Origin of the sequence: Haloarchaeobius baliensis (genome assembly GCF_052060055.1) — an archaeon.
In the GTDB taxonomy this organism is placed as follows: domain Archaea; phylum Halobacteriota; class Halobacteria; order Halobacteriales; family Natrialbaceae; genus Haloarchaeobius; species Haloarchaeobius baliensis.
Map to the genome: position 1 here is coordinate 1271180 of NZ_JBPPFR010000001.1, position 224380 is coordinate 1495559.

The following is a 224380-nucleotide window of genomic DNA, read 5'->3' on the forward strand; positions in this document are numbered from 1 at the left end:
GACGCATCGCGGCTGTCTGTGAGCGATGAGCGCCGATCCACCGCAGGACGACCGGGAGCAGCCCGGGGGGAACGACGATACCGGGGTCGCGTGGCAGCCGCACGAGCTCGCCGTCGACACCGGCGACGGGCGACTGGACGACGCCGAATCGACCGACGAGAGCCCGCTCGTCACCGCGGTCGTGACGACCTACGACCGGTTCGAGGAGGCGACACGGGCCATCGAGAGCGTGCTCTCCCAGACGTACGAGCCCGTCGAGTTCCTCGTCGTGGAGGACGGCACCGAGAGCGGCGTGGAGGGGTGGCTCGCCGAGAACGGCTACGACTCGGTCCGCTACGTGCGCCACGCGACCAACCAGGGGCTCTCGGGTGCACGCAACACCGCAATCGCACTCGCGGAGGGTGAGTACGTCGCGTTCCTCGACGACGACGACAGCTGGAAGCCCGAACGGCTCGAGCGGGGCGTGGCGGCGCTCCAGTCGCTCCCGGCCGACGAGCGGGGGCGTGTCGGCGTCGTGTACTGCGCAGTCGAGGCCCGCGAGGACGGCCGGGTCGCGTCCATCGTGCCACCGGAGAACCAGGGGAACCTCAGAGCAGCCATCGTCCGCGATGGGCCGTCGACGCTGGAGTCCTCGTGTCTGTTCTCGAAACGAGCTCTCGTCGACGTCGGTGGCTACGACGAGGAGCTCGTCTCCTCGGTCGACCACGACATCTGGCTCTCGCTCGCCGTCGGCGGCTACCACGCCGAGACGGTCCCGGAGCCGCTCGTCGTCTCCTACGACGCGTTCGCGGACAGCATGATGACGAACACGGACGACCGGATCCGTGGCGTCGGGCAGTTCGTCGAGAAGTGGCGACCGACGTACGTCGACTGGTTCGGTCCAGAGGAGGGCGAGCGGCGGCTCCAGCGGTACTTCGCCCGTGTCATCGCCCGGCTGGCCGCGACGAAACTCGTCAGTGGCAATCTCGGCGAGGCGAGACGGGCCGTCGGTGCGGTGTTCGACCGGAGCGACCAGACATTCTACAACGTCTCCGTGCTGGCGACGCTCGTCGCGGAGTCCGCGGTGAAACGGTTCGCACCACCCGCGCTGGTCAGGCGTCTGTCGGCACTCCGTCGCTGACGGTCGGTCCGTCGCGCACGGACGCCGCCCTCGCTCACATGTAGCCGAGGTCCTCGAGCTGCTGCTGCCGGCTCGCCGAGAGGTCGTCGTGTCCCGCGCTCTCGGTCCCGTCCGCCGGGAAGGAACGAACGGCGGACTCGCACGCATCGACGAGGTGTTCCGGGGCGTCGTCGGTGTTGCGGGACGCCGTCCCCTCCCAGGCGTCCAGTTCGCCGGTCGAATCCGCGATGACGGTCCACTCCTCGTCGAACCCGACCACCGTGTGCGTGAGCGCCTCCCGGGTCACGTACCAGTCCGGGATGTGGTCGTATCGTTCGTAGGACGACTCGTGGAACGGGTTAGCTGGCAGTTCGAACAGGACCGGTGACTCCGGCGCCAGCAGGTCGCCGACCGGGTCGTCCGTATCGAGTACTGCGTCGGGATCTGTCGAGAGCTGGTCCGACAGCGCCGTCAGCGGGACCCGTCGTTCGACCGTCTCCGCGTCGATGGCCGGGTTCGCGAGGATGAGCGGAACGGTGCGGAGATGCTCGCTCACCGAGTCGAGGTGCCCCATCGAGCGCTCGCCGCGGAGGTCCGTCTCGCCGAGCACCTCGCCGTGGTCCGAGGTGACGACGACGAGTGTCTCCTCCCGCAGGTCACGCGCCTCGAGCGCGTCGAGCAGCTGGCCCACGCGTTCGTCGACGCTTCTGACCTCCGCCCGGTACGCCGCCCGCACCAGTTCGAGTGCGTCCTCGTCGACGTCGTCGGCGAAGTACCGGTCGAGGAACACCCAGCTGTTCGACAGGTCAGGGTCGAGTGCGTCGAGATCTGCACGGTCGTACTCCCCGTCCGTCTCCGCCGCCAGATGGCGTGCCGGTGGCTCGTAGGGGAAGTGCGTGTCCATGAGGTTCGCGAACGCGAAGAACGGCACCGCACCATCGGCGTGGCGGTCGAACACGTCGTTCAGCAGCCGTTCGGTCCGTTCGGTGGCACGGGTCAGCGAGCCGTAGTCGTCGCTGTCGAGGCCCGGCAGGCGCTCCCGGAGCCGGTAGCTGCTGTCGAGTTCGATCCAGACCGCCCGGAGGTAGTTCGCCAGACTCGCGACCGGGCGTTCGTGGCGGACTGCGTCACCCAGCACCTGCAGGTACGTCCGGAGTTCGGGCCCCTCCGGGGGCTGTCGGTGGCGGACCGCCGAGAACGGGTTCAGGCCGTGGGGGTTCAGCGGCCTGCGCGTCTCGTAGAACTCGTCGAAGCCGGTGCCGAACCCCTGGCCCTGAGAGAAGTAGATGTTCGAGGTGAGGCCGACCGTCGTGTAGCCACGGTCGCCGAACGCCTCGACGAGTGGGAGTCGCTCCATCTGCTGGTCACGGCGGAAGCAGTGGTGTTCGTGGGCCCACTCCCCGGTGAAGATCGATGCATGCGAGGGCAGTGACCAGTTCGCGGGTGCGACACACGATTCGAACGAACAGTTCTGGGCTGCGAGACGTGAGAGGTTCGGCGCCGTCTCCGGCGTGATGGCGTCGGTGCGGAGACAGTCGAGCACAAGATAGAGAACGTTGCGTGCCACGGTGGTTGTTACAATCCGGCGAGAGCGATAGAAAGTGCTTTCGGTTTCTGCGGTCTGCGGTGGTGTCAGACCGCTTCCCGGGACAACGGCACCTGCTCGACCAGCAGTTCACCGATGTGCTCGGTGGAGAACACCGACTCGTAGCGCTCCCGGCCACGTTCCGCGATGCGCTCGCGGTACCCGGCATCGTCCCGGAGTTCACGGATCGCCGCCGCGAGCGCGGCCGGGTCCTCCGGCGGAACGAGCACGATGTTCTCGCCGTCGGTGAACCACTCCTCGATGGCCGGAGAGCGCATCGTCACCACCGCGGTTCCGGCGGCGACCCCCTCGCTCACCTTGTTCGTGATGCTGGCCCGGGAGCGCGGGTCGTCGGCGAAGATGCCGAGCGCCACGTCGCCGCCGCCGGCCGCCGTCGAGAGCTCCTCCCAGGGGACACGCCCCCGGAACTCGACGTTCGGGGCGCCCACTGCTTCGACCCGGCTCCGGATGCGCTCCAGCTCAGGCCCCTCGCCCAGGAAGACGAAATCGATCTCCTCGTCGCGCAGGCGGTCTATCGCATCGACGACCGTATCGAGGCCGTGATGCGGGAGGAAGTTCCCCCAGTAGACGACGGTGAACCGGTCGAACGGGGAGTCGTCCCGTGGATGGAACCACGTCTCGTCGGCCCCCAGCGGGAGGCCGACGATACGGGCACGCGGGATCGAGTACAGCTCCGTGTAGAGGCGGGCGAACTCCGCGGTCTCGGTGAGGTGGTACGCCGGCAGCCGTAGCGTCGCCCGCTCGACCCAGTAGACCAGTCTCACCTTCCACGCAGCGTATCCACGCATCTCTCCGGTGCGGTAGAGGGAGACGAACAGGTCGTATATCAGGACGGCGTCGAGCCACCACGCACCCAGCGCCGCGACCGGGAGGACGAGCACGTTGAACTTCGTGACCAGGATGGCATCGACGTCGCCCTCGCCGGAGAGCTGCCACAGCCGCCGGAGTATCAGGGCGTAGAAGTACGGGAGCAACAGTAGCTTCTTGACGCCGATGAACAGCGGCTCCTCGCGGTACCGGCACTCCTTGACGGTCACCCCCTGGGACTCGAGCCCCTCGCGGAGCGACACCTCGCGGAAGTACTCGTAGTCGTAGTCACCGAGAAGGACGACCGTCCGACCGTCTCCACTCATCAACTGTCACTACCTCGCCGAAGCGCGGGCATAAACGTACCTATCGTTCCCCGGCGCACGGTCGGTCACCCCGTGATCGGGTTGCTCGGGAGGTTGCGGTGGACCGTCGTCCTGAAGTGCCGGGAGATGGCGAACAGGACGAGGAAGTAGACCCCGGCGCCGATGCCGACGAGCAGGCCGACGAACACGAGGTTGCGGTGGCCGACGTAGCCAACGAGTGCGGTCCGCGACCCCACGACGACACCACCCATCAGGAGCGCCGCGAGGACCTGTCTGCCGATCTCCCCGTACGGCGGGTCGATGTCGAACCGGGCTCTAGAGTACCGAGCGGACGCGAGGAGGGCGATACACGAGGAGAGGAGCGTCGCGACCGCCGCACCGACGATACCGAACTCGTATATCAGCCCGAGGTTCAACACGGTGTTCGAGACGACGAAGACGCCGTTCGACCGGAACGCCAGGTCGGGGCGGTCGATCGCGTTGAACGCGTTGACGAGCTGCTTGTTGAACGTCCAGACCATCGCGGCGAGGACGAGGATGCTGAACACCCTCGTCCCCGTCGTGAACGACGGGCCGTAGATGCGGAGGAGCCGGTCGCCGATGACAGTCGCGCCGACGAAGCCGGGGATGAGGATGAGCCCCGAGTACATCAAAGCATCCTCGGTCAACCCGACCACGGCAGCCGTGTTCCCCTCCGACGACTGCTTGCTCATCTCAGGGAAGAGCGTGGTCTGGATGCCGTTCCCGAAGATGGTCAGGAACATGACGACCGACCAGACGACGGAGTAGATGCCGACCTGGCCGGATGCGACGAACAGCCCGAGGACGGTCACGTCGAGGTTGCCGTAGAAGCGCTGGCTGAGGTTCCCGAGCCAGGAGAACTTCGCGAACTCGAACAGCGAGGCGAAGTGTTCTCGTCTGGGCAGCCGTGGTCGCAGGTCCATCACGAAGACGGCGACGACGCCGGTCAGGAGACTGGACGCCGCGTACCCGACGACCATCCCACCGAGCCCCCACCCGATGACGACCAGTGCGATCTGTATGGCGCTCTGGACGGCCTGCCCCCCGACCTGTAGGACGGATTCGACGTGGACCAGCCGACGGCCGTGGAGCACGCCATTGAGTATCGCCTTGAACGTGTTCAGCGCGAGCAGCGGGACGACGAACAGGACCGCAGCCGTCCCCACGTAGTCGTTGACCGGGCCGCTGAAGAGTACGACACCGGCCGCGGCGACTGCCGTCACACCCCCGGCGAACAGCAGCCCGGCACCGTAGTACCGCTCTGGCTCCTCCCCCTCGCTGATGCGTTTGGTGATGGATTCGGAGAGCCCAACCTGCGAGGCGACCCCGACCCACGACACGAGTGCGAGTATCAGGGCGAACTGACCGAGGACGGTCTCGCCGAGCTCTCTGGCGAAGTACACCGTCGCGACGAAGCCGAAGGCTGATGCCGCGAACCGAGAGACCGTGTAGAGCAGTGATGTTTGACCGAGTCGCATTTGTCTGTCGACCGACGAAGTGTCGGGTGTCTCTTCTCAAACTGACCGGTACGGTCTGAAAGTTGTGCCGCTTTCCGAGACGGCGGCACGGTGGCGGAGCTGCTTCGTACGGATCACTCCTCGTAGTCGTCCAGCAGGTTCGGCTTCAGGATGGCGTAGACGTAGCCGAAGCCCACCATCGCGGTGAAGACGAACAGCGCGACGAGCTGTTTCACCTTCGCCAGCTCGGGCTTTCTGACGAGCGAGACGAGCCGTTCGGGGACGTGTTTCGTGAGCAGGTCGGCGAGGTACTCGTTCTTGTCGCCGGAGGCCTCGGGGATGATGTGGTCCATGATGCGCTTCGAGTAGCCCTGCCAGAACGAGCGGCTGGCGAGCCACCGGAAGTCGCCGCGGTACTCGAAGAGCTTGTGGTGGACCTTCGCGTCGGTGTTGTAGATTACACCGCGCCCGTACTCGCGACGGATGCGCGCGCCGACCGTCGACTCGTGGGCCTGGATGTGCTTGTCCCCCTTCCGGCCGGTGTTCTCGTCGTAGCCGCCGACGTTCAACAGTACATCGCGGCGGAACGAGATGTTCGACCCGTAGGTGTTGCGCAGCTCCTCCATGTGCTCGCCGAAGCCCTTCTCGTCGCAGCCGACGAGCCAGTAGAACTCGTCGGGGAAGAAGTCGGGCTTCTCGACCTGCCAGTCCGGGAGGACCTGCCCGCCGACGGCGACGGCGTCGGTCTCCTCGTACGTTCGAACGAGGGTCTCGATCCAGTCGGGTTCGGCAGCGGCGTCGTCGTCGATCATCGCGACGATGTCGCCGGTCGCCAGCTCGGCACCCTTCGTCCGGGAGTAGGAGATGCCGCGGTTCTCGTCGTTGCAGTGGATGCTGACGGTCTCCTCGTCACCGAAGTCGGCGACGGCCATCTCGTGTACCTCCTCGTTACCGTCGATGACCAGGACGATCTCGATGTCGTCGTATGTCTGATTAAGAACACTTTCGACGGCTTCGGAGAAGACCTCGTAGCGGTCCGTCGGATACGTACAGATGACGACGGAGACGTTCATCGTTCGGATTCACCCCCGAAGCGCGAATAAGCGTTTTGCATCGTACTTTTCCGACCTGTTCGTCTCCGAAACGATTACACAAGGCTTATTCGTGGCTTCAGACTTTTCCCGTACAATGAGTACGTCGACCGGAGAGGAGGCCGACACCGAGCAAGCGACCTCGGGCTCCCTCCTCGAAGCCTTCGGACGCTGGTATCACGTGCCGAGCGTGGGCCTGATAATGCTGTTCATGCTCTGGGTCAGGCTCCAGCCGCTCGACAACTTCACCCGGAACGGCGAGATATTCTTCGCCGGCAACGACGCCTGGTACCACTACCGCCAGGTGTCGTGGACCACCCGCAACTGGCCGTGGACGATGCCGTACGACGTCTACTCGCAGTACCCGACAGGCGTCAGGGCCGACCAGTTCGGGACCCTCTACGACCAGATCGTCGCCACCGCTGCTCTCGTGGTCGGTCTCGGTGACCCCTCCCAGCACACCATCGGGATGACGTTGCTCGTCGCCCCGGCCGTCTTCGGTGCGCTCGTCGCGATCCCCACGTACTTCATCGGGAAGCGACTCGGCGGCCGCTCGGGTGGCGTCGCCGCCGCGCTGGTCCTCGCCCTGCTCCCCGGCGTCTTCCTCCGCCGCAGCACGGCCGGCTTCTCGGACCACCACGTCGCAGAGGTCCTCTTCCAGGCCTTCGCGGTGCTCGCCGTGATGGTCGCGCTCCGCTCGGCCGAACGAGAGAAGCCCGTCTTCGAACTCCTGCTCGACCGTGACCTGGACGCGCTCCGCGAGCCGACGAAGTGGGCCGCACTCGCCGGCGTCGCCGTCGGTCTCTACATGTGGGTCTGGCCGCCTGCGGTCGTCATCGTCGGTATCCTCGGTGTCTTCTTCACCATCGCGCTCGTCGTCGAGTACCAGGCCGGCCGGTCTCCGGACCATCTCGCCTACACCGGCGTCGTCATCGGTGTCGTGAGTGCGTTGCTGGTGGTTCTGAGCATCGACCAGTTCACGCTCGGCGTGACCTCCCTCTCGCCGCTCCAGGTCGGCATCTCGCTCGGTCTCGCCGTCGGCTCGGCGTTCATCGCCTACCTCGCCCGTGTCTGGGACGGGCTCGAGGTCGAGACGCTCCGTGCCGTCGTCCTCCCGCTGAGTGCGATCCTCTTCCTCGCGATCGTCCTCGCCCCTATCCTGGGCTTCTCGTTCCTCCCCTACCCGTTCGCCGTCGTCTTCGTCATCGCCGGCTCGCTCGCGTTCGGTTCCTACTCCGTCCACGAGGACGAGCGTCGGACCCACTTCCCGCTCGGTGTCGGCTCCCTGCTGATACTCGGGCTCGCCGGCGCCCGGTTCCTCGTCCCGCCGGTCTACAACCAGCTCATCTCTAGCCTCAAACAGACGATTGCACTGAGCGTCAGCGACAACATCCTGACCATCGGCGAGGCACAGTCGGTCATCGGTTCCGGCGAACCGTTCTTCCAGACCGCGACGCAGTTCTTCGGCTCGCAGTACGGGCTGAGCTACATCCTCGCACTGGTCGCGCTGGTCTGGCTCCTCTCGTACCTCTACCTCGGCGAGGAGTACCGCTCCGAGTACCTGCTCGTCGCCGTCTGGACGGTGTTCACGTTCCTGATGGCGCTGACGCAGGTGCGGTTCAACTACTACCTCGTCGTGCCCATCGCGGCGCTGAACGGGTGGTTCCTGGGCCGCATCGTCTCCTTCATCGGGCTCACGGAGCTCACCTCCGATTCGTACAACTTCGAGCTGTACCAGGTGATCACGATCGTCGCGGTGCTGATGCTCCTGTTCGTCCCGCTGACCCCCGGGACGAACATGACCTCGACGACGGTCGACAAGCAGGCACAGAGCCTCTCGCCCGGTTCCGTGCTCGTCTGGAACGAGAGCACGGAGTGGATGCAGCAGAACACGCCCGAGCCCGGACAGTACGGCGATGCCGACAACGAGCTGGGCTACTACGACCGCTACCCGAACCAGGACGACTTCGAGTATCCCGAAGGTGCGTACGGCGTGATGTCCTGGTGGGACTACGGACACTGGATCACGACCAAGAGCGAACGGATTCCGGTAGCGAACCCGTTCCAGGGGAACGCGGAGATCGCGTCCGCGTACCTCCAGGCACAGGACGAGACGCGAGCGAACCTCCTGCTGGAGGCGATGCCGAACGCTGACGACGCCGACGAGCGCCTGTACGAGCTCGACAACGACGAGCTCCGGAGCCTCATCGACGAGCAGACCGAACAGGAGGCCCACGAGGACACGCAGTACGTCGTCATCGACTACCAGATGGCTGGCGGCAAGTTCGGCGCCATCGCGACCTGGACCGGTCCGGGTCCGGGGACGTACTACAACCAGCGCGAGAACGTGACCGTCGGCGGGCAGCAGGCAGCCCTGCCGACCAGGTCGGACTCCTACGAGAACACGATGCTCTCCCGGCTCTACTTCGACGACGCCGAGGGGATGGAGCACTACCGGCTGGTCCACGAGGCGACGAACCAGCGCGTGTTCACCTCCATCGCGATCAACGAGTCCGGGAACCTCCGGCCGACGCAGTTCGTGAACCAGCCGCTGCCCATCCAGCAGTTCTTCCAGTATCAGCTCCGGCCGCAGTTCGAGACGTACAACACGCAGGCCGAGTCCACGGTGAAGACCTACGAGCGGGTTCCCGGGGCGACGCTCACCGGCCAGGCAGATGTGAGCGCTCCGACGAACGTCACCGCGCGTGTCGAGCTCACCTCGGACACGCTCAACCGGACGTTCAACTACACCCAGACCGTCCAGACCGACGGCGACGGCAACTTCGAGATCACCGTCCCGTACGCGACCAACGACGAACTGGGTCCCGAGGACGGCGCGACCGACGTGGCCGTCGAGGCGACGGGTGACTACGAGATCACCTACGACAACGAGTCCACGCGGGTGTCCGTCCCCGAGACGGCCGTCGTCAGCGAGGACAGCTCGCCCATCGAGGTCACGTTCGACGGGAACGCCTCGACGTCGTCCAGCGACGAGTCAGAGGAGTCGGTCGGCGACGTGGAGCGGACCGACGGCGCGCTGCTCCCCGTCCGTCATCACGCGCTGCTGGCGTAGCGAGTCGAAAGCGAACTGTTTTCCCGGCCAGGGTTGGTACTCACCGTCGATGCGTTCGTCACTCTCCGTCTACCTGAAGGGGTTCCTCATGGGTGCGGCAGACACCGTCCCCGGGGTCTCCGGCGGGACAATCGCCCTCATCACCGGCATCTACGAACGGCTGATCAACGCGATCACGTCCGTCGGACCGTCGGATGCCCGGCTCTTGCTGTCGTTCCACACCGCCGAGGGACGGTCTGACCTCCGTGACCTCTTCATGCGAGCCGACGGCGTGTTCCTGCTGATCCTGGGGTTCGGTATCGCCTCCGCGGTGCTCACGCTGTCTCGCGTCCTCGAACACACGCTGGAGCAGTTCCCGGCGTTCACCGCGGCGTTCTTCTTCGGGCTCATCGGTGCCTCGGCCATCGTCCTCTACTCCGAGGTCGACGTCGGCAGCCCGAAGCGGCTTGCCGTCGCCCTGTTCGGTATCGTGCTCGCGGCCGGCCTGTCGAGCCTGCCCGAGAGTGCGATCGGGAGTTCGTACCCCGTCGTCTTCATCGCCGGCGCCATCGCCGTGTGTGCGATGATACTCCCTGGCGTCTCCGGTTCGTTCCTCCTCTACGTGCTCAACCAGTACGAGTTCATGATCACGAACCTCACGGCGTTCGTCGACGGCGTCATCGCGCTCGCCGATGGGGGCGACCTCGCGTCGCTCACGGAATCGTTCACGGTCGTCGTCACGTTCTGCACCGGCGCGATGCTCGGACTCCTGACGATGGCGCGGGTGGTGAAGTGGGCGTTCCGGGAGTTCCGCGCGGGGACGCTCACGTTCCTGGTGAGCCTGATGGTCGGCGGTCTCGTGAAACCGATGTCGACCATCGCGACGGAGGCCCAGCTCGGCTCCACTCCCGAGGTCGCGGGCATCGTCATGTTCGCGCTGATCGGGGCCGGTCTCGTACTCGGTGTCGACTCGGTAACGGGAGATATCGACTACTGAAGCCGGCCTGAGGATGGCGAACCGATTGGTGATTACTGTACGACATTAGAACTGCCCGTCCGTACAGCTATACTAGTACTTTTTGGCCGCATCCTGCTAACTCTGTCACTGTAATAGACATATGCGTCATTTTTTGCTTTACAAAGTAACATTCCTTTACCAATATGGTAATAAGCCGTGAAATTTTATAAGTAATATTAAGATAATTTGATGTATGTGCCCGCGCACCATGCAAGTACAATGTCCGACAAAGGCACGATGTCCGACTGGCTGTCCGAGCACCCCCGAATGATTGGCGTCCTGTTCATGATCGGCCTGCTGCTCATGCAGGCCGCACCTGTCGTGGCGACTGGTGCCGAAGCTAGTCCTGGGCCGTAAATTCGTAGCGAACAGAGGTTCTACAGGAAGTCCACGGTCCCAATCGTATTGTTCCAGAACAGTTCGTTCTCGAACTCGACTGGCGAGATAGTCCAAGTGAGATAATCGACGAGTTCCTGCTCTTCGAGTTCGAGCGTCTTCATTCGCCCCGGCAGGAGATAGTACTCCTCAACGGAATCGAGCGTTGGAACGGTTCGAGATCCGAGCTGAAGCTCTTTCGTCGGGTAGGTCTGGATGCTGAGTTCGAACGATTCAGTACCGGACGATTCGACGTGACAAACCATTGGCGGACCGCCATCAGACTGGACGACATCGACGGATCCATCGCCCACGACGAGGTACTGTTCACCGATGTGAGTGTGTTCGTGGACGAGCTCGATAGCTGCGCGTAATGGGAATCCCAGGTTCAGGAAGTGTGCAACGGCGTGTCCGATTTCGACAGCGTGCTCGTTCACGACATCACCAAGCGTAGCCACGCCTCCGAACGACCCTTTCTCGACGAGTGCCTCTGCTTGTTCGAAGGAGCGGCACGCGTTGAGCAGGAAGACGTTTACCCCGACAGTTTCGAGTTCTCGAACGTCGAGCTCTCCGTCGGTACATCGAAGGCCGGTCGGCGTCGCGTGACCAATGTAGTGGAGGAAATCACAGGAACTCTCCATCAGCAGGTCGGCGAGTTCGTTTTGTGGTACACCGAAGTGGGAATCGATGTTGTAGGGTTGGTCGTCCCTGTCACCGTAGACGTTGTCCAAGCTCACCTGTTCGTCGAGCATTCGCGGATCGTTACAGACAACGGTGATGTTAATTGAATCACTCCGCTGCCCCTGCTTGAGCTGGTGTTCGAAGGAGTCAACGGAGGCTTTGGATGCACCCATCGGGAGTTGATTCCCGAACCAGGCATGCTCGATCGACTCGTCGTTAACTTCCGGTTCGATGAGGCGGAGTGACACCTCCTCCGGTGCCGAGTTGCGCGCGGAACGGCACACGCGTTTAGTCGAATCTGCGGTCTTCGCAGTTCGTGAAACAGACTTAGTCTGGCCACGCGTCGAACGGATAACTCCCAGATCGTTGACCACGTGGGGTACTGCCGACACGTGTTCCGGAATGTTTGGAAGGTGTGCAGTCAGACACCAGCGTGGCAGGTGTGGTTCCACGATCCCCTGTGGGACTGATAGATACGCCTCCAGTTGTTCTGAGAGCGAACATCCATACATCGACGCGATGTCGAACGGAAGGTCCGGTTCGACCTGCTTGCGTTCGTAGAGGTCGACTTGATGGATGCCTTCAGTGCGAACGACACAGTCCAGGAACAGCACACGCTTCAACAGGTCCGCAACGTCGTCCTCGAACCACATCCCCGTGGCGAGGTCGTGTTCGAATCTGTCCGTCCGCAACCTCGGTGCGTTGCCGGGAACGAGGTCCGCGCCGAGATAGAAGGCGAGAGGTGCTGCGGGATAGATGTATTCGAACTCCGGCGGTATTTCGATTTCCACACCAGTATTCGGCGGTGAGAAACCGTCGGGGATGTCTAGTTCGTCCCCCAGTTCGACGAGAGGGGGGTGCCCCCTGAGCGTCGGATACGAACGTTCGCACGCAGTCGTCTTAAGAGCGGACGAGAGCGTGCTGAGCGCCTGCATCATGTGCTCGGGGTTCTCCGTGGTGGTGATACTGCCGGCGGGATGCTTGTGATACGTCCGGACGCCGAACTCGACTACTGTCGGTTCGGTGAACGTGACTCGGGTCGAATCTGCTCCCTTCGTGATGTTCGGGGCCGCTTTGAACTGCCAGTAGAGTTTCAACGGTGCGGAGATGTCGAGGCTGTACCCGTTCGTTTCGAGGTTCGTGGTCGTGTGAGCACTCACCGGACCGTCGTATGTGCCACACTTGCTCCGGAGATACACCTCCTCGGCTCGGGCGATAGAAAGTTCGCTGGCCTCGATGGTGAACGCCTTGTCGACGGGGAACTCGAAGGATTCGGGGTCGGTCGGTGTCGGTGAGACCGGTTCGTCGGTCACGACCTGGAGGCGTCGCTGTTTGATCTGGTCGGTGATGGCGACGCCGCAGGGGTCGTCCGTTTCCTTGTAGCTGACCTTCATGGTGTTCTGACGGTGCTATCGACGGGTCTTGCTGTGAGGCACCTTGGACCGACTGCGCCACCACCCTGTCGTGCCGTCTCTGTCGGGAGTAGGGGGAGGTTTCAACCGGTCGTGAGCACCTCTACGGGGCCGGGCCGTACCGGGGGGTGCCGCCGACGTCGTTAGGTGTAGATACCCGTCGTGCTACTTAAATTTCCTGCTGGTGGTTGTGTCGAAGGACAATCAGTAATGGTGGATTATCGCAGACGTGCCGGGGGGAGCAGCGCCCCTCAGGCCGGGAGCGAGCGGTCAGTGAGCGCGGCCTCGAGCACCTGCAAGGTGTGCTTGACGGGGTAGCCGCTCCCGTGTTCCATCTGCATCGCGCAGGTCGGACACTCGGTCAGGCCCGTCTCCGGTTCGGCGTCGTCCATGTGCTCGAACATCTCCTCGCCGACGGCCATCGAGGTCTCGTAGTTCTCGGACTTCCAGCCGTAGGTGCCCGAGATGCCCGAGCAGGACTCGCCGACGTCGTGGGCCTCGACGTCGCCGAGGTTTCCGAGCACCGCGGTGGTCTGGCCGTCGAGTCCCTGGTTCCGGGCGTGACACGGCGCGTGGTAGGCGAAGTCGGGCGCGTCGACGTCGTCGACGGCCGCGAGTTCGCCGTCGAGGTCCTCGTGGATGCGGAGGTACTCGACGGCGTCGTAGGTGTGTGCGGAGACGCGCTCGGTGTCCTCGAAGTCGAACAGCTCGGGGTACTCCTGGCGGAGCGCCATCGAGCAGGACGTACACGAGCAGACGATGTCGTAGCCGTCGTCGACGAGGTCGGCGAACGTCTCGACGTTGAACCGGGCGGCGCGGCGGGCGTCGTCGAGCATCCCGTTGGCGAACATCGGCGTGCCCGAGCAGCGCTGCTCCGGCACCGCGACCTCGTAGCCGAAGTGCTCGAACACGCGGACCATCGCCTTGCCGACCTCGGGGGTGTTGTAGTTCGCGTAGTCGCCGTGGAAGTAGGCGACCCGTCGCTCCTCGCTCTCGACGGCCGCACCGCCCCGCTTTGCCCACCACTCGCGGAAGGTCTCGGTGGCGAACTCGGGGAACTCCCGTTCGCTGGTGATGCCGAGGAACCGGTCGTTCACTTTCTGGACGAGCGAGTTGCCCATGACCGCGTTGGTGAGTCGGGGGAACATCGACCCGAAGCGGGCCATCGTCCCGTAGTTGGCGAGCAGTCGGTTGCGCCAGTACTCGACCGAGAGCTTGCTCATCGACTCCTCGACGTACTGCGCGCGGGCCGTGTTGTGCATCTGGCTCAGTGGCACGTCGGAGGGGCACGCGCCGTCACAGCGCATGCAGTTCGAGCACTTCATGATGGAGTCGTCGATCTCCTGGTCCTCCTTGCGCGTGAGCCGCCACTGCTCGGGGCCCTGGAACTTCGGCCCGGGGAACTCGTCGTCCACCTCGGCGACCGGGCACGACGTGTCGCACGTCGAGCACTTGTAGCAACTGTCCGCCCCGGGACGGAGGTCCGCGTCGCCCTCGGGGAACACCTGTATCGGTTCGAAGTCGTCCTCGTTGTCCGTACTCATGACTGATTGACTGCTGTGGCCGCCCGTGTCCCTGCCCGCCAGCCCGTCGCCAGCGAGATGCCGCTCGCCGCCTTCTGTGCCGCCGTGTCCGCACCGCCGACGACCGCTCCCGCGGCGCGGAGGTTCTCGTACGAGACCGCCCCGTCTGCATCGAGTGCCCGCCCGTCTGCGTCGATCCGTACGCCGAAGCGGGCAAAGGCGTGGTCGCCGAACGCTGCCTCCTCGGACCAGTCGTACCGGTCCGCGGGATGGGGCACGTGGAGGTCGAAGATGGGTTCGTACACGCGGTCGCGCTCGGAGTCGATACCCTCGCCGACGAGGCCGCCCGTCGCGAGCACGACCTGCTCGGGAGCGTACGGCACGCGTGCGCCGTTGCGGTCGACGACGACGGATTCGACCTGCGAACCCTCCGCCTCGAAGTCCACCACCGGGACGCCAGTGACGAGCTCGACGCCCGCGCTCTCGAGCTCGTGACGGAGCAGGTCCCGGAGCCGCGTCCCGGGGATGCTCGGCGGACCGGTCGGCACCTCGAACACCGACACCGACTCGCCGGCGGCCTCGAACCCTTCCTCCAGTTCGCTCCGGACGAACGCGGGGTCCTCGCCGAACACCGCCGGGAAGCCGACCCGGTCGGCACCCTCAACCTTCGGGGCGATCTTCTCGACGAGCGCGTCGCGGAACTCGTCGCTCTCCGAGAGGAGCTTTGCGTGCCTGGTCCGCTTGGCGTCGTCCCTGAGTCGCGGGAACCGCACGGTGACCCCGCGCACGTCGCCCGGGACGGTCGCGTCGAGGTTCGCCGCCGCGCGTTTGGCGTCGAAGTCGGGGTCCGTGGAGATGCCGACGAGCAGCGTCTCGCGCCCGTCGCCGACGATTCCGGGTTCGACGCTCGCGGGGTACCGCAACGTCGGCTTGACCGTTCCCTGCGTGGTGGGCACGAGCGCGTTCCGGTCGGTCCCCCGGTAGCGGTCGCCGGTCACGTCGTCGAACAGGGCCAGCCCCTCCCGCAACGCGTCCTTCCCGACGACGGAGTATGGATGCTCGTCGGGCAGATTGTCGATGGCGTCGATTGGCTCGGCGACGAGGTCGTCGTCGACCCGCCCGAGCACGTCGACCAGTCCGGAGGCCTGCTTCAGCGTACTCTCGGACTTCGAGACGACCGTGACCCGCGCGCCCTCGCGTGCGGCCGACAGCGCGGCGACAGAGCCGGCGAGCCCGCCACCGACGACGAGCACCTCAGTCGCTATCATCGTGTCCTCCGTCGGTCGCGGTGCTGGTCGGCGTGGCGAAGGCGTCCCAGTCGACGTCCTCGTCCTTGCTATCGCGGTTCCACGTCGTCGCGTGCAGCGTGTGGTTCAGCATCGCCTGCGAGAGCTGCTCGCCCCAGAGCGCGTGCCGGTGGCCCTTCCAGCGCTCCTGCCAGAGCTCCGTGAGCGAGCGCTCGGCCGTCTCGGCGTCGTACTCCGGGTGGAGTTCGTTGGCGAGCCGGTGACAGCAGAAGCCGCCCTGGCAGTTTCCCATCGAGGCGCGGGTGCGGAGCCGGACCGCGTTGAGGTCGGTGCCGGCCTGTCCGATGGCGTGCTGGACCTCCGCGCGGGTGACGGCCTCGCACTCGCAGAGCACCGGGTTCGGCTCGTCGGTGCCGAGCACGTCCGGCGCGTACGAGCCGAGCCGTTGCTTGCTCCGGCGGGCGACCGGCGAGCGGAGGCCGTAGTCGTCCATCGCACCTTCGAGTCGGTCGAGGTTCTCGCTCCCGGGCAGGGGCTCGTCCGCGGTCGCGCACGACGCGCGGACGCCGAGGAGGTCGCAGACGTGGTCGCTCACTTGCTCGGCCATCATCCGGTAGGTGGTGAACTTCCCGCCGACGACCGTCGTCAGCCCCTGCAGGTCGTCCCGGTCGGCGTGGTCGAGCAGGAAGAAATCGCGGGTGATGTCCGTCGGGTCAGTCGTCCCCGTGTCCGGCGGTTCGTACAGCGGCCGGACGCCCCAGAACGAGCGGACGGTCCTGGCGTCGGAGAGGATGGGGACGAGCTTGGAGAGTTCGTCGATCATGTGGTCGACCTCCCAGCCCTCCTCCGGGTAGTCCTCGGGGTCGTCGACCTCCTCGTCGGTCGTGCCGAGGATGGCGGTCGTCTCGTGTGGCACGACGATGTCCGCGTCGCCCTTCGGCTTGCACCGGTTGACGACGGTGTCCACCTGCCTGACGTTCATGACGACCATGACGCCCTTCGATGGGCGGACCTCGACGTCGACGCCGGCCATCTCGCCGAGCTGGCCGGACCACGCACCGGCCGCGTTGACGACGTGCTCGGCGTGTATCTCCTCGGTCTGGCCCGGGAGTCCGTGCTCGCGCTTTCCGGGGCCGGAGTCGTGTTTCACGCGGACGCCCGTGACCTCGTCGCCGTCGGTCAGCAGGTCGACGACCTCGGCGTGGGTCTCGATGCGCGCGCCGTGGTCCTCGGCGTCGACGGCATTCGCGACGACCAGTCGGAACGGGTCGACCGCCCCGTCGGGCACCTCGATGGCCCTGTCGATGTCCTTCGCGAGGTACGGCTCGACCTCCCGGGCCTCCTCGGCCGAGAGCACCTCTGCCGGGATGCCACAGTCCCGACAGCCCTGCAACTTCTCCTCGAAGTATTCCTCGGTGTCCTCGGGGCGCTTGACGAAGAGGCCCCCGGTCATCTCGACGCAGTGGCCGGCGATGTCGCGCAAGACCCGGTTCTCCTCGATGCATTCGGTCGCACTCGCCTGGTCGGCGACGGCGTAGCGGCCGCCGCTGTGGAGCAACCCGTGCATGCGGCCGGTCGTGCCGTGTGTCAGGTTACCCTGCTCGACGAGCGTCACGTCCACCCCGCGCATGGCGAGGTCGCGTGCGATGCCCGTGCCCGTGGACCCGCCGCCGACGACGAGTACTTCGGTAGTCGTTGCCATCCGGTTATCGACACTGCGGACCGCGAGTACTTCATTGTTTACCCTGGCACCCGTACCAGCAGTAATTCACTCCTGTTTCGACGGGAGAATCGAATCTGTTGGGTGGATTCGCCGGGTAGTGGCCACAAGACTGTTCTGATTGTGAACAACACGCACAAGTTTTATCAGGGTTTACCATAGTGTTTACTACCGGTTGCGGGCCAGCAGTAAACATGGCTCGCGGACACGGAGGAACCTATGGCAGGCAATCAATACGTCGGTGCGATAGACCAGGGGACGACAGGCACGCGCTTCATGGTGTTCGACCACGCGGGACAGGTCGTCGCCAACGCGTACGAGAAGCACGAACAGATCTACCCGGAGCCCGGCTGGGTCGAGCACGACCCGATGGAGATCTGGGAGAACACGAAGTCGGTGGTGTCGACGGCACTCGACCAGGCCGACCTCGATCCCGAGCAGCTCGCCGCGCTTGGCATCACGAACCAGCGCGAGACGACGGTGCTCTGGGACGCGGCGACCGGGAAGCCGGTCCACAACGCCCTCGTGTGGCAGGACCGGCGGACGACCGACCGGGTCGAGGAGCTCGAAGCGGAGGACAAGGTGGAGTGGATCCGGGAGAAGACCGGCCTCGAGGCCGACGCCTACTTCTCGGCGACGAAGATCGAGTGGCTGCTCGACAACGCGGACCCCATGAAGTTAGAGCGCACGGTCCCCCAGGACCTGCGTGACCGTGCGGAGAGCGGGGAGCTCCTGATGGGGACCATCGACAGCTGGCTCACCTACAAGCTGACCGGGAACCACATCACGGACGTCACGAACGCCTCCCGGACGATGCTGTACAACATCCGGGAGATGGAGTGGGACGACGAACTCCTCGACGAGTTCGACGTGCCCGCAGAGCTACTCCCGGAGGTACGCCCGTCGAGCGACGACGAGACCTACGGCAGCACCGACCCCGAGGGCTTCCTCGGCGCGGAGGTGCCCGTCGCGGGCGCGCTCGGCGACCAGCAGGCCGCGCTGTTCGGCCAGACCTGCTTCGACGAGGGGGACGCGAAGAACACCTACGGGACCGGCTCGTTCTTCCTGATGAACACCGGCGAGGAGGCCGTCAAGAGCGACCACGGCCTGCTGACCACCATCGGCTTCCAGCGCTCCGGCGAGCCCGTCCAGTACGCACTGGAGGGCGCGATCTTCATCACCGGCGCGGCCATCGAGTGGCTGGAGGACGTCAAGCTCATCGACGACCCCGTCCAGACGGCCGAACTCGCCCGCAGCGTCGACTCGACCGACGGCGTCTACATGGTCCCGGCGTTCACGGGCCTCGGTGCGCCGCACTGGGACGGTCGCGCACGCGGGACCATCGTCGGGATGACCCGGGGGACCCGCCGCGAGCACATCGTCCGCGCGACGCTCGAGTCCATCGCGTACCAGACCCGCGACGTCGCGGAGGCGATGGAGGCCGACGCCGGCATCGACATGGGCCGGCTCCGCGTGGACGGCGGCGCGGTCAAGAACAACTTCCTCTGCCAGCTCCAGTCGGACATCCTCGGCACGGACATCGTCCGCCCCGAGGTCGACGAGACCACGGCGCTCGGTTCGGCCTACGCGGCCGGGCTGGCCGTCGGCTACTGGGAGACCGTGGACGAGCTCCGCGAGAACTGGCAGGTCGACCGCGCGTTCGACCCCGAGGGGGACCAGGACGAGCTCGACGCGAAGTACGACCGCTGGGCGGACGCGGTCGAGCGCAGCCTCAACTGGGCGCAGGACGGGGGTGACTGACGATGTTCGAGGTCGCCATCCAGACGACGGTCCCGGTCATCGGGCTCACGCTGGAGACGTTCGTGCTGCTGCTCATCGCGGCCGCAGCGGGCGGCGCGTTCGGGGCCGCCATCGGCGCGCTCCCGGCGTTCATCTTCACCGGCTTCGTCGTCTTCCTGGGCGAGGGGATCGCAATCCTCAACCGGCAACTCGGCGGCGAGGCCCTCGCGGTCGGACAGGGCGAACTCGTCGGCGGACTGTCCGGCATCATCGGGTTCGGTGCCGTCACCGGCCCGCACATCGCCTTCGCGGGCGGTGTGGCCGCCTCGGCGTACGCGGGGAAGAAGTACCCGGAGATGGAGCCCGAGGGCTGGGACTACCACTTCGGGAAGAACATCCTGTACGCCTTCGGCACCAAGCCCGACATCCTCGCGGTGGGTGCCATCTTCGGCGTCTTCGGCGCGTTGTTCAACCAGTTCACCGGCGCACTCCTCGTCGTCGACGGTACCGGCGTCACCGACTCCATCGCGCTGACGGTCGTCGTGAGCGCGTTCGTGGCCCGGGTCGTCTTCGGCTACCCCCTCGTCGGGAAGTCCGCCGGCTCCAGCATCCTCGACATGTCACCGTTCGAGCGCGAGGAGCCCCGGGCGGCCACCGACGGCGGTGAGGTGCCCATGGAGCACCAGGGCCGGCTCGCGACCGAGCCGTGGCTCCCGCACCAGTACAAGTGGTCGGGCGTCACCGCCATCGGCATCGTCGGCGGCATCCTCGGCGGGTACATCTACATCCTGACCGGGAGCATCTTCCTCGGCTACGCCATCTCGGCCATCAGCCTGCTGTTCCTGAACCTGGGCGTCGAGAAGATCCCGGTGACCCACCACATCACGCTCATCGGAGCGGTCGGTGCGGTCGTCTTCCTGCCCAACTTCAGTCCGGTCGTCGCGCTGCTGGCGGCCGGCGTCTTCGGTGCAGTCAGCGGGCTGCTCGGCGAGGTCACCCAGCGCATCTTCTACGCGCACTCCGGGACCCACGTGGACCCGCCCGCGATGGCCATCGCCATCGCCATGGTCGTCGTGGCGCTGCTCGCGATCGCCGGCGTCCTGCCGAACGCGGGCTACCTCTGAGGTGGCGGACGAGGGGGCAGAACCCCATCGTCGGCTCCCGACACACTCCTCGGCGTTGTGCCGAGGGATTTTAGCATCGGACGAACTGAGCTACCACAACCGAACCGACCCATCGCATGGACATCGAAGCACGAATCAGACGACGACAACGCCGTAGTGGCGAGCCGCGCATCGTCCAGGACTACGACGCCCTGTCGCCGGTCGTCCACGTCGAAGAGCCGTCGGGAAGGGGGCCGGTGCTCGAGCAGCTGCTCGACCACCTCGACCCGATCTTCGAGCGGTCGCTGCCGCCTACCGCCTACGTCTGGGGTGACGGTGGGGTCGGCAAGTCCGCCGTCGTCACCGCACTGTTCAACCATCTCGACCGGATGCTGACCGGGACCGGGACCGTCATCCACACCACGACACGTGCCCGCTCGACGCCAGCACCCGAGTTCGTCTACGTCGACGCCCGGGTCCACGACAGCGAGTTCGCACTGTACCACACGGTGCTCGACGGGCTCGTCGACGAGCAGGTGCCGAAACAGGGCGTGCGGACCGATTCACTCCGGTCGCGGTTGAAGAAGCGACTGGCCGGGACGGACCGCGCGATCGTCGCGGTCGACCACGTCGACGAGCGTGACACGCTCGGACTGTCGACGCTCCACGGCGCGTTCGACGGGATGGACGACCGGCTCAGCTGGATGGCGGTCGGCCGCACACCACCGGACGAGCTGGCGAGCGAGCTGGTGCCGCCGGAGCACATCCACGTGCCGCCGTACCAGCAGCACGCGCTCGTCGACCTGCTGACGGGCAGGGCGTCGGACGGTCTCGCCCGGCAGGCGTTCGAACACGCACAGATCAGGCGGATCGCGGAGTGGGCGGCTGGAGATGCCCACGACGCGCTCACAGCCCTGTTCGGCGCGGCCGAGGTCGCGACGGCCGAGGGACACGAGCGCATCCACGAGCGCGACCTCGAGGCCGGACTCGACGCCGTCCCCCGTCCGACGGTCGCGCTCGGTCGGGTGCTGACGTTGCCCGAGAACCGACAGCTGGTGCTTCGGACGCTGGTCGACCTGCCCGACGAGGCCACGACCTCTGTGGGGGAGGCGGCAGAGTCGGTCGCGGCGGCACCCGGTATCGACCTCTCGGCGTCGACGGTGAAGCGGTACCTGTACGAGCTGGCCGAGGACGGTATCACGGAGCGCGTGACGGCCGAGCGACCGGTCGAGAGCGCGGGCCGCCCACCGAGCCGGCTCGAGCCGCGGTTCCCGACGCTCGTGTTCAGCCGGCTGTACGACCTGCAGCACGAGTGAACGCGGGCCGTTCGTCCCGCGTCCCGCGTCGACGGCACCGCGTTCGACACTGACGGCGGATTCCTGTTTTCGACTCCCGAGGGGGCCCCGATACGGCACCCCCTCTCATGAGAGGTCACATGGTTATACCGAGAGGTACGCATTGACTTCCCATGTCACACGAGAACAAGGCAACAGGGGGGACCAGTCGTGGCGCGACCAGTCGACGGGGGCTGCTCGGGCTCGTCGCCGGCGCCGGCACCGCTTCGCTCGCAGGCTGCATCAACGCGTTCGGTGGTGGAGGCGGTGGTGCGGACGAGATCGTCCTCCAGATGGAGGGCGGGACCATGCTCGACGCGCTGGAGTCGGAGGCGTTCGAGCCGTTCGAGGAGGAGTTCGGGACGACCGTGGAGGTCGCCCTCCGGAGCAGCCAGCAGAGCGGGTACGCACAGATCAAGGCGGGCCAGGCCGAGGTCGACATGGCGAGCGTTCCACCGTTCACGCTCTACAACGGGACCATGGAGGAGGTCTGGGAGCCGATCGACCCGTCCGAGATACCGAACTACGGGAGCAACGTCCTCGACCCGCTGAAGAACCCAATCTTCGACCCGGGCGAGCAGATCCACGGCGTCCCGCACGCCTACGGCACCGTCGGGATGGCGTACAACAACGAGGAACTCGACGACCCCACGTCGTGGAGCGCGATGTGGGACGAGGCCTACTCGGGCCACGTCGCCCCCGAAGGGTTCGGCTTCATCCGCGTGTTCACGACCGCCCTCGAGATGGGGATGGACCCCAACAACATCGGGGCGGACAGCTCCTACGAGGAGGCCATCGAGCAGATCTGGCAGCGCGTCGCCGAACAGCAGGACCTCGTCGTCACGAACTGGACGAGCGGCGACGAGCTGGGACGGCTGTTCACGTCGACGGACGCCTGGGTCGGCGAGGCCTGGGGGAACGTCATCTACGGAGCGGTGCAGGACGGGAACGACCACCTCAGCTACGTCATCCCGGACGAGGGGGCGTACGGCTACACGCAGAACCACGCGCTCGTCGAGGGCATCGAGGACGACAAGCGGGAGGCGTGCCTCGAGTTCATCAACTTCCTCCTGCGGGACGAGATCCTCCAGCCGGTCGTCGAGAAGCTGGGGCTGCCGCCGTCGACCAGCGTCACCTCCGAGACCATCACGGGGCTCTACGACTACGACCCGTCCGGCGGCGAGGGGCTGAAGTTCCCCGACGTGGAGTACATCAACGAGCACAACGACGAGTGGTCCCAGCGGTGGGAGGAAGTGCGTGGGAACTGAGCCGACCTCGAAATCCGAGGGTGACACCACATGGCATTTCTGGAGCTAGACGAGATACGGAAGGAGTTCGGCGACCTCGTCGCGGTCGACGACGTCTCGCTGGACATCGAGGAGGGACAGTTCGTGACCATCGTCGGCCCGTCCGGCTGTGGGAAGTCGACGATACTCCGGTCGATCACGGGGCTGGAGACGCTGACCGACGGCGAGATACGGCTCGAGGGCAAGGACATCACCGACCTGCCGCCGTATCGACGCAACATCGGCCTGGTGTTCCAGGACTACGCGCTGTTCCCGCACAAGACCGTGTTCGAGAACGTCGCGTTCGGCCTTAAGATGCGCAACGCTCCGGAGGCCGAACAGCGCGAGCGCGTCGAGGAGATGCTCGAGATGGTGAACCTGGAGGGCTACGAGGAGAAGTACCCCGGCGAATGCAGCGGCGGTGAGCAACAGCGCATCGCGGTCGCGCGCGCCATCGCGTTCGACCCGGACCTCGTGCTGATGGACGAGCCGCTGTCGAACCTCGACAAGAACCTCCGAACGAGCATCCGGAGCGAGCTGCGGCGCATCCAGGAGGAGACGGGCGTCACGACGGTCTACGTCACGCACAACCAGAACGAGGCGCTGTCGCTCGGCGACAAGATCGCCGTGATGAACGACGGGCAGCTGGAGCAGTTCGACGCCCCCGAGAACGTCTATCGGAAGCCGCAGACGCGGTTCGTCGCGGACTTCCTCGGTCGGTCGACGGAGGTCGTCGGGACGTACCGCCGTGAGAACGGACAGGCCGTCGCCGAACTCGCGGATGGCGTCGAACTGCAGGTCCCAGCCGACGAGGAACTCGCCGCGGGCGACGCGGTATCGCTGTTCCTCCGCGACGAGAAGCTGAAGCTCGTCGACGGGACCGAACCGGAGACCAACGTCATCGAGGGGACCGTGGAGTCGGTCGACTACCGGGGCCGCGACATCAACTACTTCATCCGCGTGCCCGAGCTGGACCAGACGCTCCAGGTGAGCCACATCGCCGACCACAGCGAGGAGGTGTTCCACGAACTCGGTGACACGGTGTCGATGTACATCGAACCAGAGAACGTCACGTGTCTGCCGGCCGGGGACGCACCCGTCGCCGGGCAGGGCGAGCCATGAGCACGGAGCGCGCACGCTTCGGCAAGGTGCGGGACCGGGTGATGGAGAGCGACTGGGTCAGACTCCTGCTCTCCCCGGGACTCGGGATCGGCTGGGTCCTCCTGTTCCTGTTCCTCCCGATGACGGTCATCGTCGTCATCAGCTTCTCCATCCCGGGTGACTTCGGGAACGTCATCTACGAGTTCACGCTCGCGAACTACGAGCGGTTCTGGGAGGCCGACGTCTACAAGAACATCATCTTCGAGTCGCTCGTCTACGGCGTCGTCGTGACGCTGCTGTCGCTCCCGCTCGGCTACACCGTCGGCTACTTCCTCGGCCGGTCGAAGACCGACTGGAAGTGGGTGCTGCTCGGCCTCGTCGTCCTCCAGTACTGGGTGCCCTTCATCATCAGGACGTACGCGTGGATCATCGTCCTCTCGAACAACGGGGTCCTGAACCAGTTCCTCCTCCAGCTCGGCGTCATCGGGTCGCCGCTCGACATCATGTACACGGACTACAGCATGATACTCGGGCTGACCGTGAGCCTGCTGCCGTTCATGATACTGCCCGTCTACGTCTCCGTCAGCACCATCGAGGAGGACCAGATACACGCCGCGAAGACGCTCGGGGCGACGGACTTCCGTGCGTTCCGCGAGATAACGCTCCCGCAGTCGCTGCCCGGCATCGTCTCGGGGGTGCTGTTCGTGTTCATCATCTCCGCGGGTGCGTTCCTCGCGCCGACGCTCCTCGGTGGCCCCAGCACGCGGATGATCGCGCCGGTCATCGAGACGGTGTTCATCCTCGACTTCAACTGGCCCTTCGCCGCCGCGCTGTCGCTCATCTACTTCGGCATCATCGGCTTCCTGCTGTACCTGTTCACGCGACGCGTGGACCTCGAAGAGGCGCTCGAGACGGGGGTGGCCTGACGTGGCGACCGACACCGACGCCGTGACCCAGGGCGAGACCGACGTCGACGCCGAACGGGGCTACTTCGGCATCACCGTCTCGACGCGGACCAAGTGGAACCTCATCCGCGCGGTCACGGTGGTCGTCTACGTGCTGATGCTGCTGCCGCTGGCGGTCATCGTCATCAACTCGTTCAACCCGTCGCGGCTCGGGAACTTCCCGCCGTCGTCGCTCAGCCTCCGGTGGTACGAGGCGCTGCTCGCGGACACCCGGATGCTCCGTGCGCTCTGGAACAGCTTCCAGGTCGGGGTCGCCGCAGCGCTCGGGGCCGGCCTCGTCGGGACGCTCACGGCGATGGGGTTCGTCCGCAACGACTTCCCCGCACAGGACGCACTCGTCATCGTCATGCTGTCGCCGTTGCTCGTCCCGCCCATCATCGTCGGCGTCGCCTCGACCATCTTCTTCGGACAGGTCGGTCTCGAGCGGTCGATCGCCTGGCTCATCGTGATGCACACGCTGCTGGGACTGCCCTACGCATTCCTCATCATCCGCAGCCAGCTCTACCTGTTCGACGAGACCCTGGAGGAGGCCGCGAAGACCCTCGGTGCCAACCCGGTGACGACGTTCCGCGAGGTCACCTTCCCGCTCATCTCGCCGTCGATCCTCACCGCGATGGTCATCGTCTTCGTCATCTCGTTCGGCGAGTTCACGGCGACGCAGTTCTGGGTGAAGCGGACCACGACGACCGTCCCGGTCGTCATCTTCTCCATGCTCCGGACGAGCATCAGCCCGCAGATCGACGCGCTCGCGACGGTGATGCTCGTCATCACCATCGCCATCCCGCTGGTCGTCCTCGGGATTCGGCGGTACCTGCTGCAGAACTGAGCCCTCCCGTTTCCGGGGGCCGACCGACATCTCAGTCCACCCACTCTGCTTCGTCCATCATCGTCTCGATATAGCACCCTGGCAGACTGCCTGTACCGGCAAAGACTGAAGGGCACTCCAATGGTAGTCACGATTATGTCGAAGCAGATGAACACCGTCGTCTCAGGTGACGAGTCGACGATTCACGACGAGCCCCACATTCGAGGCCGGCGCATCACCGTGAGCCACATCCACGCGCTGGTCGAAGAGCGCGGCCTCGACGCGCAGACGGTTGCGGACCGCTTCGACCTCACCGCCTCGGAAGTCTACCACGCACTGGCGTACTTTCACGACCACCCCGAAGAGATGCGGGCGGTCGAAGAACGCCGTCGAGAGCTTCACGAAGCAGCGGAAGAAGACCCGGAAATCATCACCGGTCCCGAAGACCTGCAGGAATCGTAGGGATGCAGTTGTCGTTTCTTCTTGACGAGAACATCACTGCTCCGCTGGCTGACAAACTCGACAAAGCAGGCCACGATGTAGAGCGTGTCGTCGACGTGGACGAGTTGGGCGAAGGTGTCGACGACACCACGATTCGCCTGTACGCCGTCCAAGAGGGCCGTCTGATCGTCACTAGAGACGACGACTTCGTCCAGATGCCGGCCGACTCACACAGTGGTGTGCTCTACGTCCCCGACCAGTCGCTTCCCCCACACGAACTCTACCATATCATCCAGCGCGTCATCGAAGTGTTCCCTAATCGAGACGCGATGGATTCAGTGACGTACATTACTGCCGACTGGCTGTGATTGCAATCCGGTTCACCGGAGTCGGCCAAAGGCGACGCCCGTCGTGGGGAACCCCGGGTCGAACCCGCCGACGTCTGCGGCGACGAGGCGGCCGGCAGCCGGCGCGTACTGGATGCCATTCGCGTTGAACGCGAGCACGGAGAGCCCGTCGACGTCGGTCGGGCCGATGACGGGGTCGCCGTCGGGCGTCACCGTCCTGACCCCCACCCACTCGTCCGCGACCGTCGCGTCCCGAGCGCCAGGGAGGAACCGAGCGATCGCGTCGAGCGAGCGCTCGCGGCGTGCGTCAGGCACGTCGTCGCCGATGGCGTCGGGGTCCAGCACGCTCGCGTTCTCGTACTGGCCGGGGAAGTGGCCGACGAACAGGCTCCCGTCCCGGTTCTGTCGGGTGTAGACGCCTGTCTCCTCGTGGTAGAGGGCCGGGAGGCCGTGCTCGTCGGTATCCAGAACGAGCATCGGGCCGCGAGTGTTCCGGACGGGGAGGGTCACGTCCGCCGTGTCGAGCAGTCTGCGGTTCCACGGGCCCGCGGCCGCGACGACCGCGTCCGCCCGTCGCCGGCCGTCGGTGGTTCGGACACCGGTCACCCGCCCCGCCTCGGTCAGTATCTCGGTCACGGTCGTCCCGGTCTCGACCGTCGCACCGGCAGCACGTGCCCGCTCGAGGACCGCCCGTGCGAGCGCGGCCGGGTCGTCGACGTAGCCGACGCCGGGGCTGTAGAGCGCACCGGTCACCGCGTCCGTCGCGAGTCCCGGCAGGACCAGCGTCTCGTCGAGGGCCGCCCCGGAGAGGTACTGCACGGGCGCGCCCTTCGTCGCCGTCTCGGTCGCCGTCGACTCACGGATGACCTGATTGAAGTCGGACTCGAACGTCGTGCGGATGGCGTCGTCGCCGGCCGCCGTCGTGGCGAGTCGCAGTCGTCCGCCGTGGACGAACCGGGGCTCGGTCTCCGCAGCCGACAGCAGTCGTCCGTAGTACCGGATGCCGTACCGGAGCAGCGGGACGGTCGCGGCCGACTCGTGGCCCCAGAACCCGACGAACGCACCTGACCTCGCGGTCGTCTCGCCGGCCGGCTCTGCTGCGCGTTCGAGGACGACAACCTCGGCGTCGGTCTCCCGGGCAAGGTGGTCGGCCGCGCTCGCCCCCGCGATGCCGGCACCGATCACGACGACCCGGTCGGCGTCGGTCATCGCTCGGTCACCGTCTCTCCAGTGTCCGCCCCCTCACCGTGGTACGTGCGACCGACGTACTCCGAGGTGAACGCCTGGACGAGCGCACGGTAGCCCGGACGGAACGAGAGGGTGTCCCCGACCGTGATGGTCGCGGTCGCGTCGGTGATGTCACAGACGGTGTGGTCGCTGCTCGCGCCGACCACCTCCACTCCGTCGTCGAGGGGTTCGAGGTCGTCGGTGACGACGTCCTGCTCGCCGACGGCGACGATGGCCCGCTCGCGGACGCCGCGGTCCTCGAACCCCGGGCGCTCGCCGTCGACGTCGTGACCCCGTGGCCCCGCCGGCGTCGATGGCTTGCGCTTGCACTCGATGACCTCCGCACGGAGGGTGAACGCGTCGTCACGGAGGTAGGGGACCGTCCGGTCGCGCGTGACGTCGGTCCCGAGGAGGATGGCCTCCCCGACGCGGAGCTCGTCCACCCGGTCGGGGAGCGTCCCCGCCTCGACGAGCGGGAGGGTGACGCTGCTCCCGCCCGAGACGACCGGGAACGTCCGGTCCAGCGCTGCCTCGTTCTCCTCGACGAGCGAGACGAACTCGGCCATCGACGTCGCCGTCGGCACCACCCCGCCGAAGCAGCCGACGTTGGTCCCGACGCCGACGACGCGGACGCCATCCAGTTCGACCGCGCGCCGGAGGGTCGGCAGGAGGTCCTCCGGGAGGACGCCTTCGCGGCGGTCTCCCGTGTCGACCATCACGATGACGTCGTGTTCGACGCCACGCTCGCGGGCGGCGGCCGCGACGGCCTCGAGCACCGCGACCTCGCTGTGCAACGACCGGTCCGCCGTGGTGACGACGCGGTCGCGGTCCCGCATCGACGAGACGAGCAGCGTCAGCTCTGCGTCGACGTGCTCTCTCAGGCGTGCGAGGTTCAGGATACGGGAGTCGCCGATACCGTCGACACCCCCGTCGAGCATCGCCCCTGCGACCGCCGGGTCGCCGGTGACGGCCTTCGTCACGCCGACGACCCGGCCGTCGAAGCGCGTACAGACAGCCTGCGTGTTCTCCCGGACGACGTCGAGGTCGACGTGGACGGTCGGCGCGTCGAATTCACTGGTAGCTGGTGCTGCCATGCTCACGAGAGCAGCTCGACCGCACCCGCGGCGAGGACCCTGGCCACCTCGACGGTCTCGTCTACGTCGACCCACTCGCCCGCCCCGTGGATGTTGTCGCCGTCCGGGCCGTAGATGACGGTCGGCACCTCGGCACGGTGGCCGAGGTAGTTGAAGTCGCCGACGCTGCGGAAGTAGCCCAGCGATGGCAGCTCGCCGGTGACCGTTCGCGTCGCCGTGGCGAGCCCCTGGACGAGCGGCTCCTGCTCGTCGAAGACGTACGGCCCGTAGCGGGCATCCGGGTGGGGCGTCTCGCGGAGCCCCACCGAGACGTCGGCGTCGAGCCCGAGCTCCGCGACGACCGCCTCGGCGTCCGCGAGCACGGATTCCCGGGTCTCCCCCGGGACGACGTGTCTGTCGACGAGCAGCCGGCACGACTCCGGCACCGACAGCGTCTCGCCCCCGCCGTCGATGGAGAGCGGACAGACCGACCCCTCGCCGAGCTGTGGGTGCGAGCCCACGGGCATCTCCGAGAGGGCGTCCGCGAGCAGGCCAGCCGCGACGACGGCGTTCCGCCCGGCGTCCGGCATGGAGGCGTGTGCAGCGGTCCCCCTGATCTCGATGTCGTAGAGGAAGCGCCCGCGAGCACCGAGGTAGAGCGTCGGGTTCTCGCGCCCCTCGCCGTCTAGGATGGGACCCGGTTCGGTGACGACCGCCATGTCGCAGTCGTCGACAGCGCCGTCGCGAAGCAACTGGTCGGTGCCCAGGCCGTAGGGTCCTTCCTCGTCGACGACCGCCGCGAGGACGACGTCGCCGGCGAGGTCGACGTCCGCCTCGGCGAGTGCGGCGACGGCGACCATCGCGGCCGCCAGCCCGGCCTTCATGTCGGCGGCCCCCTGCCCGTAGAGACGGCCGTCCTCGATGCGACCGGAGAGCGGGTCCTCCGTCCACTCGTCGACGAGTTCGACCGTGTCCATGTGTCCGTTCAGCATCAGCGTCGGCGCGTCAGGGTCCGATCCCGGGAGCCGCACGAGGACGTTCCGGCCCTCGTAGCCGGTGATCTCGGGTTCGCTGACGGTGTGGTACTCGGGATCGAGGCCACGGTCGTCGAGCCAGCCGTGGACGAACTCGCCGATCTCGTCCTCCTGGAAGTACGGGCTCTCGATCCTGACGAGCGACTGGAGGAGGTCGACTGTCTCGTCCGCGTCGACGGCTGCTGCCACCCGCCTCGCGGCGTCCGTGGAACTCTCGGATTGGGTCGTGGATTCGTCGTCGTTCATGCTCACTCTCCGCGTACTGGACCGTCGAAATCGTGCGGTTCGACGGCCTCTGTCACGGTCTATGCAATCCACGGAACGACCCTAATCACCGCCCCTCTCATGACAGGTGGAGACGGGGGCAGTGCTAGCGATAGGCACAACAGGGTACGACCAGTAACGAAAGCGTTCGACTCGGGTTCAGTACAGCGGTGAGACCCCGGTCACGTCGGGGCGCGACGGCTACGGCAGCGCCCCGATGACCTTCGCCTCTGCCTTTCGGAGGTGCTCCAGCGTGGTCGCCTTCGAGACGCCGAGCTCCTCGGCGATCTCCGTCGCACTCACCTCCCGTGGCCACGTGTAGTAGCCGCGCTCCCGCGCGAGCTCGAACACCTCACGCTGGCGTTCGGAGAGGATTCCCTTCCGGAGGAGCCCACCAGCCTCGCGGTCGTCCGACGTGATGTGCTGGACGTCGATCTCGGCGTCCATCTCGTCGCGGACGGCGTCGAGGCGCTCCTGGATGCTCGCGCGGTCCCCCTCGATGACGACGTCCCAGTACTCGCGGCCGTCGTGGATCCAGACCGCCTTGTCCGGGATGAACCCGTTCGAGACGAGCGAGTCGTTGATGCTGCGGTCGTGGCCGTACATCACCAGAAGGCTCTGGGAGACGTTGCCCGGCGTCGGAATCCGCTTGTCCAGGTCGAAGCTGTTGTCGAGCCGCCAGACCGAGTCGACCAGCGGCGACGACTCGATGTCCTCGACGAGCGATTCGAGCGCCTCGTTGGAGTCCCCGTAGGCGGTGAACCGCCCCTTCACCGACTCCTCGACCGTGTAGACGCCGTGCCCGAAGATGCCCCCATCGGCTTCCTCGGTGACTTGGAGCGTCCAGCAGTCGGGGTGCCAGATGCTCAACGTCAGGTGCGACCCGGTCCGGGTGTCGTGTCCGGCCTCAGCCATGTTCGTTCGATACGATACCACGGCGCATTACTCTACCCCTGCATCACCGGGCACCAGCAGGTGACACACCGACCCACCAGGCGCCGAGGCTGGCGGTCTCCTGCAAGAATCGTCAGGCCCTGGTTCACGGCAACGGCCCCGCGATTCCGGCCCGGACTGGTCTGTCGAGTCGCGGCCCAGCCCGGACCGCCGATGGAGAGTACTCCCCGCACACGGGAACGTGAGTGATTTAGGGTCGGTGGCCCCAGGGACGGTATGACCGACGCTCCGCCGCTCGTGCTCGACATCGACGGCACGCTCACGCGGCCCGGGGGCGGCATCGACCCGCGCGTCTTCGAGCCGGTGCGCGAGTGGCCCGCGCCCGTGGTGCTGGCGACGGGGAAGGCGTTCCCGTACCCGGTGGCGCTCTGTACGTTCATGCCGATCGACGAGCGCGTCATCGCCGAGAACGGCGGTATCGCCCACGTGAACGACGAGGTGCTTGTCCACGGCGACCGACAGCGCACGACCGCGGCCATCGAGGCCTTCCGGGATGCTGGCGGTGACCTGGGCTGGGGTGACGTGGACCTCGTGAACCGCTGGCGCGAGACCGAGGTGGCCATCCGACTCGACGCGGACGAGGCGCTGCTCCGGCGGGTCGCCACAGAGCACGGGCTCGAGGTCGTCGATACGGGCTACGCGTTCCACCTCAAGCAGCCGGAGATGTCGAAGGGACTGATGCTCGAACGCGTGGCAGAACGCATGGGATACGAGCCGTCGGACTTCGTGGCCATCGGCGACTCAGAGAACGACGTCTCCACGTTCGAGCGCGCCGGCCGGAGCTTCGCGCCGGCGAACGCCGACGAGCGGGCGCGAGCGGCCGCCGACGTGGTGCTGGCGGGCGCTCACGCCGATGGAACGCTCGACGCGCTCGACCGAATTCAGTCGTAGCGAGAATCAGACCTCAGGCGACGGCAACGCCCTGCCGGACCAGAAAGTCGGTCGCGCGGTCGACCTCGACGGGGCTGCCGACGAACCGGTAGGTGTCGTCCTCTTCGAGCATCGTCAGCACGAACTCGTCAGCGAGGCGCTCGCGCAGCTCCTGCGGTGTCCCCGCGGGGAGGACAATCTGTGTGCTATCGCGCAGCTGGGCCGGAGCCGGCATCGTCTGCCTCGGCGTTTTGTACAGGACTCTATGAACGTATCGAAGTGAGTGCGCGCTCCGGAGCCGATGGTCGAACGGAGTGGACAGGTTTTTCGGCACCGACGGCCGAGAGTGGAACGATGGGGCTCGAAGAGGAGATCGAGGCGATCGAGGAGGAGATAGCCAACACGCCCTACAACAAGTCCACCGAGGCCCACATCGGGCGGCTGAAGTCGAAGCTCGCCCAGAAGAAGGAGAAGCTGGAGAACCAGTCCGGCAGCGGCGGCGGGCAGGGCTACGCGGTCGAGAAACACGGCGACGCCTCGGTCGCGCTGGTCGGCTTCCCGAGCGTCGGCAAGTCGACGCTCATCAACGCGATGACGAACGCCGACTCGGAGACCGGCGAGTACGAGTTCACGACGCTGACCGTCAACCCGGGGATGGTCGACATCAACGGCGCCCACATCCAGTTGCTCGACGTGCCCGGTCTCATCGAGGGTGCGGCGGACGGCCGCGGTGGCGGGAAGGAGGTCCTCTCCGTCGTCCGTAGCGCCGACCTCCTGGTGTTCGTCCTCTCCGTGTTCGAGATCGAGCAGTACGACCGGTTGAAGCAGGAGCTGTACAACAACAAGATCCGCATCGACCAGCAGCCCCCTCGGGTGACCGTCCGCAAGAAGATCAAAGACGGCATCAAGGTGACCTCGACGGTCGACCAGCCGATGGACGACGACACGATCAAGCAGGTGCTGCGCGAGCACGGCTACGTCAACGCCGACATCAACCTCGGCGAGGAGCTCGACATCGACCGGCTCATCGACGGCATCATGGACAACCGGGTGTACACGCCCTCGATCGTCGCCGTCAACAAGGCCGACCTCATCGAGCCCTCCTACAAGGAACAGGTCGACGAGGAGCTCCGGAAGCGCGACATCGACCCGGAGGAGGCGACGTTCATCTCCGCCGTGGAGGAGAAGGGCCTCGACGCGCTGAAAGAGCGCATCTGGAACCAGCTCGGGCTCATCCGCGTCTACATGGACAAGCCCGGCCGCGGCGTCGACTGGGAGGAGCCCCTCGTCGTCCCCGAGGGCGCGACCATCGAGGACGCGCTGTCGAAGCTCGGCGGCGACTTCGAGGACCGTTTCCGGTTCGCCCGTATCCGTGGCCCGAGCGCGAAACACGACGGCCAGCAGGTCGGCGAGGACCACGTCCTCCAGGACGAGGACGTGCTGAAGCTCGTTCTGCGGAAGTAGACGGGGGAGCCGACGAGAGGGCGGACGCCGATTCTCACACGCGTGTGCGCGGACATAAACCAATGGTCCAGGCCGCTTCCGAGAGTTCCGCATCCGCTACTGGTTTCAACCGACTGGCCGTACTGGCACCTATGCAGGCGACGCTCGACCACACGATGATGCGCGTCGAGGACCTCGACGCCAGTCTCGACTGGTACACCACACACCTCGGCTACGAGGAGAAGGGTCGCTGGGAGGCCGACACCTTCACGAACGTCTTCCTCGGCCCCGAGGACGCCCACGAGGAGGGCGCGTTGCTCGAACTCACGTACAACCACGACGGCCGTACGTACGACCACGGCGACGCCTGGGGCCACATCGCCGTCCGCGTCGAAGACGTCTACGACGCCTACGAGGAGCTCATGGACCAGGGCGTCGAGGACTACCGCGACCCCGACTCCTGTGGCGGCTCGTACGCCTTCGTGCGAGACCCCGACGGCCACGAGGTCGAACTCGTCGAGCGCGACCACGGCGCGCGGTACAGCCTCGACCACACGATGCTGCGCGTCGAGGACGCCGACGCCGCCATCGGCTGGTTCACCCGCAAGCTCGAGTACGAGCTGTTCCGCCGCGAGGAGTTCGACGACTTCGCACTCTACTTCCTGAAGCCCGAGGGCGCGGCCGACGAGGCGATGAGCGTCGAACTCACCTACAACTACGACGGCCGCACGTACGACGTCGGCGACGCCTGGGGCCACGTCGCCGTCCGCAGCTCTGACCTCCACGAGACGTGGGACACCCTGATGGCCCGCGGCGCCGAGGACTACCGCGACCCCGAGTCCTGCAACGACCGCTACGCGTTCACGAAGACGCCCGACAAGCAGGAGATCGAGATCGTCACGCGGGACTGAGGCGACAGTCGAACGAATCCATTCTGAGAGCAGGATATATCGGTGGATTACCGCCGATTTGGGGGGGAGAGGTGAGAAGACGGAGTGTCGATTGTAAAGTTTGATGATGTGTCGGATATAAGTCATCGGTGTATCTGGTTCGACCCGATGACCGCCGACCCAGATCCTCGACCGACCCTCCAACATGACGGTAGCACAACGAACCAGCGCGCTGCTGCTGGTCACGATACTCGTCGCCTCGGTCCCAGCTGGCACCGCTGCACTCGCAGGCGCTGCGGGTGCCGCTGACCCCTCCGGGACCGCGAGCACACACCCGACCGATGCGGCCACGCCCGCCCCCGACGCCGAGATCGAGAACGGTTCCGGCTACTGGGTCGGGCGGACCCTCTCCTCCGACGACTACGACGCTGGCGCGTCAGTCGAACTGTACCGGCAGGACGGGGACTCCTGGCTGTTCCTCACGGCGGTCCCGGTGAACGACTCCGGTGTCGCCATCGTCGACACGACCGGATTCGAGGTCGGTACGTACGAACTCCGGAGCGACGGCGCGTCGAATCTGCGGTTCGACCTCCGCCAGCAGTCACTCGCGGTGACGGCCGAGCCGAGCACCGTCTCCTCCGAGCCGGACGGTCCATCCGAGACGACGTTCCGAATCGAGTCCAATCGCGACGCGTACCAGCTCGCGGTGGTGTCAGACGAACTCACGCCGGCAGAGATGCAGACGACGCTCGGCGTCGAAGGTGTGTCCTACGACGTCGACGGTGACGGCGACACGGGTGAACGATCGGACGGACTGGTGCTGACGAATCGAACGTTCGACACGAGCTCGACGCTCGATGCAAACTTCTCCGGCCGGAAACCCGGCATCTACGAGCTCTCGTTCGTCGTGACGGATGCCAGCGTGCGGGCCAGCACCAACGTATCAGTTCCTATCGTCGACCCGGGGACGGCAGGGTTCGAGCCGTCACTGTACACGGCGACCGAGGGTGAATCCGTGATCATCGACGTCCGTATTTCCAATGCCGAGACAGCCGCAGTAACGATTTCGTCCGACGCCGGGTACGAGGCGAATCTGACGCTTCGAGATTCAGACGGGGATGGTGAAGTGCTGGTATCGATCGATTCGACGACCAACGGGACGGTCTCGTACACGACACGGGGTCCCGATTCTCTTACCGTCGATGGAGCCGAGGGGACTTTCGACCCGGCAGAGTACCGACTCGATGTCCGAGTCGGACAGGACCCGACAGCCCCTCCCCAGAACGTCGGGAGACTCGTCGTCGAGCAGACGGGAACGACTGGAACGACTGCGACCGACGGCACAGCCACTGCGAATCCCACCACCCACGGCACGACGAGGACGAATACGGCCACGGGCGGCATCCCGAGCACGACGCCGAGTGACGCCACCCCATCGGCCGAGTCGGCAACGACCGAGCTCAGCCAGACCACGAGCGACGGTGGGACCCCAGGATTCGGGGTCGCTGTTGCGGCGGTCGGTATCGTTACCATCGCACTGCTCGGACGCCGAGTCTACTGACATCGATGGCGGCTGGGTGCTGATACGCCACCTGCTGTTGGTCTGCTCGATGCTGGTCGATCGCCGAAAACACACCCGTTCCGGTCGTTTCCTGAAGGTCACAAGAGGCTGTCGTCGAATCAGATCTGCAGTTTGTTTAAGTACCTTGTGGGGGTGGCTCTTCAGACAATCGGGAGGGCAGGAAGCCGGGATTCCAGGGTATGAGCGGGTGTGTGAACGTTTGACACCAATCCTGCCCACCACAAAGCATTTATAACAATGGTTCGTGCGTTCTTGATGTACCCCTACCCACGGTGACAGTACTGACTACCGTTCGCGTCCCCCCACAGACCGCGAGCGAGAAAGGTGCTCGAACCAAGCGGAACCCAAGCAACCTATGACAGGAACAAAAACGAAGGTCCGTGGCCTCTTCCTGGCCGCACTGATGATTACGTCCGTCTTCGCGGGCGTAGTCGCGTTCTCGGGAAGTGTCGCCGCGGCAAACGCATCCGACTACGATGCCGAGATTGACGAGGGCCAGGGCTACTGGTCCGGTCAGACTCTCGGCGAGGTCGACGATTTCGCACAGGGCGAAAGCGTCGTCCTCGAACAGCAGCAGAGCAACGGTAACTGGCAGTTCGAGACGTACGTCGACGTCGACTCCGACGACGACATCGTCATCGAGACCAGTGACTACCCGACTGGTGACTACCGGCTCCGTCAGGAGTCCGGTGACAATACCGTCGTCAACTTCACCCTGCGCGAGCAGACCGTGACGGCCTCGGCCGACCCGGTCGAAGTGGAGAACGGCGGTGCCGCTAACCAGTCCACCTTCACGATCACCTCGAACCGCCCGAGCTGGGGCCTCGTCATCGCGAACGACGACCTCACGCCGGACGAGATCAACGCGACGTTCCCGAGCGTCTCGGGTACCGCCGTCGACTGGGACGGTGACGGCTCGGCTGACGCCGACGACGAAGCCGACGCGTTCGAGATTACGAGCAAGACCTACGACACCAGTGAGACGCTCGTCGGTAACTTCACCGGCGCCGCCACTGGCTCGTACGACTTCACGTTCGCCGCGAACGACACCGGTGTCTCGGACTCCGCGACGGTCAACGTCAGCGAGCCCGCAACCGGTACGGTCGGTCTCGGCAGCAACCTCTACACCGACGAGCTCGGTGACGTTGCATCCATCACGATCACGCTCGAGGATACCTCCCAGGGTATCGTCCGCTTCGGTAGCGCGGCCGACAACTACCAGGCGAACATCACTGTCACCGACGGTAACGGTGACGGCGAGGTCGTCGTCAACGTGAACACCTTCCTCATGGGCACCGGTAACGCTGACACGTTCACCGTCGCCAACGAGGACGACTCCATCAGCAACGAGCAGTACGGTAGCCTCGGTGGCTCCCTGATCGCAACTGGTGGCTACAACGTCGAGGTCGCGACTGGCACGAACTACAACGTCAACTCGCAGAACGTTGGCACGTTCGACATCCAGCCGCGCTCGACCAACGCGCTCAACACGTGGACCGCTCCCGACGCTGCAAGCCTCTCCGGTGCAACCGCTGAGGACGTTGCAGCACTCGTCGAGGACGGCACCATCACCGAGGATGACACGGTCGCGAAGGGCGACTACCTCATCCACGAGCTCGACGCAACGGGCCTCGAGGGTGTCATCGCGAGCGACTCCAACGGCTTCTTCGGCGTCCTGAACGACAACGGCGCCACCTACAACGTGTCCCTCACGGTCACGGAAGTCGAGCCGGAGCGCAACCAGCCGCGCCGCACCGTCGACATCAACAGCTCGAACACCGCCGTCGTTGCTGGCGAGGACGTCTACTACCTCGTCACCAACACGGACGACATCCCCGCGATGCCGGCCCACGGCGAGTACCAGGCAGAGTTCATGATCGCAGAGGAGAGCCCGCTGGCCTCCGCTGACGAAGCAGTGAACGCAACCTGGGAGCTCGCAGAGGGCGCAATCGAGATCGACACGAACGACGAGGACATGGTCACCGTCGAGGCAGCTGACGGCCAGACCATCTCCGGTACGTCGACCTACGCTCCCGGTACGGAGCTCAACATCCGTGTCAACGGTCAGGACGAGGGCGTCGCCTTCCTGAAGCCCGCATCCGCGACGGTTCAGGCAGACGGCACCTGGTCGACCAGCGTCAACTTCAGCGACATCGCCGCTGGCAGCGAGTTCACGGTCAACGTGAACAACGGTGCCGCAACGGCTGACGGCTCCGTCGCTGAGGCCGCCGCACCGGCCGCGTTCGAGGTCTCCGACCTCAGCGCACCCGGCACGGCGACCGTCGGTGACGAAGTGACCGCCACGGCCACCGTCGCGAACACTGGTGGCACCGAGGGCACGACGACCGTCGAGTTCACCTTCGGCGGTGACGTCGTCGACTCCCAGGAGGTCACGCTCGCACCCGGCGAGTCCACGACCGTCGAGTTCAGCATCACGGCTGACGTCGAGGCAGGTACCTACACGCACGGTATCTCCGCAGGCGACTCCAGCCAGACCGCTGAGATAACGGTCGAGGCAGACACCACGCAGACGCCGACGCAGACGGCCACGCCGACTGCGACGCAGACGGCCACGCCGACGGCTACGGCAACGGCCACGCCGACCGAAGCCCCGACGGACACCGATGCACCCGACACGACTGAGGGTGACGACGGTGGTCAGCCCGGCTTCGGCATCGGTGTCGCACTCGTCGCTCTGATGGGCGCAGCGCTCCTCGCGCTCCGCCGTCAGAACTAACGATAGCTAACTAACCGGACTTCGTCCGGTCCTTCGCGGTACGTCGCTTTCTTTCGGACGCAACACTCGACCAGCGACAGCGTCGTCTATTCTCGGACGTGTCGCCACTCCGTGCGTGTGCCAGCTGGAAGAACGAGTCCGTCTCAGTACTCGACCAGTTCGTCGGGTGCGCCGGCGAGCTCGCGGAGAGCGTCGGCCTCGATGGGGTGAAGCTCACCGGGAATCACGAGCAGGTGCAGCGGATCGCCGAACTCGCGGTCGGCGAGCGCGTCGAGGCTGTCGGCGACGACGAGCGGGTCGGGACTCCCGGCCCGGGCAACGACGACGCCGAGTGTATCAGGCGAGTGTTCAGCGAGTTGGCCGGCTGCGTGGTCGGCGGTCATGTACTCCTCGTGGTGGGGGTCGTCGCCGTCGGGGCCGCGGCCGACCTTGATGTCGAGGTAGACGACGGTGTGGAGACCGCGCTCGCGGTTGTCCGCGATGGTGTCGAGGACGCTCTGGGGAACCCCATCACCGCCGTGGGCGTAGGCGAACGGGAGCGTCGTCGCCTTGCCGAAGCGGTAGTTCTGGAGCCCGGTCAGCGAGCTGGTCGCGGTCTGGGCGGTGGTGCCGTGGATGACGCGGGTCTCGATGCCGCGCTCGTGGGCACGCAGGCGGAGGTCGACGTGGGTGGTCGAGATCATCGTATCGCCGGCGGTGAGGAAGGCGACATTCTCCTCTTCGGCGGCGTCGAGGATGTCCTCGGGGTGCTGTTCGACGCCGGCACGGTCGCGCACCTCGATGTCGATGTCGTGGTAGGCGGCGACGTCCTCGATGGACGCACCGACGAGCTTGCTGGTGTACAGTTCGGCGTAGGCCGTATCGACGGCCCGGAGCGCTTCCTGCCCCTCGACCGTGATGGAGCGTTTGTCGTACAGGCCGAGGCCGATGAACGTGAGCATACCCGTCCTCGGTGGGCCGGGCCGATAAGTTGGCCGTGTTCGGGTCGACGCGTGTCGTCGAAAGCGAAGGCGTTAGGGCCGCCGCGGGGTACGGTCGACCATGGACGTCCCCTGCGTGCGCGTCGAGCAGTCCGAGGGCGAGGCGACGCGACAGGCGCTCGCCGAGGCCGGCGTGCTCGACGACGAGTTCGACATCACGGGCGCGGCGGGCTGGCTCTACCTCCCGGTGAGCGACGCCGATGCCGTGCCCGCGGAGTACACCGTCGTCACGCACGACGCGCCCGCGCGCCGCACGCCGACGACGCCCGCGGACATCCTCGGCGACGACCCGAGCTACGAGCGCCTCGGTGACGTGGCCATCGTCGACGAGGACGACCCGGACCGTGCCCGGGAGATCGCACAGGCCATCGTCGACTCTGATCTCCCCGTGAAGACGGTCGTCGACCGCGCCTCGGAGATACAGGGCGAGCTCCGGGTGCGCGACTGGAACGTCCTCGTCGGCGAGGACACCGAGACCGTCCACCGCGAGTACGGCCACGAGTTCGCGCTCGACCTCGACGCGGTGTACTTCTCCCCGCGGCTCGCGACCGAGCGCCACCGCGTCGTCGAACAGGTCCAGCCCGGCGAGCACGTCTTCGACATGTTCGCTGGCGTCGGCCCGTTCGCGGTTCCGGCCGCGGCGCGCGGTGCCGAGGTCGTCGCGGTCGACCTGAACGAGACGGCCGTCGAGTACCTCCGCGAGAACGCAGAACGGAACGACGTGGCCGACCGACTGACCGCCATCCACGGCGACGTCCGCGACGTGGGCGAGGACTACCACGACTGGGCCGACCGCATCGTGATGAACCTCCCCCACAGCGCCGACGAGTTCCTCGAGACGGCCGTCGCCATCGCGGGTGACGACTGCGTCCTCCACTACTACGACATCCAGCACGAGGACGACCGCTTCGGTCCGGGCGAGCGGGCGATCCGGGCGGCAGCGGAACCCGAGTACGAGGTCACCGTCGAGGAGCGCCACACCGTCCGCTCGTACGCCCCGCACGAGTACAACGTCTGCCTCGACGTTCGCCTGACGAGAGGGTGACGCCCGGGTCGATTCGCAACCCTTATTGTACTCATCGGACAACGAGAGAATGCGCACCAGCGCCGGTGTAGCTCAGACTGGCTAGAGCGATTCCTTCGTAAGGAATAGGTCGAGGGTTCAAATCCCCCCACCGGCTTCCTGCGACGAACCGAAGTGAGAAGCGGAAGCCATCGGAGGATTTGGACCAGGGAGCAGCTTGCTGCGACCGTGGTTCGAATCCCCCCACCGGCTTCCTGCGGCGAACTACGTGATTCAGAACCGTCTGGACCGCTTCTCCAGAACAGCCCCCATTCTCGGGCCGAGACGGGATTCGTCACCGCGCCAGTCGAGTGCCCACAGGGCACCGTCCCTCTCGACGAAGCCGATGAACGGTGCGTCTCGCTCGGCCCCCCGTTCGAAACGTGAGTTCTCCGTCTTCGAATCGCGGAACGTTCCCGTCGATCTCGTGTGACAGCAGTCGCTGTCCCCACTGGTGCAATCCGGAAAACGGCGGTAGAACGACGATTACGATTTCGTGATGTGCCGGAAGCCGTTCACGACGAGGACGAGGAGGGCGGTGAGGATGCTCAGCCCGATGACGGCGAGGATGATGCCGAACAGGACGTTGCTGAAGCGGCCCTGGATCTGGACGATGACGTCGTTCGCGAGGTCGAGGACGACCAGCGAGACGAGCAGGAAGAGCTGGATGAGGGCGAAGGGCTTGAGCCAGGCGTTCTGCTTGAGGAAGCCACCCTCGACGCGGGCCGGGCTCTGGAGGTCGCCATCCGAGCTGTTGTTGTTGGCGCTCATGTGAACGCATCTCGAACGGAGAGTGATAAAAATTGCCTGTTGTGTCGCTCAGTTGGGCGACGGCGAGTCGGCTTCCGCGTCGGAGGGTTCGACGGTGGTGCGGTCGGCCTCCTCGAACCGGTCCCAGGTCCGCCCCTCGTCGGGGTCGTCCGGGTCGGTGCCCGTCTCGGCTTCGACCTTCTCGGCGAGCAGGTCGACGGCCATGCGGTTGGCCCCCTCGGGGATGATGACGTCGGCGTTCTTCTTCGTGGGGTCGACGAACTGTTCGTGCATCGGCTTCACCGTCGAGAGGTACTGGTCGATGACGCCGGCGAGCTCGCGGCCGCGTTCGAGCACGTCGCGGCGGATGCGCCTGAGGATGCGCACGTCGGCGTCGGTCTCGACGAACACCCGCAGGTCGCACATCTCGTTGATGGCGTCGTCGTAGAGCGCGAAGATGCCCTCGACGACGATGACGTCCGAGGGCGTGACGGTGACGGTCTCGTCGGTCCGATTGTGGATCTCGAAGTCGTACTGGGGCATCTCGATGGGCTGGCCCATCAGCAGCGAGTCGAGCTGGTCGACGAGCAGCTCCCACTCGAACGCGTCCGGGTGGTCGTAGTTCACGTCCTCGCGCTCCGCCAGTGGCATGTGCGAGAGGTCCTCGTAGTAGTTGTCGAGGGGGATGCGCGTCACGGCCTCGCCCACCGTGTCCGCGACCTCGCGGGCGACGGTCGTCTTCCCCGCCCCCGTCCCGCCCGCGATGCCGATTACGAACGTCGGGATGGTCATCGTGGGTACAAGGTGCTGGGATGGGTTTGAATCTACGGATTCTGCCCGTGAAGCGTGTCTAGAGAACGGACACCACGCAGGGGGGACTCCTTCGGCCGGGCCACCGAGGCACGGGTCGGTTCCGGGTCCGTTAACTGCCGTCGGCCCCTCGGGGTGACCATGCGAACCACGAGCGGGCGGTTCCGCGCGCTGTCGAGCCCCCGGAGCGACGAGGAGTGGGTGTTCGTCTCGCTGCCGGCTCCCGACGAGGACCCGGACGCACACGAGTACGAGCCGACGTTCGTCGCCGGTTCGGACGCGCTCGCGGACGTGGAGCCGGGGGCGCTGGTGTCGGCGACGCTGGACTGGGAGGCGTCACCGCCGACCGTGTCGGAGCTCGAGGTCGAGCGCGCGACGCGGTATCGCTTCGTCCCGGAGACGACGAACCTGTTCGAGGCCGCCCAGGACGCGTGGGCCGAGGCCGTGACGGGCGGCTCCGGGATGAACTCCACCGTGCTGCGCAACACCGACGGCGAGGAGACGGGCGTCTGCTACGTGTTCGGGGACCGCGGCGGCGAGCTGTTCGCGGAGTTCGAGCGCGGGACGCGGCCCATCGAACCGCTGGTGCTCAGGGTGAACCGGACGCGGGACGACGACGGGACGGCTCGGTCCGTGTTCGTGCTCGACCCGGTCGGCGACCCGTTCGTCGCCGTCGCGGTGGCGTTCGACCGCGAGGGACTGCTCGCGCGGACGATGCGCGATACGTACCTCGACGACTGACCGCCTTCTCGGTCTCAGTTCTCGTAGGAGAGCCGTTGTATCCGTCCATCGGCGTACATCACGTAGATCTCGTCGACGCCGTCGTCGTCGGTATCGGCCAGTACCGGATGGGACAGGATGCCGACGGCACGCGAGTGCGTCGCGAGGAGCTCACCGGTGGCGGGGTCGTACACGGCGACGGTACCGTCGTTGGCAGCGACGACCAGCTCGCCGTCGCCATCCCCATCCACGTCGCCAGCGATCGGCGGGGGCATCATCTGGATGGACTCGTCGGTGACGGTGGTCTCCCAGCGGACGCTGCCGTCGGCGCCGTCGATGGCGACGAGCGAGCCGTCCGCCGCGGTCGCGAACACGGTCGGTCGGCCGTCGACAGGGAGGACCGCGTTGACCGCCGAGAGGGAGCTGGCGTCGTGGCGCCACTCGCGCTCGCCGGTGCGGCCGTCGTAGGCGACCGTCGTGCCGTCGCTGCTCGCGACGACGTACTCGAGCGCGGGGTCGTCGTCGAGGTCGCCGCTCGTCATCCAGGTGGCGACGAGGCCGGCACCGCGAGAGCGGTTCCACAGCAGCGACCCATCGGGGCCGAAGGCGGTGACGTACCCCCGGCGGTCGGCGACGACGATCTCCGTCCGCCCGTCCGCATCGACGTCGTCGACGACGGGCGTCGCCCAGACGTACGCCTCGCGGTCGGCGCGCCACTCGAGGCTCCCGTCCGCTGCGAACACCCGGACGGAGCCGAGCACGTCGACCGCGACGGTCTCGACCGCCCCGTCGTCGTCGATGTCGGCCACCGTGGGTCGGGTGTAGCCGTAGTCGGTGAGCGGGAGCCGGGTCTCGATTCCACCCTCGGTGGCGCCGGCGACGAGCACCTCGTCCTCGGTCGTCGGTGCGAGCACCTCGCGGTCGCCGTCGCCGTCGGTGTCGGCGACGGCGGGATCGGCGACGGCGTGGATGGTACAGTTCCGCTGGGGCACCTCGTAGCGCCAGCGCTCGTCCCCGTCGGTCGCGTCCAGGGCGACCAGTGCGCACTCGTCGGCGTCCTGCGTCGAGGAGACCGGCGCGAACACCATCGGCTCGCCGTCGACGACGGCGACGGCGGGTTCGTGGTGGTTGCCGGCCGTGCCCGGGTCGGTCTCGCTCGTCCACGCCGGTTCGAGCGTCCCCGTCGACTCACCGGCCAGTCCGACGTACACCACGCCGAGGAGGCCGACGACGAGCACGGTGAGGGCGACGAGGGTCCGCGTTCGCATTGGCGGCACTCGGGGACCACCGGACAAAACGCTACTCCTCGACGGGCACGTTTCGACGGACGAACCACGAGGGCTTTTCGAGTGCGGGCTCAAGGACCGCCAATGGACCGCTGGCACTCCCGTGCCTGGCCTGCCCTGCTCGGGCTGTTCGTGCTCGTCTCGTTCGCGGGCGTCGCGAGTGCCCACGGTGTGCGGACCGTCTCGACACCGATTCCGGGCGACCTGCTGCTCGCGGGTGCGGCCGTCACCGTCGGCGGGACGGCGGGTGCGCTCGCCCGGCTGGACGCAAGCCCGTCGCGGGCGGAGCGGGCGGTCGCGGCCGTCCCGGCCAGCCGGGGGCGTCTGCTCCTGTGGCTGCTCCGCCTGTGTCTGCTGGCCGCCGTCGTCGCGGCGATCGTCGAGGGCGTGACCGGCCGCCAGGCCAGGGTCAGCCCCGCGACGACGTTCGTCTGGCCGGTGTGGGTGAAGGGCTCGCTGCTCCTCGCCGCGCTCGTCGGGAACCACTGGACCGCGCTCGCGCCGTGGACGACGGGCTACGAGCTGCTCTCCCGGCTCGAAGGCAGGGACGTCGCCCTGTTCGACTACCCGGGATGGCTCGGCCGCTGGCCGGCCGCGGTCGGCTTCGTCCTCGTCGTCGGGGTGGTGGAGAACCTGACCGTGATCCCGACTCGCCCGCGGCTCACGGCCACGCTCGTCGCCGTCTACGCGCTCGTCATGCTGCTCGGGGCGGTCGGTTTCGGCAGACCCTGGCTCCGGAACGCCGACCCGCTCGGCGTGCTGTACGGGCTGGTCGGGCGCGTGGCACCACTCTCCGTCGAGCACGACCGCGACCGGGACGCGTTCGTCGTCACGCGGCGGCCGATCTGGCACGAGGCGGCGACCCCGCTCCCCGACGTGGCGAGCGTCGCCCTCGCCGTCTCCGCCGTCTACACCGTCAGTTTCGACGGCATCGTCGAGACCGGCTCGTACCAGCGGCTGCTGTTCGACCTCACCGACACCGCCCTCGGCCCGGTCGCGGGGCTCGCGACGTACCTCGGCGGCCTCGTGCTGTTCCTGGCCCTGTTCGCGGCCGTCTCGGTGCTCGCCGCGCGGCTCGGTGGAGCCGGCGTCGGTGGGGTGACACGCTGGTTCGGGGCGACGCTGCTGCCCATCGCGGTCGCGTACGATGTGGCGCACAACTGGCCGTACGTGCTGGTGAACGTCGCCGCCCTGGGACGACTCGCCGCGCCCGGGATTCCGTCCGTCGCGCCCTCCCCGGTGGTCTACTGGGGCTCTGCGGTCGGGCTCGTCGTCCTCGGCCACCTCGTCGCCGTCGTCGCGACCCATCTGGTCTCCCGGGAGCTGTTCGGTTCCGGGGCGGCCAGGGGGCATGCACCGCTCGTGGCGCTCATGGTCGGCTACACCGTCCTCTCGCTGTGGATCCTCTCCCGCCCCGTCGGGGGGTGATTCGACGGTCGAACCAGAACGGTTTTTTACAGGTTCTCGCAAGAGGATTGCATGCAACGCCGCCGACTCCTCCGAACGCTGCCCGGTGTCGCTCTCGCCGGTGCAGCGGGATGCCTCGGAAACGGGAGCACCGAAGGCGACGGTACCGAGACGCCAACGCCGACCGCGACACCGACCGAGACACCGGTGACGGACGGCCCCGACGGGGTCTACGTCCAGTCCTACCTCGAAGGGATGGCGATGCCCGAGTCCGGCATGGCCATGGGTGGTGACTACTCCTTCGGGCTGATGCTCGTGGTCCCCCACAACTTCTGGACGGTCACCGGCTCGGACCTCTCCCACCACCAGCGCGAGGACAGCCAGTCGGTCCACCTGATGGTGCAGGTCTGGGACGACGAGACGGGCGTGGTCCTGCCCGAGTCCGGCGTCAGCGTCGAGATACTGCAGGACGGCGAGACCGTCAGCGAGGAGGTCATCTACCCGATGCTCTCCCAGCGCATGGGCTTTCACTACGGCGGGAACTTCACGCTCGACGGGGACGGGAGCTACACCGCCCGCGTCTCGGCCAGCCCGCTGAGTGCGGAGCCGATGGGCTCGTTCGCCGGGCGGTTCGACGAGGAGACGTCGGTCGACCTGCCGTTCGAGTACAATCAGGCGCTCCGCGACCAGATGACCGTCGAGGAGCTCGACCAGTCCGGCGACCCGGGCGCCATCCGCCCGATGGAGATGGGCTCCATGCCCATCGGCATCGCCGCACCTCCCGAGGAGCTGCCCGGGGAGACGGTCGGGACCCAGCGCGTCGACGGCGCCGACCTGGTCCTGAAGTCCGCACGGAACGAGCTCGCGGGCGACGCCGGAGCGTACCTGTACGTCTCCGCTCGGACGCCGTACAACGACCTCGTGCTGCCGATGATGTCGCTGGACGCGACGGTCACGCGCGAAGGCGACAGCGTCTACGACGGCCAGCTGACCCGTGCCATCCACCCCGACCTCCAGTACCACTACGGCACGCGGGTCGACAGCATCGAGCCCGGCGACGAGGTCTCGGTCGATGTCGTCACGCCGCCACAGGTCGGTCGCCACGAGGGCTACGAGACCGCATTCCTGCGGATGGAGGGCGCGACATTCTCGGTGTAACGACAGTTCTTTCCCGACAGCTTCCCCACGGAACCACATGCGCAGACCGCTAGCCCTCCTCCTCGCGCTCGCGATGGTGTCGTCGCTGGTGGCGACGCCCGTCGCGGCTCACGGGAGCCACGTCAGAGCGGACCCGCAGGTCTCCGACGACGGGACCATCGTGGTGGAGTCGATGTTCTCGGTGAACGGTGGCTACCTCGTCGTCCACCAGGACCAGGGAGACCAGCCCGGCCGGCCGGTCGGGGTCGCCGACATCGAGAGCGGTGCCCACTCGAACTACGAGATCCAGATCGACCAGCAGTACTGGGACGAACACCAGGGCAACCGCACCTACTGGATCGTCCTGCACCGCGACCAGGACCCCGACGACGGCGGGTTCGACCCGATGGTCGACAGCGCCGTCACGGGACTGCACGGGAGCTACGTCGCCGCCCGCATCCCCGTCGGCAAGAGCGCCGACGGTCCGGCCCGCGTACTGGCCGCCGAGTACAACGGCCAGCGCGTCGACTCGCCCTCGGTGACGCTCTCTCGCGTCCAGCTGAACCAGCCCGGCTACGTGGTCCTCCAGCGTGTCCAGAGCGGGGCCCCGGCCGAGGTGATCGGGACGCGAACGCTCGAGGCGGGGACCTACGACGACCTGTCGGTCGACATCGACGACTCGCTGTTCGAGTCGATGAACGTCGACGGCACCCAGAGCATCGTGGCGACGCTCCACACCACAGACGGCGACGGCACGTTCCAGGCCGACAGCGACACGCCCGTCGCCCCCGACGGCGAGCCCGTCAGGACGTTCTTCACCTTCTCGAAGGTCGCGAACGCGTCGGCGACCACGCAGCCGCTCATCAACACGCCCGACGGGACCCAGCCGCCGACTCCCTCCGAGACAGCGGCCGCGAGCGAGACGGCGACCACGGCGACCGACACCGACGGCGCCACCGGCTCCACCCCGGGCTTCGGTGCGGTCGCCTCGCTCGTCGGAACACTGCTCGCGGCGCTCGCGGTCCGGCGTGGCCGTCGCTGACGGTCGTCGAACCCGGAGAACGGAGGCTGAATCAGGCAGCCGATTCGACTCCGGTACTGTCGGTCCGGCGCGCCCGTCGTCTCGGACCGGTGACCGGGAGTCGGGTCGGCGCTCCCGGACCCACACAGCCGATGCTGGCACACAGCTATTTGGTCGCGGTCGCCCAACGACGCGACGTGTCGAACAGACCGGGACTGGCCGCGTTGCGCGGGGCGCTCGGGGACCGGCGGCGGAACCTCGTCGCTCTCGTCCTCGTCGTGGTGCCGGTCGCGCTCGCGGTCATCGTCGGGTCGCGGGTCGCGCTGTACGGCGCCGCACTGGCAGCCTTCGTGGTGTGGATGGCCTGGTTCGTCCTGACCGCGGTGGACTGGCTGGAGCGGGCTGACTTCTGACGGACCGCGACTCAGATGTCGTGCTCGATTGCCCAGTGATGCAGGTGTGCGAACACGGGGAACAGCGCCTCCGCCTTCTCCGTGGGGGTGTACTCGACCCGTGGCGGAATCTCGTCGTAGGCAGTCCGGTCCAGGAGCCCGGCCTCGGTGAGCTCCTGCAACCGCGCCGAGAGGGTGTTCGGCGCGATGTCGAGTTCCGCCTCGAGGTCGCTGAACCGCAGGGGGCCGTCGGTGAACGCGAAGGTGCTCAGGACCGCCATCGTGTGGGCCTTCCCGAGCAGGTCGAGCAGCGTCGCGACGGTCTCCTCGATGCGCTCCTGCTCGGCGTCGTCGAACGACTCGCGGAGCGCCCGGGCCTGTTCGCGAGAGAGGCCGGCGCTCAGCTCGGGGACCTCCGGTGTGTCGGTCATGGTTCGACGTAGTTCACAGCACGACTTGTACGTTCGTCCCGTCTGGCGAGACGCCGCTGAAACGGCAGAGACGCCCCTCTCGATGAGGGTCGTAGTATCGGCCGTGGACCGAACGATTATACTCGATGCCCGACGCAGTGGACACAATGCGAGAGACACTCGTCGACCTCCTGGCCGGGAACGCCGAGCACGCTGCCGAGTTCGGCGACCGGTTCGGCGACGTGCAGGACGCACAGCATCCGGAGGCGGTGACGGTCTGCTGTTCGGACTCTCGCGTCCTCCAGGACCACGTCTGGGGCAACGACCAGCCCGGACGGCTGTTCACCTGCGGGAACATCGGGAACCGCGTCGTCCAGGAGGGCGACGCGGGACCGGTCGTGTCGGGCGACGTGCTCTACCCGCTGGCGCATACGGGGACCGAGGTGGCCGTCGTCGTCGGCCATACGGGCTGTGGTGCGGTGACGGCGACGTACGACTCCCTGACCGACGGTATCGACGAGCCGAGCGGGATCGAGCACTGCGTCGGCCTGCTTGCCGCCGAGCTCGACAGCGGTGTCGAGGCGCTTCCGGACGACCTCGGCCGAGGCGACGCGGTGAACCACCTCGTCGAGTACAACGTCGACCGACAGGTCGAGTTCCTGCTCGAGAGCGACGACGTCCCCGACGACGTGACCGTCGTCGGTGTCGTCTACGACTTCCAGGACGTCTACACGGACCGCCGGGGCGAGGTCCACGTGGTCAACGTCGACGGCGAGCGCGACGTGGCGACGCTCCGGCAGGAGAACCCCGAGGTCGCGGACCGTATCCGACGGCAGTGGTCGTACTGAACCGCAGCGGCGACGATTTGGGAGTTGGCTGTAATCTTGTAACATCACTTAGGTCGCCAGCCGACGTAGTTCTATGTTGGTGAGACACATATGGAGAAGAACGTCGGCGGCTACGACCGCCTCGCCAGACTCGTGTTCGGACCGGTACTGCTCGTCGTCGGTGCGGCGGGCCTGGCCGGGGTCCTGACCATCGCAGCCGGGACCACCGGCCTCCTGGTCGCGGGGGTGCTGTTCGTCATCGGGGCGGTGCTCCTCGTCACCGGGGTGACCCAGCGCTGCGTGCTGAACAACCTCCTCGGGCGGGACTCGTACACCGAGCAAGCCGAGGCGACGTCGGAAACCGACCGTACCGGGTCGAAGACGAGTCGCTGAGCGTCACAGACAGTCCCGTCCTGCCATGAGGGACGGGTCACGACGCGGCGAGTGCACACGTCCGAGAGCGGACGCGCCGGTGTGCCGTGTACCAAATCAGCGATGGAGAGACATACTGTCGCCTGGATGTTGACCGATGCCAAACAACATGAGTATACTACCGAGGCTTGCGCTGTTCGACCCTGTCCAGGTCGCAGACTGACGTTACAGGTTTTGCTTGTTTTGCAGCTTTTCCAAGTATCTGAAGGTTGAGTGGGGTTAGAGAGCACCCCAGATAGCGAGTAACCCGAATCCAACGATGACCGCGCCCGCCAGTTGGTTCACTCGACGCATGACTGAACGTGTGAACCGCGAACGTAAGAGGCTCACACTGCCACTCAGGGTGAACCACCAGAGCGCTGAGCCAACGAAGACACCGCCAACCAACACGGCGGCATCGGTGTAGTCTCCTGACACACTGACTCCTAATCCAGTGAAGATACCGACGAAGGCGATGATAGTCACTGGGTTAGTTATCGTCAGCAGGAACGTCGAACCGTAGTCTCTGGCGAGGCTCTGTACATCCGAGGTGGACACTGCTGACTCTGCTGGCTCGGCACGGAAAGACCGTATGCCGAGATACAACAGAAGGAGTCCGCCTCCGATTCGAATACCTGTCCGGTAGTCAAGCAGGAGTGACGACAGCACCGTGATTCCAAACCCAGCAATCGACCCGTACACGGCGTCCGCAGATGCCGCTCCGAGGCCACTGATGAACCCGGAAAGCCTCCCTTTAGAAAGCGTTCGCTGGATGCACAGAACTCCGATCGGGCCGACGGGGGCCGCAATCGAGAATCCGAGAACGATACCCTGAATCAGGATGCCGATTGTCGTTGTCGTTAATACGCACCAACTCGTGACTGCCCGGAGGTGGCTCCCAGATAAATACTTTCTGAGGTATTGTTGTTTGCCACCGACCCTCACGTTGCTCCACCTTGTTCGGGTAGGTGAAATCCATAATACATCCTGTACCTTCTACGGGGAATCCGTGGGTAATAGTGGGCAACACATATCAGCCGTGAGTCCGTACCGTTCCTTGATGAAAGTCGACGCAACAGACCTCAAAACGAACGAGACGGACGACCGGGGTCGAGTGTATCTCGGTACCGAGTACGCGAACAAGCGCGTAACCGTCGCCGTCGTCGAGGTCGAGTCCGACAGGCCGGACGACGACGAGCTGGCGGCCGCCTACCGGGAGGCCTCCGAGAGTGCGGAGGCACTCGCAGAGGAGTGGAGCGAAACGTCCGACGAAGCGTGGGAAAGCCTCGATGAGTGACGGCACAGACGTGCGACGGGGCGATGTGGTAATCGTTCGGCTTGACCCCGCTGAAGGAGACGAGATGAAGAAGACACGGCCGGCCGTGGTCATACAAAACGATATCGGAAACCGAAACTCCAGCACGACCATCGTCGCGCCCGTCACGGGGACCTACCGAGAGTATCCGTTCGAGGTGTTCGTCGAGGCGGACGGGTCCCCGCTCGAAAAGGATTCGTCAATCCGGCTCGACCAGATTCGAACCGTCTCAGTTTCGGAACGGATTCACTCGGCCGTCGGTTCACTCGACGGATCCACGATGGCTGAAGTTGACGAGGCCTTAAAACTGAGTCTCGACCTCGATTGAGCTACCGACTCTCGCGCTGTTCGACCTTGTTCAAATGGATGAACTCCACCATATTCCACTTCTGAGATGATCTACTGAGAACCATCAGACACACTCTAGTGGTAAGATTCTTTGACCATGGTATCCTATCTACATCTATGTCAACAGAGACGGATGGCCAGGGACGGCTGTACATCCCGAAGGAGGTACGGGAGAAGTATGGCCGGAAGTATCACATCGTTATGTACGAGGACAGAATCGAGCTGATTCCGGTCGCGGACGACCCACTCGCGGCTGTCCGTGCGGCGGCAGGCGAACTTCACGATGCATCGGTCGAGGAAATTCGAGAGGACATCGAGGCGGAGGCGAAAGACGAGGCTGAGGAAGCTGGTGGCGACAGATGACGGTGTACGTCGAGACGGATTTCCTGCTCGCACTCGCCAAAGACACTGATTGGTTGCAGGGCTCCGCAGAGGACGCCCTTGAAGAATACGACGTCGAAACGTCACCGTTCTCGTACCTCGAACTCCTCCTTGCCCGGGAACGCTACGAGTTCGACTACGTTCCGTTGGTAGCAAACCTGCTCGAACTCGTCCCTGTGCGAAACGAGGAAGAGAAACAGGTAGTTCTGAAAGCTGTCAACTACTACGACGAGGGGATGACGTCGTTCGACGCGTTCCACGCAGCGACTGCGGAAACGCACGGGATGGACGTACTCTCGTCCGAGAAAGACTATGAAGAGATCGAGGTCGAACGAGTCCCACTCGAACCAACTGACGAGGAATAACTTCGAACTGAGGAGGGAGTATCAACTGAACGAAACGAGGTACTCGTAGCGGTTGTCGTGACCGCCTGTGTATCAGAACTGGTCGAACCTTCCGGCTGCTCGTCGAGTCCAAAAATTCGCAAGGTGCTGTCGAAAATCGACGTACTCGCCTGCTAATCTCTTTCTAGAAGCCCTGTATCAGTTGTTCTTCCGCTACCGGCTCTCGCGCTGTTCCACCTTGTTCAGCTCGATGAGCAGCCGGAAGATGGCCTTGACGAGGTTGGCGTCGACCTCGAAGCGCTCGGCGTTCTCGCCGGCGCGGTCCATCACCGCCTGTTCCTGCTGTTCGTCAGTGGTCGGCAGGTCCGCTTCGGCTTTGACCTGCGCGATGGTGTCGGCGACGTACGTCCGTCTCGCGATGAGTTCGACGAGGTCGCGGTCTATCTCCTCGATCTCCGCGCGGAGTTCGTCGAGGGTCATCTCGTCCGGCAGCCGGTCTGTCGTGTCGTCGTGTGCCATGTGGTTCCGTCTCTCTCGTTCCAGTGTCCTGCGAGCGATTCGAGCGCGTCCGGGTCGCCGACGGCGACGTAGCTGGGCCCCGTTCCGGAGAGGGAGACGCCGTCGACGGCGGGCAGCCCCTCGAGCAGCGGCTCCGTCGGGAAGCCCAGCGCGGCACAGAAGGCGAAGCCGTTCACCGTCATCGCCTCGCCGTAGCGGCCGTCGAGCGCGAGGTCGGTGACGATGTCCGCGAGGGGGGCGACCCGCTTGCAGCGGTCCACGTCGGCGTCGGCGCTGAACGCCTGGGCGTCGGGCCACCAGACGAGCACGTCCCAGTCGACGACCTCGTGGCTGAGGAGCTCGTCGCGCTCGTTGTCGGTGACGGTGACGCCACCGAGCATGCTCGCGCTGGCGTCGTCGAAGGCGCCGGTGACGGTGACGCCCGCCTCGCGGGCGGCCCGCACGCCGAGGCGGCAGGCCTCGAGCGGGTCCGGGTCGACCCCGAGCGCGTCGGCCGTCGCCAGCACGGTCGCGTTCGCCGCCGCGCTCGAGCTCTTGAGCCCGGCGGCCATCGGCACCTCGCTCTCGGTGCGGACCGTCGCACCCACGTCGTGGCTGTCCTCGTGCTCGGCCCACGCCTCGACCGCGAGCGCTGCGCAGCGCTCGACGAGCGTCGTGTCGGCGTCGGGCGCGTCGACCACCTCCCCGTGGAACTCGCCGCTGGCGTCGAGGTCGACCGTCGCGGTCGTCTCGAGGTCGATGGCGAAGGCCGAGCCTCGGCCGGTCGCGAGCGCGTTGCACACCGTGCCCGCAGCGGGGGCGATGGCGCGACCCTGCCCGTCCATGTGCGACCGGATGACGAGGGGGAACTTGGCGGTTGTGGTGCCCCCCAAACCTGCCGGGCTGTTGGGGGTTCATGCGAGGGCCGCGGCCGTCCCTGCATCGCGTCGCTTTTGCCCGCCGCCGAACAAGCCTCTCCCATGAGCAACCGGAGCGACATCGCGCCGAGCACGCTCGGCGTCGAACTGCAGGAGGGCGGCGTCGTCGTCGAGTACACCGACGGCCGGGAGACGTTCTACAACGGCGTGCCACAGAAGAAAGAGGAGTCGGTTCGCTGCCCGCCGGGCAAGCACGTCCAGATCCTCGTCACCGACCCCACCGAGACGGAGGGCGTCATGCTGTACGTCAACGACCGCAAGACCCACGACGACATCCTCGAATCGACGGGCGTCGGGCGCATCATCCTCGACCCCGGCGAGGAGGAGGAGGTGTTCCCGGGCGTCACCGCGCGCGCCGACGGCTACGCGGTCGTCGTCGAGGCCGACCCCGAGCAGGCTCGCGGTCGCGTCTTCGTCTTCGCCGAGGACGAGATGAGCGAGCACTCCTACGAGGTCGTCTGATGCCGCTGCAGCGCCGCTGGGAGTCGTTCGACCGCTCGACCGTCGCGTCGGCGCCCGACAGGCTGGGCGTGTACGAACTCGGTGATTCGGACGGCACCGTCGTCGAGGTCGGCCACGGCGTCATCCGTGACGAACTGAAGGACGCGCTGGCCTACCGCAACGCGGCGAAGGTGCGCTGGACCACCGCCCAGACGCGCGAGCAGGCCGCCGACCTCGCGGCCGAACACGAATCGCGGCGCTGAGACCGGCTACTGGATGTAGGAGGGGTCCTCCCCGCTGCAGTCCGATTCGTGCATTCTGGCGTCGTCTCGGTCGTCGAACAGCAGGCCACAGTCCTCGCACTCGTACCAGGTCTCGCCATCGCGCTGTGTCGTGGCGACCATGGTCGGGACAACGACGGCGAGGACCATCGGTGTTTTCCCGCGTGTCGGTTCGTCGGCATTCTGGTTCGGCCGAGCCAGCCCGGTTGTCCCCCCGCATCGACCGCTGCTCTCGTCGGGGGGACCGTCTCTCCGACGGCGGATTCACCGACGGCGTGCAGGGACAATTCTCAAGAGCGTCCGACCGAAAGGAACCGGTATGAGTGCCGAGGGAGGGAAGGAGGTGCTGTTGACGGTGCGAGCCGCCGAGAAGCGCGACGCCGGCCGCGGGGTCGCCCGCGTCCCCGAGTCGGCCCGGCGCGCACTGGGGGTGCTGAGCGGCGACACCGTCCTCGTCGAGGGGTCTCGGCGGACGGTCCTGAAGGTGTGGCCGGCCGACGGCGACGTCCCCGACGGCGTCATCCAGATCGATGCCGATGCACGGGCGAACGCCGGTGCGAACGTCGGCGACCAGGTGCGTGTCTACGCCGAGGAGGTCGAGGACGCGACGACAATCCGGCTCGCGCCCCCGGAGTCGTTGCGCGACGTGCCCGACGGCATCGTCGAGCGGGCCATCACCCGCGACCTGGAGGGCCACCCGGTGAGCGTCGGCGAGCGCATCCGGCTGGAGCGCATCGCGGCGGAACCGTTCCGCATCGCCGAGACCGTGCCGGAGTCCCCGGTCCGCATCACCGCGGGGACGCGCATCGTGGTCGAGACGACGGCGCAGCCGGCGACGCCGGAGACCGGCGGAACCGGGGGGTCCGCCGACAAGCCGCCGGGGACCGACGGGGAGCCGAAGTCCGGCTCGTCACCGTCGAAACCGCCGTCCGGCGTCACCTACGAGGACATCGGTGGGCTCGACGACGAGCTCGAGCTCGTCCGCGAGATGGTCGAGCTGCCGCTGTCGGAGCCGGACCTGTTCCGGAAACTCTCGATCGACCCGCCGCGAGGAGTGCTGCTGTACGGGCCACCCGGCACCGGGAAGACGCTCATCGCGAAGGCCGTCGCGAACGAGGTGAACGCCTCGTTCCACCACGTCTCCGGCCCGGAGGTCATGTCGAAGTACAAGGGCGACTCGGAGAAGAAGATCCGCGAGACGTTCCAGGCGGCCCGCGAGGACTCGCCGGCCATCATCTTCTTCGACGAGATCGACTCCATCGCGGGCAAGCGCGACGACGAGAGCGACGTGGAGAACCGCGTCGTCGCCCAGCTCCTCTCGCTGATGGACGGCCTCGAATCGCGGGGCGACGTGGTCGTCATCGGCGCGACGAACCGTGTGGACAGCATCGACCCCGCGCTCCGCCGGGGCGGCCGGTTCGACCGCGAGATCGAGATCGGTGTCCCCGACGAGAACGGCCGTCGGGAGATCCTCGACGTGCACACCCGCGGGATGCCGCTCGCCGACGACGTGGACCTCGACCGCATCGCGCGCCGGACCCACGGCTTCGTCGGGGCGGACCTCGACAGCGTCGCCAGCGAGGCCGCGATGATCGCCATCCGGAACCGGCCAACCGAGGAGGAGGCCCGCAGCGAGTGGAACCGGAACCCGACCGTCGGACGGTCGGACTTCGAGTCCGCGCTCGCCTCCGTCGAACCCTCCGCGATGCGGGAGTACATCGCCGAGAAGCCCAACGTGAACTTCTCGGACGTCGGTGGCCTGGACGACGCCAAGGAGACGCTCCGGGAGGCGGTGGAGTGGCCGCTCGCCTACGGACCGCTGTTCGAGGCGGCGAACACGACGCCACCGTCTGGCGTGCTGCTGCACGGCCCGCCCGGTACCGGGAAGACGCTGCTCGCCCGCGCACTCGCCGGCGAGTCGGGCGTCAACTTCATCCGGGTCGACGGCCCCGAGCTGCTGGACCGCTACGTCGGGGAGTCCGAGAAGGCGGTCCGGAAGGTGTTCGAGCGCGCCCGGCAGTCCGCGCCGAGCATCGTGTTCCTCGACGAGATCGACGCCGTGGCGGGCCAGCGCGGCAGCGACACCAACGAGGTGACCGAGCGCGTCGTCTCCCAGCTGCTGACCGAGCTCGACGGGCTCGCGGAGAACCCCAACCTGGTCGTGCTGGCGGCGACGAACCGCAAGCACCACGTCGACGACGCGCTGTTGCGCCCCGGCAGGCTCGACACCCACATCCTCGTGCCGGAGCCGGACGAGGCGGGTCGGCGGAAGATCTTCGAGGTCACCGTCGAGGGCCGGCCGCTCGGGGACGACGTGGACCTCGCGGACCTCGCGGCCCGCACGGAGGGCATGACCGGTGCGGACATCGACGGGCTCGTGCGGAACGCCTCGATGCGTGCGATCCGGGAGCTGGCCGAGGGCGTCCCGCCCGAGGAGGCCAACGAACGGACGGCCGACCTCGTCATCGAGATGGCGGACTTCGAGGCGGCGCTGGAGCAGCTGCAGGGCCAGTAGAACGGACCCGGAGACGAGAAGGCGCCTCCTGAAGCGAGCGGACGCCTACGTCGGCCGGATCCACGCCAGCGTGTCGCCCCTGGTGATGGTGTCGTCCTCCCCCTTGACGATCTCGACGAGCTCGCCCCCAGTCGGCGCCAGAACGTCGAAGCTCACCTTCTCTAACTGGCACTCGCAGAGGCTCTCGTCCGCTTTCACGGTCGCGCCCTCGCGTGCGAACCAGTTGACGACGACGCCCTCGTCGTCGGCCTCGGCGTCGTCCGGCCAGACCGACTCGGCCGTGACGGCGACGCGGTCGCCGCCGTCGGCTCGCGGCCGCGCAGCTCCCGTCGAACCGGACCCACTCATCGTTCGGCCACGTCTCGCACGGCGGCCTCGATGTCGGCCGTCCCGGGCAGTACCTCGTTCTCCAGGGGCCGCGAGTAGGGAATCGGCACGTCCGCCGTGGCGACGCGCTCGACGGCGTCGAGGTCGTCCAGCGCCTCGTCGGCGACCCGGGCGACGACCTCGCCCGACACGCCGAACGAGCGGTAGTCCTCGTCGACGACGACGAGACGCCCGGTCTTCCGCACCGACTCGACGACCGTCTCGGTGTCGAACGGGACGAGCGTGCGCAGGTCCACGACCTCGGCGTCGACGCCATCGCCAGCCAGCGATTCGGCGGCCTCCAGCGCGCGATGGACGTGCAGGCCGAGCGTGACGACCGTCACGTCGCCGCCCTCCCGCTTCACGTCCGCTTTGCCGAACGGGATGGTGTAGTCCTCCTCCGGGACGGGCGTCTTCGGTCCCTCGGGCGCGGGCATCCAGCCGATGCCCATCAGGCGCTTGTGGAACATGTAGACGACCGGGTCGTCGTCGCGGATGGCGTTGTGCATCAGCCCCTTCGCGTCGTAGGCGGTGGAGGGGACGACGACCTTCATCCCGGGCAGGTGTGCGAAGGTGCCGTACAGCGTCTGGGAGTGCTGGGCGGCGTCGTTGTAGGTGCCGCCGACGGCGGCGGTCAGCACCATCGGGACCGAGAAGTTGCCGCCGCTCATGTACGTGTTCTTCGCCATCTGGTTGTACACCTGGTCCATCGCGACGCCGAAGAAGTCGACGAACATCAGCTCCGCGATGGGGCGCATCCCGGCCTGCGCCGCGCCGACCGCGGCGCCGAGGTACGCCGTCTCGCTGATGGGAACGTCCATGATGCGGTCGTGGCCGAACTCGTCGAGGAGGCCCTGCGTGCTGTCGAAGATGCCGCCGTAGTCGGCGACATCCTCGCCCATGTAGAACACCTCGTCGTTCTCGCGCATCTCGTGCGCGATGGCCTCGACCATCGCGCGGCTCATCGTCAGGTCGCGCGTGACGGTGCCGGCCTCGCGCTCCTCGCCTTCGGTCGCCATCAGTCGTCACCCCCCGCGAGGTCGTAGGCCGGTTCGGAATCCGTCACGCCCGACGGCGGATTGACCCAGACGTCCTCGTGGGCGGCGGCCGGGTCCGGCTCCGGCTGCTCCTTCGCCCACGCGATGGCGTCGTCGACGCGCTCCTCGGCCGCCGTGCGGCTCTCCGCCAGCTCCGCCTCCTCGACGCCGTGTGCCCGGAGGGTCTCGGCGAGGCGCTCGATGGAGTCGCGCTCGGCCGCTGCCTCCTGGTCGGCCTCCGGCCGGTACGTCTGCGGGTCGCCCATGAAGTGGCCCATCCGGCGGTGGACCTGCACCTCCAGCAGCGTCGGCCCGTTCCCGTCGCGCGCCCGTCCGACGGCCCGGCCGGCGGCCTCGTGGACCGCCTCGACGTCGTCGCTGTCGACGCGCTCGCCGTGGACCGCGAAGCCGTCGGCGCGTTTCGAGCCGTCCTCGACGTCGGTGACGCGCTCCTTCGGCATGCTGATGGCCCAGTCGTTGTCCTCGATCACGAAGACGACAGGGAGGTCGTGGACGCCCGCGAAGTTGAGCGATTCGAGGAAGCCGCCCTGGTCGATGGCGCCCTCGCCGAGGAAGGCGACTGCCACCGCGTCCGTGTTGCGCTTCTTCGCCGCGAGCGCTGCCCCCGCGGCCGGCGGGCAGCCCTGGGCGATGATGCCGCTGCACGCGAAGTTCACGTCCGGGTCGAACAGGTGCATGTGCCCGCCCTTGCCCTTCCCGAGCCCGGTCTCCCGGCCGAATATCTCGGCGGTCATCCGCTTCAGGTCCACCCCCTTCGCGATGGCGATGTGGTGCGGTCGGTGTGGCGCCGTCACCGTGTCGTCGTCGCGCAGGTGATGGCAGACCCCGATGCCGCTGGCCTCGTGGCCGGCCGCGAGGTGCAGTTCCCCCGGAATCGGGCCGGCGGAGATGTCGAACGCCGGCTGTTTGCCCTCCAGGTACTCCTCCTGTAACCGCTCCTCGTAGTACCTGGCGGTCACCATGTCCTCGAACATCGCCTGCAGCTCTGTGACAGAACTCATGCCCCTCTAGGCTGTCCGGGCACGAGCGATAGTTATGAACGAGCTACCCCCGACGAACGTCGCACTACCACCGGCCGGGACCGCGACGACACCCGCTCGCTGGTGCCGGATCAGTTGTTCCAGTAGATGTCCGTCGCGCGGTGGCGGTCGTTGTACGCCTCCAGCCCGCGCCCCATCACGCCCCGGAGCATGAGGTCGTCGTACAGCGTCGAGTGGGTGTAGTCGACGAACGTCATCGGTATCACGAGCTCGCTCCCCTCGCGCAGCACGCTCCCGATGGCCGTGTAGGCGTGTTTGTGCCGTTCGTCGTGGACGCGCCCGCCGAAGACGGGCGTCGTCTGGTCGTACGCAGGGACCGAGTGCAGCGCCTCGACGGAGCGATAGACGAACTCGTAGCAGAACATCCCGCTGTTGCGGCCGTCCTCCAGTGCCTCGAAGTCCGTGGGCGACTCGAAGTGTTGGCGCAGGTCGACGCTGCCGAGCAGCACGTTGTCCTCGACGGAGCCGGCGGCGTACCGGGGGATGTCGTAGCTCGTGTGCCCGCGGAACGCCGGGACGAGTCCGTCGACGACGGCCTTCGGGTCGCGGGGGTCCGCATCGGCGAACGCCTCGACGGTCGCCGGCTCGACGTCGGTGTACCGGTTCTCGCGGAGCCGCGCCACGGCGCCGGGTCTGGCGTTCCCCTCCCGGACGCGCTCGAAGAACGGCTCGTACGTCGAGAACTCGAAGCGCACGCCGTCGACGTCGGCGGCGTTCTCGTCGACCATCGCCGTCAGGAGCTCGTGGTCGGCGACCAGCGGCTCGAACAGCTCGAAGCCGAGCTGGTCGTCGAGCGTTCGAGCGTCGGCCCGCGTCGCCGTCGCGAGGTCGAGCGACTCGTCGACGCCGTCGCCCTCGAGGAAGGCGACGCCGTCGGCGAACACGAGTTCGTGGCCGCGGACGCTCGTCCACGTGCGACGGGGGCGGAGCCGTTCTCCCACCACCGTCGCGAGGTCCTGGTCGAGGAGGTTCGTGCCCTCGAGGACGCCGTAGCCCACCACCACGTTGTCGAGCGCCTTCGCGCCACCGGCGAAGCCGACGGTGCCGAGTGCGGTTAGTGCGCGCCGGCGGGTCACACGCGTGCCACCGCCCGTCGCGTCCGGGTCGCCCCCGGCCACGTCGGCGGCTCCGCCGTCGTCGCTCCCCTCGTCCCCGGCGAGCGGGAGTCGCTCGCGAACGGAGTCCCAGTTCACGTCATGACCGACGGGGCTGTCCGGCCTAAAAGTTCCGTCCCCCGACGCAACCGATTAGTTGCTGCTCGCACGTGTTGCGAACGTGTTCGACGCCATCGAACGGGTCCGGGCAGCCGAGCTGTTCGGACTCGCCGTGTTCCTCCTCGTGGGCGTCGTCGCGGTGGCACTCGGTACCTGGAGCTTCCTCTCGATCTTCGTCGAGCTGCCGGACCTCGTCGTCCAGAACACGGGGGTCGTGGACGAGGTGTCGTTCGGACTGGTCCTCGCCAGCGGGCTGGTCGGCCTCGGCCTCGCCGTCGTGGTGATGCTCGGCTGGCTGTACGTCGCGTCGACCGCCTACGGCCTGCTCAAGACGCGACTCGGCTGGGAGTGACGGGTCAGGCCGTCTCGTCGGTCGCCGACTCGACTGCTGCCAGCACCGACTCCCCGGCGCGGACGGTGTCGCCCTTCGAGACGCGCAGGTCCGACCGCTCGACCGCGGGCGGGAACAGCACGTCGGCTCGGCTCCCGAAGGCGATGTGGCCGACGCGGTCGCCGCGCTCGACCTCGGTACCAGAATCGACCCACGGGTGGATGCGTCGGGCGAACGCGCCGGCTATCTGGGTGAGTTCGATCTCGGTGCCGTCGAGCGACCCGGAGTCGCCTGCCGCGCCCGTCTCTGTGGTGTCGAGGCGGATGTGGACGCGCTCGTTCTTGTCCGAGTCCTTCGAGAACGCCGGGCGGTGCGCGCCGGGGACGTGCTCGACCTCGCGGACCGTCCCCGAGACCGGAGCCCGGTTGACGTGCACGTCCGTGACGTTCATGAACACGCCGACGCGGAGCCGGTCGCCCTCCTCGCGGACGACGGAGACCCGGCCGTCGGCGGGCGAGACGACGCCCGAGGGCGGCGGCGAGCGTGGTGGGTCGCGGAAGAAGTGCAGCGTCGCCGCACCGGCGAGGACGAACGCCAGCCCGGCGATGGGTGTCGCCAGCACGGTCGCGACCGGGGCAGCGGCGAACAGGAGGCCGGCGTACCGCCGACCGTCGGGCACGAATCGCATGCTTCGACCAGCGGGTGCGACGGTGTTGTGCGTTTCGGGACCGGGCGAGTCCGTATCAGGGTACTAATTGGTAAGGGTGCCTCTTCGTTGCACTACTTACAGATTAGTAGGAGGGGATATCTCTTCGCCCGACGACAGGATGGTATGGACTACTCCCCCAACTGTCCTGTCTGTGGTGCAACGAACACGATGTCGACGCCCCTCGCGGGGCCTTCGTCGGACTTCTACTGTCCGAGCTGCGACTCAGCCTTCTGACAGCACCGCGGACGACCCGGGCCACACTCCCCCCTTCCGGCCCGGGTCACACCATACTATTCGTGACGACAGCTACCAGAAGCTCTGCGTCCGGGCGTACTCGCGCTCCTGGGCGAGGAGGTCGCGGTAGAACGCCTGTTCGTCCTCGCGCAGTTTGTTGATGACGCGGGCCGCGTTCGTCGGGCCGACGCCACGTGCCGCGAGGGCGATGACCGCCTGCTTCCCGTGGCTCTGGACGAGACTCGCCGCCCTGTACGCTCGCTCCGTCTTGTACTCCTGTTCCTCGTCCTTCTCCGTGGCGCGCACCGCGGCGACGGTCTCCTCGTCCCAGGGGTTGAGCGCGGCGATCATCGTCGAGCCACACTCGGGACACTCGGGCTGGTCGCGCACCCGTCGCACCTTCGTCTTCTGCTTCCAGTCCTGGCAGTGCACGCAGAGCTGGATGACGCGGTCGTTCCGGATGCGCTCTTTCACCGTCTCGATGACGCTCGCGTCGGCGTTCTCAGGCGAGAGCAGCTCCTTCCCGGCCGAGCGCCCGTCGGTCCCGATGGGCGTCCTGTCGCCGTGGACGAGCACCTCGCAGTCGCCGTCCCGGATCGCCCGGAGCACGTCGGCGGCGTTCTCGACCGCGAGGTCCTCGTGGAACACCTCGCGGACGGCCTCGTCGTAGATGGGCGTGTCCTGGAGTGCCGCGAGGAGCCGGTCGCCGGAGACGCCGCTGCCCTCCCAGCGCTTGAGCGCGCCGAACTTCGCGGCGACCTGCGAGAGCCGGAACTTGAGCGCGTCCGAGCGCTTCAGCGAGAGCTCGACGATGGCCTCGACGTGGTCGGGGTCCGTCGTCTCCAGCAGCTCGCGCACCTCCCCGAGCGAGACGCCCGAGGGAACCTCCAGCTCGATGCGGTACGGGTCGGTGTCGAGGCCGACCGTCGAGCCCGCGCGCTGGCCGAGCAGCGAGGAGAGCACCCGACCGAGCGTCGCGTTCGTCTTGTGGCCGAACGGGGCGTTGACGACGAACGTGTTCCCGCGGCCCTCCACGACGATGCGCTCGCCGGTCGGCGTCGGCGCACCCGCCTCCACGTGGTTCTCGACCTGCGCCAGCGCGCTCGCGAGCGTCGCCTCGTCGGCGGGATAGCGGTTCGCGAACTCGCGGGCGACGCCGGTCCGGGGCGCCCCGCGCTCGAACTGCGGGGTCGCCACGTCGCGCATCGCGCCGACCTCGCGGGCGACCGCCTCGGGCACCGGGATCTCCTGTCCGACCCACGACGGCACCTCGCCGGCGGGATCGGAGACCGGCGATACCTTCACCGTCGACTCGTCGTCGTCGACGTTGACGATGCGCCACATCTCGCCCCGCTGGACGAACACCTCGCCCGCGGTGGCGAAGTTGACGACGAAGCGCTCGTCGAGCGTGCCGACCTGCTGGCCGCTGGCCACGTCCTCGACGTCGTATGTCTCCTCGTCCGGTATCATCGAGAGGTTCGCGTAGACGTACTGCCAGGTGCCGCCGGTCGTCTCGACGGTGTCGGCGGCCTCGTCGAACCAGACGACGCGGTTGCCCTTCAGCTCGGAGACGACCGCGCGGAGGTCCGCCTCGGAGAGGTCGCGGAACGGGTGCGCCCGGGTGAACAGCTCGTGCAGGTCGGGAACCGGAACCTCGTCGAAGTCCATCGCGATGCCGGGTATCTGGTTCGCGACCACGTCGAGACTGCCCTCGTGGATGTTCGCCCGCTCGACCTCGCCGTCTCTGGCCCGTCGTGCGATGGCCAGCGCCTCGAACGTGTCGTCGGCCCGGGTCGTCACGACGGTCCCCGAGGAGATCTCGTCGCGCCGGTGACCCGCCCGGCCGACGCGCTGGAGCAGTCGGGCGACCTCGCGGGGGCTCTGGTACTGGACGACGTGGTCGATGCGCCCCACGTCGATGCCGAGCTCCATCGAGGAGGTACAGAGGAGGCCGTCCAGCTCGCCGGCCTTGAACGCGTCCTCGACCTCGATGCGGGCCTCCTTCGAGAGCGAGCCGTGGTGCACACCGATGTCCGCACCGAGCTCCTTGAACCGCGAGCCCAGCGCTTCGGCGGTCTGTCTGGTGTTCACGAAGATGAGCGTCGATTCGTTCGACTCGACGAGGTCGAGGATGGTCCGGACGTGGCTGGCGACCGTCGCGTCGGTGACGAGCTCGCTCGCGAGGCGTTCGTCGCCGTCCTCGACGGCCGGCTCGACGACCGACACGTCGAGGTCGCTGCCGACGTCGACCTGGCGTATCGCACAGCCTCGCCCGCCGGTGAGGAACGCACCGACCTCCTCCGGGTCGCCGACCGTCGCGGAGAGCCCGACCCGCTGGAACGGCCCCGCCAGCTCCCGCAGTCGCTCCAGCGCGACGGTCAGCTGTGCCCCCCGCTTCGACGCCGCCAGCTCGTGCACCTCGTCGATGACCACGTGCTGCAGCGACTCGAGTCCCGTCCGGAGCTTCGACCCGGTCAGCATCGCCTGCACCGTCTCCGGCGTCGTCACCAGCACGTCCGGCGGGTCGTTCGCCTGCTTCGAGCGCTGGTAGTCCGTCGTGTCGCCGTGGCGCACGTCCACGTCGAGGTCCAGCTGCTCCCCCCACCAGTCCAGCCGCTCGCGCATGTCGCGGTTGAGCGCCCGGAGCGGCGTGATGTAGAGCGCCCGGAAGCCGTAGGCCCCGCGCTCCTCGTCCTCGTGGTCGACGAGCGCGTCGAACACCGGCAGCATCGCCGTCTCCGTCTTCCCGGTCCCCGTCGGGGCGACGACGAGCGTGTGCTCGCCGGCGGCGATGGGCGGCAGTGCCCGTCGCTGGGTCCGGGTCGGCGTCTGGAAGCCCCTGTCGGACAGCGCCGACCGGACCTCGCTCCCGAGTGCGGTGAACGCGGCCGCTCCCTCCGTCATCGCCCGTCCTAACGGCGCGAACGGAATAAGTCGCTCGACGGTTCGTTTCGGCCCACAATATCAGGATTTTTGACAAAGCGACTATCTCCCTCTGCTACGGTGATACATCCGGATGCGTGTACCCAACAGGTGGTATGGGGGGTACACAGTCGACGTCGAAGTGGACGGCGTCGTCGTGAGGAAGGGCCTCGACCTGGAGAGCCTCCCGTTACCGGCGGTCAAGTTCGCGTTCGAGTCGACGCGTGATGCCCCGGTCGGGGTCCGCCTCACGGAGCGACTCCCCGAACCAGTCCAGCAAGAGCACGTCGCGGTCCACGCCGACTACGGCGGCCAGGGCTGGACAGCCTTCGCCGACGGCCGGGTCGTCTACACGGGCTCTGTCCCGCCGGGTGACACGGTCGTCACCCTGCTCATGGTCTGGCTCTCGGAACCCGACCACATCTACGGCTTCCTCGGGCAGCCACACCTCCGGGTCACCTCGAACCCGAACGCGCCCTCGCTCCGACCCGTCGGTGTCGAGACCGACCTGCTCCGGGTGGACGGGCGCTTCGCCTCCGACGAGCCGTTCGAGCGGATCCGTGCCGCCGTCGAGCGGGCGCTCTCCACGCCGGCGGACGTCGACGCCGACGACCCGGCAGACGTCGCAGAGCCGGTGGCTGCCCCGCCCCCTGGAGGCACCTGGGACGACAGCGAGGGCACGCCGCCGGCAACCGGGGCGACACCGGCTCCGTCCGTCACCGAACCGATACGCGAGGCGCTGCCCGAACCCGACAACGACTGGCCGCACCCGATCGTCCGCGGCGCCGCCGGGGAGCTCGACCCACCGGACGAGGAGACCGTCGACGACCTGGTCGACCAGCCCATCACGCCGGGGGGCCACTTCGTCCGCGTCGAGACGCGGGACAGCTACCACGGCGGGGGCGCGGTCGTCGTCGCCCAGGAGCTCGCCAACGCGTTCGAGATCGCGGGCCGCACGGTCTCCGGGGACGGCCGGCGCGACGTGGTCGACGTGGTCGTCGTCACCGACCAGTCGCCGGGCCGCATCGTCGAGGCGCTCGTCGACCGCCCGCAGGTCGTCGACGTGTTCGTCTCCCCGGTGACGGCCGAGGACGACGAGCCCGAACCCATCATCGACGACGTCGTGGCGACGTTCGAGCAGCTCGCCGCCGAATTCGACCCGGTCGACGCCGCCGAACTGGAGGCTGAGCTGGACGAGACGGAGTTCCCCGGCCCCGACGGCGACGAGTTCACCATCGCCGAACTCGTCGAGGGCGAGGTGGACGCCGCGGACGTGGCCGGTGATGCGGACGACGACGAGCTCCACACGCTCCAGGAGGAGATCGGTCGGCTGGCCGACCGCGTGGCCGAGCTGGAGGCCGAACTCGACTCGCTCGACGGTGAGCCCGCCGACGTCCACGGCGGGGAGGCCGAACCGGCGGTGGACCCCGACGCAGACGACTAGACGCTCCCGTACTCGCCGAGCCGGGTGCCGCCGAGCAGGTACGCCTGCGCGCTCGGCAGCCCGTCGGGGAGGAACGGCGCGAGGAAGTTCTCGTTCACGTTGACCCACGTCCCACCGCAGAGGTCGTTGAACGCCGGGAACACGACCAGCTCCGGGTCGGTCCACGCGAGGTCCGGGTCGCGCTCGGCGAACGGCTCGCGCTCAAGGGGGCCGCGGAGCCAGACCCGCTCGATGCGGCTCCCGCCCACCTCGTCGGTCAGCCGGACGCAGGGGTGTTCGTGGCCCACGCAGACGATATCCGCCGACAGCACCTCGGCGTCCGGCCAGGTGTGGCCGTGGGCGAACCCCACGTCACCGAGCCTGACACCGGTGCCGGCGGTGACGGTCGCGTCGACCCACGACTCGATGTCGCCGTCGTGGTTGCCCTTGACGACGGTCGTCGGCACGTCGATGGACTCCAGCAGCACCTCTATCTCGCCGCGTTCCGCGCCACCGGGACCCCCGATGGAGTGCATGAAGTCACCGAGGACGACGAAGCGGTCCGGGGCGGTCGATTCGAGCATCGCGAGGACCGACTCCCGGCGTGCCTCGGCCCGACTGTCGACGTGGACGCCGCTCTCGACCCTGAACCCGGCCTCGATGCCGGCGTGGAAGTCGGCGACGACGAGCGCGCGCTCCGCGCCGGTGTCGACGACGGCGGCCGGCCGGTCTGGCACCGGCTCGACGCTCGCCATCGCTCAGATCGCCTTCAGGCGGTCGTCGCCCGGCTCGTAGCACTGCCCGCCGATGAGCGCGTCCTGGATGGCGTCCTCGACCTCGTCCTCGGATGCGCCGGTCTCGCTCGCGACGCGGTCGACGAGCTCGGCGCGGTCCGCGCCGTCACCGTCGTCGAGGTCGGCCATGACCGCGAGCAGGTGCGATTCGAGGTCGACGTCCTCGGCGGACTCCTCGGCCTCCTCGGTGCTCTCCGGTTCGGCTTCGCCTTCCGCCGTCTCGTCCGTCTCGGCAGCGTCTTCGGGTTCGGCCCCGACGTCGGCCGTCTCCTCGGGCTCGGGCGGTTCGATGTCCGCCTCGCCCGGGTCGGCGACGTCGTTGCCGCTGGAGAACTCGGTGCCGAACTCGTCCTCGATTTCCTCGCGTTCCGCCTCGTCCATCTCGTACATCCCGCCGTCGTCGGCCGCCGCTGACGAGTCGGCGCTCGCGGGTTCGTGCTCCTCGGTCTCGTCCTCGCCGCCGAGGTCGCCCGGCTCGAAGTCGCCGATGCCGCCGGAGGCGTCGGCCTCCGCGTCGGAAGCCTCGGGCGCTGCATCGGCGGTCTCGGGTTCGCTTTTTGCGGTCTCGCTGTCGGTGACCTCGCCGTCGGTGACCTCGCCATCGGCAGCAGACGCGGTCGGCGTCTCGGGTTCCTCGGCCGGTTCCGGTTCCGGCTCTGGTTCGCTCGTCGCCGGTTCGCTCTCGTCGGTCTCGACGGCGGACTCGTCCTCGCTGCCTGCGGGTTCGGAGCCGGCCGCTGGCTCGGCGTCGGCGGTCGCGGTCTCCGCAACGGGCTCCTCGTCGTCTCCGTCGGCCTCGTCGTCTCCGTCGGCTGCGGGTGCGACCGGCTCGGCCTCGCCCAGCGGCGACCCGAACGCGGCGCGGTCGTCGTCGAGCAGGTCCGCCCAGGTCACGCTCCCGTCGCCCGCGTCGTCCGGGTCGATGGTGACGGCGGTGGCCTCGTCGCGGTCGCCGGTGACGACCCTGACCGCGTCGAGGGCGGTCTCGCGGAGCCGCGAGAGGTAGGTCGGGGTGGTGCCGTAGTGGTCCATCGCACGGGGGATGCCGTCCGCGAGTCCCGGCGGGACACCGCGGGACTGCAGCGCCACGCGCAGGTCGTCCCCACGCTCGTCGAGGCCCGCGGCGGCGGCGAAGGTCGCAACGCGTTCGAGCGTCTGCTCGGCGGTGTCGACCACCCAGCGGTCCCGGGTCGCGGCGTCGACCTCCGTGATGCTCTCCGGGCGGACCGAGGTGTAGACGCGGTCGGAGTCGTCGGGCGAGAACGTCCGTGCCTTGCCCGTGACCGCGACGAACGCGGGCGTGTCGAGTCGTTCCAGCGCGGCCATCTCGTCGGGCTGGTACTGCCCGGCGTAGACGACGAACGCGCCGGTCGGGTCGACGATGCGCCCGCGGAGCACGTCCTCGTTGACGGATTCGACCTCGGTGAGGACGCCGACCGCGAACAGCCGGTTGACGCGTGCCCCCGTCGGCGTGATGACGTAGTTCGGGGCGCGCTCCTCGTCGGCCTCCTGGTGCGAGAGCGTCGCGTCGTCGAACTCTGCCGCGAAGAGCCGGTAGGCCGTCTCGCGGCGCTGGATGTCGCTCATGCGTCCACCTCCTCGAGCAGTACCCTGGCACGGTCGGCCGGGTCGTCGTCGGTGCGCTCGAAGCTCGTGGCGTCGCAGTTCGCGCCGTAGTCGTCCACCGAGAAGTGGCCACGGACGCGGTACTCGAAGCCGACGATGTTCTCGCGGATGTCCTCGGCGACGACCTCCTTGTCCATCGCGTCGCGAGCCTGCGATTTGGCGTCGTCGAGCGTCCCGTCGTACACCTGCTCGGTCAGTTCGCGGTCGAGGACTACCGTGACGGTGGCGGTGCCGTCGTCGAGGATGGCCTTCACGCGCAGGTCGTCCTCGCCCTCGACGTCCCCGTGGCTGCGACACTGGCCGTTCTGGACGATGCGGTTGCACTCGGGGCAGCGCTCGATGAGCCCGGAGCCGTCCCGGACCGCGAGCACGTCGCCGACGAGCTCGACGTCGTACATCCCGCCCGCTGCGATGGCCTCCGCGACGGAGACCTGGGTCGCGTCCTCGCCCACCTCGATGTCGCGGTCGAGTGGCGTGACGGTGGAGTACTCCGAGACGTTCACCTCGGGGACGCCGCGGTACTCGCGGACGTAGGCATTCTCGATGCGGACCGGGTCGCCGTCCTCGATGGCCTCGTGGACCTCCCACGCAGTGAACGGCAGACGGCCGGACTCGTCGCCGAACACGCCGCTGAGGATGTCCGTCTCGCCCTCGCGACCGTCGATGGTGCGTCGTTCGACCTCCTCGACGGCGACCTCGACGGTCACGCCACGGTCGCCGGACTGGAGCTCGTGCAGGGTAGCCTCGCCGCCCACCTCGTAGGGCACGTCGAGTTCCTCGTCGAGGAACGACAGCGACGTGCTCTCGCCGAGGTTGAGCTCGGGTGCGCCGTCCCACTCGCGGACGCCGGCGTTACCGACCTGCACGGTGTCGCCCGAACTCAGGCCGAAGTCCGTCCACGCCGTGTAGGAGATCTTCCCCGTCTCGTCGGCGAGTTCGCCCTCGAAGATGTCCTGCTGTTCGCCCTGCGTCTGGATGGAGCGCTTGCCAACCGTGAGCACCCGGGCGGTCAGGCTGACGCTGCTGTCGTCGGTCGTCACGTCGCCGATGTCCTTCTCTGACGGCGCGCTGCCGCCACCGCCGCTGCTGCCGTCGCCGTACTTGCGACGGAGGCTCTGGACGGCTTCGTCCATCGGCACGCTGTACGACACCAGGTTCTCGAGGTCCGATTTGACCTCCTCTTTGTCGACACCGAGGTCGGAGGCGAGTTCCTCGGCGCGGTCGTCGAGACTCATGCCCGCGGATTGGTCGTGTTCGCATAAAAGGATTCGTGGCGCAAGATGGTTGGATTCAAGTCCGCCGCCGGAGCCTGTTCGAACGATGCGTCACGACCACCTGCTGACGGCGAACCAGCTCACGCGGGAGGACATCGAGCACGTCCTCGACCGCGCGGCCGAGGTGGACGCGAACCCGGCGTCGTTCGGCCAGCGACACGCCGGCAAGCTCCTCGGGCTCTGCTTCTTCGAGCCGAGCACGCGCACGAAGATGAGCTTCGAGGCGGCGATGAAGCGTCTGGGGGGCGACGTTGTCGACATGGGCTCCGTCGACTCGTCGTCGGTCAAGAAGGGAGAGTCGCTCGCGGACACCGTCCGCGTCGTCGAGGGCTACGCCGACGCGCTCGTCCTGCGCCACCCGCTGATGGGGGCGGCGAAGATGGCCAGCGAGTTCGTCGACGTGCCGCTCGTCAACGCCGGTGACGGCGCGGGCCACCACCCGACCCAGACGATGCTCGACCTGTACACCATCCGGGAGAACGCCGGGCTGGACGACCTCACCGTCGGTATCATGGGCGACCTGAAGTACGGTCGGACCGTCCACTCGCTCGCGACCGCGCTCACGAACTTCGACGCCAGCCAGCACTTCATCTCGCCCGATTCGCTGAAGCTCCCTCGCTCGGTCCGCTACGACCTGCACGAGGCGGGCGCGACGGTGCGCGAGCACACCGAACTGGACCCCATCCTCCCCCAGCTCGACGTCCTGTACGTCACCCGCATCCAGCGCGAGCGCTTCCCCGACGAGGACGAGTACCAGCGCGTCGCCGGCGAGTACCAGATCGACACCGACACGCTCGCCGACGCGAAGGAGGACCTCACCGTCATGCACCCGCTCCCGCGGGTCGACGAGATCGCACCGGAGATCGACGACACGGACCACGCGCGGTACTTCGAACAGGCACACAACGGCGTCCCGGTCAGGATGGCGCTGCTCGACCTGCTGCTGGAGGGAGACTCATGAGCGACACGGACAAGCAACTGCGCGTCTCGAAGATCGAGAACGGTACCGTCATCGACCACGTGCGCGGCGGGCAGGCACTGAACGTGCTCGCAATCCTCGGCATCGACGGCAGCGGCGGCGAGCAGGTGGCCATCGGGATGAACGTCCCCTCGGGCACGCTCGCGACGAAGGACATCGTGAAGGTCGAGGGCCGCGAGCTGAGCCAGGACGAGGTGGACGTGCTCTCGCTCATCGCGCCCGACGCGACCATCAACATCGTCCGCGACTACGACGTCATCGAGAAGCACCGCGTGGACCGACCCGAGAGCGTCGTCGGCGTCCTCTCGTGTCCGAACCGCAACTGCATCACGAACGCGGACGAGCCGGTCGAGACCCGCTTCGCCGTCCTGCGCGACGGCGTCCGGTGCGAGTTCTGCGGCGACATCGTCCGCGAGGACATCGCGAGTCACATCCGCGACGACTAGCTTATTCCCGGCATCGAGGCTCGGAAATGAAAGCGGTTCGGAAAGGACTAAATAGTCACCGGACGAACGTATTCCTATGTCGAGGAAGGTCAAACTCCTGCTCGCCCTGCTAGTGGCAGTGCTCGTGTACAAGATGGTCGCCAGCGGCGGTTCCACGGTCGAAGTCGACTACGACCTCGACGAGGAATAGCCCCCTCCGTTTTCGAACCACTTACCCCGCACGCACCCCGTAGCGACGGGTATGTACGGCGTCGTCACGCGCAACGAGGAGGAGCTCGACTGGGCGGAGTTCGAGCTGGGGTTCTACGAGGTCAAGGACGTGACCGGTCGGGCCGTCGAGCCCGTCGAGTCGGCGGTGAACATGGTCTCCTGCTTCGGTGACACCGCGGCGGGCGAGGGGAAGCCGGACCTCGTCCCGGTGAGCGACGACGGCGAGCCTGCCACGCGCGAGCGACCCTACTTCGACTGGGGCTACATCTGTCCGACCAGAGAACGCTACCGGGCGGGCCTGCTCGAGACCATCGCCGACTGCGCCGCCGCCAACGAGGCCGTCCGGCTGGACGACGTTGGCTTCCCCCGCGAGGAGTACTGCTACTGCGAGCACTGCCAGGAGTCCTACGCCGAGTGGCGCGCCGAGCGCGACGGGGGCAACCCCGCCGACTACGACCTGTTCGAGGCCGCCGACGAGGCCCGGTTCGACTGGCGCGCCGACGTCATCACGGGATTCGTCGCCGAGGCCGCCGAGCGCATCCCGGGCAAGACGTACTTCACGCTCTACCCGGACCCCTACCCCGACCACCTCTGCCGGCGGGCCGGGCTGGACCTCGACGCCATCGCCGAGCACGTCGACGAGTTCGTCGTGCCGCTGTACGACATGGCGTACTCGACGACGTACTGGCTGGAGGTCATCGCGAGCGGCTTCGTCGACGCGCTCTCGAAGCCGTTCTCCATCGAACTGTACGCCGTCGACGTCGACATCGACAGCCTCGCGCACGCGACCGAGGTCGCCGACGCCTACGCCGAGGACGTCTACTTCGGCTACGACGCGAGCCAGGCGCGGGCGACCATCCGCCGGATGAAGGCCGATTCGCAGGACGGACAGACGTTCGGGGACGTCGAGTAGGGCGGCCGTTCTCGGACCGGGTGCGACGGGCGACCGGTCCGCTCAGATGCTGGTCCGCATCGAGCGGTACGCCTGCGCCATGCCGTACTCCTCGAAGAACGCCGTCGCGCGCTCGTTGTCGACGTGGACCGAGAGCGAGAAGAAGCCACAATCGCGCTCGCGGCCCCAGTCGACGAGGCGGTCGAGCAGGTCTGTGGCGACGCCCTCGCGGCGGTACTCGGGCCTGACGTAGAGGCCGTCGCAGTAGACGACCGGCGGGCGGTCGTAGATGGGTGGCGTCGGCGACACCGCGCCGGAGACGTTGCCGACGAGTTCGCCGTCGTCCGTGACGGCGACGAAGATGGTTCTCTCGTCAGCGTCGAGCCAGCTGTCGAGGCTCGGCGTCGTCCGGGCCTGCTCGGTCAGGTTGCAGTACTCCGGCTCGCGTTGCTCGGCCTCGTGGTAGCCGGGCCGGAGCAGTTCGGTGCCGATGCGGTCGTGTTCGTCGGGTCGTGGTTCGCGTATCTCCATGGGTGGCTGTCGGGATCGTTCGGGGACGGTTCGGCGTCGTGAACGGGCGCGCCGCGGGTCCGGGCCACCCGTCCGGCGTCAGTCGCGGGTCACACCCCTCACTGCAGCGGCCCGTCACTTCGTCGTTTCGCCGCCCTGGCAACCTGTCGCACGAGACGGATTCGGCATTGTGGACCGCTTCCTCGCCCCTGAAAAGTCTCCGTCCCCTAGCCGGGGTGCAATGACCTCAGCACTGTTCGTCGTCAGCCAGGAGGGCTACTGGGCGGAGGAGTGCATCGAACCGTTGACCACGCTGACCGCCGCCGAGGTCGACGTGACCGTCGCCACACCGGACGGCGACCCGCCGGTCGTCGACGAGCGCTCGCTCGACCCCGAGGAGGTCGGCGAGACGTACGCACAGGAGGCGCGGGAGATCCACGAGACCGACGACCGCCTCAACGACCCGGAGCCGCTCGCCACCGTCGACGCGGCCGACCACGACGCCGTCGTGTTCCCCGGCGGGTACGGCACCGTCTGGGACGTGAACCAGGACCACCACGCCCGCGACCTGCTGCGCGACGCGGTCGCCGGCGACGAGGGCAAGGCGCTCGTCGTCTGCCACGCCGCCGGCATCCTCGCGTTCACCCGTGACGAGGACGGCGGGTTCCTCGTCGACGGGCGCAGCGTCACCGGGTTCCCGAACGCCTGGGAGGCCGACATCGTAGACGAGCACGACATCATGCCCGACGGACGGAAGCTCCCGTACTGGGTCGAGGACGAGGTCGTCGCTGCGGGCGGCGACTGGGACGCCGAGCTCGATTCGGACACCTCCGTCCGCGTCGACGGCGACCTCATCACGGCCCGCGGCCCGCCGTCGTCGTCCGCGGCCGCCGCGACCCTGCTGTCCGAGCTCGGCATCGAGACGCCCGTCTGAGCCCGACCGCGCCCTGTCGGCAGCCGTCGTCGCATCACCGCGAATCAGTCCCTTTTTATCGCCGCCACGGATATCTCGGGGCATGAGCTTCGAGGAAGACGACACCGTCGTCCTGCACGACAAGCACAGCGAGTTCGACGGCGAGACCGGTACCATCACGCAGGTCATGGACACGATGTTCGGCGACGCCACCTACACCGTCTCCTTCGAGGACGGGCAGGAGCAGGGCATCCCCGAGGACCAGCTCGAGGCCGCCGAGGCCGACGACGACGACGAAGACGACGAGGAGTAACGCGGCCCACCCGTTCCCACCATGGCTTCGGTCCCGTTCCACTACGTCGACCTCCGGGCGTTCTGCTACGCGACGGAGGACGAGAAACGCGTCGAGGGCGCCCTCCGTCACTACCTCCCGGAGGAGTTCGAGATCGAACGGGCCGAGAGCAAGGGCCACCACGGCGACCGCATCGTCGTGCTGTCTGCCCGGGTCGAGAACGCCGACGACGTGCGTCACGTGCTCGCGAGGCTGGCCGAGGCCCCCGAGGTCGACCGGCTCGTCGACGAGCTCGACGACCGCGTCACCGAGAACTGCGAGTTCTTCGTCCACCTCGACAAGCAGGCCGCGTTCTCGGGCGAGACCGCACTCGGCAACGGCATCACGTTCCGCGCGAAGGTCGAAGCGTACCCGGCCAAGCGCGAGAAGGCCGTCGCGAACGCCGAGGAGACGCTCGAAGAGCTCTCGGCCGAAGACGAGGAGACGTAGGTCCCCTGACTCGGTTCGGGAGGACCGCGATTTGCTCGGGTCTCCGCCACTGACGCCGACACCGACGAGAGCCCCGGCACTCAACCGCGTCTCACAGTTCTCCACCGGGTTGCGATGCTCGCTCGCTTCACCACCCCCGGGCTTCGCCAGGAGAGCCAGCGCAGGCAACGACGGAGAACTCTCCCCCGTCATCGACAGGTTCGGTACGTACAGAGCGTGGGTCTATCACTCCCCAGAAGCTATCGTTCTGCCACATCAAAGTCTACTGATGGCAGATATCTTCATTCGGAAACAGAAGATTCGTCCCGGAAAGACCGAACGGCTCCGCGAGTGGATTGCGGAGATGCACGACGCTGCCAACCGAGAGGCTGCACACGACATCTGGTCAGCTGAGAGTCTGCATACGATATCCCTGTTCATCGAACACGGTGAGGATGGCGACTACTTCGTCTGGTTTCTCGAAGCTGAGTCGATGGAGCAGCTGATCAAAGCTCGACGTGACTCGACACATCCGCTCCACGCCGTGGAAGACGAGATGATGGCGGAAGTGTTGGAAGACCCCGAAGAAGCGGGCAATTTCGAACCCCTCCTCCACGGTGTGAGTCCCGAGCGCCCGAACGAATACGTCGTAGAGCGATACTCGGACGACTCCTGATACACATGCACAGCTACAGACCAGCCGATCCGTGGACCGATAGTCGGAACTCGACGTCGCGTGGATAGTTCCGCGACACGCAGTCAGGTTCTCGACGGTCCTCGACGGTGAACCGGAACCCTAAGGGACGCCCCCGAGAGACGACGAGCCATGTACGAGGCCGTCCACGCACATCCGGACGGCGACGCGACCGTCGCCCGCTACGCCCACACGGCCGCGAGCTACGGCTACGACGGCATCGTGGTGCGGAACCACGGCGACGCCCGCACGGAGTACGACGCGGAGCGCATCAGCGAGGAGACGGGCGTCGACGTGGTACGGGGGATGGAGATCCGCGCGGACGACCCCTCGCAGGCCAGCGGCTACGTCGGCAACTACCGGGGCGACCACACGCTGCTGCTGGTCCACGGCGGGACGAACGCGCTGAACCGCTTCGCGGTCGAGCAGGACCGCGTGGACGTGCTCGCCCACCCGATGCGCGGCGACGGCGACGTGAACCACGTGCTGGCGAAGGCGGCGGTCGAGAACGGCGTGCGCCTTGAGTTCGACCTGAGCCGTGTCTGTCGGCTGTCTGGGGGCGGTCGGGTGCAGGCGCTCCGGGGACTGCGGAAGCTCGCGGACATGGTCGACCAGTTCGACGTGCCGTACGTGGTGAGCGTGGATCCGACGAGTCACCTGCACCTGCGGGCCCCGCGCGAGCTGGCCGCCATCGGCGAGGTGATCGGTCTCGGCGAGGAGCGTATCCGCGAGGGGCTGGCGGAGTGGGGCCGGCTTGCCGACCGGAACCGGGAGCGCCAGTCCGAGTCCTTCATAGAACCCGGCGTGCGTAGAGGGCGGTATGAAGAAGTCGATCGATGAACACGCCGCCCGCTTCGACGAGGTCGCCGCGGAGTACGACGACGAGCACAACCAGACCGACGAGTACCGCGCCTGCGTCTCGCTGGTGCTGGACCACGCCCGCGACGCCCTCTCGGGCACGGAGACCGTCCTCGACGTGGGCTGTGGCACCGGTGCCATCGGACTCTCGCTCGCCGAGGACGCCGGCAGCGTCGTCTTCCGGGACATCAGCGAGGGGATGCTCGACGAGGCGCGCCGGAAGGCCGACGAGGCCGGGCTGACGAACGTCGAGTTCGGCGAGGGGACGTTCCGCGAACCGAACTACGACGGCGACGTCGACCTGGTGGTCTCGAACTTCGCGATGCACCACCTCTCCGACGAGGAGAAACGCGAGGCAATCGACGTGCTCGGGGCGCTCGGCCCGGACCGCATCGTCCTCGGCGACGTGATGTTCTTCGGCGAGCCCGACCCCGACGAGCCGTTCTACTCGCCCGAGGTCGACGACCCCTCCACGGTCGGCCACCTCGCGGACTGCTTCACGGACGCGGGCTACGCGCTCATCGCGGTCGAGCCGGTCCACGACCAGGTCGGCGTGCTCGTCGGCGAGCGGGTCTGAGCGACCGTCGACTTCGAGAGGTTGAAACGGGCGCCGACCGAATGGACAGACAGTGAAGCACCTCCCCAAGCACCTCCGGCCGCGCTACCGCTACCTCGCGGTGGAGCTGGAGTCGACGCCCGACGCCTCGTTCTCGCGGCGCTCGTTCCAGCGCGAGCTCTGGTACGCGGCGGGGAACCTGCTGGGCGACCCCGGCAGCGCCGACGTCGACTGCACGGTCGTCCGGTTCGAGTTCTCGGAGGGCGTCGGCGAGGCTGTCGTCCGCGCACGGCACGGTCACGCGGCGGAGGCACGGGCCGCACTGGCCTGCGTCGCGAGCGTCGACGGCCACGACCTCGGCGTCGTCGTCCGCGGGATTTCCGGGACGATACGGGCCTGTGAAGAAAAGTATTTAGGACGGCCGAGGCAAATCTCGGCCCAGAGAACCGTCGCGTTCGAGGACCAAGACAGACCGGCAGTCGAGCGAAACGGCGTTCTCGACGTGCGAGTCGACGACCGGTACGTCGGCGCGACGCCCACCGATTTCGAGTGACACACAATGCAGGGACAACAACAGCAGGCGTACGACCGGGGTATCACCATCTTCTCGCCGGACGGACGTCTCTACCAGGTCGAGTACGCCCGCGAGGCGGTCAAGCGCGGGACGGCGAGCATCGGCGTCCGAACAGACGAGGGGGTCGTCCTCGCGGTCGACAAGCGCATCCGCTCCCCGCTGATGGAGCGCACGAGCGTCGAGAAGATCCACAAGGCCGACGACCACGTCGGCATCGCGAGCGCGGGCCACGTCGCCGACGCCCGCCAGCTCATCGACTTCGCCCGCCGTGACGCCCAGGTCAACCAGCTCCGCTACGGCGAGCCCATCGGCATCGAGACGCTGACGAAGCACGTCACCGACCACATCCAGCAGTACACGCAGGTCGGCGGCGCGCGCCCGTTCGGCGTCGCGCTCATCATCGGCGGCGTCGAGAACGGCGAACCCCGGCTCTACGAGACCGACCCGTCCGGGACGCCCTACGAGTGGAAGGCGCTCGCGGTCGGCGCGGACCGCGGCGAGATCCAGGAGTACCTCGAGACGAACTACGACGACGACGCGGACCTCGAGGGCGGCATCGAGCTCGCCCTCTCGGCGCTCGCGACGGCCAACGAGGACAGCCTCCGTCCCGAGGGCGTGGGGATGGCGACCGTCGACGCCGAATCCGAGCAGTTCGTCGAGCTGACCGACGACGAGATCGAGGAGTACCTCGAGTCCTTCGACCTGCTCGCGACGGAGGACGACGAGACCGATGGGGACGACGCGACTGCGGAAACGGACGACACGGGCGACGACGACGCCGACAGCGACGTGGACGACGAGTCCGAGGACGCAGGCGACGAGTCCGAGGAGTGACCCCGGTCACGGGAAACAGCTTTTTAATCACCCCGCGTAAGGTTCGGGTATGATTTCGCTCGACGAAGCGGTGACCGCGCGACTCGAGAGCCACGGTGCGCGGTTCGAGGTTCTCGTCGACCCAGACGCTGCGCTGTCCATCAAACGAGACGAGTTCGAGGGCGACCTCGAGGACGTCATCGCGGCCGAGGACGTGTTCGAGGACGCCTCCCGCGGCGACCGCCCCGCCGAGAGCGACCTCGAGAAGGTGTTCGAGACCACGGACCCGATGGAGATCATCCCCGAGGTCATCAAGCGCGGGGAGATCCAGATCACGGCCGAGCAGCGCCGCGAGATGCAGGAACAGAAGCGCAAGCAGCTCGTCAACAAGATCGCCCGGAACGCGGTGAACCCGCAGATGGACGACGCGCCCCACCCACCGGAGCGCATCGAGTCCGCGCTGGAGCAGGCCGGCTTCAAGGTCGACCCGATGGAGCCCGTCGAGAGCCAGGTGGACGACGCGCTCGACGCGCTCCGGCCGGTCATCCCCATCCGGTTCGACGAGGTCACGGTGGCGGTCCACGTCCCCGCCGACTACGCCGGCAGCACGCAGGCGCAGGTCCGGAGCTACGGCGAACTCGAACGCGAGGAGTGGCAGAACGACGGCTCGTGGATCGGCGTCGTGCGCTTCCCGGCGGGGATGCAGAACGACTTCTACGACATGGTCAACGACCGGACCAGCGGCACCGCCGAGACGCGCATCGTCAAGGACGAGGACGAGCTGAGCACGCGGTAGGGCCTCCTCCGGTTCTTCGACTCGTTCGACGCCGAGCGGCGGCTCCGTGAGCCGGTGCGTGGTGGCGCCGCTGTTCGGCTCTCTGAGAGATCATCGGCCAGAAGAACGACAGAAACCGGAGCGTCGACCGTCGATTATCCCTTCCGGAAGCCGAGCAGGAAGCCGCCGGTGAAGCCCGCACCGACGGAGAGCGTCGAGAGGATGGGCTCGACCCAGCCGGTGTTGACCTCGCCAGCCCCCTCGGCGGCCCCGAGGATACCGCCGCTGAGTTCGTCCCACTTGACGGTGATGTAGCCCTTCGATTCGAGGAACTTGAACAGGGCGAGTTCGATGCCGACGAGGACAGCGATGACCTTCGCGACCTTCTTCGCGGCGAACCCGATGATCCCACCGATGACGGCCCCTGTCCCGAGCTCCAGCCCGAGTTGCTGGGGGTCGATAGCGAGCTGTAGGGAAAGCATATCCTGATACGGACGCGACTCCTGAATAAGTCTTTTGGGGCCCGAATGTAACGGAGCGCCAGAGGGCGGGCGGGTGCTCGCCACCTCGTCGGTGGGGCACAGGAACCGGCAGACGGACGCGAGTAGGGGGCTGTTACTGGACAGTCGCAGGGAGAGATTCAAGAGGGGTGAGCGGCTACAGCAGGTATGCAACGTGTTCGCAGAATCGAGGTGGCGGACCGCCGAGCCTGAGGTCCGCCGCCCGGCGGGCAGTGCCCCGCTGGGAGCGTCGCAGCATCGACCGGCCGGCCGCCCGGCCGAGGTGAGCGGATGAGAGCCATCGTCGCGAAGCGCGTCGACAAGGGTGTGGCGGACACCGAGGAGATCCGCCAGCTCGCGGAGGCCGCGGGCTACGAGGTGGTCGCCGAGCTGACCCAGTCCAGAACCGCCGACCCCGCCCTGCAGCTCGGCGAGGGGAAGGCCGACGAGCTGGCGGCGCTCGCGGCCCGCGAGGACGCCGATACGGTCATCTTCGACAACCGGCTCGGGCCGTACCAGATGTACAACCTGGGCCAGAAGCTCCCGGAAGACACCGAGCTGATGGACCGGTTCACGCTCATCTTGGAGATCTTCGGCCAGCGGGCCCAGACCCGCAAGGCACAGCTCCAGGTCGAGCTCGCCGAACTCCGGTACGAGCTCCCCCGCGCCGAGGCGAAGACGAGCCTCGCGAAGCGCGACGAGCACCCCGGCTTCATGGGGCTCGGCGAGTACGACGAGAGCCGCGAGCAGGACATCAAGGACCAGATCTCCCGCATCAGGGACGAGCTGGCCCGCATCGAGCAGACCGAGCAGGACCGCCGCGAACGCCGCCACGAGGCCGGGTTCGATCTCGTCGCGCTGGCGGGGTACACGAACGCGGGTAAGTCGACGCTGCTGCGCCGGCTCGCCGCGGACCTGGACGTCGACGCCAACGAGGACCTGCATCCGGACCTCGACGCGACCGCCGAGTCCGAGGACCGGCTGTTCACGACGCTGGGGACGACGACCCGCCGGGCGGACATCGACGACCGCGACGTCCTGCTCACCGACACCGTCGGCTTCATCTCGGACCTGCCCCACTGGCTGGTCGAGTCGTTCAAGTCCACGCTGGACTCGGTCTACCGGGCCGACCTCGTGCTGCTCGTCGTGGACGTGAGCGAGCCCGTCGAGGAGATCCGCGAGAAGCTCGTCACGTCCCACGACACGCTGTACGAGCGCAACGAGGCGCCCATCGTCACCGTGCTGAACAAGATCGACACGGTCGACGTGGACGAACTCGCCGAGAAGCGCGAGGCGCTCTCCGCGCTCGCGCCGAACCCCGTCGCCGTATCGGGGATGGAGGGGCTGAACGTCGAGGAGCTGCGCGAGCGCATCGTCGACGAGCTGCCCGACTGGGAGCACGAACGGCTCGTCCTCCCGATGACAGAGGACACGATGAGCCTCGTCTCGTGGATCCACGACAACGCGAACGTCGAGGACGTGAGCTACGGCGACGAGGACGTTGTGGTCGACTTCGAGGCCCGGCCGGCCATCGTCGAGCAGGCGCGGTCGCGGGCTGGCGACCTAACGACGCCAGTGCAGTGAGACCGATTCGAGTCTGATTCTCCGCGGTCAGAGGAACCGCGAGACGCCGCGGTCGCTCCTGCTGTCTACCGATTCGGCGCCGAAGACGGCGAGGACGTCGTCGTCGAACCCCCGCTTCGAGAAGACGGTGACGAGGTCACCACCTTCTACCACGGTGTCTCCGCGCGGGGTCACGACGCTGTCCTCGCGCTCGATGGCGACGACGAGCACGTCCTCGGGCAGTATCTCGTCGGCGTTTCGGAGCCGTCGGTCGGCGACGGGTGCCTCGTCGGTGACGGTCACCTCGAACACCTCGGCGTCGCCGGCGAGGTGAAGCCAGTCCTTCACGGACGGGCGCTGGACCGCCCGCAGCAGGTGCTCGGAGATGAGCTTCTGGGGGTTCTCGATGACATTCGCGCCGCTACGTCTGAACAGCGGCATGTGCTCGGGGTCGTGGACGACCGAGACCCGCGAAGGGACACCGAACTCGTCCGCGAGGAGCATCACCATGATGTTCGTCGCGTCGCTGTCCGTGGTCGAGATGATCGCGTCGGCACGGGACGCACCGGCCTCCTCCAGCGTCTCCGCGACGGTCGCGTCGGCCTCCAGCACGAGGCAGTCGTACCGCCCGCTGGCCCGTGCGGCGGTGTCCGGGTCCTCCTCGACGACGACGACCTCGTGTCCGTTCGCGGTCGCCATGTCGATGAGGGGGTCGCCGATGTCGCCGGCGCCGATGACGATGACGTACATCTACGGGTCACCCCCCTCGCCCCAGACGATGAGGGGGTCATCGGCGATCGAGAGCACGTCCGTGGTGGTGGAGCCGAAGGCGAGGCGACGGAGACCGGACGTGGTCGGGGCACCGAGCACGAGGAGTCCGTCTTCGCCGGCGAGGACCGCCGGGACGTCGTCGTCGCGGACGAGGCTGGTCGTCGCTGCATCGTCGTCGAACCGGTCAGCGGCCCGTCGAAGGAGCGACCGCCCGGCCGCAACCGTCTCCTCGTCGGCGTCGGGGTCGACCACGTGGACGAGTCGGACGGGGCGGTCGAAGCGTGCGGCGAACACGCCCGCGACGTCGAGGCTCCGGTCCATGTTCGGGCCGCCGGCGACGGCGACGACCACGCGGTCGGTGACTCCGTCGTGGAGGGTAGGCGCGTAGAGCACGACCGCGTCGGTCTCCCGTCCCACCGCGTCGACGACCTCCCAGTCGACGGGTTCGTCGAACAGCACGACGGAGGCGTCGCGCTGGGCGACGGCGGCGACGATGGCGTCGGCCACGTCCTCGGTGGCCCGGTGGCTCCACTCCACGTCGACGGCATCCAGAACGTTTCTGACGTGGAGGGCCTTCGCGGCCGCGTGGCGTCGTTCGTCGGTCTCCCGTGTCGGATCGGGAGTGATGGAGAATACCACGACGGTCGGGTCTGGGAACCCGGGGCCGACCGCCTCGGCGAGCCCCGCTGCCGTCCGGATGGCGTCGTCGTCCAACGATTCGTCGAGCACTGGAACGAGCGTCTTCGGGTGGAGTGTCATGTGTGCGGTGAGTCTGGTGCCGACGGAGCCGCCCTCCAGGGGCACCTGCCTGTCTGCCCCAGCCGAATCGACGCATCAAGATAAACTAACTGGTCCAATTACGTATTCAGAAGTTTGGAGGCACTAGGGTTGGGCAAACCTTAATACTGGTCCCGTAAGATTGTAGGCGACGTGCCACCGTCTCTCGATATGAACGAGCGCCTCGACGAGATAGACCGGCGCATCATCTACCACCTGATGTCGGACGCTCGGAACGTCTCCGCACCGGCCATCGCCGAGGAGGTCCACGTCTCCGCCGGCACCATCCGGAACCGAATCGCCCAGCTCGAGGAGGCTGGCGTCATCACTGGCTACCACGCCGCCGTGGACTTCGAGCGGGCCGGCAACCACCTGACGAACCTCTTCATCTGTCGGGCCCCGGTGCCGGAACGGGAGCGGGTCGCGGCTGCCGCCCTCCAGATTCCGGGCGTCGTCAACGTCCGCGAGCTGATGACCGGTGGGGCGAACGTCCACGTCGTCGCCGTCGGGCGGGACATGGACGACATGAACCGCATCGCACGCGCCATCGCGGAACTCGATCTCGAGATCGAGGACGAGGAACTCGTCCAGGCCGAGTACAGTCGTTCGTACCAGCCGTTCGGCCCCGAGGACGACACGCATGCCTCGACGTTCACCGACGTCGTCAGCCTCGCGGGCGACGCGGACGTGGTCGAGGTGACCGTCGACGAGGACGCGCCCGTCGTCGGCCTCACGCTGACCGAAGCCGGCGAACAGGAGACGCTCCCGGAAGACGTGCTCGTCATCGCCATCGAGCGCGACGGCGAGGTGCTCACACCCCGTGGGGACACGACCGTCGAGGCGGGCGACCTCGTGACGGTGCTCTCGCGGAACGGGACGGCCGCGGACGCCCTCGGCGTGTTCCGCGGACACGATGCGGAGTGACCGCGGCCGACACGCGACTACACCGTCTCCTTCGTCTTCTCGACCACCCGCACGTCCTCGATTCTCGTCTCCGGATACTCTCCGGCCTCGTCCTTCTCGGCGGCCTTCACCATGTCCCAGACGACGTTCAGCCCCGTCGTCACGCCCTCCAGGGCCTCCATCTCGCAGCCGGTCTTGCCGGTCGTCTCGACGGCGACGGTCAGCGTGAGGCTCCCGTCGCCCAGCTCGAACTCGGTGTCGACGTTGGTGATGGGGATCTGGTGGCACATCGGGATGGCCTCCCAGGTGTGCTTGACGGCCTGGATGGCACCGATGCGGGCCGTCGCGAGCACGTCGCCCTTCTCGACCTCGCTGGCGCGGATGGCGTCGACGGTCGACTCGCGGAGGTGGATCGTCCCCTCGGCGACGGCCCGACGCCGGGAGTCCGGCTTCGCGCCGACGTCGACCATCTGCGCGTCGCCGTCGTCGTCGACGTGGGTGAGGTCGCGGGCGTCCCCGGTCGGTTTGCCGTCGTCGCCCGTCGCCTCGTCCTCAGACATCGCGACCACCCCACATCGCGTGCGGAATCTCGGGGAGCAGGTCGCTGGCGAGCATCCCGTAGCCCTGCTCTGCGACGACGGAATCGCCGGCGCGGCCGTTCACGTACGCCGCGACCGAGCCCGCGGTCACGGGGTCGTGCGTGCTCGCGAGCGCGGCGCAGATGCCCGCGAGCACGTCGCCGGTGCCGCCGACGGTCATGCCGGGGTTGCCGGTGCGGTTCACGCGGGTCGTCTCGCCGTCGGTCACCACGTCGTAGGCGCCCTTGACGAGCAGCGTCTGGTCCAGCTCCGCGGCGAACTCGGCGACGAGGTCCGCCCGCGCCTCCCAGTCCTCGTCGGTCTCGCTGCCCATCGCCACCAGTTCGCCCTGGTGGGGCGTACAGAGCAGGTCGGCGTCGGTGTCGACGTCGGGGACCGCCCGGAGTGCGTCCGCGTCCACGACCGCCCGCCCGTCGTACTCGGCGAGGAACTCGCGGACGGCGGTGAGCGTGCCCGCGGCGCGGCCGAGCCCCGGTCCGACGAGCACGCAGTCGGCGTCGACGGCGGCGTCGAGCAGCTCGTCGACGTGACTCGGCCGCAGGAGCTCCCCCGCGAACCCACGCACGATGAGGCCCTCCTCGTAGCCCTGCACGGTGTCCGCGACGCTGGTCGGGCAGGCGACGCGCACGAGGTCCGCCCCGGCCCGCATCGCGGCCTGCGCCGAGAGCGCGGGCGCGCCGGTGTACGGGCCGCCGCCGACGACGAGCACCTCGCCGAAGTCGCCCTTGTGGGCCATCGGGTCCCGCGAGAGCACGCGGAGGTCGCCGGGCCCGACGAACGTCTCGGCTGCATCGGGGATGCCGATGTCGGCGACGGTCACCTCGGCATCGACCGCGGCGAGGCCCGGCTTCTCGTCGTGGAACGTGACGACGTGGTCCGCATCGACCGCCACGCCGGCGGCCTCGCCGGTGTCCGCGTCGACGCCGGAGGGCACGTCGACGGCGACGACCGTCGCGTCGGCGTCGTTGATGGCCCCCGCTGCGGTCGCCTCGGGCTCGCGGAGCGCACCCGTCACGCCGGTGCCGAGCATCGCGTCGACGACCACGTCGGCGTCGGGGAGCGAGACCGCGGTCGAGTCCCGCAGCTCGCGGGTGTCGTACTCGGCCTGCTGGAGCGCGTCCCAGTTCTCGCGGGCGATGTCCGTCGAGATGGCGTCGGCCCGGCCGAGCAGCAGCGTCGTGACGTCGAACTCGTCGAGGAAGCGCACGGTGACGAACGCGTCGCCGCCGTTGTTCCCGCGGCCGGCGACGACCACGACGCTGTCGCCGGACTCGGCCACATCGCGGACGACGCGTGCGACGGCGTGCCCGCTCGACTCCATCAGCTGTTTCCGGGGGACGCCGAGGCCCTCGGCGTTCTCGTCGACCTGGGCCATCCGGTCGCTCGTGATCATGTCCGGGGCTTCGGACGGGGACGTGGTAAATCCGCGCCCTCCGCAAGGGCTTCGGTTCCGGGCGTGGACGGTTCGTCATGGAACTCCCCCCGGTCGGACTCGGAACGATGGGCATCGACGACCCGGCCGCCATCGAGAGCGCACTCGCGGCGGGCTACAGACACCTCGACACCGCACAGATCTACGACAACGAAGGCGTCGTCGGCGCGGGGCTCGCCCGGAGCGACGTCGACCGGGACGACGTGTTCCTCGCGACGAAGGTGTGGGCCACGAACCTCGCGCCGGACGACGTGCTCGCGTCGACCCGCGCCAGCCTCGACCGGCTGGGCGTCGAGTCGGTCGACCTGCTGTACGTCCACCGCCCCATCGAGGCGTACGACCCGGCGACGACGCTGCCGGCGTTCGACGAACTCGTCGAGCGTGGCCTGACGGAACGCGTCGGCGTCTCGAACTTCACCGCGGACGAACTGGCGGTCGCCCGCGAGCACCTCGACGCCCCCATCTTCGCCCATCAGGTCGAGTACCACCCGTACTTCCAGACGCCCGACCTGCTCGCCGAGAACCGCGCACACGACGAGCTGGTCGTCGCCTACTCGCCGCTCGCCGGCGGACGGCTGTTCGATGACCCGGTGCTGGCCGACATCGCCGAGGCTCACGACGCCACACCGGCGCAGGTCGCGCTCGCGTGGCTCTGCCGGATGGAGGGCGTCGTGACGATTCCGAAGGCCAGCGGTCGCGGACACCAGGCGAGCAACCTCGCCGCCGCGGACCGCTCGCTCACCGACGACGACCGCGAGCGGATCGAGGGACTGGACCGCGGGCTGGAGCTGTACCCCGAGTAGCGCGCTGACCGACGAGCCCGCACGCCACCCGCATCAGCGCCGGATCCGGAAGCCCTCCTCGCCCGCGGGCTCCTCGTACTCGACGTCGACCGACTCGACGTTCGCCGCGGGCGAGCCCTCGTGACACCACTCCACCATCGTCGCGACGGCGTCCTCGTCCCCCTCGAAGACGGCCTCGACGCGGCCGTCGTCGAGGTTCCGGACCCAGCCGTCGACGCCGTGCTCGTCGGCGGTGTCGCGGGTGTTCGCACGGTAGTAGACGCCCTGGACGCGACCGGAGACGAACACGTGTGCGCGGGTTCGCTGCTCGCTCATGGGCGGTCGTGGGGTCGCCAGGCTGAAAACGATGGCTCCGACCCGGCCCCTGGGTCACCGTCGCTCGTCGAGGCTGTACAGGCGGTCGGTCGTGATCCAGGCGTCGGTGGCGTACTTGGTCTCCAGTCGCGTCCCCTGGACGTCGTTCACCGGGACGATGGTCGTCGTCCCGTCGGGGGCGGACACGGTCTCGAGTTCCTCCCCCGGCCGTGGGTCGGGGTCGAACCGGTCGACGAGGCGGTCGAGGTAGCCGGTGACCCGCATCACTCGGCCTCCCGGTCGTCCGGGTCGCTCGCGCCGGCGCTGTCGACGAGCGCGACGAGGTGGTCGACCTCCTCGAAGAGCGTCTCCGCGCCACGGTCGGTGAGCGAGTAGAGGTTCGTCCGGCCGTCGAGGACGCTCTTGGCCACCAGCCCCTCGTCGACCAGTCGATTCAGGTTCTGGTAGAGTCGACCGTGGTTGATCTCGTGACCGTAGTAGGCCTCCACGGCTCGCTTGACGCCGAGGCCGTACTCACGCTCGCGGTCGTGGAGGACCGAGAGGATGCGGAGCTGGAACGCCGACAGCTCGAGGTCGGCGGCGCGGGTCGCGGGTGTGTTCGGCTCCGGTTCGCCCGCTCCGCCGCCGTCGGGTGCGGCGCGGCTCATGCCGGACCAACTCCGGGCTGTCGACGGTCGTACTCGTGAACGGTGCTGTCGCTCGTGGCCCATGTCACGGGGGCGATCTGTGTCGTCTGCATGGTGTGAGGGGGGTGCCGCCGCGGTCGGGCGGCCGGTCGCTGTGACGGTCGTTTAGGGGTTCCGCTCGCCGGCGAACGCGTGGTTCGGGTCGGCTGTCTGCCTCGCCATCACGTTCGGTCGGAAGGACCCCGGGCCTAAAGGCGACACAGGGGGGTGTCCGGGTCTGTCCGGGTATCGTCGATTCTGCCGCAGAACGCGTCCAGCGGGCCCATGGCACCGGAATCGCCGTGTCCGGGTTCGTGTCCGGGTTCGCCTACGAGGTCGCGACCTCGTACTCACGGCTCGGCCCCTCGCCCCGGGTGACCAGCAGGTCGTAGTACACCATCTTCTTCGCAGACCGGCGGGTCGTCCGCTGGGATTTCGCCTCCGCGCCCAGCCGGTCCTCGTACAGCTCCTGGAGCCTCCCGGGGCTGACGGGGCCGTACTCGGTGACGATGTCGAACAGCACCTGCTGATGCGGGTCGAGCTTCGCGAGGTTCTCCTGTCGGAGCCGCTCCCGGGCCTCGGGGATGGCCTCGTCGATGAGCGTGTTCGTGATGGTCTGGCTCCGGCCCTGTGCGGCCTCGGCGGCCTCGCGGAGCGTGCTGATGGCCTTCCGGGCGTCACCGTCGGCGTGCCTGGCGATGCGTTCGAGCTGTCGCAGGCTGACGACGTCGTGTTCGAGCCCGTACTCGACGCGCTTCTCGAGGATGCGGACGAGCTCGTCCGTCGTGTATCGCCCGAGTCGCACCTCCTGGCCGACGCTCAGCCGCGACTCGATGCGCGGGTCGAGGCTCCCGAGGAACGAGCGCGCCTCGTTCGAGACGAGCAGCAGGCTCGTCGACGGCAGGTCCGCGAGGTCGTACAGGACGTCGGTGTCCACCACGTCGACCTCGTCGAGGACGACGATGCGCTGGGTGGTCGGGTCGTGCCGGTCGATGGTGGACTGGAGCCGGTCGAGGAGGTCGAGCCGTGGCGTCGAGTCGTGGTGGAGGCGGGAGCCGCCGACCAGCTGGCGCGCGACCGCGAACGTGACCTCGTACCGCGACCGGGTCGTCCAGCAGTTGACGGTCGCGACGTCGACGCTGAGGTCGTCGCTGGTCCCGCGGACGAGCCGGTCCGTGACCGCCTCCGCGAGGAGGCTCTTCCCGACCCCGCTGGGGCCCGAGAGGAACACCGGGTTGACCGCGCGTCCGTTCTCGAGCCCGTGGAACGCCCGTGCGAGCTGCTGGAGCTCGTCCCGCCGATGGACGATCATGCTCGCGTCGGGAGTCGTGGTGTGGTCGAGCACCTCCGGCCGACGTATCATCGTTGGTGAGTACCGGAGCCGATGGTATAAAGCTCACTCGCGCGTCCGGAGCAGGTGGAAGACGTACGTCTGGACGTAGCCCGCGTACCGTCCGCCGAATCGCTCGCGGAGCGCCCGCGAGGTCTCGGCGTAGTTGCCGCGGTCGCAGTCCGGGTAGTAGTCCGACACCACGGTGCGCATCCAGGTGTCGAGCGGGATGGCCTCGTCGTAGCCCAGCGAGAACAGCAGGATGCAGTCGGCGACCTTCTCGCCCACACCGACGAACCGGGTGAGGTACTCGCGGGCGTCCTCGTACGCTCGCCCCGCGGCCTCCGCGGGGTGTGCCTCCCCGTCGGCGACCATCTCGGCGGTTCGCTGGACGTACGGCGCGCGGTAGCCGAGGCCGAGGTCGCGCAGTTCCGCCTCCGTCGTGGCCGCGAGCCGGTCCGGTGTCGGGAAGGCGTGGTAGGTGCGGCCGTCGAGAGCGACCGGTTCGCCGTACTCGCGAGCGAGCGTGGACACCATCTCGTGGATGCGCTCGACGCGCATCTGGGCCGAACAGATGAACGAGATGGTACAGCCGAACGGCGGGTCCTGCACCAGCCGGAGGCCGCGGTACGCGTCGTAAGCTTCCCCTATCAGCGTCTCGTCGGGCGCATCGGCGACGATGGCGTCGAGGTCGTCGTCGAGTCGGAGGAGGTGGACGAGCGCGTCGTGGGCGTCGCAGGTCGCCATCCATTCGATGTGTTCCCCGTCGACGCGGAACCGGATCGCGTGTGGTCCGTCGTCGGGTACCGGGACGGCTGCTCCGTCCTGCTCGTCGAGGTCCAGTGCGGTGTAGTACCACGGCGACCCGTCGTCGTCGCCCTCGTACATCCGTCCGTCCTCGCGCCGCCAGAGGTACGACTGGCCGCTCTCGAGCGTCGCGTGGGCGTCGAAGCCCCCGGGGAGCGACGAGAGCGGGAGAGACCCTGTCTCCATCGACCGACCGTCCGGGCCGCGCCGATTTGGGGGTTACGAACCCGGTACGCGGTGCCGACCGGTCCCGTCGCCGTCCGGCGGCGGGGTGAACGAACGCCAACCTTGATACTGTTCGGCGGGTTAACACACTACTGCATGAACTGCAGAGTTGTCGTCGAAGCTGCAGTGCCGGTTTACGACGTAGCGACACCGGACGAGGCCGTTCGTATCGCCATCTCGAAAACTGGCGAGATGCTGAACCCGGACCTCAACTACGTCGAGATAAACATGGGCAGTCGGACCTCGCCGTCGGGGGAGGAGCTTCCGCCTGCGTTCATCGCGGCCGACGAGGCCCTGGTCGCTCTCGAGCTGGAGATGACGGTGTTCAACGTCGAACGCGAGGAGCACGCCTCACGCATCGCCCGCAAGGAGATCGGGATGCGACTGGAGAACATCCCGCTCGAGGTCCTCGAGGTCGAGGTCATCGAGGAGGCGGACGAGGACACCGAGGCGGACGAGGACACCGAGACGGACGAGACGAGCGACGAGGTGGAGGCGACCGACGATGCTGAGACCACCGACGAGGTGGCGGAGACAGGCGTGGACGACGACGGCGACGACGTGCCGGACGAGGACGCTGACGACGAGGTCCTGCCGGAGTTCGAGGACCTCATCGAGTAGAGCGGGTGCGGTGGACGGGACTCCGAGCAGGACGAAGCCACCGCTGGGCGGTTCTGGGCCGATGTAGGACGAGAACTCCCGTTTAGTCTGCGGAGACGGCGACCGTCTCTTCGGACTCCTCGGAATGCATGTCGGAGGTGATACCGTTCGCGAGTGCAAAAACAGCCGCCTTGTGGTCGGTCTTCGATTTGTGGATGCTCGTTGGTCGAATACCAAGGGACTCGTACTCGTCTAGATTGAGGTCGCCGTCGGCCGTTGTCTCGTAGTGTGTGGATACTTCGGCAAGCAGTCCGTGAAGGTGGATGAGCTCCTGCTTCTTCATAGCAAACCGTTCTACCGGCTGGAGGGTTATATTATTATCCTGAGTCGCGTTAACACACGATGGCTCCAGTCACCCCGTAGACACCCGCTCGCGGCCGCCTCCGAGGCTGTCGCGAACTGTCGGTCGAACCGGATTACTGCTTGCGATTCCCTCCGTTCACCCCACCGTCAGCCGGCGAGAACGTTTAATGCCGTCGGCTAACTTCCGTTCGTATGGGTCTCAGGCAGTTCATCGACCGCGTCGAGGGGGAGTCACGGACCCTCACGGTCGTCGACAGGCAGGCGCCCGACATCGTCCAGGGGATGCTGGACGACCTGTTCGAGGAGCAGCCGGTCGACGTCGTGGAGGACGGCGGTGCAGGGAGCGTCCCGAGCGACACCGTGGTCATCTCCCGACGTGACGGCTCGGCGTTGCGCTCCTCGCTGGAGTCGATCCAGAACGCCATCCTGTTCGTCAACTCGGACACCTACATCTCGGGCGCGCGGGACCTGGACGCGGTCGACACGCCGGCGGCCATCCTCGGTCTCGCCGACACCGTGTTCACCGTCGAGGGGTACCCGGACACCCGCAAGCAGAAGTTCCTCCTCATCGAGCTCTCCCGCTACATCGAGGCACGGGCGTGGGAGCACGGCGTGGGAGAGCTCCACGCCAGCTTCCAGTACCTCTCCCGGCTGCGGGACGAGCGCGGGACACAGGACGTGTACCGCTCGCTCGGCGGCACCGACGTCGACGTGAACATCTACGGCATCGATGACGCACCAGTGCCCGGTGATATCGAGGCGGCGACCTACACGGACGACTCCGGTGAGGACCTCCGTCGGTCCTGGTTCGTGGTCTACACCCACCCGTCCGACCGGACCGAGTCGGCGGCGCTCGTCTGCTACCGACTCCCCGCAGCCGACGGGCGTACGGGGCCGTGGAAGGGGTTCTGGACGTTCGACCCGGATCGCGTCGAGGACGTCCGCCGGTACATCACCACGACCTTCCAGTGACCGACAGCTCACCGGACGGGACCGACGAGCACCCGCTGTTCGCGGCCATCTACGACCCCGTCGTCGCGCCGTTCGAGCGGCGCATCGCCCCGCAGCGCCGCTGGCTGGCGGCCGACCTCGCGGGCACGGTGCTCGACATCGGCGTCGGAACCGGTGCGATGTTCCCGTACCTCGCAGCGAGCGGTGCCGACGAAGTGGTCGGGGTCGAGCCCGACCCCCACATGCGCAAGCGGGCGGTCGAACGCGCGGCGGAGTGTGGACTCTCGGTCACGATCCACCCGACCGGCGCCGAATCGCTCCCGCTCGCTGCCGACAGCGTCGACGTCGTCGTCGCCGCGCTCGTGTTCTGTACGATTCCCGACGTCGACGCGGCACTGGACGAGGTGGCCCGCGTCCTGAAACCCGGCGGCGAGTTCCGGTTCCTCGAACACGTCCGCGCCGACGGCTGGGCCGGGCGTCTGCAGACGACGGTCCAGCCGGTCTGGGGGCGTCTCGCGGCGGGCTGCCAGCTCGACCGTGCGACCGACGAGCGGTTCCTCGCGGACGACCGCTTCGAGACGGTCGCGTTCGAGCGTCTCGACGCCGGCATCCCGCCGGTCGCCCCAATCGTTCGTGGCCGACTCGTCCGCCGGGACGACCCCGATACCGAGGAGGCGAGACGACCGGCTCCGTGATCGACTCCGCCGGCTGCCCTGACCGACGGCACCGTCGCTGTCGGTGGTCGCCTCGAAAGAATGGTGGGGTGCTATGAATCCGTGGTCCCTGTTCCCTCGTGTGCTGCCCGTCGGTGGCGGGACCTGTCGGTCGGTCGGTTACGAAGACGCTTCCGCGGTCTCCATCTGGTCGACGTACTGCGCTTCCCACTCCTGCCTGGCGTCGATCTCGCGGCGACCGCGCCGGGTCAGGGTGTAGAAGTTCGTCCGCCGGTCCAGCTCGCCCTTCTCGACGAGGCCCTTGTCGACGAGCGTGTCGAGGTTCGGGTAGAGTCGACCGTGGTGAATCTCGGATTCGTAGTAGTCTTCGAGCTCTTCCTTGATCGCGAGTCCGTGGGGGTCATCGAGCCCCGCAATGACGTACAACAGGTCCCGCTGGAACCCTGTGAGGTCGTACATAGTGGTACAGAAGTATCCCGAGAAAATGAGTGTTTTGTTTCCTGAATCAATCTGGCCGATTCGGTTTCGGTGTGTTCAGGGTCGATAGGATTCGACCGAATCCCGCGTATCGCCGGTGGGATATTTGACCATACCAGTAAGGAAGATGGAAGAATATTGAAGACACTCGTCAGCTCGAACGAGGAACAGATACGGTCGATTTCGCCGCGGGTTTCAAAAGGACACCGGTTCGTCGTCGCCGGAGTGGGCCGACCCAACGTACTAATCCCGGCCATTTTTGAAGCGCTGGACGGAAGCCGACCACGAGATGAACTCGCTCGCAATCGCCATCCGGCTACTCGCGGGTCTCGCTCTCATCCTGGCGAACGGCTTCTTCGTTGCCATCGAGTTCGCGCTCACTCGCGTCAGGCAGTACCCCGAATCGGAGTTCGAGACGCCTGCACTCAGGCGCGCCTGGGAGATGACCGACGACCTCGAGATCTACCTGACCAGCTGTCAGGTCGGCATCACGGCGTCGAGCATCGCGGTCGGTATCGTCGCCGAACCGGCACTCGCTGCCATCGTCGAGCCGTACTTCCACAACACGGCGCTGGCTTCCCTCGGGGCGGGGGGACTCTTCGCGTTCCTCATCATCAACCTCGTCCACCTCACCCACGGCGAGCAGACGCCGACGTACCTCGGCGTCGAGCGCACGAAGTTCGTCTGCAAGTGGGGTGCACGGCCGCTGTACTGGTTCGCGTGGCTCATCTCGCCCATCATCAGCGTCGGCGACACCGTGGCGAAGGCGACGCTGAAGCTGTTCGGGGTCGAGATGACCGGGGCGTGGCTCGAGGCCGAGGAGGACGTCATCGAGAACCGCGCTCAGCTGCGGACCCGACTGAACTCCCTGCTCGAACAGGGTGACCTCTCCCAGGAGCGCCACGAGGAGGTCATCAACGCGCTGACCGTCGACGAGATCATGGTCGACGACGTGATGGTCGACATCGACGATGCGGTCGTCCTCTCCACCGAGGACACCATCGACGAGAACCTCGGGAAGGTGTACGACTCGCCGCACACCCGCTACCCGCTCGTGGGCAGCGACTTCGACGACTACCGCGGCGTCGTCTACGTGCCGTCGCTGCTCGAGCACGTCGACGAGATCCGCGCCGAGGAGCGGGACTTCGAGGACGTCGCCGCACCGCCGATGACCGTCACCGTCGACACCAGCGTCAGCGACGTCATCGACCAGTTCCAGGCGGAGGGCCAGGAGCTCGCGCTGGCGATGTCGGATGGCGAGGTCCAGGGGCTCCTCACCGCGACCGACGCACTGGAGACCGTCATGGGCGACATCGAGGACCCGCTCGACCGGGACGCGATGAAGTGAGGTCCTCCGCACGGTCCAGAACGTGTAGAGTATTTATTCTACACATACTCCTTCGAAGAAAAGGTTAATATTCTCCGCATCGCTGTACGAATCAATGGCAGATCAGTCCGATGGGCTCGAACGCCGAGACGTCCTCCAGTCGATGGCGGTCGGGGCGAGCGCGCTCGCGGGTGCGTCCTCGCTCCCGATCGCCGGCGCGTCGCACCCTGAGTACCTGGAGAACGCGACCGTCTCCTTCCTCGACCAGGACGACCTGCTGACGCAGTCGTTCCCGACCCTCCACAGGGCATCGGACGTGAACGCCGCCGGTCAGGTGGACGTCGAGCAGGGCGTCTTCGAGAACCTCGCCATCGCCCACGTCAACACCACGTTGCCCGACGAGGACGACGTCATCCGACCGAGCTGTGGCGAGAACAACGACCAGGTCGGGGTCCGGCACCGGTTCGTCGCCGTCGGCTTCTCGTACGGGCTCGCGCGGATCCAGTGCTTCGACCCCGACCAGGCGGAGGCCGGAGGGGCCGCCATCGCGAGCCAGCTCTCGATGACCATCGACGCCGAAACGAACAGCTGCGGTCGCATCGCGTTCACCCCGAACTACGCCTGGGACACCAGCGTCCCACTCTCGCAGGTGTCCGACCCCGACGCCGAACTTCCCGAAACGTTCGAGGAGCTACAGTCCCAGGTCGCGGCCGAACTGCAGGACCAGGTCGACCCGGAGAAGCCGACCCCGCCGAGCGGGTTCGGCCCGGCTATCGGGCTCTTGACCACCGCACTCGGCTTCACGAGTACGCCCATGCTCGTCCTGGTCGGGGGGATCCTGACACTGTACGGCGTCGCGAAGAACCTCACCGGACTCGTCGAGGCGTTCACCGCAGAGGGTTGCTACGAGTCCTACAGCGCCTACGGCGACGACGTGCTCGAACTCCACCGTTGCAGCGGCGACCTCGACGAGTTCAACGCTCACTTCGCGGACTTCACCGTCACCGTCCCCGAGGGCGAATCCGGCTCCTTCACACTCACCCAGGACACCGAATGGGGGTACCTGACAGTCCCCGAGACCGAGGGCGGAGACCCCAACCAGTACGTCCCGTCGAGGAAGGAGCTGACGGTGACCATCCCGGCGAACCAGTCCGAGACCGACCCCGCCGATATCGACCTCCCGTCGTTGCCGGCCGACCAGCGCTACAATCCGCCGACGGCCAGCTCGAACGTGTCCTACGATGGGGGCAACGAGGCGCTCACGCTCGACGCGAGCGCCTCCTACTGCGGCGACTGCGGCAACGACATCGACCACTATCGGTGGCGGGTGGTCAACATGTCGAACGACACCGTCCAGCCGCTGTACTACTTCGGCGAGACGGTCGAGACGACGATTCCGAACGAGGTCCCGGACTCCATCGAACACGAGTCCGCCTACGGGGAGGGATACTACCGGGTCTACCTCAGCGTCGTCGACGGACAGGGCCAGGCCGACGTGGTCACGGACAGCTTCGAGGTCGGCGACCCCGCCGACGGCCCGTCGGCGGAGATCGCCTTCGACTCGGTCAACGTCGGCGAGGAGGCGTTCTTCTCCGCCAGGAACTCCTCGGACCCGCTCGGCGAGGGGCTGAGCTACCACTGGGACCTCGACCGCGAGATCCCCCGACAGGACAACACCGACGTGAAGGAGACCGACGGGGACACGATGACCCACACGTTCGAGTTCGACGAGACGTACGTGCTCTACCTGACCGTCGAGGACGACTGGGGTCGAACGGACACCGAGGTCGCCACGCTCGACCTCACCGGTCCGAACGCGCTGCTCTCGGTCCCTGACAACGGTGCGGTCGGTATCCCACAGGAGTTCAGCGCCGAGCGTTCCAGCGACCCGAACGGTCAGGACCTCACCTACACCTGGGAGCTGGTCCGACGCACACCGCAGGAGCCCGACATCCTATGGGAGGAGACCGAGGCGCCGACCATCGAGTACACCTTCGACGTGGAGGGCGCGTACCGCATGTATCTCACCGTCGAGAACGAGGACGGGGACACCGCGGAGACGAGCCGGGACCTGAGCGTCGAGGAGCGGACGGAGGCACTGCTGTCGGTCCCGAACGCACGGTACACCGGACAGCCGCTCGAGTTCGACGGCAGCGGCTCCGTGGACGCCGTCGGCGACGGGCTGAGCTACCACTGGGACCTCGACCGCGAGATTCCACGTGCCGACAACACGGACATCCTCGAGGAGACGACCAGCGACCCGACGCTCTCGCACACCTTCGACATCGAGGCCACGTACCGGCTCTACCTGACCGTCGAGGACGGTGATGGCACCACCGCGACGGACGTCGCGGAGTTCCAGGTCGAACCGGAACCCGACAGCGCGACCGAGTACGACGAGCTGACCGACACCGTGCAGGCCGAACTCGCGGTCTCGGAGTCGACGCCGTCGGTCGGCGAGCGTGTCACACTCGACGCGACCGGCTCGTACGCCACCGGGCCCGACCGCTACATCCTCGGCTACGACTGGCAGGTCCCCGGGACGACCGAGTTCGTCGACATCGGGCCGGCGGGAGTCACCTCGCTCCGGGGGGCCCTCTCGGAGGGCGTGGTCGAGCTTCCGGTCGGGACCACTGGCTTCGAGACCCCCGGCGAGCGCACGGTCGGGGTCATCGCCTACGCGTGGAACGACGAGGAGGAGATCGTCGAGGCGAACACGTCCGAGATGACGTTCGAAGTCACCGCGGACTGAGGGTTCCGACGGGGTTTTTGCGGTTCCGGCCGTACGGAGTGGTATGACGACAGCACGAGCGACACTCGGCGGTGGCTGCTTCTGGTGCATCGAGGCGGCGTTCGAGGAGCTCGACGGCGTGGAGTCCGTCACCTCCGGGTACGCCGGTGGGCACGTCGAGGCTCCGACGTACGAGCAGGTCTGCTCGGGTGACACCGGCCACGCGGAGGTCGTACAGATCGAGTACGACACCGACGTGCTGGGGTTCGAGGACGTGCTCAAGGTGTTCTTCACGGTCCACGACCCGACCCAGCTCAACCGGCAGGGGCCGGACGTCGGCAGCCAGTACCGCTCCATCATCCTCGCACACGACGACGACCAGCGCGAGTTCGCCGCGGCGTTCGTCGACGAACTCGACGCCGAGTACGACGACGACGTGGTGACGGAGGTCGTCGACCTGGAGACGTTCTACGAGGCCGAGGAGTACCACCAGGACTACTACGACAAGAACCCGAACGACCGCTACTGTACGTTCCACGCGGACCCGAAGATAGAGAAGGTCCGCGAGAAGTTCGCGACGAAGGCGCGGTAGTCGCTCCCGACGGTCACTTCGACCCCGGGGCGACCGGGAGCGACACGACGGCCCGGGACCCGTTCTCGGACTGTTCAAGCCTGAGTTCGCCGTCCGACTTCGAGACCAGCCAGCGGACGATCCACAGCCCGAGTCCGTCGGAGTGGTCGAGCGCGGTCTCGAGCCGGGATTCCCGGAGTTCGATCTCGGATTCGGGGATCCCCGGACCGTCGTCGCTGACGACGAGTCGGACGGTGGTCTCGTCGTGGCGCGAGACCGACACGTCGACGGACGGGTCGGGCCCGTCGTGGTGCACCACGGCGTTCTCGAGCAGGTTGTCGAGGACGAGTCTGAGGTGCTCGTGTGCGAGCACCGGCGGGGCGTTCGTCTCGGTAACCGTCACCTCGGCGTCGGGATGGTCCTCGGCCAGGTCGTCCGCGGCGCGTTCGGCCAGCGCGGCGAGGTCGAACGTCGTCTGAGTCTCCGACTCGAACGCGGCCTCGATGCGTCGAGCACGGTGGCTCAACGCCTCCAGCTCGTCCAGCGAGCGCCGGATCGACTCGACCTCGGAGGCGGGAACGTCGGACTGTTCGGCGATGCGGTCGAGGAGGCCACCGACGACGGTCAGATGCGACCGGAGGTCGTGCCGGAGCACGCGGTTCAGGACGCTCACCCGTTCCGCCTGGTTCTGGAAGGCCTGCTCGTGTCGCTTCTGTTCGGTGATGTCCGAGAACGAGACGATGACCTCCCCCTTCTCACCACCGACGGGTGCGGCGTTGACCAGCAGCCAGAGTCGTTCGCCGTCGGGCCGGTCGACGACGTACACCGCGTTCCGGATCGGCGTCCCGCTCTCGGATACCTCCTGGAACCAGCCGTTGTCCAGCTGTCGCCCGCCGTCTGCCGTGGGTGTCACACGCCAGGGTTCTCGCTCGTAGGCGTCCGCGAACGTCTCCGCGTCATCGACGCCGAAGATGTCGCGAGCTCGCTGGTTCTCCTGTTCGAGCACGCCGTCCCTCCCGACGACCAGGATCCCGACCGGGCTGGTCTCGAGGAGCCGTTGCTGGCGCTCCTGCTCTGCGGCCAGCTCGTCCTCCACGATCTTCCGCTGGAGGATGGCCCCGAGGTGTGCCGTGATGGTGTCGAGCAGCTCGAGGAACCGTTCGTCGCGGCCCTGGCTCGTGTCGGTCAGGAAGACGAGCACGGTCAGGACGCTCCCGTCGGTCCCGAGCACGGGGATGCCGACGGCGCTCTCGAGCCCGGATCGGACGATCTCATCGAGCCGGGGCAGCGAGTCCTCGGTGCCGTTGGCCAGTTCGAGCACCCACTCGTGGCGTGCCGACTCCCAGACGCGGCCCGGCAGCCCCTCCCCCCTGCTGAACCGGAACCCCTCGCTCCGCTGGCCGAACGACTCGAGATGGGTCTCCTCGGTCCACCACGCGTTCTGGAGCTGCAGCTCGTCGCCATCGGGGAGCCACGCCTCCCCGTAGACGACGTTCGTGTTGGCCACGACCGTCCGCAGCGTCTCGGTCAGCGCGGCCTCGAGGTCCGGTGCGCGGGCGGCGGACTGGATGGCGTCGAGGAGCAGTTCTCGCTCACGGTTGACCCGCACCTCCTCGCTGATGTCGATCCCCTCGGCGATGATCGAGGCAACCGTGCCGTCGTCACGCACGACCGGACGGAGCGAGGTGTCGAGGTGTGCGACCCCGCCGTCGACACCGATGTTCGTGGTCTTGAAACGGACGAACTCGCCGTCGGCCGCGCGTTCGATGGCCGAACGGATGCGACGCTGCTCCGCGTCGGAGTGCTTCCACCAGGGCAGTGACCAGAACAGACGGCCTGTGGCCTCGTCCTCGGTGACGCCCGCGAACTCGCAGGCCCGCTCGTTCACGTCGAGCAGCCGACCGTCGGTGTCGAGGATGCCGAGGAACGACATGGGGTCGTCGAAGACGGCCTGGAACCGCCGCTCGGTACGTCGGAGCTGTTCGGCGCGTGCCTCGCGTTCGGTCACGTCGCGGCCGATGCCACAGATGCCGGCGATCTCCCCCTCGACCACGAAGGGGCTCGCCTTGAACTCGAACGGGCGCACGGTGCCGCTGGCCGTCCGGACGTCGAGCTGGATGGTCCGCGTCTCGCCCCCGGTGACCGCCGCGAGGTGCTCGTCGAGCCGGGCCCGGTCGACGTCGGCGAACACCGTACGCACGTCCAGTCCCGCTATCTCGCCTGCGGGCATGTCGAGCACCCGCTCGACCGTGGAGTTCCAGCGCTGGAGGTGGCCGTCCCGGTCGAGGACGAAGTACGCGTCCTCGAGGGACTCGAGCACGTTCTCGGTCGTCTCGCGCTCGCGCTGGAGTCGGTCCTCCCGCTCGACCCGCTCGGTCACGTCCCGCGAGGAGACGACGTAGCCATCGACCGGTGCGGTGAGGTCCTCGCTCTGGCTGACGGATTCGAGCCAGCGCCAGGAGCCGTCGGCGTGCCGTGCGCGGTAGACGTTCGTGGTGACGAGCGTCTCCGACCCGTCGAGGACGGCCTCCGTCTCGGTGGCCACCTCCTGTCTGTCCTCGGGGTGGACGTACTCGAAGACGGGCGTCCCGACGAACTCGTCGGGGTCGTACCCGAGGATCTCCTCGACCGCCGGGTTGGCGTACCTGATGGTCCCGTCGTCGGCGACGACCGTGATGAGGTCCTGTGCGTGTTCGACGAGTGGTTCGAAGTCGGAGACCGTCGGATGCGTGCTGTCCGCCCACGCCTCGACGCTGTTTCGCACCCGAAACGCGAACCGGTCCGGGTCCGTCAGCGCGTCCTGCCAGACGACCTCGTCGACGGGCCCTGCGGTCGCGGCCCGGGCCAGGCCCGCGTCCTCGACGACGAGCAGCGACGGTGGCGGGCAGTCCACCACGTCGGCACATCGCCTGAACCAGAAGAGACCGGGGACGCCGGCGGCGACGAAGCACGTCCCGGACGGGTCCTCGAGCGCAGCCGCGTGGTCCGTCGCCTCTCCGGGAGTGAGGACGGCGTCGGCACTGTCGAGGGTGGACCGACCGAGGGGCCCGGGCCCGTCCTCGACGGTGACCACGACGATCCTGACCGGGGACGCTTCGCCCATCAGCGGTTTCTACTGCTACCGAGCAGGAAGCGAGATAAAGTCTTGGCGGCTCTCCCCGCAGCGGCCGCGGGGGACATTCTACCGGACCGACGTCAGAGGTTCGCGAGCGGCTGGTCCTTCGCGTCGGCGAGCCGTTCGAACTGGTCCTGGCTCAGGTCGACGGCGGCGGCGCCGAGGTTCTCCTCGAGCTGGTCGACGGTGCGTGCACCCAGCAGCGGGACGCTGACGCGGTCGTGGTGCTGCAGCCACGCGATGGCCGTCTGCGCGGGCGACGCGCCCACCTCGTCGGCCACGGCGTGCAGCTCGTCGAGCAGGTCGAAGTTCTCGTCCGTGAGGTAGTTCTCGCGGAAGCGGTCCTCGGCGGCGACCTTCGAGTCCTCGGGCTGCTGGTCCTCACGCGTGTACTTCCCGGTCAGGAAGCCCTGGGCGAGCGGGCTCCACGGGCAGAGACCGAGGTCGTAGTCGGCGCACATGTCGAGGTAGTTCGCCTCGACCTCGCGGTCGGCGAGGTTGTACCGGGGCTGGGTGACGGTGAACGGTTCGTAGCCCTTGCGTTCCGCCAGCTCGTTCGCCTTCGCGACCTTCCAGGCGTTCGGGTAGAGCGTCGACGCGCCGAGGTAGTTCACCTTGCCGTCCTCGACGAACCGGTTCAGCGTGCGCATGAACTCCTCGGCGGGGGTGTCGTCGTCCCAGCGGTGGATGTACAGCAGGTCGACGTAGTCGGTGCCGAGGCGGTCGAGCAGCAGGTCGATCTGTCGGCGGAGGTGCTTGCGCGAGAGCCCGCGCCCGTTCGGGTCGCCCTCACGTGTCGGCCAGTAGATCTTCGAGGCGATGACGTAGTCCTCGCGGTCGCGGTCGGCCAGCCAGTTGCCGATCCACGTCTCGCTGTCGCCGCCGCCGTAGACGTCCGCGGTGTCGATGAAGCGTCCGCCGTGGGACTCGTAGGCGTCGAGCAGTTCGTAGGCCCGGCTCTCGCCGATCTCGACGCCGGCCTCGGTCTCGCGACCGAATCGCCAGGTGCCCATGGCGAGTTCGCTGACCATCGTACCCGTGCGTCCCAGCGGAACGTAGTCCAGTTCCATGGCTTCGGGTTGCGCGGCCGGACGTATAAATTCGGAACCCCCGGTAAACCGTTCGCGGCGCGCGCCGTCGTCCAGCACCGGTCGAACGACCCGTTCGGACCCGGCAGGCAGCCGCCGAAGCTGGTGTCGGAATCCGAATGTGATCGGTGTCCTAAACAGGCCTGAACGGTAGAGAGGCGATTGTAAAACTTCTAAACGTCTCTCGAAAGGTTTCAAATCCCGCCGAAACGAATTAACAGGTGGTAAAAAACGCCGAAATTAACCGAACGCTCGGCCCGTTATATGGGGGTGTCCGTCCAAGGAGTTGTTGCCGACGAGGTGCCCCTGATGTCCACCGCGCTCCCAGACACCCACGATGCACGCATCGACACGCAATCACTGCTCGCACCCGTTCGAAAGGGCAGCTTCTGGCTCGCAGTCGTCCTCCCGTTCGTCCACCTGCCGCTGCTCGCATCGGGACTCGGGAGCACGGACGGCGCAGGGGCGTTCCTCGGCCTGCTGGCCCTGAACGCGCTCGCGCTCGTCGTCGGCCACGGTCACGGCCCCGGTGACGACGCCGCGCACGCGTGAGGTCCACACGGCACCTCCACCGCCATCCACCACCCACCCACCACCACCACCCACCACGCAACACCCGCCATCCACCACCCACCACCCGACTCCCACACCTCGCGCCGCGTCGTCCCCACGACGCGGCCTCCCCGCCTTCCTTTCCCACCACTCCACTGTTCCGAACCGTCCGCGACGAACCCGGAAGCGACACCGTTCCGCACGCTGACGCTCGGATGACATATGCATCAGTATATAGGTCTACGAGCGGCCGTACGGCGCATCTATGCGGGTTATCGGTGTCTTCGAACGAGAGGGGCACGAAACAGCTAGCGGCACCTGTTTAGCAGCTGTCGTGTCTCGGCGGTGCCATGCGAACCGTTGTACGAAGCAGTCCGGCGAGACGAGCCGTCGATGGAAGTTCCGACCACCGCCTGCCTTCCCGCAGGGGAACTCGACAGTCGCCGCGGACGGAGGCCCGACGATGACGACGGACGGGAGTTCGGTCGGGGGCCGACGCGAGTTCGTCTGCGCGCTCGCGGGCACCGGCCTGACGTCCGCGGTCGCCGGCTGCCTCGGCGGTGACGACGACGGGGGCGACACGTCTGCTCCCACCGAGGAGACCGTGGCTGCCACGACCACGCGGGAGGGGGGCGGGGGAGCCACCACGACAACGAGCGGGGCCACCGGGACGTCGAGTGCTGGCGGCAGCGTGACCGCGGACGTCTCACTGACAGTCCGGTCGAGCCGGTCCAACATCGACCAGTTCCAGACCTTCCAGACGACGTTCGAAGCACTCGAACTGGTGCAGTCGGACGGGACGGTGATCCGGCGGGACGCAACCACGATGGCCGTCGACCTGAAGTCTCTCGGCCCTGGCGGGAGCGTCGACCTGTTCCAGGCCTCGCTGCCGGCGGGCGAGTACACCGAGGCAAGGCTCTACCTCCCCATCCAGGACGCGACGCTCGCGAACGGCGACGACCCCGAGTTCGAGCGCACGGTCCCGGCGTCGCGGCAGATCCGCAGCGGGGACCCGATCGAGCTCCAGTCCGGCAGCAGCGTCGATTTCGGACTCACCATCGCCCTGTTACGAATCGCCGGGGACGGCCCCTGGACGTACACGCTCGGGTGGGGCGTCCAGTAGCCCCCGCTGGAACACGACACTTTTTCGCGGGCCGTCCAAACACCCGGCCGATGGACAAGGAGACGATCCGCCAGCGGGTCTGGGACGACCTCGAGGAGAGCGGGACGGCGCGGTTCCCGTACCCGCCCCACGACCGCATCCCGAACCACGTCGGCGCGGACGCGGCGGCCGACCGACTGGTCGAGACGGCCGAGTGGCAGGCTGCGGAGACGGTGAAGGCGAACCCCGACGCGCCACAGCTACCGGTCCGGCGGGCCGCGCTCCGGGCCGGCAAGACGCTGTACGTCGCGGTCCCACGGCTCCGTGACGAACGGTGCTTCGTCGAGCTCGCACCCGAGGCGGTCGAGGACGTCGACGCCGCGACGACCGTCGGGGGCCTGGCGGACGCGGGTGTCGCCGTCGGGCCGGACGACGTTCCACACGTCGACCTCGTCGTGAGCGGGAGCGTCGCGGTCTCCGAGGACGGCGCTCGGATCGGCAAGGGCGAGGGCTACAGCGACCTGGAGTTCGCGGTGCTGGCCGAGTTCGGCCGCGTCACCGACGAGACGACCGTCGCGACGACGGTGCACGAGCGACAGGTCTGGCCGGAGCCCCTTCCGCACGACGACCACGACGTGCCGATGGACCTCGTCGTGACCCCGGAGCGAACGGTCCGCCCGGACCGGGATGGACGACGGCCGACCGGACTCGACTGGTCGGCACTCTCACGTGAGCGTCTCGACGAGATACCCGTCCTCCAGCGGCTCCGCGACGAACGGGCGTAGGTGGGGTCTGTGGACCGTACGGAAGGGTCGCTCAGAACTGGACCGGGTACGCCGAGGGGTCGGCAACGACGTCGACGAGGAGCGCTCGTGCGGCCTCGACGACTGGCTCGGGCTCGCCCGTCGCGTCCTCGGCGGCCGACTCGATCCGCATCTGCGTGACCGTCGGTGTCCCGAAGTCGAGCGTCGTCGGCGCCAGCGAGAGGACGGTCGTCGCCGCGTCGAACCGCCGGTCGAACGGTGCGTGTGCGTCCAGCACGGGGTTCACGCCGGTGGTCCCTTCGCGCCCGGGTTCCGGTCGACTGCCGGTGTCGGTCGTGTCGACGGGGAACACGCTGTCGTGCCGGGTCGGCTCGACGGGCTCGGTCGTGAAGATGGACTGCTGCCGCATCTGGTGTACGGTCCGTCGGAGCGACCATGAATCGTACGGCCGGGTTCAAGCCCGGACTGAGCGGTCGCAAGCAGCGGCTGTGAGCGGGTCCGACGTCCCCGTGAGGTCATCACTACGAGACCGGCTGAGGAACTCTGGTAAAAGCTCTCGACGCCTCTCCTCCCGTCGTGAAGCGTCGGAGCAAGCCGATGAAAGGTGGGTTCTCACACCGTGAGGGTGAAACGAACCGAACTCACCCCAACCGTCTGCCCCTTATATGGAAACGCCGCCACGAGTACGAGTCGTCCGACCCATGGCCCCCGCCACCCGCACACGCGACGTGGACGACCCGGCGACGCTCTCACCGTCGCTCGAACCGCGACCGCTCACCGGCGAGACCGTCACCGTCGACGTCGACCACCGGCTCCTCCGTGCCGGCCGCTCTGCGCTCGGCTACCTCGACGACTCCGACCAGACGACCGAGACGGGCGCCTGCGTCGTCGACGCCGTCCGGATGCGCGTCGAATCGTTGACCACCCGGCTCGAGGCACACCCCCACGACCGGTTTGCGGCCCGGTTCGACGCCTCCGACGTGGTGTTGCTCGTCAGCGGTCTGTTCGGCGTGGCCCGCCACTACGCGGACGCCGACGAGCCACTCGCCGCCGACTTCCACCGTGAGACGGCCGGCCGACTGCTGGACGTGCTGGTCGAGCAGCGACCGGACCTCGTGAAGAACCTGCGCACGGTCGCCGCGAACTGACGACGACGGGCATCGCCCGTCGCCATACTCCAACGCCGCCGTCCCCCGACGTCACCTTCCGCCACCGTCGACCGTCTACAACGTCGCTGTCTCCTCTATCTCGCCGCGTATCGCGTTCGCGAGCAGCGGACGCATCATCCCGACGAGCGGTGCCTCGCCGCTGTCGGTCCAGACGGCCCGGTGCGTGCGGACGCTCGGAAGCTCCGTCGAGGCGTCGGCACTGACCAGCAGCGCCTCGCCGTCGGTCATCAGGACGCTCGACACCGCCCCGTCCCGGATGGGGACCGTCTCCCACCAGGTCCAGGTCTCGACGACGGTCGCGGTCGGGACGTGGTCCGCGATGCGTTCGCGGATGGACTCGTCCGGCGACCCGATTGTCACGGCGACGCCGCCGTCGCTCGCTGCGGCGACAGCGTCGAGCAGGTCCTCGGTGAGGAGGTCGGGGGCCGCGACGGCGAGCATCACCTCGTCGTCGGCTGCCCCGACGAGCGTTGCCATCCGTTCGGCGACCTCGTCGCTCCCGTCGGTGACCCAGATCTCGCCGCCCTCGTCGTCGCGTTCTCCCTCGCGGAGCTGCGGGAGGAGCTCCGCGAGGCGTTCCAGCTTCCGGTCGACGCGCCGCTCGATGGTGTCGAGGGCGTCGTCGGAGTCGCTCCCGCGGTACTGCCGGGGCTTGGACTGCTGTACGTCGACGAGACCGCGGTCCTGCAGGGTCTCCATGCAGTCGTACACCCGTGCCTGTGGAACGTCGGCGACCTCGCTGGTCTCCTTCGCGGTCCCCTGTCCGATGCGGGCGAGTGCGACGAAGCACTTCGCCTCGTACTCGGTCAGTTCGAACGATTTGAGGAGTCCGACCGTCTCCGCGACGACGTCGTCGGTCGACCCCGCGTCGGTGTCTGTCATGCTCGGTCAGGTCGTTGGGTCAGGTTGGGTGGGTACTCGTTTAGTCGTTCGCCCTTCGTCCCGTGGCCGGAGTGCCCGTCGAGGCCGACGAGCGGGACCGGCACCATCAGGCCGTCGCCTGCGGCGTCTGCTGGAACTCCTCGTCCGCCTGGAGCAGCTCCTTGTAGCGGTTCCGGATGGTCACCTCGCTCACGTCGGCGGCCTCGCCGATCTCGCGCTGGGTGAGCTTCTCGTCGGTCAGCAGCGACGCGGCGTAGATGGCCGCCGCCGCGAGGCCGACCGGGGACTTCCCGCTGTGGACGCTCTGGCGCTTGCCGGCCTCCAGCAGCTCCTCGGCGCGGTGTTTGAGCTCGGTGGGAACGGCCAGTTCCGAGCAGAACCGGGGCAGGTAGTCGAGCGGGTCCGCCGGCTCCAGTGCGAGGTCCAGCTCCTTGACGATGTAGCGGTACGCGCGGGCGAACTCGCGGCGGTCGACGCGGCTGACCGGTGCGAACTCGTCGAGGCTCCGGGGGACGTTCGCCTGCCGCGCGGCGGCGTACAGCGACGCCGTCGCCATCGCCTCGATGGACCGTCCCGGCAGGAGGTCGTCCTCCAGTGCACGGCGGTAGATGACGGACGCGGTCTCCTGGACGTTTTCCGGGAGGTCGAGCGCGCTGGCCATCCGGGTAATCTCGCCGAGAGCCTGCTTCAGGTTGCGGTCGCGGGCGCTCTGGGCGCGGAAGCGCTCGTCCCAGGTGCGCAGGCGCTGCATCTTCTGGCGCTTGCGCGAGGAGAGGGCCGACCCGTAGGCGTCCTTGTTCTGCCAGTCGATGACCGAGGAGAGCCCCTTGTCGTGGAGCATCTGGGTCGTCGGTGCGCCGACGCGGGACTTCTCGTTCTTCTCACGGCTGTCGAACGCGCGCCACTCGGGGCCGTGGTCGACGAGGTCCTCCTCGATGACCATCCCGCAGTCCTCGCAGACGGTCTCGCCGTGTTCGTCGTCGGTGATGGCGTCCGCGCCGCACTCGGGACAGACCTCCCGCTCGTCCTGGGTGCGCTCGGACTCCTCGGCCCGGCTCCGCTCGCCCGCCCTGGTGTGCCGTCTGTTGCGCGACGGCGCTCGACTCTCGGTCGTCTTCAGCGTCTGTTTCGGTTCGGTCATGGGTGAACCATCGAGCGGCTCGGGTGCTCGTGTACCACCACCTATGCTGTGTACTATCTTAATAGTTTCTGCTAGAGTACTACGATAGTAGGAAACGAAATTGGGCCCGCAGACCGGGTGCAGTCCTGCGGTTTCGGGACCGAAACCGGTCGGACAGCCCGCCCATGGCTACGATGGCCGTACCCGTCGGTGACCGACGACGAACACGGGGCGGGACCTGGCATCGCGTCACGGACACAGGATACCACGCCCCCACACTTCGGCACACACCGCTACAGGTTAGGTACGGTGCGCTCCAGGGCCGGAACGCGTCTCAGAGCTGGTGTCGCGTGCCGTCCTCGGCGGCCGCGTACACCGCCTCGACCGCACGCATGTCGACGAGTCCGTGCTCGCCGTCGGCCGGGATCGGCTTCCCACCGAGTACGCGGTCCGCGAAGAAGCAGAAGACCTCGCGCATCTGGTCGGCCGGCTCGAACGTCACCGTGGTCTCCCCGTCACCGGTCGACACCAGCAACTCGTTCTCCCGGTCGCCGAAGAAGCCCGGACGCATCCGGATCTCGCCCGCGGTGCCGACGACGCGGAACTCGGCCGTCTTGTACGCGTTCTGCGAGACCGAACAGAGGGCGGTGACGCCGTCGGGGAACTCGAGCTGGAAGCTGGCGCGTTCGTCCGGTACGCGGTCGAACCACTCGCTCCCGCCCGACCAGGTCGACGCGCTCACGGCCGTCGGGTCGGCGTCGAGCACGAACCGGGTGGTGTTGATTGGGTAGACGCCGAGGTCGGTGACCGACGCGCCGGGGCCCGCGAGGTCGGGCTCCAGCCGCCAGTGCGACGGGTCGTCGAACATCTCGGCGATGGGCTGGGACATGTGACCGTGGATCTGGACCGGGTCGCCGACGACACCTGTATCGACGAGGCGTCTGACCGCCCGGCACGCCCGGTCTGTCTGCATTCGGTAGCCGACCATCAGCGGCACGTCGGCGTCCTCGCAGGCAGCGACGAGGCGCTCGGCGCGCTCCACCGACGCCTCCATCGGCTTCTCGCAGAGCACCGCCTTCCCGAACCTGGCGGCGGTCTCGACGTGCGGCAGGTGGAGCGCGTTCGGCGTGCAGACGTACACCGCGTCGTAGGCGTCGACTGCCTCGCCCACGTCGAACTCCTCGTACGAGAGCGCGTGTTCGACCGAGTCCCAGTCGGCGACGGCGCGCTCGCGCTTGCTCGCCGAACTGCTGACGCCGACCGTCGCGCGGCAGTTGTCGAGGTCCGCGAGCGCCGGCAGCACCCGTTCGCGCGACCACCAGCCGAGGCCGACGATGGCGACCCGGAGCGTGCCGTCGGCTGTCGGTTCCCAGTCGCGCTCCCCGGTTCCGAGGTGTACGTCGAGGTCCATACTGGAGCGTCCACGGCGACGACCGTAACTCCCCGGTCCACGGCGAGACTGACGTGAGCCGGCAGGGCGACGAGGGCAACCGTTTTCGCCCGCCGGCCCCACTGCCCGAACGAGGACCGTGTCCCACGTCGTCGCCGGAACCAACCTCGTCGTGACCGCCCTCCTCGCGCCCGGCATCGTCGCCCACGAGTTCGCACACGAGCTCGCCTGCCGGCTCCTCGGGGTGCCCGTCCACGGGAGCGCGTACCTGAACCCGCTGGCGAGCGACGCGTACGTCGACCACGAACCCATCGAGTCGTTCCCCGCCGACGCCGCCGTCGCGCTCGCCCCGCTGGTCGTCAACACCGGGCTCGCGCTCGCGGCGTTCGGCGGCGCGGTCGCGCTGCGCGGCACGCCGGTCTGGCCCCTCTTTGCCTGGGTCGGAGGGACCCTCGCGCTCACCGCGTTCCCGAGTCACACCGACACGGAGTCGTTGATTGAGACGGCGCGAGCGCTCCCGCTGCCAACCCGCCCGTTCGGCCTGCTCCTGGCCGTCCCGGTCCGACTGGCGACGGCCATCCCGGGCGTCTCGGGCTTCTACGGCTTCTTCTACGCTATCTGGCTCTACGCTGTCGTGGCTGGTCTCGGTCCCTGAGGAGGGACACCCTAATGTACCACGGTCCCCACGGTTCGGGGTACCATGGACTACAGTGCGGTCTTCTTCGACCTCGACAACACGCTGTACCCGTACCAGCCCTGCAACGAGGCTGGCAAGCGGACGGCCTGGCAGCGAGCGACGGCCCTCGGCTACGACCTCGACCGCGAGGCGTTCGAGGCCCGGTACCAGGAGGCCCGGAGCGAGGTGAAACGCGAGCTCGCCGGCACCGCGTCGGCCCACGAGCGCTTCCTCTACTTCAAGCGGCTCATCGAGATCCACACTGGAACCCACAAGTCCCGGCACGCGCTCGAACTCGGCGAGGCGTACTGGGAGGCCTACATCGACGAGATGGAGCTGTTCGACGGGGTGCGCGAGACGTTCGACGCCATCGGCGCGGCCGGGCTCGACATCGCGGTCGTCAGCAACCTCACCACGCGGATCCAGCTGAAGAAGATCGAGCACCTCGGCATCGAGGGGAGCATCGACCTCGTCGTGACCAGCGAGGAAGCCGGTTCGGAGAAGCCCGCATCCATCATGTTCACGTTGCCGCTCTCCCAGCTCGACCTGCGGCCGAGCGAGGTCGTCATGGTCGGCGACTCGGTGACGGCGGACATCGAGGGCGGCAACGCCGTCGGGCTGACGACGGTGCTGTTCAACTCCGACGAGACGGAGCTTTCGAGCCGGCGACATCCCGACTACCACGTCGACGACTTCACCGACATCGCTGGGGTGGTCGCGGCATGACCCTCGAACAGCAGCGGCAGGCCGTCGTCGACTGGGCACCCGAACTCGCGGACCTCACGCCGGGGCGTACCGGCAACCTGAGCGTGCGCGATGGCGACGCGTTCGCGGTCACGCCCACCGGCGTCCCCTACGATGGCTTCGACGCGGCGGACGTGCCGGTCGTCGACCTCGCGGGCGAGCAGCTCGCCGGGGAGATGAAGCCCTCCAGCGAGGTGCCGATGCATCGACACCTCTACCGGTTCCTCGACACGGGCGCGGTCGTGCACACCCACTCGACGTGGTCCACGACGATGTCGGTACTCCACGAGCCGCTACCGCCGGTCCACTACATGATCGTCGCCGTCGGTCGCGAGGTGCCAGTCGCCGAGTACGCCCCGTACGGCACCGAGGAGCTCGCCCGGAACATCGTCGATGCGATGGACGAGGCGGACTCGCGGGCCTGCTTCATCGAGAACCACGGGCTGGTCGTGACCGGCGAGGACCTCCCCTCGGCCGTCGAGAACACCGGCCACGTCGAGAACCTCTCGCAGGTGTACCTGCAGGCGAAGGAGAACGGCGAGCCACAGGCGCTCTCCGACGAGCAGCTCGCGGTCGTCGAGGAGAAGTTCGAGTCCTACGGGCAGTAGTCGTCCACCGACGCTATCGGGTCCGGTGAAGTTCGTCCGGCCGGGCTGGCCGAGTCGTCGCGGGGACAGAAAGATTCGGTGGACGGGCGGCGGCGGGCACGACCCCCGCCCGTCGTCGTTGCCACCGGCGGCCTGGGCAAGGGGCCGGTGGCGACCGAAACCGTGCGACCGACGGGTGTGGGCAGGCACGAACCCGTGCCGTCGGCAAGCCCCCGGGGACCTGGGCAAGGACCCAGGGGCGTGACAGGACCAGCGGCGTGCAGCCACGTCGGCGTCCCCCCGGGCGCCAACGCGGTCAGGGTCGAGCGTCTCGACCCTCCGTATCCCCCATCACGTCGACGTGACCGAAGGTTCCACTGATCCTACTCGGGTAGTCGGGAGCTTGTACCCTCAACTCACCGACCGACACAGTGTCCCACGACGTGAGTTTTAATAACACCCCTGACAAATCACCTACGACGATACATGAGTCCCGACGACGTCGATACGGCGGTCGAGCTCCTCGACCGACGACGACAGGTGCTGGGTCACCTCGGGGGGGACGGACATCACGTCAGGGACCTCTGTGACGAGCTCGACGTGTCCCGCTCGACGGTCAACCGCGCCCTTCGAGAGCTCGAGGATGCAGGCTGGGTCGAACGTGCCGACGACGGCTACGTCCGGACGACGACCGGGTCGCTCGCCCTCCAGGAGTATCAGGATCAGATCACGGCCCTCGACGCCGTCCAGACACACGCGGACGCGCTGTCGCCGCTCCCCGGTGACACCCCGCTCGACCCCGCGGTGCTGTCCGAGGCGGCCGTCGAGACGGTCGCGGACACCGAGACGTTCGAGCTGGTGGGGACGCTCCGCTCGGCGTTCGAGGACGCGACCGCCGTCCGCGGGGTCTGGCCGACCGTCACCGACGACCGGACCGTCAGCGCCCTCGCGTCGCTCGCGGACGACGGTCGCCCCCTCGCCCTCGCCGTGGACGAATCGGTCCACGCGACGATGCGGGGTGTCGCGCCGGCAGCCTTCGGACCGAGCGACACCGAACACTGTCGTGTCGAGACGACCGACGACGTGCCGACGCGACTCGGTGTCTTCCTCGTCGATGGCGAGACCGACCGGCGCGTCCTCGTGACGATGTACGACGAGGACGGCACCATCCACGCTGTCGCCGACGTCCCGGCGGACGACACGGCGTGCACCTGGACCACGTCGCTGTTCGACGCCGCCGGTGTGCCCTCGTTCGAACGGATGGACGCCATCAGCCCCATCGTCGGGACGGCGACCGACGCGCCGACCTGGGACGACGCGACCCAGGACACGCTCCGGACACAGGGGTTCGTCCCCGTGGACGCGAGCACGCTCGCACACGAGGGCGAGTGGTCGCCCGGGGCCATGCTCCGCACGACACCGACGCTCGCGGCCGTCGCGGCGGGCCGGACCCTCGACCGCGAGCACGTCGTCGACGGGCAGCGACGCGAGTTCTCGGTCGACCTGCTCGACACGCTGGTTGCGGGCCGGAATCTGGCGCTGGTCGGCCCACCGGGCTCGGGAAAGAGCACCGTCTGCAAGTCCGTCGCGTGTCGCTGGCGGGACCGTGGCCTCGGCCCGGTCTGCTACCGCGAGAGCGACAGTGCCGCGGTGCTCGACGACCCGTTGACGCTCGCCTCGTCGCTCGATGCGGCGGCTGGAACGCCGCTGGTCGTCGTCGAGGACGCCGTCCGCCCGGCGGCCAACGCCATCTTCGAGACCGTCGAGCAGGTCACCGACGAGGTCGCCTTCCTGTTCGACGCCCGGCGGTCCGAATGGGCCTCGCCGCCGGAGCCGATGGACCCCCGCCGCGAGTCGCTCCGACGCGATGGCGTCGAGTTCGTCCCCATCCCCGGCCTGGACGACGAGGAACGCGAACGACTCCACCAGCACGTCGAGGCCATCGTCGACGGCCCGATCCCCCCGTTCGACGAGTTCGTCGCCGACGAGGACCTCGCCGACGGCTCGTGGGGGACACCCCAGGCCACGGGGAGCGAGGGGGCCGGGGAGCTGCTGACGCTGGCACACCGATACGGCCACGCGGCAGACATCTCGCTCGACCGTGACCGCCGGGCCGCGAGTCCGCTGTCGCGGAACGTCCGTGACGTCTACGACGCGGTGGCCGACGACCGGAACGTGCTCGTCGTGGCGACGCTCGTGAACGTGCTCAACGCCACCGGCCTCCCGGTGGAACGAGACCTCCTCGACACGCTCGCGCTCGTGGACGGCGGCCCGGAGGCCGACGACGTCGAGACCGCCATGGACGTGCTCGAGGGTCGGGTGCTGTTCCCCGACGAGAACGGGATGGAGCTGGTCCACGACGAGTGGTCGCACCGGTTCCTCGTGCGCCTCGTCGAGGAGCGCGAGGACGCGAGCGCACATCGCATCTTCGCGGCGGCCGCCAACCCGCTGTTCCGACTCGTGACCGACCCTGCCCTGCGCGACGAGCTCGTCCGCTACCGGCAGGGGGACGCGCCGACGGTCGCCGCGTTCGACGACAGTCCGGACCACTGGCGGGACGTGGTCGTCGACCGCGTCTACGACCTCGGTCGGGACTCCCCCAGCCTCGCCGCGCTGTACGGCCACCCGAAGTACACCGAACTGACGCTGCCCGACTCCTGTTCGACCCTCTGCCGGCGCAAGGCGCTCGTGGGGCGGGCGCAGATGTACGTCAACGCGAGCGAGTTCGAGGCCGGTCGGCAGGAGTGCGACCGCATCGAGGAGATCGCGGAGGCGCTCGAGCCGGAGCGGAAAGGCACGGTGCTGCGGGCACGGAGTCTGGATGTCCGGAGCATCATCGCCGAACACAGGGGCAAGTTCGAGCGCTCGCGGGAGCTGGCCGAGGAGTCGCTGGCCCTCGTCCGCGAGGCCGACGACCGGAAGGGCGAGGCGTCGGTGCTGAACGGTCTCGGACTGGTCGCGTGGTACCAGGGCGACATCGACGAGGCCGAACGCAGACTGCGGGACGCACTCGCTATCTACGACGAGGTCCAGGTGAAACAGACCGAAGCGTCGGTTCTGAGCCACCTGGGAATCATCCAGCGGGAGCGCGGGAACCTCGAGAAGGCCCTCGAGTTCTTCGAGGCGAGCCACCGGCAGTACCACGAGATCGGTGCGCGAAAGCGGGCCATCAGCACCAGCATCAACCTCGGGGTCGTCGCCAGGGACCGTGGCGACCTCGACGAGGCGGTCGGCCGCCTCCGCGGTGCCGTCGAGGAGGCCCGGCTCCTCGGCGTCGCGAAGCACGAGTCGAACGCGAACAGGGCACTCGGGAACGTGCTCCGCTGGCGCGGCGAGCTCGACGAGTCCGCAGCGCATCTGGAGCGTGCCCTCGAGATCGCCCGTGAGGAGGAGTACCGGTTCCACGAGTACCGCGCGCTCCGTGGACTGGCCGCGACCAGGCGGGAGCGGGGCGAGCTCGACACGTCGGAGCAGCTGCTGGACGCCTGCAGCGAGCTCGGGTCTGACGTCGGTGACGAGCGTGGCAGGGCGCTCGTCCGGGCACACCGTGGTCTGCTCGCGCTCGCCCGCGAGGACGCCGGGGAGGCGACCTCGTTGCTGGGCGACGCCGTCGAGACGCTGGAGTCGCTCGACCGGTCGCCCGGACTGGCGCGGTCGCGACGCTGGCACGCCCGCGCACTCGACGCCGCGGGAGAGCACGAGCGAGCCCGAGACGCCTACGAGGCGGCGGTCGACCAGTACGAGGTCATCGGCGCTGCCCCCTACCTGCGTGAGACGCTCGACGAGCTCAGCGAGGTCTGTGAACGGACCGGCGCGGACGACACCGCGGCGACGTACCGGGACCGGCTGGACGCCCTCGAAGCTAATAACTGAGGCCGTCTCAGCCCGCCGTGATACGAACTTCTTAATATATCGTGGCGTGTCCGTTAATACATGACAGTCGTCAGCGTCTCCATGCCGGAGGAGTTGCTCGAACGCATCGACCAGTTCGCGGACGAACACGGCTACACGGGCCGGAGCGAGGTCGTCCGTGAGGCCTCCCGGAACCTGCTGGGCGAGTTCGAGGACAAGAAACTGGAGGACAGGGAGCTCATCGGGGTCGTCACCGTGCTGTTCGACTACGAGTCCTCGAAGGTCGAACATCGGATGATGAACCTGCGTCACGAGTACGAGAACCTCGTCGCCTCGAACGTCCACAACCACGTCGGCGACCACTACTGCATGGAGCTGTTCATCCTGGAGGGGAGCCTCACCGACATCTCGACGTTCGTCGGGAAGATCCGCGCCACGAAGGACATCCTCTCGGTCGACTACTCCGTGATGCCCATCGACGACGTGGGCACCATCGCGTAGATGTCCGAGCCGACCGTCCTCGTCGTCCGCAACGAGGTCGACCCCGACGCGGAGTACCACGAGGAGGCGCTGCTCGCGCAGTTCGACAGCCCGGTCGTCGCGCGCTACCCGGACGGCGACACCCCCTCGCTCGACGGCGTCGACGCGGTCGTCCTCACCGGCAGCACCGCCGGCGTGTACGAGGCCGACGACCACCCCTGGATGGACGACGAGATGGCGCTCGTCGAGGAGCTCGTCGACCGCGAGATACCGACGCTGGCGGTCTGCTTCGGCCACCAGCTCGTCAACGCCGCACTCGGCGGGACCGTCGAGCACGTCGGCACCAACGCGACGCTCGTCGACGTCGAGTTCGCGGACGACCCCCTGTTCGACGGCGTCGACCCCGTCGTCCCAGCCGTCCACGGCGACGCCGTCACCGAAGCCGGCGACGACCTCGACGTGGCCGTCTCGGCCGAGCACTGCGAGGTGTTCGGCACCAGACACCGCGAGGCACCGCTGTGGACCGTGCAGTTCCATCCCGAGTTCACTGTCGCCCAGCGCGACCGACTCGAACGCGACTTCGGCTGGTCCGACGGCGACCACGCGTTCGAGGGCGTCGACGTGACGCGGGTGTACGAGAACTTCCTGCGACTGGCCGCCGACCGCTGACCACTCCGGTCGGCTACTGGCCGTGCTCCTCGCGACCTGTCAGTGACGCGACCGCCTCCCGCTCGCGGGCCGTCGCGACCATCGACCGGATCGACGACTCGTCGAGCCGGTACTCGCCGCTCGACTTCTCGCGGGCGACGACGCCCTCGCGCCGCAGCTCGGTGAGCGCACTCTGGATGCGGTCGCCGCCGGTGTCGACGAACGTCGCCAGCTCGCTCACCGTCAGCGGCGCCTTCTCGCCGAGCACCGTGACGACCTCCCAGGTGTAGCGCTCGTTGCAGTCCGCCTCGCGGATGGCCCGCTCGATGCGCTCGGTGACCGGCTCCGTCTCGACGAGCTCGGTCACGTCCGCGGTCGCGTCGACCTGGCTCTCGGCGGTCCCGGTCGTGTCCGCAGCCCGCCCGGAGCGCCGGCGCTGGAGCTGGTCGACGGCCATCTCGAGGAACGCGATGCGGTCGCGCTGGTCCTGCACCACGTCGGCGTCGACGTCCCCGCCACGGAGCGAGTCGGCCTCCTCACGCAGGCTCTCGTTGCGCTTCTCCAGCCGCTCGACCTCGCCCTCCAGCTCGCGCACCCGGCGCCGGAGCTGGTTGCGCTCGGCCTCGATCTCGGCGTTGGTCTGGTCCTCGTCGCCGTCCTCGCCGACGGCGGCCGCCGCGCCGTCGTCCTCACCCGTGGGGAGCGTCGACTGCTCGCCGGGGGTCTCGATGCCGGTGTTGCCCGCGACGGCGTCCGCCATCTGCTTCGCGGCGTTCGAGATGTCCTTCGCGCGTTCGAGCTCCTCCTCCAGCGTCTCGATGCGCTGTTCTTTCTTCTCGACCTCGGCCTCCAGCTCCAGGATGCGGTTCTCCCGGCGCGACTTCTCCTCGCTGATCTCCTCCAGGTCGTCGACGAGCGAGTCGCTCACGGACTTCAGCTCCGGGCGCTCGAAGTCCTCCAGCCCCGGCGTCGCGCCGGCGTCGAACGTCCGCTTGCGCCGGAACTGCACCGTCTCGACCTCCTGGTCGGCCCAGTCGGACATCATGAACGCCTGCCCCGCGTCGAGGTCGGTCACGCGCTCCTCGTACTCGTTACCGAGGATGCGCCCGACGACGTTGGTGTCGTTCTCCCAGGTGAGCCGGTGCCAGACCAGCCAGTTCGCCTGCGTGATGAAGTCCTTCTTCACGTCGGCCGGCCGCTGGCTGATGCCGACGATGCCCAGCCCGTGCTTGCGCCCGCGCTTGCCGATCTTGATGAGCATCTTCCCCGTCTCGTCCATCCCGCCGCCCTCCGGGATGTACTCGTGCACCTCCTCGACGACCAGCAGGAACGGCTTCTTCAGCTTCTTCTCCTTCGCGAACAGGTGCTTCGCCGTCTCGAGGATGAGCTCGTTCGCCTCGCCCTCGTCGAGGTAGCCGGACACGTCGAGGATGATGGGGACGTTCTCCTCCAGCGCGAGGTTCGCCATGCGTTCGGCGTGCTCGGGTGCGATCTGGATGTCGCACTCCTCGTCGGCGCCCGCGTGGAGCAGCTCGTACTCCTCCTTCAGTCCGTAGTACTCGCCGTCTGTGTCGACGATGAGCAGGGGGAAACCCGCCTCGAGCAGCTCCTCGGCGATGACGCTCGCGGAGTTCGACTTCCCCGACCCGGACTTGCCCGTCACGAAGCCCCGCCCGGTCAGCAGTTCCACGACGGGGACCTCGACCGCGTCCCCGTCAACCGTCTCTCCCAGTAAGATCTCCTTCGTCTCGCTCATACCCGTCCTGCGCGGATACTTTCACCCGGGCTACCTGTATCTTTCCGTGGGGGTCGGCTACACCTGATGTATCTCGGCGCGCTCGCCCTGGTAGGCGTCGGGCACGTCACCGATGCTCCAGCCGGGGTTCGTCGTCTCGATGTAGGCGTACGTTCGCCCCTGATGGTGGTACTTGTACCCCTCCAGCTCCGGCCCCCAGATGCCGACGCCCATGTGCCCGGGCGGCTGGATGAGCACGGCGTCCTTGTTGAACGCGGGGGCCTCGAGCACCGCCGCGAGCAGGATGGCGGTGTCCTCGCAGTCGTTCTGGAGGTCGACCAGCGTCTCCAGCATGAACTTCGTGTAGTCGTCGAAGCCGGCGGTCACGCTGTCGGGCGCGTACGGGAGCGACTGGACGAAGTCGACCGCGAACTCCACCTTCGCGTTCTCGCTGGTCGCGTCGTTCGACTCTGCCTCCTCGTACAGGATCGTCGCCAGCTCGTTCGCCGTGCCGTTGACCAGCTCCACGGTGACGTACTCGTCCCTCGCCCGTCCGCGCGACCGACGCCACGACCGTTCGTGGGCCGACTTGAACGCGAGGAGGTTGAGCTCCCAGTCCCTGCCGGCCGTCCGGCCGGTCACCGTCAGCAGGTACGCTCCCTCGATCGGGGTCCGTCCGTAGCGGCTGCCGCTCGACTCGCCGGGCTCCTCCTGACTCGGTGCCCGTCGGATCCGCTCCTCGCCGGAGTAGACGACGAACGGGTCCGTCTCCATGACGAACTCCGTCTGGTCGGGGTCGACCTCCGCGATGTCGGCGTCACCCGGCAGCAGGAAGACCACGTACTGGAGCCGTTCGTTCCGCGGCGCGGTCGACAGGTCGAAGTCCACCGTGATGGACTGCCGGCGCTGGGACCGCTGGAAGCGCTCGCTCGTCGCCTCGGCGATCACCTGCTGACGCGGGTACTCCATCAGCGCGACGTACAGCTTGCCGACCTCGGAGTCGCCCACGGGCTGGTCGGGGTACACCTCCACGTCCAGTCCGTCGATGCTGTAGGACTTCACGTGGGTCCGGTTGCGCCAGTACTCGTCGGTCACGGTGAGTTCCCCGCCGTCGGACGGCGACTCGGCGGGCTGGGGCGCTCCGTCCGGCGTCGTCGGGGCCCGCTTCAGGGAGACCAGCGGCAGGTCCTGCACACGGCGAAGTGAGTCGTCCTGCGGGCGAACCAGGTCACCACGGTCGACCGGGTTGCTCTGGCGCCTGCCCGGGTCGTCCTCCGTCGGCACCTGCACCCTGCTGACACAGCCACCCAGAAGGGAGGTCGCACCAGCGCAGGCTCCAAGCAGGTGCCGTCGCTTCATGTTGTCCTGTCGTAACGACCCAGGGATTATAAAGCATACTGTTATCCATTCACATAGGTAACCCGGTTATGGCGTCGATACCCGCTCGAATCGGTCGTTATCGAGCGTCCCGGTCGGACAGGTCGACCTGTCACGTTGCCGACCGGCTACCGAACCCCCGTGGCCACGGTCGATAGCGCCGCGACGGCCACGCGACAGGCACTGTCGGTAGCAGGTGCCTAGCTCTCCGGGGTGGTACCACCGAACTCGAACGCCGACTCCGATGACGTCGACCGCCCGGCTGCGCGCTCGGACAGCTCCTCGCCGAGCGCCTCGGCTTCGCGCTCCGCCGCGGACGCGCCGGCGCCGGGGAGGTTCTCCCGGGCCGTCTTCGCGGGCTCGAAGTCGATGACCTCCGTCTCCTTCGGCATCGCGTGTATCTCGATGCCGCGCCACTCGCCATCGACACCCAGCAGCGCCTCGGAGAAGCCGGTCTCCTCGTTGCCCGGCACGGCGTTCTGGACGAACCGCATCTGGGCGTGGTTCAGCTCGAACTCCTCGGCCCACTCCTCGTCCATGCCGTCGAGCCGGTGGAACTGCTTGATGGCGATCTGGTCGAGGATGGCCTCGCTCTCGTGGTGCTCGAAGAACTCGTCGACGGTCTGGGTGATGAGCCTGATCGAGAGGTCGTGGTGACGGTGGTGTCTGAACACCGTCTCGAGGTACTCCAGGTTCGCCGCGTCCTGCATGATGTAGCGTGCCTCGTCGATGGAGAAGACGACCTCCTTCTCGGTCTCCTTGGCGCGCTCGTACACCAGCGAGATGAGCAGCTGCATCAGCAGGCTCGTCGCACCGCCGACGCTCCCCTCCTGCTGGGCGAGGTCGAGGTAGACGACCTTCTGGTCGCGGAAGTCGAACTCCGTCGGCTTCCCCAGGTTCGCGTACCGGCCGCCCTCCTCGAACGGTCGGAGCTGGTCGATGAGCCACCGCGCGTCGTTCGTGATCTTCTCCGTCTCCTCCGGCGTCCGGACGACGTACTCCTCGGGCTCCTTCACCATGTCCTCCAGCACGTCCATGACGGTGCGGATGGTCGGGCTGTCGCGACCGTGGGTGGACACGTCCTCGGTGATCCCCCGTCGCTCGTACGCCTGGTCGAGGGCCGCCTCGAGCGTCGTTCGCCGGTCGCCGAGGGTCACGTTCCGGAGCTCGAAGTAGTTCACGAGGAAGCTCATCGCGTCGTCTTTCTTCTCCTTGAACGGGCTGGCGTCCTGCCCCATCGTCTCCTGGACGTGCTCCGGCGTCGGCTTGATCTCGAGCGGGTTCAGCCCGAGGGTGCCACCGACGGTGATGCGCTGTGCACCCAGGGCCTCCGCGACGCCGGACCAGTTGCCGAGCGGTTCGAGGATGATGCCCATCCGGTCCTCGCTCTGCTCGATGGACCGGACGAAGTTCTGCTTCGCGCCGAATGACTTCCCGGAGCCGACGTCCCCGACGGTGAACATCGAGTACCCGTTGTCGCGCTGGAACGGGTCGACGACCACCGGGCTGTCGGTGTCCTTGTGGAGCCCGAACTCGACCCCACCTTCCTCCAGGATGGAGGCCTCGTTCATCGAGGCGAACAGCGCCCCGACGGCGCCGCCGAGCGCGATGGACTCGCGGCCGAACTCGTTGTACCCGATCGGCGCCGCCGACTGGAGTGCGAGGTCCTGCTTGCAGATCGCGGTCTTCGGCGTGAGGTTCGCGGGGTCGTCGCGGAGCTTCGAGCGCATCTTCCGGGTCGCCTCCTCCAGCTCCTCGCGGGTGTCCGCTCGCACGGTCAGGTACATGCCCTGGTCGAAGACGCGGGTCCCGCTCTCGACCGACTTGTACGTCGATGCGGCCTCGTTCGCGCGCTCCTGGAGGTAGTTCCCGCGGACGCTCTCCTCGAGGTCCGCGTCGACCTGCAGCTCGTCCGCGACGTTCCGGAGCTCGTCGCGGGCCGCCTCCTGGTTCTTCGGCCGGAGGTGGACCGTGAGGTCGAACTCCACGTCCGTCGTCTGGAACACGTCCGAGAGGTAGCCGTCGGAGGGATAGTCCGGGTAGTCCGCGACGTACAGCGTCGTGGTCCACTGTTCGCCGACCCGGGCCGCACGCGTCTCCCACTCGACGGCGTCCGGGGCGACGGCGTCGGCCTGCATGTCGTGGACCTCGTCGATGACCGCCCACCCCTCGGCTGCGGCCGCCTCCATCTCCTCGTCCATCAGCTCGTGCATCTCGACCTCGGGTTCGTCGTCGCCGAACCAGTTCAGCGGGTTGAGCCTCGAGAGGAGCCCGGAGCCCTCATCGCCGGTCTCGCCGGCGAGCTCCTCCGTTTCGAGCCCGTCCGCGTCGAGGGCGTCCTCGTCGCCGTCGACCGACCACTCCGCGTCCTCCGGGGGCTCCGCGGGCGCGCCGTCGTCGTCGTCGTCCGCGGTCTCCGTCCCTTCGTCGGACGGCTCCGAATCCGGCTGCTCGCCGTCCGCCTCCGCATCGTCCTCTGCATCATCTGCGGGCTGCTCCTCGGCCTCCTGGGAACCGCCGAAGAAGCCGAGTGCGAGCGTGGCGGTTGCGAGGAGCAGGGCCTCGCCGGCCACGGCGAACTCAGTCATCGGTGTCACCCCGTCCCTTCCGACCGATGGCCGGGCTGGCGGTCAGGGACTCCGACGCCGTGCCGAACTCGTGCTCCTCACCGTTCCAGAAGTCCAGAGAGAGCCCGAACAGCTCGACCGTGCTCAACCGTCGGGAGTCCCAGCCGTTGACGTTCTGGATCAGCTCGTCCTCGATGGTCGCGAGCCGGTCGTCGAGCCGGTCGAACATCTCCATGTGCCGTTCGGCCTCGGTGAGGTCCTGGTGGCGCCCCACGAACGGCGTGAAGAGGATGCCCAACAGCGTGATGTTCGAGAGCTTCTCGAGCGGCGTCGGCTCGTGCTCGTAGCGGTTCCTGATCTCGAACTCGTCGACCTGTACCCCGACGTAGAACTGCAGCTCCTGTGCCCCACGGGCCCGCATCTGGCTGGGCCGGCGCTCGCGGTACTCGTCGAGCAGTTCCGCGAAGATCGGGTTGTTCTGCACGTCGTCGTCGAGCATCCGCTGGTTCAGCCGCTCCACCAGCTTCTCGACGGGGTACGTGCTCGTCGTCGCGTGGAACTTCAGCGTGAAGTCGAGCTCCTTGTTCGCGAACTCGGAGCACGCCTCCTGGATGGCCGCCCAGTCGTCGGCCATCGCGAAGTCCATGTTCCCGGGCTCGACCTGGATGTACGCCTCCATGACGCCGTCGCGGCGCTGGATGGCGCCGGCGCCGGGCCAGGCCCGCTCGATGTTCGTCAGATCCTGCGTCCGTTCGTCCGGTTTGAACGGGGTGTAGTTCAACAGACCGCCCTCGTTCGCTGTCGTGTCCGTCGGGGTCTCTGTCATCGTTTCGTAGTACGGGACGCTGTACGTCCAGTTCGGCCGCTTCAGATGCCGGTAGATGGCACCCATGTACTCCGGTGCCGTCAGGTGCGACGGCGTGACGTACACCACGCCGAGCATCAGGACGAACGTCGCGACCAGCGTCGGCAGGATGAACGCGTCTATCGTCATCGCGACGACCAGCATCGCGACGATTGGCACCACCACGACCACACCGACGTCCCCCTCCGAGATGTTGAGGTAGGGGATGCGGCTCTCCTCGCCGAACTGGTCCATGATACGTCGGTTGGATTTGTCTTCGGTCGACATGTTCAGTCACCTCTCGCGTCGTCGTTCGTTCGTCGATACGACTCGGTGCCCACGTTGCGTTCGATGACGCGCTGGGCCGCGCCGGTTCCGTGCACCTCCGCGCTGACACGCGAGGCAACCTCCACCGCGCCGGTCTCGATGCGTTCGCGGATCGGTTCCGCGTAGGCGAACGTCTTCCACGTCACCCACAGCAGGAGCACGGGGAAGGTGATGCCGACGAGGAACTGGACCGACGACGGCGACCCGGACACCTGACCGAGCAACTGGAGATCGTTGAACAGGATGTCGTACACCATCAGCAGGGCACCCGCGGGCAGCGGCAGGAGCACCCAGGTGAAGAAGTGCTTCACGAACCGCTTGGCGATGGCCGAGAGGTACGGGATGTTCCCGAACATCAGGGCGATCCCGATGGGCATCGCGTAGAGGTAGACGTACAGCACCAGCCAGCGGAGCATGAAGATGGTCCGGACGGCGAAGGCCGCCAGCGCGCCGACGGCGTACAGTGGCAGCAGGAAGACGGGGTTCCTGCGGATATCGACACCCGTTGCACCGCTGACGGAGTTCGCCCCGGGCTGCTGGATGTCGTTCGAGCTGATGACGACGTTGACGTACTCCGCCATGTAGTCGAGTATCGTGTTGTACGACCCGCCGCTGACGGCCAGGTCCGGGATGAGGGCCGTGGTGAAGCCCTGCGCGAGGTAGAGCACCAGGACGCCGAGCCAGTACCACGTCACGATGGCGAAGAAGCCGATCCAGGCGGATTTGCGGGTCCGCCGTGCTACTTTCGTGTTCCCGTAGTTGAACACCTTCGCCGCAGAGTGACCCTGGACACAGACGACGAGCAGGACGACACCGAAGACGAGCATCTTCGGCGAGCTCCCGCCGAGTGTCGTCGCGTCGTAGATCCGACCGAATATCTGGTTCGACGCCCCCGGGTCCTGGAATATCACACCGGGATTGTACGCGGTACTGGGAACGGGTGTCCCCAGGAGCGATGGGTTCCCGCCACCCTGATGCAGGCTCCCGCTCACTGCGCTGAAGTCGTCGAACGCCTGGATGGTCGCGATGCGCAGCCAGTTGATGAGCCACGCGACGATGTCGCGGAACCACTGGAGGCCGTAGTCGCTGAGGTCGCCCCCGGCCTGGAGGACGACCGTGGTATCCGAGAGGAGCGCCGGGGGCCGCCTCATCGTCGCCCCCGCCTCCGTCCGAACTTGCTCAGCACGTTCTTCGCGACGAACAGCACCAGTAGCAGCGGCAGCGCGTACAGCGCCACCTGGGTCACGTAGTCGACGAGCTCGCCGAGCGTGTCGATCGAACGTTGTTTCACGACCGCCGAGTCGTCGGTGTAGGCGGGGTCGGCACGGAGCCAGGACCCGGCATCGTAGCGGACGTTGAACCGACCGGTCCGGTTCAACGTCACGTTCGCGACGCCCGGTTCGTCCATGCGGACGCGTTCGCCGTTCACCGTCAGGTAGCCCGAGCGGTTCTGCACGCTGGGGCCGCGCAGCGGGTCCGGAGCCTGTTCACGGAGGTCTATCGGGTCGCCCGTCTGGTTGTCCATGAGTTCGATGTGTAGCGTCGTGTGCGAGTCGTTCGAGCGGCTGGGCAGAACCTCGACCGTGAGGTTGCTCCGGTTCACGTCCCTGACGATGTCCACGTCGTCGCCGAGGACGGAGGCGTCGACGTTCGAGAGGTTGACGAGGTACGCCTCCTCTCCGCGGACGATGCCGTGGACGCGCAGCCTGTCCCGCGAGATGTCGTCCGCGCGGATCGCCACGCCGTAGGACGGCTCGTAGCTGTCCGGGGCGACGTCGACGTTGACGTTGGCGGCAGCGATGCCGGAGGCGGGGGAGTCGAACTCCGACCCCCAGACGTCGAGGATCTCGGACTGGTTCCCGCTCGGTTCGATGGTCGCACCGGTCGCCGACGGGAACGCGTGGACGTACGACGGCAACGCGACCGAGGCCTGGGAGCTGCTGCCGGTCTGTGATCTGACCTGGAGCGTGTCCCAATCGGTGTCCCTGCCGGTGTAGAACCGCCAGTTGCCGGTCACGTCCACCGGCGTCCCGTCGAAGGTGAACCCCTGCCACGGACGCGACTGGAAGACGACGACACCGCTGTCCCTGCCGGGGTACTCCGCGTAGTACGGGTACGCCTTCAGGTTGTAGATGCGGACCGCCATCGGGTCGGACTCGGGCTGGTGACTCACCCGCACCTCCTCCGTCCGGGAGGTCGTGTCGATGTCGCAGTCCCAGAAGTTACTCGAGTTGTTCGGGGTGTAGTACGTGCAGTCGCGCTGCCGGGTCGAGACGGTCCGCTCCAGCGTGACGTTGATGGTCGCACGGACCACCAGCGACGTGTCGCGGCCGTAGAACTCCTGGTACTCGTAGACGGTCAGGTGGCCGTTCTGGTTCATGTCGGCGTCGTAGTCGCCGTTGTCGTTCGACGGGTCGACCTCCTCGCCGTCCCGGAGCAGCGTCACGTCGACGATCTCGCTGTCGACGTACTGCCAGTCGATGTCGACGGCGGTGGCGTCATCGTATCCGGGTGGCAGGCTCTGGTCCTGCCCCTCGGGGACGACCACCCGGTAGTCGACGAGCGACCGGATGCTGCCGTTCGGTGGGACGTAGTGGTGTCTCTCGGAGGGTGAGACGTGACCGATGGTCGAGGGGTGGCCGCCGAAGATGGTCGAGTGTGCGTCGCGCACGATGACCGCCGAGGCGACGCCGTCGCCCCAGTGGTCGTTCATCCCGCCCTGTGTCCCGTCGGTGAACACGAACGTGCTCTGGAAGTCGCGAGCGTTGGCCGCATCGGGCGGTACCACGGACCGGTTCCGGTTCTGCAGGTCGAACGACCGGGTGAGGTCGAGGTGGTCGTTCTCGGACCAGACCGAGGCCGCTTCCGGCGGCTCCTTGTACGAAACGTCGGTCGCGTTCGCCAGCTGGAGGAACGATTCGCTCCCCGAGGCGTTCGACGGGTCGTCCACGTCGTGGGACCACATCAGTGCGACCGTCTGCTGTGAGAGGCCGTACTGCGCTTCGGGGTCGGGCGGTACGTCGTCGGCGGTCGATGCGGCAGTACTGGTGTCGGTCGTCGACGGGGCAAGCAGCCCGGCCCCCTGTACCGAACTCGCCAGTAGGAGTGCGGCGACCGCCATCGCGAAGAGGGACCGGTTCATCGTTCTCTGGTCCCGTGCTAGAACTGCGTGAGCGAGAGGCAGCCCAGCTGGCTCGACATGATCTGGCTCGAGAACACGGTGAACATCGGCCCGATGAGGACCATCACGACGGCTGCCTTCATCGTGCTGCTCTTGTACTCCTTGATGTTGCGCTTCTGTCTCTGGCTGAGCGTCAGGACCTCAGCGACCGAGCCACCCTGCCAGACGGCGAAGACGCCGACGAGGCCGGCGACGGTGGTGATCTGGAAGAACGTCTCGACGAGGTCGCCGAGGTTGTTCGTGGTACTTGCGTCCTGGCAGACGATACTGTTCGGCTGTGCCATCACCGGCTGCACGGCGACCATGCTCAACACGGCGAGCGTGAACATGGCGAGGAACGCCTTGCGTGCGGTGAACCATCCGTTGCTGCTGTCGTCGGAGTCGGTGTTGTCTGTCATTGTCTCGATTGCGGGTCGTTCTCTACGAGCGACTCGAGGTCGCTCGGGCGGTCCGTCTGCTCGACGAGGTCGTCGAGGTCGAGTCCGGCCTCCTCGGCCTGATCGACCAGCTGCCGAAGCTCGTGAGGTTCGACGCCGTGTTCCTGCATGACCTCCCGGATGGCCTGTCGGTACAGGCCGGATGCGTTGATGTGGGAGTTCCATTTCAGGAACAGGACGTCCATCTTCTCCACGGTGACTGTGGTCGACTTCATGCTGAGTGTCGGCCGGCGGTGTCGTCTGGCTCCCGATACATCCTCACTTACTTTCCTGCCATGGATACATATAAAATTAACCTTCAGCATTTGCTTTTAACTCGAGACACCTATTCAGCAAAGGTAGAAGTTGTAAAATCCACGTTCATAACGTCTGAAACGTCTCTACTCGGCAGAAATCTTGATACCGGGTGCGACCCAGTTACGGACGAGTTCCACGTGGGCGACCCAGACCAATGATACCGCTCGTCGTCGCCGAGAATCTCCCCTGGTGGCTCGGTGTCCCCCTCGCACAGCTCCTGTTGCTGCTGGGGGGCATCGCCATCGAGAAGACCTACGTCAACCGAGTGACTCCCTTCACCGGCTCGATGGCGGTGTTCGTCCACGTGCTCGTCTCCGGGGAGTCCTCCATCTGGACCGGGCTCTACCTGGACGTTGGCCTCATCCTCGGTCTCTTCGGGGTGTACGCCTACGCGGAGAACATCGTCGTGAACAGACCCGAGTTCAAGCTGCTCTCGTACTTCGCCTACGCACCCCTGACGGTGATACTGGTCGTGCTGCTGCCGAGCTGGCTGCTGTTCCCGGCGATCATCGTCGGGGCGGTGGTCAACTTCAAGCTCGTCGAGGAGCTGGAGCCCGCGAAACCGTACTACTTCGGCCACCCGGACGAGGAGCGCGACGAGGGCGGGGCGGACGTCGGCGACATCATCACCGTCGTCAAGGAGCGCGTGCAGGACCTCCAGGAGACCGTCGAGGCCCAGCGCGAGGCGAGCTAGAGCCGTTCCTGCAGGCGCTCGTACAGTGCCTGCTCGCGATCTGCGACCGCGAGCACCGCTTCGCTCGCCGCGTCGTACGCACGCTGGCTCTCCTCGGGGTCGTCCGCGAGGCCGGCGCGTTTCAGCTGCTGGGCGACGGCGCCCCAGTCCTCGTCGATGGCGTGTCCCTCCGCGACGAGCTCGTCGTCGACCGCGGTGAGTTCAGCGCTCACCTCGTCGAGGAACGGCGCGAACAGGCCGCGGAAGGCGCTCCCACCGGTGCCTCGCTTCTCGACGTTCTGGTACGCGAACCGGGTGCACCAGTCGGCGTCGGGCAGGTCGGGCCAGTTGGGGAGCGAGCGGCCGAACGCACGCAGCCCGTCGAGCCCGTTCGTCGCCGCTCCCCTCCAGGTCATCGACTCCGGGTCGAGCATCGCCTGCGCGGTGGTCCGGAGACCGTCGCTGGCCGCGTCGGCGACCGACCGCGATGGGTCGTCCACCGCGACCAGCCAGTCGTTCGTCAACGGGCCGTAGAACCCGTGCTCCGAGCCCATCGCGTCCCGCAGGTCCGCGAGCGCGAGCCGCTGGAGCTCGTCGAACTCGCTGTCCGCGAGGGTCACGCTCTCCCCGTCGTAGTCCACCGCGACGACGACGTGCGGGCTGAAGTGGACGTCCGAGTCGAAGTACGGCAGGTAGAAGATGTCGACGAACAGCAGGACCGGTCGTCCGGCGTCCAGCTGTGCGGTCACGTCATCCCAGGCACTCTCGAACGACTGTCCGGAGCCCTCCTCGACCGGGATTCCGAGGTGCTCGTGGAAGGCTCTCTCGAGCCACGGTGTACGACCGACGAACTGCTTCGTGGGTCCGTGCTCGGACTCGATGAAGCTGAAGCCGAGTCCCGCGCCGATACCGAAGCACATCGGCTCCGAGAGCCCCCACCGCCGGTACGCCGCCACGTCGGTCAGCGACGTGGAGCCGCAGTGGGCCCCCGTCGAGTGCTCGAATCCGTCCAACATGGCTCGACGGACGGTTCGGTGGTAAAAATCGGTGCCGGAACGACACGGAGACGACGACCGGTCGCCGTCTCACCCCGACGGCGCCGCGTCCGCTGGGTTGACGACGCTGGCGCACCGACCGGCCCTATGGCCGATATCTCGCTCACCCCGGTTCCCCGGGGCCAGCTCGTCGTCGACGAGGGCTACCTGTTCGAGGACGTGGGGCTCGCCACCGCTTCGACCCCCGAGCCGAGCCACGAGCGCGTCAGGTGTCCGGTCTACAACGTCGTCGTGGAGCATCCGGACGCGACCATCCTCTGGGACACCGGCTCGCACCCCGATGCCGCCGACGGTCACTGGCCTGCAGCGATGCACGACGCCTTCACCCACGAGGACCTCCACCCGCTGTCCGAGGACCTCGACGCGGCGGGGTACGACATCGCCGACGTGGACGCCGTCGTCCAGAGCCACCTCCACCTCGACCACGCGGGCGGGCTGGCGTCGTTCGCCGGGACCGACGTCCCCGTCTACGTCCATCGCGAGGAGTTCGCGTTCGCGTACGTGAGCGCGAAGACGGACGCCGGCGACGCCGCCTACCTCGCAGCCGACTTCGACCACGAGCTCGACTGGCGGCTCGTCACCGGCGAGCGAACCACCCCGTTCCCCGACGTGGAGCTCGTTCACCTGCCGGGCCACTCACCGGGTCTGCTGGCGACGGTGCTCCACCGCGCCGACGACACCGTGATTCTGGCGGGCGACGTGGGGTTCGTGGACGAGAACGTCACGGAGCGCCGCCCGATGGACGGCTCCCTGCTCTGGAACAAGCAGGCGTGGTTCGACAGCCTCGACCGGCTCGCAGACCTGCGCCGTCGGCACGGCGCGACCGTGCTGACCGGTCACGACCCCGACGCACCGGACCGTCTCGAATCGCTCTGACCCGGTCCCACCGTCCAGACCACCGGCTCCCAATCGCTTTTCCCGGAGCCTGCACATCCGGTGGTATGGCAGCCCCAACCGAACGCGTGCAGGCGGTCGAGCGGTCGAGCATCAGGGTGATGTTCGACCTCGCGGAGCGGCACGACGGCGACCTCGTCAGGCTGGAGGTCGGCGAACCGGACTTCGATACGCCCGCACACGTCATCGACGCCGCCGCGGCGGCCGCCCGCGCCGGACGGACCCACTACACCGCGAACGCCGGCCTCCCCGAGTGCCGGACCGCCATCGCCGACACGATGCGCGACCGCTACGGGGTCGACCACGACCCGGACGAGATCTGTGTCACCGTCGGCGGGATGGAGGCGCTCCACCTCGCGGTCCTCGCCACCGTCGGCCCGGGGGAGGAGCTCGTCGTCCCGGGCCCGACGTGGCCGAACTACGAGACACAGGCCACCCTCGCCGACGGCGAGTTCGTCGAGGTCCCGATGCCAGCCGAGGACGGCTACGCGCTCGACGCGGACCGCGTGATCGACGCGATGGGTCCCGACACCGCGGCGGTCGTGCTCACCACGCCCTCCAACCCGACCGGCCGGGTGTTCGATCCCGACGAGTGCCGCGCCGTCGTCGCGGCCGCCGCCGAGCACGACGCCTACGTCATCGCCGACGAGGTGTACCTCGGGCTGACCTACGACGGCGACCCGACCGGCATCGCCGCCCACACCGGTCACCCCGACCACGTGCTCACCGTGGGCTCCTGCTCGAAGACCTACGCGATGACGGGCTGGCGGCTCGGCTGGCTCGCCGGCGACAGCCACCTCGTCGACGAGGTCGTCAAGACCCACGAGTCGACGACCGCCTGCGCCTCGACCATCGCCCAGCACGCCGCCATCGCCGCGCTCACGGGTCCGCAGGAGCCAGTCGAGGCGATGTACGACGCGTTCGAGTCCCGCCGCGACCTCGTCGTCGACCGCATCGCGGACATCGACGGGCTGACCGCCCCCCGGCCCGAGGGCGCGTTCTACGCCTTCCTCGACCCGGGCGTCGACGACGACCTCGCCCTCGCGAAGTTCCTCCTGCGCGAGCACGGCGTCGTCCTCGCGCCCGGCAGCGGCTTCGGCGACACCGGGGAGGGCAAACTCCGCCTCTCGTTCGCCAACTCCGAGGAGCGGCTCCACGAGGGCTTCGACCGGCTGGCAGCCGGGCTGCGCGCGTACCGGAACCAGTAGACGACGCGGATTTTCTCGCCCGGCTGCTGTGGCGCGCGGCTGGCGAACGTGTCGAGCGCAGCGAGACTGTGAGCCATCCGCGCGAGGGACGAGAAGCGCAGGGAGCGCCAGCGACTGAGCATCGCAGTCGGCTGGGGAGGCGTGAGGTGCGGTGCTGTGCGGGGTGGGACTGAAAGGGGCGAGGCGGTCGGCGAACCCGGGCCCAACAAGGGACGCGAGAGCTCCGCTCTCGCGAGTCTGAGCGCGTCGCGCTCAGGCACCGCAGGAACGAGGAGCGCAGTTGGGGTCCCGGGAGCCGAGCGCCTCGGGGCTTTCTGGCTGTTGTCGACTCCAGCGAATCCCACGACAGAGTGGCTTTCTGGGTGTTAATGGTGCAAGCGAATCCTACGACTGAGATGCCGTTCCTGTCCAGCCCTAACCCAAGAAACCGAGACACAAACTGATATCAGCCCATCCGTTCGCCACCGTTGACGTTCAGCGTCTCCCCGGTCACGAAGGTCGCGTCGCGCAGGTACGCCGCGGCCTCGGCGATGTCCTCGGGTTCGCCGAAGTGCCCGACGGGGATGCCGGCCATCTCCTCGGCCTTCTCCTCGGGGGTTCGGTCGGCGGTCATGTCCGTCTCGATGTGCCCCGGTGCGATGGCGTTCACGCGGATGTCGGGCGCGAAGTCGCCGGCGTGGCTCCGCGTCAGGGAGATGAGCGCACCCTTCGAGGCGGCGTAGTGGCACTCGATGGGGGCGCCGGTGTGGGCGAGGATGGAGGAGACGTTCGTCACGGAGGGGTCGTCGTCGGACGCCTCCAGGTGCGACAGCGCGGCCTTCGTGACGTTGAACGCGCTGTTGACGTTCACGTCCATGATGCGGTCGAAGTCCTCGGGCGAGAGCGACTCGGTGTAGACGTGCTGGTCGATACCGGCGTTGTTGACGACGTGGTCGACGCCGCCGAACGCCTCGGCCGCGGTGTCGACGAGCCGGGCGGCGGCGTCCGGGTCGGAGACGTCCGCGCCGACGACGAGGGCGTCCTGCCCACGTTCGCGGACCGCCTCCGCCACCTCTGCGGCGGCGTCCTCGCTGCTGTGGTAGTTCACCGCGACGTCGTAGCCGTCGCTGGCGAAGCGGAGCGCGATCGCACGGCCGAGGCCTCGTGAGGAACCGGTGACGACTGCTGCTGGCATACCGGCTGCACGGTGGCGGGCCCCTTCGTGGTTCGGGTCGCGGAAGCCGGGAACTCAGCAGGCGCCGCCGCCACCGCCGGCCGCGCCCGCGCCGGCACAGGAGGCCGCGCTGGCGCTCGCACCGACCGCTGCCGCGGCGCCCGCGGTGACGATGGCCGCGTTGGCCGTGTGGCTGTAGTCCTTGCACTCGCCCCAGGCGACGGGGGCGATGTCGTCGTCGATGTCGTCCATCGTCTCGACGCTGTCGCGGAGTTCCGCGAGCCCGACGCCGGCGTCCGTCGCGAACCGGTCGACGAGCTCGTCGGTGAGCGCCACGCGGCGGCAGGTCTCGGCCTCGAACAGCTCGTCCCCGTCGAAGGTGAACTGCACGTCGTAGTGGCGGACGAACACGTCGTCGAAGGGCGCCTGGAGCGCGCTCGCGGCCTCGCCGACGAGCTCCCAGACGCGGTCCATGTCGGGGTCCTCGACGTCCTCGCCGAGGGAGAAGCGGGTGATGGGGACGACGACGGGCTCGCCGTCGGGGCCCTCGTTCACGACCGCGACGCCGGTGACGCCGCAGTCCTCGGCGTCGTAGCCGCCGGCGTCGACGGTCTCACGGAGGGCCTCGTCGGCGTCGCCCTGTCGCGATTCGAGGTCGACCTGTTCGTCCGGCGTGTCGTCTCCGAGGAGTCGTTCGAGCAGGGAGGGCATCACCAGATGTTTCGGGGAGCCGTCACTTCGGCGTTTCGGAATCCCAGGCTGCCGTGCCCGCGTCGTCGGCCGTCGTCGCGGTCACCTCGTCGGCCGTCGCGTACACCAGCGGGTCGTCCGCGACCCGGCGCACGAGCCCGGCACCCCGGAGATGTTCGAGGTGCGCGAACGCCTCGCCGGCACCGAACTTCACGTGGTAGCCGGCCATCTCGCCGAACAGCTCCGTGGCGAGGGTCCACGGTGTCGCCGGCTCGACTCCCGCGAGCGCGGCGAGCGCACGGCCCGACCGTTCGCGGTGGTGTGCCCGCAGTTCCGCGACGCGGGGGAGGAGCGGGAACGACGCGCCGTGGCCCGGGCGAGCGACGTCGACGCGGTCCTCGAGCCGCGAGAGCGTCCGTCGGTACGCCGTCAACGGGTCGTCCTGCCGGGTGTCACCGCCGCCGACGTTCGGCGTACAGGTCCGCAGGACGGCGTCACCGACGAACCCCACGTCCTCGACGACGAAGGCCGCGTGTCCGGCGGTGTGGCCCGGCGTGTGGAGGACCTCGACTCCGGCGACCGTCTCGCCGTCGGCGAGCTTGCGGACCGGGACCGAATCGGGCACCGGCGACGAACTGTCGAACTCGACGAGCGCCGCGACCTGTTCGTCGGGGACGCCCCAGCGTTCGAGCGTCGCGGCGTCGCGGTCGAGACGGCGTTCGCGCTCGGCAGCGTACTCGCCGACCAGCGGCGCGTCGCGCTCGTGCATCCCGAGGCTCGCGTCGGCCGCCGCCCCGAGTCGCGCGGCGTTCCCGGTGTGGTCGGCGTGCCAGTGCGTGACGAGCACGTGGTCGACGTCCTCGACTGCGAGCCCTGCCGCCGCGATGCCGTCGACGAGGCGGTCCCACGCCGATTCGGTCGGTGGGCCGGGGTCGATCACCACACCCCTGTCGGGGAGCAGGTACGCGCTGTTGCCGCCCTCGGCGTTGCCGTCCGACCCGCCGGACACCTGTATCCGTCGTACGTCTGCCATCGAGTGGTGGTGACCACGGTCGGTCGCCGGAAACGTGTTCCGGGTTCGGCACCCGGTTCCTGTCGGCTCTTCGGTACATCTATGGTGGTGCCGCCGGATTGCTCGGACATGTCCCTCCACGCAGTAGACGAACTGGACGACGCCATCGACGTGACGAAGGGGTTGCTGTTCCCCGTCGACGTACGGCTCTGGCTCAAGCTCGCGCTCGTCACGCTGTTCGTCGGCGGCGGCGCGGGCTTCCCCTCGTACGCGTTCAACTTCGCCGGATCGGGCGGCGGTGGCGGTGGCGGCGGTGGGGAACCCGGCCTCGGTCTGACCGACGGCGAACTGCTCCTCGTCGTGGGCGGGCTCGTCGCCGCCGTCGTCGTGTTCTTCCTCCTGTTCGGTGCGCTCGGCGCCATCATGGAGTTCGTCTTCGTCGAGGCACTCGTCGACGGCGAGGTCCGCATCAGGCGCGGCCTCGGCGAGTTCTGGCGGCGCGGCCTCCGCCTGCTCGGCTTCCGGCTCGCAGTGACCCTGCCGATACTGCTTGTCGTCATCGGTATCATCGCCGCGTTCCTCTTCCCCGTCTTCCTCGGGACCGGGCCCGAGGTGGGAATCCTCGTGCTGCTGGCGGCCATCCCGCTCGTCTTCGTCCTCGCGTTCGTCGTCGGCATCGTCAACGGGTTCACGAGCGTCTTCGTCGTGCCGGTGATGCTCGCCGACGACTGCGGGGTGCTCGACGGCTGGCGGACCCTCTGGCCCTCGCTCACGGACGAGACGGTGGAGTACATCGGCTTCGCGGTCATCAACTACGTCATCCGGCTCGTCACCGGCACCGCCGCCACGATGATCCTCGGCGTGACCGCGCTCGTGCTGTTGCTCCCCTTCGGCGGCGTCGGACTCCTCCTGCTGGCGGGACTGCCGGCCTCACCGGGACTGCTCGGTCTGGCGCTGCTCGCGGTCCTCGGTATCGTCTACCTCGTCGTGCTGTTCGCCATCTGGGCGGTGGTCCTCGTCCCCGTCGAGTCCTACCACCGCTACCACGCGCTGCTCGTCCTCGGCGACATCCTCCCGCGATACGACCTCGTCGCGGACCGCCGACCCGGGGACGGGGGCGGCTCCGGGGGTGCGCCCACCGACGGCGACGGGCCCGACGGCTTCGGCGACGCTGACGACGGCTTCAGCGAGGACTCCGACGACGGCTTCAGCGAGGACTCCGACGACGGCTTCGGCGACGGCTCGCCGGGACCGGCGTAGCGGGACGGGCCGGTCCGGGCCCCTAGACTGAAGCGACGACCGACCGATTCCTCCCGTATGACCGACGACGAGGACGTCTCGACACCGTACGGTCGACACCGCCAGACGACCGTCTACACGACCGGGATGCTCACCGGGAACGTCCCCGACATCCCCGTCGACCCGGACCGGCTCGCCGACCGCGCCCGAGAGGAACTGGACGGCCGGGCGTACGACTACGTGGCGGGCGGTGCCGGCGGTGAGTCCACGATGCGGGCCAACCGACGAGCGTTCGACGACTGGCGCATCGTCCCGCGGGTCATGCGCGACACGGGGACTCGCGACCTGTCGACGACCGTGCTCGGCCGGGAGTTCGCGGTCCCCGTCCTCCTCGCCCCCATCGGCGCACAGGGCATCGTCCACGAGGACGGCGACCTCGCCAGCGCCCGCGCGGCGGCCCGGTGGGACGTCCCGTACGTCTGCTCGACGCAGGCCTCCGAGCCGCTGGAGGAGGTCTCCGATGCGCTCGGTGACACCCCGAAGTGGTTCCAGCTCTACGCCAGCGAGGACCGCGAACTCACCCGCAGCCTGGTCGAGCGGGCCGAGGACGCGGGCTACGACGCCATCGTCGTCACGCTCGATACGCCCCATCTCGGCTGGCGGGAGCGCGACCTCGACCGCGGGTTCCTCCCGTTCCTCGACGGCGACGGCATCGCGAACTACACCAGCGACCCGGTGTTCCGCGACCGGCTCGCCCAGCCGCCCGAGGAGAACCCCCGCGCCGCCGCCCAGGAGTTCGTGCAGGTGTTCTCCGACGCGACGCTCACCTGGGACGACCTGGAGTGGATCGCGAGTCTGACGGACCTCCCGGTGGTCGCGAAGGGCATCCTCCACCCCGACGACGCCCGGGACGCGGTCGCCCACGGAGCCGCGGGCGTCGTCGTCTCGAACCACGGCGGCAGACAGGTCGACAACGCCGTCGCCGCGCTCGACCAGCTGCCCGGCATCGTCGACGCCGTCGGCGACGACGCCGCGGTGGTCTTCGACTCGGGCATCCGCCGCGGCGCCGACGCCGTGGTCGCACTCGCGCTCGGCGCGGACGTGGTCTCGCTCGGGCGGCCGTGGGTGTACGGCCTCGGGCTCGCCGGCGAGGACGGCGTCGCGAGCGTCTGCGAGAACTTCCTGGCCGACCTCGACCTGACGGTGGCGCTCGCGGGTTACGACGACGTGACGGAGCTCGACGAGTCGGCGCTCCAGCGGGGGTGACAACCGTTGCCAGTAGCTTGATTTCCCTGGACCGTGTGGTTGATACGATGGACGACAGGGGTAGTGGGAGCGTACGTGTCCTCCACGTCGACGACGACGCCAGGCTGCTCGAGCTGGCAGCGACGTTCCTCGAACGCGAGGGCGGGTTCGAGGTGACGACGACGACCGACGTCGACGAGGCCCTGGCTATCCTCGACGCCGACCCGGTCGACTGCGTCGTCAGCGACTACGACATGCCGGGGACCGACGGTCTCGCCTTCCTGTCGGCGGTCCGTGACCGCGACGGCGACATCCCGTTCATCCTCTTCACGGGGAAGGGGAGCGAGGAGATCGCCGGCGAGGCCATCGCTGCGGGCGTGACGGAGTACCTCCAGAAGGAGTCCGCGACGGAGCAGTACACCGTCCTCGCGAACCGAATCGAGAACGCCGTCTCGAAGCACCGGGCCGAGCGCGCGGCCAGGGATGCCGACGAGAGACGAAAGCGGATGCTCGAACGGGTGACCGACGCGTTCTTCTCGCTCGACCGGTCGCTGCGGGTGACGTACGCCAACCACCGCGCCGCCGAGTGGATGGCCCACGACGGCGACGCCGAGGGCGAACAGCTCGTCGACCTCGTGCCCGGGGCGGCGGCGGCGTTCGTCGAACGCTGCCGGCTGGCGCTCGACGAGCGGCGGGCGGTGACGTTCGAGGAGCGCGTCCCCGGTGGCGACGGCAACCGATGGGTCGAGGTCCGTGCCTATCCGGACGACCAGGGGCTCTCGGTGTACTTCCGCGACGTGACCGGACGGAAGGAGCGGCGGCGCGAACTCGAACGGAGCGAGCGGCGCTTCCGTGGCATCTTCCTCGAGCACTCGAACCCGATGCTCCTCATCGACCCCGAGTCGGGCGCCATCGAGAACGCGAACCACGCGTCTGCGGCGTTCTACGGCTACTCCCGCGCGGAGCTCCGGTCGATGAACATCGACGACATCAACACCCTGCCACCCGAGGAGGTCGCGAGACGGCGGGAGCAGGCCGACGAGCGCGACCGGGAGCAGTTCCGGTTCGAACACACGCTCGCCGACGGCACGGTACGGACCGTCGAGGTGTTCTCGTCACCGGTGCCCGTCGGCGACGACACACTGCTGTTCTCCATCGTCCACGACGTGACCGACCGAAACGCCTGAAAATCGTGATAGACGGTTCCTAACCGCAAGGCATTTTTTATTCCGGGCGAACCACTCGACGATGAAACGACGCGCCCTGCTCACCTCCGGTGCCGTCACGTTGAGCACCCTGGCCGGCTGTCTCGGCGGCGACGGTGCCGGCGATGTAACCACCAGCGGCACGGACCCGGCGACCGCCACGGACACCACCACCCAGACGGCGGGCGGAACGACCGACGCGGACACCCCACAGGAGATCGGCGGGGAGGAGACCACGACGAGCGGCTCGATGGGGACGCCCCGCGAGGTGACCGCGAACCCGGGCGACCCGAACCCGAACGACGGCTACGCGCCCGAGCCGGACGAGGTGCCGGCGGAGCGCGACATCGACACCTCGGGCTACGAGACCCTCGACGTCGAGGGCGAGCAGGTCAGGCTCGCCCCCATCGAGGACGTCCACTACTGGTGGGCACGCCAGGAGGCCCGCATCGTCGACGCCCGTGGGCTGTCACAGTACCGCGAGGCGCACATCCTCGGCTCGGTCGCGAGCCCCGTCCAGAGCGACATCGATTCCTCGTACGTGAGCGACTGGTCGTCGGACGAGCGCATCGTCTGCTACTGTGGCTGCCCCCACCACATCTCGTCCATGCGGGCGGCGGAGCTCCAGTCGGCGGGCTACGAGAACGTCCTCGTCATCGACGAGGGCTTCTTCGAATGGGTCGACCAGTCCTACCCCGTCGTCGGTGCGGACGCGTCGAACCGGACGCTGTACCGCATCAGGGGCCGGACGCGACCCCGGTTCGCCGGCGAGATGGTGGTGGCACGCCACGTCGGGAGCGACCGGGTGGAGGCGGCGCCGGTCCAGCGCGACGGCAGCTACGAGGTGCACGTCCGGTTCGCGGACGTCACGCCGGACTCCCGGCTCAGGCTCGAGACGCCGGACTACACCGTGACGGCCACGCTCGACGAACTGACGAGCAGGGTCGTCACTCCGCGACTGGTCGACGACTGACGTCGCCTCCCCTCGCCCGCCTCGCGGTTTCGATTCTGTGCCTCTCGTCCGCCAACGTCTGTGAAAGTATGACTACGAACGACAAATACCATGTTTTATTGCCATCGGAACTCGCCAGTGTGGTATGCGAAGACGTGACTTTCTGACGGCGCTGACGGTCGCCACATCGACGACGACACTCGGCCGCCGGGCGGCCGCCGAGGTCCGCGAGACGACGGCGACGACGGTCGATGCACTGGAGTTCGACTCGACGGCGAGCTTGCTCGATTCGAACGGCAACTACCTCACCGACGACTCCCTGATCGCGGTGACGGCGGAGACGACGGCGCTGAACGAGGACGCCGACGGCAACGGCGACGCGGTGTACTACGACTCCTCGACGGACATCCCCCTGGTCGCTGTCGACGGCGACGTGGTCGGCTTCGGTGCGACGCTGGTCTCCAACCAGGCGAACTTCAGAAGCGGCAACGAGGAGTTCGTGCTGAACGTCTTCGACGCCCACCTCGGCGGGAACGGCACCGTGCTGTACGACGAGGGCCACGACCAGTACCACAGCCTGAACGACTTCTCGAACATGGCGAACTACGCCGAACAGAACGGCTACACCGTCTCGGCGACGACCGACCTCGCGAACGACCTCCCGTCGGCGGACGCGCTCTGGCTCACCGCGCCGTCGACGGCGTTCACGTCGAGCGAGCAGTCGGCGCTCTCGTCGTTCGTCGCGAACGGCGGCGCGGTGTTCGTCTTCGACCGCGCGGACTACAGCAACTTCGACGAGACGGCGAACCTCAACGACGTGGCGAGCGCGCTCTCGCTCGCGTTCCGGTTCAACGACGACCAGGTGACCGACGACACGAACAACGGCGGCGCGTACTACAAGCCGACGACGACCCGGTTCGACACGAGCTTCGCCTACTTCGGCGACCGACCCGGGATGGAGATCGACCCCGACGCGACCCACGTCGTCGACGTGACGAGCGTGGCCGACGGCGACACGGTCGACGTGGCGTTCGACTCCGGCCGCGTCGAGAACGTCCGCATCCTCGGCATCGACACGCCCGAGAAGGAGCAGTACCAGCAGTACGAGCGCGTCCAGGAGTGGGAGGGCATCGAGTCGCTCACCTATCTCGCCGACGAGGGTGCGGCGGCGACCACCTTCGCGGAGGACGAGCTCTCGAACGAGACCGTCGAACTGTCGTTCGACGACGCCGAGGCCGGCATCTTCGACCAGTACGACCGCCTCCTCGGCTACATCCACTACGACGCGGACGGGGACGGCACCCGCGACGAGTTCTACAACTACCGCGCCGTCGAGCAGGGCTACGCCCGGCTCTACTCCTCGGCGTTCACGAACCACGCGAGCTTCTTCCAGGCGGAGCAGACCGCACAGGAGCAGGGCCTGAACGTCTGGAGCCAGAGCGACCCGGACAGCTCCAGCGAGATCCGCAACGGGAGCGTGAGCGAGCTGTTCTTCCCGACGGCGGCGAGCGTCAGGACGACGGCCGGGGCGATCGACCGGGCCAGGGTCCCGGTCCTCGCCGGCACGAACGCGAGCCAGACGGAGTCGCCCTCGGTCACGTACAGCGACATCCCGCTCGTCGGCGTCGACGCGGACGCGAACGTCGCCATCGTCGGCGCACCCTTCGTCGACGAGTCCTACGAGCAGGCCGAGGGCTACGCCGTCGACACGTCCGGCTACGGCAACTTCGCGTTCCTCTCGAACCTGCTCGACGAGCTCTCCGACGTTGGCGGGCCCGTGCTCATCGACGGCGGGCACGGCCAGTTCGCGAGCGACGCCGCGGTCGCTGGCGAGGACGCCGCCTACTACCAGCGCTACCTGGAGGGGGTGGACCTCGGCTTCGAGCAGATCAACGACCTGAGCCAGGCCCGGCTGGACGAGGCGCGGGCGCTCCTCGTCGCCACGCCCTCCGACGGCTTCACCACGAGCGAGGTGGACGCGCTGTCGGCGTTCCGCGACGACGGCGGTGCGGTCGTCCTCGTCGGCTCGGGCAACGCCGCGTCCAGCGCCCGCTCGAACCTCAACTCGCTCGCCAGCGACCTCGGCAGCGACCTCCGCCTCAACGACGACCAGGTCGTGGACGACACGGACAACGTGAACGGCGACCAGGCGGTCCCGACGACGACCAGGTTCGACACATCGTTCCCGTACTTCTCGTCGTTCACCCCCGACGACACGCACCTCTCCGTCGTGCAGGTTCACGCCGACGGTGACACCCTGAACGACGAGTTCGTCGTCTTCCAGAACGACGGCGACTCGGCGGTCGACCTCTCCGGGTTCGTCGTCGAGGACGCCGCGGGCTACGACTACCCGTTCCCCTCGGGCTTCACTCTCGACGCCGGCGCCCAGGTCACGCTGCACACCGGCTCCGGCACCGACACCGCGACCGACCTCTACTGGGGGTCGGGCTCGCCCGTCTGGAACAACACCGGCGACACGGTGAACCTGCTCGACGAATCCGGGGCGACGGTGCTCTCTCGGACCTACTCCGGCGACGGCTTCGACGAGACCGACGGCGGCGGCGGCACCGGCGGCAGCATCGCGGTCGACTCGGTCCACGCCGACGCCGCCGGCGACGAGTACGACAACCTGAACGACGAGTACGTCGTGTTCGCGAACCCCGGCGATTCCGCCATCGACCTCTCGGGCCACGCGGTCGAGGACGAGGCGGGCAACCACTACGACTTCCCCGCGGGGTACAGCCTCGACGCGGGGGCGACGGTGACGCTGCACACCGGCTCCGGGAGCGACACGAGCTCGGACCTCTACTGGGGGTCGGGCTCGCCGGTCTGGAACAACTCCGGCGACACCGTCTACGTCTTCGACGACGCGGGCGCGACGGTCGTGAACTACAGTTACTGAGCGTCCAGCTCAGCGGTCGGCCAGCTCGGCCACCCGGTCGGCCACCGCCGGCAGGAACGCCTCCACGGGCTCGCGGGCCACGTGGTCCGCCCGGCCGGCGTACTTCGTCCGGTCGAGGTTGACGACGACGAGCGTCGCCCCGTTCCGGATCGCGGTGTCGGGGAGCAGGCCCGCAGGGTCCACCGTGAGCGACGAGCCGGCGGCGAGGAACACGTCGGCGGCCTCCGCCCGGCGGCGTGCCTCCTGCATGGCCGCGGCGGGCAACTGCTCGCCGAACAGCACGGTGTCGGGCTTGTAGACGCCGCCGCAGTCGCAGGTCGGCGCGCCCTCGCCCGACTCGACGCGCTCGCGGGCGGCCTCGACGGGAATCGAGGCGCCACAGTCCGGACAGGTGGCGCTGGTGCCGGTGCCGTGGAGGTGGACGACGGCGTCGGAGCCGGCCGCGAGGTGCAGGCCGTCGACGTTCTGGGTGAGCAGCGCGTCGAGCTGGCCGTCCTGCTCCAGCCGAGCCAGCGCATCGTGGGCCGGGTTCGGGGCGACGTCGCCGTCGAATAAGTGCGCGTGCAGCGAGAGCCAGTCGTCCCAGAACCGCTCCGGGTCGGCGCGGTAGCGCCGGACGGTGAACGCGTCCTCGTCGAACTCGTCCCAGAGGCCGCCCTCGCTCCTGAAGTCCGGGATGCCGGAGGCCGTCGAGAGGCCCGCGCCGGTCAGCGCGACGACCTCGTCGGCGTCGGCGATGGCGGCCGCGACGGTGTCCGGGTCGGTCATGGAGGGGGGTAGTACCGCGAGTGACAAAACTACCGCGGCGGCGGTGACTGTCGTCGGTCGAACGCACCGCTGTCGCGGGATTTTGGACCCCTGGCGCCGGAATCACCACCGATACCAGTATCCGAAGGTTGAAACGCGCCCATCACCTCCAGCGTGTATGGAATACGATTCACTTCTCGAACGAGCACACGACGACCTCCCCGACCGACCACAGGACGCCGGGAGCCGTCTCACGGTTCCGGACCCCGAAGGCGAGACGGACGGTGCGTTCACACGACTGACCAACCTCCAGGCCATCGCGGACGCCCTCTCGCGAGACTCGAAGCACCTCCACCGGACCATCCAGCGCGAGCTCGGTACCAACGGCCAGTTCGACGGCGACCGCGCCCGCTACAACGGCTCCTTCTCCGTCTCCGACTTCGACGCGGCCATCCAGCAGTACATCGACGAGTACGTCACGTGCGGCGAGTGCGGCCTGCCCGACACCCGCCTCGTGACCGAGGACGGCGTCGACATGCTGCGCTGTGAGGCCTGCGGTGCCTTCCAGCCCGTCTCGAAGAGCAAGTCCCCGAGCAGCGCCAACGTCAACCCCGACGAGGTCGAGGAGGGGCGCACCTACGAGGTCAAGATCACCGGCACCGGCCGCAAGGGCGACGGTGTGGCCGAGAAGGGCAAGTACACAATCTTCGTCCCCGGCGCACAGGAGGGCGACGTGGTCCAGATCTACATCAAGAACATCTCCGGCACGCTCGCGTTCGCGCGGCTCGCCTGATTCTGCGGTTCTACGCCTTCGAGCACGCCAGCCCGGAGCGACGGCGCCGTCCGGCGGGAGCGTTTAGCCCCCTCCCGCCCTCTCTCACTCATGGACATCGACCGGTACGACTCCCTCGACGGACAGGTCGCCCTCGTCACCGGCGCGAACCGGGGCATCGGGGCGGAGGTCGCCGCCGAGCTGACAGCCCTCGGGGCGACCGTCTACGCCGGAGCCCGGCGCCCTGACGACGTGATGGCCGACGACCAGCGGCCGGTCGAACTCGACGTGACGAACGACGAGTCGATGCGGACGGCGGTCGAGCGCATCGACGAGGAGGCCGGGCGGCTCGACGTGCTCGTGAACAACGCCGGCATCGGCGGCCCCTCGGCAGCCCTCCACCGGCTCGAACCGCGCGACGTCGACGCCGTGTTCGACGTCAACCTCCGGGGCCCGACCATCCTCACTCGCTTCGCCCTGCCGCTCCTGCTGGACCGTCGGGGCGGCCGCGTGGTCAACCTCTCCTCCGGGATGGGCGCGCTGGGCGAAGGGATGTCCGGCGGGAGCGCCCCGTACAGGATCTCCAAGACGGGACTGAACGGACTGACGGCGTACCTCGACGGCGAGTACGGCGACGACGGACTGCTCGCCAACTCTGTCTGTCCCGGCTGGGTGCGGACCGACATGGGCGGGCCGGGGGCGACCCGGAGCCTCGCGGAGGGTGCGGACACGCCGGTCTGGCTGGCGACGTTCCGGCCCGGCGGTCCGTCCGGGCGGTTCTGGCGGGACCGGTCGGTCATCGACTGGTGAGAACGGCGTCGGGGCCTCCGGGCCCTACTCGCGCTCGATGAGCGTCGCGATTCCCTGCCCGAAGCCGATGCACATCGTCGAGAGCGCGGTCTCCGCGCCGGTGCGCTCCAGTTCGTGGACGAGCTTCGTGACGAGCGCCGCGCCGGTCGCCCCGAGCGGGTGGCCGTGTGCGATGGCGCCGCCGTTGACGTTCGTACGTTCCCAGGGCGCTCCGGTCTCCTCGAGCCACGCCGCGACGACGCTCGCGAACGCCTCGTTCACCTCGAAGATGTCGACGTCGTCGACGGTCATGTCCTCGGCCTCGAGCAGCTGCTGGGTCGCCGGGATGGGGCCGGTGAGCATCATCACGGGGTCGACGCCGACGACCTCCTGGGCGACGATGCGGGCCATCGGCTCCCAGCCCTGCGCCTCGGCGACCTCGCGCGAGCAGACGAGCGTGGCCGCCGCGCCGTCGACGATGCCCGAGCTGTTGCCGGCGTGGATGATCCCCTCGCCCTCCTCGCGGAACGCGAGCGGGATGCCCGAGAGCGTCTCCACGTCGGTGCCGGGCCGGGCGTGGCCGTCGCGCTCGACCGTCACCGGCTCGCCGTCGAGCGTCGTCTCGACGGGGACGACCTGCGAGTCGTAGCGGCCGGCCTCCCACGCCTCGCCCCAGCGGCGCTGCGAGTCGACGGCCAGTTCGTCGAGGGCCGACCGGTCGAAGCCCCACGTCTCGGCGATGCGCTCTGCGGACTCGCCCTGCGGGACGAGCTCCTCGTAGTGCTCGCGGTACGTCTCGGTCATCGAGCCGCCGTCGGAGCCCATCGGCTCGCGGGTCATGTGCTCGACGCCGCCGGCGACGACGACGTCCTGGAAGCCCGCGGCGACCTGCCCGGCGGCGAAGTTGATGGCCTGCTGGCCGGAGCCGCACATCCGATTGAGCTGGACGCCCGGCGGCCCGTGGCGCCCCTCGTATGACGCCCCGGGACCGGCGTCGGCGGGGATCTCCTCGCCCCAGCCCGCCACGAGCGGGGCGATGCGACCGATGTTCGACCCCTGGTCGCCCTTCGGCGTCACGCAGCCGTACACCACGTCGTCGACGATGGCCGGGTCGAACCCGTTGCGCTCCTCCAGGGCCCTGAGCGGGGCCGCCGCGAGGTCCTGCGGGTGGGTGTCCCGGAACGCTCCGTCCCGCTTCCCGAACGGTGTCCGCACCGCGTCCACGATGACTGGCTCGTTCATCGGTAGAAACTATACCACGATTTACTTGTTTCTTACGCCGTGCTGACGGCGCGGCGCTGAACTCGGAACAGATTGTGCGTTCATCGGATAATCCGCGCTGGAATCGGAACTCGGCCAATTATAAGCGGTATAATCGGACGATAGAAAATTTTAATACCCCATGATGTGAATATCGGAACACATGACGCGTACCCACGTCGTGCGGAACGAGTCTCGCACTGGTGGCGACCACCAGTACGCCGCACACGGCGACAAGCCGTCCACCACGGTGACGGGTACGCCGCTTTCTCGCTGAGTCCCCGTCACGTCGGTCCACGACGACCGACGGCGCGTGGTTCCACCGCCAGCTCGACGCTTCGGTGGTCACGTGTGGAGGTACCGCAGTTCGACTGCCAGCCACGACTCTCCGAACCCATGACCGAGTTCACCTTCGAGACGGACGCCCAGCACGCACCCTACAACTACGCTCACCTCGTCGACGACCGCAGCCACTGCTACCACCGGTTCGACGTGGACCCGGCGTACGACGACGGTGTCGTCGACCCAGAGACCGGTCGCCGCGACGCCCCGCCGGACTTCGGCGCTCGTCGGCGCGCAATCGTCGAGTTCTACGGCCACCGGTGCGGTCGCTGTGCCACCCGGGTCGACACCGGGAGCGCGGACCACGGCGAGGTCGCGTACCTGTTCAGCGTCGCGGACGACGCCGCCGACAGCTGGGCGCTGCGACAGCTCGTCGCCGTCTGCGAGCCCTGCTACGACCTGCTCAGTACGGACTGCGCGGACCAGATCGGCGGCTTCGGCGACGCCTACCGTCGCGCGCCGCAGTTCCCCGCCTGGACCGGCGACCCGCGCGTCGCCGTCGAGCGGCTCCCCCTCACCGGCCGCGAGGTCTGGTTCCGCGACAGACTGAGCGACCGGGTCGCCGTCGAGCCTCCGGCCGGCGAGAGCGTCAACGCGGCCGCCGCACGCGAGGCCTGCCTCGCCCGGTCGACACCCGCGGCGGTCGCGGTCGCACTCAACGAGGTGCTCCTTGCCGACGAACGCGGGCCGCTCTCGACGGCGAACCGCCGGCTCTCCGATCGGTGGGACGCGCTCTCCGAACGGGAACAGTCCGAGTACGAACGGTGCGCCGTCGACGCCGAGACCGTCGTGGGCGGTGGGTTCGAGCCGTGCGTCGACCTCCAGCGCGCCTGAAGACGGGTGTGCACCGACGCTCCCCCCGGAGACGTCGGAGCCGCCAGCCGGTCACCCGCTGACGTCCACCCCTCCACCCGCTGACGTCCACCCCTCCACCCGCGGACGCCACTGCCCCCTTCGACACGATTCCGACCGGCTCAGACCCCGACGCTCTCGGGGTCGGTCCGACGGCGTCCGAGGTACCACCAGACCGCGAGCAGCAGGACGCCGAGGGCCGCGACCGCGCCGGCCGCGGTCGGGCTGGTGGTCGCGCCGACCGTGACACTCGAGATGAGCGCGCCGCTCCCGAGTGCGAGCGCGAGGAACCGCCCCACGCCCTGGTCGAGCCGGCTCTCGACGACCGACTCCACGTCGGCCTCCGTGACGTAGTCCGCACGGAGCGTCTCCTCGACCGCGGTGAGGTCCGCGTCCGCCGCAGCGCGCCCGTCGATGGCCTCGACCTCCTCGGCCAGCGTCGAGACGGCCGTATCGAGGCGCTCCTCTGCGTCCTGCAGGTCGTCCGCGGCAGCGGCGTACTCCTCCAGTTCGCCGACGCGCTCGCGGAGCTTCGCGACCCGCCCCTCGAGATCGTTCAGCTCCGTGACCGTCGCGTGTGTCTCGACGACCTCGTCGATGCGGCCGTCGAGGTCGGTCCGAGCCGCGTCCACGTCCGCCTCGAGGTCGACGCGCGTGGTCTCGATCTCAGACGCGAGCGAGCGCTCCAGTGCTGCCACGTCGCGCTCCTCGGCCTTGCGGTCCTCGAGGTCCCGGGCGGCCTCGGCGACCCGCTCGAGGTCGTCCGCCCGGGCGGCGTCGTCCGCGAGCCTGTCGAGCCTGTCGGCCACGTCGGACAGGGTCGACTCGGACGCGGCGCGCTCGTCGAGGTCCGACAGAGACGCCGCCAGCGCCTGGACCCGCTCGGCCGCTGCCGCGGTATCTGAGAGCGCGTCGAGGCGCTCCTCCACGCTCGCGACGGTGCTCGCATCCGCCTTCAGTCCGTACAGGTCGGTGATGCTGTCCTCCAGCCCGTCCAGCTCCTCGGTGAGCTGTTCGCGCTTGCGCCTGGCACGCGACTGCAGGTGGTCGACGAACGAGGAGGTCGAATCGGCGAGCTCCAGGTTCAGCTCGTTGCGGAGCAGCTCGCGGTCGGCCTCGTCGACGCGGTCGTCGCGGAAGGCAGCGACGAGTGCGGCCACCACGTCGTCGTCGGCCTCGAGGTGCGTGTCGGACGTGTCCGGCTCCGCCTCGCCGTCGGACTCCGGCGACGTGTCGCTCGGTTCGGGGCTCGGGGCAGGGTCCGGCTCGTCGGTCGCCGGTGGCACCCCCGCCGGGTCCTCGAGGTCGAGCGTCGGCACGTCGTCGTCGGTGTCCTCGGTGCCGCCGGTCGGCTCCGCCGCCGCGGCGCTCCCGTCGGCCGTGCCCTGGCCGTCGAACGACCGCTCGATGGAGGAGAGGTCCATCCCGCGCTCCCAGTCCGCTGGCTCGTCGTCGGGTGCCGGCGTGGACCCGTCGCCATCCGACGCGGTATCGCTGTCCCCGTCGGTCCGCGAGCTGGTTCGAGCCGTCCCGCTGCCGTCGCCACCGAGGACCGCGAGCTCCGGCTCAGTCGCGAACGCGGCCGGGTCGGGGACCGACCCGGTGCGGAGTCCCACCACCGTCTCGACCTGGTCGTTCGGCCCGAGCGGACAGCGGAACTCGACGCCGTCGCTCGTCTTCTGCCAGCGGTCGGCCTCGTAGTCGGCGTGGAAGCCCACGTCGTCCGAGTCGATACCGGGCGGCATCGTATCCCTGAGCGAGACCGCGACGGCGGTGTCCGTCGTGGACTCGATCTCGTACCTGATGACCGGGATGGCCGCAGCGTCGTCGGAGAGGCGCTTTGCCACACGCACCCCGTCCGTCCTGACGACGGTCGGTGACCCGCCGTCGGCCGCCCCGGCACGGGACGCACGTGAACGTTGCCCAGACATATATTTCACACAGAACCGAACTCATTTTAGTCTATCGGATAGAGATGTCAATGGTCGTGAGGCTCCGACGAGAAACGGGTCCGCGAGTCGCGTTACTTGTCCTGCGGCGGTGCGACGAGCACCGGACGGTCCGCGTCGAGGATGACGCCCTGGGTCGTCGAGCCGAACAGTGCCTTCCCGGCAGGCGACCGACGTCGGCCGCTCACGCAGATGCAGTCCACGTCCCTGTCGCTCGCCTCGTCGAGTATCTCCGGTGCGGGGTCCCCACTGGACTCCGAGAGCGAGTAGTCGATCCCGGCCTCGTCGAGCACGTCACGGACCGCGTGGACCGTCGCGAGCTGGGTCACGGACGCACCCTCGGGGTTGTCCCTGAAGACGTGGAAGACGGTGACGTGGACCGAGTCCGGCGCGTCCGGAAGGTCGACGACTGCCTCTGCCTGAGATCGTGCGCGCTCTTCGGCCGTATCGAGTGCCAACAGTACCTCGTACATACCCCCCGCTACTCCCGTGGGTGGCTTATCTTTGGGGGGTTATTTGCACGGATTGGTCACGAGACACCGCCGACCCCGCTCTCGGCGTCGGGTAGGTCGTGCTTCTCGACCTCGATGCCGAGCTCCTCGAGCGCGGCCTCCATGTGCTCGTCCTGTGCGTACTCCGCGCCGTCTTCCTCGCGGATGCGCTGTGTCGTCGCGAGCACCTCGCCGCGCCGCTCGTCCGGGATCTCGTACTTGTCCGCGGCGAGCTCGATGACGAGGCCGTTGTTGTCGGTGGTGTACAGCGAGTGGAAGATGCCCCGGTCGAAGATGTTGTAGCCGCGTCCGTCTGCCTCGATGGCGTCCACCATCTCCTGGAACCGGTCGGGCTCGACGCTGAACGCGAGGTGGTGGACGCCGCCGACGCCGGTGCGCTGCGGGCCGGCGTTCGACGGCCGGTCGTCGCTCACGAAGAAGGTGAGGATGCGGCCGTCACCCGTGTCGAAGAACAGGTGCGTCTGGGACGGGTCGTCGAGGTTCGGCTGGCGGAGGACGAGCGGCATCCCGAGCAGGTCGCGGTAGAACGCGACCGTGTCCTCCTCGTTGCTGCCGATGATGGTCATGTGGTCGGTCCCGGTGGTGCGGAACGGGCTCTCCGGCGGGTCGGCGGTGACCGGAATCTGGCTGTCGTCCATGGGAGGGTAGTACTCCACGACGCCAGATATACCTGCTTCCAAACGACGCAGGTGACGCCGACGTAACCGGTCTGTGGCGTCGTCGATCAGCGCCGGTAGTGTCGCTCCCACTTCGGAACCGACCGCCGGTAGAGCGCGATGCCGATGCCGCCGACGAAGACACCGCCGACGCCGAGAGCGGCCAGCAGTTCGGTGGTGACGGGCGCGAGCACGAGCCCGACGATGAGGATGGGGACGAGCACGACGGCGAGCGCGAGGCCGAAGCCGGCGAACAGCACCGTGTCGAACAGGAACTCGTTCGGCTCGAAGCCCGCCAGCGCGACGGTCACCCCGAACAGGTAGAGCGCGAGGCCGACGAGGAGCACGAGCCCGACGACCGCCTCCGGGAGCCGTGCGCCCTGCCAGAGGACCGCGAGCAGGAAGTAGCCGACGCAGGTCGGGATGCCGAGCACGAGGAACGCGCGGAACTTCGCCCGGACCACGTCCGCGACCGACACGGGGTAGATCTGGTAGCCGGCCACGTCGTCGTACATCGTGATCCAGTTGTAGGTGGTGAAGGCCGAGAGCGCGAGGATGGCCCCGAAGGAGATGCCGGTCGAGGGTTCGAGCCCGGTGATGGTCTCGGCGAGGTCGATGAGCAGCCAGCTCACCGCGAAGAGGATACCGCCGGAGAACAGCACCTTCGTGACGCCACCGCTCGAACGCTGTACGTCCAGCAGCGTCTTCACGGTGAGGCCGTCGGCGTCGAACGGCAGTCGGGCCTGCCAGCGCGGGAACGTTCGGCCGGCGGTCCGGGCGGCCTTCTCGTAGCTGGTGTCGTAGACGCCGATGCCGACCGCGGCGAGCAGCGGGATGGGCGCGAGCGCGACGACGGCCTGGAGCGCGGTCGCGCCGTCGAACAGCCCGTACGGCGTGAACCGCACGAGGTCGACGCCTGCGGCGTAGGCCAGTCCGGCACTTGCCGCGAGACCGAGCAGGAGCAGGCGGCCCGACGCGCCGCGCGTCGACAGTCCGATGGCCGCGAACGTGATGGTCACGCCCAGCAGGAAGGTCGCGGTCGTGGTCGCCCACGCCGTCGGAATCGCCAGCGCGGTGAGGTCGCCGGAGACGACGGCGGGCGTGAAGCCGACCGCGATGGGGAGCAGGAAGAGGACGGCGTAGTAGACGGCGTCCTTCAGCAGGAAGACGCCGAGGAGCCGCCGTTGGGAGACCGGCAGGGTTCGCGCGCTGAACACCAGCATCGTCACGTCCCCGAGCACGTCGCGCATGGCATCCTGGCCGACGAACCCTGTCGACCCGGTCCGCAGGCCGAAGAAGAGCGCGAGGCCGTGGACGCCCGCCACGACGGCCGCGATGTCGGTGCCGGTCGTCGTCAGCAGGTACACCGCACCGGAGGTCAGTAGCGCGACGAAGACGGGGAAGCCGGCGAACCGGCTCCCGCCGAACAGCTCGCTGTGGAGCCGCCACTCCTCGCGGAGCATCTCCACGAACAGCCGGCGGTTCAGGCTAGTCATCGCCCGCGGCCGCCGCCGGTTCGGTCCACTCCTCGTCGGTCCCGACGTTGGCGACGAACGTGTCGAGCAGCGACTCGTCGGCGTCGAGCTGGTCGGGACGACGGTCGGCGATGAGCCGGCCCTCGTAGATGATGCCGACGCGCGTGCAGATCTCCTCGGCGACCTCGATGTGGTGCGTCGAGATGAACAGCGTGTTGCCCCGCTCGCGGTAGTCCTGGAGGTACCGCTTCACGCGCTCCTGGACGATGGGGTCGAGGTTGGCCAGCGGCTCGTCGATGAACACGACCTCGGGCTCGTGGAGGAACGCCTGCGTGATCATCACCTTCTGCTGTTGCCCCCGCGAGAGGTCGGTGCTGAGGGTGTCGAGCTTCTCGGTGAACGAGAGCCGCTCTGCCCACTGCTCGACCCGCTCGTCGAGCACGTCAGACGGGACGTCACGGACCGTCGCGACGAAGTCGAAGTACTCACGTGGGGTCATGAAGCTCGGCGGCGACTCCTGCTCGGGGAGGATGCCGACGTGGCGGCGGACCTCGACCGGGTCGGCGACCGGGTCGTGCCCGAGCACGGACGCCGTGCCCGAGTCGGGCTGCAGCTGGCCGGTCAGGATGCCGATCGTCGTCGTCTTTCCCGCGCCGTTCGGTCCGAGCGCCCCGAACAGCTCGCCGGCCTCGATGTCGAGCGTGAGGTCGGCGAGTGCGGTGACGTCACCGTAGGTCTTCCGGAGGTTCTCGGTTCGGATCGCACTCATCAGTCGTCCGAGAGAACGTATCGAACGATAAAGACGGTTCTGCCCGTAGCGGTAATCACAGCATATCCGGCTCTCGCTCGGAGAGAACCGACGATGGAGTCCCCCCGGACTCCCGTGGTCAGTTCGTCCGGCCGCTCCGGACCCGCCCGCCGAGCCGCTTCAGTGGTCTCGTCCCGGTGTAAAGCTGGACCAGGAGCGAGACGATCATGGCGATGGAGAACACGAGTGCGACTCCGATCGGCCCGACGTCGGCGAGCAGTGGGACGCCGAGGTCGGCGGCGATGACGGTCGCCATCGCCGCGAGGCCGAGCAGCAGGTAGTGCTGGTACCACGGCAGTCCCGTGTTGCTCATCACCGTGGTGTAGGGTACGAGCTCGTCCGCGAGGTCGGTGAGCGACACCGACTTCGTGTTCGAGTCGTACTCCACGATCCCGAGCCCGTCGAGCTTCGGCAGGTGGGTCTGGTGCAGGGAGGCGTAGACGCTGTCCCTGATGTTCCGCGGCGGCGGTGACTCCCCGGTCTCCTCCGTCGCGATGGACTCCGAGAGTTCGCGGAGCGTCGAACGCCCCCCGTTCCGACGGAGATCCTTGAGTACGAGACGGCGCCGCTCGTTGCTGAGTACGGAATGTATCTCCCCCTCTTCGAGCGCTGTCGTGTTCACAGCGCGTTCGGTACGACTAATCGATGGCGTGCGTATTGACACCTCTCTTCTCCCCCGGTGCGACGAAGGGTACCAACCATAATAGCTCTACGCCCTGTATGGCCAACACATTTATATACTCACCCGGGGTCTCGGGATGGTCGACAACGGGCCGTTACCGAGCGTTCTCGCCGGATAACGATAGCTTACGGTTATTTACGTCGGCGACTCTCGGGGGTCCGCCATCGTCGCTCGGCCCGACACCCAACAGTTAACCCGGACCCCGACACTGCCTCGGATATGCACGTACTCGTCCCAATCGACGGCTCGGACCCGAGCGTCCGCGCCCTCTCGTTCGGGGTCGACCTCGCGGACCGGTTCGACGGGGAGCTCGACGTGGTCCACATCGGGGATCCAGATGCGACGGCGACCGAACAGCTGCTCGAACGAGCGCGAGCGCGATGCGAGGAGGTCGGCGTCGCGGCGACCATCGAGGCCGTCCCGGAGCTCGAGGACGAATCACGGCTCCACTACGCCTCGAAGATCGGTGGCCAGATACTCGAGATCGCCACAGAGCGCGACGTGGACCACATCGTGATGGGCACGCACGGCCGGACCGGGCTCGACGAGTACGTCCTCGGCAGCGCGGCCGAGACGATCCTCGACACACAGCAGTACCCCGTGACGGTGGTGCCCTAACCGGATGCTAGACGTCCTGTTGTTCCTCGGACTCGCCGCGGTGGGGACCGGCGTGACATGGGTCGGTAGCACCTGGTTAGAGCGGGCCAGCGAGCGCATCGGCGTCCACTACGGCCTGCCACCGGTCGTGCAGGGCGCCATCGTCGCCGCCATCGGGTCCAGCTTTCCCGAGCTGTCGAGCGTGCTGCTCTCGGTGCTCGTCCACGGCGAGTTCGAGCTCGGTGTCGCCGCCATCGTCGGCTCGGCGGTGTTCAACATCCTCATCATCCCCGCCGCCGCCGGGCTGAGCGGCGAGGTCGGCCTCACCGCGGACCGCGACCTGGTCTACAAGGAGGCGCAGTTCTACATGCTCTCGGTGGCGACGCTGTTCCTCGCGTTCGCGTTCGCGGTCATCTACTACCCGACCGAGACCACCACGGCACTCAGAGGGAACATGACCCCGCTGCTCGCGCTCATCCCGCTCGCGCTGTACGGGCTCTACATCTTCAACCAGTATCAGGACACCAACGAGTACGACGCCAGCCACCACAAGCGCTCCCCCAACATCGGTCGGCGTTGGCTCGAACTGCTCGCCGGGCTGGCGGTCATCCTCGTCGGTGTCGAGATGCTCGTCGTCAGCGCCATCGAGCTCGGCGACGCGCTCGGCACGCCGTCGTTCGTCTGGGGGCTGACCGTCATCGCGGCCGGGACGAGCCTCCCGGACACCGTCGTCAGCGTCCAGGCAGCCCGCAGCGGACGCGACTCGACCAGCCTCGCGAACGTCTTCGGGAGCAACATCTTCGACCTGCTCGTCGCGGTCCCGCTCGGGGTCGTCGTCGGCGGCGCCGTCGAGATCAACTTCTCGCGGGCGGCGCCGATGATGGCGTTCCTCGTGTTCGCGACGGTGGTGCTGTTCACCCTGATGCGGACCGACATGAACGTCTCGGGGAAGGAGGCCTGGTTCCTCCTCGGACTGTACGCGCTGTTCGTCGTCTGGCTGATACTGGAGGAGCTCGGCATCACCACCTTCGTCAAGGGCGGCTGACGAGCGCCAGCGGAGACAGCTATTTTTCGGTCCGGTCCCCAGTCCGGGCGTGGACGCCGTCGAGCTCTCGACCGTGGTGTACGTGCCCCGCGAGGAGGCGTTCGAGTTCCTGCTGGACTTCACCAACCACGAGCGCTACTCCGAGTACGTCGCCGACGTCACCAGACGCGGCGACGGCTCCGTCGGCACCCGGTTCGACGTCACGCTCCGGTGGTGGCAGCTCACCTACACGCTCACGCCGGCGGTGACGGTGCTCGACCGACCGGACCGCATCGACTGGCGCATCCCGGACGACGTGCACGCGAGGGGGTACTGGGCGCTCGAGTCGGTCGAGGCGCAGCCGGACGGCTCGACCGCGGCGGCCGACGGTGGCGGGAACCGGGTCGACGACGACCGACCCGCGACCCGCATCCGGCTCCGCATCGAGTTCGACCGACGACGCTCCCGCCTGGGTCGGCTCCGACTCCCGCCGCTGGTCTCGACGGACTGGGTGCTCCGACGGATCAAACCCCTCGCCGCGCGCGAGGCCCGAGAGGTGTTCGAGCGCGCCGTCGCCGACCTCGAGGGGGAGCGCCGGCGGGTGGACCTCGAGTTCCACGACCGCCCGTCGACAATCTGAGGTCGTAGTCGGACCCGATTCGCCGGGCGAGACCGGGTCGCTCTTGTGGGTCGGCCACCTGAGCCGCACCCATGGACGGAGCGCTCGGACCGCCGGCGAAGATGGCCGAGCAGGCCGACGAGCTGACGCCGATGATGCGGCAGTACTTCGAGCTGACCGGGCGCTACGACGACGCCCTCGTGCTGTTCCAGGTCGGCGACTTCTACGAGACGTTCTGCGAGGCCGCCGAGGTCACCAGCCGTATCTGCGAGGTGACGCTGACCAAGCGCGAGGACTCGACGGGCCGCTACCCGATGGCCGGCGTCCCCATCGACAACGCCGAGACGTACATCGAGTCGCTGCTGGAGGCCGGCTACCGGGTCGCGGTCGCCGACCAGGTGCAGGTGCCCGAGGACACGACGGGCGTCGTCGACCGGGCGGTGACCCGCGTCGTCACGCCCGGCACGCTCACCGAGGACGAGCTGCTCGCCTCGGCGGACAACAACTTCGTGGCCTGCCTCACCCGGAGCGCGGACCCCGACGACGACCCGGCGACCACCGGCGAGTACGGCTTCGCGGTGCTCGACGTCTCGACGGGCGACTTCTACGCGACCGCACCGTCTTCGCCCGCCGCGGTCGCGGACGAGATCGGGCGGTTCGACCCCGCCGAGGCCATCGTCGGCCCGGAGGTCGGCACCGACGCGTTCCCGACGGACTGCATGGTCTCGCCGTTCGACCGGACCGCGTTCGACCTCGACTCGGCGGCCGAGACGGTCCGGGAGTACTTCGGCGACCCCGACAGCCTGCTCGCGGGCGAGGCCGAGGTCCGGGCCTGCGGCGCACTGCTCGCCTACGCGGAGTACGCCCGCGGCGGTGCCGGTGAACCGGCGACCGACGACTCCGAGGACACGACGGACCCGGAGGACGGCCACCTCGACTACCTGAACCACCTCACCCGGTACGACCCCCGCGAGTACATGGTGCTCGACCCGACGGCGCTCGCCAGCCTCGAGCTGTTCGAGCGCCGCGCCGTGCGTGGGGTGGCGGGCGCGACGCTCGCGGACGTGCTCGACGAGACAGCCTGTGCGATGGGTCGCCGCCGGCTCACCGACTGGCTCCGGCGCCCCCTCGTCGACGAGGACCGAATCGCCGGCCGCCACGACGCCGTCGGCGAGCTGGCACGGGACCCCACGACGCGGGAGCAGCTGCACGAGCTCCTGCGGGACGTGTACGACGTCGAGCGGCTCATCGCCCGCGTCTCCCGCGGCCGTGCGAACGCCCGCGACCTGCGCTCGCTGAAGGACACCCTCGACGTGATTCCGGAGCTCAAGGTGGCTCTCGGCGACGCCACCTGCGACCGCCTCGTCGGCCTCCGCGACGGGCTCGACGAGCTGGAGGACGTCCGCGACCTGATCGGCCGGGCCATCCGCGAGGAACCACCCATCGAGGTGACCGAGGGTGGCGTGATCCGGGAGGGCTACGACGAGCGCCTGGACGACCTCCGCGAGACCGAGCGGTCGGGCAAGCAGTGGATCGACGACCTCCAGGCGGGGGAGCGCGAGCGCACCGGCATCGACTCGCTGAAGGTCGGCCACAACCAGGTCCACGGCTACTACATCGAGGTCACGAACCCGAACCTCGACTCGGTGCCCGAGGACTACCAGCGCCGGCAGACGCTGAAGAACTCCGAGCGGTTCTACACGCCCGAGCTGAAGGAGCGCGAGGACGAGATCTTCCGGGCGGAACAGCGCGCGGACGACCTGGAGTACGAGCTGTTCCGCGAGGTTCGTGAGACGGTCGCCGCCGAGACCGAACGCGTACAGCGGCTCGCCGACCGAGTCGCGGCGCTCGATACCTTCGTCGCCTTCGCCACGGCGGCCGCCCAGTACGACTACAGCCGCCCCACGTTCTCCGAGGCGGGGATCGACATCGAGGCCGGCCGCCACCCCGTCGTCGAGCGCACGCAGGAGTCGTTCGTGCCAAACGACGCGAGCTTCGACCGCGACGAGTTCCTCGCCGTCGTCACCGGGCCGAACATGAGCGGCAAGTCGACGTACATGCGGCAGGTCGCGCTCATCTGCGTGATGGCGCAGGCGGGCAGTTTCGTGCCCGCGGCCGCCGCCGACCTCCGCATCCTCGACCGGGTGTTCACCAGGGTCGGCGCGAGCGACGACATCGCTGGCGGCCAGTCCACCTTCATGGTCGAGATGACCGAGCTCGCGGACATCCTGCGCGAGGCCACCGAGGACTCGCTCGTGCTGCTCGACGAGGTCGGCCGGGGAACCTCAACGGCGGACGGACTCGCCATCGCCCGAGCGGTCACCGAGTACGTCCACGACGAGCTCCGGGCGACGACGATCTTCGCGACGCACCACCACGAGCTGACCGGGACAGCCCGCGAGCTGGACGGCGCGTTCAACCTCCACTTCGCCGCGACCGAGACCGACGACGAGGTCCGGTTCAACCACGAGGTCGGGCGGGGGCCCGCGACGGCGTCCTACGGCGTCGAGGTGGCCCGGGCGGCCGGGGTCCCGGCGTCGGTACTTGACCGCTCGCGCGAACTGCTCGCGCGGACGACCGCCGAGACGGCACCGAACGGCGGTGACGACGAGCTAACCACGGAGCAGGCGGCCGCCGCAGACGATTCCGACGGCATCGATTCCGACGAAGCGGTCGCAGCCGACGCCGCGCCTGTCGCCGCCCGCCTCCGCGAGATCAACGTCGCAGATACCACGCCGATGGAGGCGCTACGGCTCCTCGACGAACTCCAGCGGAAGATCGAGTAGTTCGGCGGCTTAGACCGGGGCGTCGAACTCGTTGCCACACTCCGGACAGCGGAGCCGGTGCTCGCCGCCCTCCTTGTCCATCAGGAACTGCAGCGTCTCTGAGTCACCGCACTCGCGGCACGCCATCGGCACGCGGACGTCCTCGCTCGGCTTCGGCGCCCCGAGCGCGATGACGACCGCCGTTTCGTCGCCGTCGTTCACGCTGGTCTGGAACTCGCCCGGCGCGAACCGGACGGCCTCGTGCGCGCCGACTGCGAACTCGTCGTCGGGCGTCTCGAACGTCACCTCGCCCTCGACCACGTAGAACACCTCCTCCTGGTCGAAGTGGGCGTGCATCCCGCCGGAGAGCGCCTCGCCCGGCTCGATGGCGTAGTAGTTGATGGCGAGGTCCTCCGTGCCGAGGTGCTCGGAGAGCCCGCGACGGTCGAGGTCCGAGCCGTCCATGAACGCCGGTTCGACGTCGTCGATGTCGACTGTCTCCATGCGCCGGAGTCCGGCCGGGAGGGTGAAAAGTCTCCCCGTCGCGGCGAAGGCGTCGGCCCCCGGTCGCGATTTCACTCCGCAGACGGCGGCTCGACGGCCGAGAACTCCAGTCCCCGGTCGGCCAGCATCCGTCGTGCCCGGTCGGTGATCGAGGGTGCGACGAGGACCCCCCGAACCGTCGCGTCGGCGTGGAGGTCCCGCTCCAGCGCGTCGACGTAGCGGGTCAGCTGGCCGACGGCGTCCGGCCCGACGCGCTTGCGCTTGAGCTCGACGACGACGACGTTCCCGTCGGCGTCCTCCCCGAAGATGTCGACCGCGCCGGCGGCCGTCTGGCGTTCGGTGACGAGCGGCTGGAACCCCGGCTCGACCAGGTCGGGCGCGTCGAGGACGTGCTGGCGGAGGTCCTCCTCGGTGCCGGTGAGCGAGAGCGACTCGCCGTCGTCGACGGCGAACGCCGAGACCTGCCGGACCGACTCGAACGTGACGACGAGCTCCTCCTCTGGGTGCTCCCGCGTGCTGACCAGCCGGAGCGTAGCTCCCTCGCCGTCCGCGGCCGTGGCCTCGTCCCCGCGTTCGACGCGCTGCGAGCAGCCCGGTGGCTGCCAGTTCACGGGCTGCTGGCCCTCGTCGGTGTGGACGAGGACCGTCCCGTCGGGCTTCGCGGTGACGTGGCGGTCGCCGGGGCCGAGCGTGCTCGACGCCCGGCCCTCGTAGTCGACCGCACATCGCCCGAAGACGGTGAGCAGATCGCCACGCTCCAGTGCGTCCGCCATCGCCGCGGCCGCCTCGGGGAGCGTCGGCTCGACGGCGGTCCTGACCCCGGTTCCGGTTCGCTGGCGTGACACTGCCCACACGTCGGCGCCGGCGGTACAAAAGCCGCACGCGTCGGGGCGGCCGTGTCAGGGTGGCAACAGCACGGTCCGTCCCTCTGCGGCCCACTCCCGCATCCGCGTCAGGAGGTGCTCGCGGGCGGTCGGCTCGTCCACGGTCCCGCACTCATGGAGCACGCGCACCGTGTCGGCGACGCCGCGGAACCACGCCGAGACGCGGGCGGCGTCGGTGACGGGGTCCCGGCCACGCCGGAGCGAGACGAGCCCGCCGTCGCCCACGGGCTCGGCGTCGTCCAGCGCCCGGGCGAACCAGCAGGGCTGGAGCGCGCAGACGTCGCCGGTGCGGGAGACGACGAACGCGGCCTCGTACTCCAGAAAGTCGAACCGCTCGGGGAGTACGTCGAGCGATTCGATGACACCGCGGGAGACGGGGTCGACCGGTGCGTCGTGGTCGTCGGGAACCTCGGGCCGTTCGCCGGCGACGACGGCCTCGTGCGCTGCCGTCTCCCACTCGGCCCCGTCTCCGAACGGACTCTCCGGGCCGAGGTCGTCGAGGAGGGAGAACCCCAGCGCGCCCCACTGCGAGTGGTGCAGCGAGTACGTCCCGTCGGCGCGACCGTAGGCTACGAGCGCGCGGTGGCCCATGTGCCTCCAGTCCGGCGTGTGTTCGTCGTTCCGAGCGTCGTGGGGTGGCTGCGCGTTCGTCGCATCGCCCACTCTGGCCCCGGCTTCGTTGATAAACGGTAGGTCGGGGTGGGTCAGCTACCGCAGCCGCGGCGCGAGCGCACCCAACAGCTTGTTCTCCGCCCGGCGCAGGTGCTCCTCGGCGGTGCGCCGGTCCACGCCGAGCGCCTCTCCGAGGTCCGCGGTCGTCGCCTCGCGGGGGATCTCGTAGTAGCCGGCATCGAACGCGGTGACGAGCGCCTCGCGCTGGCGGGGACTGAGGTCCGGGAGGACGGCGTCGAGGTCCACGAGCGGCGAGCGCCGGGACGGCCGCGCACGGTCGTGCTTCGCCTCGACGGTCACGTCGTGGTCGGCCGCGATGTCGCGGTAGAAGCCGGTGAGGTTCGCGGGGTCGAGCGCGAGCACGCGGACGACCTTCGCGCCGCGCTCGTACCGTATCGGTGGGGCGAGCAGGCAGTCGTTCGCGGCGACGTACGGCTCGATGGTGTCGTCGTGCTCGCGCAGGCAGTCGGCGGTGACCAGCAGCAGTTCGTCGTCGTGGGCCACGGCGTCCGAGACGCCGACGGCGGCCTCGACGTGCTCGCGCACGCCCTCGGCCGGCCCGCGCACGTGGAGCAGGTCGCGGTGGTCGTTGCACCAGAGCTCGACGGTGGCGTCCGTCCCGGCCGTCGCGGCGGCGTAAGGGCTGTCGTCGGCGACCCGGGCGGTGACCTCGTGCATGGACACCGATTCGCACTGCATATTTAAAAACACCTCCCATAGCGTGGCATTCTCCCTTCGGGCTGGCGGCCGTCTCCATGGGTATGCAACAGCAGGACGAGAGCAAGGACGGCGGGCACGACGTGGGAGAGCCGTCCGCGCAGTGGCGGGAGTACCAGGGCGCACCGACCGGCACCGACATCGAGTGCGAGGGCTGGCGCCAGGAGGCCGCGCTGCGGATGCTGAACAACAACCTCGACCCGGAGGTCGCCGAGAAGCCCGAGGAGCTGGTGGTCTACGGCGGGACCGGCCGCGCGGCCCGGAGCTGGGACGCCTACGACGCCATCCTCGACGAGCTCCGGGCGCTCGCGGACGACGAGACGCTGCTCGTGCAGTCGGGCAAGCCCGTCGGCGTGTTCCGGACGCGCGAGGAGTCGCCGCGGGTGCTCATCGCGAACTCGAACATCGTCGGGCGCTGGGACAGCTGGGAGCACTTCCACGAGCTGGAGGCGAAGGGGCTCATCATGTACGGCCAGATGACCGCGGGCTCGTGGGCGTACATCGGCACGCAGGGCATCATCCAGGGCACCTACGAGACGCTGGCCGAACTCGCGAAGCAGCACTACCCCGAGAACGACGGCCTGCGCGGGAAGACCGTCGTCACGGCCGGGCTCGGCGGGATGGGCGGCGCACAGCCCCTCGCGGTGACGATGAACCACGGGGTCTGCATCGCCGCCGAGGTCGACGAGGCGCGCATCGACCGCCGCATCGAGACGGGCTACTGCATGGCGAAGACGGACGACCTCGACGAGGCCATCGAGCGCGCCGAGGCGGCCGCCGAAGCGGGGGAACCGTTCTCCATCGGCGTGCACATGAACGCCGCGGACATGTTCGATGGACTCCTGGAACGCGGCTGGGTCCCCGACGTGGTGACCGACCAGACCAGCGCACACGACGAGCTGGAGGGCTACTACCCGTCGGGCTACACCGTGGACGAGGCCGACGAGCTCCGCGACCGAGACCCCGAACGGTACGTCGAGGAGAGCATGGACACGATGGAGCGCCACGTCGACGGCATCCTCCGGATGCAGGACGAGGGGGCCATCGCGTTCGAGTACGGGAACAACATCCGCGGGCAGGTGCAGGACCACCGCGGTCGGGAGGACGCGTTCGACTTCCCCGGCTTCGTCCCCGCCTACATCCGGCCGCTGTTCTGCCGCGGCAAGGGGCCGTTCCGGTGGGCGGCGCTCTCCGGCGACCCCGCGGACATCCACCGCACCGACGAGGCCATCCTCGAGCTGTTCCCCGAGAAGGACCACCTCCGGCGCTGGATCGAGCTCGCACAGGAGCAGGTCCACTTCCAGGGGCTCCCGAGCCGGGTCTGCTGGCTGGGGTACCAGGCGGGAGACGACGAGGACGGCCTCACCGAGCGCGCCCGCTTCGCCCTCCGGATCAACGAGCTCGTCGCCGACGGCGAGATACAGGCTCCGGTCGTCGTCACCCGCGACCACCTCGACGCGGGCTCGGTCGCCAGCCCGAACCGCGAGACGGAGGCGATGCGCGACGGCTCCGACGCGGTTGCAGACTGGCCCATCCTGAACGCGCTGCTGAACACTGCCGCCGGTGCGGACATCGTGAGCGTCCACGACGGCGGCGGCGTCGGCATCGGCAACTCGCTGCACACGAACAACCACGTCGTCCTCGACGGCAGCGAGCAGGCCGCGGAGACCGCAGAGCGCGTGTTCACCACCGACCCCGGCATGGGCGTCATCCGGCACGCCGACGCGGGCTACGAGGAGGCGCTGGCGGAGGCCCGCGAGTCGAACGTGCGGGTGCCGATGCGCGACCGCGAGGACGCCGACGAATGACGGCCTTCACAGCCCCACCCGACTGGGCCGGCACCTCGTCGGACCCGAACGACGAGCAGTTCGGCCACGTCGTCGAGGCGACCACCCTGTCCTCGGCGGGTGAGTTCGACGCCGTCCTCGTCGGTGAGCCGTACGACGGCGCAGTTATCGGCCGTAAGGGCGCTGCCGACGGTCCCGCCGCCATCCGCGAGTCACTGGCGGGCGTCAAGAGCCACCACTTCGACGCCGGCCCCGTCACGGGAATCGGCGACCTCGGCGACGTGGCGGTCCCCGCCGCGGGCGGGGTCGAGGCCGTGCAGGACGCCGTCGCGGAGACGACGGCCACAGTTCACGACGCCGATGCCCTGCCCGTGTTCCTCGGTGGCGACAACTCCCTGACCGTCGCGAACGTCCGGACGCTGCTAGATTCTGGCTCCGTCGGCGTCGTGAACTTCGACGCGCACCTCGACTGCCGCGCGGTCCCCGACGACGGCCCCACCAGCGGCACGCCGTACCGCCAGCTGTTCGATGCGGGCCTTGACGCCTACGCACCTGTCGGGGTCCGCCACTTCGAGACCTCGACGGCCTACCACGATTACCTGCGCGAGCAGGGCGGCGAGGTCGTGACCGCGGAGGAAGTCGGGGAAGATGCGGTCGCCGCTGCGGACCGAGCACTCGACGGCCTCGGCGACGTGGAGCACGTGTACGTGTCCGTGGACATCGACGTGCTCGACGCGACGGCGGCACCGGGCGCGAGCGCGCCGACCCCGGGTGGCCTGACGACTCGGGAGCTGTACCGGGCCCTCAGACTCGTCGCCAGCGACGACCGCGTGGCTGGCTTCGAGCTCGTCGAGACCGCGCCGTCGCTGGACGCCGACGACGGCCGGACCGTCGACGCGGCGGCCCGCGCCGTCGCCCACTTCCTCACGGGGTGGTCGGCGTGACCGACCTCGTCGTCTACGACATCGGGGAGCTGGCGGTCGGCCCCGGGACGGACGAACCGATGGAGACGATCCACAACGCGGCCGTCGCGGTCGACGACGGCCTGGTCGTCGCGGTCGGCGACACCGACGACGTGACCGACGCGCACCCGCCTTCGGCGGCCGACGAGACCTACGACGCCGCCGGGCAGGCCGTCCTCCCCGGGTTCGTCGACCCGCACACCCACGCGCTGTTCGCGGGCGACCGCTCCGACGAGTTCGAGGCCAAGCTCCGGGGGAAGAGCTACCAGGAGCTCCTCGCCGAGGGCGGCGGCATCCTCCGGACGGTGGAGGCGGTCAGAAAGGCCGACGAGGACACCCTGCTCGCGAATCTGCTGTCTCACCTCGACGTGATGCTCGAACACGGCACCACGACGGTCGAGGTGAAGTCGGGCTACGGGCTCGACACCGACACCGAGCTCCGGATGCTCCGGGTCATCGGTCGCGCCGACGAGCAGCATCCGGTCGACGTGGTGCCGACGTTCATGGGCGCCCACGCCGTCCCGCAGGGGATGGACACCGACGACTACGTCGACGAGGTGTGCGACGAGCAGCTCCCGGCGGTCGCAGAACAGGGCATCGCCCAGTTCTGCGACGTGTTCTGCGAGGAGGGCGTCTTCTCGGTCGACCAGTCCCGGCGCGTCCTCGAGGCCGGGATGGAGCACGGGCTCACGCCGAAGGTCCACGCCGAGGAGCTAGCCCACATCGGCGGGACGCAGCTCGCCGCCGAACTCGGCGCGACCAGCGCGGACCACCTGCTCCACTCGACCGCCGAGGACGTCGACGCGCTCGTCGACGCCGGCGTCGTGCCCGTCCTCCTCCCCGGCACCGCCTTCGGCCTCGGTGCGGCGTACGCCGACGCCGGGATGATGCGCGACCGCGACGCGCCCGTCGCCATCGCGACCGACTTCAACCCGAACTGCCACAGCCACAGCATGGGCTTCGCGCAGTCGCTGGCCTGCGTCGGCATGGGCATGACCCCCGCCGAGGCGCTGCTGGCGAGCACCCGGAACGCGGCCGCGGCCCTGGACCTGCCGGCCCGGCACGGGACGCTCCGCGAGGGCGCGCCCGGTGATCTCGTGGTGCTGGACGCCCCTTCGTTCCGGCACGTCCCGTACCAGTACGGCGTGAACCTGGTGGAGACGGTCTGGAAGGGCGGCGTTCGGGTGTCGGGCTGAAGAATCTCTTCCATTCGACCTGAAGGACTGCTGGGACGGCTCAGGCGAGTTGTGATGTGGTTGTCAACGACTCGAAAGCCCCCGGTGTCCCGGCTCCCGCGGCTCGCTGCGCGCTTCACTCCGTTCCAGTGCTTGCTTCACCGGGGTTCGCCGAGACGCCGGCCCCTTTCAGTGCCACCCACAGCAACCACACCGCACCTCATGCCTCCCCAACCTCTTGCGGTGCTCGCTCCGCTGCGCTCCTCATCCCTCGCACGAGTGCGGCTCGCGGCCTCACTCCGTTCGGCACGCTCGCCAGCCGCGCGCCGCCCGGGTGTTCGGCTGTCGATCCGGACCGGAAGTTGACAATAATTGTGGACTCCTGGCCGGATTCTCGAACTCACAGCCCCAGCCGCAACGTCCGGTTCGCGAGCAGCGTCACGAGCCCGACGGCCATCACGACCGCGAGCAGCGAGAACGCGGTCAGCCACGTCGTGAGGTCGGAGACGCCCCCGACGACGACGCTGCCGGTCGCGCCGAGCAGCATGTAGGCGGTGCGGACGAGCCCGAAGCCGACGCCCCGCTCCTCGGCCCCGAGGAGGTCGATGAACCGGGACTGGATGGGTGCACCCCAGGACATCGACAGCCCGACGAGCACCGAGGCGACGGCGAACATCGGGAGCCCGGCACCGCGGCTCGCGCCGACGACGAGCAGCGAGTAGCCGACGATGCCGGCGCTCATGGTCAGCATCGCCGTGGCGTCCCGGCCGAACCGGTCGGAGAGCGAGCCGGTCAGCGGCTGGGTCGCGCCGTGGACGAGGAAGTACAGCGAGAACAGCAGGCTCGCCTGGGTCGTCGTGAGCCCGCCGGCCTCGTCGAGGAACGACGGGAGGAACGAGGCCGTCGCCTGCCAGGTGAACGCGCCGAGGAAGGCGAGCAGCGTCGTGTACGCGATGGCCGGCCGCGACAGCAGCTCGGCAAGCGGCTCGAACGCGAACCGTTCGCGCATCGGCTGGTCGGGGCGGGTCGGCTCGGTCGGGCGGACCTGCGTCGCGAACAGGACGAAGACCGGCACCGCGGTGAGCACGCCGAGCGCGATGGCCCAGCGCCAGCCGAACTGGGCGCCGACCAGTGCGGCGACCGGCGGGACGACGAGCCCCGCCATCGGGCCGCCGGCGACGTGGACGCCGATGGCCCGGCCGACGTCGTCGAACTGCTTCGCGAGGAACGTCGTCGCGACGGAGTAGTGCAGCCCCGCGCCCGCCCCGAGGAGGACCGCGCCAAGGATGAAGACGGGCACGGAGGGCGAGATCGCGAGCAGGGCGGCGGTGACGCCGGTCGAGCCGACGGCTGCGAGGATGACCCGGCGCTCGCCGTAGCGGTCGCCGAGCACCCCCGAGGGGAACTGCGTGAGGGCGTACGCCGCCCACATGCCGGAGAGCGCGAGCCCGAGCACGCCGTAGCTGACGCCGAAGTCGTCGACGACGAGCGGGAGCACCGGGCTGATGGCCAGTCGGGCGACCATCGTCGCGGCGAACGCCAGCGTGCAGGCGACGAGTGCGGTGTGTGCGTACCGCCAGTTCACGGGCAGGGTAGCGTGCGGTCGGGAAAGCCGGTTGCGGAAGCGGTCGCGGTCGCCGGTGAACACGGTCCGTGTCAGCGGGGTGCGTGGCCATCGTGGACGACGGCGGTGCGTTCAACCGCCCCCGGCGCCTACGGTGAGCCATGAGCGACGACGCACTCGCCGACCTCGCCGCCGCGCTCCGCGAGACCGAGTCGTACCCCGTCGACCGCGTGGCCAACCGCTGGCTCGGGGAGGCCGAGGCCGTCGCGGCGGACCTCGCCGCGTCGGACCTGCCCGACGCCGTGGTCCACGAGCGGCTGGGCCACGTCGAGCACCTGCTCTCGAACGTGGACGGGACGGGCTCCGAGGAGGCCGACGCGCTGGTCGAGCGCGCGAGATCGCTTACTGCGGCGGCCATCGAGCAGTACGAGGAGTGACGGGCGCGTCGGGGTGCGCGCCCTCGGTGGTCAGTCGTCGGGCCACCAGCGCAGCTCGAGACCGACGGAGCCGCCGACACCGAACAGCCCGTCCTCCTCCTCGACGACGGCCGACTCCGGTGCCTCGACCGCGACGGTCTCCCCGTCGACGGTCACCGTGAGCGTCGCGTCCTCGCCTTCGAGGCTGGTCGCGAGCCGTTCGAGGTCAGCCACCAGTTCGTCCCGGCTGGCGCGGGTGACCCGGCCGGTCCGGTCGCGTTCGACGCCGCCGAACACCGGCTCGATGTCCACGTCGCGCGAGCGGTTCGAGAGCACGGCGTTGACCGCCGCGCCGACCAGCACGAGCAGCCCGACGACGTAGAGCCACGTGAGCAGCACGAGGATGCTCGCGACCAGGTTCGCACCGCTCCCGCCCGACTTGAACGCCGTGAACACCACCTGTGCGACGGTGATGCCGACCGCCGCGAACGCGGTTCCGGGCACGACCTCGACGAGCGAGACGTCCGAGTCGGGGAAGACGTAGTACATCGGGTAAAGCACGATGAACAGCCCGGCGGCGGTCGCCAGCGCGCGTAGCAGCGTGGCCAGCGCACCGTCGCCGCGCACCGTGACGAGGCTGCCGACCGCGCTCGCGAGCAGGATGGCGAGCGCGACGGTGACGAGCAGGAGCAGTCCGTCGCCGAGCTGGTCGGCGAACGTGTTCTCGTGCTCGGTCTCGTAGATGTCCGAGAACGCGGTGTCGAGCCCGCGGAAGATGCGCAGCGTCCCCCAGACGAGGAAGGCGACCCCGAGGAGGGAGACGGAGGCGTCCGCGTCCGCGAGCCCCTGCTGGATGAGGTCGCTCGACTGCTCGGTCAGCACGGCCTGCATCACGGAGACCACGGAGTCCTCCAGCGCGACGTTCTGCAGCTGCTGGACGACGGTGAGGACGAGCAGGAGCAGCGGCAGGATGGAGATGAACGCGTGGTAGGCGATGGAGCCGGCCATGAACGTCAGCTTCTCGGCCCTGATCTCGTGGACCACGGCCGTACCGATCTCCCGGGCCCGACGGCGACTGACTCGCATGCCGGTAGGGAGGTGTGCCGGGGAGATATAGCTGGGGCCCGACCGCCGGACGCGAACGCTGCCACGAGAGGAGCGCTTAGGTGGCCCGGCCGAGAAGCCGATGCCATGACCGACCACCGCGTGCTCGTCGCGGGGGAGACGCTCGTCGACTTCCTCCCCGAGCGCCCCGGCCCGCTGTCCGAGGTGGGGTCGTTCGACCGCCGTCCCGGTGGCGCGCCAGCGAACGTCGCCGTCGGACTCGGCCGTCTCGGGCACACTCCGCTGTTCTGGACACGCGTCGGCGCCGACCCGTTCGGACGCTTCCTCGCGGGGGTGCTCGCCGACGAAGGCATCCCCGGACGGTTCGTCGAGCGCGACCCCGACGCGCAGACCACCCTCGCGTTCGTCACCCACGACGAATCGGGCGACCGGGCGTTCACCTTCTACCGCGAGGGGACCGCCGACACCCGGTTCGAACCGGGGACGGTCCCCGAAGCGACCCTCACTGGCGTCGAGCGCGTCGTCTGCGGCGGCGTCCCGCTCGCCGCGGGCCGGTCGCGGGACGCGACGCTGGACCTGCTCGCCCGTGCGAGCGACGCCGGAGCCGAGACGTGGTTCGACCCCAACTACCGGGCCGAACTCTGGCCGGACGACGATTTCGCAGCTGTTGCCGGCGACGCGCTCGCCGACGTGGACGTGCTGAAGGCGACCCAGGAGGAGCTCCGCGAACTCGGTATCACCGGCGAGACGCCGCGAGCACTCGCCGAAGCAGCGGTCGAGCGGGGCCCCCACACGGTGCTCGTCACCCGCGGCGGCGAGGGCGCGCTCGCCCACGCGACCGCAGACGCGCCGTGGGGGCCGGCGACGGCCGAGCATCCGGGCTACGACGTCGACGTGGTGGACACGACGGGCGCGGGCGACGCGTTCTTCGCCGGCGCCATCGCCCGGGTGACGGCGGGCGATGCATCTCTCGAACGTATTCTCTCGTACGCGAACGCGGTGGCGGCCATGGCGACCACCGCCAGTGGGGCGATGGCCGCCCTCCCGTCACACGATACTGTGGTGGCAGTACAGGACTCAGCGTAACGGGTCCGGCCGTGACAGGCAGACCTCGTGGCCGACTGCGTCGTGGTCTCGCGTCGGCCAGTCATCGGTCCGGGTCAGTACCTCGAACCCGCCCTCGGTGACGAGGACGGTGTCCTCGCTCTTGGCACCCCGGACGGTCGGGTTCCAGGCGTACCCCTGCGGGAGGTGGACGAGGGCCTCGCTCTCCGGCGTGGCGATCCACTCCCGACCGGCGAAGCCGGCGGCGCCGCCCTGATGGTGGTTGCGCCACTCGTCGGGGTAGCCGACGGTCTCGTAGGCGTCGACGACGGCGTCGAACACGTCTGCCGCCGTGCCGCCGTCGCGCCCGACCGCCCGCGTCGCCGCGAGTGCCGTCGTCTCGACGCGGGCGGCGGCCGCGTGCCGCTCGGCGAGCCAGTCCGGCTCGTCGAACGCGACGGTGCGGGTGCAGCTCGCGGCGAGGCCGCCCCGTGTCGCGGTGACGGAGACGAGCGCGTATCCGTCGAGGCTGGCGTCCGTCGGCGTGTAGTGCCGGTACGCCTGCGCACGGCGCTCGCCGCCGACGAGGACGACCGGCGCGTCGATGCCGCGGGCGGTCAGCTCGGCGCGGAGCCGCGCCGCGACGGCGCGCTCGGTGTCGGCCCGTGTGCAGCCCCGACAGACCGTCTCGACGGCCGCCGCCACGTCCTGCCCGAGTTCGCGGTACTGCTCCACGTCCCCGGCAGTCAGCGGTTGCCGAAGCGGCGAGGCGTCGAGTCCGTCGAAGCCCGGCACGTCGAAGTCCGCGGCTGCGGGGGTCTGGGCGCGGTCGGCGACGGCGGACGCGAGGTCGCCGGCGTGCCACGGGAACGCCTCGACCGGCACGTCACCGACCTCCTCGTCGGAGAGCCGGCTCGCCTCGATGTCGTTCGTGAGCACGCGCAGACCGGTGCCGTCGTAGCCGACCGCCGCGACGCCGGTGTCGCCCGCGCGGTCGACGACGTTGTCGCCCCCGGTCAGCCAGGCGAAGCTGTTCGGTCGGGCGAACCAGACCGATTCGAGGTCGCGCTCCTCGAGGAGGGCGTCCAGCCGTGCCAGCTTCGTTCCGGAGACCGTCATCCGTCGAGGCTCACCCAGCTACCGGTCTCGTCGCTCTCGGCGATGGCGTCGAGGACGCGCTGGACGGCCATCGCGTCCTCGAAGTCGGGTTCGTAGGGCTCCCCCGAGGCGACCGCCGAGAGGAACTCGTCGTTCTCGTGGACGAAGGTGTGCTCCCAGCCGACGACGTGGCCCGGTGGCCACCAGTGGTCGACGTAGGGGTCGTCCTCGTCGGTCACGAGAATCGTCTCGTAACCGCGGTCGCCTTCTCGACAGAGTTCGAGTTCGTTCAGCCGCTCCAGCGAGAAGCGCAGGCTGCCCTTCGAGCCGTGGACGGCGACGTGGTGGTCGTTCTTGTGCGCGGTGGCGAAGCGCGAGGCCTCGAAGGTGCCCATCGCCCCGTTGGCGAACTCGGCCTGGGCGCTGTAGGCGTCGTCGACCGTGACCGGCCTCGACTCGCCCGTCTCGGGGTCCGGTCGCTCGTCGACGAACGTCTCGAGGTGGCCGCTGACGCGCTCGATGCCCCCCGTCTGGTCGCCGACGAGGAAGTTCGCGAGGTCGACCGTGTGCGCGCCGAGGTCGCCCAGCGCCCCCGAACCCGCGAGCTCGGCGTCGTTGCGCCAGCTCCAGGGTGCGTCGGGGTCGACCAGCCAGTCCTGCAGGTACCGGCCGCGGAACTGGTGGATCTCGCCGAGCTCGCCGGCCTCGACGAGGTTCCGCGCGTACTGGAGCGCGGGCACGAACCGGTAGTTGAACGCACAGCCGGCCGTGGCGTCGCTGTCGGCGGCGGCCTGCACCATCCGTTCCGCGCCCTCGGTCGTCGGTGCGAGTGGCTTCTCGCAGAGGACGTGTGTCCCCGCTTCGAGCGCAGCGACCGACGGCTCGACGTGCAGGAAGTTCGGGCCGAGGTTGTAGAACACGTCGACGTCGTCGACCACGTCGCGCCAGTCGGTCGCGTAGCGGGCGAACCCGAGTCGCTCGGTCGCTTCGGCGAGGGCGTTCTCGTCACGACCGACGAGCACGTCGCGTTCGACCGCCGGGGCCTCGGGGAAGAACATCGGCAGCCGGGCGAGCGCGTTCGCGTGGGCCTTCCCCATGAACCGGTAGCCCAGAAACCCGACGGAGAGGGGTTCGTCCGTCATGGTCACTCCGCCCAGTAGGCGTCGCCGGGTTCGGTCGCGAAGACGGCACGCGAGAGCACGTCGACGGCCTTCTCGAGGCCCTCGCGCGAGCTCGTCAGCGCGTCCTCGTGCTCGATGCTGAGTGCGCCCTCGTAGCCGACCATCCGGAGCGTCGAGACGACGTCCTTCCAGTGCTCCTCGCCGTGGCCGTAGCCGATGGAGCGGAACAGCCACGAGCGCTCGGCGGTGTCGGCGTAGTCCGTCGTGTCGAGCACGCCCTTCACGTCCGCGTGGTGGTCGTATATCCGGGTGTCCTTGGCGTGGACGTGGTGGATGGCGTCGTGCTCGCCGAGGTACCGGATGGCCTCGCACACGTCGATGTCCTGCCAGTAGAGGTGCGACGGGTCGAAGTTCGCGCCGATGCGCTCGCCCGTCTCCTCGCGCAGTCGAACCATGCCGGTCGGCTCGTAGACGAGCATGTTCGGGTGCATCTCGATGGCCACGTCGACCCCGTGTTCGTCGGCGAATGCGGCGATATCCGACCAGTAGTCGACGGCGAGCTCCCACTGGTAGTCCAGCGCCTCGGCGTGCTCGGTGGGCCACGGCGCAGTGATCCAGTTCGGCACCGCGCCCTCGGGGCTGCCCGACGGGAGCCCGGAGAAACAGGTCACCGCGTCGACGTCGAGCTGGCCCGCAAGCTCGATGGCCTCGCGGAGCTCCCGGTCGTCGCGGTCGGCCCGCTCGGGGTCCGGGTGGAGCGGATTGTTGTGGGTCGCGAGCGCGCTGACCGCGAGGTCGTGCTGGTCCAGGGTCTCCCGGAACGCCGCCTGTGCGGCCTCGTCGTCGAGCAGTTCGCCCCTGTCGAGGTGGTCGTCGCCGGGGTAGCCGCCGCAGCCGATCTCGACCGCGTCGACGCCGATGCCGGCGAGGTAGTCGAGCGCGTCGTCGAGCGATTCGTCACCGAGTGGAACCGTGAGTACGCCGATGTGCATGGGTCGTATTTGGGAGGTTTCGTGGAGTGTCTTGGGTTCGTGTCACCGGTCGCGCAGCGAGACCGCCTGCCCGCTCGCGGCGGACTCGTAGATGGCGTCGAGCACCCGCTGGACCGTCAGCGCCTGCTCGACCGTGTTGGTGGCCGGTTCCGCACCGGCCACGACGGTCTCGAGGAACACCCGCTGTTCGGTCCGATGTGCGGGCTCGCGTCTCGTCGTGACGGTCGTATCGGCGAAGTGCGGTGCGCCGGCGTCGTCGACCTCGTAGATGGTCAGCGACTCGTCCTCGCGGTCGAGGTCGGCACCGGCGTCGGTGCCGCGGACCCGGTAGCTGTTCTCGGTGGGACGGTTCGACGCCCACGCGGTGTCCAGCACGACGGTCTGGCCGTCGACGGTCCGGATCATCGCGTTCGCGGAGTCGTCGACCGTGAACTCGCCGTCGCCGTCCTCGCCCCACATCTCGAGGTACGTGTAGCCCTCGTCGGACCCGAACGTCGACCGGGTGACCCCGGAGACCTCGGCGATCTCGGGGAACTCCATGAAATGCAGGGCGAGGTCGATGGCGTGGGCGCCGATGTCGAGCAGTGCGCCGCCGCCGGCGATCGACTCGTCGGTGAACCAGGAGCCGCGGCCGGGGATGCCTCGCCGCCGGACGTACGTCGCGTCGACGTGGGTCACCTCGCCGAACCGCCCCCGGTCGATGTGCTCCTTGAGGACCTGTGCCTCCGCCGCGAAGCGGTTGTGGAAGCCGACCATGCAGACAGCGTCGGTCTGGCGAGCCGCTGCCGCGATGCGTTCGGCGCTCTCGAGCGAGTGCGCGAGCGGTTTCTCGACGAGCACGTCGAGGCCCGCGTCGAGGGCGCCGACGACGTACTCCTCGTGGTACCGGTTCGGCGTGGTGACGATGACCGCGTCCGCACGCTCGTAGAGCACCGTCGCGTCGTCGACCGTCTCGACGCCGTACTCGCGCTCGAATCCGCGCCGGGCCTCCGACGAGATGTCCATCCCGCCGACGAGCTCGACCGCTGTGTTCCCTGCACTGGCGATGGCCTCGAGGTGGTCCGCGTGGATGCCACCGATGCCGCCGAGGCCGATGATTCCGACTCGAACTGTTCCGTCCGTTTTCATTGTTAGCTGATATGTATCCGTCGCAGATGCTGTCTCCGCACCGCACGTGGCGTGCCCGTCGTCGGGAACGCGCTCAGTAGAGCTGGCGCTCTCGTTCCTCGCGCTGTTCTGCCTCCGCCTGCTGTTCCTTCCGTTCCTGCCGCGCCGCGGCGAGCTGTCGAAGCGCCGGGACGTACGTCCGTCGGAGGTCCCGGACGAACGAGACGATGCCGTAGACCCAGAAGAAGAACAGCAGCGTCCCGCCACCGTAGTAGACGAGTGCGACCTCGTTCATACTCAGTCACCTCTCGCCTCCTCTGGGTCGGGTGTGCTCGCGGTCGGTGCCGCCGTCAGCCCGTGGACCAGCGCCTCCTCGCTTTCGGTGTCGAAGAGGTGGACCCGCGAGCGGTCGAGGAGGACTGAGACGTCGGTGTCCTCGGTCACGTCGGCGTCGGGGTCCACGCTCATGAGGAGCCGGTCGTCGGCGTCTGGGTCGTCCATCGTCTCGTCGGTCTCGCCGAAGCGCAGGTGGACGAAGATCTCGTCGCCCATCGGCTCCAGCACGTCCGTCCGCATCGGGACCGGCGCGGAGGGGTCCGTGACCCCTGCCGCGTTCGACTCCCGGTAGACGTCCTCCGGTCGGACGCCCAGCGTGACGGACTGACCGGGCGTCAGCCCGTAGTCCGCCGGGTCGAACGAGAGGCCGAAGCGGCGCGACTCGAAGCCGCCCGCGGTGACCTCGCCCTCGACGAAGTTCATCGACGGCGAGCCGATGAAGCCCGCGACGAACAGGTTCGCCGGCTCGTTGTAGCACGTCAACGGGGGTGCGATCTGCTGGAGCTGGCCGTCGTTGATGACCGCGATGCGGTCGGACATCGTCATCGCCTCCGCCTGGTCGTGCGTGACGTAGATGATGGTCGTATCAAGCTGCTTGTGCAGCCGCTGGAGCTCGGTCCGCATGTGGACCCGGAGCTTCGCGTCCAGGTTCGCGAGCGGCTCGTCCATGAGGAACACGTCCGGGTTCCGGACGATGGCCCGGGCGATGGCGACGCGCTGTCGCTGCCCGCCGGAGAGCTCGTCGGGCTGTCGCTTCAGCATCCCCTCCAGCTGGACGACCTCCGCGGCGTGCTCGACGCGCTCGCGTATCTCGTCGCTGTCGAACTTGCGGAGGCGGAGTCCGAAGCTGATGTTCTCGTACACGTCCATGTGCGGGAACAGTGCGATGTTCTGGAACACCATCGCGATGCCCCGGTCCTTCGGCGGGAGGTTCGTCACCTCCCGGTCGCCGATGTGTATCTGTCCGCTCGTCACGGTGGTCAGCCCCGCGATGGTCTCCATCGTCGTGGACTTGCCACACCCCGACGGCCCGACGAGCGTGACGAACTCGCCGTCCCGGATGTCGAGGTTCATGTGGTCGACCGCCGTGACGTCGCTGTACTGCTTGACAACGTCGGTGAGTGTTACGCCTGCCATGGTTACTCCTTGAGTGCACCGCTCGTGAGACCGCTCACGATCTTCTCCTGTGCGATGACGACGAGGATGGTCACCGGGAGCACCGCGACGATGCTCGCGGCGGCCATCGCGTTGTACGTCGTCTCGAACTGTCCCGCCCGCTGGAACTGGAGGATGCCGCCCACGATGGGCGCCCAGTTCTCCGCGCGTCCGTCCGTCATCAGGAACGAGAAGAAGAACTCGTTGTAGACGGCGATGAACGTCAGCACGCCCGCGGTCGCCACGCCGGGTGCCGACAGCGGCACGATGACCCGGAACAGCGCGCCGAGTCGCGTCGTCCCCTCGATCCTGGCGGCGTCCTCCAACCCGTCCGGAATCTGGGCGTAGAACGTCGTCAGGATGAAGATGGACAGCGGCATGAACAGCGCGCTGAACGGCAGCAGCATCGAGCCCGGCGTGTTGTAGAGGCTGGGGCTGCTGACGCCGAAGATGCTGACGTTCCCGTTGAACAGGTCCCACAGCGGCAGGAAGAAGGCCGCCGGCGGGAAGTACGAGATGGCGAGCACGAGCAGCATCAGCGGGCCGCGGCCGCGGAACTCGAGGCGTCCGAAGACGTAGCCCGCGAGGCTCGCGAGCAGCAGCACGATGGCCGTCGTCGTCAGCGCGAGGAAGATGCTGTTGAACATGTACCGCAGGAACGGCACCTGCTCGAAGATGGTGATGAACACCTCCGGGTTGAAGCCGGCCGGTGCAAGCCCCGCCTCCGAGATGCGGTCGCCCGGCGTCAGCGCCAGGACGAGCAGCCAGTAGAACGGGAACAGCGTCGTCACGACGAAGAAGAACGTGACCACGTACAGCATCGCCCGGTACACCTGCTGTGGGTTCTGGATGGAGTTGTCGACCCACTGCTGGAACGGGCCGCGCTTGAGCTCCCTGTCCGGGCCGTCGAACGGGTTGTCGTCGGTACTCATACCATCTCACTCCGTGCGTACCCGACGATGTAGACGCTCACGCCGAGTGCGATGATGCCGGCCGTGACGACCGCGACCGCGGCCGACGTGCCGAGCAGGTTGTTGTTGAACGTGGTGACGACGAGACACGACAGCGACGGCACCGTCGTACAGCCAGAGGAGCCGATGGTCGACTCGATGACGCCGAACACCCGCATCGACTGGATGGTCCGGAACAGCATCGCGATGAGGACGGTCGGCATGATGAGCGGCAGCGTGATGTACCGGAAGCGCTGCCAGGGCGACGCTCCCGAGACGCGTGCCACGTCGTACAGGTTGCGGTCGATGCTCTGCAGGCCCGCCAGGATGAGCAGGGCCATGAACGCCGAGGTCTTCCAGATGTCGGCGACGATGACGATCATCGTCGCGTCCACCGAGCTCGCAAGCGGCGTGAGCGAGAAGACGCCGATCTCCTGCAGGAACGTCGGATTCTGCTGGGTACCGACGACCAGCCCGATGTTCGGGTTGAACAGCAGGTAGAAGATCATCCCCTGGACGACGATGGGCACCGCCCACGGGATGATGATCGCGACGCGGACCCAGCGCCGGCCAGGGAACTCCTTGTCGAGCACGAGCGCCTGTCCGAAGCCGATGATGGTCTCGAACGTCACCGAGACGATGGTGAAGATGAGCGTCACCGTCAGCGCGCTGCCGAACAGCTCGCTCGTCGACAGGCTCTCCGGCAGGAACGGCGACGGCATCAGCGCGTCCTTCTCCCCGGTGAACAGGGCCACGTAGTTCTCGATGCCGACGAAATCGCCGATGCGGGCCGCCCCGAGGTTGTCCGCGAACAGCGACATCTGGATGGTCGACAGGAGCGGCCAGAACGCGATGACCCCGAGCAGGAGGAACGCCGGCGTCAGCAGCAGGTAGGCGAACTGTGCCTCGCTGAGGTTCTCCAGCCAGGTCGTAACGGTCGAGGACGTACCGGAGCGTGTGCTCTCGGTGTCGCCCCCGGGTCGTGTAGGTGATTCCGTTGCCATGGCTGGTCGGCGTTACACCGAGTTCTCGATCTGTTCGAGCGCGGCCGCGAGGTCGGACATCGCCTGGTCCGGTGCCTTGTTCTGCTGGAGCGAGCCGTTGACCTCGGAGTAGATCTGCTGGGACTCCTGGTTCCAGACCTGCGTGACCGGCCGCGGTACCGCGTTCTCGCCGGCGATGCGGAGCTGGGTCGTGTAGCGCCCGATGACGTCGAGGTTGCGTGCGGCCTCGCCGTCGATGAGTTCGGGGACGGGCGGTGCCCACCCGCCGATCTCGAAGCGGTCGAGCTGGCTCTGCTCGTTCATGATGGCCCGGAGCACCTGCACCGCGGCTTGCTTCTTCGCGTCCGAGGCGTTCGGGTTGATGGCGAGGTGCCAGCCGCCGAGTGCGGCCGCGGGGCCGCCGGTGCCCTCGTACTGAGCCTCCTCGGGCGTAACACCGTACGGAATCGGCATGACGCCGAGGTCCTCGCCGAAGTTCTCCTCGGAGCCGTTCATGACGATGGAGTACGGCCAGTTGCGGTGCATCACGACGTCCCCGCCGGTGAACGGCTCGCGCGAGGGTTCCTCCGTGTACTGGATGACTGCCTCGGGCGAGATGTCGCCGGTGATGCCCTCCAGCGCGTGCGGGTCGCTCTCGCCGTGGACGAACGTCCGCATCAGCCGGATGGCGTCGACGACGGGCTGCTCCTCGACGGTGATGGGCCGGTCGCCGACGGGGCCGAACAGGTTCTCGTGTTCGCCGAAGTACGCGCCGCCCATGCTGGTCATGAACTCGTTGAACGCACAGCACGAGAGGCCCTCGTAGGCGCTCCCCTGGAAGGTGAAGCCCTCCATCCCGTTCTGCTCCGCCACGTCGGCGGTGATCTCGGAGAACCGCTGCCAGCTCATCGATTCCTCGGCCCAGTTCTCGCCCTCGGGATCGTAGCCGGCGTCCTCGACGAGGTCCTTGCGGTACTGCATCGTCGGGAAGTCCGCGAACAGCGGCACGGCGTACAGGTCGCCGTTGTACGTCGCCGTGGAGACGCTGGCCTGGAAGTAGTCGTTCCGGACGGTCTCCACCATCTCCGAGGGGAGCGCGTCGCTCAGGTTGAGCAGTTGCCCGCGTACCATGAACGGGATGGCCCACCCGTTGTCGACCATCAGGATCGTCGGCTCCGACTGGCCCGCGTTGAGGATGTTGTTGTACTGGTTCCGGCGGTCCCCGGTGGTGAACGAGCCGCTGATTATCTCCAGCTGGATGTTGTCCGGCATCCCGGCGTTCTCGAGCGACGACTGGATCTCCGACTGCGCGCCGGCGAAGTTGTCGTCGGCCGCCCACTGGATGGTGATGTCCTCCTCGGGAGCCTCCGTGTTGATGGGCGTGTCCGTCCGGCCGCCCCCGTCACCGCCGCCGCCGTCGCCGTCGCCACCACCTCCCGTGAGGCAGCCGGCGAGCGACGCGCCGACGCCCGCTGCGCCGGTGGTCTTGACGAAGACCCGCCGTGATACTCTACGTCCCGATTCCCGTGTCCCCTGCGAATCATTCACAGGCATACTCCTAATAGTGGGGGTTTATAATTTATAATTAGCGAGTGTACAACACCTGTTGTAGTAAGCAAAGCAATACTACTTCGTTCCGTAATCGTGTCCCGATACACGCCTGGAAACACTGCAGTGAAGGAATATGACAGGGTCTAGCACATCGGGGCGGCCACCTCGGCGGAGAATGGTTGGTCAGCCGTCAACTCTCAGCACGGTCACTCGCATGCCCTCGATGTCCTCGAGCATCGCGCCCTCGCCGCCCACGGTGAACAGTCCCTCGCCCGTGTCGACCGTGATTGACGCCCGGCCGGCGAGCTGGGCGAGCGGGGTCCGATGCCCACCGCCCTCCGAGTTGCCCTCGTAGAACGTGTCCGCGACGACGCCTTCGAGTTCGACGGGTTCGCCGTCGTCGATGGCCTTCCCCTCGACGCGGACCTCGATTGTCTGGCCGTCCATCAACAGCGGCTCGACGTCACGGATGAACTGGCGGATATCGATGTACTCGATGGGTGGGCTCTCGTTCCGCGCGGAGTACAGCTCGTCGCAGATCTCCCAGAGACAGCCGACGTAGTACCAGTGGAAGACGTACTCGTGGAGCCGGTCGTCGACGAGGACGCCGTACTCGTTCAGCGTGTACTCGTGCGGCGCGAAGCAGGCCTTCTGGCGATCCACCAGCGCGACGAACGGTGACGGAATCGGGCGGTGACGCGCCTCGGTCGCCGCCGCCGCCAGCCGACTCTGGTCCGGGATCTCCTCCTCGCCGTCGACGTCGGTGTAGATGCAGAGCTGCACGTAGACGCCACGGTCGAGCGCGTCGACCAGTGCGTCCTCCAGCTGTTCGAACTGCTCCGGGCTGGCCGAGAGCTGGATCTGGTTCTCCGCGTCCTCGATGAACAGCCGGGCCCGGTCGACGACCGTCTGGAAGCGCTTGACGATGCTCGCCGAGTGCCGGTCCAGTTCGGGCTGCTCCCACCGGTCCTCGATCTCGTCGGCGGCCGCCTCGAACCGGTCGGCACGTGCCGTCAGGTCCTCCAGCACGTCCGCCGGGCTGTGCGCACGCACGCGGAGGTTCTCCCGCTCGTACGTCTCGACGTAGCCGCGGTCCTCCAGCGACCGGACCACGTCGTAGATGCGGGGGTCGGGCACGTCGCAGGCCGCCACGAGTTCGCGCGCCGAGGCGGTCCCCAGGTCCAGCAGCGCGACGTAGGCGTCGGCCTGATACGGCGACAGCCCGGCCTCCTCGAGCACGTCGCGCAGTGCGTCCGATTCCATACGGTAGGTGCGAGCAGTGCGCGTAAAGACCTTTGCGGGGGACGACCGCTCCGGGCTCCCAACACTCGGGGGGTGCGCCGGAGCCGCGGTCAGCCAGGCGCGTGCCACCCCGATGGTTCGGCCCCCTCGCCGCCAGCGACGCAGCCTCCGACGACGACAGGTTTAGGCCCGCGCGCCAGCCAGTACCGGGCATGACCACACTCGACGGCATCAGACGGCCGGAGTACACTGGCGAGCGGCGGTGCTGGCCCTGCACGGTCGTCAACGTCGTCATCGTCGTCGCCGCCGGGGCCGCCCTCTACGTCGCCGGCTACCCGCTCGTCGCGGGGGTCGTCGCGGTGCTGGGGCTCCTGGGCATCTGGGCGCGCGGGTACGTCGTGCCGTACACGCCGCGGTTCGCGCCGCGGCTCGCGGCCGCGCTCGGGCTCGGCGACACGTTCGGGCACGGCGACACGTTCGGGCACGGCGACGGGCCGCCACAGGAACTCGGCGGTTCGCTGGGCGGCGACGCCGACCCCGACGCCGTCGTCGACACGCTTCTCCGGGCCGACGTGCTCGCCGAGGACGAGGCCGGCCTCTACATGACCGACGAGTTCCGCACGCGCTGGCGTGACGCGATGGAACCCCTCCAGGAGGCGACGCTGGACGAGCTCGCCGAGGCAGTCATGGGCGTCAGGATGGACGCCGACGTGCGTGCAGAACGGAACGAGCGCGGCGAGTACGTCGTGGTCGCGAGCCACGACGGCAACCGGCTCCACGACGCCTGGCTCACGCGACCGGTCGTCATCGCGGAGGTCGCGGGCGTCAACGCGCTGGCGGGGTCGGGCCTGACCCGGGAGGCACAGCTGGTGGCGGTGGAGCCACTGCGGTCGTTCCTGGAGGCGTGTCCGGACTGTGGCGGCCCGGTCGAGGAGACGACGACCGTGGACTGCTGTGGCGGCCCGGCCGGGACGGCCGCCGAACCGGACCACGTCCTCGCATGTACCGACTGCGACAGCCGCCTGTTCACGTTCCCGACGGAGGACTGAGAGTCAGGCCGCGCGGACGAACGTGACCGGACATGGCGCGTTGAGCATGACCGACTGGGCCGTGGAGCCGAACACGGCCTTCCCGGTGGGCGAACGGCTCCGGCCACCGACGACGACGAGGTCAGCGTCCTCCTCGCCGGCTATCTCGACGACACGGTCGCCGTAGTCGCCGACGCCACCCCTGACGACCACGTCGATGCCGGCCTCGTCGAGCGTCGATCGGACGTCCCGCACCGTCGAGTACCGCTCCGCCACGTCGTCCGCCGTCACCTCGGCGTTCATTGCGATGTCGAGCTTCTCGCGGACGTCCGCGTACTCGTCCTCGCCGAAGACGTGTGCGAGCACGACCGTCGCCCCCGCCGGTCCGGCGATGTCCGCGACTGTCTCCGTCAGTGCCTCCTTCCGTTGCTTGTCGCCGCTGCCGAGCGCGAGCAGCACGGTTTCGAGTGCCATTTGCCCGGCATACGTCGCCGCCCGACATAAAATCGTGTGGTGATTTACTCGAATCCGTATGAAGATTTATCGCCCCTCGCAGCGCGTGCTGTCGACGGCCACCGACGTGGGCCACTTGAATGACCCTCCTATCGGTGGGGTAGCTCCCTTCGGGCTGGCGGTCGTTGGCCAGGGTATGAACGAGGACCGAGGGCGCGACACGCGAGACGCGACGGGTGAGCCAGCGTGACGGTCACGCTCGACGGCGAGACGCTGACGCCGGCCGACGTGGTGGCCGTGGTCCGCGACGACGAGCCCGTCGCGGTCGCCGAGGACGCCCGCGAACGGGTGCGCATCGCACGAGAGCGCGTCGAGGACGTGCTCGAATCGGGCGAGGCGGTGTACGGCCTCAACACGGGCTTCGGCGAGCTCGTCAACGAGCGCATCCCGCCTGAGCGCGTCGCCGACCTCCAGACGAACCTGCTCCGGAGCCACGCCGCCGGCTCCGGGCGCGAGTGCACGACGGAGGAGGTCCGAGCGATGCTCGTCACGCGGATCAACGCGCTGGTCAAGGGTAACTCCGGGGTCCGCGAGACGGTCGTAGACCACCTGGTCACGCTGCTGAACGAGGGTGTCCACCCGGTCGTCCGTTCGCGCGGGAGCCTCGGCGCGAGCGGCGACCTCGCGCCGCTGGCGCACATGGCACTGGTCCTGCTCGGCGAGGGCGAGGCGGACCACGACGGCGAACGCCTGTCCGGCGATGAGGCACTCGCCGCGGTCGGACTCGAACCGCTCTCGCTCGAGGCCAAAGAGGGACTCGCGCTCATCAACGGCACCCAGCTCACGGTCGGGAAGGCGGCGCTCGCCGTCGTCGACGCCGAGCGCGTCGTCCGTGCGGCGGACGTGGCCGGCGCACTGACGACGGAGGTGACGATGGGCACGACTGCGAGCAGCGCCCCCGTCATCCAGGAGGTCCGCCCGCACGACGGCCAGGCGGCGAGCGCCCGGAACGTCCGGCGGTGCTGTGCGGATTCGGAGATCGTCGAGTCCCACCGGAACTGCGACCGGGTGCAGGACGCGTACAGCATCCGCTGTCTCCCGCAGGTTCACGGGGCCGTCCGCGACGCCGTCTCCCACCTCCGCGACGCCGTCGAGGTCGAACTGAACAGCGCGACCGACAACCCGCTGGTGTTCGACGCCGACGCGACCCACGCCCGTGCCTCGGGGACCGAGCGGGCCGCGGTGCTCTCGGGCGGGAACTTCCACGGCGCGCCGCTGGCCCACCGGCTCGACTACCTGACCCCCGCCATGACCGACCTCGCGGCCATCTGCGAGCGCCGCGTCGACCGCATGGTGAACCCGAACCTGCAGGAACCACACCTCCCACCGTTCCTCACGGTCGAGAGCGGGCTCCGGTCGGGCTACATGATCGCCCAGTACACCGCGGCCTCGCTGGTCAACGAGTGTCGGTCGCTCGGCCGCGCCGCGACCGACAACACGCCGGTCTCGGGCGGACAGGAGGACCACGTGAGCATGTCGGCGCAGGCGGCGCACCACGCCCGGACCGCCGTCGACAACGCGACCGCCGTCGCCGCCGTCGAGCTCCTCTGTGGTGCACAGGCCATGGAGTTCGTCGACGACGACCTCGCGCCCGGTGCCGGGACGGCGGCCGCCTACGACGCGGTCCGGGAGCTGGTCGACCCGCTCGATGCGGACCGCGAGCTGGCCCCGGAGATGGACCGGGTCGCTGCGCTGGTCAGTTCGGGGATGCTGGACGAGGCCGTCTCCGGGTCACTGTCGACATCGCTGGAGTAGCGGCACGGGTGGACGCGGCCGGTGCTGTCGGCGGCCCCACCGGGACACCAGAGGGGGAATGGGGGAGTTCCGATGGTGGGATGCCCCGACACTGCACGCCACGTCGCATCGTAGCGTACAGCCCGCCAACACTTAAATTTTTCACAACAATCCACCACTCAATTAGTGTTTGCGGCAGCCCTGCCGGTTGAATGGGCGTCCTGCGGCCCAGACGCCGGCATCGTGCAACCGAACGTCGTCCGGTCGGCAGACGGAACCGCCCGCCGGCTCCCCGACACGCTTATGCCCGGGCCGGAACCAGTTCGCCGGCATGGAGTTCATCGCGTCCGGCGAGGGGGGCGACCACGCCGGCGTCGACGCGGAGCGGACGGTCTGGCGGGCGGTGACGAGGGCGTTCGGGCCCGGCGACCGCGGTGTCGCCTACTGGCGCTACCCCATCGTCTCCCCGGAACGAGACACCTTCGACCGGGAGGCCGACTTCGTGCTGCTGCACGAGGCGTTCGGGCTGGTCGTGATCGAGTGCAAGGGCTACCGGCTGGACCACGTCGCCGCCATCGAGGGCGACCGCTGGCGTCTCCAGGGGACACGACAGTCGACGGCGACGCCGTATACGCAGGCCAGGGACCACGGGTTCCGGCTGCTCTCCCACCTCGACGGCGAGCCCGCGCTGACAGACGACCGCGGGAACCCAGCCGTGCCGGCGAACTTCCTCGTCGCCCTCCCGAACGTCGAACGCGACGCCTGGGACGAGCGGTTTGGCACGGTGCCGTCGGCACCGCCGGTGCTGACCGCTGACGAGCTGACGCCGGGGTCGCTGCGGGACCGGCTCGAACGAACCGCCGGCGAGCCCATGGGGACGGCGACCTACGAGGCGTCGCGGGCGGTGCTGAGTGGCGGCCAGCCCATCAGCGGCGAGTCCCGGCCCGAGGTCGGTGAGGGGCCATCGCCAGAGGACGCGTCCACCAAGGCCGAGCTGTACGAGCACGTCGCGGGCGGGCTGAAGCGACTCGACGCCAAGCAGGAGTCCATCGGCCTCCAGGTCCCCGACGGCCCCCAGCAGATACGCGGGATCGCCGGGTCGGGCAAGTCGGTCCTGCTCGCACAGAAGGCCGCCCAGATGCACGCCCGGCACCCGGACTGGCGGATCGTCGTCACGTTCCAGACGCGGTCGCTCTACCCGACGGTCATCGAGACCATCCGGCGCTACCACGAGCACTACGCCGACGCGGAGCCGGACTGGAACCGCCTCCAGGTGCTGCACGGCTGGGGGGGCAGGACACGCCGCGGGCTCTACTACGAGGTCGCCCAGGCCGCCGGCGTCGAGCCCAGAACGTACAGCGACGCCGCGGCCGCCTTCGACCGCGACGACGGCGACCTCCTCGCGCAGTGCTGTGCCGAGGTGCTCGATTCCGGGGCGGTGTCGGAGCGGTACGACGCCGTCCTCGTCGACGAGGCCCAGGACTTCGAGCCCCCCTTCTTCCGGCTCGCGTACGCCGCGCTCGAGCCGCCGAAACGGCTGGTCTGGGCGTACGACGAGGCCCAGAGCCTCCAGACGCTGTCGGCGCCACGCCCGACGGACGTGTTCGGCACCGGGCCCGACGGGACGCCCCGGGTCGACCTCCGGGGCAGCTACGAGGGCGGGGTGCAGAAGAGCCAGGTGATGCGGACGGCCTACCGGACCCCGCGCCCGGTGCTCATGCTCGCACACGTGTTCGGGATGGGGCTGCTGCGCGACCGCGGCGCGGTCCAGGCCCTCACCACCCAGTCCGGCTGGGAGGACATCGGCTACGAGGTCGACGGTGACTTCCGGCAGTACGGCTCCCCCGTCACACTCCGGCGGCCGCCCGAGCACTCCCCGCACCCGCTCTCCGGCGTCGACGCCGCGCGACCGTTCGTCCTCACGGAGACGTTCGACGACCGCGGGCGGGAGCTGGACGCCGTCGCCGACGCCATCGAGCGCGACGTGACCCGGCACGGGCTCGCACCCGCCCAGATCGCAGTCGTCGTCCTCGGGCCCGTCCACGACTCGCGCGACTGGGGCGAGTCGCTCGCGGACCGGCTCCGCCGCCGGAACCTCGACCCGAACCTCGTCTGGGAGAGCGACCCCGACGTGTTCGACCGCGAGGGCGCGGTCACCATCTCCCGGGTCAACCGCGCGAAGGGTAACCAGGCCGCGCAGGTGTACGTCGTCGGGGTGGACACCGTCGCCGACGCGAGCCGCACCGCGGACCTCGTCCAGCGCCGCAACGAGGCGTTCGTCGCACTCACCCGGACGAAGGCCTGGTGCACCGTCACCGGCGTCGCCCGCGACGACGCGCCCACCGACCGGCTGTTCGACGAACTCGACGAGGCCGTCGCCGGAACGACGGCCCGGCCGCCCGTCGTGACCTTCCCGGCGCCAGAGCCCGCGAGCCTCCAGCGGACGATGGTCGACGCGACGCTCGACGCGTTCTGAACCGGATATCCTGACTTCGCACCGATGGCCGAACAGCCGGGTGGCGCGCGGCTGTCTCGGAATCGCTTGCGATTCCGATGGCCAGTGAGAGCTTGCTCTCACCCTGGTGAGACCGCGACCGCAGGGAGCGTGTCGAACCATCCGCGCGAGGGATGAACGAGGGAGCCCGCGACCGAGTGAAGAGGCTGGGGAGGCGTGAGGTGCGGTCGCTGTTGGGTGTCCCGGTGAGCGAGCGTGCGAGCGAACGGGGGCTGTCCGACCGGAGGTCCGACGGGGGGACTGAAAGGGGCTGCTGGCTCGACGAAGGCAGACGACGCAAGCGACGCCAGAGCGAAGCTCTCGCTAGTCTGAGCGCGTCGCGCTCGGGCACCGCAGGGACGAGGGGCGCAGCGAGTTTCCCGAGTCGAGCCAGCAGGAGCTTTCTGGTCGTTCGGGGTTCTCAGTCACCCACATACGGGAAACCCAACCGCCACGGTCAGGTACCGGAACATCGAGTGTCCGATGCGAACAACTAACAATCGCGGGTCCGTTTCCGCGGGCATGGACCTCGGACTCGACGACAGGACAGCACTGGTGACGGGCGGTGCGGGCCGCCTCGGCAGCGAGGACGCGCGACACCTCGCACGGGAGGCCGCCGAGGTGGTCGTCCTCGACGTGGACACGGACGGCGCCGAGCGCGTGGTCGAGGAGATCGAAGACGACGGCGGGGACGCGATGGCGGTCACCTGCGACCTGACCGACCGGGAGGACGTCCGCGAGTGCGTCGCGGAGATCCGCGAGGCGACGGGCGGCGTCGACATCCTGGTGAACAACGCGGGGTTCGTCGACGCCGTCTCGCGGGCGGGCGAGTTCGACGACGACCTCTGGGACCGCGACGTGGAGCTGAACCTGACCGGCGCGTACAACATCACGAAGGAGGTCTTCCCGGGGATGCGCGAGCGCGGCTGGGGCCGGGTCATCACGATGGCCTCCATCGCGGGCACCCACGGGAGCTTCGGACAGCTGTCGTACTCGACGACGAAGTCGGGGCTGGTGGGCTTCGGGAAGACGCTGGCGCTGGAGGGGGCGACCGACGGCGTGACCTCGAACGTGCTCGCGCCGAGCATCGTCGTGAAGGAGCTGGCCGAGATGGACCCGGAGACGCTGGAGCAGTTCCAGCCGTCGTTCGAGCGGGTCCGACAGGCGACGCCGATGAAGGAGCTGGGCCGGGAGGACGACGTGGCGCCGATGGTCTGCTACCTCGCCAGCGAGCAGGCGCGGTACGTGACGGGACAGGTCATCGGCATCACGGGCGGTGCGGACCTGCTGTCGACCTGAGCGTCGGGCCGTCTCTCCTCAGAACCGTTCCCGTTCGAGCTGCTGGAGGCGCTCGATGCGCCGCTCCGTCGCGGGGTGCGACCGGGTCTCCACAGTGAACTGGCCCTCGTCCGCGGGCTCGTCCTCGCTCGAGAAGCCGTGCGGGAGGAAGCACAGCCCCGCGACGCCGGCGTACTGGGTGCGCTTGTCGGCCGTCGGCGTCTCGACGGACCGGTCGAGCTTCGTGAGCGCGGTCGCCATCGCGGTCGGCTGGCCCGCCAGGATCGCGCCGGAGCGGTCGGCGACGTACTCGCGGTACGTCGAGAGGTGCTGGCTCAGGCCGAGGACGACCGCGCCGGCGATGCCGAGGAACACACCCCCGAGGACGACCGTGACCAGCAGCGCGAACGCGAACGAGACGGTGTAGCCGAGGGTGAACGGGGCGGCGTCGATGAACGGGGCGCTGAGGAGGTAGGCGGCCACGACGGCGCCGACCCAGACCGCCGTGCTCGTCGCCCGGGAGCCGAACGGGCTGAAGTCGTCGCTGATGAGTGCGGGGACGAACGACGCGAGCGTCAGCACGAACGCGTCACGGTTGCGGAGGTGTGCGAGCTCGTGGGCGAGCACCGCGTCGAGCTCGTCCCCGTCGAGCGCGTCGAGCAGTCCGGTGCTCACGACGACGGTGCCGTCTGTCACCCCGCCGACGGCGAAGCTGTTCGGGACGTCGGTCTGTGCGACCGCGAGCGTGGGCGTCGCCATGTCGGCGCCGACGGCGAGCCGCTGGAGCCGGCCCTGCACGTCCGGGTAGTCGTCGCCGGACGCCAGGGGGGCGTCGACCTCGTCGAGGAGTTCGCGTCGGCTGTAGCGGAGCTGTGCCCAGCCGAACGCGACCGCGACGGGCAGGACGACGACGGCCCCCCAGACGAGCGGCGAGGTGCCCGAGAGCCCGACCGCGTCGGCGACCGCGTCACGGAGCGGTGCGAGCCAGGGGGCGACCAGGTAGGCGGCGGCCGCGACGAGGACGACGTCGACGACGAGTATCGTCAGGAGGGCCAGCAGGATGCGCCACGTGAGGTCGGGGTCCCGTTCCATTAGTGCCAGTTCGTTCCCGAAGAAACAAAAATATTCGTGGATTGATGTGAGTGCCCGTCTGGAGCACCTTATTTCAACGGCCCGATGGGGGATTGAATAGCAATATATTTAAACGCTTAGACATTTTTTCGTTCGTGTGGGATACGACCTGAGTCGCGCGGCCCTCGTCGTGGTCTCCGTCCTGACGGTCCTCCTCGCAGCGTCGCTGTTCCCGGCCTCGGGGTACGGAACGTACCCTGGCACGGTCGGGGACGGCTTCGCGGGACCATCGGACAGCGACGCGCCAGCCGGTGTCGAAGACCCGGCTGGCACCGTCGAGAACACGGACAGCGCCACGGACACCACCACGAGGACCACGCAGGAACCGACGGCGACGGAGACGACGGTCGAGACGGACTCGCAGGAGGCGACCGACGACTCGACGACACGTGAACCGACCGCGACCACGGAGGCGCAGGACGACGACCCCGCAGGCGCAACCGGGACGGAACTCGGCGGCGGCTTCCCGATCCTCGCCTTCCTCGTCCAGCTGTTCGTGCTGTTCATGGGGCTGTTCCTCGTCGTCGGAGTACTCGCGGTGATCGGCGACGTCGAGCGCCGCCAGACGGGTGAGTTCGACGGCTACGTCGTCGACCTCCCCGTCCTGCCGACGTTCCGCGTGCGGGCCTCGTTCCTCGCGATTCCGCAGGGAACGATGTCGGTGCTCGTCGGATTGACGGCCTCGGCGCCACAGGTGCTCGACGGGCTCGGGCGTACCGTCGACGGCGTGTTCGCCGGCCTGGACGAGCTCGCATCCGGCGTCGGGACGGCGTTCGTCGCCATCCCGTCGGCCCTCGGGAAGGGGCTCGTCGCGATTCCCCGCGGCTTCGGCAGTGGGCTCGGGTCGCTCTCGCTCGGTCTCTCGTCGCTGACCGCCGGAATCTCGACCCGCGAGTGGCTCTCCCGCGGCGGCGACAAGCCGGACGACCCGCGCGACGGTGCGCGGGCAGGCGACACCGACACCGAGGAGGTCGTGGACACCGGCCCCGTCAGTATCGAGGAGGCCTGGGAGAGCATGGTCGACTACGTGCCGCTGCGCCGCCCGGAGTCGAAGACCCCCGCCGAGGTGGCCAGTGCGGCCGTCGACGGCGGCCTCCCCCGGTCGGCCGTCGAACGGCTGACGGCGGTGTTCCGCGACGTGCGCTACGGACGCTACCCGGCGAGCGACGACCGCAAACGCACCGCACGGGAGGCGCTCGCCGAGATCCGAGAGCGCCTGGAGGGCGACGGATGATCGACGGCGTACTCGACCGGATCCCCGTCGACCGACTCCTCCCCGTCCTCGGGACCGCGTCCCTCGTCGGTGCGATGGCGCTCGCGTTCCTCCCGGTGCCGCTTCCGTTCCTGCGCGACCCGGTGGTGACGTTCGCCAACGGGACCACCATCGCGCTGCTCGGCATCACCGCTGCCGTCCTCGGCGTCGTCCACATCGTCCGTGACCGGGACGAGACCACCCGGGAGTCGGCGTCGTTCGGCGTGCCCGAGGCGGCGAACTACGACTCGGTCGGCTCCACCGGGCAGGACCTCGACGACACAATCGAGAACGTCGACGGGACGCTCACCGAACCCGGTTCGACAGAGTGGTGGACGGTCCGCGACCGGGAGCGCGTCGAGGAGGACATCCGGTCGGCCGCCATCGACGTGCTCGTCCGGCAGGAGAACTGCGGCCGCGAGGAGGCCGTGGCGATGCTGGAAGCCGGCACCTGGACGACCGACCTGCGGGCGAGCCGTTTCCTCGGCGGCGAGAACGCGCCCGAACCACCCCTCAAGATGCAGTTCTACGACTGGCTGTCCGGCGAGGCGTACGACCGCCACGTCGAACACACTGTAGACGAGCTGGCAGCACGGGCCGACCTCACGGAGGTCGAGACGGAATGACCCGGCGGGACACCGGCCGCTGGAACGTCGGCTTCACCGCCGCCCTCCTCACGGGGACGCTGGGGCTGCTCGCCCAGAACACGGTCGTGTTCAGTGCAGCCGCCATCGGGCTCTGCTACGCGGTCTACGGCTACGCGAGCCGGCCGCCGACGCTCGACCTGGACGTCGAGCGCACGGTCGCGGACACGTCGCCGATGCCCGGCGACGAGGTCGAGGTGACGGTCACCGTGCGGAACGCGGCGGACGAGCCCCTCGCGGACCTGCGTATCGTCGACGGCGTCCCCGAGACGCTCGGTGTCGTCGACGGCTCGCCGCGACACATGACAGGGCTCCAGCCCGACGAGACCGAGTCGTTCACCTACACCGTGAAGGTCCGCCGTGGCGTCCACGAGTTCGGCGACCTCACGGTCATCGCGCGCAACGTCAGCGGCGGCGTCGAACTCACCGAGAGCGTGGCCGTCGAGAGCCGCCTCTCCTGTCACGCGCCGGTCGAGTCCATGCACCTCGCCGACCAGACCATCCCGTACCCCGGTCGCGTCGAGACCGATTCGACCGGGTCGGGCATCGAGTTCCACTCCATCCGGCAGTACCACCACTCGGACCCGATGAACCGCATCGACTGGCGCGAGTTCGCCCGGAGCGGCGAGCTCCGCACCGTCGAGTTCCGGACCGACCAGGCGGCGACGATCGTCGTCGTGGTCGACACCCGACGCGAGGCACGCGTCTCGCGTCGTCCCGAGGAGCCCGACGGCGTCGAGCTCGGCACCTACGCCGCGGGCCGCATCGCCGGTCACCTGCTCGACGCCGGGAACCGCGTCGGCCTCGCACAGTACGGCAGTTCGCTCGGCTACCTCCGGCCCGGGACCGGGGACGCTCAGGCGGCACGCATCCGGAACAACCTGGACGTGCAGTCCGCGACCTCCATCCCGGTCCGCGGAACGGGGAGGGCGACGAAGCCCGATCCGGACGGCCCAGACGACGCCGGTCCATCACCGGGTGACACCGACAGCGGCGGGGTGGCCGCCACCGACGGCGGCTGGCGCGTCGACTGGCTCCGCCGTCGCGTCCCCAACGGCGCACAGGTGGTGTTCGTCTCGCCACTGCTCGACGACGCACCGCTCGACCTGCTGAAGCGGCTCCGGGCGTCGGGCCACGCGCTCCGGGTCGTCTCGCCGGACGTGACCTCGACGGAGACGCCCGGCAGCGTCGTCGAGGCCATCGAACGCCAGGGTCGCGTCTCGGCGCTCCGGAACCGGACGACGGACGTCATCGAGTGGTCCCCGGACGAGCCGCTCTACGCCGCCATCGAGCGGGCCACGCGGAGGTGGCAGCGGTGACGCCGTACGAGTTCGACGACGAGCCGGCACGGTTCACCAGCCGACTCGCGCTCGCGGTCGCCGTCGTCGCCGCACTCCTGCTCGGGCTCGGGACCGGCCCCGGACTCCTCGGGCAGGCGCCCGAACTGCTGCTCGGGGTCCTCGGAGCCGGGGCGCTGGTCCGCGGCGCGACCGGCGTCACCGAGGACGAGAGCCGCCGGCGGGCGGTCGGGAGCATCTGGTTCGTCTTCGGCATCATCGGCGTCGCGGGGGCGATGGGTGCGTACAAACCGTCGCTCGCTGCAGCGGCCGTCACGTCGTTCGGGACGCTCTCGATGCTGCTGCTCGGCCTCTCGGCCACCGTCGGCATCGACGAGGGGCTGGTCCGGTCGCTCGGTGGGGCCATCTCGCGGTCCCTCGTGGTCGTGGTCGTCGGTGCGGTCGTGCTGGCCGGCGTGCACGTCGCGTTCTTCCGGTCGGCGGCCATCCTGACCGTCGCTGGCCTCGGCGCCCTCGTCGGTGTCAGCCCGCTGATCAGCTTCCTCATGCTCCAGGTCGAGGTGCTCCTCCTCGCCCTCCTCGTCGAGCGCGCGCTGGCCGTGGTCGACGGCTGGCTCCCCCGCCGACGGTTCGACCGGCGCGAGACGTCGTTGCGCGAACTCGGTGTCCGCGTCGGCGACGTGCCGAAGGGCGTCTACGTCCTGCTCGGGCTGCAGTTCCTGCTTGCGGCCACCCCCTGGGGGCGGGCCCTGTTCGCCCGTCTGCTCGTCCAGACCGGCCCGTTCGGGACGGTCGTCGCCAGGGTCCTCCAGTCGTGGGTGCCACACGCCCTGCTCGGCGTCGGCATCCTGCTGTTCGGGAGCGTGGTCCTCGCCAGAGCCTGCCAGCGTGTCGTCGTCCGCTGGATCGGCAGTGAGCCACCGAAGACGTTCGGGTACGCCGCCGGTGGCGTCGTCATCTCCGTGCTCGTCGGCGTCCTGACGGCGCTTCCGCCGGTCCGCTGGCTGGTCGACTGGACCGTCCCGGACGGCTCCGTACTCGACGTCTCCTTCGCCACCTACGGCATGGGGACGACGTTCCTCTCGCTCGTCGTCGTCGCCCTCTGTGCCGTCCTCGTCTCCCTCCCGGTGTTCATGTTCCTGGTATGGGACGAGGGGGGAACGGGCGCCGACGACGGTTCGACGGCCGGCGCAGGCCTGTTGCTGTTCGCCAGCATCGCCGCCGGCTTCGGTGAGGCACCGGCTCCGGTCGTGTTCGTCGGCGTGGCCGCCGCGCTGGCGACGTGGGACCTCTCGGTGAACGCGACGCTGATCGGCGAGGAGGTCGGTCGCGCCGCCGAGACGCGCCGGGGCGAGGTCATCCACGCGGCGGGCGTGCTCGCCGTCGGCGCCGTCGCCGTCATCGTCACGCTGCTCGGCGTCGAGTTCATCGGGGCCGCCGCGCTCACCGTCGACGTGCCCAGATGGCGTGCCGTCGGTGCGCTCGCCCTGCTGCTGTTCGCGCTCATCTGTTTCGCCGCCCTCGCTGTTCGCGAGGACGAGAAGCCCGCCGACGGGTCCGACACCGGGGACGACGAGTACGACCCGCCCCGGGAGCGCGGGCCGTGGTACACGAAGTTCGACGACCTCTGACTACCGCAGGAACGGTACCTTCCGCCAGAGTCGGAGGGAGGCCGAGAGCGCCCGGGCGTACCACTCGGACTGGACGCCGATGGGAGGCGTGACCGGGTGGTTCCTCGCCGCGATGGTCTGTGACTCCGTGTAGCGCATGAGCCCCTCCTTGCCGTGGCGGCGGCCGAGTCCGGAGTCCTTCCGCCCGCCCATCGGCGCGTCGATGGCGGCCCACGTTTCGAGGTAGCCGCCGTTGATGGTGACGGTGCCGGTGTCGATCTCGCGTGCGACGGCCCGTCCGCGGTCGCGGTTCGTCGTCCAGACGCTGGCGTTGAGCCCGTAGTCGGTGTCGTTCGTCCGCTCGATGGCCTCGCGCTCGCCCGAAACCGGCGCGACGCTCACGACCGGGCCGAACGTCTCCTCGCAGGCGGCGCGAGCGTCGTCCGGGAGGTCGGTCACGACGGTCGGTTCGAAGAAGTACGGGCCGAGGTCGGGGCGATGGTCGCCGCCGACGTGGACCGTCGCGCCCTGCTCGCGGGCGTCGGCGACGTGTTCCTCGACGGTCTCCAGCTGGTCGGCGGAGGCGAGCGACCCCACGTCGACGCCGAACCCGTACCCCGGCCCGAGCGAGAGGTCGGAGACGGCGGCGACGAACCGCGAGAGGAACCGGTCGTACAGCGACTCGTCGACGAAGACGCGCTCCGTGCCGATGCAGAGCTGGCCGGCGTTCGTGAAGCACGCGCCGACCGCTCCCTCGACGGCCTCGTCGAGGTCGGCGTCGTCGAGCACCACGAGCGAGTTCTTCCCACCGAGCTCGAGCGAGCAGTCGACGAGGTTGCGGCCGGCGGCGGCGGCGACCTCACGGCCGGTCGCGGTCGAGCCGGTGAAGCTGACGTAGTCCACCGCGTCGACCAGCGCCGGGCCGAGCGTGGCACCGGCGCCCGTGACGACCTGCACGAGGTCGTGCGGGAGGCCGGCTTCGCGCAGGAGTTCGACGAGTGCGAGGGCCGTGTACGGCGTCGTCTCGGCCGGCTTCAGGACGACGGCGTTCCCCGCGAGCAGCGCGGGCAGGGCGTCGGAGATGGCGAGCGTGATGGGGTAGTTCCACGGAGCGATGACGCCGACGACGCCGACGGGGTGGTGGACGACCTCGGCCTTCGAGGAGAGCAGGGGGACCGCGGCGTCCCGGCGTTCGGTCGCGAGCATGTCGGGGGCGCGGTAGCCGTAGTAGCGGCTCGTCAACGCCACGTCGAGGACCTCCTCGAAGGCGTGGGCGCGGGACTTCCCGCTCTCGAGCTGGGCGAGGTCGAGCAGCTCGTCCTGGCGGTCGAGCACGATGTCGTGCAGGCGTTTCACCACCGCGGCGCGCTCCTCGGGCGAGCGGTCGGCCCAGCGCGACTGGGCCGCCGCGGCACGGTCGACGGCGGACACGACGTCCACGGGCTCGCATTCGGTGACGGTCGCGGCGGTCTCGCCGGTGAACACCTCGGTGACGGCGCGGCGGTCGCGGTCGTCGTCGGCCGTCGCCACGAGGCCGTCGAGTCGGTCGAATCGCTCGCGCGTCACCGTCGACGGGAGGGCGTCGTCGGCCAGCAGGTCGGTCATGGCCGGTGCTACGAGGCGGGGGTGTAAAACCGTGTCCGAGCGGTCACTCGTCGTCGGTCGCGGCGCTCGGCATCCGGTCGGAGAAGTCCCAGGTGTACGCCTTCGTCACGTCGACCTCGATACGGACCTCCTCGCGGTCGGGGGCGAGCAACGACCGTGCGAGGCCGGAATCGGTACCGCCGAGGTACCGGTCGAGCAGGCGACGCAGCAGCGCCTTCTCCTCGTCGGAGTCGATGGTCGCGATGCCCTGGCCGCGGACCCCCCGGTACGGCGGACGGTTCGTCGAAATCTCGAAGGCGACGGTGTCGTCCTCGCGGAGGTAGCGCACGACGTCGGCCGAGGCGGCCGTGGCACAGGCCAGCTGGCCGGCCTCGGGGTCGTACTCGAACCAGAGCGAGAGCATCCAGAGGCCACCCTTCGGGGTCCGGCACGCCAGCCTGACGGGTATCCGGGCATCGTCGAGGAACGCGGCCACGTCCTCGTGATCCCACGCCCCACGGAGCGGGTACATCAGCGGACGACCGTCACCGGGCAGTGTGCACGGCGGACGACCGCCTCTGCGACGCTGCCCAGCAGGATTCGGCTGACGCCGGTGCGGCCGTGGCTGCCGATGAGTATCTGGTCGATGTCGTTCTCGTCGGCGTACTCGTTGATCGAGCGGGACGGCCGGCCGACGACGACCTCGGTCTCCAGTTCGACGTCGTACTCGTCGGCGATCTTCTGGGCCTGCGCGAGCAGGTCCTCGCCCGCCTGCTTCTCCTGTTCGTACCACTCCTCCCAGTACCCGGGGAGGCCGCCGTCGAACGGGGCGCTGTAGCCGGCCTCCATGAGGTCGATGACGTTCAGGACGACGATCTCGGCGTCGGGGTGGGTGGTCAGCGCGTGCTCCAGTGCCGTCCGTGCCTGTTCGGACTCGTCGAAGGGGACCAGGATTCTGTCGACCATACCTGAACTGTCACCCGTCAGCCGCATAAAACGTTCCACGACTCTCCCGCGATGGGAACGACCCGCGTCAGTCGAGCTCGTCGACGCCGAAGCTGACGGTGTGGACCTCGCCGTCGACGGCGAACTGCGTCGTCTCCATCTCACCGGCGACGAACTCGGGGAGCCGGTCGACGAACCGCTCGTAGTGCTCCGTCTCGGTGTGGGCCTCGGCCGCCTCGGCGTCCTCGTATCGCTCGACGAACCGGACGACGTTCCGGTCCGAGACGTCGACCGTCGCGTCGTAGGCGACGGTTCCCGGTTCGGCGCGGGACCGTTCGGCCAGGTCGGCGAACAGTTCGAGGGCCTCCTCGCGTCGGTCGGGGTCGATCGGCACGCTGGTCAGGACGACGTACATCGACCGGACCGACGGACCGGGGCGTAAAACCGGTTCGGTTGCCGTGGGATGTTCTCACAGGGTCTGCAGGACCCCGACCACGTCGCGCTCGATGGTCGGCGAGGGCCACTCGTTCGAGAGCGCGGCGAGCATGTCCTCACGGTCCTCGAAGGCCGCCGCGGCGGCCTCGACGTCGGCGACCCACTCGGGCAGGAGGTCGGTGTAGGCCGCCAGCGCGTCGTCGGGGTCGTCGCGCGTCCCGAAGTGGCCGTAACACAGCGTCTCGGCGTCCAGCTCGCGGAGGCGGGCGACGGTCTCGAGGCTCAGCTCGAGGTCGAAGTCCGGTGCTGGTGTCGTCGGCAGCAGCTCGCCGAACAGGTTCATACCGGCGGCGTCCCCGGCGAACAGCGCGCCGGTCCGGTCGTCGAGCGCGGCGACCTGGTGTGGGGCGTGCCCCGGCGCGTGGACCAGCTCCAGCGAGCGGTCGCCGCAGTCGATGGTCTCGCCGCCGGAGACGACACGGCAGCGGTCGCGGTCGACGAGCTCGGGGCGGCCGTAGCCCGTCGCGACCTCGTCGCCGACGGCGGCGCGGGCGCTCTCGTACAGCCGGTCGCGCTTCGCCTCGTCGGTGAGGTAGTCGACGCCGCGCTCGTGGACGACGACGGTGGCGTTCGGGCAGTGGTCCGCGAGCGCGCCGGTCGCGCCCGCGTGGTCGAGGTGGACGTGCGTCGGGAGGAGATGGGCGACCGATTCGGGGTCGATTCCGGCCTCGTCGAGCCCCTCGATGACGTACTCGGCACCGGCGGCGGGGCCGGGGTCGACGACGACCGGTTCGGCGGCGTCGACGACGTAGGGCGACATCGCACCCGGGATACCCATCATCCGGGCGTCGAGGGCGTGGGTGTCCGCGGTGACCTGCGTGACCATAGCCCTCGTTCGGACGGCCCCGGGAAAAGTGGGTCGTCATCATGTTGGACGGGCGGTTTCTGCAGAAAGCACTTGTCGGGGGAGTCGAGACTCTGCCTCGCATGCGACGCAGAGCCCTCCTCTCCACGTCCGGTGTCGTCCTCGCCGGCCTCGCCGGCTGCCTGTCGGAGTCGTCCGACGACGACGAACCGGCGAACGACACGACGAACAGCACCGACACGCCGACCGACGCGCCGACGACCGAGCCGCCCCGGTCGGCGGTCACGGTGTCGCTCGAAAGCTACCAGCCCGCCATCATCCAGCTCGCGACCGACTCCATCCACACCGCCAGCGAGGCCGGCGCGTACCTGTTCCTCTCCGTCGATGCGAGCGAGGCCGACGACCCGCCGAGCCGCAGCGACTTCGCGTTCGAACTCGACGGGACGTCCCACTCGCCCGTGAAACCGGACGAACGTCGGCTCTGGCGGCAGTACAGCGAGGACGGCAGCTACGGCGGCGAGAACGCGACCGGCTGGCTGCTGTTCGAGCTCCCCGAGGCAGCCGCCGCCGAGGACGCCCGGGTCACCTGGCCCGACGGCGAGTGGCGGCCGGGCGAGTCGCTGCGGACCAGACTGGCCGCCGAGTACCCGCCGATGTCGATGGAGTTCTCGGTGCCGGAGACGGTACCGAACGGTGAGCATCCGATGGTCACCATCACGGTTCAGAACGAAGGTGCCGTCGACGCACGCTTCGTCGCCGGCCTGAACCGGGTCGGCCCGCGCATCGCGTACACACCCGTCGCGGCCCCGTCGTTCGTCGTCCCCGCAGGGGGATCGGAGACGTGGGAGCACACCGGCGACTACGACACGACCCGGCTGCAGGACGACGAGCTCGGCGACGGCCAGCACGACGTGACGTACCACCTCGACTCCGTGCTCGGCAGGGAGAGCCGGGACGTCAGCTACGTCTCCGACGATTCCTGACCGTCCTCGACACCCTATTCCTCGTCACTGACCTGGAGAGCGGCAGCTCTCCGGAACTGCTGCGTCGAAAGAACTGAATCGCGAGCCGATCAGTCGAGGTGACCGGCGTCCTTGAGGTTCTCCATGATGTCGTCGACGAACGACTCCACGTCGTCGTACGGGAAGTCGCCGCCTGGGAGCTTGGTCTGGAGCTCCATCGCGGTCATGGAGAAGTCGCCGGACTCGAAGCGCGTGCCCGGGCCGTTCGGGAGCGCGGGAACGAGGTCCATCGGGCTGGAGATGGGGTAGTCAGCGCCACCGAAGGCGTCGATCATCTGCTCGCGAAGGTCATCTTCGTCTGCCATGGACACCCGTTCGAACGGATAAATAATAAATCATGGGGTAGTTGGTTCCCGGCCGACCCCTGATTCGTCCTACCTCCTCCTCACGCGGGCCGGACTTGACGCTACCGGTGAATTGAACGCGGGGCGGCGGAACCGCCCGCAGAGAGCGGCTACGGTGGGATGACTGGCACGACCACGGCGGTGTGGCTGTGCAGGACCGTCGCCGGGTCCGTCGGGAGGGCCGTCGTCAGCGGGGTCGGCTTCGTGGGTCGCTGGCGTGACGGTGACGACGGTGCGGTCGCGACCGGTCGTGACGGACCGGTCGCTGGGATCGACCGCGGGACGCGGTCGGGATGGGGGGACCGGGCGGCGGCGTTACGCCGTGGCCGCGGTCCTGGTCGCGAGCGCGACCTCGTGGACGGCTTCGATACCGGTGCCGTCCTCGAGGTCGGCCCGAACGGTGCTGTCGTCGGTGGCCTGCGAGCGAAGCGTGACGGTCGCACGGACGTCGACGACGATGGCGTTGAGGTTGGGCGTGATGCCCGTGATCTCCTCGACGTCGACGTCGTCGAGCGCGTCGATGCGTGCGACGACGGTCGCGGCACCGGCGAGCAGGTCGCCGGGTGCGCCGTCGGGGACGCGGACGCGCAGGTGGACTGTCGCTTCGGTCTCGCGACCGAGACTGGCCTGTGCCATACGCCCTCGCCGCGAGTCGAACGCGGTGGCCGACGCGAGGTCGGTGGTCGCCGTCCGCGAGGGTGGGGCCCGTGTCGTGTACCGCACGGGCAGTCGTGTGCAACGGTAGCGTCGGCCACACCGTGGGTGCGAGCGGACGCTACAGTCTGCGCTCGGATCGTGTGGCGGCGCTGCGGTCGAGGTGAAGTGCGGCGACCCCGCCGGTCAGTCAGGATGGAACCAGTTCGGTTCTGAGAACCCGACTGCCGGCGCGAGCGGCGGTGCCTAGGAGCCGTAGGAATCGGCAGAAACACCGCCGGGCCGCGTCAACACCGTCACGCGGCGCCGGCAGAGACGAACCGAACGGCGGGATACCCCTTCGGATTCCCGACCACGCCCGGTTCACCATCCCCAGCGCCGCGCTGGCAGCCGGCAGCGGAGGAACCCTCCACGCCGACGGTGGCGGCCTCGCCAGTGACCGCGGTGGCGAACGCCGAGATGGTGAGCATCGAGCGGGTCATCGTCTGTGGGTACCCCGTTCCCGGTCGAGAGTCGGGATTGAGGTGTCAAATCGTAGAATGGAACTTCACTTAAAGATTCCGATATGAGTGGTGGTGTGTCGGCGACGTCTGTCGAATACGCCGCAGTAATCGACTGGGTGGTCGTCGTCCTCAGAGGTCGGCCGCGTCGACGACCTCGTAGCCGATGTTGCCGTCGCGGAGTCGGTCGGTGTGTCGCGAGAGCTCGTCAGTGACGACCACCAGCAGGACGGTGAGCCCCTTGGTGGCCGCCTCGGTGACCGCCTCGGCCGTCCCGAAGCGGATGTCCGGCTCGAGGTCGGCCTCGGAACAGGCGACGAGGGACTCCGTACCGGAGACCGCGAGCAGGTCGTGGGTACCGACGTGGTCGGCCAGTGCGGACGGGTCGACGGTCGCGGACCCGCCCTTGGCGACGCGCGGGACCGAGACGACGGTGACCGTCCCGAGCTCGTAGTCCAGGACGCCCTCGAAGTCGGTCACCCCGACGTCCTGCCCCGGGTCTGCGCTCGTGACCGCGACGGCCGTCGCGCTGCCGTCGCCGCCGGTCGACGCCCGCATGACGCCGTCCCGCATCGACATCGTCACCGTCTGTCCCTCCTCGATACGGTCGTCAGCGACGGCGGTCTCGGCGTCGACCTGTCCGATGACCTCCTCGGAGACGTGGGTGACGTACTCGCGGAGGTCCTCGGTGCGGGAGATGAGCCAGTCGACGCCCTCCTTCGTCACCTCGTAGCGGCCGCGTCCGAGCTTGCGGACGTAGTCGCGCTCGACGAGGTCCTGGAGGTAGTCGCTCACTGCCTGTGCGGTGACGCCGATCTCGTCCGCGATCTCCTGCTGGCTGACCGCGGGCTGGCGCTCTGCGATCTCCGAGAGGATCTGGTAGCGCGTCGCGTTGCGCTTGCTCTGGAGGACGCTCAGCTCCTCTTCAGGGTCGGCGTCGTCGGGAGCCATCGTCGGAGCTTGGGCTGTCGATTACAAGTAGCTTTGCACTAACAGCCACCTGGATTGGGTAGCTGTCAGCTCGTGGTGCAGAAGTCGGTCAGCAGCTCGACCATCCGGTCGGGGTCCTCACGCGGCGGCCAGTGCGCGCAGTGCTCCAGCACCTCCAGTCGGGCGTTCGGAGCAAGTGCCGCCGCCTGCTCGGCGAGTTCGACGGGGACGATCTCGTCGTGTCTCCCGTGGACGAACAGCGTCGGAACGTCGAGTTCGTCGAGTCTCGGCGTGAAGTTCGTCACGTACCCGTGCCGGGTCATCTCGTGCTTCCGGAAGTTCCGGAACGCGACGCAGGCGTTCGGCTTCCGGGCGTACTTCCAGACCGCGTCGACGCACTCCTCGGAGAGGACGTCGGTGTCGTGGACGATGCCACCGAGACTCGCCTTCGTGAACCCGCGGCTCCGCCGGAACAGGGCCACGGCGATGCGATTGAGGAACGGGAGCCGCGAGAGCGCCCACGAGAGCGTCCCGCGAGGCAGTTCGGTACCCAGTCCGAAACAGCTCGTCGGGACGAGTCGGTGCACGTCAACGTCCGTATCGAGCGCGAGGCCGAGCGCCACCGCCCCACCCAGCGAGAGCCCGCAGACCGATGGCTCCTCGACGTCGAGTTCGTTGCAGAAGCCCGCCATCGTCTGCACGTGCCGGTCGATGGTGTACTCCACGTCCGGCACGTCGCTGTCGCCGTAGCCGAGCAGGTCGGGAGCGTACACCGTGAACCGCTCCGACAGCGGGTCGACGACCTCGCCCCACGAGACGGGGCCGGCGTCGATGATGCCGCCGTGCAGCAGGAGCAGGGGTGGCCCGTCGCCCGCCGCGACGTACCTGATATCGTGCCCGTCGACTGTGACAGTCGCCATGGCGCGGGGTTCGCCCACTGCGGGGATAAATCGGTGGGTCGGCACCACGTCGCGACCGCAACCCTTGAGCGCGGCGCGCGCCAACTCCCGCCGATGCCCACCGTCGCCAGCCTCCGCGTCCACCCCGTCAAGTCGCTCGACCCGCTGGAGCTCGACGCCGTCGACGTCAACGCCGGCGCGCTCCGGCACGACCGCGAGTACGCCATCGTCGACGAGGACCGCGAGTTCGTCAACGGGAAGCGCGAGCCCGCACTCCACCGACTCGCGTCCGACTACGACCCCGAACGGCGCGAGCTCTCGGTCCGCGAGCGCGGCGACGACGACTGTGCGACGTTCAGCATGGACGCCGAGCGCGGCGAGCTGAACGCCTGGCTGAGCGCGTTCCTCGACTACCCGGTGAGCGTGGTCCGCGACGCGTCCGGCGGGATGCCCGACGACACCGACGCCGACGGCCCGACGGTCATCGCCCGCGAGACCGCCGCCGAGATCGCCGGCTGGTACGACGGTATCGACACCGACGAGATGCTCCGACGCCTCCGACCCAACATCGTCGTCGAGGCCGGCGAGCCGTTCTGGGAGGACCGGCTCTACGCCGACCGCGGGTCTGTGCAGCGGTTCTCCGTGGGCGACGTCGACCTCGAGGGCGTCCAGCCCTGCCAGCGCTGTGCCGTCCCGACGCGGGACCCCGTCACCGGCGCGGAGACGCCCGGCTTCCGGGAGACGTTCATCGAGCAGCGCGCGGCGACGCTGCCAGCATGGGCGAACCGGGACTGGTTCGACCACCACTTCCGGGTGATGGTCAACACGCGGATTCCGGAGGAATCGTGGGGGGAGACGGTCGAGGTCGGGGATCGAGTCGAACGCAAGTGATCGGTCGCGGCAGCAATAATACTGTCTCTCAAGTACTGCAATTATAGAGTATAGTTAGAAAATTTTAACATCTACTGCCTGGTTGTTGGTTCTATGGATGGTTATTCGTCGTCTCTGAGCCGACGGCGGTTGCTTCAGGGGGTCGGTGGGACCGCAGCTACCATGCCGCTCATAGGGGTTACCACGGCGGATCGAACTGCCACAGGTGGTGTCACGGATCGACCGTCGTACGGCTGGCAAGCGATGCATACGACTCGGGTGGGGAGCGATATGCGGCCCGGGAACGCCGAGAATCCGGAGTGGGTCGGTCAGACGTCCGCCGGGCTCTCGCTCGTCAACGTCAGCTGGGAGGACTGGGGGAATCCGAATCCGGACTTCGATGACGGGTCGTACCAGGGTTGCTGGCGCTACACGTTCTCCGCCAGCTCGCTCGCACTCGCGCTCCGCCTCACCGAGGTTCCGTCGGGGAACGGGACCCGGCTGGAGTTCAATCCGGACCACCCGAGCGTCGGATACGATCGGTACGACGACGGATACCAGTCGTACGTCGGCACCGAACTGACCGTCCGCGGGCCTTCCCCCGGCGACGGTGAACAGCCGCGCAATGCGGCCCAGAACGTCGATATCTCCCCTCGGCACGACCCGCAACTGTTCAGTGTCATCGACGGACGAGCGATGCGCGAGCAGCTGATCACCTCGTGCCAGGACCCGGAACTCCGTGCAGGGTTCGGCGACATCGCCGGGATGAACGGCGGTGAACACGCACGAAACGGGAAACAGGCCATCCAACAGGTCCGGGAACACAATCAGGACGCGATGGCGGTCACCGGTGTCGGTCTCGGTGCGGCCAGTCTTGCCGTCGCCGGTCTCGCGACGGTCCTCTCCGGTGGCACCGTCCTGCTGGTCGCTGGTGCCTCCCTGACTGTCGCCAGTGTCATCACGGAGATACTCAAGCTGCTTGGCGACAGGAGCATCGACTGGCTCCCCCCGAACGCCGGGTTCCGTGTTCGTGCGCCGACGGACGGGGCAGAACCGGTCGCTGGATACAACGTCGTCTTCGACGCGTACGTGACACCCGGTTCCCGGACGTTCGTGACGGTAGGGACGGAACACCCGGTCGACCGCGACCCTCGTGACCGGTACGTCGACAACGTCACCTCGCTGGCGGACTACGAGTGGAAGGTAGACATCGACGCTCCGCCGGCCCCGCACGAAGCGGATGTCGGCGACCAGTGGAAGTACAGTTCCGCGTGGCTGTCGACGGGAACCTCGTTCAGTCGGAACCGAGGTCAGCCACCGATTCCGGGCTACGAGCGGCTGAGTTCCACGGCACGAGACGTCTGCAGCGTCCCGATAATCCCCGGTATCGAGCCCATGGACGTCTACCGGCTCGGGGATACGGTCCGGCTTCGAGCGACGGAACCGATTCGGACGACGAGTGGCATCCAGCGCTTCGAGTGGGACACGGAGCACGAGACGTACGGCACTATGGGAACCTGGTGCGGTCCGACCATCTCACCAGAGACACAGTCGGGTCGCGAGTTCGAGATCGACTGCGACAGTTACGGGATCTGGCGGACGGAGTTGCGCGTAACAGACCAGAACGGAAACACCGGCCGGACGACGTACCGCTGGGAGGTCAGACGGCCCTGGAGCTCGGACCTCGGCATCACCAGTCCCGAACCGGGCAACGAACTGGCGGCTGCGGAGTTCCCGGACGATGGGAACCCATACTCGGTCGATCTGACGTTCGAAGCGGACACCGGAGACGGCGAGACCATCGATGCTACGTGGAGCTATTGGGGCATCGTCGGTGGGGGAATGGAGGATCCAGAGTGGGGATGGGTCGAGTTCTCGAGTGGCTCACAGGCCACAATCAGGTGGACGGTCGACGGACGGAACACGAACGAACTGGCTCACCCGTTGCGCGTGAAGTTCGAGGAGTGGGACTGTACCGGACAGCGTATCTGGGACACGATGACCATCGAGCGGCTTCGGAGTGCCGACGACGGGCTCGGAGGTGTCCACAGATGACGGGCGGCTTCGACAGACGAAGCTTCCTCGCGGCGGTCGGTGCACTGGGGACAGCGTCCGGTATCCCGACCCCGACCGCTGCCGAGGCGGCTGCGAAGCTCCGCGCGACGGCGGACGCAACCGCCGAGTACACGGACGCGAGGTACCGCAGCCGGCACTGGTCGACCCAGCACAACACGTACTTCGAGCCGGTCTACCGGACGAATCCGGGGACTCTGTCGCTCCCGTTTCGGGCGAAGTCGAGTTCGCAGCTCGAACTGATCGACGTCGATTGGCAGGAGTTCGGGAACCCGGCACGTGACCGCAACCAGGACGGCTGCTGGCGATACAGTTTCCGCGTCACGTCCGTCGCTGCGATGCTGGAGCCGGAGACTCCGGGTGAGACGGACGGTGACTGGACCTTCGCGAGCAACCCCGAGCCGCAGCGGGACGCAGACGACCTCGACATCGAGACGACCATCGACGTCCGTGCGCCGAAGCTGTGGTCGAGTATCAGGCAGGTGATGCGCCGAAACGATGGCTCGGGTGAAGACTTCCTCGACGACCTGAACGAGGACCAGCGACGCCGGTTCGGTCGGTGGGACCACGTCGCGATCGCGCCTCGGCATGGGTACTCTCACTTCCAACTCATCGACGGCAACGAGTTCGCCGGTGCCCTCTACGAGGTGCTCGATTCCGGAGATGACGAGGACCGCGAACAGGTCCGTACGTTCCTGAACGCGCTCGCCAGCAAGCCGGGTGAGGACACACCGGTCCCGAACTACAGTAACGTGAAGGACGTGTGGCGTGGCGAGGTCGCGTCCGGAACGTCGGCGACACAGCCCGAGCGGCGCGCCTTCAACATCTCCCGGGGGCTGGGTGGGATCATCGCGGACGTCGGAGCGGAGCTCACCTCTGAGGTCGCGTTCGAGGCCGCGTCCGAAGCCATCGGCCGACTCAACCAGGTACTCACGATCGTCTCCATCGTGAACAACCTGCAGACCATCTTCGAAGGTCCGGAGGAGGCTGGAACGGCACATTACCGTGGCTTCGAGTTCGAGTACCCACCGGACCAGTCGAGCGCAAAGAACGGGCCGATCGGTGGCCATAGCGTCGTCTTCGACGCGTATGTCACGCCCGGTGAGACGACGTTCTTCAAGGCACAGTCGAAGAACCGGCAGTCGATGGACACCTGCGACCTCGGCCCAGGCGACGATATGGACCGGGTTATCAACGACACCACCTGGGCGGTCCGAGTTGAGGCTCCCGAGGGCCCAGAGGCGAGCGACGCCGAGAAGTACGGGTCTGTGGAACTGAAGAACGGCCATCCGTCGAAGAACACGCGCTTCGGGCCGTCGCCGGGCATCAACTGGGACGTCGACTCCGTCCAGCAGGGCAGACCGGTTCGGTTCGACGCGTACGATACGGCCCTCCACACGACCGACGACGTGAGCTACGACTGGACCATCGGAAAGCCGATCGACGACGACTGGGGAGACTCGGGCAGTCCGGACGCGACCGACGTCTACATCGAGGCCGAGGGGACCGGCAGCACGACGACCCACGCCTTCGAGGACGTGGGGACCTACCACGTCATCCTGCGGGCGACCGAACAGCGCGACGACGAGGAGAACGTGGAGAAGGTGACCGTCGAACGGCTCGAGGTCAGTCCGGCCCCCCAGAACGCGGCCATCGAGGAGCCGTCCAGCCTCGTCGCGGAGGTGGACGAGACGGTAACCTTCGACGGGAGCTTCGAGTACGATGGGGCCGACGACACCGTCACGGAGTACTGGCGGTTCCCGCGCGCGGCGAGCAGCGAGTACCCGGGCGGCATCGATTTCCCCGGTGGCATCGACGTCGGTGGCGACCAGCCGACGAGCGACACGGTCTGGCTTGAGGGGTCGAACCCGTCGTTCCAGTTCACCGTGACCGGGACGTGGGAGGTCGCATACGTGGTGCAGGACGAGGACGGCAAGACCGCGATGGACTTCGTCACGGTCTACGTCGTCGAGACCCAGGAGGCACTGGACGCGGAGATGAGCGACCGGGTCCACGCGGATCTCGCGGTCAGCTCCGAGACGCCGGCACGGCTGGGCGAATCCGTCCAGCTGGTGGCCAGTGCCGGGTCGTACGCGGAGGGCGAGCTGGTGCGGCTGGGTTACGACTGGGACCTCGAGGGGACGGGGACGTTCAGGGACCTCGGCGAGATCGCCGAGGAGGCGGGCCGATCGAACGTCAGTGGCGCGCTCTCCGAGGGCACCGTCGAGATGCCCCGCCGCGGAACGTTCCAGGAGGAGGGCACCCGCGACGTCGGCGTGATGGTGTACGCGTGGGACCCGGACGCCGACGGGGGCGAGAACCCACTCAAGGCGAACGTGGACCGTGTCCAGTTCGACGTGGTGCCGCCCGAGGAGTACGAGGCACGTGTCACGCGCATCGCGAACCCACCCATCAGTCCCGGGAGCGGTGCGCCACCGGAGACGTTCGAGATGTTCACGGCGAAGTTCTCCGAGTTCACCGACCACGCGGTCGAGTACCGCTGGCGGTTCAGCGGCGACGGCGAGGAATGGGACCGGGTCACGGAGACGGTCGGGCCGGTCGCCCACCAGTACCCGGACACCGGCGAGTACACCGTTCGGCTGGAGGTCGAGTACGACAACGGGCACGTCTCGACCGACGAGACGACGGTGTGGATCTGACCACGTCGTTGAAGTGCCGACCCGTCGAACTCCCGGACGATGACCGACAGCGAGCGGGGCGACGGCGATCAGCGGCGATGTGACGGTGGGGTCGGACCGGCGGCGACCCCGATCGAGCCGTCGGCGCCCGAGGAGTTCGGCCTCGTCCAGGCGTTCTGGGGCGACGGGAAGGGCAAGACCACCGCGGCGCTCGGGATGGCGTTCCGCGCCGCGGGCCACGGCTACCGCGTCCACGTGCTCCAGTTCATGAAGGGTGGGGCGGACAGCGTCGAGGACGTCCGCGGCGAGTACAACGCCATCGAGGCGATGCCGGGGCTCTCCTACGAGAACACGGGACACTACGGCTGGCACGGGTTCATGGACGGCTCTGACGACGACGAGCACGCGGCCCAGGCGGCCGGTGGGATGGCTCGGACCGAGGAGGTTCTGGCGGGCTGCGGGGAGACGGACCTGACGGCCCCGCTCGCCCTCGACGGCGACCCGACCGACGGCGTCCACATGCTCGTGCTGGACGAGGTGCTCTATGCGGCGAACCGGGGACTGCTCGACGTCGACGAGGTGCTTGCGCTCGTCGCGGGCAAGCCCGACGACCTGGAACTCGTGCTCACGGGCGGCCACGAGCGCCCGGACTGGCTGGACGACGTGGCCGACCTCGTGACGAACGTCCGGAAGGAGCGCCACCCCATCGAGGCCGGCCAGCGGGCACGGAAGGGAACGGAGTTCTGAGCACCTGTCGTGGCCCGCGTGCGTAGGCGCACGGCCCGAAGTATTTTGTCTCGGATATGAATACACGTGTGTATGTCACTGCTGCCGGTCGATACCGACGCCCTCGAAGACATCTGTCGGTCCGTCGCGATGGCGAACTACGGGTTTCTGTACGTGACGGACAAGCGGGGGGAGATACAGAATCGATACGAGAGCGCAGACACCGGCACGCTCAACGCACGCAGCCTGTCCACGTCGGACCTGAAGAAGGCGCTCCGGGACCTGACCGAGGACGAGTTCTCCGACCTGGAGCAGATCCGCGACGGCGTCTACTACGTCGACACGTTCAGCGTGGGGAGCTCCGACGCCGTCACGAACGAGCTGACGAGCGTGTTCAGCCAGCGCATCGTCATCACGTCGGAGACGCTCCGGTCGCGGTTCGACCTGGCCATCGACGACGTGGACTACTTCGCAAGCGAGCTGGCGTCCCGCGACCTCGTGGCGCGAATCACGGCGGGCGAGCGCGACTACTACACCATCGGGCCGCGGCTGAAGGAGCACGCGGGTAACGTCGGGCTGGACTCCCAGCTCGAGCGCAAGGCCGCGCGGGGGAAGATAAGCCACAGCGACCTCGAGAAGGTGGTCGACGTGGCGGCGACGACCGACGTCATCCGCTACCTCGAGCAGGAGGGGTTCATCGTCGACCTCGACGGCGAGTACCTCGTCAAGAGCGCGCTCGACGAGTTCGCCCGCTACGTCGCGAGCGAGACGGAGGACGCCGTCGAGGAGCAGTTCGAGGACTCGCAGTACCTGGTCCCCACGCCTGAGTTCCCAGGGGTCGTCCGCTCGGAGATCGAGACCCGGTTCGACGTGCTCTCGCAGGCCCACGGCATGCAGGACGAGATCGTCGAGGCGACCCAGAGCGCGCTCGCCGACCGACTGGACCTCGAGGTGGGCCGGGAGATGGTGGTGATGCGCGACGAGTTCGACGCGTACGTCGACGGGGAGGCGCGGCGGGTGCTGACCGACGTGAAGTCCGAGCGGGACGTGCTGCCGGCGTCGCCGACGGAGTTCGAGGAGGCGGCGAGCGAGCACGTCGAGGAGATGCAGGTGAGCAACGACCCGTCGGTCAACCGGTACGTCCGCGAGGCCGTCGCGGACCGGTACGCCGACGTCGTCGCGGAGCAGGAGTTCGGGGGCGTCGACACGTAACCAGCAGTCAGAGTTCAGACAATGCCACGAAAGTACACGTTCGAGACGACGACCGTCGATGGCGTCGAGTACGTCATCGCGAACCCGGTGAACGAGACCGACGAGATGGTCCGCATGGAGGCGGACTGGACCAACGGTGACGACGTAGAGGGCGAATGGGAGCGCGCGGTGCGGGCCATCATCAAGGGCGACCTCCTCGGTGAGATGAACCTCGAGGAGGGCAACGGCCGCATCGACCGGCAGACGGCCATCGAGACGCTCGCGGCCGCCGAGGACGAGCACGGCAAGGTCGTCTCCAGCGAACGGCAGGCCGACGCGCTGCTCGAGTACTTCGAGGACCAGGACATCCTCCGGTTCGACGGCAACGACGTCGTGTTGCTCCAGGACCCGCGCGACGACGAGCTCTCGGGCCGGGCCGCGCTGAACTGGGCGGCCGGCATCGAGGCCTGCGTCGACAAGATCGACGAGACGATGGACCGCGTCGAACGCGCGAAGGAGAAGCTCGAGTCCAAGATGGACGAGATCGACACCGGGTCGAACCGCATCGACGAGCGCATCCAGGAGACCGCCCAGGAGCTGAAGGCGCTCGGCGACGGCCCGGGCGTGCCGGACGACCCGTCGCAGCTGGACGAGAGCGAGCGCAACCGCTACAACCAGCTCAAGCGCCAGTTCATCTACCACAAGCAGATGAAGGAGGTCGACCAGGAGAACCTGCTCGAGACCGTCGAGGCGGGCACCTCCGAGCTGGCCCACCAGATCTCCATGCTCAACTCCGCGAAGGAGGCCCTCGTGACGAAGGAGCAGGAGATCCGGGTCGTCGCCGTCCAGAAGCGCGAGTTCCCGAACGACGCGACGAACATCGTCGAGAACATGGGAACGCTCGCGACGAAGCTCGGCGGCGTCGGCGACATCGACGAGAAGATCGACCAGACCTCGGCGACGGACCTCGCGTCGATGGTCGAGGACACCGTCGGCGACGTGCAGGACGTCGCGGAGACGGCCGAACAGACCGCCGACGAGGAGGTCGAGACGGACGCGGACGCGGTCAACTTCGAGGTGTAAGGGGGTCGACTCGTGTCGGCCACGTCGACCGTGCTCCGGGTGGAATCGTTCTTCGGGACGCTCAGACGCGTCGACGAACACGTGGAGACGCTGCTCTCGGTCCAGACCTACGACCGCACGTCGGTGTCCCGAACTGCCGACGAGGCGACCAGCGCGCTGGCGGAGCTGGGTGACGCGCTCGTCGTCGCCGCACCGTTCCCCTCCCAGATCGGTCGCACCGACGACGGCCTCGGGGAGGCAGTGACGGGCGTGCTGGAGGCGCAGTACGCGGACCCGGATGCGTGGGCTACCGACGAGCCCGGAGCTCCGGCTGCCGTGACCGTGGACGAACTCGTCGCGGCGGGGCGGCTGGAGCGCCGCGCCGACGAGCTGGTCGTCCCGCTGGCCGAGACGGGCACTGCGGCGCGGAACTGGGGCCCCGTGCTCGCCGTCATGCGTGCCGTGACCGCGGACCTGCTCGACCGGGCGGAGACGCTGGCCCGCCGGAGCCGGACGGCCGAGACCCCAGGCGCACGGGCGGCCTGCGAGAGCCTGGCCCGGATGCTCGCGTCGCTGCGAGACGTGCTCGTCCGGGCCAGCTCGGGCGCGGCGTTCGTGGGGCGACGGACGGACCGCCGAACTGACCGGCCGCTCTCCTTCGCGGAGTGGGCGGGCGGGCGACTGAACGGAGGAGACAATGCTTAATCTGACGCCGATACTGCGACAGGACCAGCCGACCTCACACGTAAAGATAGGCGAATCGAAGCTCGGGCAGTCGAGCGACGTGGTGGAGATACGCCACAAGAACCGGTCCGCCCACTTCCTCGTGAAGCCGGTCGACGACGGGCCGCTCGCGGGCGAGACCATCGGCAACAAGGTGCGGATGCACCGGAACGTCGCCGAGCTGTTCGGCGGCATCGACTCCGCGCGGGACTTCCGGGTGGACCCGAACGCGTCGGTCCACGACGTGGTCGAGTGCGACGCGGCGAAGATCCACGCCGGGGGCAACGACCCCGAGAAGCTGGAGTCGTTCCTGCGGTCGACGAACTACCTCCTGCACCCGTTCGAGGAGGTCGTCAAGCAGGGCGACGGGCTCGCGACGTTCACCGCGGCGAAGGTCGAACCCAGCGGCTACACGACGGTCCGGGTGACCGACGACACCGACATCGAGTTCATCGGCGCCGGCGAGCTCCGCGAGCTGAAGGCGACCGAGTCGAAACGGGCCAGAGGCGGCGGTGGGCCGACCCACGGCGGCGGTCCCGGCGGCGGCCAGCAGGTCGCCGAGGACGAGGCCGTCGAGGTGAACCTCGAACCGAAGAAGCCGACGGTCTCCTTCGAGGAGGACGTCGCCGGGCTGCCCGAGGTCAAGCAGACGGCGCGGATGCTGCTCGCGCTGTTCGACGCCGACACGCGGAACGAGGTCGAGCGACGGTACGGGCAGGCCTTTGCCTCCCGTGGCAGCTCGATGCTGCTGTACGGCCCGCCGGGCTGTGGGAAGACGCTCGTCTCCGAGGCCATCGCCCACGAGGCGATGTACAACACGAACATCGAGGACAACTACGGCCCGGTGAAGTTCCTCGAGGTGCGGGGCTCCGACATCCTCTCGAAGTACTCCGGCGAGTCGGAGAAGCGCGTCTTGGCGGTGTTCGAGAAGGCCCACGGCATCGCACAGGAGGGCTTCTGCGTGCTCTTCTTCGACGAGGTGGAGACGCTGATCCCGGACCGCGGGGACGACTCGCTCCAGCGCCACGAGCGGTCGCTGACCAACGCGTTCCTGCAGGAGATGAACGACGTCGAGGACAACCTGCTGGTCATCGGCGCGACGAACATGCCCTTCACCATCGATCCGGCGGCGACCCGCCGGTTCCCCATCCAGCAGTTCATCCCGCAGCCCGACGAGACGGTGATGGCGGAGGTGTGGCGCAAGCAGCTCGACTCCCTCTCCACGGCCGACGAGCTCGACTACGAGCGCCTCGGCGGGGCCTCGGTCGGCTACACGCCGGCGGAGGTCGCCGACCGCATCCTCGGCAGCGAGTTCCAGCGCGAACTCGTCGAGAGCGTCATCGACGGCGACCCCATCGTGCCCGACACCGACTACCTGCTGGAGAAGCTCGAGGCATCGGAGCCGAAGACGGTGCGGCAGTACGTCGCCAGCGTCCGCGAGAAGACCGAGGACCTCGAGGGCTACCCGGAGATGCAGCGCTACGTCGAGGCACAGGCCGATCGGCTGGGGATGCGCCTCGGCGGTCAGCAGAGTGCGCTCGAATCCCTGCTCGGCGCGGGCGGAGGCGGTCCCGGCGGTGGTGCGGGGTCCACCGACGATGGTACTGCGGGTGACGACAGGGGGGCCGACGATGGAACGGGCGGCGACGCGGCCACGGACGGCGGGGCCGACGATGGAACGAGCGGCGACGCGGCCACGGACGGCGGGGCCGACGGCACGAGGGGCGGGGAACAGGACGCCGACGGCACCGGAGGGGGTCCGTCGTGAGCGGCTACGCCGAGATCGCGGCGTTCGAGCTGCCGGCGGTCGCGGCCAGCGACGGTGGCGTCGACGACGTCGCGCTCGTCGCGGACGGCAACGTGACGTACGTCCGGGGCACGGAGCGAACGACGCTCCGGGTGGACGGCGAGCCGGTCGACGTCGCGGTGGGCGACCTCGTCTACGTGCTGACCGCGGACGCGCTGCTCGCGCTCGCCCCGGAGAACGGCGGTTCGCGGGTCTGGTCGCTCGACCTCGCGGACGCGGGAGTCGAAGGCGTCGCCGCGCTCCCCGAGACCGACGTGGTCTGCGTGCTCACCGACCGGAACCTCGTCGGCGTGGACGGGGAGCGCGGCTCGCGTCGCTGGACGGTCGACCGCCCCTACGCCGATGTCGGCGGGGAGGTCTCGTTCGTCGCCGCCGACGGGCGGTTCCTGCTCGGCGCGTGGTCGTTCGTCACCGGGGTCGACGCCGACGGCGAGCAGGTGTTCGACGCGGACCTCGGAAGCGCGCTCACGGGGGTCGGCGGCACCGGCGGCACCGTCGTGGCGGCGCTGAAGTCAGACCAGCTCGTCGGTGTCGACCCCGGGTCCGGTGACGTGGAGTGGCGCACCGAGATCCGGCCGACGCAGGTCACGCCACGGGGCGACGACACCCTGCTCGTGCGGACCGCCGACGGGCTCCTCGCGGTCCGACCGGACGGTACCTACGAGTCGGTCGAGGGGCTGCCGGCGGGGGCGGTGTACCCGGCGCGGAGCGGCGACATCGTCTGCATCTACCGCGAGGACACGCTCTCGGTCCACCGCCGGAGCGTCGACGTCGACAACGTGGACGCGGCCATCGGCGTCGAGAGCATCGGCCCGGCAGCCCCGCTCGTCGTCGAGCTGACCAACGAGGCCGAGACGGCGGGCAGTGCGACGGTGACCATCGCGGTCGACGGCGTCACGACCGCCCGTCGGAGCGCGACGGTCGACCTCCCCGCGAACGACAGCACGACGGCCGAGTTCGAGGTGACCGGCGTCGACGACGTGGATGCGGCCGGCGTAGGCGTCTCGGTCGACGGCGTCGAACTGGCGAACAGATCGGTGGAGATCGACCGGCCGGACCCACCGGACGAGTCGGTCTCGGCCGAGCTGACGGTCGACCGCGTCGAGGGGGCGACCGTCCACGCGACGCTGTTCGTCCACAACGAGGGCGAGGTGCTGCAGGAGCTCCGGGTCCGCGAGGACGACCGCCACGTCGGCGCGGTCGCACCTGGCGAGACCAGCCGCGTCGAGCTGACCGAGCGCTACACGCCCGGTGAGGCGTTCGAGCGCACGGTCGTCGACGACACCGGAGCGACGGTCGCGACGGCGACGACGACGGCGACGGACGGCGCGGTCTCGGTGACGGTCGAGCCGTCCGTGGGCGAGGCGTTCCTGTTCGTGGACGTGACCGTGGAGAACCCGACCGGGACGGCCGTCGCGGACACGCTCGTGCTCGTCGGCGTCGGTGACGCCGGCCCGGTCGAGCGGACCGTCGACGCAGCCCCGGGGGCGACGTGGACGCTCTCCGTGGCCCTCCCCGGCTACGTCGCCGGCTCCCTCGACGGGAACGTGGTCCGCGCACGGCTCGACGGTGCCGGCATCGAGGACACGGCCGAGCTCTCGCTCGGGAACAGCTTCGCGGGAACCGCGGGCGGCGGAGGCCAGCCCGGTGGAACTGGTCGACAGCAGCGTGGCGGCGGTGGCGGAGCCGGCGGCCGACAGGCGGGCGGACCGCAGGCCGGTGGCGGACAGGTCGGCGGATCGCAGGCGGGTCGTGGACAGGGGGGCCGTGGCGCCACGGCCGGTGGCTCGCCGACCGTCTCGCTCCGCCGCGCGGTGGCGGACGACGAGCCGGCGGCCACCGAGGCGTTCCTCGAGTACCTCGCCGTCGACGTCGAGGGACCCATCGACGACCTCACGCTGGCGGTCGACGGCGAGCAGTTCCCGCTCGGTCCGTTCGACCGCGGCGAAGAGCGCCGGTACCAGCGGGCACACGCGCTCGCCGGTCGCGGCCACAGCCAGCTCCCTCCGGTCGCCGCGACCGCCGGGGGGCGCCAGCTCGCCGAGACCGGCACGATGGCGGTCGACGTACGCGACGGTCCGCTCGCGGTGCGTGCGAGCGTCGACGCGAGCGGGCGCACGGTCCGGGTCCGCGGCACCGTCGAGAACAGGACCGACGAGTTCTGCACCGTCGAGGGCGTCGACGTCACCTGGGTGGGCGCCTGGGACATCGACCCGCGCGGGGACGGGCTCGCCCCCGGTGAGACGGTCCGCTGGTCGGGCAGCGTCCCGCGCGAGGAGACCGAGCTGGCCGCCGACGACGAGGTGGTGCCGCTCACCGTCGAGTACGACGGGAGCGGCCGGTTCCAGTCGCTGGCAGCGGTCCATCGCGACTCCGGAACGGGTGCGTCCGTCGCGAGCCGTCTCGAACCCGGCATCGGTCGGGAGACCCACGTCGCCGACACCTACAGCAAGGTCGTACTGAACCTGCGGAACGTCTCCGAGGAGCCCCTGGAGGGGCTCGAACTCGCCGCGACCGGCGACAGGCTGAACGACATGATCTACGTCGAGGAGACGGTCGAGTCGCTCCAGCCCGGCGAGGCTGTCGAGCACTACGTCGACGTCAAGCCGGCAGAGAACGACCGGGACCTGGCCGTGGACGTCCTGGTCAGCTGCGACGGCGAGACGGACCGCCTCGCCCTCGATGGGCCGGTCGCGGCCACCCCCGAGGAGTGGGTTCGGGCCCACCTCGACGAGTGGACGGCTACCTGGGAGGGCGAGGAACCCGCGGCGGAGCTTGCGGTCCCGACACACCTCTCGACGGCGTTCGAGCAGACCGACTGAGGGGGTGTCAGTCGACGCCAGCTTCGGCGAGGAGTTCGGCCTCGATGCGGTCGACGAGGTCGGGGTCGTCGGTCCAGAAGCCGTCGTACGCGCCGTCGTACTCGCGGCCGACGAGCCCACAGACCTGGGAGCGTTGCGTCCCGCCGTCGAAGGTGACGACCCAGAACCGTTCCAGCGATTCGTCGCCGTAGCCGTGGAACGTCACGCCGGGGATCGCCGGCGGCTCCCAGTCGGGTGCGCCGTAGACGTGGATGTCGAGACCCGCCTCGCCGAGCGTCCAGTACCACTCGACCTGGTCAGCGAACGCCGAGAGATGCTGGAAGCTGACCAGCAGCCGGCCGTTCCCGACGCGCCGGGCGCGGTCCTCGATCTCCCTGCTGACGGCGAGGAGCTGGCGGCGGTTCATCGCGGTGAACACCGTCTCGTCGAGCACCTCGAACAGAACCCGGTAGCCCGGGGCGACGTCCGCGGGCTCGGAGGGCCTGACGACCGGCGGGGTGAGCAGCCACTCCAGCTCGTCCAGCGGGATCGCGCCGACGAACTCGCCGGCCTCCTCGACGACCACGAACGGGTCCGGTGCGTCCGGTGGGAGCTGTTCCCAGTCGACCGTCACCGAGTGCGTCTCGAACTGCCGTTCGATGTCGGTCTCGTCCCCGCGACCGTAGACGGTGAACCGTTTGTCGCTCCGTTTGACGCGCTCGAGAAGCGTGTCCAGCATCGTCACCCTCTCGACTTCGACCCGGCGCCGACGCTCTCGCGGACGATGTTCGCAACCGCCGGGTCGAGCGCGCCGATCTCGACGGTGTCCGCGACCTCGTCGCGGTCCACCAGCCCTGCGTCCTCGAGCAGCGGCAGGTGCACGTGGACGAGCTCGGTGAGACGGCGGTCGCGGTCCGCCGCGGTCACCAGTCGGCCGCTGTCTGTGGCCTGCCAGCCGGCGAGGAGCGTGGCCAGCTGGTCGGGACTTGCTGGCCCGGTCGTCAGAAGCGAGTAGAGCACGCGCCGGCGGTCGGTCGCTGCGAGAGCCCGATAGAGCTGGTCATCGGTGAGGCCGGCCGCCGTGGTCGCACCTCGTGTGTCGCCTCGTGTTGGGTCTGAATGATTCCGGCCCATCGTACGTACAAATCCCTCACGATTAACGATAAACGTTGTTCCGGGATGCAGCCCCGCGCCAGCCCACCGAGCGGAGAGTCCCGACGTGCCGATACCCACCGGGAACGCGCCGCCCTACACCAGGAACTCGCCGCTGACCGCCTCGTTGGCGTCGGAGACGTACGCCAGCGTCCCACGCGCCAGATGGACGAGCAGCGCGACGAAGGCGAGCACGTAGCCGCCGGTGACGACGAACATCGCGGTCCGGGCGGTCGACAGCGCCGACAGCCGCTGGTTCCGTTCCTCCCGGATGGAGTCTGCGGTCTCCTGCTCGCCGGCCGCCTCGAAGTGGCCTATCGCCTCGTCGTACTGCGCGGCGATGTGCGCGCGTCGACCGTCGAACGGACCGAGGTTCGCCGGGTTCAGCAGCAGCGGCGTCCCACCGACCGAGGTGAGCATCGATCCGCTGAGGTTCTCGCGGGCCGAGCGGGCCTCCTGCAGGCTGGCCTGTCCCCGGCTCACGTTCGCCGAGTAGGCCTCGAACGCGGCGTCAGCATCGGCCTGCAGCCGTGTCGCGCGTTCCTCCTCGCCCTCGAGGACGGCGATGCGCGCGAGGCTGCGCTGGATCATCGCCTCCTCCAGCAGCGACGTCTCCTCGCTCGCGAGCCGGTCCTCGTAGTACGACCGCTGGGTCGCGATCTCGTCGTTCAGCACCGCGTTCCCCTCGTCGAGCGCCTGCTGGCCGAGCTCGCGGAGTTCCGGGTCCTCGATCTCCGAGACGTAGAGCGCAACGGTGTTGTACGCCGAGGCAGCCCGGACGAGCTCCTCCTGGGCCGCCTCGTTGCCCTCCGACTCGCGGACCGCCTGGACGCGCTCGGTCGCGTTGAGGAACTCGACGAACGTCTGCGCGGCGGTGAACCCGCGCGAGATGTCCTGCCCGGAGTCGAGGTCGCCCTCCTCGATCTTCTCCTCCAGCCGGGTCAGCAGCTCGTCCATCGAGCCCGCCGACGTGCCGAGTTCGGAGTCGTCCTCGTACGACTGGAGCCGTTCGTGGGTCGCCTCGCCCTCGATGATGCCGGGCTCTGCGGTCACGGTGATGGTCCGTGGCTCGACGTCGTCGCCGTTCACACGGTAGGTCCACTCGTAGGGGGTCAGCACCTCGGCGTCGGTGTCGAACTGGAGGCTGAAGACGGTCTCGCTCTCCGAGCCCGCCGCGAGCTGCTCGGGCACGTCGCGCTGGACCGTGAGCCAGCCCTCCTCCGGGCCGTCGAGGCGCTCCAGTTCGAGGTCCTCGATGGCGTTGTAGCCGAGCGCCTCGGACACCGTCACCGTCCGGGTGTCGGTCCGGGTGATCTCCAGCTGGCCGAACTCGACGGCGTCGGTGTCGACGCCCAGCTCGGTCTCGTGGGCGACGGAGAGCGGCACCTCGACCGTCTGGGTGCCGGCGGAGGCGTTGCTGGACGTGAATCGGAGGTTCAGCGTGTGCTCGCCAGCGGGCACCTCGCTGTCGAGGGTCACGTCGAGGACGTACTCCCGGCTGTCCTGCCCGGGGATCGTGTCCGAGGCCCGCGTCAGCTCCGCGCTGACGTACCGGTCGTCGAAGTCCGGCGAATCGACGCTGACGTCCTCGATGGCCAGCGGCAGGTCGCCCGTGTTCTCGATGGTCGTCCGGACCTCCCGCGTGAACGTCGACTCGCCGCGCGGTTCGTCGAAGGTGTACGACGCCCCCGACCCGGTCGGTTCGCCGAACATCGCGGGGTAGATGACCCGGGCGTCGATGCGGAACGATTCCGGCTCGGCGTCCGGGTCGTCGGTCGCCAGCTGCACGGTCCAGGACTTCTCCGCGTGCTGGACGGCGTCCGCGTCGATGGAGACCGTCGCGGAGCCGGTCCGGCTGTCGCCCGCACCGAGGCTCCCCGCCAGTCCGGAGACGGACGCGGAGGCGTTCCGGTTGACACCGCTCGGGTCGCTGACCGACACGTCGACGGCGGCGTAGCCGGTCTGTTCGGCGATGGTCACCGGGACCGTCTCGCTGGTCCCGACGAGCACGTTCCCGACGTCGACGACCGGTTCGTCGGACTCCACCGAGGTCGCCTTCACGACGTCGACGTCGAACCTGACCGTCTCGACGTTCCCGAGACTGTCCTCGAGCGTCAGCTGCACGTCGTGGAGTCCCTCCCTGGCCGCCTCGTCGACGGTGACGTCGACGACGACCGACTCCGTCTCGCCGGCGTCGACGCGGTCAGGCGCACCCCTCGTGGACACGGTGAAGTCCGTCCCGGCCGACGCCTCGGCCCGCACGAGGTCCATGTCCCCCGCGCCGGTGTTCTCGAACTCGACGGTGACACTGGTCGTCTGCTCGTCGGCCCCCTCGAACCGGACCTCGGGCGGTGACCCCGCGTCGGTGCTGCCGAACCGGGGCTCGACGTACGTCACGTCGGCTTCGAGGTAGCCGGTCATCCCCCGACCACGGGAGATGTAGACGGAGCGCGTCCCGTCGGTACCGGACTCGCCCTGGGACGTCCCGGTCGCCTCGTACTCGACCTCGTACGTCTCGCCCTGGGTCACGGTGAAGGTGTTGGTCGAGCCTGCGTCCCCGTCGCCGCTCCAGCGGTCGAACTCGAACGTCACCTCGCCCTGGGTGCGCTCCTGCGGGGCCGTGACGCTCCCGTTGCTGCTCGCGGTGAACTCGATGGACGCGGTGTCGCTGTCGCTCTCGCCCGGGAACGCTCGCTGCAGATCGAGCTGTGCCGTCTGGGGCGCCATCGTCGCAGCAGCTGTCGACGCCATGCCGGCGTCGTCCCCGGTGGGCGCGGGAGCCACGTGGCCCGCCGTCGTCGGCACCGCGACAGCTGCCCCGGCGAGCAGGAGTACGACCAGCCCGACCGCGAGGCCGGCAGTCCTACGCATCGTGACCCCCCTGGAGCACGACGATCTCCCCGACGTTCGCCGCGTCGACGGTCCGCCGCCAGACGACGAGCCGGTGGGTCACCAGCATCGCGAACAGCGCGACGACGGCACCGTAGCCGACGAGCAGGACGGTGCTCGCCAGCGCCAGGGTCGTCCGGGCCGTCGAGATGTCCGTCCGGAGGTCCGCGAAGCGGCTCTCCCGGTCGGAGAGGGCGTTCTCGCCCGCCCGCTGTTCGGCGTCGCGGACGTCCGTCAACGTGCCGCCGGACTCCAGGTAGAGCGAGAACGTCCCGAACAGCTCGCCGCTCGCGACCGCACTCACGCCGTCGCAGGACGAACAGCTGTCGAGGAAGCCGCTCGCACGCTCCTCGGCGGCGTTCATGGCCGCGACGTCGCGCTCGTACTCGCTCCGCAGCTCCTCGACGCGCAGGTTCACCTGCGAGAACTTCTGGGTCGCGCCGGCCTGGCGGAACGCGGTCGCGGCCTGCCCGAGCAGCTGTATCTTCTCGGGGGTCCGCGTCACGTCGGAGGCCGACTGCAGCAGCGCGTCGCCCTGGTTCTCGTAGAACCGGCTGAGTGCGAGGTCCGCCAGCGGCGCGTAGGTGCGCCCCTGCTCCTCGAGCGTCCGGACGTGCCCGGCGGTCCGGTTCGCCGCCGCTAAACTCTCCGCAACGGAGCCGTTCTGGGCGGCCGTGTAGCTCTCGTTGAACGTCCGGAGCAGCGCCAGCACGGTCCCCATCTCGCGTTCGGTCGCGTCGTCGAACTCGACGACCTGGAGCTTCGAGACCGCGAGCGAGCGGATGGTCTCGAACTCCGTGTACTGCTCGAACGCCGGCGTGCCCGACAGCTGGTTGAACGCCGCCAGGTACTCGTCGGCCGTCTCCGGCGGCATCTCGTTCTGTGCCTGTCCCACCGTCGAGTCGGCCTGGGTGTGAGTCGGCCCTGCCGTGTCACCGGTCGTCGCCGGCGCGGCGGGCGTTCCACCTGCGCTCACGGCGACGGCCGGCGTCGCGGTCACGGACGCCAGCACCACCAGCCCGACGAGGAGTTTCAGTCCATCCATCGTATCAGAACACCGTCCGCTTCATGCGTTCCCTGAGCTCGCGGCGGTCGAAGCTGTGCTCGACCGCGTCGAGCAGCCCCGCGACGAGCAGCGCCTTCGCGGCCGTCGAGAGGGGCTCGCGCTCGCGTCTCGTCTCCTGGAACAGCTCCCGCGCGTGCTCCCACATCTCCGTCGCCGGCTCCACCTCGGTCAGGTCCGCCCGTTCGTCGTCGATCCGCGACCGGGTCCGCTCGATGCGGCCCGTCAGGTCGCTGTCCACGTCGGCGTCGACGTAGTCGAAGTACGCCTCGTGGGTGACCAGGTCGCCATCCCACCGCAGGTCCACGCTCGCCATGTCCGCACACGCGGCGAACATGTCGACGTTCCGCTTGGTCGTCATCGCGGTGTTGACCCGCGAGATACCGTCCTCCGCGGCGGAGAGCAGTGCCTCGGCCACGTCGTCCGGCCGGTGTTCGCCGGTCGCGAACAGGTGGCCGTACTGCGGGAGCGCCTCGACCAGATCGAGCAGTCGCGAGACGACGCTGCCGTAGTAGCCCGGGAACGCCGTGTCCCGCCCCGACTGCTCGGAGAGGCCGTCGACCTCGCGCCGGAGCCGTCGCACCCGGTCGCGCGTCGCCTGCGGCACCGTCCACTCGAACGACGCCTCGACGGTGACGTTCGACGGCTCGTCCTCGTGGACCGCCACCTCGGTCGTCCGGGTGCGGAACAGGTCCGACTGCGAGCCGGCCACGTCGAGCCCGACGACGTAGTCGCCGACGAACACGTCCGAGGCTCTGACCCGGCCCCGCTCGTCGGTCCGGCGCGACCCCTGCCGGTCGTCGACCCGGTACCGGTCGTCGCCGGCGGGTGCGATGGACACCGGCAGGCCCGCGGTGGCGACGCCGTCGACCTCCGCGGTCACCGACAGTCGGCCGGTCTGCCGGCCCAGCCCGACGTTCAGCTCGAGCGGCCCGTCGTCGTCGAGCGAGCAGTCGTTGCTCGCGGCGTGGTACTTCGGATGCTCGACGTGCACGTCGGCCATCGAGGCCGCGTACGGGAGGGTGACGGCCGCGCGACCGTTCCGCCCGGTCTTCGCGGTCTCGGTGTCGCCCTCGTCCGGTTCCACCGTGACCCGTGCTCCGGGGATGGGCTCGCCGTCCTGCTTGTCGGTGATGGTCACCCGGACCCCGGGTCGCGGGAAGGCGAGCTGGGTCTGCTCGCCGGTGTGTCTCCCGTCCTGGACCTCGAGCTGCTCGGTCCGTTGCTGGGTACCGACCGCCGCGGTCACCTGCCAGCCGCCGGGCAGCAACGACATGTTGACGAGACCGGAGTCGGTCGACCGCGTGGTCCGCGAGCCGGCACCGCGGGTCGGTTTGGCGACGACGTCAGCGTCGTCCCTGATGCGGTGGCCGTTGCCGTCGACGAGCGTGACCGTCACGTCGACCGGATCGGGTGCGGTCGTTCCCCCACCCGATCCGAAGTGCCAGAAGCCGAGCCAGTCGAGTAGTCCTGCGAAGCCGAGCGCGGTGAGGCTCCCGACGAGCACGCCAACGAGGAGGCCTGGAAGCATGGTGAGCAACCCCTCTTCAGCGAACTCCAGCCACACGATGGCTCCGGAGCAGATGAGCCCGAGCAGGGCGCCCGCGCCCAGGACGACGACGGCACCCCTGGGGTTGGTCGGGTCGCCGTTCGGTCCGGCAGCGCCCGCCGCGAACCTCACCGCGGCGAGGACACCCGTCGCCCCGACACCGCAGGCGAGCCCGACGGCGAACAGGAGGAGCCAGTCCATGAGCCCGTAGCTCGCGGGGAGGAGCCCCCCGCCGGCACTCGCGTTCGTGGCCGTGGTCGCGGTCGCGGTCCCCGGGGTGGTCGTCGCGGCGCCGTCACCTGCCGAGCCGTTCGATCCGTCCGTCGTCGACCCGGTCGGTGCGCTCGAGACGGTTCCCGCGACAGTCTGTGCGGAGACGATGCGTCGCTCGCCGTCGGATTCGACGACCAGCAGGACCGGCTGGTCGACCGGCAGCGAGGTGCCGTTCTCGACGGCGTAGTAGCCGTCCTCCCGGGTGACGCCGAGCCGGTCGACGTCCCCGTCGCGCTGGACCAGCACGGACGACACGCCGTCGGTTTCGGCCGCGAGGTAGCTCCGGTTCACCGTCAGGGTGACGGGCTCGCTCGCGTACTGGCTCTCCCAGCCGTCGAGGAGCCGCGGGCCGTCGGCGCCACCAACCGCGAGCGTCGCGGTGACGCTCGCCGAGAGCGCGGTCCGGGGCAGTTCGACGCCGTCGTCCGTCGTCTCGACGGGGCCGACGAACTGCCCGTCGGGCGAGGTCGTGGTCAGGTCGAGATGGTACGTCTCCGCGTCGAGCACCGGGAGCAGGGGGTTCGCGATGGCGACGCTGTCGCCGCTCGCGACGAGTTCGCTCGCGTTCGCGGCGGCGGCGTGCAGGTTCACCGAGGTCGGGGTCGCCGTCACGTCCTCGTCCGGCGCGACGCGGAGCCGGCGGTCCTCGAACAGCGACGCCCGGTCGAGGCCGCCGAGGGCGTCCGCGTCGAGCACGAGTGCACCGGCGTCGGCGTCGTAGCTCGCGTTCACCGTGACGTCACCGACGCTCGTCGGGACGGGTGCGGTGGTCGCGAACCCGCGCACGTCGACCGGCGTGAGGTGGACCGAGCCGTCCTCGAACGTCGCGCTCGTCCCCTCCAGCGACGCGTAGCGGAGGTCGGCCGTGTCGTCGCCGAGCTCCGTTTCCTCGGCGCTGACGACGACCGTCGCGCCGCCGAGCGGGGCCGTCTCGTCGGCCGGGACGAGTTCGGTGACGGCGAGTTCGCCCTCGTAGGTGCCGGCGGAGTTCCGGCTCACGTTCGCCGTCGCGGTGGCGTCGGTCCCCGAGACGGAGAGCGTGACGGACGAGAGCGCCGGCGTCCCGTTGTCCGGCTCGACGGTCACCGTGACGGTGTCCGGGGTGGTGCGGTCGACCGAGACGGCGTCGGCGTTCGCGGCGTCGGTGGTCGCGGTCGTGACTGCCGCCCCGGCGGCCGTCAGCGTGGCGACGAGGACCACGAGTGCGAGCAGCGCCGTCGCGCGAGTTCCCCACGACATGGCTACCCCTCGTTCTGGTCGCGGTAGTCGGCGAGGTTGTCCAGCACCGTCTGCACCTCGCGCTCTGTCAGTCCCTCCGCCCCCGCCGTGTTCCCGCGGGCCAGGTTGTCCCTGACCTGCTCGTACTGCCCCATCGAGTGGTTCAACAGCGGGCTCAGGTCGAAGCCACCGAGCAGCAGGAGCACGTCGACGTCCGAGCCGCGGCCGCGCTTCGGGGTGAGGCTGGCCTGTCCGGCGACGCTCAGGTCGTGCTTGTTCTGCCACTGGTTGAACGCCTGGTACACCTCGGGCTCGGTTATCTCGCCGTTCTGGATCATGCTCTCCGGCGCGCGGACGACCGGGAAGACGATCTGGGAGGTGGCGACGTCCATCGGGACGAACGGGTTCTCCGCCGCCTTGTCGAACATGTACTCCAGCTCGTAGATGTCGCCGTTCATGTCGGTCGCGACGGCGGGCGTGAAGTGGTAGGAGCCGTACTGGCGCGGGATGGTCACGAGGTCCTCGACGTCGATGACGCCGTGGGTCTCGCGGCCCGCACCGATCATCAGGTCGACCGCCTCGATGATGAGCTCGTTCACCCGGTCGTAGTCGCTCCCGTTCTCGCCGTCGAGGTGGGAGTTCGCGGCGACCATCACCATGTCGGCGTTCTGCCCGCCGTCGCGGTTCCTGAGCAGCCGCGAGAGCCCGGACACCGCGTTGAAGTGGCGCTGGTCGGGCTCCCAGTAGTACGGCCAGACCGCCATCGCGACGTGGATGACGCTGTCCATCCAGGGCTCGCTCTCGCTGACGTTCAGCCCCTGTTTGAACTCGTCGACGACGAACGGGATGGAGCCGTTGCCCGTCCCGCCGCCGAGCGTCGCCATGTAGAGGAACGCGTCGGCGGTGCCGAACGTCCGCTTGATGCGGTCGGTGATGCGGTCGAGGTCCTGTTCCGCGGCCTCCCGGCCGTAGTAGTAGGAGTTCCCGGCACCCTGCTTGTCACCGAACTCGAGCGCGTGGTTCTCGCCGATGTCGTCGGCGTCGGTGATGCTCGCGTCGATGCGGTCGATGGTGTTCCGGATGTCGTTCCGGTTCGTGTTCATCACGAGGATGCGGTCCTCGATGCCGGGGTTCTCGGACCGGTTGAAGAACTGCGAGGCGATGCGGCCACCACCCTCGCCGGAGGCGATGACGGCCCAGCGGGTGTACTGTCCGCGGGACATCACGCCTCACCCCCTGCGGGCTTCTCGAGGCTGTCCGTCGTCGTCTCGACCGAGAGGCCGGTGTCGGCCGCGAGCTCCTCGATGACGGGGTCGGGGACCGGCACCGACAGGTAGTTCGACCGGATGCGTTCGTAGCTGAGTCGGTCCCCCTCGTCGAGGTTGTACTGGATGACGTTCATGATCTCCTGGGAGAGCTGCGAGTCGTCGTAGACGATGACGGTGCCGTCGTCGGTGCGGGTGACGGCGTACCCCTCGCGGTCGGCCCACGAGGCGAGCAGGCCGGGCACGAAGTCGTCGGTGATGGGGAACGCCATCTCGGTGCTGAGATAGCCCTCCTCGTCGAAGCGGTCGCGGAGCCGGGGTGCGAACTCGGTGACGTGCTCCCCGATCTCGTCCTCGCGACCGTCGACGAGCTGTTCGACCAGCGTGACGGGCTCGAGATCGACCGAGAGGTCCGTGTCGTCCTCGACCTGGACGGTGCGCTCGACGCGCCCGTAGTCGTCCGCGCTGGGGGCGACGACGAGCTCGTACTCGCCGAAGGGCACCTCGACGAACGTGGCGGTGCCGGCGAGGTGGGTCTCGACGACCTCGCGGCCGTCGTACTCGCCGCCGTCGAGCGTGACCGTCGCACGGCGCTTGGCCTCGCTCCCCTCGTCGTAGGAGACCGCGACCTCGACCGTGTACGTCTCGACCTCGCCGCGGTGGAGCGCCGGCGCGTCGGGGTCGAACTCCACGTCGGGGTTGCGCCGGAAGTAGAGCCCGAAGAACTGGCCGGCGTGACGCACCGGGAGGTCGTCCTCGGTGACCGTGCCGTGCTGGCGGAGGCGCTCCTCGATGGTCTCCGCGACGTCGTCGTACGCCTCGACGACCGTCGCCTTCGTCTTCACCGTGCCGACGGCGTCGACGAGTTCGGCGACGACCGCGTCCCACTCCCGGTCGAGCTCGTGGACGGGGCCGACGGCACGCAGCTCGTCGACGTGGCCCTCGTCGGCGACGTCGGGTCTGCTGTAGTAGCCGGCGGGCAGGTCCTCGCCGTCCAGGGTTCGGACGTGCCGTTCGAGTTCGGTGTCGAGCGCCTCGACGATGTCCAGCGCTGCAGTCCGGACCGTCTGCCGGTGCTCGCTCAGCGACCCCACGTCGAGCGCCGAGTCGAGCTCGTCGAGCTCGCGCTGGACCGACCGCACCCGGTCGAACAGTTCGGCGTCGACGTACTGCTCGGCCCCGGAGTCGAGGATGGTCTCGACGAAGACGTCGAGGTCCTCGTGGTCCTGGGCGAACGAGCCCGAGAGCTCGCTCTCCAGGGTCGCCTGTGCCTCGAGCACCGCGTCGACCGCGTGGCCGTACTCCCCGTCGCGGCGGTCCGCCTCTGCGTCCTCGAGGTGCCGGTCGACCGCCGCCTCGTCGTAGGCATCGGTCGCGTTCCGCTGGATGTCACGGACCCGCGCGATGGCCTCGTCGACGGTCACATCGGCCTCGGTACGGTACTCCTCGAGGTCGTCGCCGACGGCCTCCCAGTAGTCGATACCGCTCGGGGAACCCTCGTCGGGCAGCGGCGGCTCCGGTGGGTCGGCCGGCTCCGACGCGATGTCGGCGTCGGCGAGCGCCCGCATGTCGGCGTGCAGGGCGTCGAGCTCGTCGCGGACGAAGTCGTAGAGCTGGTCGTCGCGGTCGGCGGCGAGCGTCGTCACCTCGGCGTCGATGCGTTCGAGCTCCTGCAGCTCGCCGCTGGATGCGCCCTTGCCGACGCTGAACGAGCCCGACTCGCGGTCGAACTGCCCGCCCTGTGCCTCGTAGTCGGCGACGAGCGAGTCCGCACGGGAGCGGAGCGTGCTCGCGTCGAACCGCGGGTAGGCGTCCTCGACGGACGAGAGCGACCGCCAGAAGTCCCGCAGCGACTCGCCGACCTGCTTCGTGCGCTGTTCCACGTACTGGCCCGTGTTGTCCTCACCGCTGAGGACGCCGCGGACGTACGCGACGGCCACCACCAGCAGGACGACCGGGATGCCACCGACCACGAAGTAGACGCCGAGTTGCGTGCTCGCGAACACGAACAGCCCGGCCCCCACCGCGGCCATCAGTACCGTCAGTGCGCCGATTCCGAGCGCGGCGCGCGTCTGTCCGTTCATAGTATCACCTGAAGTATCGAAAGTCCGCCCGTCGCAGCCAGCACCCCCACCGTCGCCAGCAGGACGAGGACGCCGACACCGACCGGAAGCCACTGCGCCTTCCGGCTGTACTCCGTCGACGAGTCGACCCGGATGCGCCCCTCGGTGCTCGACGCCGCCACGTACGGGACGACCCCGCCGAGGACGACGCCGACCAGCAGGCCAGCGACGAGGCCGACCAGGAGGTTCGTCTGTACCG

The 224380-nt window shown here is 68.5% G+C and carries 211 protein-coding genes and 1 tRNA gene (2 of these 212 cut by a window edge); 106 read left to right on the forward strand and 106 right to left on the reverse strand.

Annotated elements, in window-relative coordinates:
* Positions 1-29 carry the final stretch of a class I SAM-dependent methyltransferase gene (locus ACSG06_RS06535; RefSeq protein WP_440989456.1) on the forward strand. It extends 733 nt beyond the left edge of the window, so only the last 29 of its 762 coding nucleotides appear in the window; its start codon lies off the left edge, out of view; it ends in the stop codon at positions 27-29.
* Positions 26-1120 (forward strand): glycosyltransferase family 2 protein, encoded by a 1095-nt coding sequence (locus ACSG06_RS06540; protein ID WP_440989457.1) that lies wholly within the window; start codon positions 26-28, stop codon positions 1118-1120. Before ACSG06_RS06535 ends, ACSG06_RS06540 begins: the two co-directional genes overlap by 4 nt.
* A 34-nt stretch (positions 1121-1154) precedes the next feature.
* On the opposite strand, the gene ACSG06_RS06545 is transcribed toward ACSG06_RS06540, so the two are convergent.
* From ACSG06_RS06545 to aglG, 4 genes are all read right to left on the reverse strand, one after another.
* Positions 1155-2666, reverse strand: coding sequence for a sulfatase-like hydrolase/transferase (locus tag ACSG06_RS06545; RefSeq protein ID WP_440989458.1), 1512 nt, complete (start codon positions 2664-2666; stop codon positions 1155-1157).
* Between the two features lie 65 nt (positions 2667-2731).
* Positions 2732-3838, reverse strand: a complete 1107-nt coding sequence (locus ACSG06_RS06550; RefSeq protein WP_440989459.1) for a glycosyltransferase family 4 protein — start codon at positions 3836-3838, stop codon at positions 2732-2734.
* A gap of 65 nt (positions 3839-3903) precedes the next feature.
* On the reverse strand, positions 3904-5337 hold the full coding sequence (locus tag ACSG06_RS06555; protein ID WP_440989460.1) for a flippase: 1434 nt from the start codon (positions 5335-5337) through the stop codon (positions 3904-3906).
* A gap of 113 nt (positions 5338-5450) precedes the next feature.
* Positions 5451-6389, reverse strand: a complete 939-nt coding sequence (gene aglG, locus ACSG06_RS06560) for a glucosyl-dolichyl phosphate glucuronosyltransferase (protein ID WP_440989461.1) — start codon at positions 6387-6389, stop codon at positions 5451-5453.
* Positions 6390-6504: 115 nt separating this feature from the next.
* Here aglG and ACSG06_RS06565 point away from each other — a divergent pair, with 115 nt between their 5' ends.
* The 3 genes from ACSG06_RS06565 to ACSG06_RS06575 all read left to right on the forward strand — a co-directional run bounded on the left by ACSG06_RS06565 (position 6505) and on the right by ACSG06_RS06575 (position 10834).
* Positions 6505-9480 (forward strand): STT3 domain-containing protein, encoded by a 2976-nt coding sequence (locus ACSG06_RS06565; protein WP_440989462.1) that lies wholly within the window; start codon positions 6505-6507, stop codon positions 9478-9480.
* Between the two features lie 49 nt (positions 9481-9529).
* Positions 9530-10456: a DUF368 domain-containing protein gene (locus ACSG06_RS06570; protein ID WP_440989463.1), complete on the forward strand. Its 927-nt coding sequence runs from the start codon at positions 9530-9532 to the stop codon at positions 10454-10456.
* A 240-nt stretch (positions 10457-10696) separates the two neighbouring features.
* Positions 10697-10834, forward strand: a complete 138-nt coding sequence (locus tag ACSG06_RS06575) for a DUF7503 family protein (protein WP_175526385.1) — start codon at positions 10697-10699, stop codon at positions 10832-10834.
* Positions 10835-10854: 20 nt separating this feature from the next.
* Here the strand turns inward: ACSG06_RS06575 and ACSG06_RS06580 are convergent, their stop codons facing one another.
* The 4 genes from ACSG06_RS06580 to glpA all read right to left on the reverse strand — a co-directional run bounded on the left by ACSG06_RS06580 (position 10855) and on the right by glpA (position 17417).
* Positions 10855-12927, reverse strand: a complete 2073-nt coding sequence (locus ACSG06_RS06580) for a hypothetical protein (protein WP_440989464.1) — start codon at positions 12925-12927, stop codon at positions 10855-10857.
* Between the two features lie 269 nt (positions 12928-13196).
* Positions 13197-14489 (reverse strand): anaerobic glycerol-3-phosphate dehydrogenase subunit C, encoded by a 1293-nt coding sequence (locus tag ACSG06_RS06585; RefSeq protein WP_440989465.1) that lies wholly within the window; start codon positions 14487-14489, stop codon positions 13197-13199.
* Positions 14486-15736: a glycerol-3-phosphate dehydrogenase subunit GlpB gene (glpB, locus tag ACSG06_RS06590; protein ID WP_440989466.1), complete on the reverse strand. Its 1251-nt coding sequence runs from the start codon at positions 15734-15736 to the stop codon at positions 14486-14488. Before glpB ends, ACSG06_RS06585 begins: the two co-directional genes overlap by 4 nt.
* A complete protein-coding gene (gene glpA, locus ACSG06_RS06595) occupies positions 15723-17417 on the reverse strand; it encodes an anaerobic glycerol-3-phosphate dehydrogenase subunit GlpA (protein WP_440989467.1) in 1695 nt (564 codons plus the stop codon). Before glpA ends, glpB begins: the two co-directional genes overlap by 14 nt.
* A gap of 237 nt (positions 17418-17654) precedes the next feature.
* On the opposite strand from glpA, the gene glpK reads away from it, so the two are divergent.
* The 9 genes from glpK (at position 17655) to ACSG06_RS06640 (ending at position 26578) form a co-directional block, all read left to right on the forward strand.
* Positions 17655-19196, forward strand: coding sequence for a glycerol kinase GlpK (gene glpK / locus ACSG06_RS06600; protein ID WP_440989468.1), 1542 nt, complete (start codon positions 17655-17657; stop codon positions 19194-19196).
* A 2-nt stretch (positions 19197-19198) separates the two neighbouring features.
* Positions 19199-20299 carry a DUF7973 family transport facilitator gene (locus ACSG06_RS06605; RefSeq protein WP_440989469.1) on the forward strand — a complete coding sequence of 367 codons (1101 nt, stop codon included), beginning with the start codon at positions 19199-19201 and terminating at the stop codon, positions 20297-20299.
* Positions 20300-20415: 116 nt separating this feature from the next.
* Positions 20416-21594, forward strand: a complete 1179-nt coding sequence (locus ACSG06_RS06610; RefSeq protein ID WP_440989470.1) for a Cdc6/Cdc18 family protein — start codon at positions 20416-20418, stop codon at positions 21592-21594.
* A gap of 152 nt (positions 21595-21746) precedes the next feature.
* On the forward strand, positions 21747-22880 hold the full coding sequence (locus ACSG06_RS06615) for an ABC transporter substrate-binding protein (RefSeq protein WP_440989471.1): 1134 nt from the start codon (positions 21747-21749) through the stop codon (positions 22878-22880).
* A 30-nt stretch (positions 22881-22910) separates the two neighbouring features.
* Positions 22911-24020 carry an ABC transporter ATP-binding protein gene (locus ACSG06_RS06620; protein ID WP_440989472.1) on the forward strand — a complete coding sequence of 370 codons (1110 nt, stop codon included), beginning with the start codon at positions 22911-22913 and terminating at the stop codon, positions 24018-24020.
* Positions 24017-24925 carry an ABC transporter permease gene (locus ACSG06_RS06625; protein WP_440989473.1) on the forward strand — a complete coding sequence of 303 codons (909 nt, stop codon included), beginning with the start codon at positions 24017-24019 and terminating at the stop codon, positions 24923-24925. Before ACSG06_RS06620 ends, ACSG06_RS06625 begins: the two co-directional genes overlap by 4 nt.
* Before the next feature lies 1 nt (position 24926).
* Positions 24927-25790, forward strand: coding sequence for an ABC transporter permease (locus ACSG06_RS06630; protein ID WP_440989474.1), 864 nt, complete (start codon positions 24927-24929; stop codon positions 25788-25790).
* A 147-nt stretch (positions 25791-25937) separates the two neighbouring features.
* Entirely contained in the window at positions 25938-26231 is a 294-nt protein-coding gene (locus ACSG06_RS06635) for a DUF433 domain-containing protein (protein WP_440989475.1), read from the forward strand.
* A 2-nt stretch (positions 26232-26233) separates the two neighbouring features.
* Complete coding sequence (locus ACSG06_RS06640) at positions 26234-26578, forward strand: DUF5615 family PIN-like protein (RefSeq protein WP_440989476.1); 345 nt, start codon at positions 26234-26236, stop codon at positions 26576-26578.
* A 12-nt stretch (positions 26579-26590) separates the two neighbouring features.
* On the opposite strand, the gene ACSG06_RS06645 is transcribed toward ACSG06_RS06640, so the two are convergent.
* The 4 genes from ACSG06_RS06645 to ACSG06_RS06660 form a co-directional block, all read right to left on the reverse strand.
* Positions 26591-27766 carry an NAD(P)/FAD-dependent oxidoreductase gene (locus tag ACSG06_RS06645; protein ID WP_440989477.1) on the reverse strand — a complete coding sequence of 392 codons (1176 nt, stop codon included), beginning with the start codon at positions 27764-27766 and terminating at the stop codon, positions 26591-26593.
* Entirely contained in the window at positions 27763-28878 is a 1116-nt protein-coding gene (locus ACSG06_RS06650; protein ID WP_440989478.1) for an alanine/ornithine racemase family PLP-dependent enzyme, read from the reverse strand. Before ACSG06_RS06650 ends, ACSG06_RS06645 begins: the two co-directional genes overlap by 4 nt.
* Positions 28879-28880: 2 nt before the next feature.
* The gene (locus ACSG06_RS06655) at positions 28881-30137 is read right to left on the reverse strand and encodes a M20 family metallopeptidase (protein WP_440989479.1); all 1257 of its coding nucleotides are present in this window, start codon (positions 30135-30137) and stop codon (positions 28881-28883) included.
* A 219-nt stretch (positions 30138-30356) separates the two neighbouring features.
* Positions 30357-31070 (reverse strand): helix-turn-helix domain-containing protein, encoded by a 714-nt coding sequence (locus ACSG06_RS06660; protein WP_440989480.1) that lies wholly within the window; start codon positions 31068-31070, stop codon positions 30357-30359.
* 255 nt (positions 31071-31325) lie between these two features.
* Here ACSG06_RS06660 and ACSG06_RS06665 point away from each other — a divergent pair, with 255 nt between their 5' ends.
* Positions 31326-32000 carry an HAD-IIB family hydrolase gene (locus tag ACSG06_RS06665; protein WP_440989481.1) on the forward strand — a complete coding sequence of 225 codons (675 nt, stop codon included), beginning with the start codon at positions 31326-31328 and terminating at the stop codon, positions 31998-32000.
* A gap of 13 nt (positions 32001-32013) precedes the next feature.
* Here the strand turns inward: ACSG06_RS06665 and ACSG06_RS06670 are convergent, their stop codons facing one another.
* Positions 32014-32214: a VNG_1110C family protein gene (locus ACSG06_RS06670; protein WP_440989482.1), complete on the reverse strand. Its 201-nt coding sequence runs from the start codon at positions 32212-32214 to the stop codon at positions 32014-32016.
* 119 nt (positions 32215-32333) lie between these two features.
* Between ACSG06_RS06670 and ACSG06_RS06675 the strand changes: the two genes are divergently transcribed.
* From ACSG06_RS06675 to ACSG06_RS06690, 4 genes are all read left to right on the forward strand, one after another.
* Positions 32334-33443: an OBG GTPase family GTP-binding protein gene (locus ACSG06_RS06675; RefSeq protein WP_440989483.1), complete on the forward strand. Its 1110-nt coding sequence runs from the start codon at positions 32334-32336 to the stop codon at positions 33441-33443.
* Between the two features lie 131 nt (positions 33444-33574).
* A complete protein-coding gene (locus tag ACSG06_RS06680) occupies positions 33575-34333 on the forward strand; it encodes a VOC family protein (protein WP_440989484.1) in 759 nt (252 codons plus the stop codon).
* A 184-nt stretch (positions 34334-34517) separates the two neighbouring features.
* Positions 34518-35873, forward strand: a complete 1356-nt coding sequence (locus ACSG06_RS06685; protein ID WP_440989485.1) for a DUF7827 domain-containing protein — start codon at positions 34518-34520, stop codon at positions 35871-35873.
* A gap of 376 nt (positions 35874-36249) precedes the next feature.
* Positions 36250-38631: a DUF7827 domain-containing protein gene (locus ACSG06_RS06690; protein WP_440989486.1), complete on the forward strand. Its 2382-nt coding sequence runs from the start codon at positions 36250-36252 to the stop codon at positions 38629-38631.
* A 143-nt stretch (positions 38632-38774) separates the two neighbouring features.
* Here the strand turns inward: ACSG06_RS06690 and dph5 are convergent, their stop codons facing one another.
* Entirely contained in the window at positions 38775-39572 is a 798-nt protein-coding gene (dph5, locus tag ACSG06_RS06695; protein ID WP_440989487.1) for a diphthine synthase, read from the reverse strand.
* Positions 39573-39672: 100 nt separating this feature from the next.
* Between dph5 and ACSG06_RS06700 the strand changes: the two genes are divergently transcribed.
* Both ACSG06_RS06700 and ACSG06_RS06705 read left to right on the forward strand, forming a co-directional pair.
* Positions 39673-40656 (forward strand): class I SAM-dependent methyltransferase, encoded by a 984-nt coding sequence (locus ACSG06_RS06700; RefSeq protein ID WP_440989488.1) that lies wholly within the window; start codon positions 39673-39675, stop codon positions 40654-40656.
* 61 nt (positions 40657-40717) lie between these two features.
* A tRNA-Thr gene (locus tag ACSG06_RS06705) sits at positions 40718-40792 on the forward strand.
* A gap of 368 nt (positions 40793-41160) precedes the next feature.
* Here ACSG06_RS06705 and ACSG06_RS06710 read toward each other — a convergent pair.
* Positions 41161-41445, reverse strand: coding sequence for a hypothetical protein (locus ACSG06_RS06710; protein WP_440989489.1), 285 nt, complete (start codon positions 41443-41445; stop codon positions 41161-41163).
* A gap of 48 nt (positions 41446-41493) precedes the next feature.
* A complete protein-coding gene (gene udk / locus ACSG06_RS06715) occupies positions 41494-42216 on the reverse strand; it encodes a uridine kinase (protein ID WP_440989490.1) in 723 nt (240 codons plus the stop codon).
* A 159-nt stretch (positions 42217-42375) separates the two neighbouring features.
* Between udk and ACSG06_RS06720 the strand changes: the two genes are divergently transcribed.
* Positions 42376-42975 (forward strand): DUF6663 family protein, encoded by a 600-nt coding sequence (locus ACSG06_RS06720; protein WP_440989491.1) that lies wholly within the window; start codon positions 42376-42378, stop codon positions 42973-42975.
* A 14-nt stretch (positions 42976-42989) separates the two neighbouring features.
* Here ACSG06_RS06720 and ACSG06_RS06725 read toward each other — a convergent pair whose 3' ends face one another.
* Positions 42990-44222 (reverse strand): outer membrane protein assembly factor BamB family protein, encoded by a 1233-nt coding sequence (locus ACSG06_RS06725; protein ID WP_440989492.1) that lies wholly within the window; start codon positions 44220-44222, stop codon positions 42990-42992.
* 102 nt (positions 44223-44324) lie between these two features.
* Here ACSG06_RS06725 and ACSG06_RS06730 point away from each other — a divergent pair, with 102 nt between their 5' ends.
* From ACSG06_RS06730 to ACSG06_RS06745, 4 genes are all read left to right on the forward strand, one after another.
* Positions 44325-45668: a hypothetical protein gene (locus ACSG06_RS06730; protein WP_440989493.1), complete on the forward strand. Its 1344-nt coding sequence runs from the start codon at positions 44325-44327 to the stop codon at positions 45666-45668.
* 51 nt (positions 45669-45719) lie between these two features.
* Positions 45720-46805, forward strand: coding sequence for an iron transporter (locus tag ACSG06_RS06735; RefSeq protein WP_440989494.1), 1086 nt, complete (start codon positions 45720-45722; stop codon positions 46803-46805).
* A 37-nt stretch (positions 46806-46842) separates the two neighbouring features.
* A complete protein-coding gene (locus tag ACSG06_RS06740; protein ID WP_440989495.1) occupies positions 46843-47826 on the forward strand; it encodes a DUF7282 domain-containing protein in 984 nt (327 codons plus the stop codon).
* 176 nt (positions 47827-48002) lie between these two features.
* Positions 48003-48218 carry a hypothetical protein gene (locus ACSG06_RS06745; protein ID WP_440989496.1) on the forward strand — a complete coding sequence of 72 codons (216 nt, stop codon included), beginning with the start codon at positions 48003-48005 and terminating at the stop codon, positions 48216-48218.
* Positions 48219-48229: 11 nt separating this feature from the next.
* Here the strand turns inward: ACSG06_RS06745 and ACSG06_RS06750 are convergent, their stop codons facing one another.
* A complete protein-coding gene (locus ACSG06_RS06750; RefSeq protein ID WP_440989497.1) occupies positions 48230-48628 on the reverse strand; it encodes a winged helix-turn-helix transcriptional regulator in 399 nt (132 codons plus the stop codon).
* Between the two features lie 146 nt (positions 48629-48774).
* On the opposite strand from ACSG06_RS06750, the gene ACSG06_RS06755 reads away from it, so the two are divergent.
* Both ACSG06_RS06755 and ACSG06_RS06760 read left to right on the forward strand, forming a co-directional pair.
* Entirely contained in the window at positions 48775-49455 is a 681-nt protein-coding gene (locus ACSG06_RS06755) for a carbonic anhydrase (RefSeq protein ID WP_440989498.1), read from the forward strand.
* A 90-nt stretch (positions 49456-49545) separates the two neighbouring features.
* On the forward strand, positions 49546-49827 hold the full coding sequence (locus tag ACSG06_RS06760; protein WP_440989499.1) for a YgaP family membrane protein: 282 nt from the start codon (positions 49546-49548) through the stop codon (positions 49825-49827).
* 258 nt (positions 49828-50085) lie between these two features.
* Here ACSG06_RS06760 and ACSG06_RS06765 read toward each other — a convergent pair whose 3' ends face one another.
* Positions 50086-50790 (reverse strand): LysE family translocator, encoded by a 705-nt coding sequence (locus tag ACSG06_RS06765; RefSeq protein ID WP_440989500.1) that lies wholly within the window; start codon positions 50788-50790, stop codon positions 50086-50088.
* 115 nt (positions 50791-50905) lie between these two features.
* Between ACSG06_RS06765 and ACSG06_RS06770 the strand changes: the two genes are divergently transcribed.
* The 4 genes from ACSG06_RS06770 to ACSG06_RS06785 all read left to right on the forward strand — a co-directional run bounded on the left by ACSG06_RS06770 (position 50906) and on the right by ACSG06_RS06785 (position 52254).
* Positions 50906-51142 (forward strand): hypothetical protein, encoded by a 237-nt coding sequence (locus ACSG06_RS06770; protein WP_021075151.1) that lies wholly within the window; start codon positions 50906-50908, stop codon positions 51140-51142.
* Complete coding sequence (locus ACSG06_RS06775; RefSeq protein WP_440989501.1) at positions 51135-51488, forward strand: type II toxin-antitoxin system PemK/MazF family toxin; 354 nt, start codon at positions 51135-51137, stop codon at positions 51486-51488. Before ACSG06_RS06770 ends, ACSG06_RS06775 begins: the two co-directional genes overlap by 8 nt.
* 137 nt (positions 51489-51625) lie before the next feature.
* Complete coding sequence (locus tag ACSG06_RS06780; protein ID WP_440989502.1) at positions 51626-51871, forward strand: AbrB/MazE/SpoVT family DNA-binding domain-containing protein; 246 nt, start codon at positions 51626-51628, stop codon at positions 51869-51871.
* Complete coding sequence (locus ACSG06_RS06785; protein ID WP_440989503.1) at positions 51868-52254, forward strand: PIN domain-containing protein; 387 nt, start codon at positions 51868-51870, stop codon at positions 52252-52254. Before ACSG06_RS06780 ends, ACSG06_RS06785 begins: the two co-directional genes overlap by 4 nt.
* Before the next feature lie 192 nt (positions 52255-52446).
* On the opposite strand, the gene ACSG06_RS06790 is transcribed toward ACSG06_RS06785, so the two are convergent.
* Together ACSG06_RS06790 and ACSG06_RS06795 are read right to left on the reverse strand one after the other, a co-directional pair.
* Positions 52447-52752, reverse strand: a complete 306-nt coding sequence (locus ACSG06_RS06790; RefSeq protein WP_440989504.1) for a chorismate mutase — start codon at positions 52750-52752, stop codon at positions 52447-52449.
* On the reverse strand, positions 52710-53576 hold the full coding sequence (locus tag ACSG06_RS06795) for a shikimate kinase (protein WP_440989505.1): 867 nt from the start codon (positions 53574-53576) through the stop codon (positions 52710-52712). The genes ACSG06_RS06790 and ACSG06_RS06795 overlap by 43 nt, the downstream gene beginning before the upstream one ends.
* A gap of 135 nt (positions 53577-53711) precedes the next feature.
* On the opposite strand from ACSG06_RS06795, the gene ACSG06_RS06800 reads away from it, so the two are divergent.
* Together ACSG06_RS06800 and ACSG06_RS06805 are read left to right on the forward strand one after the other, a co-directional pair.
* Positions 53712-54131, forward strand: coding sequence for a DUF5796 family protein (locus tag ACSG06_RS06800; RefSeq protein WP_440989506.1), 420 nt, complete (start codon positions 53712-53714; stop codon positions 54129-54131).
* Entirely contained in the window at positions 54131-54373 is a 243-nt protein-coding gene (locus tag ACSG06_RS06805) for a DUF7508 domain-containing protein (protein WP_440989507.1), read from the forward strand. The genes ACSG06_RS06800 and ACSG06_RS06805 overlap by 1 nt, the downstream gene beginning before the upstream one ends.
* 6 nt (positions 54374-54379) lie before the next feature.
* On the opposite strand, the gene ACSG06_RS06810 is transcribed toward ACSG06_RS06805, so the two are convergent.
* The gene (locus tag ACSG06_RS06810) at positions 54380-54514 is read right to left on the reverse strand and encodes a DUF7128 family protein (protein WP_440989508.1); all 135 of its coding nucleotides are present in this window, start codon (positions 54512-54514) and stop codon (positions 54380-54382) included.
* Between the two features lie 196 nt (positions 54515-54710).
* On the opposite strand from ACSG06_RS06810, the gene ACSG06_RS06815 reads away from it, so the two are divergent.
* A complete protein-coding gene (locus ACSG06_RS06815; protein ID WP_440989509.1) occupies positions 54711-56906 on the forward strand; it encodes an AAA family ATPase in 2196 nt (731 codons plus the stop codon).
* Between the two features lie 45 nt (positions 56907-56951).
* Here ACSG06_RS06815 and ACSG06_RS06820 read toward each other — a convergent pair whose 3' ends face one another.
* From ACSG06_RS06820 to ACSG06_RS06835, 4 genes are all read right to left on the reverse strand, one after another.
* The gene (locus tag ACSG06_RS06820) at positions 56952-57254 is read right to left on the reverse strand and encodes a lipoyl domain-containing protein (protein ID WP_440989510.1); all 303 of its coding nucleotides are present in this window, start codon (positions 57252-57254) and stop codon (positions 56952-56954) included.
* A complete protein-coding gene (locus ACSG06_RS06825; protein WP_440989511.1) occupies positions 57251-58291 on the reverse strand; it encodes an alpha-ketoacid dehydrogenase subunit beta in 1041 nt (346 codons plus the stop codon). The genes ACSG06_RS06820 and ACSG06_RS06825 overlap by 4 nt, the downstream gene beginning before the upstream one ends.
* Complete coding sequence (locus ACSG06_RS06830; RefSeq protein WP_440990297.1) at positions 58291-59304, reverse strand: thiamine pyrophosphate-dependent dehydrogenase E1 component subunit alpha; 1014 nt, start codon at positions 59302-59304, stop codon at positions 58291-58293. Before ACSG06_RS06830 ends, ACSG06_RS06825 begins: the two co-directional genes overlap by 1 nt.
* Before the next feature lie 137 nt (positions 59305-59441).
* Positions 59442-60563, reverse strand: coding sequence for a hypothetical protein (locus ACSG06_RS06835; protein ID WP_440989512.1), 1122 nt, complete (start codon positions 60561-60563; stop codon positions 59442-59444).
* A gap of 82 nt (positions 60564-60645) precedes the next feature.
* Between ACSG06_RS06835 and ACSG06_RS06840 the strand changes: the two genes are divergently transcribed.
* A complete protein-coding gene (locus ACSG06_RS06840; protein WP_440989513.1) occupies positions 60646-60936 on the forward strand; it encodes a hypothetical protein in 291 nt (96 codons plus the stop codon).
* A gap of 4 nt (positions 60937-60940) precedes the next feature.
* On the opposite strand, the gene ACSG06_RS06845 is transcribed toward ACSG06_RS06840, so the two are convergent.
* A complete protein-coding gene (locus tag ACSG06_RS06845) occupies positions 60941-61603 on the reverse strand; it encodes a protein sorting system archaetidylserine decarboxylase (protein WP_440989514.1) in 663 nt (220 codons plus the stop codon).
* A 327-nt stretch (positions 61604-61930) separates the two neighbouring features.
* Entirely contained in the window at positions 61931-64762 is a 2832-nt protein-coding gene (locus tag ACSG06_RS06850; RefSeq protein ID WP_440989515.1) for a DEAD/DEAH box helicase, read from the reverse strand.
* A gap of 160 nt (positions 64763-64922) precedes the next feature.
* Here ACSG06_RS06850 and ACSG06_RS06855 point away from each other — a divergent pair, with 160 nt between their 5' ends.
* Positions 64923-66224 carry a hypothetical protein gene (locus tag ACSG06_RS06855; protein WP_440989516.1) on the forward strand — a complete coding sequence of 434 codons (1302 nt, stop codon included), beginning with the start codon at positions 64923-64925 and terminating at the stop codon, positions 66222-66224.
* Here ACSG06_RS06855 and ACSG06_RS06860 read toward each other — a convergent pair.
* Genes ACSG06_RS06860 through ACSG06_RS06870 form a run of 3 tightly spaced genes read right to left on the reverse strand, consistent with a single transcriptional unit; the run spans position 66221 to position 69858 of the window.
* The gene (locus ACSG06_RS06860) at positions 66221-66958 is read right to left on the reverse strand and encodes a metallophosphoesterase (RefSeq protein ID WP_440989517.1); all 738 of its coding nucleotides are present in this window, start codon (positions 66956-66958) and stop codon (positions 66221-66223) included. The genes ACSG06_RS06855 and ACSG06_RS06860 overlap by 4 nt on opposite strands.
* 3 nt (positions 66959-66961) lie before the next feature.
* Positions 66962-68584, reverse strand: coding sequence for an RPA family protein (locus ACSG06_RS06865; RefSeq protein ID WP_440989518.1), 1623 nt, complete (start codon positions 68582-68584; stop codon positions 66962-66964).
* Positions 68581-69858: a Single-stranded DNA binding protein gene (locus ACSG06_RS06870; protein ID WP_440989519.1), complete on the reverse strand. Its 1278-nt coding sequence runs from the start codon at positions 69856-69858 to the stop codon at positions 68581-68583. Before ACSG06_RS06870 ends, ACSG06_RS06865 begins: the two co-directional genes overlap by 4 nt.
* An 85-nt stretch (positions 69859-69943) precedes the next feature.
* On the opposite strand from ACSG06_RS06870, the gene pyrB reads away from it, so the two are divergent.
* From pyrB to ACSG06_RS06885, 3 genes are all read left to right on the forward strand, one after another.
* Positions 69944-70858: an aspartate carbamoyltransferase gene (gene pyrB / locus ACSG06_RS06875; protein WP_440989520.1), complete on the forward strand. Its 915-nt coding sequence runs from the start codon at positions 69944-69946 to the stop codon at positions 70856-70858.
* Entirely contained in the window at positions 70855-71322 is a 468-nt protein-coding gene (pyrI, locus tag ACSG06_RS06880) for an aspartate carbamoyltransferase regulatory subunit (RefSeq protein WP_440989521.1), read from the forward strand. Before pyrB ends, pyrI begins: the two co-directional genes overlap by 4 nt.
* Before the next feature lie 241 nt (positions 71323-71563).
* Entirely contained in the window at positions 71564-72445 is an 882-nt protein-coding gene (locus ACSG06_RS06885; RefSeq protein WP_440989522.1) for a hypothetical protein, read from the forward strand.
* 42 nt (positions 72446-72487) lie between these two features.
* Here ACSG06_RS06885 and ACSG06_RS06890 read toward each other — a convergent pair whose 3' ends face one another.
* Positions 72488-72955, reverse strand: a complete 468-nt coding sequence (locus ACSG06_RS06890; protein WP_440989523.1) for a GNAT family N-acetyltransferase — start codon at positions 72953-72955, stop codon at positions 72488-72490.
* Positions 72956-73175: 220 nt separating this feature from the next.
* Here ACSG06_RS06890 and ACSG06_RS06895 point away from each other — a divergent pair, with 220 nt between their 5' ends.
* The 9 genes from ACSG06_RS06895 to ACSG06_RS06935 all read left to right on the forward strand — a co-directional run bounded on the left by ACSG06_RS06895 (position 73176) and on the right by ACSG06_RS06935 (position 78898).
* Positions 73176-73868, forward strand: coding sequence for a type 1 glutamine amidotransferase domain-containing protein (locus ACSG06_RS06895; protein ID WP_440989524.1), 693 nt, complete (start codon positions 73176-73178; stop codon positions 73866-73868).
* Between the two features lie 82 nt (positions 73869-73950).
* Complete coding sequence (locus ACSG06_RS06900) at positions 73951-74160, forward strand: DUF1918 domain-containing protein (RefSeq protein WP_440989525.1); 210 nt, start codon at positions 73951-73953, stop codon at positions 74158-74160.
* 21 nt (positions 74161-74181) lie between these two features.
* Entirely contained in the window at positions 74182-74628 is a 447-nt protein-coding gene (locus ACSG06_RS06905; protein ID WP_440989526.1) for an RNA-binding protein, read from the forward strand.
* 268 nt (positions 74629-74896) lie between these two features.
* The gene (locus tag ACSG06_RS06910; RefSeq protein WP_440989527.1) at positions 74897-75283 is read left to right on the forward strand and encodes a DUF6176 family protein; all 387 of its coding nucleotides are present in this window, start codon (positions 74897-74899) and stop codon (positions 75281-75283) included.
* A gap of 150 nt (positions 75284-75433) precedes the next feature.
* Complete coding sequence (locus ACSG06_RS06915; protein WP_440989528.1) at positions 75434-76141, forward strand: RNase P subunit p30 family protein; 708 nt, start codon at positions 75434-75436, stop codon at positions 76139-76141.
* Positions 76122-76736, forward strand: coding sequence for a class I SAM-dependent methyltransferase (locus ACSG06_RS06920; protein ID WP_440989529.1), 615 nt, complete (start codon positions 76122-76124; stop codon positions 76734-76736). The genes ACSG06_RS06915 and ACSG06_RS06920 overlap by 20 nt, the downstream gene beginning before the upstream one ends.
* Positions 76737-76788: 52 nt before the next feature.
* Positions 76789-77268 carry an Rpp14/Pop5 family protein gene (locus ACSG06_RS06925; protein ID WP_440989530.1) on the forward strand — a complete coding sequence of 160 codons (480 nt, stop codon included), beginning with the start codon at positions 76789-76791 and terminating at the stop codon, positions 77266-77268.
* 6 nt (positions 77269-77274) lie between these two features.
* Entirely contained in the window at positions 77275-78123 is an 849-nt protein-coding gene (psmA, locus tag ACSG06_RS06930) for an archaeal proteasome endopeptidase complex subunit alpha (RefSeq protein WP_440989531.1), read from the forward strand.
* Between the two features lie 49 nt (positions 78124-78172).
* Positions 78173-78898: a ribosome assembly factor SBDS gene (locus ACSG06_RS06935; protein ID WP_440989532.1), complete on the forward strand. Its 726-nt coding sequence runs from the start codon at positions 78173-78175 to the stop codon at positions 78896-78898.
* Positions 78899-79032: 134 nt separating this feature from the next.
* Here the strand turns inward: ACSG06_RS06935 and ACSG06_RS06940 are convergent, their stop codons facing one another.
* Complete coding sequence (locus ACSG06_RS06940) at positions 79033-79359, reverse strand: FUN14 domain-containing protein (RefSeq protein WP_440989533.1); 327 nt, start codon at positions 79357-79359, stop codon at positions 79033-79035.
* A gap of 309 nt (positions 79360-79668) precedes the next feature.
* On the opposite strand from ACSG06_RS06940, the gene hflX reads away from it, so the two are divergent.
* On the forward strand, positions 79669-80961 hold the full coding sequence (gene hflX, locus ACSG06_RS06945; RefSeq protein ID WP_440989534.1) for a GTPase HflX: 1293 nt from the start codon (positions 79669-79671) through the stop codon (positions 80959-80961).
* A 27-nt stretch (positions 80962-80988) separates the two neighbouring features.
* Here hflX and ACSG06_RS06950 read toward each other — a convergent pair whose 3' ends face one another.
* Positions 80989-81690 carry a potassium channel family protein gene (locus tag ACSG06_RS06950; RefSeq protein ID WP_440989535.1) on the reverse strand — a complete coding sequence of 234 codons (702 nt, stop codon included), beginning with the start codon at positions 81688-81690 and terminating at the stop codon, positions 80989-80991.
* A complete protein-coding gene (locus ACSG06_RS06955; RefSeq protein ID WP_440989536.1) occupies positions 81691-82515 on the reverse strand; it encodes a universal stress protein in 825 nt (274 codons plus the stop codon).
* A 144-nt stretch (positions 82516-82659) separates the two neighbouring features.
* Here ACSG06_RS06955 and ACSG06_RS06960 point away from each other — a divergent pair, with 144 nt between their 5' ends.
* Complete coding sequence (locus tag ACSG06_RS06960) at positions 82660-83412, forward strand: Lrp/AsnC family transcriptional regulator (protein WP_440989537.1); 753 nt, start codon at positions 82660-82662, stop codon at positions 83410-83412.
* A gap of 17 nt (positions 83413-83429) precedes the next feature.
* Here ACSG06_RS06960 and moaC read toward each other — a convergent pair whose 3' ends face one another.
* Positions 83430-83951: a cyclic pyranopterin monophosphate synthase MoaC gene (moaC, locus tag ACSG06_RS06965; protein WP_440989538.1), complete on the reverse strand. Its 522-nt coding sequence runs from the start codon at positions 83949-83951 to the stop codon at positions 83430-83432.
* Positions 83944-85383, reverse strand: coding sequence for an NAD(P)H-hydrate dehydratase (locus ACSG06_RS06970; protein WP_440989539.1), 1440 nt, complete (start codon positions 85381-85383; stop codon positions 83944-83946). Before ACSG06_RS06970 ends, moaC begins: the two co-directional genes overlap by 8 nt.
* A gap of 77 nt (positions 85384-85460) precedes the next feature.
* Between ACSG06_RS06970 and ACSG06_RS06975 the strand changes: the two genes are divergently transcribed.
* Positions 85461-86225, forward strand: coding sequence for an aldo/keto reductase (locus tag ACSG06_RS06975; protein WP_440989540.1), 765 nt, complete (start codon positions 85461-85463; stop codon positions 86223-86225).
* Positions 86226-86258: 33 nt separating this feature from the next.
* Here the strand turns inward: ACSG06_RS06975 and ACSG06_RS06980 are convergent, their stop codons facing one another.
* From ACSG06_RS06980 to ACSG06_RS07000, 5 genes are all read right to left on the reverse strand, one after another.
* Complete coding sequence (locus ACSG06_RS06980; protein WP_440989541.1) at positions 86259-86540, reverse strand: acylphosphatase; 282 nt, start codon at positions 86538-86540, stop codon at positions 86259-86261.
* A 54-nt stretch (positions 86541-86594) separates the two neighbouring features.
* On the reverse strand, positions 86595-86804 hold the full coding sequence (locus ACSG06_RS06985; RefSeq protein WP_440989542.1) for a hypothetical protein: 210 nt from the start codon (positions 86802-86804) through the stop codon (positions 86595-86597).
* Entirely contained in the window at positions 86804-87187 is a 384-nt protein-coding gene (locus ACSG06_RS06990; RefSeq protein ID WP_440989543.1) for a PadR family transcriptional regulator, read from the reverse strand. The genes ACSG06_RS06985 and ACSG06_RS06990 overlap by 1 nt, the downstream gene beginning before the upstream one ends.
* A gap of 346 nt (positions 87188-87533) precedes the next feature.
* Positions 87534-88568, reverse strand: coding sequence for a Cdc6/Cdc18 family protein (locus ACSG06_RS06995; protein WP_440989544.1), 1035 nt, complete (start codon positions 88566-88568; stop codon positions 87534-87536).
* A gap of 33 nt (positions 88569-88601) precedes the next feature.
* Positions 88602-89528 (reverse strand): DNA-3-methyladenine glycosylase family protein, encoded by a 927-nt coding sequence (locus tag ACSG06_RS07000; RefSeq protein ID WP_440989545.1) that lies wholly within the window; start codon positions 89526-89528, stop codon positions 88602-88604.
* A 135-nt stretch (positions 89529-89663) separates the two neighbouring features.
* Here ACSG06_RS07000 and ACSG06_RS07005 point away from each other — a divergent pair, with 135 nt between their 5' ends.
* Entirely contained in the window at positions 89664-90188 is a 525-nt protein-coding gene (locus ACSG06_RS07005; protein ID WP_440989546.1) for a DUF555 domain-containing protein, read from the forward strand.
* A gap of 82 nt (positions 90189-90270) precedes the next feature.
* Here the strand turns inward: ACSG06_RS07005 and ACSG06_RS07010 are convergent, their stop codons facing one another.
* Positions 90271-90510 carry a UPF0058 family protein gene (locus ACSG06_RS07010; RefSeq protein ID WP_256398537.1) on the reverse strand — a complete coding sequence of 80 codons (240 nt, stop codon included), beginning with the start codon at positions 90508-90510 and terminating at the stop codon, positions 90271-90273.
* Positions 90511-90722: 212 nt separating this feature from the next.
* On the opposite strand from ACSG06_RS07010, the gene ACSG06_RS07015 reads away from it, so the two are divergent.
* Together ACSG06_RS07015 and ACSG06_RS07020 are read left to right on the forward strand one after the other, a co-directional pair.
* Positions 90723-91502, forward strand: a complete 780-nt coding sequence (locus tag ACSG06_RS07015) for a DICT sensory domain-containing protein (protein ID WP_440989547.1) — start codon at positions 90723-90725, stop codon at positions 91500-91502.
* A complete protein-coding gene (locus ACSG06_RS07020) occupies positions 91499-92176 on the forward strand; it encodes a class I SAM-dependent methyltransferase (protein ID WP_440989548.1) in 678 nt (225 codons plus the stop codon). Before ACSG06_RS07015 ends, ACSG06_RS07020 begins: the two co-directional genes overlap by 4 nt.
* Positions 92177-92314: 138 nt before the next feature.
* Here ACSG06_RS07020 and ACSG06_RS07025 read toward each other — a convergent pair whose 3' ends face one another.
* A complete protein-coding gene (locus tag ACSG06_RS07025; protein ID WP_440989549.1) occupies positions 92315-92614 on the reverse strand; it encodes a PadR family transcriptional regulator in 300 nt (99 codons plus the stop codon).
* Positions 92615-92921: 307 nt separating this feature from the next.
* Here ACSG06_RS07025 and ACSG06_RS07030 point away from each other — a divergent pair, with 307 nt between their 5' ends.
* The 3 genes from ACSG06_RS07030 to msrA all read left to right on the forward strand — a co-directional run bounded on the left by ACSG06_RS07030 (position 92922) and on the right by msrA (position 97282).
* Entirely contained in the window at positions 92922-93980 is a 1059-nt protein-coding gene (locus ACSG06_RS07030; RefSeq protein WP_440989550.1) for a CNNM domain-containing protein, read from the forward strand.
* 94 nt (positions 93981-94074) lie between these two features.
* Complete coding sequence (locus ACSG06_RS07035) at positions 94075-96711, forward strand: PKD domain-containing protein (RefSeq protein ID WP_440989551.1); 2637 nt, start codon at positions 94075-94077, stop codon at positions 96709-96711.
* Positions 96712-96754: 43 nt separating this feature from the next.
* On the forward strand, positions 96755-97282 hold the full coding sequence (gene msrA, locus ACSG06_RS07040) for a peptide-methionine (S)-S-oxide reductase MsrA (RefSeq protein ID WP_440989552.1): 528 nt from the start codon (positions 96755-96757) through the stop codon (positions 97280-97282).
* A 13-nt stretch (positions 97283-97295) separates the two neighbouring features.
* Here msrA and ACSG06_RS07045 read toward each other — a convergent pair whose 3' ends face one another.
* Both ACSG06_RS07045 and ACSG06_RS07050 read right to left on the reverse strand, forming a co-directional pair.
* Complete coding sequence (locus ACSG06_RS07045) at positions 97296-100364, reverse strand: PAS domain S-box protein (RefSeq protein WP_440989553.1); 3069 nt, start codon at positions 100362-100364, stop codon at positions 97296-97298.
* 92 nt (positions 100365-100456) lie between these two features.
* On the reverse strand, positions 100457-101446 hold the full coding sequence (locus tag ACSG06_RS07050) for an aldo/keto reductase (RefSeq protein ID WP_440989554.1): 990 nt from the start codon (positions 101444-101446) through the stop codon (positions 100457-100459).
* 327 nt (positions 101447-101773) lie between these two features.
* Here ACSG06_RS07050 and ACSG06_RS07055 point away from each other — a divergent pair, with 327 nt between their 5' ends.
* The 3 genes from ACSG06_RS07055 to ACSG06_RS07065 all read left to right on the forward strand — a co-directional run bounded on the left by ACSG06_RS07055 (position 101774) and on the right by ACSG06_RS07065 (position 103903).
* Positions 101774-102016, forward strand: coding sequence for a DUF8028 family protein (locus tag ACSG06_RS07055; protein WP_440989555.1), 243 nt, complete (start codon positions 101774-101776; stop codon positions 102014-102016).
* A 463-nt stretch (positions 102017-102479) separates the two neighbouring features.
* The gene (locus tag ACSG06_RS07060) at positions 102480-103139 is read left to right on the forward strand and encodes a hypothetical protein (protein WP_440989556.1); all 660 of its coding nucleotides are present in this window, start codon (positions 102480-102482) and stop codon (positions 103137-103139) included.
* Between the two features lie 50 nt (positions 103140-103189).
* Positions 103190-103903 carry a 5-formyltetrahydrofolate cyclo-ligase gene (locus ACSG06_RS07065; RefSeq protein WP_440989557.1) on the forward strand — a complete coding sequence of 238 codons (714 nt, stop codon included), beginning with the start codon at positions 103190-103192 and terminating at the stop codon, positions 103901-103903.
* Between the two features lie 31 nt (positions 103904-103934).
* Here ACSG06_RS07065 and ACSG06_RS07070 read toward each other — a convergent pair whose 3' ends face one another.
* Positions 103935-104291 carry a hypothetical protein gene (locus ACSG06_RS07070; RefSeq protein WP_440989558.1) on the reverse strand — a complete coding sequence of 119 codons (357 nt, stop codon included), beginning with the start codon at positions 104289-104291 and terminating at the stop codon, positions 103935-103937.
* A gap of 292 nt (positions 104292-104583) precedes the next feature.
* Between ACSG06_RS07070 and ACSG06_RS07075 the strand changes: the two genes are divergently transcribed.
* Positions 104584-105030 (forward strand): hypothetical protein, encoded by a 447-nt coding sequence (locus tag ACSG06_RS07075; RefSeq protein ID WP_440989559.1) that lies wholly within the window; start codon positions 104584-104586, stop codon positions 105028-105030.
* A 75-nt stretch (positions 105031-105105) separates the two neighbouring features.
* Here the strand turns inward: ACSG06_RS07075 and ACSG06_RS07080 are convergent, their stop codons facing one another.
* From ACSG06_RS07080 to gfo6, 3 genes are all read right to left on the reverse strand, one after another.
* Positions 105106-105933, reverse strand: coding sequence for a TrmB family transcriptional regulator (locus ACSG06_RS07080; protein WP_440989560.1), 828 nt, complete (start codon positions 105931-105933; stop codon positions 105106-105108).
* 106 nt (positions 105934-106039) lie between these two features.
* Entirely contained in the window at positions 106040-107074 is a 1035-nt protein-coding gene (locus ACSG06_RS07085) for a transcription initiation factor IIB (RefSeq protein ID WP_440989561.1), read from the reverse strand.
* Positions 107075-107387: 313 nt separating this feature from the next.
* On the reverse strand, positions 107388-108464 hold the full coding sequence (gene gfo6 / locus ACSG06_RS07090) for a D-xylose 1-dehydrogenase Gfo6 (RefSeq protein WP_440989562.1): 1077 nt from the start codon (positions 108462-108464) through the stop codon (positions 107388-107390).
* 118 nt (positions 108465-108582) lie between these two features.
* On the opposite strand from gfo6, the gene ACSG06_RS07095 reads away from it, so the two are divergent.
* The 6 genes from ACSG06_RS07095 to ACSG06_RS07120 all read left to right on the forward strand — a co-directional run bounded on the left by ACSG06_RS07095 (position 108583) and on the right by ACSG06_RS07120 (position 115451).
* On the forward strand, positions 108583-109098 hold the full coding sequence (locus tag ACSG06_RS07095; protein ID WP_440989563.1) for a hypothetical protein: 516 nt from the start codon (positions 108583-108585) through the stop codon (positions 109096-109098).
* A 45-nt stretch (positions 109099-109143) separates the two neighbouring features.
* Positions 109144-109845: a ribulose-1,5-bisphosphate 5-phosphatase gene (locus tag ACSG06_RS07100; protein WP_440989564.1), complete on the forward strand. Its 702-nt coding sequence runs from the start codon at positions 109144-109146 to the stop codon at positions 109843-109845.
* The gene (locus ACSG06_RS07105) at positions 109842-110471 is read left to right on the forward strand and encodes a ribulose-1-phosphate aldolase (protein ID WP_440989565.1); all 630 of its coding nucleotides are present in this window, start codon (positions 109842-109844) and stop codon (positions 110469-110471) included. Before ACSG06_RS07100 ends, ACSG06_RS07105 begins: the two co-directional genes overlap by 4 nt.
* A 465-nt stretch (positions 110472-110936) precedes the next feature.
* Positions 110937-114323: a tetratricopeptide repeat protein gene (locus ACSG06_RS07110; RefSeq protein WP_440989566.1), complete on the forward strand. Its 3387-nt coding sequence runs from the start codon at positions 110937-110939 to the stop codon at positions 114321-114323.
* A 60-nt stretch (positions 114324-114383) separates the two neighbouring features.
* Entirely contained in the window at positions 114384-114803 is a 420-nt protein-coding gene (locus tag ACSG06_RS07115; RefSeq protein ID WP_440989567.1) for a CopG family ribbon-helix-helix protein, read from the forward strand.
* Positions 114804-115451 carry a type 1 glutamine amidotransferase gene (locus tag ACSG06_RS07120; RefSeq protein ID WP_440989568.1) on the forward strand — a complete coding sequence of 216 codons (648 nt, stop codon included), beginning with the start codon at positions 114804-114806 and terminating at the stop codon, positions 115449-115451.
* A gap of 13 nt (positions 115452-115464) precedes the next feature.
* Here ACSG06_RS07120 and ACSG06_RS07125 read toward each other — a convergent pair whose 3' ends face one another.
* The 8 genes from ACSG06_RS07125 to ACSG06_RS07160 form a co-directional block, all read right to left on the reverse strand.
* Positions 115465-117186: an ATP-binding protein gene (locus ACSG06_RS07125; protein ID WP_440989569.1), complete on the reverse strand. Its 1722-nt coding sequence runs from the start codon at positions 117184-117186 to the stop codon at positions 115465-115467.
* Between the two features lie 57 nt (positions 117187-117243).
* Entirely contained in the window at positions 117244-118524 is a 1281-nt protein-coding gene (locus tag ACSG06_RS07130; RefSeq protein ID WP_440989570.1) for a hypothetical protein, read from the reverse strand.
* Between the two features lie 218 nt (positions 118525-118742).
* Positions 118743-121130 carry a VirB4 family type IV secretion system protein gene (locus ACSG06_RS07135; RefSeq protein ID WP_440989571.1) on the reverse strand — a complete coding sequence of 796 codons (2388 nt, stop codon included), beginning with the start codon at positions 121128-121130 and terminating at the stop codon, positions 118743-118745.
* On the reverse strand, positions 121123-122241 hold the full coding sequence (locus tag ACSG06_RS07140) for a TraC-like domain-containing protein (RefSeq protein WP_440989572.1): 1119 nt from the start codon (positions 122239-122241) through the stop codon (positions 121123-121125). Before ACSG06_RS07140 ends, ACSG06_RS07135 begins: the two co-directional genes overlap by 8 nt.
* A 2-nt stretch (positions 122242-122243) precedes the next feature.
* A complete protein-coding gene (locus ACSG06_RS07145) occupies positions 122244-123431 on the reverse strand; it encodes a TrbL/VirB6 family protein (protein WP_440989573.1) in 1188 nt (395 codons plus the stop codon).
* Positions 123428-125422, reverse strand: a complete 1995-nt coding sequence (locus ACSG06_RS07150; protein ID WP_440989574.1) for a DUF8186 domain-containing protein — start codon at positions 125420-125422, stop codon at positions 123428-123430. Before ACSG06_RS07150 ends, ACSG06_RS07145 begins: the two co-directional genes overlap by 4 nt.
* A 17-nt stretch (positions 125423-125439) precedes the next feature.
* The gene (locus tag ACSG06_RS07155) at positions 125440-125859 is read right to left on the reverse strand and encodes a DUF7985 family protein (protein ID WP_440989575.1); all 420 of its coding nucleotides are present in this window, start codon (positions 125857-125859) and stop codon (positions 125440-125442) included.
* Positions 125856-126113 (reverse strand): hypothetical protein, encoded by a 258-nt coding sequence (locus tag ACSG06_RS07160; RefSeq protein ID WP_440989576.1) that lies wholly within the window; start codon positions 126111-126113, stop codon positions 125856-125858. Before ACSG06_RS07160 ends, ACSG06_RS07155 begins: the two co-directional genes overlap by 4 nt.
* 236 nt (positions 126114-126349) lie before the next feature.
* On the opposite strand from ACSG06_RS07160, the gene ACSG06_RS07165 reads away from it, so the two are divergent.
* Positions 126350-126889, forward strand: coding sequence for a hypothetical protein (locus ACSG06_RS07165; RefSeq protein ID WP_440989577.1), 540 nt, complete (start codon positions 126350-126352; stop codon positions 126887-126889).
* Here the strand turns inward: ACSG06_RS07165 and ACSG06_RS07170 are convergent.
* On the reverse strand, positions 126886-127884 hold the full coding sequence (locus ACSG06_RS07170) for a BtrH N-terminal domain-containing protein (RefSeq protein WP_440989578.1): 999 nt from the start codon (positions 127882-127884) through the stop codon (positions 126886-126888). The two genes, ACSG06_RS07165 and ACSG06_RS07170, sit on opposite strands and share 4 nt — an antisense overlap.
* A gap of 126 nt (positions 127885-128010) precedes the next feature.
* Here ACSG06_RS07170 and ACSG06_RS07175 point away from each other — a divergent pair, with 126 nt between their 5' ends.
* On the forward strand, positions 128011-128799 hold the full coding sequence (locus ACSG06_RS07175) for an N-acyl homoserine lactonase family protein (protein WP_440989579.1): 789 nt from the start codon (positions 128011-128013) through the stop codon (positions 128797-128799).
* A 65-nt stretch (positions 128800-128864) separates the two neighbouring features.
* Positions 128865-130025 carry a pyridoxal phosphate-dependent aminotransferase gene (locus ACSG06_RS07180; protein WP_440989580.1) on the forward strand — a complete coding sequence of 387 codons (1161 nt, stop codon included), beginning with the start codon at positions 128865-128867 and terminating at the stop codon, positions 130023-130025.
* Between the two features lie 445 nt (positions 130026-130470).
* On the opposite strand, the gene ACSG06_RS07185 is transcribed toward ACSG06_RS07180, so the two are convergent.
* From ACSG06_RS07185 to ACSG06_RS07195, 3 genes are read right to left on the reverse strand one after another with little or no spacing between them, the layout of a single operon-like run.
* On the reverse strand, positions 130471-131199 hold the full coding sequence (locus ACSG06_RS07185) for a 3-oxoacyl-ACP reductase family protein (RefSeq protein ID WP_440989581.1): 729 nt from the start codon (positions 131197-131199) through the stop codon (positions 130471-130473).
* A 54-nt stretch (positions 131200-131253) separates the two neighbouring features.
* Positions 131254-131889, reverse strand: a complete 636-nt coding sequence (locus tag ACSG06_RS07190) for a hypothetical protein (protein WP_440989582.1) — start codon at positions 131887-131889, stop codon at positions 131254-131256.
* A 22-nt stretch (positions 131890-131911) separates the two neighbouring features.
* Positions 131912-132901 (reverse strand): MBL fold metallo-hydrolase, encoded by a 990-nt coding sequence (locus tag ACSG06_RS07195; RefSeq protein ID WP_440989583.1) that lies wholly within the window; start codon positions 132899-132901, stop codon positions 131912-131914.
* A gap of 108 nt (positions 132902-133009) precedes the next feature.
* Between ACSG06_RS07195 and ACSG06_RS07200 the strand changes: the two genes are divergently transcribed.
* From ACSG06_RS07200 to ACSG06_RS07220, 5 genes are all read left to right on the forward strand, one after another.
* Positions 133010-134140: a DUF7544 domain-containing protein gene (locus ACSG06_RS07200; protein ID WP_440989584.1), complete on the forward strand. Its 1131-nt coding sequence runs from the start codon at positions 133010-133012 to the stop codon at positions 134138-134140.
* Positions 134141-134197: 57 nt separating this feature from the next.
* Entirely contained in the window at positions 134198-135385 is a 1188-nt protein-coding gene (locus ACSG06_RS07205) for an alpha-hydroxy-acid oxidizing protein (RefSeq protein WP_440989585.1), read from the forward strand.
* A 47-nt stretch (positions 135386-135432) separates the two neighbouring features.
* Positions 135433-136551 (forward strand): PAS domain-containing protein, encoded by a 1119-nt coding sequence (locus tag ACSG06_RS07210; protein ID WP_440989586.1) that lies wholly within the window; start codon positions 135433-135435, stop codon positions 136549-136551.
* A 61-nt stretch (positions 136552-136612) separates the two neighbouring features.
* Positions 136613-137542, forward strand: a complete 930-nt coding sequence (locus ACSG06_RS07215; RefSeq protein WP_440989587.1) for a rhodanese-like domain-containing protein — start codon at positions 136613-136615, stop codon at positions 137540-137542.
* 124 nt (positions 137543-137666) lie between these two features.
* On the forward strand, positions 137667-140423 hold the full coding sequence (locus ACSG06_RS07220; RefSeq protein WP_440989588.1) for a DUF4350 domain-containing protein: 2757 nt from the start codon (positions 137667-137669) through the stop codon (positions 140421-140423).
* A gap of 9 nt (positions 140424-140432) precedes the next feature.
* On the opposite strand, the gene ACSG06_RS07225 is transcribed toward ACSG06_RS07220, so the two are convergent.
* Complete coding sequence (locus ACSG06_RS07225; RefSeq protein ID WP_440989589.1) at positions 140433-141191, reverse strand: NAD-dependent protein deacylase; 759 nt, start codon at positions 141189-141191, stop codon at positions 140433-140435.
* Positions 141192-141348: 157 nt separating this feature from the next.
* Between ACSG06_RS07225 and ACSG06_RS07230 the strand changes: the two genes are divergently transcribed.
* Entirely contained in the window at positions 141349-141963 is a 615-nt protein-coding gene (locus ACSG06_RS07230; RefSeq protein ID WP_440989590.1) for a translation initiation factor IF-2 subunit beta, read from the forward strand.
* 90 nt (positions 141964-142053) lie between these two features.
* Entirely contained in the window at positions 142054-142752 is a 699-nt protein-coding gene (locus ACSG06_RS07235) for an SDR family NAD(P)-dependent oxidoreductase (RefSeq protein ID WP_440989591.1), read from the forward strand.
* 24 nt (positions 142753-142776) lie between these two features.
* Here ACSG06_RS07235 and ACSG06_RS07240 read toward each other — a convergent pair whose 3' ends face one another.
* Positions 142777-143973 (reverse strand): thiolase family protein, encoded by a 1197-nt coding sequence (locus ACSG06_RS07240; protein WP_440989592.1) that lies wholly within the window; start codon positions 143971-143973, stop codon positions 142777-142779.
* 369 nt (positions 143974-144342) lie between these two features.
* Here ACSG06_RS07240 and ACSG06_RS07245 point away from each other — a divergent pair, with 369 nt between their 5' ends.
* A complete protein-coding gene (locus ACSG06_RS07245; protein ID WP_440989593.1) occupies positions 144343-145167 on the forward strand; it encodes a hypothetical protein in 825 nt (274 codons plus the stop codon).
* A 140-nt stretch (positions 145168-145307) separates the two neighbouring features.
* Here ACSG06_RS07245 and ACSG06_RS07250 read toward each other — a convergent pair whose 3' ends face one another.
* The 6 genes from ACSG06_RS07250 to ACSG06_RS07275 all read right to left on the reverse strand — a co-directional run bounded on the left by ACSG06_RS07250 (position 145308) and on the right by ACSG06_RS07275 (position 151207).
* Positions 145308-147116, reverse strand: a complete 1809-nt coding sequence (locus ACSG06_RS07250; protein ID WP_440989594.1) for a coiled-coil domain-containing protein — start codon at positions 147114-147116, stop codon at positions 145308-145310.
* A gap of 92 nt (positions 147117-147208) precedes the next feature.
* Positions 147209-147607, reverse strand: a complete 399-nt coding sequence (locus ACSG06_RS07255; RefSeq protein WP_440989595.1) for a universal stress protein — start codon at positions 147605-147607, stop codon at positions 147209-147211.
* Between the two features lie 56 nt (positions 147608-147663).
* Positions 147664-148284: a VOC family protein gene (locus tag ACSG06_RS07260; protein ID WP_440989596.1), complete on the reverse strand. Its 621-nt coding sequence runs from the start codon at positions 148282-148284 to the stop codon at positions 147664-147666.
* An 86-nt stretch (positions 148285-148370) separates the two neighbouring features.
* Positions 148371-149798, reverse strand: a complete 1428-nt coding sequence (locus tag ACSG06_RS07265; protein WP_440989597.1) for a hypothetical protein — start codon at positions 149796-149798, stop codon at positions 148371-148373.
* A complete protein-coding gene (locus tag ACSG06_RS07270; RefSeq protein ID WP_440989598.1) occupies positions 149791-150546 on the reverse strand; it encodes an ABC transporter ATP-binding protein in 756 nt (251 codons plus the stop codon). Before ACSG06_RS07270 ends, ACSG06_RS07265 begins: the two co-directional genes overlap by 8 nt.
* A gap of 118 nt (positions 150547-150664) precedes the next feature.
* Positions 150665-151207, reverse strand: coding sequence for a DUF7344 domain-containing protein (locus ACSG06_RS07275; protein WP_440989599.1), 543 nt, complete (start codon positions 151205-151207; stop codon positions 150665-150667).
* Positions 151208-151486: 279 nt separating this feature from the next.
* Between ACSG06_RS07275 and ACSG06_RS07280 the strand changes: the two genes are divergently transcribed.
* From ACSG06_RS07280 to mutS, 4 genes are all read left to right on the forward strand, one after another.
* Entirely contained in the window at positions 151487-151885 is a 399-nt protein-coding gene (locus ACSG06_RS07280) for a universal stress protein (protein WP_440989600.1), read from the forward strand.
* Between the two features lie 4 nt (positions 151886-151889).
* Positions 151890-152909, forward strand: coding sequence for a sodium:calcium antiporter (locus tag ACSG06_RS07285; RefSeq protein ID WP_440989601.1), 1020 nt, complete (start codon positions 151890-151892; stop codon positions 152907-152909).
* Positions 152910-152958: 49 nt separating this feature from the next.
* Positions 152959-153528: an SRPBCC family protein gene (locus tag ACSG06_RS07290; protein WP_440989602.1), complete on the forward strand. Its 570-nt coding sequence runs from the start codon at positions 152959-152961 to the stop codon at positions 153526-153528.
* 71 nt (positions 153529-153599) lie between these two features.
* Positions 153600-156293: a DNA mismatch repair protein MutS gene (mutS, locus tag ACSG06_RS07295; protein ID WP_440989603.1), complete on the forward strand. Its 2694-nt coding sequence runs from the start codon at positions 153600-153602 to the stop codon at positions 156291-156293.
* A 9-nt stretch (positions 156294-156302) separates the two neighbouring features.
* Here mutS and ACSG06_RS07300 read toward each other — a convergent pair whose 3' ends face one another.
* The 4 genes from ACSG06_RS07300 to ACSG06_RS07315 form a co-directional block, all read right to left on the reverse strand.
* The gene (locus tag ACSG06_RS07300) at positions 156303-156776 is read right to left on the reverse strand and encodes a cupin domain-containing protein (protein WP_440989604.1); all 474 of its coding nucleotides are present in this window, start codon (positions 156774-156776) and stop codon (positions 156303-156305) included.
* A gap of 71 nt (positions 156777-156847) precedes the next feature.
* A complete protein-coding gene (gene nucS / locus ACSG06_RS07305) occupies positions 156848-157621 on the reverse strand; it encodes an endonuclease NucS (protein WP_440989605.1) in 774 nt (257 codons plus the stop codon).
* A gap of 54 nt (positions 157622-157675) precedes the next feature.
* Complete coding sequence (locus tag ACSG06_RS07310; protein ID WP_440989606.1) at positions 157676-158251, reverse strand: DUF6735 family protein; 576 nt, start codon at positions 158249-158251, stop codon at positions 157676-157678.
* A 117-nt stretch (positions 158252-158368) separates the two neighbouring features.
* The gene (locus tag ACSG06_RS07315) at positions 158369-159010 is read right to left on the reverse strand and encodes a helix-turn-helix domain-containing protein (protein WP_440989607.1); all 642 of its coding nucleotides are present in this window, start codon (positions 159008-159010) and stop codon (positions 158369-158371) included.
* Positions 159011-159093: 83 nt separating this feature from the next.
* Between ACSG06_RS07315 and hutU the strand changes: the two genes are divergently transcribed.
* Genes hutU through hutI form a run of 3 tightly spaced genes read left to right on the forward strand, consistent with a single transcriptional unit; the run spans position 159094 to position 162994 of the window.
* Positions 159094-160857, forward strand: coding sequence for a urocanate hydratase (gene hutU / locus ACSG06_RS07320; protein WP_440989608.1), 1764 nt, complete (start codon positions 159094-159096; stop codon positions 160855-160857).
* A complete protein-coding gene (gene hutG / locus ACSG06_RS07325) occupies positions 160854-161780 on the forward strand; it encodes a formimidoylglutamase (protein WP_440989609.1) in 927 nt (308 codons plus the stop codon). Before hutU ends, hutG begins: the two co-directional genes overlap by 4 nt.
* 59 nt (positions 161781-161839) lie before the next feature.
* Positions 161840-162994: an imidazolonepropionase gene (gene hutI / locus ACSG06_RS07330; protein WP_440990298.1), complete on the forward strand. Its 1155-nt coding sequence runs from the start codon at positions 161840-161842 to the stop codon at positions 162992-162994.
* A 379-nt stretch (positions 162995-163373) separates the two neighbouring features.
* Here hutI and ACSG06_RS07335 read toward each other — a convergent pair whose 3' ends face one another.
* The gene (locus tag ACSG06_RS07335) at positions 163374-164558 is read right to left on the reverse strand and encodes an MFS transporter (RefSeq protein ID WP_440989610.1); all 1185 of its coding nucleotides are present in this window, start codon (positions 164556-164558) and stop codon (positions 163374-163376) included.
* A 140-nt stretch (positions 164559-164698) separates the two neighbouring features.
* Between ACSG06_RS07335 and ACSG06_RS07340 the strand changes: the two genes are divergently transcribed.
* Positions 164699-164974: a DUF8152 family protein gene (locus tag ACSG06_RS07340; protein WP_440989611.1), complete on the forward strand. Its 276-nt coding sequence runs from the start codon at positions 164699-164701 to the stop codon at positions 164972-164974.
* Between the two features lie 30 nt (positions 164975-165004).
* On the opposite strand, the gene ACSG06_RS07345 is transcribed toward ACSG06_RS07340, so the two are convergent.
* On the reverse strand, positions 165005-166039 hold the full coding sequence (locus ACSG06_RS07345; protein WP_440989612.1) for a YhjD/YihY/BrkB family envelope integrity protein: 1035 nt from the start codon (positions 166037-166039) through the stop codon (positions 165005-165007).
* A gap of 105 nt (positions 166040-166144) precedes the next feature.
* Between ACSG06_RS07345 and ACSG06_RS07350 the strand changes: the two genes are divergently transcribed.
* Positions 166145-167104 carry a carbohydrate kinase family protein gene (locus tag ACSG06_RS07350; RefSeq protein ID WP_440989613.1) on the forward strand — a complete coding sequence of 320 codons (960 nt, stop codon included), beginning with the start codon at positions 166145-166147 and terminating at the stop codon, positions 167102-167104.
* On the opposite strand, the gene ACSG06_RS07355 is transcribed toward ACSG06_RS07350, so the two are convergent.
* From ACSG06_RS07355 to ACSG06_RS07400, 10 genes are all read right to left on the reverse strand, one after another.
* On the reverse strand, positions 167096-168181 hold the full coding sequence (locus ACSG06_RS07355; protein ID WP_440989614.1) for a M24 family metallopeptidase: 1086 nt from the start codon (positions 168179-168181) through the stop codon (positions 167096-167098). The two genes, ACSG06_RS07350 and ACSG06_RS07355, sit on opposite strands and share 9 nt — an antisense overlap.
* Entirely contained in the window at positions 168178-169302 is a 1125-nt protein-coding gene (locus ACSG06_RS07360; RefSeq protein ID WP_440989615.1) for a Gfo/Idh/MocA family protein, read from the reverse strand. Before ACSG06_RS07360 ends, ACSG06_RS07355 begins: the two co-directional genes overlap by 4 nt.
* A gap of 2 nt (positions 169303-169304) precedes the next feature.
* A complete protein-coding gene (locus tag ACSG06_RS07365; protein ID WP_440989616.1) occupies positions 169305-170273 on the reverse strand; it encodes a sugar phosphate isomerase/epimerase family protein in 969 nt (322 codons plus the stop codon).
* A 42-nt stretch (positions 170274-170315) separates the two neighbouring features.
* Entirely contained in the window at positions 170316-171401 is a 1086-nt protein-coding gene (locus tag ACSG06_RS07370; RefSeq protein ID WP_440989617.1) for a Gfo/Idh/MocA family protein, read from the reverse strand.
* A gap of 73 nt (positions 171402-171474) precedes the next feature.
* The gene (locus tag ACSG06_RS07375; RefSeq protein ID WP_440989618.1) at positions 171475-171675 is read right to left on the reverse strand and encodes a DUF8005 family protein; all 201 of its coding nucleotides are present in this window, start codon (positions 171673-171675) and stop codon (positions 171475-171477) included.
* A gap of 2 nt (positions 171676-171677) precedes the next feature.
* Complete coding sequence (locus ACSG06_RS07380; RefSeq protein ID WP_440989619.1) at positions 171678-172853, reverse strand: ABC transporter ATP-binding protein; 1176 nt, start codon at positions 172851-172853, stop codon at positions 171678-171680.
* A 2-nt stretch (positions 172854-172855) separates the two neighbouring features.
* Positions 172856-173803, reverse strand: coding sequence for a carbohydrate ABC transporter permease (locus tag ACSG06_RS07385; RefSeq protein WP_440989620.1), 948 nt, complete (start codon positions 173801-173803; stop codon positions 172856-172858).
* Positions 173800-174744 carry a carbohydrate ABC transporter permease gene (locus ACSG06_RS07390; RefSeq protein ID WP_440990299.1) on the reverse strand — a complete coding sequence of 315 codons (945 nt, stop codon included), beginning with the start codon at positions 174742-174744 and terminating at the stop codon, positions 173800-173802. Before ACSG06_RS07390 ends, ACSG06_RS07385 begins: the two co-directional genes overlap by 4 nt.
* Positions 174745-174837: 93 nt before the next feature.
* Positions 174838-176358, reverse strand: coding sequence for a substrate-binding domain-containing protein (locus ACSG06_RS07395; protein WP_440989621.1), 1521 nt, complete (start codon positions 176356-176358; stop codon positions 174838-174840).
* A gap of 180 nt (positions 176359-176538) precedes the next feature.
* The gene (locus tag ACSG06_RS07400; RefSeq protein ID WP_440989622.1) at positions 176539-177618 is read right to left on the reverse strand and encodes a TrmB family transcriptional regulator; all 1080 of its coding nucleotides are present in this window, start codon (positions 177616-177618) and stop codon (positions 176539-176541) included.
* A gap of 191 nt (positions 177619-177809) precedes the next feature.
* Between ACSG06_RS07400 and ACSG06_RS07405 the strand changes: the two genes are divergently transcribed.
* Positions 177810-178646, forward strand: coding sequence for a DUF8054 domain-containing protein (locus tag ACSG06_RS07405; protein WP_440989623.1), 837 nt, complete (start codon positions 177810-177812; stop codon positions 178644-178646).
* A 3-nt stretch (positions 178647-178649) separates the two neighbouring features.
* Here ACSG06_RS07405 and ACSG06_RS07410 read toward each other — a convergent pair whose 3' ends face one another.
* Positions 178650-179099: a universal stress protein gene (locus ACSG06_RS07410; RefSeq protein WP_440989624.1), complete on the reverse strand. Its 450-nt coding sequence runs from the start codon at positions 179097-179099 to the stop codon at positions 178650-178652.
* Between the two features lie 225 nt (positions 179100-179324).
* Here ACSG06_RS07410 and hutH point away from each other — a divergent pair, with 225 nt between their 5' ends.
* The 3 genes from hutH (at position 179325) to ACSG06_RS07425 (ending at position 184665) form a co-directional block, all read left to right on the forward strand.
* Complete coding sequence (gene hutH / locus ACSG06_RS07415; protein WP_440989625.1) at positions 179325-180893, forward strand: histidine ammonia-lyase; 1569 nt, start codon at positions 179325-179327, stop codon at positions 180891-180893.
* Between the two features lie 310 nt (positions 180894-181203).
* Positions 181204-183348, forward strand: a complete 2145-nt coding sequence (locus tag ACSG06_RS07420) for an NERD domain-containing protein (RefSeq protein ID WP_440989626.1) — start codon at positions 181204-181206, stop codon at positions 183346-183348.
* A gap of 540 nt (positions 183349-183888) precedes the next feature.
* Positions 183889-184665, forward strand: a complete 777-nt coding sequence (locus ACSG06_RS07425; protein ID WP_440989627.1) for an SDR family NAD(P)-dependent oxidoreductase — start codon at positions 183889-183891, stop codon at positions 184663-184665.
* Positions 184666-184683: 18 nt separating this feature from the next.
* Here the strand turns inward: ACSG06_RS07425 and ACSG06_RS07430 are convergent, their stop codons facing one another.
* Positions 184684-185736: a M48 family metalloprotease gene (locus ACSG06_RS07430; protein WP_440989628.1), complete on the reverse strand. Its 1053-nt coding sequence runs from the start codon at positions 185734-185736 to the stop codon at positions 184684-184686.
* 136 nt (positions 185737-185872) lie between these two features.
* Here ACSG06_RS07430 and ACSG06_RS07435 point away from each other — a divergent pair, with 136 nt between their 5' ends.
* Genes ACSG06_RS07435 through ACSG06_RS07450 form a run of 4 tightly spaced genes read left to right on the forward strand, consistent with a single transcriptional unit; the run spans position 185873 to position 190600 of the window.
* Complete coding sequence (locus ACSG06_RS07435) at positions 185873-187009, forward strand: DUF4129 domain-containing protein (protein ID WP_440989629.1); 1137 nt, start codon at positions 185873-185875, stop codon at positions 187007-187009.
* Positions 187006-187653, forward strand: a complete 648-nt coding sequence (locus ACSG06_RS07440; protein ID WP_440989630.1) for a DUF7269 family protein — start codon at positions 187006-187008, stop codon at positions 187651-187653. The genes ACSG06_RS07435 and ACSG06_RS07440 overlap by 4 nt, the downstream gene beginning before the upstream one ends.
* Positions 187650-188990: a DUF58 domain-containing protein gene (locus ACSG06_RS07445; protein WP_440989631.1), complete on the forward strand. Its 1341-nt coding sequence runs from the start codon at positions 187650-187652 to the stop codon at positions 188988-188990. Before ACSG06_RS07440 ends, ACSG06_RS07445 begins: the two co-directional genes overlap by 4 nt.
* Positions 188987-190600 (forward strand): DUF7519 family protein, encoded by a 1614-nt coding sequence (locus ACSG06_RS07450; protein WP_440989632.1) that lies wholly within the window; start codon positions 188987-188989, stop codon positions 190598-190600. Before ACSG06_RS07445 ends, ACSG06_RS07450 begins: the two co-directional genes overlap by 4 nt.
* Here the strand turns inward: ACSG06_RS07450 and ACSG06_RS07455 are convergent, their stop codons facing one another.
* The 5 genes from ACSG06_RS07455 to ACSG06_RS07475 form a co-directional block, all read right to left on the reverse strand.
* Positions 190601-192184, reverse strand: coding sequence for a succinic semialdehyde dehydrogenase (locus tag ACSG06_RS07455; protein WP_440989633.1), 1584 nt, complete (start codon positions 192182-192184; stop codon positions 190601-190603).
* A gap of 43 nt (positions 192185-192227) precedes the next feature.
* Positions 192228-192695 (reverse strand): pyridoxamine 5'-phosphate oxidase family protein, encoded by a 468-nt coding sequence (locus tag ACSG06_RS07460; RefSeq protein WP_440989634.1) that lies wholly within the window; start codon positions 192693-192695, stop codon positions 192228-192230.
* Positions 192695-193129: a universal stress protein gene (locus tag ACSG06_RS07465; RefSeq protein WP_440989635.1), complete on the reverse strand. Its 435-nt coding sequence runs from the start codon at positions 193127-193129 to the stop codon at positions 192695-192697. The genes ACSG06_RS07460 and ACSG06_RS07465 overlap by 1 nt, the downstream gene beginning before the upstream one ends.
* A 67-nt stretch (positions 193130-193196) precedes the next feature.
* Complete coding sequence (locus tag ACSG06_RS07470; protein WP_440989636.1) at positions 193197-193523, reverse strand: putative quinol monooxygenase; 327 nt, start codon at positions 193521-193523, stop codon at positions 193197-193199.
* A gap of 54 nt (positions 193524-193577) precedes the next feature.
* Complete coding sequence (locus ACSG06_RS07475; RefSeq protein ID WP_440989637.1) at positions 193578-194429, reverse strand: MBL fold metallo-hydrolase; 852 nt, start codon at positions 194427-194429, stop codon at positions 193578-193580.
* A 101-nt stretch (positions 194430-194530) separates the two neighbouring features.
* Here ACSG06_RS07475 and ACSG06_RS07480 point away from each other — a divergent pair, with 101 nt between their 5' ends.
* Positions 194531-195391: a hypothetical protein gene (locus ACSG06_RS07480; protein WP_440989638.1), complete on the forward strand. Its 861-nt coding sequence runs from the start codon at positions 194531-194533 to the stop codon at positions 195389-195391.
* Positions 195392-195480: 89 nt separating this feature from the next.
* On the opposite strand, the gene ACSG06_RS07485 is transcribed toward ACSG06_RS07480, so the two are convergent.
* The 5 genes from ACSG06_RS07485 to ACSG06_RS07505 all read right to left on the reverse strand — a co-directional run bounded on the left by ACSG06_RS07485 (position 195481) and on the right by ACSG06_RS07505 (position 198778).
* The gene (locus tag ACSG06_RS07485) at positions 195481-195735 is read right to left on the reverse strand and encodes an MTH865 family protein (RefSeq protein WP_256301362.1); all 255 of its coding nucleotides are present in this window, start codon (positions 195733-195735) and stop codon (positions 195481-195483) included.
* A 354-nt stretch (positions 195736-196089) separates the two neighbouring features.
* The gene (locus ACSG06_RS07490; protein ID WP_440989639.1) at positions 196090-196410 is read right to left on the reverse strand and encodes a hypothetical protein; all 321 of its coding nucleotides are present in this window, start codon (positions 196408-196410) and stop codon (positions 196090-196092) included.
* A gap of 314 nt (positions 196411-196724) precedes the next feature.
* Positions 196725-196910, reverse strand: a complete 186-nt coding sequence (locus ACSG06_RS07495; RefSeq protein ID WP_440989640.1) for a hypothetical protein — start codon at positions 196908-196910, stop codon at positions 196725-196727.
* 150 nt (positions 196911-197060) lie between these two features.
* Positions 197061-197879, reverse strand: a complete 819-nt coding sequence (locus ACSG06_RS07500) for a DUF7839 domain-containing protein (protein WP_440989641.1) — start codon at positions 197877-197879, stop codon at positions 197061-197063.
* Positions 197880-197944: 65 nt separating this feature from the next.
* Positions 197945-198778, reverse strand: coding sequence for an alpha/beta fold hydrolase (locus ACSG06_RS07505; protein ID WP_440989642.1), 834 nt, complete (start codon positions 198776-198778; stop codon positions 197945-197947).
* A 93-nt stretch (positions 198779-198871) separates the two neighbouring features.
* Here ACSG06_RS07505 and ACSG06_RS07510 point away from each other — a divergent pair, with 93 nt between their 5' ends.
* From ACSG06_RS07510 to ACSG06_RS07550, 9 genes are all read left to right on the forward strand, one after another.
* Positions 198872-199648 (forward strand): MOSC domain-containing protein, encoded by a 777-nt coding sequence (locus ACSG06_RS07510; RefSeq protein ID WP_440989643.1) that lies wholly within the window; start codon positions 198872-198874, stop codon positions 199646-199648.
* A gap of 270 nt (positions 199649-199918) precedes the next feature.
* Positions 199919-201682: a hypothetical protein gene (locus ACSG06_RS07515; RefSeq protein ID WP_440989644.1), complete on the forward strand. Its 1764-nt coding sequence runs from the start codon at positions 199919-199921 to the stop codon at positions 201680-201682.
* A complete protein-coding gene (locus ACSG06_RS07520; protein WP_440989645.1) occupies positions 201679-204360 on the forward strand; it encodes a PKD domain-containing protein in 2682 nt (893 codons plus the stop codon). The genes ACSG06_RS07515 and ACSG06_RS07520 overlap by 4 nt, the downstream gene beginning before the upstream one ends.
* Before the next feature lie 39 nt (positions 204361-204399).
* Complete coding sequence (locus tag ACSG06_RS07525) at positions 204400-205086, forward strand: cob(I)yrinic acid a,c-diamide adenosyltransferase (RefSeq protein ID WP_440989646.1); 687 nt, start codon at positions 204400-204402, stop codon at positions 205084-205086.
* Positions 205087-205158: 72 nt separating this feature from the next.
* Positions 205159-206277: a hypothetical protein gene (locus tag ACSG06_RS07530; protein WP_440989647.1), complete on the forward strand. Its 1119-nt coding sequence runs from the start codon at positions 205159-205161 to the stop codon at positions 206275-206277.
* Positions 206278-206298: 21 nt separating this feature from the next.
* Positions 206299-207339: a hypothetical protein gene (locus ACSG06_RS07535; protein WP_440989648.1), complete on the forward strand. Its 1041-nt coding sequence runs from the start codon at positions 206299-206301 to the stop codon at positions 207337-207339.
* A 12-nt stretch (positions 207340-207351) separates the two neighbouring features.
* Complete coding sequence (locus ACSG06_RS07540) at positions 207352-208023, forward strand: hypothetical protein (RefSeq protein ID WP_440989649.1); 672 nt, start codon at positions 207352-207354, stop codon at positions 208021-208023.
* A gap of 82 nt (positions 208024-208105) precedes the next feature.
* Positions 208106-209809 carry an ATP-binding protein gene (locus ACSG06_RS07545; protein WP_440989650.1) on the forward strand — a complete coding sequence of 568 codons (1704 nt, stop codon included), beginning with the start codon at positions 208106-208108 and terminating at the stop codon, positions 209807-209809.
* Complete coding sequence (locus ACSG06_RS07550; protein ID WP_440989651.1) at positions 209806-212670, forward strand: outer membrane protein assembly factor BamB family protein; 2865 nt, start codon at positions 209806-209808, stop codon at positions 212668-212670. Before ACSG06_RS07545 ends, ACSG06_RS07550 begins: the two co-directional genes overlap by 4 nt.
* Positions 212671-212677: 7 nt before the next feature.
* Here the strand turns inward: ACSG06_RS07550 and ACSG06_RS07555 are convergent, their stop codons facing one another.
* The 8 genes from ACSG06_RS07555 to ACSG06_RS07590 all read right to left on the reverse strand — a co-directional run.
* Positions 212678-213388: a DICT sensory domain-containing protein gene (locus ACSG06_RS07555; RefSeq protein WP_440989652.1), complete on the reverse strand. Its 711-nt coding sequence runs from the start codon at positions 213386-213388 to the stop codon at positions 212678-212680.
* A gap of 2 nt (positions 213389-213390) precedes the next feature.
* Positions 213391-213783, reverse strand: a complete 393-nt coding sequence (locus ACSG06_RS07560; protein WP_440989653.1) for a DUF7344 domain-containing protein — start codon at positions 213781-213783, stop codon at positions 213391-213393.
* A 114-nt stretch (positions 213784-213897) separates the two neighbouring features.
* Positions 213898-216672: a COG1361 family protein gene (locus ACSG06_RS07565; RefSeq protein WP_440989654.1), complete on the reverse strand. Its 2775-nt coding sequence runs from the start codon at positions 216670-216672 to the stop codon at positions 213898-213900.
* Positions 216665-217735, reverse strand: a complete 1071-nt coding sequence (locus tag ACSG06_RS07570) for a hypothetical protein (RefSeq protein WP_440989655.1) — start codon at positions 217733-217735, stop codon at positions 216665-216667. Before ACSG06_RS07570 ends, ACSG06_RS07565 begins: the two co-directional genes overlap by 8 nt.
* Before the next feature lie 4 nt (positions 217736-217739).
* On the reverse strand, positions 217740-220814 hold the full coding sequence (locus tag ACSG06_RS07575) for a carboxypeptidase-like regulatory domain-containing protein (protein ID WP_440989656.1): 3075 nt from the start codon (positions 220812-220814) through the stop codon (positions 217740-217742).
* Between the two features lie 2 nt (positions 220815-220816).
* Positions 220817-222016, reverse strand: a complete 1200-nt coding sequence (locus ACSG06_RS07580; protein WP_440989657.1) for an FtsZ/tubulin family protein — start codon at positions 222014-222016, stop codon at positions 220817-220819.
* Entirely contained in the window at positions 222016-224142 is a 2127-nt protein-coding gene (locus ACSG06_RS07585; RefSeq protein WP_440989658.1) for a coiled-coil domain-containing protein, read from the reverse strand. The genes ACSG06_RS07580 and ACSG06_RS07585 overlap by 1 nt, the downstream gene beginning before the upstream one ends.
* Positions 224139-224380 carry the 3' end of a hypothetical protein gene (locus ACSG06_RS07590; protein ID WP_440989659.1) on the reverse strand. The gene runs 868 nt beyond the window's last position, so the window shows 242 of its 1110 coding nt (coding positions 869-1110); its start codon lies off the right edge, out of view; the stop codon is at positions 224139-224141. The genes ACSG06_RS07585 and ACSG06_RS07590 overlap by 4 nt, the downstream gene beginning before the upstream one ends.

Excerpts from the sequence above, each read along its gene's own strand:
- ACSG06_RS07580 (WP_440989657.1), bottom strand. The coding sequence starts at position 222,016 with ATGTCCCGCGGACAGTACACCCGCTGGGCCGTCATCGCCTCCGGCGAG.
- glpK (WP_440989468.1), top strand. The coding sequence starts at position 17,655 with ATGGCAGGCAATCAATACGTCGGTGCGATAGACCAGGGGACGACAGGC.
- ACSG06_RS07175 (WP_440989579.1), top strand. The coding sequence starts at position 128,011 with ATGGCCGATATCTCGCTCACCCCGGTTCCCCGGGGCCAGCTCGTCGTC.
- ACSG06_RS07205 (WP_440989585.1), top strand. The coding sequence starts at position 134,198 with ATGACCGACGACGAGGACGTCTCGACACCGTACGGTCGACACCGCCAG.
- moaC (WP_440989538.1), bottom strand. The coding sequence starts at position 83,951 with ATGTCTGAGGACGAGGCGACGGGCGACGACGGCAAACCGACCGGGGAC.
- ACSG06_RS06550 (WP_440989459.1), bottom strand. The coding sequence starts at position 3,838 with ATGAGTGGAGACGGTCGGACGGTCGTCCTTCTCGGTGACTACGACTAC.
- ACSG06_RS07200 (WP_440989584.1), top strand. The coding sequence starts at position 133,010 with ATGTCCCTCCACGCAGTAGACGAACTGGACGACGCCATCGACGTGACG.
- ACSG06_RS07065 (WP_440989557.1), top strand. The coding sequence starts at position 103,190 with ATGGACAAGGAGACGATCCGCCAGCGGGTCTGGGACGACCTCGAGGAG.
- ACSG06_RS07105 (WP_440989565.1), top strand. The coding sequence starts at position 109,842 with ATGACCCTCGAACAGCAGCGGCAGGCCGTCGTCGACTGGGCACCCGAA.
- ACSG06_RS07285 (WP_440989601.1), top strand. The coding sequence starts at position 151,890 with ATGCTAGACGTCCTGTTGTTCCTCGGACTCGCCGCGGTGGGGACCGGC.
- ACSG06_RS06655 (WP_440989479.1), bottom strand. The coding sequence starts at position 30,137 with ATGAACGACGACGAATCCACGACCCAATCCGAGAGTTCCACGGACGCC.
- ACSG06_RS06735 (WP_440989494.1), top strand. The coding sequence starts at position 45,720 with ATGCAACGCCGCCGACTCCTCCGAACGCTGCCCGGTGTCGCTCTCGCC.
- ACSG06_RS07220 (WP_440989588.1), top strand. The coding sequence starts at position 137,667 with ATGCGAAGACGTGACTTTCTGACGGCGCTGACGGTCGCCACATCGACG.
- ACSG06_RS06665 (WP_440989481.1), top strand. The coding sequence starts at position 31,326 with ATGACCGACGCTCCGCCGCTCGTGCTCGACATCGACGGCACGCTCACG.
- ACSG06_RS06645 (WP_440989477.1), bottom strand. The coding sequence starts at position 27,766 with ATGACCGACGCCGACCGGGTCGTCGTGATCGGTGCCGGCATCGCGGGG.
- ACSG06_RS07165 (WP_440989577.1), top strand. The coding sequence starts at position 126,350 with ATGATACCGCTCGTCGTCGCCGAGAATCTCCCCTGGTGGCTCGGTGTC.
- ACSG06_RS06850 (WP_440989515.1), bottom strand. The coding sequence starts at position 64,762 with ATGACGGAGGGAGCGGCCGCGTTCACCGCACTCGGGAGCGAGGTCCGG.
- ACSG06_RS06640 (WP_440989476.1), top strand. The coding sequence starts at position 26,234 with ATGCAGTTGTCGTTTCTTCTTGACGAGAACATCACTGCTCCGCTGGCT.
- ACSG06_RS07025 (WP_440989549.1), bottom strand. The coding sequence starts at position 92,614 with ATGTACGACCTCACAGGGTTCCAGCGGGACCTGTTGTACGTCATTGCG.
- ACSG06_RS06750 (WP_440989497.1), bottom strand. The coding sequence starts at position 48,628 with ATGACCGACACACCGGAGGTCCCCGAGCTGAGCGCCGGCCTCTCTCGC.
- ACSG06_RS07560 (WP_440989653.1), bottom strand. The coding sequence starts at position 213,783 with ATGGGCCGGAATCATTCAGACCCAACACGAGGCGACACACGAGGTGCG.
- ACSG06_RS07300 (WP_440989604.1), bottom strand. The coding sequence starts at position 156,776 with ATGGAGACAGTCGACATCGACGACGTCGAACCGGCGTTCATGGACGGC.
- ACSG06_RS07270 (WP_440989598.1), bottom strand. The coding sequence starts at position 150,546 with ATGAGTGCGATCCGAACCGAGAACCTCCGGAAGACCTACGGTGACGTC.
- ACSG06_RS06900 (WP_440989525.1), top strand. The coding sequence starts at position 73,951 with ATGAGCTTCGAGGAAGACGACACCGTCGTCCTGCACGACAAGCACAGC.
- ACSG06_RS06690 (WP_440989486.1), top strand. The coding sequence starts at position 36,250 with ATGACAGGAACAAAAACGAAGGTCCGTGGCCTCTTCCTGGCCGCACTG.
- ACSG06_RS07010 (WP_256398537.1), bottom strand. The coding sequence starts at position 90,510 with ATGAAGAAGCAGGAGCTCATCCACCTTCACGGACTGCTTGCCGAAGTA.
- ACSG06_RS07125 (WP_440989569.1), bottom strand. The coding sequence starts at position 117,186 with ATGAGCGAGACGAAGGAGATCTTACTGGGAGAGACGGTTGACGGGGAC.
- ACSG06_RS07185 (WP_440989581.1), bottom strand. The coding sequence starts at position 131,199 with ATGCCAGCAGCAGTCGTCACCGGTTCCTCACGAGGCCTCGGCCGTGCG.
- ACSG06_RS06885 (WP_440989522.1), top strand. The coding sequence starts at position 71,564 with ATGTACGGCGTCGTCACGCGCAACGAGGAGGAGCTCGACTGGGCGGAG.
- ACSG06_RS06670 (WP_440989482.1), bottom strand. The coding sequence starts at position 32,214 with ATGCCGGCTCCGGCCCAGCTGCGCGATAGCACACAGATTGTCCTCCCC.
- ACSG06_RS07500 (WP_440989641.1), bottom strand. The coding sequence starts at position 197,879 with ATGGCTCCCGACGACGCCGACCCTGAAGAGGAGCTGAGCGTCCTCCAG.
- ACSG06_RS07525 (WP_440989646.1), top strand. The coding sequence starts at position 204,400 with ATGACCGACAGCGAGCGGGGCGACGGCGATCAGCGGCGATGTGACGGT.
- ACSG06_RS06725 (WP_440989492.1), bottom strand. The coding sequence starts at position 44,222 with ATGCGAACGCGGACCCTCGTCGCCCTCACCGTGCTCGTCGTCGGCCTC.
- ACSG06_RS07485 (WP_256301362.1), bottom strand. The coding sequence starts at position 195,735 with ATGGCAGACGAAGATGACCTTCGCGAGCAGATGATCGACGCCTTCGGT.
- ACSG06_RS06610 (WP_440989470.1), top strand. The coding sequence starts at position 20,416 with ATGGACATCGAAGCACGAATCAGACGACGACAACGCCGTAGTGGCGAG.
- ACSG06_RS06605 (WP_440989469.1), top strand. The coding sequence starts at position 19,199 with ATGTTCGAGGTCGCCATCCAGACGACGGTCCCGGTCATCGGGCTCACG.
- dph5 (WP_440989487.1), bottom strand. The coding sequence starts at position 39,572 with ATGCTCACGTTCATCGGCCTCGGCCTGTACGACAAACGCTCCATCACG.
- ACSG06_RS07445 (WP_440989631.1), top strand. The coding sequence starts at position 187,650 with ATGACCCGGCGGGACACCGGCCGCTGGAACGTCGGCTTCACCGCCGCC.
- mutS (WP_440989603.1), top strand. The coding sequence starts at position 153,600 with ATGGACGGAGCGCTCGGACCGCCGGCGAAGATGGCCGAGCAGGCCGAC.
- ACSG06_RS07510 (WP_440989643.1), top strand. The coding sequence starts at position 198,872 with ATGCCCACCGTCGCCAGCCTCCGCGTCCACCCCGTCAAGTCGCTCGAC.
- ACSG06_RS07115 (WP_440989567.1), top strand. The coding sequence starts at position 114,384 with ATGACAGTCGTCAGCGTCTCCATGCCGGAGGAGTTGCTCGAACGCATC.
- ACSG06_RS07380 (WP_440989619.1), bottom strand. The coding sequence starts at position 172,853 with ATGGCAGGCGTAACACTCACCGACGTTGTCAAGCAGTACAGCGACGTC.
- ACSG06_RS07370 (WP_440989617.1), bottom strand. The coding sequence starts at position 171,401 with ATGAAAACGGACGGAACAGTTCGAGTCGGAATCATCGGCCTCGGCGGC.
- ACSG06_RS06620 (WP_440989472.1), top strand. The coding sequence starts at position 22,911 with ATGGCATTTCTGGAGCTAGACGAGATACGGAAGGAGTTCGGCGACCTC.
- ACSG06_RS06815 (WP_440989509.1), top strand. The coding sequence starts at position 54,711 with ATGAGTGCCGAGGGAGGGAAGGAGGTGCTGTTGACGGTGCGAGCCGCC.
- ACSG06_RS07240 (WP_440989592.1), bottom strand. The coding sequence starts at position 143,973 with ATGAACGAGCCAGTCATCGTGGACGCGGTGCGGACACCGTTCGGGAAG.
- ACSG06_RS07130 (WP_440989570.1), bottom strand. The coding sequence starts at position 118,524 with ATGAAGCGACGGCACCTGCTTGGAGCCTGCGCTGGTGCGACCTCCCTT.
- ACSG06_RS06720 (WP_440989491.1), top strand. The coding sequence starts at position 42,376 with ATGCGAACCACGAGCGGGCGGTTCCGCGCGCTGTCGAGCCCCCGGAGC.
- ACSG06_RS07585 (WP_440989658.1), bottom strand. The coding sequence starts at position 224,142 with ATGAACGGACAGACGCGCGCCGCGCTCGGAATCGGCGCACTGACGGTA.
- ACSG06_RS07340 (WP_440989611.1), top strand. The coding sequence starts at position 164,699 with ATGAGCGACGACGCACTCGCCGACCTCGCCGCCGCGCTCCGCGAGACC.
- ACSG06_RS06800 (WP_440989506.1), top strand. The coding sequence starts at position 53,712 with ATGAGCAACCGGAGCGACATCGCGCCGAGCACGCTCGGCGTCGAACTG.
- ACSG06_RS07430 (WP_440989628.1), bottom strand. The coding sequence starts at position 185,736 with ATGGAACGGGACCCCGACCTCACGTGGCGCATCCTGCTGGCCCTCCTG.
- ACSG06_RS07160 (WP_440989576.1), bottom strand. The coding sequence starts at position 126,113 with ATGAAGTCGACCACAGTCACCGTGGAGAAGATGGACGTCCTGTTCCTG.
- ACSG06_RS06890 (WP_440989523.1), bottom strand. The coding sequence starts at position 72,955 with ATGGAGATACGCGAACCACGACCCGACGAACACGACCGCATCGGCACC.
- ACSG06_RS07345 (WP_440989612.1), bottom strand. The coding sequence starts at position 166,039 with ATGCGAGTCAGTCGCCGTCGGGCCCGGGAGATCGGTACGGCCGTGGTC.
- ACSG06_RS07400 (WP_440989622.1), bottom strand. The coding sequence starts at position 177,618 with ATGGAATCGGACGCACTGCGCGACGTGCTCGAGGAGGCCGGGCTGTCG.
- ACSG06_RS07350 (WP_440989613.1), top strand. The coding sequence starts at position 166,145 with ATGACCGACCACCGCGTGCTCGTCGCGGGGGAGACGCTCGTCGACTTC.
- ACSG06_RS07480 (WP_440989638.1), top strand. The coding sequence starts at position 194,531 with ATGCGACGCAGAGCCCTCCTCTCCACGTCCGGTGTCGTCCTCGCCGGC.
- ACSG06_RS07120 (WP_440989568.1), top strand. The coding sequence starts at position 114,804 with ATGTCCGAGCCGACCGTCCTCGTCGTCCGCAACGAGGTCGACCCCGAC.
- ACSG06_RS07255 (WP_440989595.1), bottom strand. The coding sequence starts at position 147,607 with ATGTACGAGGTACTGTTGGCACTCGATACGGCCGAAGAGCGCGCACGA.
- ACSG06_RS06780 (WP_440989502.1), top strand. The coding sequence starts at position 51,626 with ATGTCAACAGAGACGGATGGCCAGGGACGGCTGTACATCCCGAAGGAG.
- ACSG06_RS07145 (WP_440989573.1), bottom strand. The coding sequence starts at position 123,431 with ATGAGGCGGCCCCCGGCGCTCCTCTCGGATACCACGGTCGTCCTCCAG.
- ACSG06_RS06775 (WP_440989501.1), top strand. The coding sequence starts at position 51,135 with ATGAGTGACGGCACAGACGTGCGACGGGGCGATGTGGTAATCGTTCGG.
- ACSG06_RS07310 (WP_440989606.1), bottom strand. The coding sequence starts at position 158,251 with ATGGGCCACCGCGCGCTCGTAGCCTACGGTCGCGCCGACGGGACGTAC.
- ACSG06_RS06755 (WP_440989498.1), top strand. The coding sequence starts at position 48,775 with ATGCGAGAGACACTCGTCGACCTCCTGGCCGGGAACGCCGAGCACGCT.
- ACSG06_RS06700 (WP_440989488.1), top strand. The coding sequence starts at position 39,673 with ATGGACGTCCCCTGCGTGCGCGTCGAGCAGTCCGAGGGCGAGGCGACG.
- ACSG06_RS06760 (WP_440989499.1), top strand. The coding sequence starts at position 49,546 with ATGGAGAAGAACGTCGGCGGCTACGACCGCCTCGCCAGACTCGTGTTC.
- ACSG06_RS07375 (WP_440989618.1), bottom strand. The coding sequence starts at position 171,675 with ATGAACGAGGTCGCACTCGTCTACTACGGTGGCGGGACGCTGCTGTTC.
- ACSG06_RS06830 (WP_440990297.1), bottom strand. The coding sequence starts at position 59,304 with ATGTTCGAGGACATGGTGACCGCCAGGTACTACGAGGAGCGGTTACAG.
- ACSG06_RS07470 (WP_440989636.1), bottom strand. The coding sequence starts at position 193,523 with ATGTACGTCGTCCTGACCAGCGTGCCGATCGACCCCGACCGACGCGAG.
- ACSG06_RS07235 (WP_440989591.1), top strand. The coding sequence starts at position 142,054 with ATGGACATCGACCGGTACGACTCCCTCGACGGACAGGTCGCCCTCGTC.
- ACSG06_RS07465 (WP_440989635.1), bottom strand. The coding sequence starts at position 193,129 with ATGGTCGACAGAATCCTGGTCCCCTTCGACGAGTCCGAACAGGCACGG.
- ACSG06_RS06770 (WP_021075151.1), top strand. The coding sequence starts at position 50,906 with ATGAAAGTCGACGCAACAGACCTCAAAACGAACGAGACGGACGACCGG.
- ACSG06_RS06895 (WP_440989524.1), top strand. The coding sequence starts at position 73,176 with ATGACCTCAGCACTGTTCGTCGTCAGCCAGGAGGGCTACTGGGCGGAG.
- ACSG06_RS07365 (WP_440989616.1), bottom strand. The coding sequence starts at position 170,273 with ATGCACATCGGCGTACTCACGGTTCCACTCGGTGACGAATCGCTCGAC.
- ACSG06_RS07215 (WP_440989587.1), top strand. The coding sequence starts at position 136,613 with ATGAAACGACGCGCCCTGCTCACCTCCGGTGCCGTCACGTTGAGCACC.
- ACSG06_RS07140 (WP_440989572.1), bottom strand. The coding sequence starts at position 122,241 with ATGTCGACCGAAGACAAATCCAACCGACGTATCATGGACCAGTTCGGC.
- ACSG06_RS06675 (WP_440989483.1), top strand. The coding sequence starts at position 32,334 with ATGGGGCTCGAAGAGGAGATCGAGGCGATCGAGGAGGAGATAGCCAAC.
- ACSG06_RS06820 (WP_440989510.1), bottom strand. The coding sequence starts at position 57,254 with ATGAGTGGGTCCGGTTCGACGGGAGCTGCGCGGCCGCGAGCCGACGGC.
- ACSG06_RS06575 (WP_175526385.1), top strand. The coding sequence starts at position 10,697 with ATGTCCGACAAAGGCACGATGTCCGACTGGCTGTCCGAGCACCCCCGA.
- ACSG06_RS06860 (WP_440989517.1), bottom strand. The coding sequence starts at position 66,958 with ATGGCGAGCGTCGAGCCGGTGCCAGACCGGCCGGCCGCCGTCGTCGAC.
- ACSG06_RS06915 (WP_440989528.1), top strand. The coding sequence starts at position 75,434 with ATGTACGAGGCCGTCCACGCACATCCGGACGGCGACGCGACCGTCGCC.
- ACSG06_RS07385 (WP_440989620.1), bottom strand. The coding sequence starts at position 173,803 with ATGAGTACCGACGACAACCCGTTCGACGGCCCGGACAGGGAGCTCAAG.
- ACSG06_RS06710 (WP_440989489.1), bottom strand. The coding sequence starts at position 41,445 with ATGAGCGCCAACAACAACAGCTCGGATGGCGACCTCCAGAGCCCGGCC.
- ACSG06_RS06795 (WP_440989505.1), bottom strand. The coding sequence starts at position 53,576 with ATGGACGGGCAGGGTCGCGCCATCGCCCCCGCTGCGGGCACGGTGTGC.
- ACSG06_RS06615 (WP_440989471.1), top strand. The coding sequence starts at position 21,747 with ATGTCACACGAGAACAAGGCAACAGGGGGGACCAGTCGTGGCGCGACC.
- ACSG06_RS07420 (WP_440989626.1), top strand. The coding sequence starts at position 181,204 with ATGGAGTTCATCGCGTCCGGCGAGGGGGGCGACCACGCCGGCGTCGAC.
- ACSG06_RS07070 (WP_440989558.1), bottom strand. The coding sequence starts at position 104,291 with ATGCGGCAGCAGTCCATCTTCACGACCGAGCCCGTCGAGCCGACCCGG.
- ACSG06_RS06680 (WP_440989484.1), top strand. The coding sequence starts at position 33,575 with ATGCAGGCGACGCTCGACCACACGATGATGCGCGTCGAGGACCTCGAC.
- pyrB (WP_440989520.1), top strand. The coding sequence starts at position 69,944 with ATGCGTCACGACCACCTGCTGACGGCGAACCAGCTCACGCGGGAGGAC.
- ACSG06_RS07260 (WP_440989596.1), bottom strand. The coding sequence starts at position 148,284 with ATGGACGACAGCCAGATTCCGGTCACCGCCGACCCGCCGGAGAGCCCG.
- ACSG06_RS07210 (WP_440989586.1), top strand. The coding sequence starts at position 135,433 with ATGGACGACAGGGGTAGTGGGAGCGTACGTGTCCTCCACGTCGACGAC.
- ACSG06_RS06910 (WP_440989527.1), top strand. The coding sequence starts at position 74,897 with ATGGCAGATATCTTCATTCGGAAACAGAAGATTCGTCCCGGAAAGACC.
- ACSG06_RS07155 (WP_440989575.1), bottom strand. The coding sequence starts at position 125,859 with ATGACAGACAACACCGACTCCGACGACAGCAGCAACGGATGGTTCACC.
- glpA (WP_440989467.1), bottom strand. The coding sequence starts at position 17,417 with ATGGCAACGACTACCGAAGTACTCGTCGTCGGCGGCGGGTCCACGGGC.
- ACSG06_RS07170 (WP_440989578.1), bottom strand. The coding sequence starts at position 127,884 with ATGTTGGACGGATTCGAGCACTCGACGGGGGCCCACTGCGGCTCCACG.
- ACSG06_RS07055 (WP_440989555.1), top strand. The coding sequence starts at position 101,774 with ATGTCCACCGCGCTCCCAGACACCCACGATGCACGCATCGACACGCAA.
- ACSG06_RS07460 (WP_440989634.1), bottom strand. The coding sequence starts at position 192,695 with ATGTACCCGCTCCGTGGGGCGTGGGATCACGAGGACGTGGCCGCGTTC.
- ACSG06_RS07085 (WP_440989561.1), bottom strand. The coding sequence starts at position 107,074 with ATGACCGAACCGAAACAGACGCTGAAGACGACCGAGAGTCGAGCGCCG.
- ACSG06_RS06790 (WP_440989504.1), bottom strand. The coding sequence starts at position 52,752 with ATGGCACACGACGACACGACAGACCGGCTGCCGGACGAGATGACCCTC.
- ACSG06_RS06995 (WP_440989544.1), bottom strand. The coding sequence starts at position 88,568 with ATGATACGTCGGCCGGAGGTGCTCGACCACACCACGACTCCCGACGCG.
- udk (WP_440989490.1), bottom strand. The coding sequence starts at position 42,216 with ATGACCATCCCGACGTTCGTAATCGGCATCGCGGGCGGGACGGGGGCG.
- ACSG06_RS06940 (WP_440989533.1), bottom strand. The coding sequence starts at position 79,359 with ATGCTTTCCCTACAGCTCGCTATCGACCCCCAGCAACTCGGGCTGGAG.
- ACSG06_RS06970 (WP_440989539.1), bottom strand. The coding sequence starts at position 85,383 with ATGATCACGAGCGACCGGATGGCCCAGGTCGACGAGAACGCCGAGGGC.
- ACSG06_RS07455 (WP_440989633.1), bottom strand. The coding sequence starts at position 192,184 with ATGACCGACCTGCTGGCCGACGACGCCCTCCCGTCGACGGTGACGCGC.
- ACSG06_RS07080 (WP_440989560.1), bottom strand. The coding sequence starts at position 105,933 with ATGACAGACACCGACGCGGGGTCGACCGACGACGTCGTCGCGGAGACG.
- ACSG06_RS06810 (WP_440989508.1), bottom strand. The coding sequence starts at position 54,514 with ATGGTCGCCACGACACAGCGCGATGGCGAGACCTGGTACGAGTGCGAG.
- ACSG06_RS07515 (WP_440989644.1), top strand. The coding sequence starts at position 199,919 with ATGCGGCCCGGGAACGCCGAGAATCCGGAGTGGGTCGGTCAGACGTCC.
- ACSG06_RS07410 (WP_440989624.1), bottom strand. The coding sequence starts at position 179,099 with ATGGCACTCGAAACCGTGCTGCTCGCGCTCGGCAGCGGCGACAAGCAA.
- pyrI (WP_440989521.1), top strand. The coding sequence starts at position 70,855 with ATGAGCGACACGGACAAGCAACTGCGCGTCTCGAAGATCGAGAACGGT.
- ACSG06_RS06585 (WP_440989465.1), bottom strand. The coding sequence starts at position 14,489 with ATGAGTACGGACAACGAGGACGACTTCGAACCGATACAGGTGTTCCCC.
- ACSG06_RS07265 (WP_440989597.1), bottom strand. The coding sequence starts at position 149,798 with ATGACTAGCCTGAACCGCCGGCTGTTCGTGGAGATGCTCCGCGAGGAG.
- ACSG06_RS07195 (WP_440989583.1), bottom strand. The coding sequence starts at position 132,901 with ATGGCAGACGTACGACGGATACAGGTGTCCGGCGGGTCGGACGGCAAC.
- ACSG06_RS06905 (WP_440989526.1), top strand. The coding sequence starts at position 74,182 with ATGGCTTCGGTCCCGTTCCACTACGTCGACCTCCGGGCGTTCTGCTAC.
- ACSG06_RS06960 (WP_440989537.1), top strand. The coding sequence starts at position 82,660 with ATGAACGAGCGCCTCGACGAGATAGACCGGCGCATCATCTACCACCTG.
- ACSG06_RS06920 (WP_440989529.1), top strand. The coding sequence starts at position 76,122 with ATGAAGAAGTCGATCGATGAACACGCCGCCCGCTTCGACGAGGTCGCC.
- aglG (WP_440989461.1), bottom strand. The coding sequence starts at position 6,389 with ATGAACGTCTCCGTCGTCATCTGTACGTATCCGACGGACCGCTACGAG.
- ACSG06_RS06580 (WP_440989464.1), bottom strand. The coding sequence starts at position 12,927 with ATGAAGGTCAGCTACAAGGAAACGGACGACCCCTGCGGCGTCGCCATC.
- ACSG06_RS07395 (WP_440989621.1), bottom strand. The coding sequence starts at position 176,358 with ATGCCTGTGAATGATTCGCAGGGGACACGGGAATCGGGACGTAGAGTA.
- ACSG06_RS07360 (WP_440989615.1), bottom strand. The coding sequence starts at position 169,302 with ATGACGGACGAACCCCTCTCCGTCGGGTTTCTGGGCTACCGGTTCATG.
- ACSG06_RS07135 (WP_440989571.1), bottom strand. The coding sequence starts at position 121,130 with ATGACTGAGTTCGCCGTGGCCGGCGAGGCCCTGCTCCTCGCAACCGCC.
- ACSG06_RS07180 (WP_440989580.1), top strand. The coding sequence starts at position 128,865 with ATGGCAGCCCCAACCGAACGCGTGCAGGCGGTCGAGCGGTCGAGCATC.
- ACSG06_RS07035 (WP_440989551.1), top strand. The coding sequence starts at position 94,075 with ATGGCAGATCAGTCCGATGGGCTCGAACGCCGAGACGTCCTCCAGTCG.
- ACSG06_RS07570 (WP_440989655.1), bottom strand. The coding sequence starts at position 217,735 with ATGGATGGACTGAAACTCCTCGTCGGGCTGGTGGTGCTGGCGTCCGTG.
- glpB (WP_440989466.1), bottom strand. The coding sequence starts at position 15,736 with ATGATAGCGACTGAGGTGCTCGTCGTCGGTGGCGGGCTCGCCGGCTCT.
- ACSG06_RS07050 (WP_440989554.1), bottom strand. The coding sequence starts at position 101,446 with ATGGAACTGGACTACGTTCCGCTGGGACGCACGGGTACGATGGTCAGC.
- ACSG06_RS07575 (WP_440989656.1), bottom strand. The coding sequence starts at position 220,814 with ATGTCGTGGGGAACTCGCGCGACGGCGCTGCTCGCACTCGTGGTCCTC.
- ACSG06_RS06540 (WP_440989457.1), top strand. The coding sequence starts at position 26 with ATGAGCGCCGATCCACCGCAGGACGACCGGGAGCAGCCCGGGGGGAAC.
- ACSG06_RS07110 (WP_440989566.1), top strand. The coding sequence starts at position 110,937 with ATGAGTCCCGACGACGTCGATACGGCGGTCGAGCTCCTCGACCGACGA.
- hutU (WP_440989608.1), top strand. The coding sequence starts at position 159,094 with ATGCAACAGCAGGACGAGAGCAAGGACGGCGGGCACGACGTGGGAGAG.
- ACSG06_RS07440 (WP_440989630.1), top strand. The coding sequence starts at position 187,006 with ATGATCGACGGCGTACTCGACCGGATCCCCGTCGACCGACTCCTCCCC.
- ACSG06_RS07015 (WP_440989547.1), top strand. The coding sequence starts at position 90,723 with ATGGGTCTCAGGCAGTTCATCGACCGCGTCGAGGGGGAGTCACGGACC.
- ACSG06_RS06555 (WP_440989460.1), bottom strand. The coding sequence starts at position 5,337 with ATGCGACTCGGTCAAACATCACTGCTCTACACGGTCTCTCGGTTCGCG.
- ACSG06_RS06660 (WP_440989480.1), bottom strand. The coding sequence starts at position 31,070 with ATGGCTGAGGCCGGACACGACACCCGGACCGGGTCGCACCTGACGTTG.
- ACSG06_RS06740 (WP_440989495.1), top strand. The coding sequence starts at position 46,843 with ATGCGCAGACCGCTAGCCCTCCTCCTCGCGCTCGCGATGGTGTCGTCG.
- ACSG06_RS07150 (WP_440989574.1), bottom strand. The coding sequence starts at position 125,422 with ATGAACCGGTCCCTCTTCGCGATGGCGGTCGCCGCACTCCTACTGGCG.
- ACSG06_RS07565 (WP_440989654.1), bottom strand. The coding sequence starts at position 216,672 with ATGCGTAGGACTGCCGGCCTCGCGGTCGGGCTGGTCGTACTCCTGCTC.
- ACSG06_RS07250 (WP_440989594.1), bottom strand. The coding sequence starts at position 147,116 with ATGTCTGGGCAACGTTCACGTGCGTCCCGTGCCGGGGCGGCCGACGGC.
- ACSG06_RS06825 (WP_440989511.1), bottom strand. The coding sequence starts at position 58,291 with ATGGCGACCGAAGGCGAGGAGCGCGAGGCCGGCACCGTCACGCGCGAC.
- ACSG06_RS07030 (WP_440989550.1), top strand. The coding sequence starts at position 92,922 with ATGAACTCGCTCGCAATCGCCATCCGGCTACTCGCGGGTCTCGCTCTC.
- ACSG06_RS06980 (WP_440989541.1), bottom strand. The coding sequence starts at position 86,540 with ATGAGCGAGCAGCGAACCCGCGCACACGTGTTCGTCTCCGGTCGCGTC.
- ACSG06_RS07075 (WP_440989559.1), top strand. The coding sequence starts at position 104,584 with ATGGCCCCCGCCACCCGCACACGCGACGTGGACGACCCGGCGACGCTC.
- hutI (WP_440990298.1), top strand. The coding sequence starts at position 161,840 with ATGGAGACGATCCACAACGCGGCCGTCGCGGTCGACGACGGCCTGGTC.
- ACSG06_RS07505 (WP_440989642.1), bottom strand. The coding sequence starts at position 198,778 with ATGGCGACTGTCACAGTCGACGGGCACGATATCAGGTACGTCGCGGCG.
- ACSG06_RS06625 (WP_440989473.1), top strand. The coding sequence starts at position 24,017 with ATGAGCACGGAGCGCGCACGCTTCGGCAAGGTGCGGGACCGGGTGATG.
- ACSG06_RS07315 (WP_440989607.1), bottom strand. The coding sequence starts at position 159,010 with ATGCACGAGGTCACCGCCCGGGTCGCCGACGACAGCCCTTACGCCGCC.
- ACSG06_RS07355 (WP_440989614.1), bottom strand. The coding sequence starts at position 168,181 with ATGACGGTCTCCGGAACGAAGCTGGCACGGCTGGACGCCCTCCTCGAG.
- hflX (WP_440989534.1), top strand. The coding sequence starts at position 79,669 with ATGAGAGCCATCGTCGCGAAGCGCGTCGACAAGGGTGTGGCGGACACC.
- ACSG06_RS07280 (WP_440989600.1), top strand. The coding sequence starts at position 151,487 with ATGCACGTACTCGTCCCAATCGACGGCTCGGACCCGAGCGTCCGCGCC.
- ACSG06_RS06870 (WP_440989519.1), bottom strand. The coding sequence starts at position 69,858 with ATGAGTCTCGACGACCGCGCCGAGGAACTCGCCTCCGACCTCGGTGTC.
- ACSG06_RS06570 (WP_440989463.1), top strand. The coding sequence starts at position 9,530 with ATGCGTTCGTCACTCTCCGTCTACCTGAAGGGGTTCCTCATGGGTGCG.
- ACSG06_RS06730 (WP_440989493.1), top strand. The coding sequence starts at position 44,325 with ATGGACCGCTGGCACTCCCGTGCCTGGCCTGCCCTGCTCGGGCTGTTC.
- ACSG06_RS07555 (WP_440989652.1), bottom strand. The coding sequence starts at position 213,388 with ATGCTGGACACGCTTCTCGAGCGCGTCAAACGGAGCGACAAACGGTTC.
- ACSG06_RS07425 (WP_440989627.1), top strand. The coding sequence starts at position 183,889 with ATGGACCTCGGACTCGACGACAGGACAGCACTGGTGACGGGCGGTGCG.
- ACSG06_RS06950 (WP_440989535.1), bottom strand. The coding sequence starts at position 81,690 with ATGTACGTCATCGTCATCGGCGCCGGCGACATCGGCGACCCCCTCATC.
- ACSG06_RS07535 (WP_440989648.1), top strand. The coding sequence starts at position 206,299 with ATGCCACGAAAGTACACGTTCGAGACGACGACCGTCGATGGCGTCGAG.
- ACSG06_RS06565 (WP_440989462.1), top strand. The coding sequence starts at position 6,505 with ATGAGTACGTCGACCGGAGAGGAGGCCGACACCGAGCAAGCGACCTCG.
- ACSG06_RS07405 (WP_440989623.1), top strand. The coding sequence starts at position 177,810 with ATGACCACACTCGACGGCATCAGACGGCCGGAGTACACTGGCGAGCGG.
- ACSG06_RS07225 (WP_440989589.1), bottom strand. The coding sequence starts at position 141,191 with ATGACCGACCCGGACACCGTCGCGGCCGCCATCGCCGACGCCGACGAG.
- gfo6 (WP_440989562.1), bottom strand. The coding sequence starts at position 108,464 with ATGGACCTCGACGTACACCTCGGAACCGGGGAGCGCGACTGGGAACCG.
- ACSG06_RS06935 (WP_440989532.1), top strand. The coding sequence starts at position 78,173 with ATGATTTCGCTCGACGAAGCGGTGACCGCGCGACTCGAGAGCCACGGT.
- ACSG06_RS07060 (WP_440989556.1), top strand. The coding sequence starts at position 102,480 with ATGACGACGGACGGGAGTTCGGTCGGGGGCCGACGCGAGTTCGTCTGC.
- ACSG06_RS07190 (WP_440989582.1), bottom strand. The coding sequence starts at position 131,889 with ATGCCCTCCCTGCTCGAACGACTCCTCGGAGACGACACGCCGGACGAA.
- ACSG06_RS06990 (WP_440989543.1), bottom strand. The coding sequence starts at position 87,187 with ATGAGCCGCGCCGCACCCGACGGCGGCGGAGCGGGCGAACCGGAGCCG.
- ACSG06_RS07530 (WP_440989647.1), top strand. The coding sequence starts at position 205,159 with ATGTCACTGCTGCCGGTCGATACCGACGCCCTCGAAGACATCTGTCGG.
- ACSG06_RS06975 (WP_440989540.1), top strand. The coding sequence starts at position 85,461 with ATGGAACTCCCCCCGGTCGGACTCGGAACGATGGGCATCGACGACCCG.
- ACSG06_RS07005 (WP_440989546.1), top strand. The coding sequence starts at position 89,664 with ATGAACTGCAGAGTTGTCGTCGAAGCTGCAGTGCCGGTTTACGACGTA.
- ACSG06_RS06865 (WP_440989518.1), bottom strand. The coding sequence starts at position 68,584 with ATGAGCGACATCCAGCGCCGCGAGACGGCCTACCGGCTCTTCGCGGCA.
- ACSG06_RS07490 (WP_440989639.1), bottom strand. The coding sequence starts at position 196,410 with ATGGCACAGGCCAGTCTCGGTCGCGAGACCGAAGCGACAGTCCACCTG.
- ACSG06_RS07495 (WP_440989640.1), bottom strand. The coding sequence starts at position 196,910 with ATGACCCGCTCGATGCTCACCATCTCGGCGTTCGCCACCGCGGTCACT.
- ACSG06_RS06805 (WP_440989507.1), top strand. The coding sequence starts at position 54,131 with ATGCCGCTGCAGCGCCGCTGGGAGTCGTTCGACCGCTCGACCGTCGCG.
- msrA (WP_440989552.1), top strand. The coding sequence starts at position 96,755 with ATGACGACAGCACGAGCGACACTCGGCGGTGGCTGCTTCTGGTGCATC.
- ACSG06_RS07230 (WP_440989590.1), top strand. The coding sequence starts at position 141,349 with ATGGAATACGATTCACTTCTCGAACGAGCACACGACGACCTCCCCGAC.
- psmA (WP_440989531.1), top strand. The coding sequence starts at position 77,275 with ATGCAGGGACAACAACAGCAGGCGTACGACCGGGGTATCACCATCTTC.
- ACSG06_RS06845 (WP_440989514.1), bottom strand. The coding sequence starts at position 61,603 with ATGCGATTCGTGCCCGACGGTCGGCGGTACGCCGGCCTCCTGTTCGCC.
- ACSG06_RS07045 (WP_440989553.1), bottom strand. The coding sequence starts at position 100,364 with ATGGGCGAAGCGTCCCCGGTCAGGATCGTCGTGGTCACCGTCGAGGAC.
- ACSG06_RS06635 (WP_440989475.1), top strand. The coding sequence starts at position 25,938 with ATGAACACCGTCGTCTCAGGTGACGAGTCGACGATTCACGACGAGCCC.
- ACSG06_RS07000 (WP_440989545.1), bottom strand. The coding sequence starts at position 89,528 with ATGGAGACAGGGTCTCTCCCGCTCTCGTCGCTCCCCGGGGGCTTCGAC.
- ACSG06_RS07520 (WP_440989645.1), top strand. The coding sequence starts at position 201,679 with ATGACGGGCGGCTTCGACAGACGAAGCTTCCTCGCGGCGGTCGGTGCA.
- ACSG06_RS07475 (WP_440989637.1), bottom strand. The coding sequence starts at position 194,429 with ATGGTCACGCAGGTCACCGCGGACACCCACGCCCTCGACGCCCGGATG.
- ACSG06_RS06785 (WP_440989503.1), top strand. The coding sequence starts at position 51,868 with ATGACGGTGTACGTCGAGACGGATTTCCTGCTCGCACTCGCCAAAGAC.
- ACSG06_RS06650 (WP_440989478.1), bottom strand. The coding sequence starts at position 28,878 with ATGGCAGCACCAGCTACCAGTGAATTCGACGCGCCGACCGTCCACGTC.
- ACSG06_RS07100 (WP_440989564.1), top strand. The coding sequence starts at position 109,144 with ATGGACTACAGTGCGGTCTTCTTCGACCTCGACAACACGCTGTACCCG.
- ACSG06_RS06685 (WP_440989485.1), top strand. The coding sequence starts at position 34,518 with ATGACGGTAGCACAACGAACCAGCGCGCTGCTGCTGGTCACGATACTC.
- hutG (WP_440989609.1), top strand. The coding sequence starts at position 160,854 with ATGACGGCCTTCACAGCCCCACCCGACTGGGCCGGCACCTCGTCGGAC.
- ACSG06_RS06985 (WP_440989542.1), bottom strand. The coding sequence starts at position 86,804 with ATGCGGGTCACCGGCTACCTCGACCGCCTCGTCGACCGGTTCGACCCC.